Source organism: Desulfogranum aggregans (genome assembly GCF_055398265.1).
In genome coordinates, this window is sequence record NZ_AP042447.1 from 4,164,910 (window position 1) to 4,395,595 (window position 230,686).

Here is a 230,686-nt window from a genome sequence, read left to right on the forward strand (position 1 = left end):
CAGGGCACAGAGAAAATTTTTCCATTTGATCTCATCCCCAGGATTATCTCTGACAGGGATTGGCAACAAATCGAGGCCGGCCTCAAGCAACGTATTTTTGCGCTCAACGAGTTTTTACAAGACATCTATACCGATAAAAAAATCATTAAGGACAAGGTCGTACCCAAAGAGTTGATCCTTAGCAGCAAGACCTACAGAAAAGAGTGCGAGGGATTTACTCCCCCGAAAAAAATCTGGTGTCATGTAACAGGCACCGACCTGATCCGAGGCGCTGATGGCTGTTTTTACGTACTTGAGGATAACCTCAGGTGTCCGTCCGGAGTTTCCTACGTGCTGGAAAATAGACAGGTCCTTAAGCGGACCTTTCCCTATGTGTTTGAGAAAACCAGGGTACGGCCTGTAGACGAATATCCGGGGAAGCTATTGGAGATGCTGGAATATCTTGCACCGGCAGGAATAGAGTCTCCAACCATAGGTGTGTTGACCCCCGGTATTTACAACAGCGCCTATTTTGAGCACTCCTTTTTATCACAGCAGATGGGGGTTGAACTGGTTGAAGGGCGGGATTTGAAAGTTGCTGATGGCTATGTTCATATGCTTACTACCAAGGGGCTGCAGCGGGTCGATGTTCTCTACCGAAGAATTGATGACGATTTTATTGACCCGGCAGTCTTTCGTCCTGACTCTCTTTTAGGGGTCAAGGGGCTGATGGAAGTGTACACCGCCGGGAGGATAGCGATGGCAAATGCTCCTGGCACCGGCATAGCTGATGACAAGGTTGTTTATGCCTATGTTCCCAAGATAATTAAATATTACACTGGAGAAGATCCTGTACTGCCTAATGTCCCTACCTATGTCTGCGAAGAAAAAAAAGAAAGAGACTATGTGTTGTCGCATCTTGACGAGCTTGTGGTAAAAGCGGCCAATGAATCCGGCGGCTACGGGATGCTGGTTGGCCCTCACTCCTCGAAAAATGAACAGAAAGCCTTTGCGGAAAAAATTATCCAACAGCCCCGCAATTATATAGCCCAGCCGACAATCTCGCTGTCCCGCGTACCGACAATCGTAGATGATCATCTGGAAGGACGACATGTGGACCTGAGGCCGTATGTGGTGTTCGGAGAGGAAATTTATGTGCAACCCGGCGGGCTGACGCGGGTGGCATTGAAAAAAGGATCGCTTGTTGTCAATTCCTCCCAAGGGGGTGGCAGTAAGGATACCTGGGTACTGCAGCCAAGTAAGCAAGAGGAGGAGTGAAATGCTTAGCCGTGTGGCCAATTCAATTTACTGGATGTGCCGATATATAGAGCGGGCGGAGAATGTTGCCCGATTTATAGACGTTAACCTCAACCTCCTGCTTGATATGCCCCACTCTGAACAAGAACAGTGGGCACCCTTGATAATGACAACCGGTGATCACGAGTTGTATGAGAAAAGAGAGCAGACCTACGGCCAGGAGGAGGTCATATGGTTTCTCACCTTTGACAGGGAATATCCAAATTCGATTTTGAGCTGTGTGGCCGCTGCCAGGGAGAATGCCCGTTCCATCAGAGAAATCATTTCCTCGGAAATGTGGGAACATCTGAATAACTTTTACCTTGAGTTGATCAAGGAGGAGTCAATTAAAATGGCTCTTCAGGATCCAAACCGCTTTTACAATATCATCAAAATGCGCAGTCATCTTTTTACCGGGCTCCTAGATTGTACCATGAGTCATGGCGAGGCATGGAATTTTGCACGGATCGGCATGATGATCGAACGTGCTGATAAAACTTCACGTATTCTTGATGTAAAATATTTCATGCTGCTTCCGGAACCGAGTATGGTGAATGCGCCGATTGATAATATCCAATGGATATCTGTTTTACGATCAACGAGCGCATTTGAAATGTTCAGGAAGGAGATGCACCATATAAGTCCTCGGAATGTAAGTAATTTCTTGGTGTTCGATAAGTTTTTCCCCCGTTCGATCCATCATTGCCTAGCAAAAGCACAGATCTGTTTGCATCGAATTAGCGGGTCGCCCCATGGATCGGCAACAAACCAGGCGGAAAAGAAGCTGGGCCGCCTCATGGCTGATCTGGAATATACGGATATTGATGAGGCTATTGATTCCGGGTTGCACGAATTTTTGGATAATCTGCAGGTTCAGTTAAATCAACTAGGCGGAATCATAGGAGAAATATTCTTCAATGTACCGGTTCGAAAAACCTTTGCATCAAACCAGCAGTAGTACTTTCTCTGCCCGGGAAAAAGGCAATCGGTACGCTCTTTTTCCTCTTCCTGCTGCAAAGGCTTGAGCTGCCGGATTCATGCCACGCACTCAAGGTGTTATCGTTCGGCGTCAAGGGCCGCATTTATCAAGGAGTTATCCATGGGCATCCACATAGCTTTACATCACAAAACCTCTTACCTTTACGACCGCCCGATTCATTTGGGGCCCCAGATTGTTCGTTTGCGCCCGGCTCCGCACTGCAGGACGCCGGTGCTCAGCTATTCGATGCAGGTGATTCCCGCAGATCATTTTATCAACTGGCAGCAAGATCCTTTCAGCAATTATCTGGGCCGGTTGGTCTTTCCTGAGCAGACAACGGAATTTCAGGTGGTGGTCGACCTTGTTGCAGACATGATCGTCATCAATCCCTTTGACTATTTTTTGGAGCCGGATGCTGAGGAGTTTCCGTTTTCGTATGAGGACAATTTGCGGGCAGAGTTGCGCCCGTATCTTACTCAGCGGAGTTTGGGAGAGCGTTTTCAGGAATACATTGCCGCGATAGATACAGCCCCCAGGCGCACCATTGATTTTCTGGTCGATATAAACCGGAAGCTGAGTCGGGATATCAGCTATCTTATCAGGCTGGAACCAAACGTACAGACATGTGATCAAACCCTGACCAAAATGAGCGGTTCATGCAGGGATTCAGCCTGGTTGCTCGTTAATATTCTTCGTTACTTTGGACTTGCAGCACGATTTGTTTCCGGCTATCTGGTGCAGCTGAAGCAGGACGTGAAGTCATTGGACGGCCCTTCCGGTGCAGAGGAGGATTTTACCGACCTGCATGCCTGGACGGAGGTCTATATTCCAGGAGCAGGGTGGATCGGTATGGATCCGACGTCGGGGCTTTTTGCAGGAGAAGGGCATATACCGCTGGCCTGTTCTCCTGAACCGCAAAGCGCTGCACCGATAACGGGTGCGCTGGACCCCTGCGAGGTGGAGTTCAGTCATCACATGTCTGTGACTCGGATATTTGAAGCGCCTCGTTCTACCAAGCCGTACCCGGAAAACGTTTGGCAAGAGATTGTGCTGTTGGGCGACAGGGTGGACAGGGAGCTCGGTGATCATGATGTCCGTCTGAGCATGGGAGGAGAGCCTACCTTTGTCTCCATCGATGACATGGAAGGAGCGCAATGGAATACTGAGGCTCTTGGAGAGGAAAAGCTGCGGCTTTCGGAGAACCTCATAAAAAAACTCCACAAGGAGTGGGCGCCGGGCGGGTTCCTGCATTATGGCCAGGGAAAATGGTATCCTGGTGAATCGCTGCCGCGGTGGGCTTTTGGTTGTTACTGGCGAAAAGACGGGAAAGCTGTATGGAAAAATCATGAGTTTTTGGCAGATGTTTCCAGGGATTATGGCTTTGGCATAAAAGAGGCGGAGAGGTTTATCAGAAAACTCTCCGCTCTGCTTGGGGTTGATGAAAAGTATATCAGGGAGAGCTACGAGGATATAACGCATTATCTGCTCAAGGAACAGGCTCTGCCTGTGAACGTCACCCCGGACGACCCGAAAATTGATGATCCGGAAGAACGAAGGAGACTGGTGCAGGCCTTTCAACGAGGGCTTGGCACGGTTGTCGGGTATGTTCTACCGCTCGAGTACGGCTCCTGGAGGAGCGGACCGTGGACATTCAGGAGCAAACACATGTATCTGCTGCCGGGGGATTCCCCGGCTGGGTTACGCCTGCCGTTGGATTCCCTGCCATGGGTTGCTCCTGGGGACATTCCCGAACAGTACACCATGGACCCCATGGCAGAGCGCGGTCCTCTACCAGACCTGTTGGATCAGCAGCGCTTAGCAGGCGAGCCCCCCGGGCCGGAACCTGGAAGAGGTATTCTCCCCCAGCCAGGTCCCAGCAAGGAACCTGAACCTGTGCCCGGTGAATCGGCCGCCTGGCTGGTTCGCACAGCACTCTGTGTGCAACCGCGCGAGGGCAGGCTGTACGTGTTTATGCCGCCGATTACTATCCTTGAAGGGTACCTGGAACTGGTTCAATGTGTCGAAAAAGCGGCTCATGCTACAGGGTATCCCGTGGTGCTGGAAGGCTATACTCCGCCCTCTGACTACCGGTTGGAAAGTCTTAAGGTTACGCCTGATCCCGGAGTTATTGAAGTGAATATCCAGCCCATGCACAGCTGGCGGGAGATGGTGGATTGCACGACCAGGCTCTATGAACTGGCACGTGAGACACGACTGGGTACGGAAAAGTTTATGGTGGATGGGCGTCATACCGGAACCGGCGGTGGTAATCACATCGTTATCGGCGGGGCAACGCCTGCTGACAGCCCTTTTCTTCGTCGTCCCGACCTGCTGCGCAGTTTTATTACTTTCTGGAATAACCACCCATCACTTTCCTACCTGTTCTCCGGACTTTTTATCGGGCCGACCAGTCAGCAGCCCCGTATTGACGAGGCGAGGCATGACAGCCTTTATGAATTGGAAATAGCCTTTGCCGAGCAGGATCGGCAGACGTCAGGCGATCAGCCCTGTTCACCCTGGCTTGTGGATCGGCTATACCGAAACCTGTTGGTTGACGTGTCGGGCAATACCCATCGAGCGGAGTTCTGTATTGATAAACTCTATTCCCCGGACAGCGCCAGCGGAAGGCTCGGTCTCCTCGAGTTTAGGGCCTTTGAAATGCCGCCCCATGCCCGGATGAGCCTTGCCCAGCAGCTGCTGCTTCGGGTGTTTGTCAGTTGGTTTTGGCAACAACCCTACCGGCAGAAACTGGTCCGCTGGGGAACCCGTCTGCACGATCGTTTCATGCTCCCCCAGTTTGTACGGGATGATTTTGCCGATGTGCTGCATATCCTCAGTGAAGCCGGATATCCGGTGACCATGGATTTTTTTCACCCGCATTTTGAGTTTCGCTTCCCGATTTATGGCAAGGTAAACTATATGGGCATTGAGCTGGAATTGCGCCAGGCCCTGGAGCCGTGGCATGTTCTTGGTGAGGAAGCCGGCGGCGGCGGGACCGCACGTTATGTCGACTCCTCGGTGGAGAGAGTGCAGGTGAAGGTTTCGGGTATGACAGACGATCGGTATCTGGTACTGTGCAATGGCCGCAAGGTACCGCTCAAGCCCACCCTGGAAAGTGGAGTTTTTGCCGGTGGTGTGCGGTATCGAGCCTGGCAACCGCCATCCTGCCTGCACCCGACCATCGGGGTACACGCCCCCCTTGTAATAGACCTCTATGATACATGGTCACAGCGGGCGGTGGGTGGGTGTACTTATCATGTCGGCCACCCCGGCGGACGCAGTTATGATATCTTTCCTGTCAATGCATACGAGGCGGAAGGACGCAGAAACTCGCGTTTTATTCCACATGGGCATACTCCGGGTGAACAGTTTTTGACTCCGCCCGCAGAGGTGAATCATCTGTATCCGTATACACTTGATTTGCGAAGGGGAACAGTGTAAGTACCACCTCGTGGATTCAATGACGTCTCCCCAGTCGCCTGAGCGTATTCAATCATCTTTATGAGCAATATAAGATCCAGTGGTGCCAGCGCTGCCAGCGCTTCACCTGCCTTCTTTGATGCACTGCCCTGGCCGGATAATTCCTATTGTGAGGGGTATACGGATCCAGCCAGGCCAAGGCCGCATTGGCAATCTCTTCTCTCTTCCCTTGGCAAGAAGACATTTGACGAACTGGCCGCCGACAATGACCGTGCCAGGCGAATGCGGCATGAGGATGGCGCTACGATCAATCCCTTCGATGACCTGACCGAGCAGACCACATCCTGGGCCTTGGATATGGTTCCTCTCCTCCTTTCGGACAGGGAGTGGAGGAATATTGAGGCTGGGGTGAAACAGAGGGCGCACCTGCTGGAGCAAATCCTGGAAGACACCTATGGGGCTCAGGATTTGCTGAAGAACAAAAACGTGCCTGCCGAGCTTGTTTTCGCCAATCCGAATTTTCTCCACCAGTGTCATCGGGTTCAGCCTTCAGGGGATCGTTTTCTCACCTTTTATGCAGTGGATATCTACCGGGCGCCAGACGGTTCCTTTCGGGTGCTCCGTGATCATGGTGCAAAACCGGCAGGTCTGGGCTTTGCGTTGGAGAACAGGATTGTCATTTCACGCCTATTTTCCACGTTGTACCACCGCTCCAGTATACGGCGTCTGGCGCCATTTTTTCAATCGTTCCATCAGGCGCTGACCCAGCGCTTATCTCTTCGAAAGGATAATCCAGGTATTGTGCTGCTCTCGCCCGGTCCCAATAGCCATCTCTATTTTGAGCATGCAATGCTTTCACGCTATCTTGGTTATCCACTGGTGGAGGGGCAGGATCTTACCGTTCGAAACGGAAGCATTTTTCTGAAGAAGTTAACAGGGCTGGAACCTGTTGAAGCGATTTTTCGGCATATTGATGATCTGGACAGCGACCCCTTTGCTCTGAGACGCCAGACGGCCTCCGGGGTTGCCGGGCTGGTACAGGCCTGCCGAGAGCAAAATATTGACGTTGTTAATCCCGTTGGCAGCGGATTTATAGACACGCCGTTGCTAAAGTGCTTTTTACCCGAACTGTGCCAAAGCATGCTGGGTGAAGGGTTGCTGTTGGACAATCATCCGACGTGGTGGTGCGGGAGCGAGGAGGGCACGGCAAATCTGGATAGTCTACTTGCTCCTTCGGCGGTTATGTCGGCCATGCAGTATGATCAATGGTTTGATGTGCAGGCAGACGTGCTTGCAAAAGTGCGCGAAGCACCGTCTGATTATGTGGTGTCAGCTCCTGTGCTGCCTTCGTCCGCTCCGAGTTGGGGAGATGATGGCGCTTATGGCACCTACTGCATAATGCGGATTTTCGCGTGCGCGACTGAAAATGGTTTTTCTGTGCTGCCCGGCGGATTGGCTGTCACATCAACAGCGGTGCCTTCATTACTCTCAGGGTCTCCCGAGTCTCAGCACAGCAAGGATATCTGGGTTATCTCAGAAGAACCGGTGGAGCCATTTTCGATGATGGCCGGTTTGCGAGTCATCCCAAAATTTAAACGGTTCAGTGACTTGCCCAACCGGGTTGCCGACAATTTGCTCTGGCTGGGGAGGTATCTGGAGCGTGCTGAAGGCTTGATTCGGCTGTTGCGCGCTGTTTTCGGCTGTCTTTCCGGAGAGGATAGGCCGGAAGAAGTGCCTGCGTTGAAATTGCTGTTGACCATTCTCCACGAAAAACAGATTATACCTTCTCCGCCGGAAAAGGAGCAGCGCCCACTCTCCGAGGCTGCGTTGACGATGCACCTCAAGGAGGCGTTATACACCAAGAATCGCCCTGGAAGCATTGTCTCCATACTGCGGAATGTTCGCCAGACTGCGCATAATGTCCGTGACCGATTGTCTATCGACTCAACCAGAGTAATCAACAAACTGGAGGATTTCCGGGAAGCTGCCGGCAACGACCCCATAGACATTCTCGATCAGACATTACTTACCCTGAGTGCTTTTAGTGGCCTGGCGATGGAGAGCATGACGCGAGGGCTGGGGTGGCGCTTTATGGATATGGGACGCAGGGTTGAGCGGGCACTGAACCTCGCCTCGCTCATTCGCTTCTCTCTTGGGCAACTATGTAATGATTCGCATAGTACCCTGCAGGCCCTCTTGCGAATCTCCGAGAGTGTGATGACTTACCGAGGCCGATATCGCTCCACTTTTCAGGTGGCGCCTGTTTTGGACCTGCTCCTGGCCGATGAGGGGAATCCCCAGTCGTTGGCATTCCAGTTTGCCGAGCTTGCAGATCATGTCCAATATTTACCCCGGGAAGATGAAAGAACATTTGCAAGCAGGGAAGAACAAATCGTGTTGGAGCTGCTCACTTCCACTCGACTGCTTGATTTATCGGATATACATTGCGGGAATAATGGAACCGGATTTGATGCCCTCTCTGCATTTCTTGCAAAGGCTGAAGAACAGCTGAAAGATTTTTCACAGCAGTTGAGTGCTCATTACCTGACACGTATTCCGGCAACACCTCACTATGCGATGATTTCGAGTAAGCATTCTCCATGATCTATCGGGTGGCACATACAACAGGCTATAAATATTCTGCTCCTGCCTCGCTTTCGCAGAATGAACTGTTTCTCTTTCCACGAAACACCAAAAGTCAGGAAGTGAGGGAGAGTCAACTGGTGATTGATCCTCCTCCACAATATCTGCATGAGCGAATAGATTATTTCGGCAATAAGGCACATGTGTTCATGGTACAGCATCCTCATCAGGAGCTGACTGTTTCTGTAACCAGTCTGGTCAACACCTCCAGACCTGTGATGCCGGAACCCGCCTCTACTCCGTCTTGGGAAGAGACTGCCTCTATACTTGTTGAACATCAGCAGTTTGATGAACTTGATGCCCGGCAGTATGTATTTTCCAGCCCCCTCATCCCTTGTACAGCAGAGTCCTGCCAATACGGCAAGGTTTCTTTCCCGCCGGGAGCACCCATACTTGCCGGAGCCATGGACCTCGTCAAAAGGATATTTCGTGATTTCAGCTACGATAAATCAGCCAGCAAGGTTGATACGCCATTGACTGAGGCGCTGGCCAATAGGCGCGGCGTATGCCAGGATTTTGCTCATGTAGCGATCAGTTGCCTGCGAGCACATGGGCTGGCTGCACGGTATGTCAGCGGATACCTTGAGACCCTGCCACCGCCGGGAAAACCCAAGCTGGTAGGGGCAGATGCCTCGCATGCGTGGATTTCGGTATTCGTCCCGACCTTCGGGTGGGTGGATCTGGATCCCACCAATGACTCAGCAGCCAATGAACGATACATCACTGTCGCCTGGGGCAGGGATTACGGGGATGTTGCGCCCGTCAAAGGAGTTGTTCTCGGTGGAGGGCGCCATCAATTGTCGGTCATGGTCGATGTGACGGCATTGAACGATACATGAACAACGGCTGTCTCGCTGCCTCTCATCGACCTGCAGATAGTTGTTTTTTACTCATCCTGTCGCACTCTCCATAAGTATATCAGGGGGTGATGGAACCGCTGATCAACAACAAATTATGGTTTTGCATCGCTCTATGATTCGACCCCATTTTACCGGGTCCCAATTGAAGGAAAGGTGTTGTCGCCCTTTCCCCGGCTATACCGGGCAGATCAAGCAAAGGTGGATCTGTCCGGAAGACGTTTTTACCTCCATTCTCCGTATTCTCCGCTGTACAGCACCAGTACCTTCCTCAGTTCATTGTCAGGCACTTCACTTGAGCGCAAGAGTATCTTTTTCCTGTGACGGCGGTCGACTGTATGGTTGAGTGGTTACGTAAACAGCTTGTCGACTCCCTGGAACATTTTCTATCTGCCTGAAAAGGAGGGGGCACGGAAATGAAGGGCGAGGTAATCGATCGTGGACGCAATTGCGTAGGGTGCTTCGTACCTCACCTCTTCATCAGGTCATATGGGCATCATTTTCCCTGAAAACGGGCAGCACGTTTTTCGAGAAAAGCGGTCATGCCTTCCTGCTGATCAGCGGTGGAAAAGCAGAGGGCGAACAGGTCGGCTTCAAAATGACAGGCACGCTCAAGGTCCATTTCCAGGCCGTTGTTGAGCGCCTCTTTGCAGAACTCCATGGCCACCTGGCCCTTGGCAGTAATCTTGGCAGCGATTTCGCAGCAGGCGCTGAGGAGATCGGCTGACGGGACCACGCGGTTAATGAGTCCGATGCGGTGGGCCTCGTCTGCCTCGAGCATATCCCCGGTGAAAAGGAGCTCTGCTGCACGACCTTTGCCAATGAGACGCGCCAACCGTTGGGTGCCGCCGAAACCGGGCATAATGCCGAGGTTGATCTCCGGCTGACCGAACCTGGCGTTTTCGCTGGCCAGGCGAAAATCGCACGCCATGGCCAGCTCGCACCCGCCACCAAGGGCAAACCCGTTGATGGCACCGATGACCGGCTTGGGCATGGTCTCAACCAGTTGCAATACCTCCTGTCCCTGGAGAGCAAAAGCCCGGGCCTCTCTAGGAGACAGTCTCTGCATAAAGGCGATGTCGGCACCAGCGACAAAGGCGCGTTCTCCGGCACCGGTGAGAATCACCACCTGAACCTCACTCATGGTCGCCAGGTTCCGCAGGCACGAGTGCAGTTCAGTTAAGGTTGCAGCATTCAGCGCATTGAGCGCCGAAGGCCGGTTTATGGTCAGGGTGGCGATAGTCTCTTTGACGTCAAGCAGCAGATTTTCGTAGCTCAAGGTTCCTCCTGTGGGGATATCGCTTGCAGTATCTACCTGCTGCGGAGGACGGCGCAGACCATGCATGGTATCACGAGTTCTCATCTTTCCAGGCAGCCGCAGCGCAGGGTTCCTGCCTTCACCCACGCTGCGATATCGTGTCCACGGTCTCGCGAGAGTTTTCAATCTGTCTGTCTCTTCGCATCAGGCAATTCCTGAAGGATTGGTAATGCAATCTGCAGAAAGTGTCCACAGAAACTCCGCCACCTCAATGCTGTTACCCCGAGACATCCACGATTGCTTCCTCACTCCACCGTGTATTCTGTGCAGAAAGAGTTAAAGAACAGCTGATTGACGCATATGCAGGATAAGGTCGAGCATCCTGTTGGAGTAGCCCCACTCATTATCATACCAGCTCATGACCTTCACCGTGTTGCCAATCACCTTGGTGGATTGGCCGTCGACGATGGAAGAACGGCTGTCGCCCTGGAAATCGATGGAAACCAGAGGAAGGTCGGTAAAACCGAGATAGCGATTCTGAGCTGCACGCAGCGAGTTATTCACCTCTTCGACCGTGGTTTCCTTTTCCACTTCCATCACCGCATCCACCAGGGAAACAGTCGGGGTCGGTACTCGAACTGCCAGGCCGTCAAATTTGCCTTTCAACTCGGGGATGACCAGAGACACGGCAGCGGCAGCACCGGTTTTGGTCGGGATCATGGATAGCGCGGCCGCTCTTGCCCGTCGCAGGTCGGCGTGGGGGAAATCGAGCAGTCGCTGGTCGCCGGTATAGGCATGGATCGTGGTCATCAGGCCGCGGACAATACCGAAGTTATCCATTATCACTTTGGCAAACGGTGCCAGACAGTTGGTTGTGCATGAGGCATTGGACACGATATGATGTTTCTGCGGCTCGTACTCCTCTTCGTTCACTCCCATGACAATGGTTTTCACATTGCCTTTTGCCGGAGCAGAGATGATCACCTTTTCCGCTCCGCCGTCGATATGGGAAACGGTTGTAGCATCATCACGAAAAAGACCGGTGCATTCGGCAACATATTCGACACCCATATCTCCCCACGGAATATCGGCAGGTTTCCTGTGGCTGCAGACGGTTATTTTTCTGCCATCAACCAGTATGCCGCCATCGCATACCTCCACATCTGCCTCCATCCGGCCCATAACCGAGTCGTATTTGAGGAGATGGGCCAGGGTTGCGGTATCTGTCAGGTCGTTGATCGCCACGATTTCAATTTCTGCAAACTCCGGGTCAGTGGCAGCGGCCCGGAAAATATTCCTTCCGATACGTCCAAATCCGTTAATTCCGATACGTACAGTCATTTTGCTGTCTCCTGTGGTGTCTTGGTCTCTTCTCCGAGGCATTCTGCTCAGGCTTGTCCTGCACTGCCAAGTACGTTGGTGTTTTTTTCGCGTATGAGCTCGATCAGTTCGTCCCTGGCTGGACCGAGGTATTTTCTCGGATCAAACTCTGCAGGGTTTTCGGAAAAAATGCGGCGGACCACCGCGGTCATGGCCAGGCGGCCGTCACTGTCAATGTTGATTTTGCAGACCGCTGACCTGGCGGCACGACGCAGCTGTTCCACCGGAATGCCCACCGCACTTTCAAGGGTACCGCCATAGGTATTGATCATTTCAACATGCTTGGGCGTCACAGAAGATGCGCCATGGAGGACGATGGGAAAACCGGGGAGTCGTTTTTCGATGGCTTCCAGAATATCAAAACGTAATGGGGGCGGCTGCTCCCCTGGCTCCAACTTGAATTTATGCGCACCGTGGGAGGTGCCAATGGAGATGGCCAAGCTGTCGACGCCGGTTCTGCCGACGAATTCCTCCACCTCCTCGGGCCTGGTATAATGAGAGACCTCTGCAGAAACCTCATCTTCAACCCCGGCCAGGACGCCGAGTTCTCCTTCCACGGTTATATTTTTTGTATGCGCGTACTTCACTACCTCTGCTGTAAGCCTGATATTTTCTTCAAAGGAGTGGTGTGAGCCGTCAATCATGACCGAGGAAAACCCACTGTCTATGCACTCCTTGGCAAGTTCAAACGTGTCACCGTGATCCAGGTGCAGGGCGATGGGGATGTTGCTGCCCATTGCCCTTGCCATGGCCACCGCGCCTTCCACCATATGCGGAAGAAACACAGGGTCGGCATATTTTCTGGCACTGCCCGACACCTGGAGAATAACCGGCGAGCCTGACTGAACGCAACCGGCGATAATGGCTTGCAGCTGTTCCATGTTATTGAAATTATAGGCAGGGATGGCGTATTTGCCTTCCATTGCCTTGTGAAACATCTCTCTGGTGTTTACTAATCCGATCTTTTCGTAAGGAGCAGAATCAACCATTGTAAGCCTCCGTAAATTATGCGTAGCCCGAATTGCTCATGAGCAGTCCGGGGAGATGGGTAAACTGACCGTTCAGACTTCCTGTATCTGTACCTTAGCCAGTAATTGGTTCACCTGTTCCAGTGAGCCGACCGATGTACCTTTTTGACTGGCGGTTGCAGCACCGCAGGCGATGCCTTTGCAGAGGGCGTCCTGCAAGCTGTCTCCACGGCTGAGTCCCCAGATAATTCCGGCAACCATCGAGTCACCTGCTCCGACAGGGTTGGCCGCCACGATCTGCGGACTTGCAGCCAGCCACGCTTTCCCCTTATCTACGAGGACGGCACCCTCTTTTCCGAGGGAGATAATCACACTGGTCGGTCCCATGCCTGCTATTGCCTTTCCGGCAGCGGCAACCTCTTGCATGGTGCCGACGGGCAAGCCTGTCAACTCGTGTGCCTCTTCGTCGTTCGGCTTGACCAGTAATGGGCTTGCCGCACAATTATGACGCAAAGCCTCTCCGCTAGTGTCCAGGAAAACCTTAGCCCCGGCCGACTGAATAATGTTAATCAGCTCAGCATAGTAGTCAGGTGCTACCCCTGGAGGCAGGCTGCCGGCAAGCACCCACCAGTCTCCGGCCTCAACCCGGTTATGTATCATTTTCGTCAGATGCGCAAGATCATCCTCGGTTATGGTCGGCCCCGGTTCATTAACCTTCACATATTGACCGTTTTCTGCGCTGACGATGGAGACGTTGGTGCGGGTTTCTCCCTTAACCCAAACAAACTCGGTCTCGATACCCAGGGAATGGAGCTTTGTCTCCAGCATTTCTCCACTCTTTCCAGCGGCGAAACCGAGAGCCACGCTGGGAGTGGAAAGTGAGGTGAGCATACGGGCAACATTAAACCCTTTACCACCGCAGTCTACCTGCCAATTAGTGGCTCGAAGGACGGTGTTGAAGGCAATGGCATCAACGGTCATTTCCCGATCAACGGCTGGATTGAGTGTTACGGTAAATATCATTATTCACTCCTTCCAGTATTTTTCAAACAGCGTTTCTTCCGCTTCCGTTGTCCACATATTTCCCGGCTCAAGCTTTGCAGCAACCTCGGGTAGGATATCACCAAGTTCATCGAGGCCGATGAGCGGTAAATCCTCAATCTGCGGGAAAATTATAATTTTACCGGCATATTTGCCTTGGATAACCGCCTGGATTCCTTCCTTTGCCGCCCTCATCCCGCCGATGGCGCCGACGCTTCGGCCGGGGGACAGGGAGCCTTTGGAGGCCTGGCTGAGCACCTGTCGCTGGTCTTCGAGCGTGAGGCCGGAGGTGCCGGTGTATTGGGCATTGGAGAGATAGACATTACTCAGGTTCATGGGAGCCATGGTACCATTGGGGACACCTGCAAAGAAAACCAGCATGCCGTTTTCATTCATCAGGGTATCTCCTTCGGCCATAATAGCGGCAATGGGTACGCTTACCACCACGTCATCCGCTCCTTTTCCACCAGTTGTCTCCAGCACAAAATCACGGAGTGATTGTTGGCTGGTCTGGGGGTTAAAGGTCAGCAGGTTTCTTCCGTTTTTTTTCGCCAATGGAGCAAAACGATTGCTGATCGCATCGAGGCGCTGGTCGCTCACTTCCGTGGCAATGACTGTTGTCGGCCCATCAGGGAGCTCCAGCGCTCGCTGGACGTGCATCTGCCCCATGGGTCCGCCGGCGCCGATAAAGACCGTTGTACCCTGGGATTTCAGTTCGCACCGATTGCGCTGCTCCCCGTAGGAGGCAGCAATATCCGGTCCCTGGTTGCCGAGAAAGGCGATGTAGTCGTAATGGAGACGCCCCACATCCGTATCGACCAGTCCGTCCAGCTGGGTTTTGCCAACCATGTTCATGGTTCCCCGACGGGCTATGTACCCGGCCACCTTGCCGACAAGCTCCGAAGAGCGGGGATCGAGGAGGACGATATCATCAAATCCGTTTCCACCGGTGAACTCCTTGGCCAGGTCATGGTACTGTTCGGCAGTGATACCGTTGCGCACCGTTACCTGGGCAGATGCCTTTTCCGCAAGCTGGGCTATATTGTCTGGGACATCGGAGAGAACAATGACAGCCGGTGCGTCGAGGCCCGAGGAAAAAGTATATACCGCGTCATCACCCGGCTTGCCGATTATCCACATTACCCCGCCTTCTTTGGGCTCAAGACGTCTGCGTTGGGTATACGAGGCCAGAACACAGCCCCAGGGCTCAAGAAGCGATGCTTCAGCATACCCCATGGATTCGTCGACCGGCAGTAAACACTCACCCTCATCGGTCTCCAGCATTTCCGGGCCGATCAGGTGATACTGGATAAGCCCACCAGGAATGGTGTAGCCATACGCGGTACTCTTGCCGTCCTGATAGATATCCGGCTGTACTGCCAGGCGCTGTCCAGGATAATACCTGTCCTTGAGTTCTTCGCCCACTTCCACTACCGTTAGCGATGCTTCATGACCGAGCCTTGTCGGTTCTTTAGCTAGATCACGGTTGTACAGTTTGGGGTGGCTTCCCCCCATGTTAATCAGTTTCACATCGGAAAAGCAGAGCCCAACCGAGTCAACACGGACCAGCATCTGGTGTGGTCCCGGTTGTGGAATGGGCAATGACTCGGGACTGCCGTTTCTTCCTATCTGATCCTCTCCAGCCCCGTACATATTCCATGCCAGTCCTGTTTCAGGCACGGTGGCGTCTGGGGAGTGATATTTTTTATATTGTGATGTCATTATGCTCTCCTTGGGCGTTGAAATAAATATACTACAATAAGTCGTCGTTCACTTTGTACAGCTCCATAATTGCTTCTGAGCTGTCCAACTGTAGCGCTTTGTTCGCTTTTTCCTGCAGCTTGCCATAGTTCACTGCGCGGATTATGTTTTTAACGGCTGCTACATTAGTTGGGCTTACTGACAGCTCGCTTACGCCCAGCCCAACCAGTAATGTGGCGAGGTTAGGGGTCGCGGCGGCGTTGCCGCACACGCCAACCCACTTGCCGTGCGCCTGTGCGGCTTTTACTGTCATCTCGATCATTTTCAGCAGGGCAGGATGATAACTGTCGGCTTCACAGCAAAGTTCGGGATGCATGCGATCTATAGCCAGCGTATACTGGGTCAAGTCGTTTGAACCGATGGAAAAGAAATCCACTTCTTTGGCTAAATCCCCGGCAATCATCACAGCGGATGGCACCTCAATCATGATGCCCAGCGGCAGCCGGGGGGCGTTGAGCTCTGAGCGGACGCTCTCGGCAATATCCCGCGCTTTGTTCCATTCCGACATCCTGCCTATCATGGGAAACATGATGTGCAGCCCAGTTGCTCCCGAGGTTTCCTGCTGCCAGAGCGCTGTCTGATAAATGGCTGTAAGCTGACGCCTGAACATGTTTTCATGTTTGAACGAGAGACGGATACCTCGCATACCCAGAAATGGGTTGTCTTCATGGGGGACATGCAGCCAGGACACCGGCTTGTCTCCGCCAATATCCGCCGTCCTTACGATCAGCTGACGACTGCCAAGTTCCTTGATGATAGCTTGTAAACTGTTACACTGCTCTTGGATGGTCGGTTCAGCAGTAGAGGATTCAAAAAGAAACTCTGTTCGTAATAATCCCACCCCCTCGCCGCCATTTTCCAGAACCAGCCTGGCGTCTTCGGGTTTGGCTAAATTGCACACAACGGTGATTTGCTGACCATCCTGCGTTTCAGCGGCCATATGTTTTTGTGAATCCTCTGCCTTGCGGATCTGTTTCCACTGGTCAATCCACTCTCGTCCGTTTTTTTGGGTTGCTTCATCCGGGGCGACGTAAACGGACGATGCCTGGGGGTCGACAATAACCATTTCTCCGTCTTCTATGGCGGTAAGACTTCCCTCACCCAGGCCGACTACCGCGGGAATCCCCAAGGCCCTGGCAAGGATGGCCATGTGACTGTTAGGGCCGCCAAGTTCAGTGCAGATGCCGCGTACCTTCATGCCATGCAGTCCGGCTGTCTGGGAGGGCGTTAGATCTTTGGCCATGAGAACAAAATCGGTTTCAGGGTAATCAACGGCAGATGCAGCGGGTACCATAAGCGCCACTACCCGATCTCGCACATCGATCAGGTCGGCAATCCTTGCCCTCAACCGCTCGTTGTCAACCTTTTTCAAGGACTCGACCTGCTTTTCAATGGCTTGATGAAAAGCCCAGGCAGCAGTCTTACCATTGACAATCAGCTTTTCGCTGTCGGTCAGGACCAGTTCATCCTGCAGCAATTGCTTTTGCGCATGCAGGATAGCAGCTTCATTTGGTGCTGTATCCTGCAGGTTGGCCTGGAGTTCGTCCAGTTGGTGAGCGGCCTCGGTCAGGGCGGAGCTGAAAAGGCTAGCCTCCTCTTTGGGATGTTGAGCGTTCTCCTCGTAATGGATTTTTCCTGCCTGCAGTCGAAATGCAGGCGCCATGGTAATGCCAGGTGATGCCGCAGCACCGTTAATAATCAGGCGGCACTGCACATCGGGCAGAGAGGATAAAACGGTCAATGGATGGTAGGATGCGCTCGCCTCTTCCTCATCATTATCCAACCCCTGATTTATCATGGCAGCCAGAACTTGAACCGCCTGTTCCGCATCATCCCCTTCAGCTGAAATTTTTAGGGTATCGCCATGGTTTGCACCCATGGCCAGGAGGGATGCCATGGATTTCGCGGAAGCTGTCTTCTTATCGTTGCGAACGCGGATATTCGTTGCTGTAAATGTTGCAGCGCGTTCTGCAATCAGGCTGGCGGGGCGGGCATGCATCCCCTGAACATCAACAACCGTTGCTTCTTCTGCGACAGAATAATCTTCCAGTTGTTCTGATGCCCTATGCTCCGCTGCATTGAGCGCATTCAAGATGTCGGTTTTATCCGTCGTGGATGTCAACTGTTCTGCTAAGGCCTCGTCCATGACAACTTCGGTCAGGCGCTGCAGCAGGCTCAAGTGATCCTTGCCTTTTGCCGCAATGCCGACGATCAGTCGAGCCACATCGCCCTTGTCATTCCAAGTGACACCTTGGGGAACCTGCGCGATAAACACACCGGTCTGTATGACCTGGTCTTTTGCCTCATTTACCCCGTGCGGGATGGCTACTCCGTTTATCAGGTAGGTGCTGACTTTTTCCTCGCGCTCGCGCAGTGCGGGCAAATAATCTCCTTTCACCAGGCCTAATGAGGAGAGGTTCTGGGCTATCAGTTCCAGGACCTCATCTTTGGTTGCCGCATCAATCTGGAGGGCAACCTGCCCGGGGCTGACCGTCAGATTATCTTCTGCGGCGGCTTGGTCCTCTTGCGGTGCAGGGGGCTGAACTGTTTTTTCGATTACCTCGGGTTGTTCGATGCTCTCCGAATTTTTTTGACCACCGAGTAATTTTTTAAAAAATGACATAATGAGCTCCTTTGTAATCGTGTCGATCTTCTAACAGGCCCTGTGCCTTGTGCCTGCAACTTTACTGCCACCGTATCGTTTACTGCGGTCAGTCCCGAAGGAGGCTATACCAGCTTGGCTACCAGGTCATCGTAGAAGTCTGCGTCCATGAAGTTATCGATGCTGAAGTGCTGGGCATTGGGCAGCATAGACCGGGCACGGTCGGTTAGCTCACTCTGGGTAATGACGATGTCCGCATCTTTCAGGTCATTAATAGCGGCGTTGGTCACCTCAATGTCCAGGCCCGCATCCTTGACTTTACCGCGCAATATGGTGGCTCCCATGGCTGAAGATCCCATACCCGCATCGCACGCTACGACGATTGATCGAACACTTCCTGTCGCCACCGGTGCCGTCTCACCTTTTGCTTCGGTCTTGCTTGCGGCAACAGCAGCCTTGGCAGCTTCCAGATCATCACTTTCGGTTGGATGCTTGCGTAAAATGACTGCTCCGATAAGAAAGGAAGTGAGAGCAGACAGAGCGATGGAGCTCAAGGTCAGGAGAATACCCGTTCCTTTGGTGGACATCAGGGTAAGCGCGAAAACAGAACCCGGAGACGGTGGCCCAACCAGGGCATTGCCTGTGACCATGTTGAACCCTACTCCCACCATGCCGCCGGCAATAACAGCAGCGATCAGTCTGGGTCGCATTAAAATGTAAGGGAAATATATTTCATGAATGCCGCCAAAAAAGTGGATGATGGCAGCTCCATAAGAGGACTTTTGGGCCGTACCTTTTCCCATAACCATGTAGGCGAGAAGGATACCCATGCCAGGACCAGGGTTGGTTTCTATCAGATAGTAAATGGAGGACCCGACTTTGGCGGCCTGCTCTGCACCCAGGGGCGTGAATACGCCATGGTTTATGGCATTGTTTAAAAAAAGAATCTTTGCCGGCTCCACAATGATGGACACCAGTGGCAGAAGGTGCATGTTCACAATCCAGCCGACTCCGGATGCCAGTGCACTGGTGAGTGAAGAGACGATCGGGCCAATGATGATGTAGGCAACCAGGGCCACCAGCATGGCGATAATGCCCAGGGAGAAGTTGTTGACCAGCATTTCAAAGCCAGGCTTTATTTTTCCGTGAACTTTCTGGTCAAATTTTGTTATTGCCAATCCTCCCAATGGGCCGACAATCATTGCCCCCATGAACATGGGGATGTCGCTGCCGACAATGACCCCCATTGTCGTCACGGCACCCGCTACGGCTCCCCGGTCGCCGCCTACCATCTTGCCACCGGTATAACCAATTAACAGGGGCAGCAGATAGGTGATCATAGGGCCGACCATGGACGCCAGTTTTTCATTGGGCAGCCAGCCGGTCGGAATAAACAACGCGGTCAGCAACCCCCAGGCGATAAATGCACCGATGTTAGGCATCACCATGCCGCTGAGAAATCTCCCAAAGGACTGGACCCCCACTTTTGCAACATTCGTATTTGACGTATTTGCGGACATCACCTTCCCCCTTGCGTAAAATTTGGCGTGAACCTGCAACCTGCTTCTTCCTGTTGTCAATCGCTCAGCGCTTGCCTCTCCTCTCTCAGGAGCAAGCTCTTAGTGATAAATTTACTGTAAACGTTTACATGAATGAATGTCAAGCTTTTTCATGCAATATTTTTTCTGGGGGGCTGAAAAGGTATATGTGTTCTATTTTTCTGTATTTACATCATTAAATGTATTTCCCTTTTTTGGTTTTTCTGCTTGAAGGGTCTGCAAGGAATGAAGAATTTTGTATCTATTTTTATGGAATTGCACAAGGAGCGGTGTGTTATTTTTGTAACATACACTGTCGCTAGCGCTCATTGACTAGGGTCAAGCCTGTCCGTCGTTTCCTTTTTGCGCTTGTGCGAGGTGATTGCGCATTGTATCAAAACCTGAATTAATTAAATCACAGGAGGAATTAGGTTTGTGGGGATTTTCTGACAACCCTCTTTCAGTGGAGCAAGCGTGGGAGAGGGGTTGGAGGGGAAGTTGGAAAATAAATAGGGCAAGGTGTTTGACGAAATTTTTGAAATCGTTTACATTGAAAAGGGTTCGGTCAATTCAGGTTTTTTTCCAGGAGGAAGGTGTTTCGATGGTGAAAATTAAAGATGTTGCTGATGCCGCCGGGGTATCGACGGCCACAGTTTCACGTGTCCTTGGTAACAAACCCCACGTCAGGGAGGAGGTCAAAAAGCGGGTAATGGCGGTGGTTAAAGAATTGAACTACCAACCAAATCGAGCTGCTCAAAGTCTTCGGGCCAATACCTCGAGGATTATCGCGCTGGTTGTCGCTGACATTGAAAATCCTTTTTTTCAGCGGGTGAGCAGGGCTGTGGAGGATGCTGCCCAGGAAGCGGCATACAACGTGATCCTTTGCAACACCGATGAAGATCCTGTAAAAGAAAAAAGGTGCTTGGATCTTCTTCGAGTTGAAAATGTGGCAGGTATAATCATTTCCCCTACGCTGAAAGGCCTCAAGAACCATAAGGAGACCTACTCGCCTGATATTCCGATAGTTATGATTGACCGTCACGTGCGTAATTTTGATGTGGATAATGTGCTTATCGACAACGTTTCCTCAGCCCACCGCATCACCACGCACCTGATTGAACACGGGTATAAGCGTATTGCAGGGATATTCGGTGCCGGAAGTACGACCGGACGTGAACGATGTGAGGGCTTTATGAAGGCCCTCAGGGATCACAGCATCAAACCGGTCAAAGAGTTGGTAGAGTATGTTCATGCCAAAGAAGAGGAAGGGATTAAGACAGCTATGAAGCTGTTGAGGTTAAAGAAAAGACCGGATGCAATCTTTACGAGCAACAGCCTGCTTGCGTCCGGCATTGTTCAGGCAATCCGCAAGTGCAACCTTTCGATTCCTGGTGATATCGCTTTCGCCAGTTTTGACGATACCAGTTGGGCCAAACTCATCGAACCTCCCCTGACGGTGATAGAGCAGCCAACATACGAAATAGGCCGCACCTCAACGGAACTCCTGATAAAGAGAATTAATGATCCGACCCGGTCCAACAGAGCGGTCACCTTGAAGACAAAGCTTATTATCCGACAATCGTGCGGGTGTACCGGAGAATAAACGGACGTTGACGAGGGAAGTATGCTGATCAGGAAAATGAGGGTTGAAGATTTACCGCAAGCCGCAGAGATTCATAGGGAAGCCTTCGCCCGCCAGTGCCATTCTTATGCGTGGCTTGAATGCACACTCAACGCTTTTCCGCGCATGCTGTGCTGTGTCGCAGTCGAGGCGGAAAGGGTAATTGGGTATATTGTCTGGGCCCAAAAGAGTGGCTTCCGGCCGCAGGCCATAGTAGAGCTGGATCAGATTGCCGTCAGGCAAGCCAGGCAAAAAAAGGGGGTCGGACGAGCGCTGATAGAGTATTCCCTGCCACTTGTCCGCACTCAACTTGCCGCACAGGATGCAACCCTCAAACATGTTATTGTAACCACCCGGGCAGATAACTACGCCCAAAGCCTGTATAGAAAAACACTCGGTGCAGAAGTCGAGACAACCATAACCAACCTGTATTCAGCTGATGAGGTGGTAATGGTGGCGCGAAACCTCCCGCTGTGAATCTTGCTGTCACCGAAAGAGTCGTCGACGAACCAGGGGAGCCTGCAGCGAACCGGGAAAGCAAGAGGGGCAGGTAAGCGGGTGGTGTTTCTCCGTTCCCGCAGGAGCCTTGGCTGCGTGCCACTTCCGGTATGTACGTGACAATCAGGTGACCTCGACCTTCCTTGCGCCGGTTATCTCCTGGAGGAATTGCGGACTGAGGGGGACACCTGTGGCATCTGTACCGGCCGCTGGATACACGACTTCATAGGCATCAAGGGAGGCGTCGAGCATGATGAGCACTTGAGCGTCTTCCAGTCCAAATGGGCACACTCCACCGGGAAGAAATCCGGTCGCTGCCTTTGTTTCCTCTGCACTGGCCATCCGGTGTTTGCTTCCAGTTGCCCGTTTTAGCGCTCCGCTGTTGATTTTTTTATCCCCGGCCGCTACCACTAAACGGTAGGTGTCATCTTTTCCCTTGAACAGGATGGATTTTGCTATTTGACCGACAGGGACCCCAATTCGCCGGGCTGCTGCCTCTGCAGTTGGCGTTGAACCGGGCTCAAATTCAAGGGCGGTTAAATCATGCCTTTTTAGGAATTCTTGGACATTCTGTGGAATATTGCTCATTGTTTTGATTCGGTTACGATGTGGGAGAAAAAGGGGTTTGGTACAGGCAGCACAGCATTACCAGAGTTGAAAAGGGAAGGCAAGTAGAGGCGAAGGGTGGTGGAAACCGTTATTCCTTTAACGAACACGGTAAGATGAAAAAAATCCTTGAGGTGTTTTGGCGATTTTTGCTCCTGGGGTGTATTAGCTTTGGCGGGCCAGCCGCCCATATAGGGTATTTTCAGCGGAGTTTCGTTCAGAAATTACAATGGATTGATGCAGAGGCATATGCCAGATTGATTGCTCTGTGCCAGTTTCTTCCGGGGCCTGCCTCCAGCCAGATTGGTTTTGCCCTTGGATTGCGCAGGGCTGGACTGGGAGGAGCTTTTGCCGCTTTTGCCGGTTTTACCCTGCCGTCATTTTTGCTGCTCTCTTTCCTGGCCATGACTGGCGCTGATCAGCAGGCCAGTCTGGTTTTTTCGGGAGTGACGCACGGTTTGAAGCTGCTGGCAGTGGTGGTGGTAGCAGATGCGACGGTGAACATGTACACACGTTTCTGTCGAGAAAAATCGAGTGCGGCACTGGCTGTTATGACGGGTGGTGTTGTTCTGGTATTTTCCGGTGTTGCGACGCAGATGATCGCCTTAGCCATAGCGGCGCTGGCGGGTTTTTTTCGACCTCGCCCGCGCAACCTGCCTGTGGACGCAGCGGTTGAGGTCAAGTGGTTTCCTCTGGTACTGTTCGTCACGTTGTTTGTCAGTTTGCCTTTCTTTGCATTTTTGTCGCCATCGGTCCGTCTGTTTGCTGATTTTTATCAATCCGGCAGCCTTGTATTCGGCGGAGGTCATGTTGTTCTTCCCCTGCTTAAGCAGATGCTCGGCGAGTCCATATCCACTGATCGATTTCTGCTTGGCTATGCCGCAGCACAGGCTGTCCCGGGGCCGATGTTTTCGCTGGCTGCCTTTCTCGGTGCCGAATTGTCCTCCCCCGGATCTGCATGGCTGGGAGCCGCGCTCGCTACGTGCGGTATTTTCCTTCCAGGATTTCTGCTGGTACTGAGCATGCATGGGGCATGGGAGATATTGGCCGAAAAACCCAGAATTGCGGGGGCGGTATGGGGGATCAATGCCGCAGTTGTTGGGTTATTGATGGCTGCGCTGTATACCCCTGTATTTATCAGCGCGGTCAGGACACCCCTGGAAATGGCCGCTGTTATGGGGGGAGTATTTGCCCTGAGCCGCCTGCAGATACCGATTATTGTCTTGGTGGCAGGATTCGCTGGAGTGGGGGTGTTGTTGCACTAAGCCACCTGTGGCAGTCCAGGCGGTGACGGCTTACTCTTCAAGGTCATTGAATTGACGGCGAAGCTTTTCATTTTTTGTTCGGAATCCTTCCCCATCACCATAGTCAAGAAAATATTTGTACCGACTATGGTACACTTTGGTTCGGCGGGCGTGTTTAATGGGGCACCAGTATTGTTCGGTCCGTGCCGCTATTTCCTGGACATAGGCAACAACCCCGGTGAAGTATCCGCAGTAGCAGCAGTTTAACTTTTCAATGGGGTTGAGGTAACTGAGGTATTGACGGTCGATAATGATGAAATCACTTCGTTTGACCTTGGGAATACCATAGATGGGAAAACATATGGATTGGTAAAGAGTTGTGACCATGTCCATAAACAGAGCAGGAAGCAGGCAAGACCAGATTATCGGGGCGGTGAGGGTATTGAGGATCGGGGCATCGCGGAGGTAGCGACGCACGGTTTTGACGAGCGTTTTGTTTCTTTTTCTTATTGCCCGGGTAAAGAATACCTTTGTATCCCGTATCTCGTAGTAGTACTCCTTTTCTTTTTTTTGCAGCTCAACCAGCAGTTCATCTTCAAGCTGTTTTATCCGGGTCATTAATTCCTGCAGTCGATTAGGCATCGGCTTTCCTCTGTTGATTGGGCTGCGATACATGGGCGGTCAGAAAGCGGTATGATTTGCTTTCACCCGGATTCAGTGAAAGGTCTATTCATCTGTCCTCGCATGGAACTTTGGCCCTCTGTATCACCGCCTGGCTGATCAGGAGTGTGCGCTGCGCTTGCGCATACTTTTCAATGCCTCGATAACCTTGCTCGCCTCCTTTTTGCTGAGTTTCATTACCGATGGCCGTTTAAAGTATTTCATTAAAAAGTTGTTGAAATGGCCCTCATCCCATCCGATTTCCTCTACCAGGTGGTTGATATACGCTTTCTGCCTGAAGGTGAGGCCGTGTTGGTTGAGTCGGTAATAACCGCTGCCGGTAAAGTACCGCATCAGGCGGTAAAATCCCTGCTGGTCGAGCTCTTTTGCCGAGCGAACACCTGTCTCCCGTTCGAGAATATCCCGGTAGTCGTCGTCAGAGAGCCCCAGTTCCTTTTTGACGATGTGGATAACAGCCAGTTTTTTCCTGTCGAGCGTCATTGCCTGATGCCGGTTAAGAGGGCACGGTTATCTGATGGATTCTGCCTGCAACTTTTGTATTTTTCGGCTTTTTTCTCATTTGTCCATCCCTGAAAGAGAGTATAATTATTATACCTATATTGTCATCTGCGTCCGAAAAGATCAGCAACATGCTTGTGTCGTGGAAGACCAGCAGCCGGTTTTTATCAGGAACCGAAGAGAGGTGCGTATGACTGCCGAAGTTGATTGTTCCGTCGCACGAGGTAGCAGTTCCACAATGGTAGTGGTTGCAGGGGCTATTGCAGTAGTTGTGTTGCTGTTTGTTGGCACGATAGTTCCGTGTTGGAGTGAATCAGGTGTCGGGTTCGAGCAGGATCGCCGGGACATGGTGGATCGGCAGATACGCGACCGGGGAATAACAGCGCCGGCAACCCTGGGTGCCATGAATGCTGTGCCTCGCCACCTGTTCGTTCCAGATACGCTTCAGCACCGTGCCTATGCTGATACCCCCCTGCCCATTGGTCACGGTCAAACCATCTCGCAGCCCTACATCGTTGCCTATATGACCGATTTGCTGGCGATTAAGCCGCACCATGCCGTGCTTGAGGTCGGTACCGGCTCCGGATATCAGGCCGCAGTACTGGCGGAATTGACCGACCACGTCTATTCCATGGAAATCATTCCCGAGCTGGCTTCTTCTGCCGGGCGGCGCTTGAAAAATGCCGGCTATGCCAATGTCCGGGTGCGGCAGGGTGACGGGTATCACGGGTGGCCTGAAGCGGCTCCCTTTGATGCCATTATAGTGACCGCAGCTGCGGAATTTATTCCTCCGCCCCTGCTGAGTCAATTACGGGAGGGCGGGCGAATGATCATTCCTGTCGGGTCCCCGTTTTTTGTACAGCACCTCATGTTGGTGGAGAAGAGAAACCATGCCGTAACCACTCGAAGTCTGATGCCGGTCCGCTTTGTCCCTTTCCGGAGAGAACCGTGAAACAGGGCCGGGCTGCAACGGGTATCAGGCTCCACCTGTCGTTGTTGCTGCTTTCTGCAGCGCTGATCGGTTTTCAACTGGAGCAGATGCAGCTATTGGCCATGGCACAATGGCACCATTTTGCCTATCTGGTCATTTCCGTTGCCCTGCTTGGTTTCGGTGCAAGCGGCACCTGTATTGCCCTGTTTCGACCACTCCTGCTGCGCCACCTGGAGTGGTTATTGCCTGTCCTGATGTTTGGCTGCGCTTTGTTGATGGCCATTGCACTCCCGCTTTCCAGCGGTTTAACCCAGGATTTTGATATTTTTCTATTGTTTGTTGAGCCGATGCAGTCGGTTTCCCTGATTCTCGGTCAAGGGGTTTACCTGCTGGTGTTCTTTTTCGGCGCATTCCCTATGGGGCTGGTTTTTATCGCCCACAGTGAGCGAATCAACAGTCTCTACAGTGCGAATCTTATAGGCTCGGGCCTTGGTGGAGCGGGGGCCGTTCTCCTCATGACCCAGGTTTTGCCCCAGTCTCTTCCCGCTATCACTGCGCTGCTGCCATGGGTAGGTGGTTGCCTGGTTATTGCCGCCAACAGGAGGGCGGCGGTGTGGTGCGCCGCTGTGCTCAGTCTCGCAGGGATAGTGGCGCTGATTGTGCGGCCACCGGAGCCGCAACCATCAGCGTATAAGGATATTGAGCGGATGCTGGATATTCCCGGTGCCGCAGTCGTGGCTATCCAACCTGATCCCCAGGGGCTGGTTCAGAAGGTGCGCGCTCCTAGCCTGCGGTATGCACCGGGACTCAGTCTGACCTACGATGAAGAGGTACCGGAAGTAAAAGCCATCGTCCTAACCAATGGTGACTGGTTTGATGCGGTCAGCGATGTTCCTCCCCGATTGCAGCAGGCAACAACCTTTGCTCTACCTTACGCCATTGGGCAACGGAAACGCGTACTCCTGCTGGGCGCCGGAACAGGGGCAGGTATTGCCCAGGCAAGAGCAAACGGAGCAGAGACTATTATTGCCGTGGAGCCCCATAAACATGCTGCCAGAATGGGGTGGGTGGATGCCGGGTGGTACCGTGCCGATACGAAAAGCAGGAAGCAGGTAGGCTATGCCTTTCTTCATCCGCGAACGTGGATTGCCCGCACCCAGGAACAGCATGACTTGATAACCTTGCCCATTGCAGGACGTTTTGGCGGAGGTTCGGGGCTGACAGCCCTGCAGGAACAGTATCTGTACACGGAGGAGGCTATTGCCCTTCTGTGGGAGCATCTTACAGATGACGGCATCCTGCAGATATCAACCTGGCTCGATACTCCTAGCCGCAGTACGCTGCGACTGGCGGCAACGATCCGGGAAGTACTGGAAGGAAAGGGTGTTGATCCTACCATGCACACAGCTGCCATTGGCAACTGGAACCTGGCGACCTTTGTTGTAAAGCGGTCTCCGCTTACCAGCAGGGAAGTGCAGCAGGTTCGCCTCTTTTGTACAGAGCTGCAGTTTGACCCGATGCTGCTGCCCGGCCTGCGAGTTGAAGAACGACAGCGCTACCATGCTGTGGCAGACCCGGATTTTTTCAAGAACCTTGATATGCTTGCATCTCCAGCAGGACGACAGGAGCTGTATGCCGGGTACGCATTTGATATTCGTCCGGTGCGCGATGAACGCCCATTTTTTTCCCAGTTTCTTCGCTGGCAATCTCTCCCTTTGCTGGCCAGCCACTTTGGTGAACGAACCATGCCTTTTCTGGAACTGGGATACCTGGTGGTGGCGGTCAGTTTTTTTCAGGTAGTAGTGGCTGCTGTTGTGCTTATTCTGTTACCGCTGTTGCGATTGGGGCGGCCTGTTCATACTGGTTTGCAGCGGTGGGTTTTTCCTTACTTTGCTGGCCTTGGAATAGGGTTTATGTTTTTTGAGATCGTTTTGATTCATAAGCTGACCTTGTATTTCGGCAATCCACTGTATGCAGCAGCCGTCGGCATCTGTAGCCTCCTTGTTTTTTCCGGGCTTGGCAGTCGTTTTTCTGTACGGCTGGCTGCACATGATCGTATTCGCGGCCTGAGCTGTCTTGGAGCAGGCATTCTGCTGGTATTTTACAGCCAGGCGCTGTCTCCGCTACTCACGTGGGCCATGGTTGGGTCGATGGCGTGGAAAATTTTATTTTTTCTGCTGGTGGTCGCTCCAGCCGGATTTATTATGGGGGTGCCATTTCCCTTGGGGCTTGCGCATCTGGCCGGGCAGAGTAAACGGCAGGCTGCCTGGGCATGGGGGATCAATGGGTGTTCTTCGGTGGTCTCCGCCGGCCTGGCAACCATTATCGTTGTTGAGTTCGGCTTTTCCGTGGTGCTGGTGGTGGCTGGTGGGGCATATATGGTGGCCGCTGTTTCGGCTTTTTCAGGGGAGGCACTCCACCTGCCGGGAGGCACCTCTTGATCCCGTATAGATTCTATTGGCCTCGTGCGGGTTTAAGCCGGAACAGGAAGCACCTGCACACCTATAACATGCAAGTAGCTGCTCTCGGTCAAGATCGATCGGTTGGCTGCGATTGAATAACTTGCTGGTATTATACCCAAAGTATACGGAGTGGAAAAGATGCCGTTTAAAACAGCTAAGCAGTCAGCAAACGAGTTCGATGTCATTGTTATCGGGTCAGGCATGGGTGGGATGACAACGGCCGCTGCGCTCTCCAGGTTGGATCATAAAGTATTGCTTGTTGAGCAAGCTCCGTCGATAGGCGGGCTGACTCATGCTTTCAGTCGCGATGGTTTCACCTGGGATGTCGGCCTCCACTACTGCGGCTCATTTGGCCATGAGCAGTTTGCGGGCAAGATCCTGGCCTGGCTCAGCGGCGGAACAATTGAGTTTCGTTCGGTCGGCACCGTCTACGACACGCTGCACTTCCCGGATGGAATCGAAGTTTCCGTGGGGCGACCGGCCGCAGCCTACAAGATGGAGCTCAAAGAATTGTTTCCTGGCAATGCCGCTGAAATTGAAGCCTACTTCGAGGCCTTGCTGTCGGCGGAGAAAGCCGGTCACAAAGTTGGTGCCGAGCGGGCAATGCCTGAACTGTTTCGTTCTGTGCATCACTTGTGGAATAAAAAGGAAATCCAGCGTTGGTGCAGCCGCACCACCAGCGAGGTTATCTCGGAATATATCAGCGATCCAAAGCTCGCCGCCATTTTGTCTGCACAGTGGGGGACCTATGGTGGTCAACCAAAAGAAGCAAGTTTCGCTATGCACGCCACCATTATGGGCCACTATCTCGAAGGCGCCGCCTATCCGGTGGGCGGTGCCACTGCCATCGCAAGAGGTCTGGTTCCGGTCATCGAAGCGGCTGGCGGCAGCATCCGGGCCGCGACGCCTGTCAGCGAAATATTGCTTGAAGACGGCAAAGCCGTGGGCGTGCGGACCCGTTCCGGCGAAGAAATCAACGCGTCTTCTATCGTCTCGGCGATTGGAGTTGGTGAGACCGTCAAGCACCTCCTGCCTGAGGCATTTCGCGAACAGCAATGGGCTCGCGAGATATCCACTTTCAGGCCGTCGGTCTGCCACTTCCAACTCTTTCTCGGCTTCGAGGGAGACATTGCCCGATATGGAGCAACCCGCTCGAACCACTGGTATTATGAAAGCTGGGACACCAATGATCATCTGTGGACGGCGGCATACGGAAAGCCAATTTCGATGATGTTCATCTCGTTTCCATCGCTCAAGGATTCCGCTCATGATCCGGGGCCGTTGAAAAAGCACACCGGTGAAATACTCATTTTGGCGGATTGGTCGTCGGTGGCAGAATTTGCGGCTGGTGGTGCTGAGGCACGCGCTGATGAGTGGGCGGCACTCAAGCAGAGTATCGAGTCAAAGATGATGGCGTTCTTTAGTAAGAAGTTCCCGGCATTGGCGCCGTTTGTCGTCCATCGAGAACTCGGTACACCGCTCACCACCGTTTCGTTCACCGGCCACGAGAAGGGTGGATTCTATGGCGTTGAAACGACACCGCGTCGCATGTTATCAGGCGCACTCAATGCCCGTACACCAGTTCCCGGGCTCTATTTATCTGGTCAGGACGTCATGAGTCCCGGGATCGCTGGTGCGCTTATGGGTGGCATGTTGTGCGCTGCGGCGATCGATATACGTGCCTTCCAAAAGTTCAGATAATGCATTATGCATTTGATCGTGCTGCTGAAACAGGATGCCTCCGAGATGCGTAGACCCATTAAAGATCTCACAGTAACAGCAGTTTTTCCAACCGATTCGATCGGGTCAATGGTGGTTCGTTTCTGGTGCATGTAGCAAGTATGAACCAGCAAGTAGCACACCCCCTCAGAGGATGAATATACATCCTGCCCCGATAACAGCTAGAAATGCTCCCAACCATGCACCGGGTGCCGGTTTTTCTCCTGTGGAAAGCCACAGGATCGGTAGGATTAAGACCGGTGAGGTAGCAGATAGTGTTGAAACCAGTCCTGCAGATCCATTTGCGAGCGCAAAGAGAAGAAAAGTCATGCCAAGGGCCATTCCTACCAAACCGCTAAGGCCGGTCTGCACAATCAACTTAACTGTCAGCGGCTCTCCTGTTCCGGTACCCTTTCTGTGGTAAACCAATTGAAACAGGGTCAAAGCCAAAGCTGATACTACGACTCGCAGGGCGGAAGCTGATATGGCATCGACGCCCGAAGCCATAATCGGCCTGGCAATGATCACTGCAACAGCCTGACAGAGAGCGGAGAGTATTCCAAATGAAATCCCAGCAGATAGAGTACCCTGCACCTTTTCAAACAAATGTTTTTGCCCAGAACCGGTACCGAAAAATATAGCCAGTACCACTCCTGCCATAATCAACAGGCATCCGCCGATGGTGGTTGGCTCTAACCGTTCATGTAAAAACAAGTACCCGATAATCACCGTAAACGGTGCATTTGCTGTAAATAAAATACCTGTGCGTCTAGGCCCCAGCCTTTTCAAAGTACTGTACAGACATGTATCACCGATCAGCACTCCGATTATTGCTGATAAAATCAGTATCTTGACAGCATGCCAGTCAAGGGTTGTCCACCCGCCGCTAAATAAAGAGGTTGCAACAAGCATCATTGAGACAATAACAAGGCGAACCCGGTTAAACCTGACCGCACCCAGTGTTCTCGCTGGAGTTGTCGAGAGCAACCCGCCAAATGACCAGCATAGAGCTGCAGTCAAAGCAGAGAGTTCAGCCAGATACATTATATCTTCCTGATTTAACCATTAATACGCACTTTTCTGGAATCAAATACCTGCATCATATTTTGAGCAGACCTCGATCAGTAACAAATTTTTTGTACTATCATGTCCAGCCTGTCACACAGTACCAAGTGTTTCATTTTCTATGCAGTGACACAGATACCGAATAACCTCCAGTCAGCCAACATCTTTTTCAACATGCCTCGCTTCCCTCACTCCGAGAACAGCCATTGTTTGCCGTAAAAAGGATCGTCAGTTCGTAGATACCTCTATTCTCTACATGTCAACCTGGTGATCGGGGACACCTTTTGGGGGTGGCAGTATAAATCTCCCCGGGTGGTCATATTGTTTCAAATACTAAGCAACCTGTCATGCCTCTCTGGCAGGTAACCAATGAGATGAGAGTGCTCAGCGATCATGATTGTTTTGTGGATCCGCAACTATTGAAAATCTTCAAGAAGAGAGCTAATTGTAGGCTTGATAGCGGTGATGAAAACACCTGTGGAGTAAAAACCATCAAAATATTTTTCTATTCACGCAAAGTCCCCTTTCTGGTGATGATTATTTGTCATTGAACGTTGCCTTTATTTGATTAACTGCCTAAAAAAACAAAACTTGCATGAATAAAGAACATTTTTTCAAAGATCCAAGAATTCCCTTTTTTGAGGCAAGATATACCAAGAGCAGCCAATCCGTTTTCAAAGCGCATATGCACACGACTTTTAGTATTGGTGCTGTGGATGAGGGGTGTGTTGAGTATCTGGTAGGTGCAGAATGTGCAAGGCTTGAGCCCGGCTCACTAGCAATTATTAATCCTGAAATATTGCACTCCTGCAATGCTGTTTCAGCAGGTGGTCGTAGTTATTTTATGCTCTATCTGGATCTTAACTGGTGTACAGCAGTCCAAAATGGGCTTTGGGGAGTAGAACAATTCCTGCCATCAACTGTAATTAAGATTGATGACCAGAAACTCTATGACGAGTATTGCGAGGGAATGCAGGCAATTATACATCACCAGGTGCATTTGCAGGAAAAAGAACAAATCGCCTATGATCTTGCCTCAATGGTATTTCGGCAATGTTGTCAACCTACAGCTGAGCTGCATAACACGCCGAAAAATATACAACATCTAAAAGAGTTACTTAAAGAGGATCTGGAAAAAGATTTAACCCTCGACTCACTCTCTGACAGGTTAGGGGTAAATCCTTATACTTTAATCAGAAAATTCAAACTGGAAACAGGACTCACTCCCCACGCTTACCGCATGAACCACCGTATCGAGAAGGCAAAATCATATCTGCAAAAAGGAGATGATATTGCGGAAACGGCCGTAAAGTGCGGTTTCTTCGATCAGAGTCACCTGCACAGAAATTTTAAGGCAATGACAACGATCACCCCAAAAGAGTATCAGGTCAATTTCGTACAATAGTTTTGGCGAACATCACATTATCGTCCTCCCCAACGTACAAATCTCTTATGGAGGAAGATATGGAATTTTTGCTCATAATCTCTGCGCATTTTCTTGCACTTTTAAGCCCTGGTCCCGACTTTTTTCTCATTACCCGGGCCGCGCTCAGGCTCCCTATGCGATATTGCCTTGCCATCTGTGCAGGGATTGCCACCGCAAATGGTGTCTATCTCTGTTGTGCTGTATGCGGACTTGAGGTGATTCGGGAGTGGACCATCTTGTTCACTGGTCTCCGAATTTTTGGTGCAGCCTATCTGATTTACATCGGGATACTGTTATTAAAGGCTCCCCGAAAAACCTTACAGAAAACGACTGAGTACCAGGATTCTATCTTGGACACACATTCCAACCTGAGTCAGTTTCTTGTTGGCTTTATGTCAGGAATTCTGAACCCAAAGAATGCCATTTTCTATCTCTCGCTTTTCACCGTTATGGTTTCCAGGGAAACAGCGCTGGCAACAAAAGGGATGTATGCGTTATGGATGACCTCGGTAGTTTTTCTCTGGGATGCGACAGTGGTATATATATTATCCCGTGGACGAATCAAGAGTTCACTTGAAAACGGGGTTTTTTATGTGGAGAAACTTGCGGGAGTTATGTTAACAGCTTTTGGGTTGTCGCTACCATTTACCTGAGAGTTGCCGGTTTGAGTTATCCATGACAGGGTAGATATTTCTATCTGATTGGAAATGGAAAAAAGTAGAGTAACTTCAAAGAAGAGCTGACCCTATCGAAGGTAACGAATCTTACCACATGCCTTAACTTGAGACTTTTCCTGTTTATACGTAACAAAAAATAGAACGATGATGTAGTATGCTATGGTCATCAACGTCCTGTTTTTTCTGCAAAAAGAAAAAGGAGGCGAACATGGCCAACCAAACAAGTATTCTTAATGCTCCATTTATCGTTGATTGGGCTGCTTAGGTGCAGGAAAAACACTGGCCCGTCATTCTTCCCCAACCGATCAACCGCGACCAGGCTCTTTTCTTCCACCACGTTTATTCTTTTCACCAATTGCTGGATCATTTGCTGTCTGGCAGCCTGATGCACGGCGCAGGAGAAAGCGATGATCTCTCACCTATCACCTACAATGTGTCTGGGTAGTATTGTTCAAGCAACTCGTTGACGACTGCCAAGTTTTGGCCGAGCTGCCTTAGCGCAAGGAGGCGTGTTCGGCTGAACTCGGCATCCTTTGGCACGAGGCGCATGATATAAGCGGCGCGACTGCCGTGAAACACGTCCTCTGACTTGTGGAAAAAGGCGTTGCAGAAGAGAAGCGCATCGCCGGCATCGAGCGAAGGCGTGACCTTCGTCCTCTCTAAGTAGTCATACTCATGCTGCGACATTTGAAAGGGCACGTGTTCGGGCACCGACGGGTCGACGATGCGCACCAGGGTGTGTAATTGGCTAGCTTCGCGGATGAGCGACAATCGAACCGCCCCCTCTTCCATGACAATGGACAGCTGCCCAGAGCCGGCTTCCTTGACCGGCATCAGTGGAATCCAAACCGTTAGCATATCTTCGGGGCGCTCCATGAATCCGATGGAGTCGAAGTCGGTGTGAAACGGGAAACCTTGGTCATCGGGTGTCTTCTCCAGATAGAGATCGCCCAGAATACGGTAGTTGGGTAAGAGCTTATTTATGGTGTCGATGAGGTTCAATTCTTTGTCGCGGAAGACCATCGGGCCGTAGATAGCATTTTTGTAAATGTCTGCGTACCACGTCTGCCCATTCGGCATGGCGTCCAGCTTGGTTGCTAATTTCTCCCGTGTCTCTTTGCTGAGCACGTTGCGTAATACCTCACCATGATGCGGAGAGATGTTCTTCAGAAAATCGGGACGGAAATGCATTTGGAATCCTTTCTGTGTTGGTTGGGTATACTAAAGGCTGAACATTAGTTTAACAGATGCAAATCTCTCAGGTTGTTGAAAATCTGAAATCTACCGACCCTATGCTTTGCCAGGTTGTTTTTTTAGCCAGCATCCTTGCTTTTGACGACCACTAGTAATCTGCTGAGAAGCGGAGCAGGTTGACATGCATCCTGTTTATATTTCTATAATCGTTCCTTTTCAGCATTGCTGCCTTTTCTCCTGTGTAATCGCCATGTGTAATGTAACCAACTGTTATCATTATGTGTTAATTGCAACAGGCATGAAGATAATACCGATGCGCACATGAAACGCCAGATCATGGGGCGTGAGGTGGTGGTTGTTACCAATGGCCAGCTTGACTTCGGTACCTGGGAGCAGATCTTTTGCGGCGAGTTTGACGGCCGACGTATAAAAGGGTGTTGAGGAAGATTATAGGTGAGGAGAACAAGAGCCAACTATAGAAAATTCAACACGATTTTTTGGACAGTCATTGAATAAACAACAACTCTAACAACTTGAAGATGATCTCTGGACAGCCGCCGACAACTTGCGAGCTAACTCCTACCTCAAGGCCACCGAATATAGTACGCCGGTGCTGGGGCTCATCTTTCATAATTTTGCCGAGATCAACTATCGTCGCCATGACAAAGCCGTCCACCGTGAGTATGAGGGCCTCAGGTCTGCGCGGCATCATGGCCGGAGTCCAAACGTACGAGCAGCTTTTTTGGAGGTAAAGACGCGGGCTTTTGCAAGCACCCGCTCCATGTATCCGATAAATCCTTCCTGGCAATGCTGGCTGCCAGGCCGGAGTGGCTGGTGTGCAGTTAGTCGTGGGATTGTTCAAAAATGAACCGCATCATACATTCACCTGTTGAGTGAGTTTTTGCAACAGGTGCATGTTGATATTTTCTTGATTGAAAATCAATATGTTGTCCAGCTTTCACTGCATTTTTTACTGATCAATCGTCACGGATTAAGGACGATTAATATCTCTATTGATGATGTGGAAGCTGCATTTTTTGAGTATTTAGGAGCGTTCAGGCTTTTATCTTTTTTAACCGCCGCCACAGGGTCGAGCGGCTGATACCCAAAATTTTAGCTGCCTCGGAGTGTTTGCCTCTGCTGAGAACCAGAGCCCGGCGAATGTCCTCCAGCTCGGCGTTTTGAAGCTGCAAACTGATCTCGCTGTCAAATTGGTCTTCAAGGTGCATCTGCACGATTTTGGTATCTATTGTCTTGCCTCTAAGCGTTGCTAGAATCCTCTCCACCACATTCTGCAGCTCCCTGATGTTGCCCGGCCAGTTGTGTCGGGTCAGTTCTTTGAGAGCGCTAGAAGAAAACTTGAGATTGCGATTCATCTTTGCCGCGTGTTTTTCAAGGAAGAACCGGGCAAAGGCGATAACGTCCTCGTTGCGGTCGCGTAAAGGGTGGAGTCGCAGTTGCAAAACATCGAGGCGGTAGTAGAGGTCGGCCCGGAACTTTTTCTCATTGACGAGTTGTTTCAGCGGCCTGTTGGTTGCGGAAATAATGCGAACATCGATGGGGGTCACCCGGTCGCTGCCAACGCGCATAACCTGTTTTTCCTGGAGCACCCGCAGGAGTTTTCCCTGGGTGACTGACGTCATTTCACCGATTTCATCAAGAAAGAGAGTGCCTCCATGGGCAACCTCAAACAGCCCTGCCTTGCCTTTCTGGCTTGCTCCAGTAAAGGCTCCGCCGACGTAGCCAAACAGTTCGCTCTCCAGTATCTGTTCCGGCAGCGCCGCACAGTTCAGGGCAACAAAAGGTCCCTGGCTTCGATTGCTGCCGTTATGGATGCTCTGGGCAAACACCTCTTTCCCCGTGCCCGTCTCTCCGAGGATGAGTATGGCCGATTCGGTCTGGGCGAAATCTCTCGCAAGCGATGTAGAATTTTTGATTTGTTGGCTGGTGCCGATGATGTCGTCAAAATGCATACTGGCAACATGCCCTGCTGAGAAGAGACGCCTTCTCACCTTGGCTTCCATCTGCTGGAACTTCGTCACATTCTGGAAATTGATGACGACACCCACCACCTCATTATTTACCCGTAAGGGGACCTTGTTGCAGACCACCTGTTCGTTGTTGATGGTAAGCAGCTGGGCGAGGTCTTCTTTTCGTGAGGAGAGTACTTGGTGGAATTCAAAGCCAGGGAGAATTTCGGAGATATTCCGCCCTACAGCTTTTGCAGCGGTTATTTTTGTGATTCGTTCCGCCACGGGGTTGAAGATTGTAATTCGTCCCTTCGCGTCAACGGAGATGATGCCGTCATAGGCGTAGTCGAGGACGACGCGGAAAAGATTGCCTTTGGTCTGCTCTTTTTGCTTGGCAAGCGTAATGTTTTTCGCCTCTTGGGCCGCCTGGCGCATACTCTCCGGGCTGTTTTCAATGACGGCAAAAGGAATCTTGTAGTGGTTGGCGATAGAGCAGATGACGGCGCCGCCGACAATCATGTCGATATCATCCGCTATCGCCTGGAGTACGACAGGTACTATCTCGCTTTCGTTGTTAAGAGGGTAAAAGCGTATGGAGGTGTCCATGACTATACTGAAATAGTCAAGTCCAGCAATCATTGGGGCAAAGGCGATAACCCCGATATTTTTGCCGTACAGGTTGGATCGCTTGATTGTCTGAAAAATATCAAGAACGGTAAACGGAATCTCAACCACCGACCATTCAGGGTTGCTGTTGTTGATGAGCTGTGCGGTACGGCCACGGCTTATAAAGACGTCGAAGCCTTCTTCGGCGAGCTTTGTCGCCTGCTGCACCCCTTCTTCCATCAGGCCGACCTCGATGCGGATATCGTCGTGGCCGTTTAAAAAAGTGAACCTCGTTTGCTCAACGAGGGAGGAATCTGGCAGGATGCAGGCGATCAATGGCATAACTGGCTCCTTTTGAAACGCAAATGAAATAGATTGAAACAATTATGCAACAATTGTGAAAATATAACAAGAGGAAGTTTGTAAGTATTTGTAATAATGTTGGTTTTTTAATGGCACGGATATGGCAATACAGGATATTGTAGCAATCAGCAACAGCTCTACCGCTGGACCAACTTTTATGAGGTTGCATAATGAAGATATTTCAAATCGCGTCCGTCCCCGGTGATGGCATAGGAAAAGAAACAGTTCCCGCAGGTCGTCAAGTTCTGGAAGCTGTGTGTGAGGCCCATGGTGGGCTCCGTTTTGAGTACCTCGATATTGACTGGAGTTGTGAGTACTACCTCAAGCACGGCTCCATGATGCCGGAAAATGGGCTGGAAACCTTACGCCCCTGCGACGCAATATTTCTTGGTGCTGTCGGCTTTCCTGGTGTTCCCGACCATGTCTCGCTCTGGGGCTTGTTGCTGCCGATCAGGCGAACCTTCCAGCAGTATATCAATCTTCGGCCGGTGCAACTGATGCCGGGTATCAGGACGCCTCTGGCCGATAAAAAACCGGAAGACATCGATTTTCTCGTTGTCCGTGAAAATAATGAAGGCGAATACTCCAACATGGGCGGGCGCCTTTACCAGGGAACGGAGCGTGAGGTTGTTGTCCAGAATACGGTCTTTACCCGCCAGGGTGTGGAGCAGGTTATACGCTATGCCTTTGAACTCGCCGTAAAAACGGGGCGGCAGAAGGTGAGTTCGGCAACCAAATCCAACGGAATCAATTACACCATGCCGTTCTGGGACGAGATTTTCGAGGAGGTTGGAAAAAACTATTCAAATATTGAACGAAATCAATTTCATATCGATGCACTCTGTGCACGCTTCGTAACACATCCGCAAGATTTTGATGTGGTGGTCGGCAGTAATCTTTTTGGTGATATTTTAACCGACCTTGGGCCTGCAATTGCGGGAAGCATCGGCATCGCTCCGTCGGCCAACATCAACCCGGCCAAGGAATATCCTTCAATGTTTGAGCCGGTGCACGGCTCCGCCCCGGATATAGCGGGCAAAGGGATTGCAAACCCTATGGGGCAGATCTGGTGTGGGGCCATGATGCTTGAGCACCTGGGTTTTGCAGACGAAGGAGATCTTGTCATGCAGGCCCTCCGCGAGACCCTTGAAGCGGGAATTACCACCGCTGATGTCGGTGGTCGGGCAAATACTCGTGAGGTTACCGAGGCAGTGTGCACAAGAATTCGCATGTTAGCAGGTAATGTGGGCTGATTCTTTTGTCCACTTGCCAGTAAGCGTTTTTTGTTTGTTTGAAACTCTTTAGCCTGGGAAGGCGTTTTTCCTAAAGCTCGGAGTTTCATTGTACCTTGCGGCTGCGGCAATTTGGTCCAGCCTTGCTGGTTCATTACAAATCCAAATGGAAGGAGGAAAGATGAAAGCAACAATGAAATGTTCGGTTTGGGCAATTCTTTGCAGTGTCCTGATGGTACCCGCCATCGCCTTTGCAGAATTCCCGGAAAAGCCAATCACCTACACGATACCTTTTAATCCAGGTGGTGAGTCGGATATAACCGCAAGGCTTCAGGAGCCAGAACTGGAAAAAGACCTTGGTGTGGCAGTAAACGTCACCCACAAGCCGGGTGGTGGCGGTGCGGTGGCCTGGAGTGATTTTCAGCGCACGGCAAAGCCCGATGGTTACAGTATTGTCGGCTGCAATATTCCCCACATCATCGGCCAGCCGCTGATCCGTAAGGATGCCGGGTACGAGACTGATGGCTTCAAGGTTGTCATGTGGTTCCATTTCACTCCCAACGCTCTTGTGGTGAGCAAGGACAGCCCCCTCAAAACCCTTGATGATTTCATCGAGTTTGCCAAGAAGAAGCCTTTTGTCGGCACCGTTGGCGGCAGCGGAACCTACAGCGCAAACCATCTTGAAACCATGCGACTGATGAAGGCCGCAGGCATCGATCTAACCTATGTTCCGTACACCGGTACAGGACCGGTTATTCCGGCTCTCATGGGTGGTCATATTAAGGCTGCGATGACCTACACTCCAGTGAGCGTGAACTACAAGGACAAGTTCAGGACGCTTGCCGTTGCAGCAGAAGAGCGGGTGCCGGCCCTGCCTGACGTTCCCACCTTCAAGGAACTCGGTTATGACATCGTCGGCGGTGCCTTCCGTGGTGTGGCAGCACCTCTTGGAACCCCGCAACCCGTTGTTGACAGGCTTGCAAATGCCTTTACCGAGGCCAACAAGGAGATCAGCAAGAAGCAGGTCGACCTTGGTTTTGTCATGAAGTACTCAACCGGTGACGATGCAGTGAAACTGATCGATTCAATGCGTGCTGCATACGGTGATGTACTGGCAGACATCAAGAAGAAATAACTACAAGTTTTCATCCTGATCGTACCCGGTTCTGCCGTCGGCGGGGTCTTTTTTAACCTCTGAAAGACTACCCCTGCTGTCGGCAGAGCCTAACAGGTTGCTCCATTGAAAGGGAAATATTGTTATGCTTCTTGAGACATTCCTGATGCTGCTTGATCCGGTAATTCTCCTCTCCATTTTCGTCGGGGTTTCTGCCGGCCTTTTTGTGGGGGCGATGCCGGGACTTACGGCGACCATGGCCCTTGCCGTACTCCTGCCGTTTACCTTTACCCTGCCTCCACTGCATGGTCTTGTTGCGCTTGGGGCTGTATACATGGGGGCCATCTACGGTGGATCTTTTGCAGCTATTCTCGTCAATACTCCAGGGACGCCGTCATCGATTGCCACCGCTTTTGAGGGCTACCCGATGTCCAAGCAGGGCAGGGCTCTGGAAGCCTTGAGCATAGCGACCGTGGCTTCTGCCGTCGGCGGGATCGCGGGCAGTCTCTTCCTGCTTTTGCTCTCGCCGCCCCTTGCACAGCTCTCTCTTCGTTTTGGTCCTGCGGAGTATTTCTGGGTCGCCATTCTGGGCCTCACCCTCATCGCAAGTCTCTCTGAAGGCTCCAGTGTCAAGGGTATGCTGGGTGGCGCACTGGGCATGATTATCGGCACTATCGGCGTTGCCCCGATAGGAGGTGAAACCCGTTTCACCTTCGGGATGCCTGTATTGCAGGGTGGGGTGGCCATGATCGTAGCTCTGATCGGCCTTTTTGTCCTTCCCGAGCTTTACAACATGGCCGCCAAAGGTAAAACGGCGCTCACCGCTGTGGAGGTGGATTCGAAAAAACGCAGCTCATTCTGGAGTGTGACCAAGACCGTTTTTTCCATGCCGGGCAATCTCATACGATCCTGCATTATTGGTGAGATTGTAGCCATTATCCCCGGCGCAGGCGGCAATGTCGCTAACCTTGTCGCCTACAACGAGGCGAAAAGAGCCTCCAAACATCCGGAAAAATTCGGGACAGGTCTTCCGGAAGGGCTTGTGGCCACCGAGTCAAGCAACAATGTCACGGTCGCAGGCAGCATGGTGCCCCTGTTGACACTTGGAATTCCAGGCGCACCGCCTGATGCCGTCATCCTCGGTGTCATGATGCTGCACGGCTTGAGACCGGGGATCGAGCTGTTTACCACGAGCGGCCATCTCACCTACGGTTTTATCATCTCCATGGGTCTTGCTGCCATAGCTATGGTCCCGGTAGGGCTTCTTGGCGGTCGGCTGATCTATAAGGTTATTTTCAAAACCCCTGTCTATTTTCTTGTCCCGACCATCGCCATGGCTACCATGCTCGGGACCTATGCGGTGCGTAACAGCCACACGGACGTCATCATCATGCTGGCACTTGGAACCCTCGGGTTTCTTTTCAAGCAGGTCGGCATTGCTCCCGCGCCGATCGTGCTGGGGCTCATCCTGGGGACCATTGCGGAGATGGGATATGTACAGACGATATTAAGTGGCCAGGCATCCGACTATCCTGTGCTGATGCTTTTTGAAAACGGTCTCTCGCACATTCTCATAGGCATGATTCTCTTTTCTGCTTTATGGCCGTATATCAGCAAACTCAAAAGAAAAATGGCCAGCAGAAGGGGAGGTGCGCAGTGAACCGGAAAGTGAATACTGAACTTATCAGTGGCATCATCGGCCTGCTAATAACCACTGTCTTTTTTTTCGGTCTCGAAGACGTCTCCTGGATGAGCATCGTCTTTCCCAAGACGGTGGTCTACATCCTGTTTTTCATCTCGGCTATTCTGATTGTCCTGGGCTTTGTCAAGCCCACAATGCGTCAGGTTTTCAGCGTGGGGTCAAATGTCAGGTGGATCGTCACCGGCATCCTGTTTTTTGGTTGGGTGCTTTGTATGCCTGTACTCGGCTTTTTTGTCAGCACCGTCATCTTCATGACCATTATAGTCGGCTACCTGGCACAAGCGAGAACAACGTTGACGGTGAAAAAATTTATGGTCTGGATCCCCATCGTGATTGCGGAGGTGACGTTTTTTTATCTCATTTTCACCAAGGTGTTGTATGTGCCACTGCCGACGGGGATGTTTTTTTAGTCGGATGATATTTTCCTGCCAATAAATTGGTGTAAATGTGGTGCGCCTCTAAAGTTTCAGAGGGGCGTACCATAAAAACATTGTTGCAGGCTGCTTTGCTGTCATCGTGGCAAAGCCGCAGGGGAGAACTCCCTTCTGCTTCCGGTTGTTCTGGACCTTGTGTGTTTCTTATGAAAATCGTTGACATACGTGAAGTGACAAAACCCATCGCATCGCCGATTCGCAATGCGTACATCGACTTTTCGAAAATGACGCTGAGTCTTGTGGCCGTTGTTACCGATGTAAAACGGGATGGCCGTCCGGTGGTTGGATACGGTTTTAATTCCAATGGCCGCTATGGGCAGGGTGCGCTGATCCGCGAACGCTTTCGTCCAAGACTGCTCGACGCAGCAGCCGACACCCTGCTCGACCCAGATCGGGATAACTTTGACCCGCACCGCATCTGGGACTGCATGATGAAAAACGAAAAACCCGGCGGTCACGGGGAGCGCTCTGTGGCTGTTGGAACCATTGATATGGCCCTATGGGATGCGGTTGCAAAGATAGAAGAAAAGCCACTGTACCAGCTGCTGGCCGAGCGTTATGGGCAAGGCTTGCCGGACCCGAAGGTTTTTGTCTACGCAGCCGGTGGATATTACTACCCGGGCAAGGATAACCGCGGGCTCGTCGATGAGATGCGCAGCTATCTTGATCGCGGCTATACCGTTGTCAAAATGAAAATCGGCGGGGCCTCTTTGTCTAAAGATATCAGGCGTATCGAGGAAGTTCTGAAGATTCTCGCACCGGGCCAGCATCTCGCCGTGGACGCCAACGGACGCTTTGACCTCGATACCGCGATCTGCTATGCAAAAGCTCTCTCGGGCTATGACCTGTTCTGGTATGAGGAGGCGGGTGACCCTCTCGATTATGAACTCCAAGCACAACTTGCAGAGCATTACCAAGGGAGCATGGCCACCGGTGAAAACCTCTTTTCTATGCAGGATGCGCGCAACCTCATAAGGTACGGTGGGATGCGGCCTGACCGTGACTGGCTGCAGTTTGACTGTGCTCTTAGCTACGGGCTTGTCGAATACCTGAGAACGCTGACCATGCTCAAGGAATATGGCTGGTCATGGGAGCGTTGTATTCCCCACGGCGGCCATCAGATGTCTCTGAGTATCGCTGCAGGTCTTGGGCTGGGCGGCAATGAGTCGTACCCCGATCTCTTTCAGCCCTATGGAGGCTTCCCGGACGGGGTGGAAGTTATTGACGGCCATGTCACCCTGCCTGAGCTGCCTGGAATAGGCTTTGAAGGTAAAGCGGATCTCTGCAGGGAGATGAGTATGCTCGCCTGAGGCGGCAGGGAAGGAAGATATTTCTTTTTTAAAGATGAGAAGGAGTGAAGAATGCAACATGATCAAGCGGTAAAAACCATGACGGATATCATGGCGAAATTTACCAATTATATCGGGAAACACCTCCCTGGCGATATCATGGATAAACTGGGTGAGCTGCGCTCCCAGGAAGACAGTATGCTCGCAAAAGTTGTCTATGACTCGATGTTTGAAAATCTCGCAAAAGCTGACGAGCTTGACCGGCCGTGCTGTCAGGATACGGGGGTAATCCAGTACTTTATTAAGGCTGGAGCCAATTTCCCCCTTCTCTCTGACATTCGTCCGATCCTCGACGAGGCTGTGAGAAGGGCGACCAGAGAGGCCCCGTTGAGGCACAATGCGGTGGAGATTTTTGTGGAAAAGAATACCGGCAACAATACTGGGGATCGCATCCCTTGGATCGACTGGGAGATTGTGCCAAACGATTCAGGTATCACCCTGGAAGTGTATATGGCGGGAGGCGGCTGCAGCCTGCCCGGCCAGGGCAAGACCTTGATGCCCGCTGCCGGCTATGAAGGTGTGACTGAATTTGTCTTTGATGTCATGACCTCCTACGGGGTCAACGCCTGTCCTCCGCTGCTTGTGGGGATCGGCATCGGCGGGTCCATTGAGGTTGCGGCCAATCTCTCGAAAAAGGCCATCTTTCGCCCCATCGGTTCACGCAGCAGTGATGAAAAGGGCGCTGAGATGGAGCTGCTCATTGAAAAAGGGCTCAACGAGATCGGAATTGGTCCCCAAGGGCTCTCTGGCAGTAGTTCCGTCATGGGGGTGCATATCGAAAAAGCAGCCCGCCACCCTTCAACCATCAGCGTGGCGGTATCCGTCGGCTGCTGGGCGCATCGCCGTGGGACGATTCACATCAATGAGGACATGAGCTACGAAATTCTTTCCCACAAGGGGGTAACACTGTGAAAAAGACTCTGCAAACACCGATCACAAGTGAAGATGTGGAACAGTTGTCCGTCGGTGACATTGTGTTCCTCGACGGCTATCTCATCACCTGCCGTGACATGGCCCACCGGCGGCTCATCGATATGGGGATGAAGCTTCCCGTAGATCTTGAAGGGCTCGCTATCCTCCACGCAGGGCCGATTGTCGCCGAAGACGGCGACGGTTACAAGATGATCTCCATTGGACCCACAACCTCAATGCGCATGGAGGTGCATGAAAAAGAATTCATCAAAGAGACCGGGGTAAAACTTATTGTCGGCAAAGGCGGGATGGGACCTGAAACGGTGGAGGGCTGTGCTGAACACAAGGCGGTCCATGCTGTTTTCCCGGGCGGCTGCGCTGTCCTTGCTGCAAGCAGGGTGGAGCAGATCGAAAAAGTCGAATGGAAGGACCTCGGCATGCCAGAAGCCCTATGGGTCTGCAGGGTAAAAAACTTCGGGCCCCTTATCATTTCCATTGACACCCACGGCAACAACCTCTTTGATAAAAACAAGGCCGAATTCAACCGTAAAAAAGGGTCTGTTGTTGAAGAAATTTACAAACATATTAAGTTTATCAAGTAGTCATTATGCTTTTTATGCCACTTGCTATGTCTTGAGTTAATTCCGTTTTTCTCTGAAATCATAAGTTTTTCTTATGGGCTTTATCCTGCAGTCGTCTTTGCTCTGTTTGATATGTGCGTTTGCTGCTGCAGTCCATGGCGCAGTGGGAATAGGCTTTCCGATGATCGCCACCCCGCTGCTTGCCCTGGTGACTGATGTTCGTACAGCGATTCTGATTCTGGTACTTCCCACTGTTACCTTGAACCTCATCAACATCGTCCAGGGTGGCGGCTGGGGAAAAAGTATTGCTCAATACTGGCCGCTGGCTATATACGGCGTTCTTGGGTCCTATCTAGGAACGAAGGTGTTGGTTGTGGTTCCGCCGGAAAACTTCCGCCCGCTGCTTGCCGCGGCTATTCTTTTCTATCTCAATGCAGAACGTTTAGGGGTTGGCTTTTCCTGGGTGCGGTCCCATCCTCGTGTCGGGATGGCGGTGTTTGGTATTGGCGCGGGTTTGCTTGGTGGTACCGTGAACGTTATGCTGCCCGCCCTTGTCATTTTTTCCCTAGAGATGAAGATGGAAAAAACCGTGACGATCCAGGTGTTCAATCTTTGTTTTCTCTTTGGCAAACTCACCCAGGGCGGTGTCTTTTTTCAGGCGGGTCTTTTTACCGCACAGGTGTTGAAGTTCTCCCTTCTGTTGGTTGTTTTTTCTGTTGTCATTTCGCTGCTGGCAATGGTCCTTCGACGCAGAATAAACGAGGCACTTTATAAGCGCTGGCTGCGCTACTTGCTTCTTGGTTTATCTGTCATTCTTATTGTTCAATATTTCTTGACCTGATGTTGTATTGCTATACAACTTCTTGATACAGTAATTATACACGCGAAGCTGTATTGAGGGCTGCGACTAGGTAATAAGTCACATGAATGAGCAAAGTTTTTGATTTCAAATTGTCATGAATGTTCAAGCAAATAAGGCCAATATTTATCACCTTATGAGCAACTTTAGCGCTTACACATGCACCATATAAAATATTCCGTAATATTTACATATATAATTGACTAATATTTTCTTTTTTTTATATCTTTTGTAATAAAAGTGGGAATGTAAGGTGCATTTTGCCGTGTAAAGTATAAGCAAAAAAATACTTTTGCTATAATAAAAGAGTGATAATATCTTGACTAGAGGCAATTGGTAAAATCTGTCAATAGGATAGCGATCTGATACCTTACCTTGTTCATGAGCAGCTCAATACAGTCTTGTACGCATAAATATGGTGTGCTAGGCAACCTCAGCCTGTACTAACTTACGCTTTTTGTCATCAGGTAATTTCAGAAACTGATGGTCAGATTTAACATTGCCAAGACGAAGGTGATCGGTCTAGTCACTTGCGCCAACTTTAACTTCCTGTTGCACTTCAGAGGTCAGGAGTTGGAATGGCGACTACTGCTCCGATGGGTCAAATTCGGCGATGGACAGGAAACTTCTTCATGCAGGATTGTTAAGATCACTATGATCTTGCCAGTGATAGGCTGTGGTTTAAGATCAGAAAATAAGACTGTTGTCCTTTTTAATCAGGACCAGCATAACTATATGCTACGTGTTGTAATCTATCACATCCGGTGGTACATACAATCTGAATTAATTCAGAGACTCCGCTTTTTAGATTGATTTACTCTAATTTGCATTGTCCTTTGTCTGATTCACTCAGCGAAACCTCCTTTCACAATATCTTCTAATACGAAAAACCTGGTCGGCGACGATCGACCACGGCTTTAACCTTTCCTTAACTGATTAGGTTTATGAAGCTTTTCTACCATCTTTTCGGGCCCCTTCTGTTTGGTATGATCATCATGATTGGCATGGATGAATACCTAAGTTTTAAAGCCGAGGTCGAACAGTTTGAATCAGACATGGTTACCAACGCTTTACAGACTGGCAACTCCATTTCTGGCATGATTGCACATACGTGGAAAGAGAGCGGCGAGGAAAAGGCCCTTGAACTCATTGAGGACGCAAGTAAATCCGGCACAATGCTAATTCGATGGGTATGGGCTGATACTTTTTCAGGTAACGCAAAGATTGCTACGAGCGATAAAGAACAATTGGAAAAACTTGATTTGAGAACAACAACCACCTTGAAAATTCATGACAAAAACGAAGAAACGCTTCTCTATACCTATATCCCTGTGGAAATAGGTGTGGAGAGAAATGGGGCGTTGGAATTACGTCAGACATTTTCGGCTTTACGGATGTACTCGGAAAGAATGTTGACTCGTGCAATTATCATTACTGCTGCACTTGCATCTTTTTGCGGTGTGATCCTCTATTTTTTCATTCATCGAAAGATTCGTATTCCACTCAACAGGCTCACCAGTCAGGCAGAACTGATTGGAAGGGGGGAACTCAGGGGGAATCATGCAGTGGTTGGCAATGACGAGCTTGCCGATTTAGCGAAAACCATGAATGATATGTGCTCGCGCCTGATCATCGCCAAAGAAAAGATTAAATTCGAATACGATGCCCGCCTGAAAACCATGGACCAACTCCGCCATACGGAACGGCTGTCCACGTTTGGTCTCATCTCTGCCGGTATAGCTCACGAGATAGGGACACCACTCAATGTTGTTGACGGTCGTGCAAAGATGATCATTAGTGAACATTTGACCGCTGAAGAAACGAGAGAGTGCGCTTCCATCATCAAAAGTCAGGCTGAGCGGATGACTCTCATTATTCGGCAATTACTTGATTTTACAAGACGCCCTGAACAACATATCAGCGCAGAAAATATAGTACTGCTGATAAAGCAAATGTTTCAGCTCCTTTATCCGTTGGCAACCAAACAGCATGTTGTTTTTGCTTTGCATCAGGAGGAAGACGCTGAAGTGATACTGTTCATTGACGGTGCTCAAATTCAGCAAGTACTGATTAACCTGCTGATGAACAGCGTTCAGGCGATGCCCAATGGTGGTACCATCTCCGTCAATGTGAAAAATGAAATGCTTACCGAGCCCCGGTTTGAAAATCAAGATCCACAACGTTTCTTGAAAATACGTATTATTGATGAAGGGGAAGGCATCTGTAAAAATGATCTTGAACGTATTTTCACGCCTTTTTTTACAACAAAAACTATTGGTACCGGAACAGGCCTTGGTTTGTCCATAGCTCATGGAATTGTTGAAGAACACGGCGGCTGGATTGATGTGGAAAGTAATGTGCGAAATGGTGCGTGCTTTTCTGTGTACCTCCCTTTGAAAGAGAGCAAAGAATGAGTGGCAATATTCTTGTAATCGAAGATGATCAGGACATGTGCGACCTGTTAAAGGCTGGGCTCAGCCGAAGGGATTTTTCAGTAACCACATATATTTCTGGCAAAGAAGGGCTTGCTGCTGTTGATGTACATGCTACCGATGTGGTCCTTGCTGATATCAATTTGCCGGACATGAACGGGTTGGATATATGTACTTCAATTGTATCAAATGTGCCGGATATACCAGTAATCATAATGACAGCGTTTGGGAGTATGGATACGGCTATAGCAGCAATCAGGGCTGGAGCTTATGATTTTGTCACCAAACCACTGGATCTTGATATCCTTACTATGTCGCTCCAGCGGGCTGTACGGTACAGAACTCTGCAGCAAACAGTAAAAAAATTAAGCAGTGGTACTAAACAACCCGTTCATTTCGATAAGCTTCTTGGGGAAAGCCCGGTAATGGAAGCTCTCTTTACTCAGCTTGGTCGTATTGCTGATTCAGAAGCCTCACTGCTGATAACCGGTGAGAGTGGTTCAGGAAAAGAACTTGTCGCAAGAGCTGTGCACACCCACAGCAGGAGAAAGAATCACCCGCTGATCACCATCAACTGCGCAGCCATGCCCGGTCAACTGCTTGAGAGTGAACTTTTTGGGCATAAAAAAGGTGCGTTTACCGATGCTGGGACTGGTAATAAAGGGTTATTTTTACAGGCTGATGGCGGCAGCTTGTTTCTTGATGAAGTTGGTGAAATTCCTCTTGATTTACAACCCAAGCTGTTAAGGGCTCTGGAGGAGCGCTGCGTAAGACCGATAGGGGGAACAACGGAACGGCCATTTAATGTGCGTATCATTGCAGCCACTAACAGGGATATTGAATCTGCGGTGGAAGATGGCCTTTTTAGAGAAGATTTGTTCTATCGTCTCAATGTAATACAGCTTGGGATGCCACCACTGCGTTCTCGCGGAACAGATATCCTGTTGCTGGCAAAACAATTCGTCGAACATTTTTCTGCCAAACAGAATAAGGCTGTTACTGGTATTGCTGATAATACCGTCGCAAAATTAATGGATTATTCCTGGCCTGGAAATGTTCGCGAGCTCCGAAATGCAATGGAGCATGCGGTCGCCCTGACCTGTTTTGACAAAATTATCCCTGAAGATCTTCCCGAAAAAATACGTCTCTTTAGTAAGGAGTATATCGTGGTAGGAGATCAGGACCCCATGGAGTTGATTTCAATGGAAGAGATGGAGCGTCGCTATATAATGCATGTGCTCAAGACCAGCGGTGGCAACAGGACTATGACAGCACGTATTTTGCAGGTAGATCGGAAGACCCTTTATCGAAAATTACAGCGCTATGAGGAACAGAAAAATCTATAGCTGCTTACCCGCACCAAATCTTTCTTCAAGTATTGTTGCTTTTAAAACCCTTTCGTTATTGCCAACTGATTGGCACGAAGCATGCGCTCACTGCAACTGCAGTAAGCGCCATGCTTTCCCGGAAGAGCTGGACAGAAAGAGCACTTCAAAGTGCATTAGAGCTCTATAGTGATATTGGGATACAGCCCTTTCATAGGGCCAAATTGAAACGGTTGTATGGTATTGAGTGACAAATTCTGATTCCTTTGAGCGTGACCGGTATTGCTTCCTCTGTCAAAAAAGGCACCATTGGCATCGAGAATATGGTCAATTCGGTCTTTGAATCCTTTGACAAACAGATACCCGTTACCTTCAAAATGCAAATTACCTCTACTGAATGCAGTTTTTTGAGCTTTCAAGTCATCAAAGGAAATACTGTGTTCTTGAAGGTCAGCATTATTTCTGATTAGCCCCCAAACAAGATGACCTTTAGCAATATTTAAGGGCTCATCAACATCTATGATTGTATGCGGCATCACGATACAACCTTCCCCAATATTTATCTTTGCTCCTTTTTTCCCCAATAAAAAACTATTGAAACCAACAAATACATCCCGCTCAAGATCCGACTCAATAATTTTTGCACCATGCGCGGTTACGTTGAATCCCTCTAATCTTGAGTGGATAATATAACAATTTTCCTGAGCATTGGAGCCTTTGCCAAGGTACGCATTCTCTAAATAGGCCCTTTGCGAAACGAGCACATTATCAGCAATAGTTGTATTCGGAAGAATAACAGCATATCTATCAAGAGAGGCTGTTTTAGGAACAGATTTGATCGCCTCAATATTAACCGCATCAAAAAGATGCTGAAATGCTGCTTCACGAGCCTCGACAAAGTCTAGTATCATACCGTGTGGACGGTTACCAGAGACAACACCTACATACTTCTCAAGATTATCAGGATTGTGGCGATAATAAAAATTAAAGGCTCCTGGAGCGTGTACCCATATCGTGCCTGGCTCTATTTTCATATGGTTGATTTCACCAGCCTGGATATAGGAATAGGCTCCAATAACACAGTCATGAACCGTAGTTAAGTCAACAGTAGCAAAGGGTCCTAAAAAAGCTCCATCAGTTGGCGCACCATGGATATTGGCATAATCCATAGCAAGAGTGTCTTTAATATAAAATACTTCAGGTGTTTCAGGATCATGGGAAAAATTATGCACCAGGGTTTTGGCTAGAGCAGAATCTTGAATATCGATCAGCTCATCATCATGAAGGTCTATGGTAAATCCATGACATTGACAAGATGTCCCTTTTCTTTTTAGCTCATCTCCCCGAATATCACTTTTGTAGAGCAATGAATTTGCAACTCGACACTTTCCCAGAAAATAGCTCCCAGCCAACCCTGAATTTTTAAACATCAGACTCAATGGATGATCTGTTGTTATCCCGTAAAACGCATAAAACTTATCCATCTGCTCTGGCTGAATAATGCCTTTGGAGTATGGTTGAGTATCAAAATCGAGTTCACGGAGGTTAATATTTACCCGTTGAATAATTCTATTATATAACTTTTGCAGTTCGTTCATATCTGTCCTCTATCTAAGAAATGCACTATACACAGGATGAATATATCAAATAAAACAGCTGCCAATGGCGAAATCCTCTACCTTTTAATCATCCAGAGAATCCACTCTTTTGCGCATTTCATGATAAACAGAGGCAAAAACGTCTCCTGTTTTTAAAATCCCAACAATTTCCTCTCCACGTGTGACCAGAAGGGAGAGATGAGCTCCTGATACCAGTTTATGGATCGCCATATCCAACGAGCTGTCTTCGGAGACAAATTCACCCGGCGTTGGGCGCTGCATGAACTCTTCTACCTTTTTTTGCGCTACTGCCTGGAAAGAGTCCTGGTCCAATATTGGACCTTCCAGTCTGTATTGTTCACGTTTGTCGGCTATATATTGATCGCTGAATTTAAAACGACTCAGACTTTCCACCTCACATCCAAGATCGTACCTGGTTTCAATAGCTTCCAATAGTAGCACCTGGCTAATTTTTCCAATAACAGCATTGTTCTCGTCAAGAACAAGAATTGCTCTGTGCTGATATTTGCTTGCAGAATATGCTTCCTGGGCTTCCTCCAAAGCTATAACAGCATCGGTTAAAGAAGTGCCCACAGTGACGGTGGCATATTCGGAAATGGGTACCATGAGGTCTTTGACATATATCTGCTCCATAACAATTCCTTTTGTTCAAGATTGACGGTGTCGTAAAGCTTCGGCACAGGAGATCGAAATCCTTACGACCTCATCTTTTGGGTTGCAATGCTTTGTGTACAAAATCATCAAGAATTACGATTAGGTTCAAAGTTATGCAAAATGAATACTCATTCACTTCCTTCTAGGAACATGTCAAGCAGAAACTGCATGAAAACGCTGCAAACAGTGATTTTCGTGCATCGCAGCGCAAGTGTTCTTAATAAATAGAAACAGTACCCTGTTTTACTATATCGGTCTTCTGTTGGGGCATTTTGCCTCAGTGGGGAGGAATGTCCTGTCAGGATCTATGCATTGATGATCACCTGTTCAAAAAAAATCCTCATGAAATATACCCCTTCAGCTTTCTTTTTTAGCACTCATGCAACATTCTGATTTAAATAGATTTTTAAAATAAAACCCTGCCAGCAAATAATACTTTTACGTTATCCCGTCACCTGAAAGTTTGTTATAGCCCTTCAACCCTATAGGGGTTCAGTATCCTGCCCTATGCCCTTAGCTGGGGCATACTGCCCCAATTCTTACCAGCTTACGATTTTTTTTCAGTTTTTGCTTAATATTGCCTGGAATATTAAAGAAACTACACTCTAGCCAAGCAATCCGTCTCCTATTAAGAACAGAACTTTGACAGGTTAAGTTAACCACTGCGTTGGTGGTACATATATTGCTAGACCATGATTCCCAGCACATCGCATAATTTTAATCTTCAAATAGGTTACTTGTGAAAATCATCATAGGCATCACCCAAGATACAATTAAAATTAAGGAATTCATCCTTCGCCGGTACGGAAAAACAGGTCCTTTTACTGAAGTCGGTCCTTTTCTTTCAAGAGTCGAGGCACTCAACTGGTTAGCTTATCTGAAAAGTGTAATTGGCAGCTTTGAGGAAATCATTCCAACCCACCAGGAAGCTGAAGAGTCTATCTGGTACGGGTTTACCTTTGAAAAGCAAGAGAAACGTTGATTACTAAAAAAGGGAAAAACTATGACAGTTCTCATTGGAATAACTCAAGAACCTGAAAAAACAGCGCAGTACTTTACCGCAAAATATGAAAAAGCACAGGAAACAATGGCAATAGTAGGCCCTTTCACTTCAGCAGAAGAAGCGTCTGACTGGATAGAGTATATAAAAGCACGTAGTGAAGCCTACGAGCATGTACTAAATTCCAAACCGTTGATGGCCAATAAATACTGGTATGGGTACACGTGTCAATGTGTTGAAGCCAAAGAGATCAGTCTGCACATACGTTTGTAAAATTCACCCTGTTTCATGCCAAAAAACCACCTGTACGATGCAAGTTCAACATATTACTTAACGAGCTAATGCAAATAGAAACGATGGACACCTTTTTACTTTCACTTACTATTTTATTTGCTGGTGGATTTTTTGCCTTACTCACCTGCAGATTATTCAGTCTAATGAAAGCCGGTTACATAGCTATTACTGTTGCTGGCTGCATAATTGGTTTATACGCAATCATCGGCCCTATCCAAGGGAGAGAGGTTGCAACGTTTGTTATCCCATGGCTGCATATATTCACACTTTCTTTTTCCGTTGATCCGCTTTCAGCTTTTTTTCTCATACCCATTTTTACAGTTTGTCCCCTTGCAGTGCTCTATAGTTTCCATTACCTGGACAAGGAAGAGCAAAAGAAGCGTGTTGGGGTTACCTTTTTCTTTTCGACCTTACTCATCACGGGAATGGCTCTTGTTGCCACTGCGGACAACATTATCAGCTTTGCTCTGGTCTGGGAGGTTATGTCCCTCTCTTCATTTCTCCTGGTTATTTATGATCATCACGAAAAGGAAACACGCAAAGCAGGCTACATCTATTTTATTTTCACCCAGGCCGGAGCAATGTTTCTCTTTTCGGCCTTAGCGCTAGCGTACAGCTATACAGGTTCTTACAATTTTGCAGCCTTTGCTGAGATTCCCGTCACCATAAAAACCACAGTATTCTGTCTGGCTATGGTGGGCTTTGGCTCTAAAGCTGGAATGTTCCCTCTCCATACGTGGCTTCCACATGCGCATCCGGCAGCACCCAGTAACATTTCAGCGATTATGTCAGGTGTTATGATCAAGATGGGCATTTACGGCATTCTACGATTCTATGCCATACTCAATGCGACGGAGCTGTTTTTGGGCGAAATGGTCCTCACCTTTGGCATGGTTTCAGGTGTGTTGGGGGTGGTTTACGCTCTTGGTAAGCACGATTTGAAAAAGCTGCTGGCCTATCACAGTGTTGAAAACATCGGTATTATCCTGATCGGTGCTGGTATCGGCATGATCGGTCTGGCTGAAGGAAATAACATAATGGCAAGCTTCGGCTTTGCCGGCAGCCTACTGCATGTACTAAATCACTCCATCTTTAAATCATTACTTTTTTTCGGTGCCGGTGCTGTACTGAAACAAACAGGACTCAGGCATGTTGATCAGCTTGGCGGCGTCATTAAGCGCATGCCAGCAACAGGAGGCACCTTTTTAACCGGATCAATTTCCATTTCCGGTTTGCCTCCGTTCAACGGTTTTATCAGTGAATTTCTGGTATATTTCGGTGCCTTTCATGGGCTGCATCTCAATGGCTCTTCCTTTGTGTTTTCCATGCTCGCCATTCTCTCTCTGGCAATTATCGGGGGACTGGCGGCGGCTTGTTTCACCAAGGTAGTTGGAATCGTCTTTCTTGGTGAGCCACGAACCGCAAAGGCCTCCGATACACAAGAGGTGGATATGAGCATGATATTGCCCATGGTTATTTTGGCTGCTTCCTGCCTGATTATCGGTATTTTCCCAGCACCTTTTGTCCAAATAGCCTTCATGGCCTTGAAAAGCATCAAACCACTCGTTCCTGCCGGTGCGGACCACGTAGCGTTGGTTACCGGTAATCTGGCAATGGGGGCGCGTGCTCTGACCGCAGTTATTCTTGTCTCAATGGTGCTGCGTAAAGTCCTTTATCTCCGTAAGGAGATCAGCCGCAAGCCAACATGGGGATGTGGATTTACCCAGGGAACGACAAGGATACAGTATACAGGGACCTCTTATGCGATGAGTGTGGTCGATTTCTTCAGGCCGTTTGTGCGGGTGAAGACCAGGTATTCTGGAATTAAGAAAATATTTCCGCGAAGGAGCACCTATGATACCAGGGTGGATGATATCTCTGAAATAGCGCTGGTTGATCACCTGGCTGTTCCTTTTCTGTATTATATGAGAAAGCTCCGATGGATTCAGCATGGCTATATTCAACTGTATATTGGCTATATCATAGTGGCCATTGTTGCCCTTTTACTCTTTGTCTGACCATTTGACAGCATAGCTCCCGCCCATATATTCAGAGGTAAAAGATGGAAACATATATCTCTTTTCTACTCGCCATACTTGCTGCACCGCTTTTTCCTGGAATCATACTTAAAGTGAAAGCCTTTTTTGCCGGTAAAAAAGGACCACCGCTCTTGATAAAATACTACACTCTGATCAAACTATTACGAAAAGGTTCGGTTTATAGCACCAGCTCTACATTTGTCTTCAAATTAGGACCGGTAATCTCCTTTGCAACAGCAGTGACAGTTCTGCTGTTTTTCCCATTTTGTGGATATCCGCCTCTGCTCTCATTTCATGGTGATGTAATAATGCTTTTTTACATTATGGGAATAGGGCGTTTTTTTACGGTGATTGCTGCACTTGATACCGCATCGCCCTTTGAGGGGATGGGAGCTGCACGTGAAGTTTTTTTTTCAACCCTGGCTGAACTCACCATCTTCACCGTCCTGATTCTCTTTTACAGAATGAATGGGTCGTTGAGTTTAAGTGCATATTTCACAGGTGAAAATCCAATTACCCTGACAGGACAATCAGGTTCTTTGTTAGTGCTCGTCATAATAGCAATGTTCATGGTCTTGCTTGCTGAAAACTCCCGGGTTCCGGTCGACGACCCTGCAACTCATCTGGAGCTGACCATGATCCATGAGGTGATGATCCTTGATCACAGCGGTCCTGATCTGGCCATCATTGAGCTGGGGGCATTTTATAAGCTTCTTTTTTACTCAGCCTTTATCAGCCAACTCATTTTCCCGTTTGCCACGTTGGATGGTTTGACCGGTGGAGTGATCTTTTTGAGTGTCCTGTCTCTTGTTTACGTATTGGTCGGCATAACTGAATCGGTCATGGCCAGGTTTAGAATGGACCTTGTTCCCAAATTTATTCTTACTTCCTTTGCCTTGGTGTTCTTTGCAGCCATACTTACCATGGGGGTCTTGCAATGATCGATATTACCCAACTCATTCTTGTTGTTACACTCCTGTCCGTATTGCTGTCTCTTGGTTCAAGCAGGTTGATGGTGCTGGTGAGGATCATGGCCTTACAGGGTATTATGGTCTCGCTTACGCCGCTTTTTTTGAAAAGCCATGGATCACTTGATACCGGAGCCATTATTTTTTTCCAAATCATGACGTTTATCAAGGGACTACTTATTCCCGGCCTCTTGTATATGGCCGTTAAGCAGGTCAAGATTAAGCGTGAGATTGAACCATTTATCGGCTATCACGCATCTATCCTCAGCGGTCTGGTTATCATTATACTCTCTGTTTTTATAACCAATGATCTTCGGCTCTCCCTGCCTGCCGGGCACGACATGGTGCTCACAACAGCGATCACCACAATGGCTTCCGGCTTTTTTCTGATGATGGCCAGAAGCAAAGCCATTACCCAGGTGATCGGTTACCTGATGCTGGAAAACGGCATCTATCTTATCGGTACTGCGCTCACTGACCACCGGCATACCATTTATGTAGTTGAGTTTGGTGTGCTGCTTGACCTCCTTGTTGGTGTCATGGTGATGGGCATTATTCTCCATAACATCAACAGCGCTTTCAGTGACATCGACACCACTTTACTTGGACGGTTAAAGGATTGAGATTATGATTGAATTTATTTTTTTACTGCCACTTGGCGCAGGGGGCACCGCCCTGGCCCTACCTGCTAGTATGGGCAGAGTGCTTCTGTGTATTAGTGCCCTCCTTCATTTTCAGCTCACAGTTATGACCTGGATGGGCAAGCTCACTCCTGCGCTGCCAAATTTTTTCAGCGCGTCGCCGGAAGGTTTACTGATATTACTGGTAACCTCATTTATCTTTTTGTGTATTTCGATCTACTCATTTTCTTATACCAAAGAAACTGAGGTGCAAAACAAGCAGGTCTTCTGCTGCTGCATGCTGCTCTTTCTTGGAACCATGTCCATGGTGACCTTATCAGAGCACCCCATAGTTCTCTGGATATCTATCGAAGCGACAACGCTGGTCAGTGCACCCCTGATTTTTACCCACCATTCAAAAGAAGCGCTCGAAGCCACCTGGAAATATATACTCATTTGTTCGGTGGGAATTGCGCTGGCCCTGTTGGGGTGCTTTTTCATAACCCTTGCAATGGACCTAGGTAATATAGTGGTCCCGCTTTCGTTTTCTTCACTCAATACCGTTGCATTTCAATTGGATCCGGTATGGTTGAAAGCTGGTTTTATCTTTGTGGTTATTGGGTTTGGCACCAAGATGGGTCTCGCTCCAATGCACACCTGGCTTCCGGATGCCCATAGCCAGGCTCCAAGCCCGGCTTCCGCATTGCTCTCTGGAGCATTACTCAACTGCGCTTTTCTGGGCATCTATAAGATGCATGTATTGATGAATATCGCTGGTCTAGGGGATTTCTCAGGTAACATACTCATTGGCTTTGGCCTCACATCCATGCTGCTTGGCGGTATTTTTATTATCGGCCAACCAGACTATAAGCGAATGCTTGCCTATTCCAGTATTAAGAACATGGGCGTTATTGCTTTTGGTGTCGGCATCGGTGGCTATGCCATGTATGGAGCCTTTCTCCATCTGATTCATCATTCCTTGTTAAAATCCTCACTTTTTCTCTCAGCTGGAAATATCCTCCTTGCTTTTGGCACGAAACGAGTACAGAGAATAGGAAATGTGGTTCGTCATCTGCCCAAGACATTTGTTTCATTTTTTGCTGGGTTTGTGGGTATTGCGGGTTTGCCTCCGTTTGGGCTTTTTGTCAGTGAAATCATAATTATTATCGGTGCGTTTCAGCTACACAGGTATGTCAGCATCGGCTTATTCCTCTTTGCCCTTTTCCTCGTTTTTGCCGGTACAGGACGTATTTTTATATCCATGTCGTTTAATGAGCACGACAATGACATACGAATAAATGAAGAGCCTTTACGGATTTTTGCACCCTATATCTTATTGCTCGCTTCAGTTACCCTTTGTGTATGGATACCAGATGTTCTTTACAGTGCGATTGCAGGAGCAATTGAAACAGTTGGAGGTGGTATCCATGGATAACTTCCTGAAAATAGAAAATGGCACAGCCGTAGCGCAAGCGGCTATACCGGATGTCTCTTTTGAAATCTTTTTTAAAAGCCTCTCTTTGTTTGTAAAAAACGATGGGTTTATCGTTCAACTGTTTGCCTATGAAGACAACAGTACATACAAACTGCTGGCTGTTGTACGCAACAGCGCTCTGTATGTGATACGCACTCAAATAGGTACCAGTTTTCAGTCGTTGACACGGTCTGTCAGCGAAAAATTTCATATGTTCGAGCGGGAAATTGCGGAACAATTCGGCCTTAAACCGGATGGCCACCCTTGGTTGAAGATGGTCCGTTACCATAAAAACTATAGCGGTGAAAAGGACGTATTCGAAAACGATTACACAAGGGACATACCAGGAAATTACCCATATTTTGCCGTGGATGGTGAATCTATCCACGAAGTTGCGGTTGGACCGGTCCATGCTGGTATCATTGAGCCAGGTCATTTTCGATTTCAGTGCGCAGGAGAAGAAGTTCTCCATCTTGAAATTCAGCTTGGTTATCAGCATCGTGGTATCGAAAAAATGCTGCCAACACTCCCGCACAAACGCTATCCGGCTATCTGTGAATCGATTGCCGGGGATACAACCATCGCGCATACACTTTGCTTTAGTCAGGCTTTTGAAGCTCTTAGTAATCAAATCGTTGACAAGGGCGCGAGTATAGTCCGCTGTATAGCTATGGAGCTTGAGCGAATATGCAATCATATAGGTGATATAGGCGCATTAAGTGGTGACGTGGCCTTCAATCCTCCAGCCGCCTATTTTGGTAGAATCAGGGGAGAATTCCTTAACCTTTTACAGGTATTAAGCGGCAATCGTTTTGGGAAAGGACTTGTGCGCCCGGGGGGAGTGAGTCACATTATGGGGGATGAGCAGCGTCAACTGATACGAGAGAAGCTCGCGGAAGTAACTCCAGAAATCGAACATATATGCGACCTCCTGTTCAACGCCCCTACTGTACTAGCAAGATTTGAGCATACCGGCGCGGTGGAACATGCGATGGCCAAAGACCTTGGCCTGGTCGGTTATGCCGGTAGGGCATGTGGCATAACCTACGATGCCAGGGTCACTTTCCCGACGGAATGTTACGCAGAACTCCCTGCAAACAGCAACGTAGTAACCAATGGTGATGTCCACAGCAGAGCACAGGTGAGGCGGGAAGAAATCGTGCATTCGTTACGCCTCATCAACCTACTCCTTGATAAGGGAGAAACTACTGAAAAAGCGGTGCATATGCAGGACTGCACACTTTGTCCGGATTCCTTTGTAGTGACCGTCAACGAAGGATGGCGAGGTGAGGTATCCCACTGCATTCTCACCGATAACAAAGGAAAGGTGCAGCGCTATAAAATAAAGGACCCATCTTTTCACAATTGGACAGGGTTGGCCATGTCACTTCGAAATCAAGAGATATCAGACTTCCCGCTCTGCAATAAAAGTTACAATCTTTCGTATTGCGGATTTGATTTATAAAATCATCAGCTCAACGCACGCAAAATAGGTTCTCATCATGCTGAAAATAATAAAAAATAAATTGGAACAGGGGAACAAAACCTCAACCTACCCCAAACAGCCAATTTCTCTTTATCATCGCTATAGGGGACTGCCTGTTATTAACCAGGAATGTGGCGATGAGGTGGTAAAACTCTGCGCCTTACTCTGCCCCCAAGAAGCCATTGATGTGGAAGAAAAAACCATCGATTTAGGACGATGCAACTTTTGCGGTCAGTGCGAAACTGTACAAGATGGGGAGTTTGTCCACTTCAGTGAAAATTTCAATATGGGGGCTGCACGCAGAGAGGACCTGATAACAACTGGAGTGCTTCCCCTTTTAGCAGATCATTCAAAGCAACATTTCAAAAAACTCTTTGGTCGATCCCTGCAACTCCGTCAGGTCTCTGCAGGAGGATGTAATTCCTGCGAAGCCGATACCAACGTGCTTAACACTCCATTTTTTGATCTATCACGTTTTGGTATTGATTTTGTTGCATCACCGCGGCACGCGGACGGCATTCATGTTACCGGACCTATTACACGAAATATGAAACAGGCATTATTGGATACCTACGAAGCGGTTCCATCACCTAAAGTTGTTATCGCAAGTGGCTGCTGTTCCATTTCAGGTGGGCCATTTTACGGAAGTGAAGAGATTATTGGAGACCTCAACAGCTTGATCTCTGTAAATCTCTATATCCCAGGTTGTCCGCCTCACCCGTTAACTACCCTGCATGCTTTACTGAAGTATTTCAAACGTGATTACCACTGATTTTCAGCCACATTTATTTTGCGGGTTCGTCACTATATGATAAACCCGCTATGTCATAGTTCTCCAAGAGCAAATTAAGCGGAGGATCGGCATGGCGAAAAATCAAATTCAATTTCAGAAGGGCTTGAGTTTAACCAGTTTTCTTTCCCAGTATAGCGACAAAAAAAATGTTACCAAGCCCTGTTTACATTTCGATGGCCCAATGGGTTTACGTGCCCACGATGGGGCCACCCCGGACATTGCCACATTGCATTACGTAAAGTTCTCCAGTGCAATTATTGCCATGTCCAAACATCTTTGGTTCATCCGGTAAACGCGTACTTTTGAGAAATGAATGGAAAAAGGACATGACTTGAGACAAGTTGCTTGTTGTCTAGGCAAACAACCATGCATTGCTGCAGGATATCAAATGTAAAAGCACAGCGTGACTATTATCAGGCTGTGACAAGGATAATGGAGCAGAGCGGTATTCTCTATTCCTGGAACATGAGGTGTTGAACCGCTACGCCAGGAACCATTTGCTCCGACGAGCGATAGAAGGGCCCATTCTCATAAGCGCTCCCTAACTTCGCTCAGCTCAGAGGTTATGCTTGACTTTGAAGAAAATGATGAGAAAAAATAGCTGCAGGTAACAGCTTAACTTAACAAGAAAAAACAGGTTTTGTTACGTGTACTTCCTGTTGCTCTTCAGTATGAGGGATACGGTGAGCCGATCGCCAGACCCATTGTAGATATTGGCGATGGACAGGAAGCATCTCAAGTGGGAGCATGTTATCAGATTCGTGACCTTCGACTTGCTAATATCAAGTTCATAGGTTACTGAAAGTCATACAAAATACAAGATCGAGTACCATTTTGAGTTGTTTAATGTTCATTATTTAACGTAATTTTTAATAATATTGGTCTTTATTGCGCTTGACGTAATGCTTTGAGGAACTGTTTTGCCAATTCATGATCAGGATCTCTTGCTAAAATTTTTTCAGCGAGCTGCAGTGCTTTTTCATTCATTCTGAAATGTGATTACCACTGATTTTCAGCCACATTTATTTTGGGGGTTCGTCACTATATGATAAACCCGCTATGTCATAATTCTCCAAGAGCAAATTAAGCGGAGGATCGACATGGCGAAAAATCAAATTCAATTTCAGAAGGGCTTGAGTTTACCCAGTTTCCTTTCCCAGTATGGTGACGAAAAAAAATGTTACCAAGCCTTGTTTACATTTCGGTGGCCCAATGGGTTTAGGTGCCCACGATGCGGCCACCCCGGGCATTGCCACATTGCATTGCGTAAAGTTCTCCAGTGCAATTATTGCCATGCCCAAACATCTTTGATTGCCGGGACCATATTTGCGGCAACCAAGTTGCCGCTCACCGTTTGGTTTCTTGCGATATACCTGCTTACCCAGTCAAAGAGTGGCATCTCTTCGTTAAGCCTGGGGCGCACCCTTGGCGTTTCTGCAAACACTGCGTTACGCATGAAGCATAAGCTCCAGCAGGCAATGAAAGAGAGAGACGACACCCAACCATTGAAAGCATTGGTTGTGATAGATGATGCATACTGGGGCGGCAAGAAAAAGGACGGTGTTCGAGGCCGCGGCGCAACGGGAAAAACACCCTTTGTGGCGTCTGTCTCGCTTACCGAGGAGGGGCATCCGGTAAAAATGCGCTTGAGCCGTGTAAGTGGTTTTACACAACAAGAGCTCAAAGCATGGGCAAAGGTGCATTTAGCTCCCAACACGCTGGTGGTATCTGATGGCCTTAACTGCTTCCCTGGAATAAAGAAGGCGGGCTGCAAGCACGAACCAATCATAGCATATACAGACAAAGGATATGATGAGTATGGTGTTTTCAAATGGGTCAATGTCATGATCGGCAATGTTAAAAATGCGCTACATGGTACTTACCACCATGTGAGCTCCCGTCACCTGCCAAGGTATCTTGCTGAGTTCTGCTATCGGTTCAACCGAAGATTTGAGTTGCATACCATGGTCGATAGGTTGGCATTCATGGCAATGCGAACGCCGCCGATGCCACAGCGTCTTCTAAAGTTGGCTGAAGTTCGTTGGTAATCACGTTCTGAAATTAAGATAAAGCTGCACCAGGGTGGAAAAATACTCCTGATTGCCTGGTTCGGCTTCCAATGATTTCAAAAGTGCAGCCTCTCCATCTTCCCAGTGTTTAAGTTTGAGGTACGCCAGCGCCTGATTATACCTGATACGACTGTTTCCCGGCATCCCATCAGCAGCTTTGCCAAGATACAATGCTGCCTTCTGGTACTGCTCCAGTTCCCCTAGAATAAGCCCATAGGAATAGATAACGTGATACAGTTCAGGATGGGCTTCAACGACTTCTAGAAGAAGCTGGGCCGCCTCTGAATTTTCCCCCTTACTGTTGAGATGCATGGCTAGGTTGACCTTTGCCTGGTAAAACTGATCATCAATTTGAATAGACTGCCTGTAATATTCTATGGCACTATCAGTGTTACCTAAAAGGGCTGCCAAATTACCCAGATTATAGCGCTGCGGAGCAAAATCACTGTTATAGATCATGGCCTGCCGATATTCATCCAGGACCTGGGTAAACATGGCTCTATGTTCGGGCCTGATGGATTCAATTGGCACCCTGGCAAGAGCGAGAGCGGCCTCAATCCGTACAGCCTTTACATCATCGTAGAGTTTTGCTTCAAGAAGATTTATTGGTACTTGATCAGGAAGGTTACTAAGGGAACGGATGGCTGAGTACCGAACCAGTGCCTCATTATCCTCCATTGCCTTTAAAAATATATTCCCTGTTGATTCATTTTGATAATTACTCATCAGCGACAGGGCTGTTGCCCGAACAATAGGAGCAAGAAGACCATCTTCTGCGATTCCGACAAGTGATTCATGAGCCTCAGGTTGACGATTCCGAGCGAGAGTAAACACCTCTCCAAAATGTGGTTTTCTCGAAGAACCATACCATTTGGTGTAGTTCTCGTTTGCCCAGTCAAGCCCTTTTTCTTCATGACACCCCACGCTGGAACAGCTATTCGGTACCCCCAGAGCCTCACTGAGATCAGGTCTTGGCACCCTTATACTATGATCCGGACGGTAATCAACCCCCATATAGATCTTACCGGGCATATGGCATTTCACACAAAGGTGTCCATTGCTTGGTTTACCCTCATGTTCACGCTTATGAAAATGATGGGTCGGGGTATCATAGGTTTCTGCGCGATGGCATTGCAGACAGAGGGCGTTATCTTCACCGAGCAGCTGCAAACTGTGCATGTCATGACAGTCACTACAGTTGACATCATGCTGATACATTTTTGATTGGCTAAAGGAACCATACACATAGACTTCCTCAAAGATCTGTCCATCTGCATAATATAACCCTTCATCAAGAAGCGTTGGAACCAGTTTGTCAAGAAGCTGTCCCTTACCATGGTCATTATCAGATAGTTGATATCTCCTGGAATGACAAGGTGCGCATATGGACATTTGCACCCTGTTGCCCACATCACTGGTTTTCACCTCGAGCTTGGCATTGGCTGTATCAGGCCGGGCAATCTCAGGTATATTCGCCCAATCAATATGATTGGAGCCTGGGCCATGACAGGCTTCACAGCCAACATGAATTTCAGCCCAGCGGGTATCATAGGTATTTCTGGCCATGTCATAATTTTTTTCCAGCTTTGTTGAATGGCATTCCGCACACATACTGTTCCAGTTCTGGCCTCCATTTGTCCAGTGAAGCCAGTCATCGGGCCCCTCCACATCATAAGGCGGCATCCTGTACCAATGGTTCTCGCGGGAATTCCAGCCAATATTAAGGCACTGCAGCCTTCCTCCAGGAAAAGGTATGAGATATTGCTGGACAGGATAATATCCAAAGGTATGGGTAATCTGGAAGATCGCTGGTTTGCCATCCGGTCCCTCTGTCTCAACAAAAAAAGCTTCCTGTTCTTTATAAAAACGGGTGGTGAAGCTAGTATACGGGTCGGTAAAGATGGTATTGTTGAAATCACCAAGCACTGAATCTTGCGTTGCCACATCCATGGCCAGGTCATGATGAGAACCCTCCCCTTTCTCATACATACCCTTGTGGCAGGAAGCACATTGTTTACTTCCAACAAAGGATGCTACTGAAGACTCCTTTTTTTTAATGGCATACTCTGGACGCTGAAGATAGATAAAAGGGGAGATAAGGCAAACTAATGCGGCTAGAATCCCGATAACATGCCAACTTGCTGGTGCTGATACCTGTTGCCTATCTTTTTCCATGTCAGGATTGTACTGCTTGCGAGATGTCAAACTTATCACGCTTTTTGGGAGTTGTTGCTTCGACCTTAATCTGACCATTTTCAATTCGCAGGGGGAAATAATCTAAAGGTCGGGTAGCAGGTGCGCTCAACACGAGACCTTTTTGGTCAAAGCTGCTGCCGTGGCAAGGGCAAACAAACAGTTTTTTTTCAACATCCCATGGAACAGAGCATCCAAGATGGGTACAAGTTCTGGAAAGAGCCATAAAACTACCGTCTTCAAGGCAGACAAGGTAAAATTTCCCTCGAGGATAGGCCCTGACATCACCAGGGCTGAACTGGTTGACATTACCCGCTTCAATTAAAGCAGGACCGTCTTTTTCTACAGGGGGCATGTTTTTTCTACCTCTTAACAATGAGCTCGCAATCCAGCCAAGTTCCAGTGCACCAATGGCAATCAGAAACATCCAGATTCTGCTGATCAGCGACCGGCGAGAGGTATTGTCAGGTGCATCTGTTTTATCAGAGTGATAATCTTGGTTAATCATTCATCTGTCCAATTCTCAAAAAGACTGCAAACTCAGATTAGAGGAAAAAATTTATAGCGAAACATTATGTCAGTAAGACCACACTGTTACCAGGTAAGGGCCATACCTGCCCCCCGGAACCAGATTCCGATCACTGTCAGCGTAATAGTTGTTCCCAGGAGTAAAACAACAGCCCCTGATACAGACTCGGAAACCGAACATCGACATGTCAGACGGAGCAAATAAAAATGCAACACAACTATAAAAATAAACAGTAACGTGGGAAGAACGCCGAACAAAAGCCATTTTGCCTGTATACCACCAGTACTGAGGTTCACCATGTTGTCTATCAACACCCAACCAATGGTAAGAACCAAGGCATAAAAAAATGACGCCAGAATAACCAGAAGACCTTTTCGTCCGCCGAACCATATACCAGCTGGCAGAATCGCGTTTTTATAAAATGGTACTATGGCCAGAAAGCCCAGTACCAGCGGCGGGATCACGCAGATGGCAAAAGAGGGATGAAGATGAAGTAACAGTTCCTGCAGTCCCATGAAGTACCATGCTGCCTTGGCCGGATTGGGACTCTGTCCTGGATTTGCCTGTTCAGCGAGTGGTGCGTCTACAAGTGCTGAGAACAGCAGGACCAGTCCCAGGAGCAGACTAGCTGTTGCTGCTTCCCTGGTTATTAAATGCGGTATTACTGCCATCCTGGCAGTCGATACATTGCCGCTTGTTCTCTGGATAAGCCCACCGGATTTTCTTATAAGCCAGAAGTGGTAAACAACCAATAACAGCAAAATCGCAGGCAGTATTCCAACGTGAATGGCATAAAAGATCGACAAGGTACTCTTTCCGACTTCCAAACCTCCTCGTAAAAAGTACATTAAATCATCACCAACCAAAGGTATGTATGAAAGCATGGAGGTGAATATCGTAACTGCCCAGTAAGCAAGTTGGTCCCAAGGCATGAGATATCCGCTGAAATTAGCAAAAAGTAAAAAAAGAAAAATACATAATCCCACCAACCAGTTATAGCGACGAGATCCTGTCAGGGCACCTGTAAAAAAGACCCTCAGTAAATGGAGAAATGAGATAAATATTATAAGATTGCCAGACCAGTAATGGCAATTTCTAATAAAACCAGCTAGGTTACCTCTATGATACATTTGCTGTATCGACAGGTAGGCAGCATCTGTTTGCGGAGAATAACTCAACAACTGTAGAAGTCCGGTTACCAAAAGGACCAGAAGAAGTGTTGCACTCATCCCTCCAAGCCCAAAACTAAGTGTAAAGCGAAGGGTCTCTACAGGCACTGTTCTTGGGTGCAGGTGAAAGATAAAAGCAGAAAACTGCAATTGATTGTTATTTTTCACGTTGTTTTAAGTAGTTGAGCACGATTTAACCACCTGTGAAAATGGTGGGTGCTATATAACGAATAAGGTTAGACCGTGAGAGCGAAGCGAGCCACGGTCTGAACCGTTTGTTGGACAAGCCTGGTAACCTATATAGAAAATATCTTATGGGAGTGGTGGTTGCCAGAGTCGGCAGATAAGGCTTAGGCTGTTTCAGCCTTTGGAATTCTGATCTTTGAAAGAGACATTTTTAACAAAGCGTGATGAAAACACTGTTTTTTGAGCGCAGGAGTACCTTGCCGGCAGTAAGCGGTTTTTTTCAAGGGCAAAAATGTTGGTCCAAGGCTACATAACCATTTCTCCTTTGCAGCTTATACCAAGCACATTGCTTTCCTTGGCGGTGGCTTCGGTAGCATAGTCATGATGATTTGCATGGCTGCTCCGCATTTTCGACACATTATCGTTGGTCGTTTCCTGCTGGTCGGCAGCAATGTAAATCCAGGTACCCGCAGAACCATCTGCAGAAATTGAATGAGTTTTTTGCTGCAGGGGTGGAGAAACCCGTAACACCTTGCCCGTCGGAAGCCTTTTGGCAGTACATGGAGCATGAGCAGGTAAAGGAAATATTCACCGGTGACTGTCTTTATCCGATATTGGCCTGTTTTGGCATGAAGGTATCGGTAGGTGACCTTGGTGTCCGTACACCAAAGAATATCTTGTTCGCGGATTACCCCACGATACAGATATCTGCCAAGATAAACGATGGCCTTGTTGCCATTGCCAACGTTTTTACAGTCAACAACCCAGATCGATGGGCAGTCGGCTGGCACCTGCATTTCTTTACCGGCAATGGCCTGGAGCAATTTTGCTCTGAAGACCTTGGCCAGGGCTTTATGGTTGAAGAGATAGCCCGGTGATTTTACCCGCCAGAGCCCGGTTTTCAGGTTGATGCTCGCGGCCGGGATAACCACATGGATATGGGGGTGGAAGTCAAGACTTCTGGAGTGGGTATGGAGGATGGCAGTGAACCCAGCGGTTCCTCCAAGTTTTTTGTCATTTTTGGCAAAGGTTTTCAGTACATCCTGAACGGCTGCAAACATCAGGGAGAAGATGATCCGCTGGTTCTTCCAGGCCAGTTCCCTGAGTTGACTCGGTAGGGTGAACGTTATCAGGTAGTATGTGCTTGGCAGCAATTTGCCAAGCTGCCTCTCAATCCACTGTTGGCTTTCATGGTTCTGGCAATGAGGGCAGTTTCGGTGCCCGCAAGAATGGGGAATATAGGTCGAGTGTTGACACTGCCGCTCTGAGCATTGTGCCAGCATGTGCGGCCCGTGCTCCTGCCTGCATTGCGCCATTGCCCGTAAGGCTTTAAGGTGCCCAGGTAGCACAACATGTTGATATCGGCTGAGGAAACGGTCTTGGAATTGGCTAATGACAGAGGAGAGCAACATCATTTGACCCTTCCCCATGTAATCTCAAAACTGTCGGCCAGTGCGTTGACGGCTTGACGGGCGTTGTTTTTGGTGTTGCTGGTAAGGTGGGTGTAGCGGGCGGTGGTTAGGATGCTGACGTGGCCAAGGATTTGCTGTAACTCAAGGAGATCAACACCTGCTTCCAGCATATGCGTTGCATAGCTGTGACGTAGTGAGTGGCATGAGATTTTTTTTTATGCCGAGATCTTTGGTAACTGACTTCATGGCAACCTGTATGCCACCTCGGTCCAACGGTTGCTCGGCCAATCGGGCGTTGTTAAGCCCTCTTTTTCGGCTTGGGAAGAGAAAGTGAGGATGTTTGTGAACTGTCCAAAATGCTCTCAGGGTGTGCAGTGTCTTTTCGGGTAGCGGTACCAATCGGTCCTTGTTGCCCTTGGAGTCGCGGATATGAACCCGCATGCGGGATGGGTCGATATCGCCGACAGTGAGCCTGACCCCTTCTCCCAGGCGTAGCCCCAAACTGTAGGCAGTGAAAAAGAAAACCCTGTAGCTCAACCTATTGGTTGCACCAAACAGTCGGTTCAGTTGCTCAATGGTCAGAATGTCGGGTATTCTGGAAGTCTTGGGTGGTTTGATCAAGGGGATATCTTCCCAGGTCTTTTTGAGTACATGGGAATAGAAAAACTTCAGACCATAGAGGTCGAGCTTGACCGTACTCCATGAATGGTGCTCCAATAAATCATGGAAATACTCGAGCAACTGCTCGGATGTGAGGTCGTCGATCCTGCTGTCGAAGTAATTGCCAATACGCCTGAGCGCCCTGGAGTAGGCCTCGATGGTTTTTGGCTGCAGGCCGTTGAGCTTCAACGACTTCTGGTGTTTGTGGTAATAGGCAGCAAATTCGGGACCAGTAGGCATGCCTGTATTCATTGTAACCTCCGCTTTGGGCTGGATAATATGAGTGGCAAATAGTTTGCCGGTACACCTTTGTTTTATCACAGACAGAGCGGAGTGTTACAATGTATCAGAAACAAAAAGGGCATGTAGCTCATTGGTTTTTCTGCCGCGTAGCGGCTTCGTCCATCAATTGTTTTTACATGGAAACCATTAAACGAACTAAAGATTTTTCGCAATGCCTTGTGATATTCTTAAAAAAACTACCGGGTGAATCATATTAATTTACTGATCTGCCCCCAATACCAATTGCAGGTGTTGGGGGCTTTATCATTAAGCCTGGTTTTTGGTTAGCTGATAATTTACCTAACCCCGAAAGGGTTTAGATAAAAAAAAATCAACTTATTACTTCTTTGTAAAACTAAATTTCTGTCCTCCAAGACTAGCCTCATACATTGCGCCCCCTTTAGTAATCTGGAAAGTGGCCATTCCCCTATTGTAACCAGCACTACCAATTTTCGCGTTATTCTTCCCGCCACTGGCTGTTGCTGAGCTTCCACTTGTGTTGGCTGAAGCACCAGCTGCAGCAGTTAGAACCGTTACCTGGGCCTCTGCACCAAATTCAAAATTACCATTGGTAAACTCCTGGAGGGCTCGCTTATCCTGAAAAAAAACAGCTTGGCTAAAGCCCGTCGCACCTAATTGGAACCCTACACTTGCCTGGGTCATTGAAGTATCGCCTATATAATTGCCCTGTTCATAGACGCGACCTTCACCATACGCCCCGCCAACAACAAAACCAGCTTTTCCGATTGTTGGGAAAAGTGCGTATCCGTAGGCAGATGAAAACATATCTCCAAGGCCAGCATCAACAAACATTTTTTTTGTTTCCTGATAGTTATCAGCCCATGCGGTGGAACACGTTAAAAACAAAACTAACATTAAAAGGAAAATACGTTGAACAAAATTCATAGTGCCCCTCTTTTAATAGTATTTATCTGATGTTACAAATTTGATAATAAAAAAATTACTCATATTTTGTGTGATTTTAAAACAGGTAAATAAACTGATTACCATTTATAAAAAATCACTCAAGAAATTGCATATTGAGACCAAAGAATATCTGCCATTCAGGCTGTCCCGGTCCATCGTCAAGCACTGAAAATTGAGGCTCTATGAACCATGTTGTAGACGGTTTTTCCCTTTTTGATGACCTGGCCGATGCCGATACCCAGCGGAACACTGTAGTTATCGTTCTCAATGTTATAGACCCAGATCGGTGCCGCCCGAAGATAGGTGCCGCCGCCAAACTGGTAAAAGGCGAACGGCTGCAGGGCGGCAACGTTGACGTCTTCCCTATCATCTTTTCCTGCGAAGCTCGCCTGCCAGGTGAAGAGATAGCCATATTGGAATTTCGCTGAGGTGGCATTGAAGAGCACATTGGCCACGCCTGCCGACCATTTCTCACTGCCCAATTCTTCTTCGCCAGCAGTCGGCGCAGTTAGTTGCGGACCGATACCAAAGCTTACCGCAGGGTTGCCGGTATCAATGAGATAGGCGGCGAACACGTTAAAATCACCAAGACCGGTTTCCCTGTCATTGTAAGGAGTAACGGGGAAAGTGTTAATGGGCAGAGAAGCCCGTAAAAGCCAATCCGTTTCAGCAATGGAGAACGGCTGGGCGAAACGGAGCCAGAATTGATTGGCAGATTCATCGGACTCAGTCAGTTCGCCAATATAGTAGTTTTGCAGGTTAAATGCTGTCATGTTGGCAAGTGGATTATTTGCCTGAGCTGCTGCATCTGCATGGTCCTCAGCATGCATTTCTCCCGCAGGCAAATGGGTAAAAATCAGTAGGGTAAAGGATAGAATGATAATTATTCTTTTTGTAATAGCCATTGGCTTAGATCCTTTTTCTCTATTCCTTTCAACCCATATACGCCTGAAATTAAATTATTTTACAACGGGATAGATCACCTTCCAGTCCTGCTTCATGTCTACCACCGTCCAGCCGTTCGTATTGGCTGCATCGAGTGCCTTGTCGAGCTGGCCGATATGGGATTTGCGGTCATAGGCCCACTCACGCTTCGCATCGGTATGGTGCACGAGCAGCCCGAACCTGGCGCCGTCGCCCGCTGTCGTCCACTGAATCATCTGCAAATCGCCGTCTGAGTTACCGAAGGCCGCGATGGGCCGTCGGCCGATATGGGAATTGATGCCGACCGGCTTGCCTTCCTTGTCGTCGATGAAATTCATTCTCGCCAACCGCAGGAGCACCGGTTCGCCATCCTGCATCTCGAACTTGGTCTGAATACTGCTGCCCACCACCTGCTCGGGCGGGATGCCATACACTGTCTCTGTCCAGGGCCGCATGAATTCGATGCCGCCGCCGGAGACGATGAATGTCTTGAAACCGTTGGCCCGCAGATAGTCCAACAGTTCGAGCATGGGCTGGTACACCATTTCCGTATAGAGCCGTCCGGTTTTCGGGTGTTTTGCCGTGGCAAGCCACTCCTGCACGATCTGTTCAAATTCGGTCGTGGTCATGCCCGCATGACTGGCCATGACGATCTCCATAATCGCTTTTTCGCCTCCGCCCAGGGCCGCTTTCACATCACCTTTGAGAAGTGAGGCAAATGGCTCCGTATCTTTCCACTCAGGATGTTCAGGGGCGAGTTCCTTGACCCGGTCCAGGGCGAAGAAGAGCTGGAAATACATGGGTTGTTCTGACCAGAGCGTTCCGTCATTATCGAACGTAGCAATACGCTCGGCTGATGGAACGAATTCGGGAGTGCCTGGCGTGGTTACCGTTTCAACAAAGTTCATTATTGCCAGCTTGTTGGGGCCGTCGCCCCAAGAGGGCAGGGGATCGGCTCCCTGGGCCACCGCAAACGTTGCAACCGCCAGCCAGGCAACAACCTGCACCGTGACCAGCGAGACATACTTTCTTGATTTCATATGTAGGTCTCCTTATTCAACAGCCAGAGCCGCCCCAAAGGGCGGTTCTGGCCAACCAGGATGTCAGTTTTTATGGCAATTATCAATTGCCGGTCGGTAGCGGCAGGCTAATACCATCTTGAGCAAGCTGTTTCCTGACCCACTCAAACTTCTGGTAATTGGAGAGAGTGATCGGACCGGTGTACGTCTCACTCTGGAGCTTCCGCGGCGGATAGTTAACGTAGCTTTTTACTTTATTCTTGATGGCCTCATTGATGGTCACCAGCGTCCAGGTCCGTTCCGTATAGTTGTTCATGAAGATATCGTAACGCTCCTGCGGATCTGCCCAGAGATCAAACACCTGGGGCACGGTAGCCGCATATTTGTCAGGCCCTTTCCAGCCGAGATTGCTATCAACAGCGAGCCCGCCGGTGGTCATGCCATTGTCGCCGCGCAGATTGAAAACAGCCTTGTAGTTGCCAACACGGGCGGCCCCCGGACTCAGCTCATTCTCGGTAAAATAGAACCAGGCGTTCCGCTTTGATTTGCCAGTACCGAAAAGGGTTGGTGACATGTCGTAGCTGTCGAAAATGATAGGCTGGCCCTCCCGGTCTTCAGTGGGCAACTCAACTCCGGCAAGCGATGCAAAGGTGGCCATCAGGTCAAGACCGCCGAGAATGTCGTGATTTTTTGTGCCCGGCTTGATCTTGCCCGGCATGACTGCTATGGCGGGCACCCGGTTGCCGCCCTCACGAACGGTCCCCTTCGTACCGCGGAACGGCGTGTAACCGGCATCTGGATACACATCCTGCCAGGCACCGTTATCCGTCGTGTAGAATACGAAGGTGTTTTTATCGAGACCCAACTCTTTCAGCTTGTCCATAATACGGCCGATTCGTGTGTCAAGCTCGACAATCGAGTCGGCATACTTGCTCTTGGACAGGGACTTGTGTTCGTAGTCTGGATGCGGCAGATTCGGTTGGTGTACCTTCATGAAGTTGACGTTGATATAAAACGGCTTGCTTGTATCTTTAGCGGCCTTCTCGAGAAACTCGATGGCGGCCTTCTCCACATAGCCGTCAAAGAAGGGGATGCCGACGACGCCTTTCTCAGGCGTATCCACGTACTGGCCGTTGATTTTGAAATCCTCTGTGGCTTGCTCACCGGCTTTTCCTGAGAGTGATCCCTTGGTCACTTTCTGGAACATCTTGCGCAGCTCCGGATCCATATCAGGAAACCAGGTCGGGTCTGCATAGGTATAGGCATTGAGGTGGTACAAGCCCACATACTTCATCTCGTCGTAGCCCTGAGCATTTGGCAGGGCATAATCGGCCTCACCCAGATGCCATTTGCCGGTGAAGTAGGTCTGATAGTCGGCCTGTTTGAGCACCGATGCCAAGGTCCACTCGGCTTTCGGCAGGCCGCCACCCTGTCCCTGGAAAGCCACGGTCGTCATGCCGCTGCGATTGGGAATCCGGCCGGTCTGCATTGCGGCCCGTCCGGGTGTGCAACTGGGCTGAGCATAGAACGAAAACAGCGTCGTTCCATCAGCCGCCATCTTGTCGATGTTTGGGGTAGGCATACCGCGCCCTTCCCCGCCGCCGTAAGGCCCAAGGTCGCCATAGCCGGTATCATCGGACACGATTAGTAAAATATTCGGTTTGTTGGCTGAGTGAACGACCGTTGCAGCGTAGAGAAAGAAAAACGCTGACAAAACAGCAAAAGTAACTTTTCTATACTTCATGATTTCTCCTTTTGTCGGATGGTTGTTTGGCTTGTTTCTACTCATGCAGGCAAGGATTCAGCTCGGTGATCAGTAAATCGTGTCACAGCCTTGCCGCTACGGGTTTTTCCGGGTCTTGACTGTCGACCTTATAACTCGTGATTTGCGGTTTTTCCTGCATAAGCACTCCAGCGCCTTGCAGCACCAAAAACGTTTCTGATTTCTGATGTGCTTCAACGTCTTGCTTGGTTGCCCAGTGTTCGACTATGAGAAACTCGTTCTCATTCTCGAAAACCTGATAAATTTCGACACTCAGGCAGCCGCTCTTGTTTTGAGTTTCTCTCACCAGCGATTGAATGGTTTGAGAAATCTCTTTTCGTTTGTCAGGCAAAACCTTTATGCGTATTGCAATAATCTCCACGTGTGCCGTCACTCCTTCAGGTGTGTCACGAATCAGTCGATCACAGACATCTCTTGAAATAAAATTCAAACAAGATCCATTCCAGTTTCTTAAGTTTCGAATAAAGTTTAACAATATACTGTAAATACATTACAAATCAATCAACATTAAGTGCGTTTCCGGTACGGTAATTCGAGATAATTTCTATGAAATATCCAGGATCCGTGAAATATCACGGTTTCCCTGGCATCACCTGCCGGGTGGATCGTTTGCAAGAGATGGACCGGGACAGGGACTGTGGTGGGAAGCGTGCGTATCCTAACGCCGATGAACGAACTTGCTGCTTGGATGTACCAGGGAGTGCAGTTGGCGAGGATGATCGAGTTCCAGCTGGATCGAGGTGTTTCAGCGTCCTGCTATGGTTTGCTGATATTGAGTTTGCGAATCCTTGAACGCAAGGTGGACGGATTCATCTGCAGGATGACTGCAGCACCTTTTTCCCCCTCGATGCGCCAGTTGGTGAGCTTTAGCATCCTGACGATATGATCCTTTTCGACTTCAGCCAGGCTTTTTAGGGGTGAACGATTGTCTCTGTCTGCACTGTCCGGGAGCGTGTCCATCAGCTGCAGGATGGTTCCTGAACTGTTGATTACTGCACGCTCGACGACGTTCGAGAGTTCTCGAACATTGCCGGGCCAGGCATAACCCTGGAGCTTACGAAGAACGCGCTTCGGGATCTTTTGAACGGGGCTGTTCAACTTTTTTGCCGTCCGCTGCATGAAAAATTGGGCCAGCATCGGGATGTCATCTATGCGTTGACGCAGGGGCGGTATCGTAATCGGAAATACATTGAGACGGTAGAAGAGATCCTCCCTGAAACGGCCCGCACGTATTTCCTTCTCGAGGTCCCGGTTGGTAGCGGCAATCACGCGGACATCTACTTGAAACGTTTTGGTGCCACCCAGCCTTTCCAGTTCTCTATCCTCAAGCACACGTAGCAGCTTTGCCTGCAGTTCCATGGGCAACTCACCGATCTCATCAAGAAAAATGGAGGAACCGTCAGCGATTTCGAATCGGCCAAGCTTTCGTGCCTCGGCCCCTGTAAAAGCGCCACGTTCGTGCCCGAACAATTCACTCTCGATCAAGTGAGGTGGAAGCGCTGCACAATTAATCTTGATCAGGGTGCGTTTGCTACGAGAGCTGTGGCTGTGGATCGCCCTGGCGATCAATTCCTTTCCGGTGCCGCTTTCTCCCAGAATCAGAACCGTCGTGTCACCCGCAGACACCTGCTCGGTTTTGTAAAGGACGTACTTGAGTGCCGAACTGTTACCGATGATATTTTCAAAATTGTGCTCCAGCTTTATTTCGCTTTGCAGATACCGTGTTTCCTCCTCCAGTTGGTTCTTGAGTTTCTCGATGTCCGCATAAGCAGTTCGTAATTCGATTTCGATCATTTTTCGCTTGGTAATGTCACGGTTGCCGGCCCGTATACCCAACGACGCGCCTGAAGCGTCAATTACCTGCCGGCAATTGTGTTCGATCCAGCGAATCTCTCCGTCCGCTCGCCTGATGCGAAATTGAACCTCCTCCGCCTGTACGGCGAGGTGGGCTTCGCAGGAGTGTTGTTCCCATCCTTCCAGGTCTTCCGGTATAACGATTTCCGTCTCTAATCGAGGATTTTTGATAAATTCATGCGCAGCATATCCACTTATAAGCTCGCAGGATGGCGAGACGTATTCGAGCGAACCGTTCTCACGCTTCCAGTACTCCCAGTCGTTGGTGAAGTCAGCAACTGTCCGATATTTTTCCTTAGCGATCTGCAGCTGTTCTTGGGCCGCTTTGTATTTGGCAACGGCTTCATTCACCCGTTCCTGGAGTTCATTGATTGCTGATACCAGCTGATCCAGTTCATCGTCTCTGGTCAATACAGAGGCTTTGCGTTTTAACAACAAACGATTAGCTTGCTCGCCGGGATGCAGCAGCCTGGTGTATTCACTGATCTGCACAAGGTGGCGGGTAATCATCCAGTATATGATGGTCAGGATGCAAGCCGAGGCCAGAAAAGTTTTCACACCATTGGTGGCCAGGACGACTAAGACCCTGGACAAGAGCCGGCTGTAGATATTGTCAAGACTTGCAGATACGGTGAGTGTTCCGAAATTTCGGTCTGTTACTACATCATCTGAATAGATGAGCGGATACTCATAGCGGATAAGTTTTTTCGCGTTCAGCTGCCCAACCGCAGTCTCTATGATGCGGTCTCCTCGTTGTTCCCTTACCTCCAGGTGGACAATCCCATCGATCTTGAGCGCCCCATCCAGTTGTAATTTCAAACCTTGCTGATCTATTTTGTAGACATTGGCGATTATGGTATTGAGATATCCTCTCTCGATTATTTCAATATTTTCATTTAGTTTCGCAAGATCTCTTCGATACTCGGTATAAAGCTGGACAACAGTGGCCATCAGCGCCAAAATCGTGCTGCACAGCAAGACATAGACCAGCGTACGATAGGTGAGTGGGTTGAGATCAATCCTGGGGACAATGCTCTTTAATCGAGTCATTATAAAATCCTATATCAGTATCGATCTACCATGGATCGTTGACCTCTTCCGCTTTTAGCCTTTTCAAGGTCTCGGCCAGAGGCATTATCAGGTCTTTGTTCCGTTTGTGCATCCACGGATAGAGGGATTTGGTTTCGACAATCCCCACGCACGTTATCTCACTGAAATCGTCGCTTTTCATCACCTCCATGTCCTCTATCAGAGTTGTGACAATAAAAAGATCGATTCTTTTTGCCTTCAGCATTTCAAGGCCCTGTTCAACCTTGTCGAATCTGACGATATGACTGCTCTCTACATAGAGGGGTAGTTTTTGCTCAACCGATTTAATTCCTTTCATCAACCCAACGGTATACGGTGCGTTTCTCAAACTTTCCCAACCGGATACCTTAATGGAATCGTCAACAGCATATGCGCCGTCCTGCATTGTGACGATAGCTTCGGGAACCCTGATTAGGTTTTGATATTGCTCCATTTCTATTTCAATGATTCGTCCGGCTTCACCATCCGCGATACCCAGGTTGGCATCAATCATGGCCCGCTCCCCGGGCTGACTGATCAGCTTGAAACGGTAGCCCATCCGGCCAAACGCTTCTGTATAGACCTCAGACATCTGCGAGAAAAATTGCATGGTAGGCGTGAATATAGTAGTGAATACAATAATCCTATCATTCATTTGGGTCTGCTCACCGGTCAAGTTTTTCTCAGCAAATACTGAGGGAATGAATAGCAGAGACAGGCCAAGGAAAAGCCGTATCGTGATATCGAGCCCTCGACATTTATTTTTGTACATGCTTCTTTTCATAAAATCAGAACAATTAAACCGAGTGAAAGGTAGAGACCACCAATAGTCCGTGGCCGGATTCTAAACCTATTTCCGTAATTATTTTTATATTTTTTTGCAAGTCATAACAGAAAATTACGGAAATATTCGGTCAGGGTACCGTAACATATTTCGAACCGGCCTAAAACCGGAAATTATTATTCGATGAACGATAAAAATGACTAGGAACGAACCTTAAAGTTATCCGCTTTTAGGTCGGCTATTTGGAATAATGAGAAAATGATCTCCATTAAATTGCTAGTGAACTGGAATGAAGTAAATGGAGGTGATTTCATAAATTTTGAGAATTACGAGATTTTAACCAATCCATAGGTTTCCTCTGAATATCTACTTCAGTGGAGTTGAAGCATAGCTGATTTTTTGGATCATAAAACAATTACAGCGACAGAATTTTGCAATTAACATTGCCAGATCAAAGATAACCGATTTAGCATCATGCCCCTACTTGAGGTGCTTCCTGTACACTCACGCCAAGAGATACAGGAAGTATGTTAACTAATGAGAAAAGTGCGGAATAAAAATCTTAGAATTGGCTATGTTAGCGTGCGGCTTACCTATATTAGTTACGTCGTTTGCGGGGTCCGTGTGCAGCCGGTTTTGGATGGTAAATGTTGCCTTATGAATACGCGGAACCACTAAAGATTGGATGTAGACATGACATGATCCTCTTGGATCTAGTTTCTGGTTTGGCAGCCAAACAACCTTCATCATGTCATGTCTATCTTTAACTCCCTGAATCAGTGGCGCGTAGGCGACACTACTCTTTTTGAGCTTGTCACACATTTTTTTTGACTGCAGCTTGCTTATCTGCCACCCGTTCCATTGGCAAATATCCGCTGGAAAAAGATGATCTTTGAAAATCCGACGTAAATTTCATAAAAAGAGCAAACCTCTCCTGTCCGTTGGCCGTTTTGGCTCCTGCAATCAGCTTAGGTGCCTTCAAGTAGCCGGTCATAGAGACTAGAAAACGCCAGATAGGCTGGACAGTAACTGCTGAAGCGTAATCGTAACCTGCGACCACTGCGGATTATGCGGGCTGCCAGGTAGATTAACTCCTGAATAACGGTTTTCAATCGTCTCCGCTTGGCAGGGTGTCGCACCGGTGAATTATCGCCCAATAACCCCAACTGTCCAATAAAGCGGAGGATGTTGTATGCAAAGGCACCCAAGGCCATCACGGCTTTATTGGTGGCAAACTTACCGCTTGGCAACCGCTCAAGGTCCAGATCGGTTTTGAACTCACTATGGAACTGCTCGCTGAGCCCATGATTTTTGTAAAGATTGATAATTTTCGCTGCAGGCTGATCCAGATTGGTCCACCAACCGTCAATGGTTATGTCGGGAGCGAGCAGCATCTGCCCATGTTTATCGATACGCCGTTCCGTTACCCGGACGATCTTGGTAAAAACAAATGTTTCGTCCTCGAATTGCTGACGTTTGCTAACAGTTATCGTTGCAACTTTTTTGCCTGGCCGTGGTTCGACGACCTGACCTTCAGCAAAAGCCTTTCTGCACAGCTCACCGGTGTCTTCGTTTCTGGGATTCCATTTGATAATGTATGAGACGTCTTTGGCCTTACGCAGCAAAACCCGATTTTCAATGGCATCATGGGCCGAATCAAGGCGCACCAGCAATTTTTTGCTGGTCAACTGACGGGCTTTGGCCAGGACCCTTTTCATAAAAGCAGGAAAACCTTCCTGGCTATGCTGACTCCCGGGACGAAGCTCGACCTCAAGGCACCACCCTTCCTGGCCGATGTAAGCGGCAATGGGGGCATAACCGTCACATCCCTTATAGGTGCGGCTGACCTGTTCTTTTTTCGTGCCGGAGTTGTCCTGGGGAAAAACGTCAGCATCAAGAGGAATGTGCCCAGTCTCCACAGGGCTCAGCGGGACCTTGGTATTTTTCAACAGAGTGATGGAGCATTTTTCAGCAATGGCAAGATACGCCTCTGGCTTCAGGTCAAGGCGCTGTCTCAGCCGTTCGGCTGATGGGACATCGGTAATTCCCAATGCATTTTTAAAATATGTATCCTCTCTTACAGGGGTCACTGCTTCATAATCACTCTTGCCCAGACAAAGGAGGCCGAGGTAGCTGCGTAAAAGGTCTGCGTCAGAGATAACATTGGCATGCTCTTTTATCTTACGGCCAACAGTACGCGACATCTCGCTGAACTTGTTGATACACAGGCCAACCAGGGCCAGGCCTGAATGGCTGGTATAAAATTCATCGTTGGATTGCTCAAGAATGAAACGTTTCATTTTTCACCTGTCGAGTGAGTTTTTCGCACAGGTTATTATTGCACTTTTTGTGCTGAAAAAACGATATGTTAATTGAAGAAAAAAGCAGTTTTTTCTGCAATATCGTCACGGATTAAGGTAACTCTTTTAACCGCACCAAGTAGTCGTTTGCCGGATGAACCACCCTTTTTTTTACGCATGCCAACAAAATGGTTTTCGCCCCCTATGTACTATCTTTACATCTTTAACAAAAAAAGATTATCAAAACATTGGGGTGGCAACGCTTACTCTGTTAAATTCCTTTTAGTCGTCGTCAGGCTGAACCGTAAGATCATACGTTACATCGACACTAAAAACCGAAGGGCCGCCATCTCTAGCTACATCTCCTGGGCTTTGCTCAAAGTCGCAGATACCACCCGTAAACCTTATGGTATGCTCGCCTTCTCCTAATGGCGGTAACGCGACATAGTAACCGTCATCGATAGTCTGTAAATCATTAACCTGTTCTAACGGATACTCCGGAGATTGCGTCCGTACTATAGGATAACCCATGATTTGAACAGGTACCCCATCCACAGTAGCGCTGAGCTGGCACGCATAAGTCTCCAAAGCGCCCCCTAGGTTTCCTGGAATCTGATCACTAAAGAAACCGTTCGCATTCTCGCGCTTTTCTGCGACTGTGCAATTACCATCAGCTTCGGGACAACTGGCGTCTGGATTGTAGAAAATAAAGTTCACGAGTGGGAAGAACAGGCGTTTTCCCGCTGGTATACTGGCAAGGCAAGTTCTCTCGACCGGCACACCAGCAAAGGATCCCGCCAGAAACCACACTGCTCCTCTCTGTCCCTCATAGCAGTCGACGTCACCGTCGCCGAATTGAGCAAATTCTGTGTCAAATGCCCACTGCGACCATTTTGCTGCCAACTCTCCGTAGGTATTTCCAGCCACCTTCGCGATATCTGTATCATCGAAAGCATTTGATATCGAGGTTACTAAAAGCACGGAGAGCAGGGCTGCTACGAATAAATATCCCAACCTAATCGCATTGTGATGCTTTGTTCTGAATAACATTTTTTCCCCTCCATTTTTTAACGTTAATCAATGAAAAAAAGATTCAGGCTTGCAATGATTTCCTATGTTTTCATGATATTTCTCCTTTTAAATTGTTAGCCATGACAGTCTATGCCAGGCATTAAGCAGGTGCTGTTCCAGTTATCTTGTAATTACCTACTATTGTGAATTGTTCAGGCAACAGAACTTGTTCAAGCAACGAAAAGAACGTGAGGTTTAACAGACGAGTTGAGAAAGCGAAGAGTTTGGTGCATATGCACCAAACTTGATGGTTCATATCAACCAGGAACCAAAAGAGATTCAGTTTATCTGGTATGCAAGCTGAACTTTCGAGCGACAAGAGAAATCCCTTGCCAATTCTAACAACTCAAAAAAATAGAAAATGAAGATGCTTCCTGTCCCTTTAAGGAAATACGACTGTGTTTGGGCAAATTACTCTTTCATAGGTGCCTGAAAACGTCAGCGGGCGAGCATTTTGGAGGGAGATTTAACCTTATCAGCAATTTCTGCAAAACATCAAACTGCTCCTGGAAAAGCTATCTCCATCCTCATAATCAGCTGTCACAAGGGGCAACTTCCGTTTCTCTACTTTTTTCGGATGATATGGCAGTATTGCCAATTAGAGCGCCTCACCGCTTGTTTCTGTGCTTGAAGGGTGACGGTGAGCATACCAGTGACCCTGGAAATGGAGTCATATTTTGGCTAAGATATTGAATTGAAACCTACCTGCAAGGCCTGGGTCATGGACAGGAAGAAGGTAAATTTTGAGACAAGAGAGGAGGCAAGATGTTTGAGTTGACTATATTAACGTCCATTATCAGTTGTCTGCCGTTAATTTAGAAACCGACTTTATGCTTTGTACGATGTTGAAGTAACATCCATAAAACGCGCATGCTCGCGGGCCAGTTGGGAAATTTATTGGCTTAACATATTGTTATTATATTTTTTTAAAATTTGTCATCGAGGATGCTAACCAATTTGTAATAAATAGGAGTTAATTTACCATGGCCTAATTTTTTATCATCGTGCACCGGTGGGGGCGTAGACCTAAAACAACCTGTTCTGTTTAGCCTCACAAAAGTTGCCAGGATTTCATTATGATTTACAATATTTTTCTCTACAATTTCATTTCTGAATTTGATCCAATAACGGTCAGCATTTCCAAAATCATTTAATTCTTGGTCATGGGGATATTTTTCTTCATATTTTTTTAGGGTTTTTAGAACCACAAATTCTTTTAGTGAAAGCTCTTTAAGAATAGTTAAACACTCTTGATACTCATCAAGATTAGTGAAAATATCTGGCTGAATAGTTGATTTTAACAATTTTGCATAGTTTGTTATCTTTTGGTAGCTTTGAGTTTGTTCTGTGGCCTCAATAACTTGTTTAAAACAAAATAGGAAATCTGCATTACTTAATAAATCTTCTGAAATTAATTCCCATCGATCTAGTTCCTCGGCAATGATCCGCCATTTACTGTTGCGATTCTCCAACCATGTTAACAGAGCTGTTTCTATGCCTATTAAAGGGGCTGCCACTACCGGATTTGCTACTACTAACGCAAACTGGAACAATCCCCGCAAGGTATAGTTATCGTTGTAGCCCTTTAATGATTTATCAAATTTTTCTATTAATTTAACAGTATCCATTTTTTTGTAAGTATGATTTAGCTATAGCTGAACGTTTCAGTCAGTCGACGCTTCCGCGATCGACTAAATTGACTTGCTAGCTGGCTTTATTCTCGATTGCCTTCGTTTAGCAATATGGTAAAGGCCATCTTTGTATGACTTTCCTTGCCAAATAAACGATATACAAGCGGATATGGATAAGACTATAGAAAAAACATAGTACCAGTTTACTGTTGCAGAGCTGTTGAATTCAGGCAAAGAGTACCAAAGGAAAAATGCCCATAAAACGAAGACATAAATGCTAATCAATATGTGATTACCACTGATTTTCAGCCACATTTATTTTGGGGGTTCGTCACTATATGATAAACCCGCTATGTCATAATTCTCCAAGAGCAAATTAAGCGGAGGATCGACATGGCGAAAAATCAAATTCAATTTCAGAAGGGCTTGAGTTTACCCAGTTTCCTTTCCCAGTATGGTGACGAAAAAAAATGTTACCAAGCCTTGTTTACATTTCGGTGGCCCAATGGGTTTTGATGTGGTAGGAATTTAGTGGACACTTCCTTAGGAGTGAAATATCAAATCTTGAGGGAGGGAATCCATGAGTAAACGATCAAGACGTAACTACACAGATGAATTCAAAAATGAAGCGGTGAAACTGGTCACCGAGCAAGGCTACTCTATAGCAGGAGCTGCACGTAATTTAGGTGTGAACGCAAACCTGCTTGGCCGGTGGAAGAGGGAATCGGAGCAGCCGAATGATGATAATCAATCACCAGGTCAGCTGACAGCAATGCAAGCCGAACTCAAACGCCTTCGCAAAGAAAACAAGCAGCTCAAAATGGAGCGTGAAATTTTAAAAAAGGCAGCGGTCTTCTTCGCAAAGGAAAAGGAGTAAGGTATCAGTTTATCGATGCCGAGAAGAAGGCCTACCCAATCTCCAACTTGTGTGATGTAATGGGCGTGAGTCGCAGTGGTTATTACTCTTGGTGTTCAAGGGGTAAATCAAATCGCCAGAGAGAGCGAGAACGACTCATCCCCAAAGTAAAAGTAATTCATGAGCGCGCCAGAGGCTCATATGGGGCAAGGAGGATCTCTGAGGAGCTAACCGCGACAGGTGAATCCTGTGGGCGAACCAAAGCCGCAACCCTTATGCAATTGGCTAATATTTCAGCTAAGCAGAAAAGGAAATTCAAAGCGACAACAGACAGCAAGCATAATCTTCCGGTGGCCCCAAATTTACTCAAACGCAATTTTGCAATTTCTCAGCCAGACAGGGCTTATTGCTCTGATATTACCTATATTTGGACTGCTGAGGGCTGGCTCTACCTTGCTGTTGTAATTGATTTGTATTCCAGAAGAGTTGTTGGGTGGTCTCTCAGCAAAAGAATGAAAAAACAGTTGGTCATCAATGCTTTGCAAATGGCAATTTTCCGCCGCCGCCCCGAGCCAGGACTTATTTTTCACTCAGATCGGGGCAGTCAGTACTGTAGCCATAGTTTTCAAAAACTTCTCACTACAAGCCAGATGAAAAGCAGCATGAGCCGCAAAGGAGATTGCTGGGACAATAGTGTCGCGGAAAGTTTTTTTGGCAGTCTCAAAGCTGAGCGAATTTTTGATTATCCCTACTCGAACAGGGAAGAGGCAAAGAGTGATGTGATTGATTACATTGAGATGTTTTACAACAGCAATAGACTGCATTCTTACCTGGGCTATCTCAGCCCTGCAGAATTCGAAAAACAAATGGAATTTAAAAAAGCCGCCTAAGAAAAGTGTCCATTTTTACTTGACCACGTCATATTTACTTCGCTGACCGGACGTGACCTTTCAAAGTGTATCAATCGCTGCTTACAGTTTGGCCGGTATCATAATCCAAGCGAGCAACAGAAACAAATCGGCGACAGAGCAACCGAAGCGCTTAAGAGAATTGCTGGAGGTAGTAAGCTTAATCAGCTCCGCATGAAGAAATTTGGTATCACGTTCGAGACGTCAGAGTCGTAGCCCATCTAGAGTCAGCGTCGTTTTACGTCCGGTTTAGCCTTTCCCGAGCAATATAAGGTTGTTTAACTTCTTTTTCGGTATAGATGTTTCCTGTCCATTTCGGAAATACCAACTGATGAAGGTGATTTGAACTGGATAATTGTGTCGAAAACGGCAGTAGATAGGCCGTGTGAAGCTTGGTTTAACCTTATCTAAAAATCCTGCAAAATATTAAACTGTTCCTTAATCGTCTATCTTAAAGCTCAGTTTCAGGGTGACAGGACCCGGCTCTTCATCCATTTTCCTTTATGATCGATGATACAACAACTACAGCAACATTTCCTGGTAGGGAGCCTTACAACATTCTTTTGCGCTGGAAGCACAATTGTGAACCCTCCAATGCTTGTGGAAGCAGAGTAATATTTCTGGGAAGAGGTAGAGTTGCAGCCCGACTTTGCAGGATCGGCCCTGGGTAGGAAGTATCTTACTCCCAATGCAACTTCCCCTTTGGAGGATTGGCAAAGCGTATCTCAATATCGACCATCTTGTCAAAGGACGACACAAGACTTATTTTTTTCTTGTAAACCTACCCTCCGATTCGAGTTTTACTCAACCAATTGACCCTCCCTGATGAAAGACACGTTTGGAGGTAGTGCTGGCAATCCCACACTAAACGACAACGTATTCGGTGAAACTGGTTAACGAGTATATTTACGGAATTTTTCTTGCAAATTATTACCAAGAAGTAATAACAGAATTGTAATTCTCAGGTTCCATGATGAAAGTTAATGTTTTCAATAAATAGGAGCTTATCAATAAGTTACCTTGAGGAGCTAGCAATGGAAACCGTTTCGATTCAGACCAACCAGGGGCAAACCAAGAATTTGAACGAAGACACCTTATCCGTGTTTCGTGATAAATTGCGTGGCGAACTACTTACAGAGAAAAGTGTAGACTTTGCCGAAGCGAGAAAAGTGTGGAACGGTGTCATCGATCATCATCCATCTTTGATCGTCAGGTGTTGTGGTGTTGCCGACGTTATGGCAACGGTTAATTTCGTTCGTGAACACGAATTGAAATTCTCTGTTCGCTCCGGTGGACATAATGTTTCCGGAGCTGCAATAGCCGACCGAGGATTGGTTATTGATATTTCACACATGCGTAGCGTGCAGGTTGATCCTCATAAACGCATTGTACGGGTCGAAGGCGGAGCGCGCTTAGGTGACCTGGATCACGAAACGATTCCTTTTGGCCTCGCTGCACCAGTCGGCATAGTCTCAGAAACCGGGGTGGCGGGACTCACTTTACATGGAGGGGCGGGATGGCAAATGCGGAAGCACGGGCTCTCGATCGACAACTTGAATGCTGTAGAACTAATCACTGCCGATGGCAAACTGCTTCGTGCTTCTGAGCAAGATCATCAGGATCTTTTTTGGGCGCTTAAAGGGGGCGGCGGCAATTTCGGCGTTGTGACCAATTTTGAGTTCAAGTTACATCCTGTCGGACCACAAGTTTCAGTGGTCATGCCTATCTACTCAATGGAAAATGCAGACAAAGTCATCAGTGCATGCCGTGACTATATGGCGAATGCACCTGATGAGATCATGGTGATCGGTGTCTATTGGAGTGCTCCTGCCATTCCTGAGATTCCCATCGAGAATCACGGTCAACCGGTGGTAATATTGCTCGGTTGTTTTACCGGACCGATGGAACAGGCCGAAAGAGTGACTGAACCTCTACGCACGATTGTTAAGCCCATTGCCGATTTGAGCGGGAACATGTCTTGGAAAGATGCCCAGCGCATACTCGACGAGGATTACCCCGACGGCAAGCTATATTATTGGAAATCGGCCTATCTCGACCGCCTAGACGACGACGTCATGAACATCCTAAAGCATTATACCCAAAACCGTCCATCGCTGGAATCATCAATCGATGTATGGTTCCTTGGCGGAGCACTAAGCCGAGTTAAGCCTACGGCAACTGCATTTATTAACCGTCAGTACCCGATCATGATCGGTATCGAAGCTAACTGGGAAAATAGTGCCGATTCTGAGGCTAATATCGCTTGGGCGCGCTCGTTGCACCAAGCCTTACTTCCATTTTCTAGCGGTGGCAATTACCTCAATTTTCCTGGGTTCATAGAAGATCGAAAAGCATTGCTGCAAGGTGCCTATGGAGAAAATCTTGAACGATTGAAAAACGTTAAGGCGAAGTATGATCCTTATAACCTCTTTCCCGGGTTACTAAATATCCAGCCGGGTTAAAGTGTCAATGTTTATCAGCTTTTTTTAGTACAACTCTTGACAAGTCCTATATAGTTGAATTAACGTCTCTGTTAGACACCTCATAATAATGATGTAAAAAAACAAACCTACTGAGAAGCAGGGACGGAAAGCCACTGATCTTACCAAGAAAGCCGGGTTGCCATCACAAGATGGCAACCCGGCTTTCTGTATTTATGAGTTCCCAACCTGTCTCATTATCATTTTCCAACGAACACTTCATCGAAGACGAGGCATGCCATATGAATGAATCAATCCTGAAGGCTTTTGGTTGACAATACATTGTTGTGGGCGTCGTACACCTACGACGCAAGGCGATGTTGAAAAAAATCAAAATGTTGGGACAACGGCAGCGATTTGGTGACGCGCTGTCAACCCTAAACTGTGAAACATGTTAAAACAAACATATCGGAGCCTATCAAGATGACCCAAGAAAAGAGCATCAACGGGACAAATGCAGAGCAGTTAGTAAATACGATAGAAAAAATCAAGAAAACCTGAAATTGCTCAGTTCAAGTTTCGTGCATCGGAATAAATATACGAAAGGAGGCCGTCCCATGCAGCTGACAAACCAACATATCAATGAAGCGCAATACGCCAAATGTATTGAAGTTTCCAAGCGAGTCAGGTGGGATATAGATAAAGACGTGCTTCGAGGCAGGTCATTTCACCTGTCAAAAAAATTCCTCCCTGACGGAATTTCACGAATTGAACACCTACAGCACTTGTCGAATGATGACAAACGTCTCGTCAGTCAGGTGCAGGTGCGAACATATGCCAATATGTTCGGACTGGTCGAAAGATTCATCACTGCAAAGATACTCGACTGTACCAGAGATCACTGGTTAGGAAACCAGGTTGCATTGGAGTCACTGGTCCGCTTCTGTGATGAAGAATTAAAACACCAAATGTTTTTCCATTAATGGTATTTACTGATGAATTATTTGGAGCGATTTTTCCATTGCGCTCAAAAAGATATCTACCTCTTTAAGGGAAAGACATAGGGGGGGCCGTAATTTAAGCGTATTCCCATATTTACCGGCCGCACCAATTAGCACATGCTGGGATTTCATGAGATTGATAATGGCGGTAGCTAGTTGCGGATCGGGTAGGTTGGGATCACCGTCTTTACACAGGTCAACCCCAATGAACAAGCCAGCTCCCCTTACCTCGCTAATCACCGGATATTTTTTTTGCAAAGTTTTCAAACCAATAAGGATAGATTGGCCCATTAAGTGGGCATTTTCCATAAGTTTTTCTTCCTCAAGTATATCAAGGACTGCCTGCCCAGCAGCTGCAGCTACAGGGTTACCACCAAAGGTATTGAAATAGCCAACATCTTCGCAAAACTCATGGATGTCATGAGATCGAGCGGCGACACCGGCCATAGGAAATCCGTTCCCCATGGGTTTTCCCATAGTAACGATATCAGGGACGACACTATGGCGTTGAAACCCCCACATGTGTGTTCCGGTCCTGCCGAAACCTGGTTGCACTTCGTCGGCAATGTACAGCCCATTATAGGTCTTAACTACATCGATTGCCGGCTGAAGAAATCCGGGAGGGTCACTGTGAACCCCGTCGCTGGAAAAAATTGAGTCACATATAAAACCGGCAAACCCGTATCCCCTGGATTCCAGCTCTTTTATACTGCTTTCCATGGATTCCGCGAATTGAGACCGCAAATTCTCCGCATACTCCCGTTTGCACGGCGCCTTGATAGCAACAACGTGATCCGGCAAAGGATTTTTCTTGAGTGCAGCAGGAGAGATCTCGGTAACCGCAAAAGTGTTGCCGTGATAAGCGGTTTCCGTGACAATAAAACCTTTCTTCCCCGTCCTTTTACGTGCAATCCGTATGGCCAGGTCATTTGCTTCACTGCCGGTACAACAGAGGAGAATATTGTCCAGCGCATTAGGAAAAGTAGCCTTGAGTGATTCGATGTAATCATCGAGAATTCCGGTGAGATACCTTGTGTGGATATTTAACTGTGCAGCTTGTTCACTGATTGCCTTTACCACTTTCGGATGACAGTGGCCGACCGAAGGGACATTGTTGTAAAAATCCAGATACCATGTATCGTCCTTGGCGATCATCCATGAACCTTTTGCTCCAATCATTTCAATCGGATCCTGATAGAACAGGACTGATGAGGCGCCTAAGTTTTCTAGCCTGCGTGATAAAAGTTTGCTTTTGCTTTCCTTGCATGTCTCGACATCAAACGCATTCATCTCAAGAATCTTTCTAATTTCCGGTTCCATAACGATCTCAATGTGCGGTGTTGTAGGTATCTAGATATTCCTGTGCCAGTCTCACGGTCCCATCGGTATATGCGGTACCAAGTTCTTGGGCGGTTTCGGTTTCCGAATGACTCGAAATCCACGCCGTGAGCAGGATGCGTCGGAGCATGATGAACATAGGTATGGCCGCCTCCTCTTCGTCGGAGAGCCGTGTGACGGTTCGATACCCCTCAACCCAGCTTTTTTGGAGTTCAGGTACCATTGGATTTTCCTCCATGAAGCTGATTGCAGCGGCAAAGTCATACATGAACCAACAGTATCCGCAGTCATCGAAATCGATAACACTGAGCTTCCCATTATCTATCAATAGGTTTGCCAGTCGTAAGTCAGCATGAATTAGGCCGAACCTATGTTTTGCCTTCCCGTAATCATGAAGTTGTTGATTGAGCAGTCCGGACGTTCGTTCCAGCACTTTTTGGCCGTCTTGATCCAGCCCAAGAGCATCTCTCCAATCACCCCAAAGCGGCTGAGAGCCAAGCATGGTATCGAAATCCCAGACTTTGCGTTTGAATCCTATTGGAATTGGCCAACTTTTAGTGTGGTTATGAAGCTTCGCGGTAATTGCACCGAGTGTAAAAAAGTCATCCTTTAGATCGTTTGCCGGTGCGGGCTCGGTCCCGGGCAGAAATTCGAATCCAACAGCAAGACGATCGACATCCATCCCCGGTAAAACAGCTATTTTTCCTCCGGATGCAAGGTCTAGCGGGCTGGCTGTCGACACCACCCCCTGGTTTTTCAGGCTGTTCACCCAGAAGAGCTCCGATTCTATTTCTTGCCGTGTGTGATAATCGGGACGGTGCACCCGGATTATGATTTTTAGATCATTTGGAGAATGTTTGACAACAAAGGTTGCGTTTTCAGAAATGTTCAAGAGGGAAATTTCACTGTCCTCAGGGAGTTGCCACTCGTGGAGGATGCTTTTTATCCCGTGTTGCATGTTTTGGATTGTTCTTTCATCGTAGGTCGCAGTCATGATGCCAGCCCCTCATTAACTTGGATTGATTAATATCGATTGTCCGTAATGTGGCAAAACCAACATTTGAAAGCGATTATAAGAAAAAAATGTGCTAAGAACAACATTTTTTTCTTGATTATCGCGCTGGAATCTGCGACTTTAAAGAAAATGGAAAGCAACAATGCTAACCCGTAGAAACTGGAATTATCAGCCTGAGACTGGAGGAAACCAGATGGCACTCACAAGAAGAGAATTCAACAAAGCACTCGGAGCCTCAGCCTTGATTTTGGCTGTTGGCAACTCATCCAAACTCTTTGCAGCTGGTGAGGATGAACTGAACATATTGTGCTGGGAGGGGTACAACACTGATGACGTTCTGGGACCTTTTCGCAAGGCTTTTCCAGGATCCAAAGTGCGTGCGGAAAGCGGTACGTCCGACCCGGATATGATAAACAAACTTCGCGCCGGCGAGGTTAAGGTATGGGATCTGATTAATGTTAATCAGCCCTGGGCCCGCAATCAGTTGCTTCCTGAAGGGCTAATCAAGCCTCTGACCAAAGAACGGTTCCTTCCTTTTTTTGAAAATATGTCGCCTGAATTTGCCAAGCCCTATCCGCTTGCCTTTTCCGCGCAAGGAGATTTGATAGGCATGCCTCAGAGATATGGGCCTTTTAGCTTTGTGGTAAACACCGACAAGATCAGTAAAGCAACAGCCGAAGATCAGGGCTGGAACCTGTTTCTCGACCCCAAGCTCAAAGGTAAATACGGTATCCTCACTTATGACAATTGGAATATTATCCATATGTGCTTAACCGCGGGCATCAACCCCTTTGAGCAACTTGATGCCGACGGACTAGCCAAGTTCAAGGCGACCGCCAAAACAATTTTCAACGGAGCCAAGATGTTAAGCGACGATCTGGTGGCGATGAACACCGCGCTTATCAACGGTGAAATAGACGCTTACTTCACAGGTGGGACATATACAGCAAGCCCTGCCAGGCTTGACGGTCTGACCAATATTCTTGGGGTTACGCCCAAAACCGGTCCTGTTGGGGGAAAAGGTGGAGTCGCCTGGATTGAACTCACCTCTTTGGTGAACAACCCAAAACCCACCCCGCTTGCTGAAGATTTTCTGGAGTTCGTACAGAAACCTGAAATTGCAAAGGCTGTTGGATTTGCCGAAGGTACGTATAACCCGGTCAGCCAGATGGGTGACAAAAAAGTCTTCGAATTATGGTCTAAAGAGGAACTTGAAGCAATTCAGTGGGACAGCCTCGAAGAGGAAATGTCCAGATCATTGGAATATGATGTAGTGGCATCGTATGACGAGCTGATCAAAATATACTCTGCAGCCAAGCGCTCTTAGCGCACGCACCCCTTCGATAAGCCTTGAGCAAAAGAGCTGGTGAGCTACACAGGAGCTGATTGCGCCTCTCTTTGATTTCCTCTCCAAAGAGAGTGCGCTTCAGAGCCTGTCTCCCAAGAGAGATCGTACGACGAATACATTGACATACAACAAGAACAGCGCTTTGGACACAATGAGAAAATCACCCATTCTGCAGATTGCGGGCCTGAGAAAAGAATATGGAAAATTTGTTGCCTTGAGAGATATCGATCTCAAGGTGAAGGAAGGCGAGTTCCTGACAATAGTTGGACCTTCCGGGAGTGGAAAAACCACCCTTATCAAACTGCTGGTCGGTATGGAAGAGCAAACCGAAGGCTCGATTTGGCTTCGCAATAAACGCCTGGACCTGATCCCAGCTAATAAGCGGCCCACTTGTATGGTTTTTCAGTCCTTAGCGCTATTCCCACACCGAAGTGTCGGGCAGAACGTAGAGTTTCCGATGAAAATAAAAGGAGTGCCTCCAGCGGAACGAAAGGCGAAAGCACTTGAACTGCTCGAGATGTTTCGACTGCCTGAGGATTACTACAATAAGGGAATAGGGCAATGTTCCGGAGGGGAGCGCCAGCGGATAGCTCTTGCCAGAGCTTTAGCTTTTGACCCGGAGATAATTTTCTTTGACGAGCCTCTCTCGGCTTTGGATTACAGGTTGCGGAAAACCCTTGAAAAAGAACTCAAGGCCCTCCATCTCCGGACTGGCAAGACATTCATTTATATCACCCACTCATTGGAAGAGGCAATGGTCATGTCTGACAGGATAGCTATTCTTCGGGCTGGAAAGTTTGAGCAGATAGGGCCTGCTGAAGAGATCTACCATAAACCAAAAAGCAGTTTCGTTGCAGAGTTTATGGGAGATGTCAACATGTTCGATATCAGGCCTAAGGATTCTTCTGGCGCAGAGGATATGGTTGCGAACTTTACCGTTTCAGAATCCGTAGCTGGTGGCCTTGTTCTTTCCAGCGATAAAAGGCATTTGCTCATGGTGCGCCCGGAATCCCTCAGCCTACTCTGTGAGACAGAGACCGCAGATTTTACCGCTACTGGTAAGGTTACCGGACGCTTCCTGCTCGGTTCAAGGATTCAGTATGAAATTGAACTGGCCGGCGGAAAAGAGGTTGTTGTTGAATCTACAAGCCACAACGGAGGCGCGTTAAAGGGGGATCAGGTCAAAGTAGGTTTTGATATGGAGAATTCGCACATCATTGAGGAGGAGTAATGAATAAAAGAGAACAACGTCTCGGCATGCTCACTTCCATGCCGATCATCGCTTTGTTACTTTTAACTTTCGTCGCCCCCTTGTTTGCCGTGGGCGCATTCTCAACCATGCCTGCCAAGGTTTTTACCCTTGCACACACACCTGATTTTTCGTCCTACATCGAATTTTTCAGGGAGGGCTACTGGAAATCTCTGGCCTGGTCGTTGGGAATGGCAGGCATAGCGACGGTTCTGCTGCTCATCATCTGCTGGCCCCTCTCCTATGCCATGATTCGGGTGTTTCGTCGGTTTACACTTGTGATCACCATTGCAGTGGTTATGACCCTGTTTGTTTCCGAAAACATCAGGCTATTCGGGTGGGTCATCACTCTCATGAAGGGGGGGATGCTTGAAGGATACCTGAGGCATTGGACAGGGCACGGATTTGATGGACTATTATACAATGTGCCGGTCATTATCTTCGGGCTTGTCTATATCTATCTTCCCTTTATGCTCTTTCCTCTCGCCCAGGGAATAGCAATGATTCCTGACGACGCGCGCTACGCAGCCGCCGATATGGGTGCAAACCGCTGGCAGATTTTCAAGGAAGTTGAATTGCCTCTGGCTGCTCCGGGCATCGTCGTCGGTTCACTGCTAACTTTCGTCCTCGCCGCAGGAGCAGTTGCAGAATCAAAACTGCTTGGCGGGCAGACGGTAATCGTCATTTCCGATGATGTTGAAAGTGCTTTTACTTACGGCCAGAACTGGCCTTTGGGGTCGGCTCTCGCCATGGTTCTAATCCTTGTTATTTCAGTCTTGATTGTGTTCACACTGAAAAAAATCGACTTGGACAAGGTGATGGGAAAGGGGAAGTGAAATGAACAACAGGCGATTTACAAAATTATTTCTTTATTTCTATGGGATAGGCGTGCTCCTTTTTCTTTACCTGCCGATTGTCGCCGTTGGCTTTGCATCGGTTTCAAAAGCCAGGTACCTCCGTTTCCCAATAAGAAAATACGCCGTTGGCTGGTATGGAAAAGCTGTGCAAAGTGACACCGTAATCGAGCTCTTGTTGACATCACTGTCAATTGCGGGGATCGTCACCGTCGTCTCCTTGGTGATTGGTTTTTTAGGAGCCCTTGCCTTTGCGCGATATCAATGGCGATTCAGGAAGCTATACCAGAAGTTGATATTGCTGCCCATTTTCTTTCCTCAAACCGTACTGGGGCTAGCGCTGCTCATGTGGTTCAATGCTCTTGATATTATCCCCAGCTGGCATACTGCCATTGTCGCTCACCTTGTTTGGATTACGCCTATTGTTACGCTTATTATAGCCATTCGGGCCTATAGTTTTGATCCGTCACTGGAAGATGCCGCACGCGATATGGGATGTACGACTGTCCAGATAATGAAGGAGGTCACCATCCCGATGCTGATGCCGGCTGTAACTTCAGCAGGATTATTTGCATTTTTATTGAGTTGGGGCAATTTCCCTTTGTCGCTATTCACCACCGGAGCAGATTCCACTCTTCCTGAGTGGCTCTATGCCAAAATGGTTTCAGGGTATTCGCCCCTTGTTCCCACACTTGGCATACTCTCTGTTGCAGGCTCAATACTTCTCGTTGTTACCGCCATTATTATTCGAAGCTTTCTTGTGCAGATGAAAAAAATGAGGACGGCCTAGCACACCTAACGCCCTATTTACAAAAAGAACAATAAAGGAGAAACATATATGCTCACTTCAATCAAAGACCGATCAGTCATAGTTACAGGCGGATCAAAGGGAATCGGCAAAGGAATTGCCCAGGTTTTTTCGGAGCAAGGGGCCAAAGTCATGATCGTGGCCAGGGGTGAGGAAGAGGCCGCTCAAGCTGTAGAAGATATCAGGAGTAACGGAGGGACTGCGCAATATGCCCTCTGTGACGTAGCAGACAGCGAACAAGTAAACTCGATGGCAGCAAAAACAGCAGAATTGTTTGGAGGTATCGATATTCTTTGCGCCAATGCAGGTGTGTTCCCCCAAATGAAGATCATCGAGATGACTGGGGACGATTGGGATTTTGTAATGAGTGTGAACCTAAAAAGTTCATTCCTCTGCGTTAAGGCCTGTATTCCATATTTTGAAAAAGCAGATAACGGAAGGGTGATACTGACCTCCTCTATCACCGGACCGATAACCGGATTTCCTGGTTGGTCCCATTATGGTGCCTCCAAAGCCGGTCAACTCGGCTTCCTGAAGACAGCGGCAATGGAACTCTCAAAATACAACACTACGATTAACGCTGTTATGCCAGGTAATATCTACACAGAAGGACTTGAGGATTTAGGTCAAGATTACTTGGATACCATGGCTGCCTCCATTCCCCTCAAGCGATTGGGGCATGTGCGGGATATTGGCAATGCGGCCTTATTTTTCGCGTCAGATGAAGCCGCATATATTACCGGTCAGTCAATTGTTATCGACGGAGGGCAAATTATTCCCGAATCCCTTGAAGCCATAGACGAAATCTAGAAGTTATTCATATGGTGGGAAATATAGAGAACCATTACCCCTATTTTAGAAAGTCGGCTTTATCCTCCGGTAGCAGGTTGGTACAGCATTCGAAAACCGGTCAAGGCAGGCTAGGGGCTAAACGGTCTGGAGTGGAGTTGTAATGCAAAAACATATCATTGATGATAAAGAGCGTCATTTCGGCTGGGATAACTCAATCGAGCCGGCACTCAAGATTGAACCCGGAGAGATTGTTGAATTTCGCACTCTGGACGCTGGCGGAGGCCAGCTTGACCCACATTCTACCGTCGAGGATGTGGCTGGTTTTGATTTCAGCAAGGTCAACCCGGCGTTTGGACCTATCTATATAGACGGTGGAGAGCCTGGAGATGCCCTGGAGGTAACCGTAGTAAATCTCGAAACCGAAGGATGGGGGTGGACGGCTAATATCCCGGGGTTCGGTCTTCTTGCCGACAGGTTTCAGGAACCGGCATTGAATATCTGGAGGTTTGACGCGCGGCATCCCGCTTCATCTGAATTTAGTGCTGGAGGTGTTGTACCGCTACGTCCATTCCCTGGAATTCTTGGGAACGCGCTTCCGGATCCCGGATGTCATAGTGTCGTCAATCCCAGAATGTACGGCGGCAATATGGACACCAGGGATATCACAGAAGGTTCGAAACTGCTGCTCCCGATTGGTGTCCAAGGAGCCCTTTTTTCTTGCGGCGACGGTCATGCCGTCCAGGGAGATGGAGAGGTCTGTGGAACGGCAATTGAGTCTCCAATGAAAATGACCTTACAGTTTAAGCTAATCAAGGATGCCCGTCTCAAATGCCCTCGCTTTTCAACCATCGGTCCTGTTTCCAATCATTTCGACGCAAGGGGATATGAAGTGACCATGGGCATTGGGCCTGATTTGATGGTGTCTGCAAAAAACGCAGTGAGCGATATGGTTGACTTCGTTGCCGATACTTATAAGATGGCCGATGTCGATGCATACATGCTGCTGAGTGTTTGTGCTGATTTGCGGATTAACGAGATAGTGGATGCACCGAACTGGGTGGTTTCCTGTTATTTCCCCAAAGTTATTTTTGAACCTTAAGCTGCACGGTTTATACCTAAAATACAAAAAAGCTCCATGGCCACAAAAAAAGAAAAAAGGCAAAAGGAAATCATTAACCTCTTAAGTCAATTTCCGTCAATCCGGGTCAATGAATTGGCTGAAAGACTCAATGTAACAGCTGAAACGATCAGGCGCGATTTTGATCAAATGCATGACAAGGGGGTTCTGGAAAGGACATATGGTGGGGCTATCCTTCACATGGCCAAGGAGCCCGGGCTAAATGTTCGCCATAACCTTCTCGTTAGCGAGAGAGAGGCTATCGCCAAGCAAGTAGTTAGTGAGGTGAAAGGGGCAAAGCATTTTATGATAGGTTCGGGTGCAACGACCGTGCATATCGCAAGAAGAATGGCGGCCGAACTGACCGATATTACAGCCATTGTGCATTCTTTTGGTGTTGCAACCGAGTTAAGCCATAATCCAACAATTCGAGTGGTGATGGCACCGGGGTTTTATAGCCCAGAAGAGGGTGCAAATCATGGGTCGTATACTCTTGATTTTTTGGAGCAATTCTGGGTTGATTACTCAATATTTGGTGCTAGCGGCTTAACAGCTGAGGGACCCAGCGATGCGCTCATTGATGCAGGGAAAGTCTATGCCAAGATGATTTCCAGAGCCTTCAAGACCATTCTCGCAGCAGACAGTTCAAAATTTAACGTTAAGTTTCCCGCACACTACGCCCGGTGGAAAGAAATCGATTACTTGGTAACGGATAAACCGCTGGAAGAAAAATTTCTTCGGGTTTTTGAACAGCAGAATGTAATCGTACAGACAGTGACGGCCTCGCAATTTTAGAGATTTATTCAACAGGTGGTATTGTATTTTCAAAAATCATATCAATTGTAGAAATCCATATTCTTTTGAAAGGTCGAAAAAAACAACTCTCCACTTTGCCTAGCACCCTATCGCAATATTTTCTGGATTGAAGATACAGGAAGAATCTAAATCTTAAACAGGAGTTTAACATTTAACGACCTTTTTCGAAGAAAATCCATATAATATCAGCATGTTGCATCGCTCTTTCACGTAAGACCCCGCCTTTTTCAAATCTCCCCAATTAAAAAATCATGAAAAAACAGAAAGTTCGCCTTTTTTGTCTTGAATTTGTAAGACCTAATTAGTACAATGCCAACATGGCACATTTACACAAGAAAACGAAAAATGGCAGACCCTATTACTACGTCCGAGAAATGGCAAGGGTCGACGGGAAACCCAAGGTCATCAATCAAGTGTACCTGGGGTCTCCAGAGCGTATACTGGAAATGGCGCAGGGAAAAGCAGGCATTCCGAGCAGGCTCCAGGTCCAAGAGTATGGGGCTCTGTGGCTTGCAAATTTGGTAGAAAAACAGATCGACTTAGCTGGGCTGGTCGATGCAGTCGTTCCCCAGAAGAGAGAAAACGGCAAACCGACCGTTGGCGAATATTTTGTGTATGCAGTCTATAATCGCATGATCGCTGCCTGCTCCAAAAGAGCGCTGCCTGAGTGGTACAGGCAAACTGCTGTTCAGCACATTCGGCCAGTACAGACCGATCAGCTCAACTCGCAGATGTTCTGGCGCAAATGGGAGAAAGTTGAAGAAGGACACCTGCAGGCCATGGCTCAAGAGTTTTTTAACCGCGTCAACCAGCTGGAGCCTCCCGGATCAGACTGCTTTCTTTTCGATACGACCAACTTCTACACTTTTATGGCCAGTGATACGGATTCGGAGTTGGCGCAGCGAGGAAAGAGTAAGGAGGGGCGAAACTGGTTGCGCCAAGTCGGCCTGGCACTCCTCGTCAGCCGCGATAAACGCCTCCCGTTTTTTTACAAAGAGTACGAAGGGAACAGGCATGATTCAAAGGTCTTTCTCCAGATGGTTGATGATGTCTTTGAAGCCATGAAAGAAGGGGCTCAACAACAAGCTGAGTTGACGATTGTTTTTGATAAAGGAATCAATAGCGAAGAAAATATATCTGCCATTGACGCGAGAGAGCATGTTCATTTCATAACGACCTACTCGACGTATTTCAGCAAAGAGCTGATTCACGTACCGTTGAAACAATTTGAACCTGTTGACACACGTAAAAACAAAGAACTGGCAAGAAAAGGACGAAAAGACGACCTGCTGCTGGCATGGCGGACCAAGGGCAGCTATTGGGGACAGGATCGCACAGTGGTCGTCACCTACAATCCACTGACGGCAACAAAACAGCGGTATGGTTTTGAAAAGAAACTGATCCAGCTGCAGGATTTTCTGTTTGCTGTTCAGCGCAAGGTGAACAGTCAGGCGCCGCAATGGCGAAAGGCCTCATGCATACAGAAACGATACACCGATAAATGCCTCGAACTCCACCTGCCACCAGACCTGTACAAGGTGGAAATATCTGATATCAATGGTTGCCTGGAGTTAAATTTCAGGAAGAATCACTACAAAATAAGCCGATATATCGACAAGTTCGGCAAAAATATTCTCATCACGGATCTTGGCGAGTGGCCCACAGAAGAGATTGTTCAAGCCAGCCTTGACCGATGGGCAGTGGAAGATGGTTTTCGCCTGACAAAAGATGAAGAGCAGGTATGCCTGCGACCAATACGCCATTGGACGGACAGCAAAATCAGATGCCACATCTTTACGTGCGTGGTGGCGCTCACATTACTTCGTCTCATTGAATTACAATTACGGAGAGCTGATCTTGATATCACCGCAAAAAAGGCAATGCAGAGCATGCGCAACCTGCACTCGTGCCTTCTGTGGATGCCCAAAAAACGAAAAGCGGTGAGAATGCTGGAGGAGCCGGATGATTTACAGGCGCATATCGCCAAAGCATTTGGATGGCAGATAAAAGATGGGGTCTTACAGGAGCTGTAGCTCTATATACTTGTACTTGTATACTTTTGGATGGTTAAGTGAAGCGGTAGCGGTAAACTCCTGTTAAAATCCTTTCTGTTTCTCAGAGTTACTTTTGAAGATACCCGTAATTCAAAGCAAATTTGCGGCAATAAAAGATGAATTCGCTTGGTGAGCAAATCCATTTAGAGACAACGCTGTGACCGAGCATGTTTATATTCTTTACCGGGAATCTATTAAGATAGCTTAATGAAATATCGGGATAAAACAACAACCATCCAGAGATATATGTCTATTGTTGCTCCAAATCTCTCTTCTCTCCACCTTCCAAAAACAAATCATAAATATGAGGTAAGAACGCATCCTTGAGCATCTCAATGCATTGAAGTTACATATAAATTTGATGCGCCTACTGCGTCCTGCAGAGATACGTTTACCGCTTTGGAGAGATTAGAATTGGCAAGGTCAACCACTTCGGAAAGAGTACGTGGTTCTGAAAATTTTCCCCACATTTTGGCTTTGGATGTGCCGATGTTAGGGCTTTTCGGGTATGAATTCATCTGGACGAACCAGAAAACTCTTTACGAAGCAACTCGTTGTGCTCGCCAATGGTGGGTACTTTTCGCAACTCCTGTATTTTATCTGAACGGAGAGCAGCCGGAGCAACTATTTCGGCTTTGCCTGATGGAGTATCGATCGTCATCCTCCTCGTCTGAGGATGGCTCGATAACCCAGAGATATCATTAAGTCTGCCGTAAGCAATTCCTGCTTGCTGCAGTCGGGAGACTACTTGGAGATGATCCAGCTGGGAAAAGACATTGTTTATCAACTGGTCGACATAATCCCTATTTTCGACGCGCAGTTGGTTAGATTGTACTTTTTTATCCGCCTGCAGGGACGCATCTTCGAGCACATCTTTGCAAAACATCAGCCACTCGCGTTCGTTTTGAACTGCGATCACAATATCCGTCCCATCGCCACACGTGTAAACACCATACGGACAGATTGTGGCATGACTGATGCCTACTCGTTCCTGAATTTTTCCTGTATAATCATAGTGCAGCAAAGGTACGGCCAGCCATTCCGCCATGCTATCAAACAATGACACCTTGATAATGCACCCCTTGTTAGTTGCCTCACGATCAATCAACGCCTCGAGTATCGCGCTGTAGGCCTGCTGCCCGCAGTTTATATCACAGGCTGAAACGCCTACACGTCCAGGAGCCTCTGGAGTTCCGGTGATCGATGCCATGCCGGATTCACATTGCACGAGTAGGTCGTACGCTTTCATATTACGGTAGTCACCACTGTCACCATAGCCAGAAATGTCACAGCAAATCAGCTTTGGGTAGAGCTTGTTGAGTTCATCACTCCCAAATCCGGCACGAGCAGCTGCTCCTGGTGCAAGGTTCTGGATAAAGACGTCTGCTTTGGCAAGGATACGATGCAGCAGCAAGGCATCTTCACTCTCCTTGATGTTCAAAACCAGTGATTCCTTACCCTGATTCAGCCATATAAAATAGGCTGATTCCCCGTGCACAGCATTATCATAGCCGCGGGCAAAATCTCCCTCTGCTCGTTCAATTTTGATCACACGAGCACCTGCTTGGGCGAAGCGATTTGAACAATAAGGGGCTGCTACTGCCTGTTCGATAGAAACAACCAGAATTTCTTTCAGATTTAGCATGAAAATCTACCTTATCTCAGGCTAAAGAGTGCCTGTGTGGGCTAAAATTTCTAATGACCTGAGTGGAGGAACAACAACATTCACGTTTTCTCTTCCCAAGTAATAGATGTCGAGATCAAGGCAAAGATCACAGTATCTGCCTGGCGAAAACGGTTCCAAAAGCACAGGTGAAAAATTAATGTTTTCAATTAAAATTCTGCTGCATGTGCCAAGGTATTCAGAAAGGATTTTTAATGAACTCCGGAGGTAACGGTGAGTTACACGGAAATACCTTTGAGAGGAAATCCTATAAATAAACCGTTTCGAAAGATAAAGGCAAGAGAGCTACTTACTTTCTCAGCGCTGTTATTTTCAGCTTGAACGTACTGTTCAATTTTCATATAGTTAGCAACATCAAAATTTAACCTTATAACGGAGTTATGGAAGATCAAGATTTCGATGCCGTACTGAACTTCTGGGATATTTACGAGGAAAATGAACGCTTGAGCTTGAAAAGTTTGTTTTTCCAGACGATCGATAGGCAATACGCAAACAAAGCTCGATTCTCAGAGTTTATTGCGACCTACCTAGGTAAAGAACCTCCCGAAGGCCCGTTGCCCTAAAGCCCTATCAATCTCTAGTCCGAACTGAGTTAACCATATGGTCAGAGTGGATGCGGTGCACTTGCCAGAGAATTGCTTTGTCATAGTAGCTGAGGTGCCACGATTAGCAGCAATCATGTAACTCCGGCTGTTCAGTTGGGTAATGTATAATACTCAGTTAAAATCCGGAAGCCTGATCGAAGTTCCAGCTATTTTCTTTACTTTTTCAAGGATCCTTTAGGCTTATTTGTCCACTTCTTTGCCTCTCTCTTTTTCTGCCTCCTTTTCTCCCTCTTCCAAAATACGTTCACAGTGATTTTTGTCTGCAATGTTGGATTCGAACATTTTCTTAACGAAAAATGAGAGGCCTCCTGTTGCAACAAAAGCCGAATAACCTGCATATTTTTCCGCAATTTCTGCAGCATCAATACCTATGCTCGGCTCTGCCAGGGTGCCACCAATATGGATCATTTCGGCAAGCCCTAAATGGGTGAGGGAGCTAACTTTTTTCCTTGGTTTGCTGGAAACGCTGATGTCTATCTCCTCGGTCTTCAGATTGATTTCCCCTGCACCAATCCAGGTAACCTCAGATGTTTGTAAGGCAATTTTTCGGTTGAAATCAACCATTCCATCTTCTGCATCGAAACGAACAATGGCGCATTCAAGCAGAGTAGTGTCAGCGGATAATGGATTGATTTGATGTAGGATTCCCCCACCTAAACGAGTCAGAAAAGATTGAGGAATTTCAACACCGGTAAGCGAGGTGATAAAATGCCCATCAAGACTGCCCATCACGTTTGCCATTGATGTACCTTGTCCGGAAAGATCGATATCTATATCCAGGTTACCATTAAGCCCTGGCGGTACGAAATCATCAACGGTAAGTAAGATAGCCATTTTGGCTGTTTCATTTTTTGCATCGACAACAATATTCCCATCTCCATGTCCTCCTGAGTCACTCGTCAGGCTTATTGGCGCAATGGTAAGCAAGCCTTGATCAAGAGTAAGGCCAATATTAGTTTGAATGCTAAAATTTTTGGCAAGAGTAAAGTTGTCAGCTTTCAGTGTGATATCAATATCGAAATCCTGCAGTGGGCCAGTTGCAAGAGGATTGTTTGAGAAGACTTTATTCTCCTCTTTTTTTTCTGTAACTTGATCCGTTTGGTCAGCCTTTTTTGCTGAATTATCTTCAGGGATTTGTTCTGCTTTTTTGTCAATCTCTTCAGTTTCGGCGTCGCTAATTGCAAACCACGGTCTGATATCAACGTCTCTGATGTTAATATCACCGAGAATGGATGCACGGTTGCTTTTGTTCTTACTTGGTGTGGTATAGGTAAGTTCGGCATTAACGGTACCCTCCCCCAACCCAACCAGAAGGTTGGACACCTTGTATTGGCCAGCTTGTCCGACAGCCTTTCCGGTTACCTTCAGTGGCCATTGTTCAGGAAGTTTCTGGCCGAGCAGGGTGTTAAGATCGGACACTGATCCAGCTTCTACTACGAGGTCAGCTTCAAAGTCTTGTGGCAAAGTGATGTTTGCGATGTTTGCATGCACAGTGGTTTTCGTTCCTTCTCCATCGATATTCCCTGTGATGTTCATTGGGCTTTCCAAAAGTGCATCTGAGCTGGCATCGAGTCTAAGTTTCCAGGGACCAGTTGAAGGTAAATCGCTACCCACTATCTCATCTAGCACTGTGAGCGATTGGAGTTCGCTATCAAGGGCGACTTTCAAGCCCGTTAGAGATACCACATCCTCCATAGTTGCTCTAATGGTTGCGACTAGGTCATTGTCTCCAAAGGTTGCTTCAAGCGGATCCACACGTACCCTCTTTTTCTTCGACGTTAAATGGCCCTCAAGTTTTACGTTTCCAAGCTCCGGTAGCTCTGTACCTGCAACCTTTGCCAGCCGTTTTATTGAGTGAGCGTCAGCAATGAGCGAAAGCTTTAGGTTTGTCACGGGTGCAGGTGTCAGTGGGCCAGCAGTTCCACTGATTTTCAATACTACCTCACCTATTTTCCCCTCCAGCTTGATGGGGTTTGTATTGTTTTTATACCATCCAGACAGGCTACCAAGGGTTCCGGCAAGTGTAACAGGGAGAGCATCCTGATACATGGCATTAAGGCTTAATGGTATATTGTCGCCATCAACATACAGCCGCAAATGCTCAACTTCTGCTGTTATGTTGTTTGCAGCTGCACCATCTTTGTAGGAAAAGGCCAGACCCTTGATTTCAAAATTACGGATGTAGGGTTTGATTGGGAGAGAAAAGGACGCTTTTTCATTCTTTATGTCATTTTTGTTTACCACTTCAGGCTGGTCATTGGACGTATTGAACTCCCAATTGGCAAGACCCTGTTGATCTTTCTCAAGCAATACGTTGGGATTATCCAACTCAAGAGTACAATCCAAGATACCTTTAAGGAGAGGCAGGAGGGAGAGTTCGACAAAAACTTTGTCTGCTGAAACCATATCTTCCTGTGCCCCCCATGGGGCATTTGAAAAATGAAGGTCTTCAGCCGACAGACTGATTTTCGTGCCGATATCAAGATGGAATGGACCGTTGATGGCGAAAGTTCTACTAGTTGCAGAGCTTACAGCTTTTGAAATCCATTCTTTGTACTGTTCATCGCTTATAAACTGTAACGCAACAAAACCAAGAATGAGCAGTCCAAGGAGACTAAGGAAGGCGTAGCCGAAAATTTTAAGTAACAGCTTCATGGAATCCTCCTTTAGATCATTTTGCTCTGTGTGGTGTGATTTTCCGGTTCTCGAGATAAGGATAGTGGTAATAAGACTGTTGAGGGAGCACAGATAACTGCTGGAGCGTAGAGATTTTCATGTCATCTGATTGCTCCACCCATCTCAATAAGTCGATTTCTTAAAATCGAGCAGTGGAAGCGACTTTCATTTTCACAATAACAATCTATTGTAAAATTTGTCTAGTCTGGAAAGGGTGCTAGGTGAATTATGGAGGCAGGTTTTCTGAGCTGGTGCTGTTTCCTTTTATCTATCAGTCATGATAGTGCCATTAATTTTGAAGTTCTTTGACGGAATATTGTCTACCTGAAGAGGAGGTGTTGATGCGATGAAAAGCACTGGAAAAGGTAACATCTGATAAGAATTCATCCTCTGCAAATGTAGAGGAGAGTGGTAATGTTTATATTGTGTCCTTTCATGGTCAGGTTAAGGTGGAGCGGGTCTATCTTTCATGCAGGTTCCCTGGTGCGCATGTCGTGCCATCGAGCTGATTTAACCGCTTACTTTGCAGCGAATTTCTCGCTCTCACATTTTTGCTGGATGATTGCATGCCCTGTCACAGGGTATGCCAGTGCTTTTTGTGGAATAAAAACAGCCTTCCTGCTCATGGGCGTTGTTGCAGCTCTAGGTTTTTATTTCCTGGAAATTTATCCTGTGCCTGATGAGATTGTTCTGGAGCATCGTCACGAAGAGATTGAACATATTCACTTTCGCGAACATGACGTATTACATGACCAGACCGAGGTCAGGGAAGGTAAGGGGAGCCAACAGCAGCACATCCACAAACCAATACCCCATAAGCATAGGTTTGTGATTGACCTGCATCATAAGAAATGGCCCTCATGATGAAAATACAAATTCCAATGGGGTAACCCTTATCTGTCAAGGATGTCAGGTGAAATTACCGGGTCTTTGTCATAGTTGCAGAAAGTAAAGAGGGGTTGACTGGCTGAAAACTCATCCATATCAGATAGTTTCTCACATTATTTGATCATGGAAGGTTTCAGTTATGTCCAATCACCCCTCATTACGCTGTTTATACGATTTTCCAGGCTGGGTCATCCAGGAAATGAAAGTGTTGCCAGAAGTGGCCGTTATCAAGCTTCACCGAGATAAACGGCTCACCATTTACTGTCCTCACTGCATACGAAAAGCCGGGTTGAACAGAAAAGTTTCACAAATAGCATATGACCTGCCCATTGGGCCGGTCAATCTCGTCATGGTTCATTATGAGGCTCTACAGGGATATTGCAATCATTGTAAAGCCCACTTTACTCTTCATCCACCTGGTGTTGAGGGTTATGCTCATGCCACCAAACGACTGATGCACTATGTGTGTAAACTCTGCAGGTTTATGCCAGCCAATAAGGTCCCATATTTCCTGCCTATTTCAACTAGCACTGCCAGGAGATGGGACAAAAGGATACTGGCCAAACATTTACCACAACCAGACCTGGATAATCTGCGAGTTCTTTTAATTGATGAAAAATCAATTGGCTCAGGCCACTCATACATGACAGTCGTGATGAATGGCGATACCGGCGAAATCCTGCACCTTGCTGAAGGTAAAAAGAAAAAATCTCTGGAGTCTTTTTTTCAAAAGCTCTCTCCTCGGCAAATCAAGAAGATAAAAGCAGTTGGTATCGACAGGGCCGGGGCCTATAAAGCTGTTGTCGAAGAGTATGCACCTAAAGCACAGATTGTTTATGACAAGTTTCATATCGTTGCCAATCTCAATACCGCTGTTGACGAGGTTCGACGCAATGAATGGCGCAATGCAAACAAGGATGAAAAACGTTTCATAAAAGGGCAGCGTTTTAATTTGCTCCGTAACGCACAGAACCTGAAAGGTAACCAGTGCGACAGGTTGGCAGCATTATTTGAAGCCAATGAATCCTTGTTGCAGGCCTATCTCCTTAAAGATGCGTTCAGTACCTTGTGGACCTATGTTCGCCCCAAATGGGCTTCAAAATTTCTCGACAACTGGATTGAATGGGCCAAGGAAACCGAATTAAAGCCCTTGGTGAAGTTCGCTAAAGGGGTAGATCGAGACAGAAAAGAGATTCTGGCTTGGATTAAACACAGGGTCACTTCTGCAAAACTCGAGGCATTCAATGCTACAATCAGCAGGATCGTAAAACGGGCATGCGGCTACCGTGACCTCGACTACCTTTATTTAAAAATCAGACAGGAAGCTTCACCCCCTGTTCTGCAACTATGACAAAGACCCAAATTACCTGTAATATATGTAAGCAGCCGATACAGAATTTGATTTGAAAAAGGCTCAATGTGGATCTACTAGCTCAATACGGTTATGTGGGATTATTTTTGGCATCCTTTCTTGCTGCTACCATATTGCCTTTAAGCTCAGAAATAGTGCTCACCTTGCTGCTGCTCAATGGTCTAAACCCCTCCCTGTTGGTAATGGTAGCCACTATAGGTAACGTTTTGGGAGCAGTGGTCAATTATGGGCTGGGGTTTTACGGCGGGTTGATATTTAGGGGGAAATTCAGAACAGCTTCAGAACGTGAAGTCAACGCCTCTCTGCTGCGCATGCAAAAGTATGGTGCCGCGTCCCTGCTTTTAGCATGGGCTCCCATAATAGGTGACCCGCTGACCGTTGCCGCCGGGGTGTTGCGAATCAACCTCGTCCTGTTTTTTCTTCTTGTGACGATAGGGAAATGCGGACGCTATGTAGTTCTTTCATACTTAATTCTTGTCAGTAATTCGATGTCGTAGTGTGTAATATTATTCTGTTAAACCTTTCAAAAGGACGCTGTTACTCGAACTCGACATCTCTGCGGTTGAACTACAGGTTGATGACGGGAAGTGTCCCGAAGAAGGGGCAATGAAGAAAAACAGGAACAACATATCCGCAGTTATGCAACCCGAGGTGAGGTTTCAGGTGCAAATCATTTACCCATGACATGGGGAGGGGGCAAGAGCAAGATCACTTAGTATGGCTTGGGACCGGAAAAGTGGTGACACCACATTACTGGGTGTGTGCTTTATTTGCGGCTAAATGCGATTTTCCATAGATGCAACAAGCAATCAACAGGAAAGCCCGTTTGATCAGAACCAGGAAACCTTGCTTGGTTGACGCTGGGGAATGCGATGGTAAGTGAATTTCGGATAACCAAGACCCAGTGCTCCAAAAACAAGGTTGTTTTCAGGCAGGTTCAAGTATTCAGCAATCGGCTCGTACTGAGTTGCTGCCCGCATGAAATAGCCAGCCCAAAAGCTTCCAATCCCATATGATGTTGCTGCCAGTTCAAGCGATGTAATGGCAATGGCACAGTCAACTGAAGGGTTCAATGCATCTTTTGCTGCATAGGCGATAGCAAGCAACGGTGCGCTTCGTAAAATCATGTCCTCACCAGATTCCCAGGCCGTTATCATTTCGGGAAAAACTTCTCCAGCCTTGAGGTATTCGATGGTCATCCTGGCTAGCTCATGAATTTTTTCTTTATCATCTACCAGCAGCCAATGCACAGGCTGCAGGTTTTTTGCTGTTGGCGCCCAGCGCACCATTTCCATAAGGTGCGCTATCTGCTCTCTTGCAACAGGTTTGTTCTTGTAGACGCGTACTGATCTTCGATTTGTAAGTAGGGTCTCCATTTCAGCTACCCCGACGGCGATATGCTTGCTACTGGGGGCACAACTCTCCGGAGTCAAGTTTTCCAGGGTTAACGCGCCAGTGGGGCACACAGCAAGGCAGTGCCCGCATTTCATGCACATGTATTCAGTGTCAGGATTTACTTCCGGGAATTTCTTACTGTTTTCCCTCAAAACGTTAAACGGACACTCAATAATACACAGCCTGTCTTTCTGGCATTTTTCTGTATCGATTTGTATTAAATTCATTCAGTTGCTCCTCTTGTGAATTTTCGCTTCGTGCTTCCCTATGGAAGGATCAGTTAGGCTACTTTTTCTCTCCTCAGGCGGTGCCGCAGCATGAGGCAGGCCGCTTTTCGGGGCCACTCTTTCTTTTTTCGGGTTGACGTGTAGAAAAAATATCGCCCCGCTAAGAGTGAGAAATATTGCTGTCAATAGGAAGGATGCAAAACCTCCTGGGTTGATTATCAGTGAACCGACAAAGGGGCCAGTGAATGTAACGAAATAAACTGTCAACCTCATCAGATTGATGAAAAGTACAACCCAGGGAGAATTGCTATGGCTGGTGTAATGGAGAACAAGGTCGGCGAGCTTTTCCAAGCACACGCTCTCATGGCCCAAAGGCATCCTCAATTTTTTCTTTTACCACATTCCAGTAGGGGTATAATCCAGGGAGCACTCCCGTCCTCTCTTCTATCCGTGAAGGGCCAGATAAGAGCCAGCTCCTATCATAATCCCACCTGATGTGCGGTTGAGGCTTTTTACCGCTTTTGTGGAGGTAAAGAATCGTCTTGCTGAAGAGGCGCATAACGCTACCGTCATAAGCCCTGCCATGAGTCCCACCAGGGTTATTCCTGAGGCCAAAACTATGTCAGAGGATGTCAAGCCATTAAGATCCATTATTGTGGGGAGAAAGGCGATATAAAAGAAGATCACCTTGGGATTGGATGCTGAGATTAAAAATCCCTGCATTACCCCTTTGGACACTGTAAGGGAACCAGGGGTATCGTTTTGATTGAGTGATGTTTCAGGAGAAGCGCTCCACATCTTCCATCCCAGATAGAGCAGGTAGAAGGCGCCGACAATGCGGATAAACATGAATAACCCTGCCCATTGTTCAGCGATGACAGCAAGACCAAAACAGGCAAGAATCAGATAAATGACATCACTAACAGCCATACCAAATGACATGCTGATGCAGGGTTTAGCCCCAGAAGCAAGCGACCGGGCCAGCAGGGCAAAGACGCCTGGTCCCGGGGTAATGGCAAACACAAAAATGATGAAAAAGAAGGATATTGCACTTTCAAGCGACATGGTGAAGCTCCTTTCGATGTAATTGTGGTAAGTTTGTATACAGCTTCCTTTTCCATATATGCAAGGGCTATCTCTTTTTTTCAGCTGAGATTTTTTGCGTGACCTTCCCTCTCAACACGCATGCATCAGCAGGAAGCTCCTTTTCTCCCCAGTTATCAGTGCGACCGAGCGTGAAGGTGTTGTTATATAGCTGTTCGGCAAGTGAAAAGGCCTTTGTATATAGCGACCATCACCTGGTTCAACAATTGATCGAAGAATCACACTCGTTGTGTAAAAGGACATCATGGAAAATGCACCATCGGAAAAAATGACCATCCTCTTTCTCTGTACCGGCAACGCCTGCCGAAGCCAAATGGCTGAAGGATGGGCCAGGCAGTTGAAGAGTGCTGAGGTCGAGGCCTATTCCGCCGGTATCGAAAAGCATGGGCTGAACCCCTCTGCTGTCAGGGTGATGGCCGAGGCCGGGGTGGATATATCTCAGCAGCAATCAAAACTGATTGATGAACTGCCGCGGTCAACCTTTGACTATGTTATTACCTTATGCGGACACGCCCATGAAACCTGCCCCTATTTTCCGGGAAAAAAGATACACCGGGGTTTTGCTGATCCGCCCCACCTCGCGGCAAAAGCAAAGACGGATGAGGAAAGACTTGACGCCTACCGCATGGTCCGAGACCAAATACGGGCCTTTGTCACGACTCTGCCGGGAGTCCTGACGGCAGGAGATGAGACCCCGTAGGTATGTGCCGTTGATCATAAGAAAATATCAGGTAATCATTACCTACGCGTTCAGGCGTAGAGTGGTCTGTTAATGCAACAATATGAATTTCTTCATTTTTTGTCTTAAACAGCTGAAATTTGGTGGTGTATATTGGTATTTTTTAGGGAACAAATTTGCTTGTTGTGAATGATACTGATAAACTTAACGATGATTGGATAGATGGGTCATGAGTTTTTACGTAAATAATAACTGTAACTATTTGTAAATATGAAAAATATGAAGCTAACAACGATGATGTTCATCGTTATTTTATTTATTTCACTCTTTACTGTATCAATTTTGTCAATCACTTCAATACGATCAAGCACCAAAGGGCTCTATACATTAGGTGAAGAAGCCTTGGAGACTGTTCATCAATCTATGATGAATTCGCTTGTGGCCCTTGATGGGCAGATTAAGAAAAAACTTGAGGGCGATCTTCGGTATATCAATTTCGAACTTGCTGCTGGTGATACTGTTTATCTTGATAAGGACAAGACAGTCAGCATTGGTGGAATTGAAATACCAACCATGATGAAGGGGACGGAAAATCTGTATGGTAATACTGACTATGTAGATAAAATAACTCAAGAAACGGGGGCGAAGGCGACAATCTTTCAACTGGTCGGCGATAAACTGCTGCGAATATCCACTTCTGTGATCAAAGAAAATGGCGATAGAGCGGTCGGTACTTCCATAGAAGCCAGCAGCCCGGTCTACAAGTCTATCAAGCGTGGTGAGCTATTTTTTGGAAAAGCCTATGTGGTCAATGATTGGTATTTGACAGCCTATGGCCCTCTTTATGACAATCGAGGAAATCTTATCGGCGCCACCTTTGTAGGCAATTTGATGATTAACAGTGAGGTTCGAGAGCTCATCAGTAGTACGAAAATGGGAGCTGGATATTTTTACATGTACAGCGACAATGGCAAGTTTCTTGTTCATCCAACACTGGATGTGAATACAAGTGTTTATGAGCTGCCTGAAATCGGGCCCCTTTTTAGGCAGCATAAAGGTGGGACTCTCAATTATCTTTATCAGGGGAAAGAAAAAATTGCTTTGGTAGAACCTTTTGATGAGTGGGATGCCTGGATAGGCATTGGTATGGACCGCGAGGAGATCATTGGTGGTCTTGACAAGAAATTGATCACACAAGCGGGGATCGTCAGTGCAATCGTTCTTGGTATAGGACTGGGGTTGAATTTTATACTGGTACGGGTAGTTAACAGCCGGGTGAAATCAATCGCTGACACTGCTGCCAAGGTAGGGGCTGGTGATTATCGAGTGACTTTTGATGTCACATCGAAAGACGCTCTGGGCGATCTTTCACACTCACTGAATGATATGGTTGCCAGTTCAAGTGAAATGCTCAAGGAAATAAACGCCTCGTCCGAGACACTCGCATCGGCTGCAACAGAGTTGGCGGCAATCGCAAACCAGCTGGTCAGCAATGCCGACAATACAACCGAAGTAGCAGATCGTTCTGCGGAGAATGCCAATGAGGTCTCGGCCAACATGGATTCGGTTGCTGCTGCTTCTGAAGAGTCAGCGACCAATTTGAATATGATTGCATCAGCAACCGAAGAAATGGGTACAACCATACGGGAAATTGCTGAAAACAGTGCCAAGGCCAGCACAACGACCACAGAAGCGGTAAAAAATACTCAAAAATCCCAGGAGGCGGTAAAAGGCCTTGGAAAAGCTGCAGATTCAATCGGAAAAATAACCGAAACGATCACAGAAATTTCAGAACAGACCAACCTGCTGGCGCTCAATGCGACCATAGAGGCCGCGCGGGCCGGAGAAGCAGGAAAAGGCTTTGCGGTAGTTGCCAATGAGATTAAGGAGCTGGCAAAACAAACCGCTGAGGCTACCGGTGAAATTCGTCAAGCAATTGAAGGCATCCAGTCGCAAACCAACACGACAATTACTGATATTGGCGGGATTTCAAAAATAGTTAATGAAGTGAATGATATAGTCCAGGGAATTGTCACTGCAGTCGAGGAGCAATCCATAACAACCAACGAGATTGTTGAGAACGTAAGCCAGGCTTCTGCTGGCATCTCGGAGGTGAATGAAAATATTGCCACTAGCAGTCAGAGGACGACTGAGGTCTCAGAAGATGTGCATCAGGTAAAAGAGAGCTCTGTCGAAGTGAAAGAGAGCAGTAAAAATGTGCAGACGGCGGCTGATGACCTCTCCAGGTTGGCGGAGAATTTGTCTGCTTTGGTAACCAAGTTTAAGGTTTAGCGGTAGGAATTGATCAGGCCAATACACTGCACTATGCAGGTCGTGCAGGGGAGCTGAGAAACAGGCGGTCCGCAGGGCTATGAATGTGGATGAACGCGAAGATGTTTCTCCGTTTCATCAGTTAAGCCCAGGTCACTTCCCTGAGTAAGGCAGGAGAAAGCCTTTTGTCTTACTCAGGGTGCTTATATGCCGGTTTTTTAAGTAGTTGAATCGATGCAGACACCCGGGGGGAAAGGTGGCGCCAACAATAAATGACTATCATTAAACCTGCGCTTCATCAAGCACCTCGCGCACGTGAAAGGCCAGGTCTTTCATGGCGACCGGCTTGTTTAGAAAACGTTTAATCCCAAGATGTTTGACATAATCTGTCTGGTCGTCGGCTGCATATCCAGAACAGATGATGATGGGTATATTTTTTCTGTGCGCCAGTAGTTCGCGTGCAACTGACTCGCCGGTCATTTCAGGCATGTTCATGTCGGCTATTACCAGATCAACACTATCTTTTTCCGCAATAAAATAATTAATTGCTTGGCGGCTGCTGTGGAATCCTTTGACCTGATAACCCAGTTTTGACAAGGCTTCAACACCAATATGGATAAGGTCTTCCTCATCATCGATGATAAGAATGTTTTCGTGCCCGCCGGGGAGTGATTGATTCGTGGGTTTATTGGCAGACTCACCGCAATCCACCAGGGGAAGGAGGACGATGAACGACGATCCTTGCCCTTCTGTGCTCTCAACTTCAATTATTCCCTTAGATTCCTTCACTATGCCGTGGACAACAGAAAGGCCCAAACCAGTGCCTTTTTGCTCGTGGTCAACAGTAAAAAACGGGTCAAATATTTTATCCAAATGTTCCGAAGAGATACCTCGTCCGGTATCTTTGACGATCAGCCGCAGGAAGTGGCCTGGAGAGATTTCCGGATGTCCGGCCAGGTCGTCAGGAGCCAGGGTTTTTTCATCGAGTGAAATCTCCAGCACCCCTCCATTCGGCATGGCTTTGCCGCCATTGGCACACAGATTCATCACCAGTTGATGCATCTTGGTCATGTCTCCGCGCACACAGCTATTGGTTGCTATCGATTCATTTATCGTGACTGAGGAGGGGAGAGATGCCTGCAGAAGCTCGACGACTTCATGGACAACCTGCGACAGCTGAATCTGCTCTACCTTTTCCTCGGTTTTGCGGGCAAAAGTGAGAATCTGTTGAACCAGCAGCTTTGCCCGGTTGCCCGCATTAAGGATGTGGCGGAGTTTTGTTGATGTGGCATCATCATTCTTGCTGGTCAAGAGTAAGATCTCGGCATAGCCGATGATGGCTGAAAGGATGTTGTTGAAATCATGGGCAATGCCTCCTGCAAGAGTGCCGATTGCCTCAAGCTTTCTCGACTGTGCAAGCTGCTCTTCCATGAGCTTTCTTTTCGTCAGGTCGCGCATTGCGGCGACCCGTACCTCTTTTTCCTGATAATCCAAGGTCCGGACCCGGACTTCGATGGGAAACACTCTTCCGCTCTTGTTTTTTGCCATTGCCTCATACATTTCAAGGTCTCCAGTGGCAAACTTGCGGCGCACATGCTTTTGGTATTTTTCTGGAAAAAGAAGTGGGACGACCTGAACTCCACGGAGTTCCTCAAGTTTATATTCAAAAAGTGTTTCAAACATCCTATTGGCTTCCAGCAGCACGCCGTTGTCGTGGATGGCCAGAGCTTCCCAGGTTGCATCGGCTAGCTGACGAAACCTGTTTTCGCTCTTTCGCAGGGCGTGTTCAGCACGTTTTCGCCGTGCTATGCTGGCAACAAGCAGGGCAATAACGGCCAGCAGAATCCCGATAAAGGTGGCCACCATCCATATCTGCTGCCGGTAGGTTTGGTAAAAACTGAACGGCCTGTTTATTATCTGCGCGCCTTGCGGCAGATGAGCCTCTTTCAAGCCAAAACGCTCAAGCTGTTCAAAATTAAAAATTGCTTTGTTACTGCCCTCTTTGACAACCGGAAGTTCTTCAATATCAGTGCCCTGAAGGATTTTCTCGGCTAATGCCGCCATGGCTCTGCCCTGATAGTAGCCGCTGATTACCTGGCCTCCCACCAACCCCTCGTCAATGATAAATTCGACCAGAGAGAACACAGGGACCGCGCTTGCCCGGGAAAGTTTGCTGGCGACCTGCTCGTAAGTGTAAAATGCCCCTTCTCTGTCCGAAAAATACGCTCCGAGCAGCACTGCGGTATCAGAAGGGAGAGTGGCAACGTAATCAAGGAGCTCTGGCAGAGAAAGATTTTGGTTGTATTCAATGTTTACACTGCTCTCAAGGCTCTTGAGCTGTTTGCGAATGTCTGATTCCCAGAAACGACCGGTTTTGAGGTAATCATTGATGACATAGACTGTTTTCAGCTTCGGAACGAGTTGCAGTGCCAGGTTGACTGTGGTGTCTGCGGAAAATATTTCTATGGCGCCGGTGATGGAGTCCATGCCGGAAATCTGGGCATCGGCAAAATTATTTACCCCGCAGAAAACAACGGGTACGCCTGGAAACAGCTGCTCTCTATTGCTTCTTAAGAAATCATAGGCGTTGTTATCAGATGCGAGAATAAGATGGATGTCGGTTGCAGCATATTTGACCGACAGATAGTCCTTGAATGCCTCAAAATAGGGAGCAGAGTGGAATTCCTTGGAATCCATATTTTCGATATGGAGTGAATAGGAGTTTTCATCTGGTAACAGCACATCTTCAACGCCCCGGACGATGTCTTGAACCCAAGGCATCCGTTGATGGTAGGAGTTTATTAAGAGAACATGAGGTTTTTTTGCAAGGGGGGATGCAGGGGCCTCCTGCAGTACTCCGAGCAACAACGAGGCACAAAGCAGGAAAATCAGGGGAGGATAGTATTCTTTTCCCACGGTTACACCTTTTTTGGACAAGAGTGTCAAGGTCGCTGATAGACAGACCTGGCGGCAGGAAAGACAACGCATGAGGTCGCCGATAACCGGGGCCAACCTCCTTTTCTCACCAATTGCTTTCCCTCAGCCAACAATAGGTGAAACCCTATCCTTTTTCAGCGGCACTTTCAAGTAAATTTCGGATTTTCAAAGGGTTACTCAGCGCCCTCAGCGGAGGGCACCGTTTTTATATCGTGCTTTTTCTCTGAACTGAAGATACTTTTCTCTCAGCGGGTGAGCGTTGAGGCGGCAATATCAGGCGATATTGAGAAGTGACCGACAGCTATGGCCCAGTCGGCTGTGTAGGGGGCTTTCCAATCATGACTTCCTGGGAGCAATCGACCTAATTGAATTTCCTTGTACCCTGTTGTCAGGTCAACTGCCACCGCAGGCTGTTCTCCTTTCATGTCCGAGAGGTTCATGTGTATCAGGCTGGTTGATTCGCCATAAAAAATATACTGCTTGGAGTTGGGAGCGCTGAGGCAGTAGCCGTTGGTTAATTCATTCGCCGGAGCCATGCCAAGAAGGAGTCTGCCTTTCTGGTGCCAAAAAGAATAATGGGTTCTGAGCTGCTCTGGATCCGGATACGGATGGGGACTATTGGCATAAAAGCCAAAAAAACCACCCATACCCCCTGCCATGGTCTGCCGCCAGAGCATGCGGCGGGTGCCCTTCATATCTAATGCAAACTTTGGCCGTTTATAGCTATGCCGTTCCTCATACAGGTGGGGCTGATCTGGTTCAATTTTCAGGTCCAGCAGAATTTCCCTGTAACTCTTCGGCCCGTGGATGGTTGTGCGGATGGCGTCTCTGCCGAAAGAGCCGTAGGAAACCATGGTGAAAGGAATATCAGCAAGGTGCCACCCCCGGGCGGCAAGCAGATGAGGCCAGCCGAACTGTGCTTGCAGGTAGGTTGCCCATGCTTTTACCTGATCGAGAGTGGTCCATTCCCAAAGATCAAAACCGTAGCCCAGGGTCCAACCGGGAAGTGGGCCAAGACGGGCCGCAATATACCGCTGTATCCTTCGATCAGCAGGACCATTGATTCCACCCACATTGACCGGGGTTGCTTTTCGTTGGTCATCTCCCCAGGCCCAGATATGTACTCGCCCGCCCCTGGCATGAGCGAGCTTGATGCAGGTTTCCAGTAGCCTGAAGGTGTAGATATCCGGATGAGTACTCTCATGTTCGTCGGAACGATATGCCGGAAAGCTGAACCAGCTGTTGGCGACCTCCAGGTGAACAATTTCAAAGCCATTGGTAAACGCATTATCAAGATATGCATTCCACGCCTTTGCAGCAGTGTTCAGGTCCTTGCCGAGCTGGTGAAAGAGCCAGTCCCGTTTACGGCCGAGGTACTGATTCATGAAAACCGTAAAGCTGTACCCTGCTAGCTGAGCGTTGTTTCCTTTCTGGATGGCAAACTGGTTTCCCTGGTGAGTGAGAAATCCTTCCATGCTCGGATTTGGATGTGGTTGGACCGTAACAAACCCGCTATGCCCATCGAGTTCAGGGTCTCTGCTCATGGTCGTGAATCGCCAGCGTCCTTGCTCAACACCGGTAAATCTGAATTTCCAGATATCGTTGCCGTCGTAAAACATGCCAGTGGTGATTTGTCTGTTGCTGCGAAGGCTGATAAAGGTAACGGTTGCCTCCAGGTCAAAAGCATTGCCGGTGTAGGAAGGGTTAACCAGGGACCACTCTGCATACGGTGCATACATGGGTATGGTCTGGTGCCCGAGGTCGGAACCCGAAGCAGAAGAAATGTACCAGCTTGGCAAAAGCAGCAGTACCAGTACAGTGAGTAGAGTGCTGCGACGACGGGTTCGTGGAATCAGTGTGGTTTTGCTCATACCATTGGTCCTTGGTTAAACCTGCAGACAGCTCCTGTGCCTGTGATGAGCATGGTGTTGGTCGCAAGAAAGACAATGGTTAACATGCATGTTTTTATCGGTAGATAATGGTGGTCGAAAAGAACAGGTTGATTTGTCATAAAAAACTGGAGATGTTGGTTGGTGCGTCCCTATCGTAACTAGAGACCAAAAGGGAAAATTTCTTTGCGCATCATCTGCAAGAGCCAGGTATCCTGGCATGGAGTCAAGTAATCAATCCATTACCATCCCTCCCAGGTACCTGTCAAAGGGTACCTCGGTGGGCAAGAGGTGCACGAGCATCATGGGAGCAAGCGTTGAGGTGAAAGCTGAACAAATGAAAGTTCCTTCAATAAAAAAGATGATGGTTGTCCAGTGTTGGGATGATGGAGTCACCACGGACGCCAGGTTGACCGAGCTGCTGCGTCACCTGCGAATCCCGGCCACCTTCAACCTGTGTGCCGGCCTCCATGAGAAGCATCCTCGGTTTGACTGGATGTATGCGGAAACTGAAGTATGGCGTCTGGGATGGGACGAGATGCGAACTGTCTATGCCGGTTTCAGTATCGCTAACCATAGCCTGACCCATCCAAACCTCTGCGATCTGTCCGAAGATGCGGCCCGGCGGGAAATTGGCGACAGCCGGGAACGGTTGCAACAATTTTTTGGACAGGCTGTTACTGGGTTCGCTTATCCGTTCGGTGCATTTAATTCGACAGTTATGGCATTGGTCCGGGAGACGGGTCACCATTACGCCCGCACCACAGGTGAGGCTGGTACCTTGTTTTCTCAGGTCAATCCCATGGCCTTTCACCCCAATTGCCATTTTCTGGCACAAGATTTTTGGTCGCGCTACGAACAGGCCAAAAAAGGAGGGTTGTTCTACTTCTGGGGACACTCCTATGAATTGGTGAGCGAGGCCATGTGGCGGTTGTTTGAGGAGACACTTCAACGTATAGACGACGACCCTCACGCAGTCTGGGGCGAGCTGCCGGCGCTGTTCAACGGATGAGAAAGCTCAGCCCCGGGAACAGCATGACAAAAGTGTATTCCTGTGTTCAGGGATGGGTGGAATTTTGGTGGCCTGCCCTTTGTAGTTTTGAAGGGTGTATTCTTTTGCATGCTTATCAACGAAAGAGTAGTCCGGCATGAATGGGATCTTACCGATGTCCGTCGCCACTCATTAAGTCGTCACGGGTTTGGGTGCATATCTTTCAACCGGTCACCAAGGAACATTCTCGAATTTGAGTAAAGAGAAAAAGCGTGTAGGGGAAAAGCGGCAGGCAGTGTGAGCATTGGCCGGGAAAGGGCGCGCGTTATACCGGCCATTTTTCGAAATCGATTTTCATTAAATCAGGGTGTATAAACTGATACCCCAACAACCGTTTTACTTTGTGATTGCTGATCATTTTATTCACCTCAGAGTCTGATGCGGCAAATTCCGGTAAAGTGCCATTTACCGACTCCACCGCTCGAGTATAAAAGGCTCTTTTGGTGGGATGGGTGTCAGCGCAACAATTGAACACCTCGCCCCAGGCTTGCTGCTCAACTATCTGACTGATAATTCCAATACAGTCATCTCGATGTATCAGGTTAACCGGTGCTTCGGGATTTCGTACAACCCTTCCGGAAGCGAAAAATCGTCCTGGGTGTCGATTGTATCCGATTAATCCGCCAAATCTGACGATCGTGGTTTTAATGCTCTTGCAGCCGGCAAGCAGGCCCTCGATTTCTAGCAGGGGACTGGGGGAATAGTATTGGGTGTCTGCCTCGGTAATCGTCTTTTTTACGTTTTGGTAAACGGATGTAGAACTGACAAACAATACATTTTCAAGTACTGAATCCTCAATTGCTGTAACAAGGTGACGAAACCCGGCAATGTTTTTCGACGGTATGTTGATTATGAGGGTCTTTGCTTGGAGGAAGTCTTGGATGGTATCTGGCAGTGAATCTATATGAATGAGGAAAGGATCGGCGCCCGTAGATGCCACCTCCGGTATACGATTTACTGATGTTGTCGAAGCTTTGACTGTATATCCCGCTTGAATGAAATGCTCTGCTAAAGGTAATCCTAACCAACCACTCCCCATTATGCTGATGATCATCAATATTGCCTCTTGGTCTTATCGAGAAAACAGGCCTGCTCGCACCTAAGGCTCCGGTCAATGGAAAACCTGCAGGTTGTCAGTTTAAGATCGGTTTTTCCCTGTGAGATACATGTGGTAATTTCGACTTAACCTGCCCCCTCTTGTTACGTGGTAGAGGACTGATCACGTCGGAAGATGGCGAAGACTCGAGAGAGATTGATGCCAACAAATCCTGCTAATGCGCAGACAAGGATGCCGCCTCTCTCCCCGCAATTTTTCCAAATATAAGGCATTCTGGCAGCGCACAACTTCCCAAACGGCTTGCACCATGTATGCCCCCGCACACTTCTCCGGCAGCAAACAGTCGGGGGATTGGGTCGCCGTGCAGGTCGAGAGCGCGGGCATGCTCATCAATGGCCAAGCCGCCTGGAGTATGGTGTACCTTGGGCCATAATCTGATGGCATAAAACGGTGGCTCCTTCAAGGGCTGGGTTTCATCGCCCAATGGTTTGCCGAACATATCCACCTGTTTCGTCTGAATCATTTGGTTATATTCCGCAATTGTTTTTTGAAGACTATCAGCAGGGATCGCGTACGTTTCAGCGAGATCGACGAGATTTGTGCACTCCTTTACTTTGCCGCTTTTTAGGCACTGCACCAGGCTCTCGCTGTCTATTTGTGCGCCTATGGCATCGACGATACCGATGCAGGGGTGCCCGGCATTGAGCATAGCGTCAGAGCGCAGCCTTCTGTCTGCCCATTCGTTGAGGATTCGACAACCGCTGGCAGGATCAACGATAATCCCCTGCGGGAACACGCTGTAAGCGGCGAAGCGGGCCCCTTTGCCGTAGCCGACTTCATCAGCACAACCCCAGGGACCGGTCTGGATCCACGACAAATGAACCGGTGCTCCGTTAATTTTCAGGGCTGCCAGGAGTCCTTCTGTTGTTGCTCCGCGATGATTTGTTGAGCCGAGGGATTCGTCCAGGAGGGGGTTCTGGAGACGGCGAAAGTTGATATCACGGCTGAATCCCCCAGTTGCCAGCACTACGCCACGCCTGGCACGGATGTGTTTCTCGATGCCGCTGTCCGGATCAGGGAAAGTATAACCGGAACGAATGCTGACTCCGCTTACCTTTCCACTGCTGTCCGGTATTATTTTTGTCAGTAAACAGCCTAGGCGCAATTCACCATCGAGTTCCTTCAGTTTTTTGACCAAGCCCTTGATAATTTCAGCCCCTGAATGGGTGTGCGTGGTCAGGGTTCGCGGAACACTGTGGCCACCAGAACGATCCAGTCGTTCCTGGTACCTTACACCAAGTTCAGTACGAGTCCACTCAACTATTTCCGCTGCCTGGTAGACGATAATTTTTACCAGCTGCGGATGATTCAGGGATAGCCCGGCCTTAAGCATGTCAGCATAAAGCGCCTCCGGTGAATCGTGAACACCTGCGCGTTGCTGCAGGAAATTGCCCGGTGCAGCCAGACCGCCATCGCTGATTCTGCTGTTGCCACCGCTCACATTCATTTTTTCAAAGACGATGACGGTTGAACCACGCTGACGTGCTTCAATCGCAGCTGTCAGCCCAGCCATACCGCTGCCGATAACAATTACATCAACATCCTCGTCCCATGTAATACAATTCATTGTCCATTTCTCAACAAATAGGTTGTTGACGTATAGCGAAGCAAGGAGATGTCTTCACGTACACTACTGTAGCGGCTATGCAATATGCAAGAACTGAGACCGCTATAGCGGAAGCGATTACCAGGTTGCACAATCTTACCTCCTGCTCTGATTGACTGCTCCATCTGGAAACACCCTTTTCACAAGGTACTCGCATGGACTGTTGCTGAGTCATGGCAGGAGCAAGAGGTGCCATAGAGCGTCATGTGGAGACGGTGTCTGACCAGGTGTCCTCTGCAGCTAGGGCTTGGGTAAAGCATTGCCAAATGCACTCCCGGTCAGGCGCGAAGGGAAAGAATGTTCAACCGGCTGCGGCATGTTGAGAGCAATATTGGTATGATGGAACTGGTAGTTGCGAATTTCCTTCATGGAGGAATGTCGCCGGTGAATCGATTTCAAGAGTGACAAGCAGTATACACTGACTCGTAGGGATGGGGAAAGGAACTGGAGTGCAATGCTAATTTCTGATCATTACGGCAAAGAGAAACAGCGCTTTCTGCAGCACTGTGTGCAATGTGGCCTATGTGCTGAAGTGTGTCCAATTTTGCCCCATACCGGCATGGGCAATTACTCTCCGCAGAGCATTCAAGGTGGGGTTTTTCGTTTCATGGAAGTCGGGGCAGCCAACCTGTACGCGTATACAAAGGCTTTTTCCTGCATGGAATGTTTCAAATGCACGGCAAATATTTGTCCTGAAGACCTCAATCCAATGGTAGTCAACGAGCTGATCAAGGGCGAGTACATCGCCCGTGGGTTGGCGGAAAAAGCACATGAAGACCAGCAAAAGCCGGATAGCGTGCACCGGGTACTCGCCAGCATCCAGGTTTCTGGGGCTGATTACCGCAAAATTACTGTGCCGAGCCCAAAAAAGAGGGCCCGGTACGTTTTTTTCCCTGGCTGCAACGTCTATTTTCAACCGGAAAAAATTCTCAATGCCCTGGATATTTTCGAAGCAATCGGTGATGACTTCGCCTTTCTCCCAGGATTGGATTATTGCTGTGGAGATAGTTGTCTGTTTACGGGCGAGATTGACAAGGGGGAGCGGTTAGCCGCATCACTGGCAACCGCCATTGCTGAATTTCAACCTGAAGCTGTTGTTTTATGGTGTCCAACCTGTCATTGCCGATTTGAAAAGAGCATCGCACCCGCCTTGAATATTCCTTTCCACATTTTTTCTTTTCCGCAATATCTTGCGGCAAACATGAGTAAGCTCTCCCTTTCTGATGCTTCGGCAGGGGGAGTGACCCTTCATGAACCCTGCAAGACTGCCTTCACCAATCTAGACAGCGATGGGCCCCGTGAGGTATTGAGGCAATTGCCAGGGGTAACGCTTACGGAGATGAAGCATCATGGACCGAAAACAAGTTGCTGCGGTAGCGGGGCTGACTGCTGGTTTAAAGAAAGCTCTTCCCGGGTGCGTGATAGTCGATTGAAGGAAGCAGAACAAACCGGTGCGGGGCGACTGGTTACCGTTTGTCATTATTGCGGGCAGACATTCGGAAAAGAAGAAGAGCGGTTTTCTTTCACTGTGACCAATTATGTTCATTTGGTTGCTGAAGCTATGGGTATTCGGCGTGATGATACGTTTAAACGATATGCACTCTGGCGGGATTTGGAACGTATCCTCGACGACGCGAAGGAACATATTCAACAATCGCCTTTTGAAACAGAACACATCATCAAGGTCCTTCGGGCAGTTTTCTTGCGTGAGAGCACTGATTGATCTGTTGATTGATTGTATACTGCCAGGGAAAAGCGCAATCGTTGAATGATATCCAGTTTCAGGTGTTGATACTGTGCGTGCGATGAAAAGCACCGCAGAGAGCATGCATCGTTGAACTTACGGGTGGTGCTTCAAATCATCATCAAGGTCCCTCTTGTATGTTCTGTTGCATATGCTGGATATATTCAGGGCCGATTCCGCAGCATCCGCCAACAATGGAGGCTCCTTTCCTGATCCATGACTTGACCGCATCTGTATATTGAACGGGCGAAATCTCTTGATTAATCGCAGTTGATTGCAGGGCCAGAGTATAATCTTTTCTTATTTCATCATAGCGATTGCCGTAGGCACCATATTGAAACGTGAATTCCTGTCCCAGTTGCTGGTAGATATCCATGCTCGAATCAATATTCTCTATTGTCGAGCAGTTAACCAGTAAGGCCTTTACGCCGTGGTGTAATAATTCTATGGCCACATCTCTTAAGCTTTCGCCGCTTCGAAGATTTCCGGTTTCATTTACAGTAAAGCTGATCCAGAGAGGAATGTCGGTCTTTTTGGCTACTTGAGCAATAATTCGCGCTTCTTTTGCTTGACTCAGGGTCTCGCCCAATAAAATATCTACCTGATGCTTTATTGCCTGGTCGATGAGCATGGCATATTCCTGTTCCAGCTGTTGTTCACCACGTACCAGGTCAGCGCGATATGACTCAGATAAAGGCGGAAATGAGGCGGCAATCCGAACATCGGAATTCGTTTCCTCTCTTGCTTGACGAGCCTGGGTATATGCAATACCAAGCAACCTCAGCTGATCGTCTGCCTTGCCGGCATTGCTGAGGTGATAGTGCGTAATGGCATAGGTATTCGCCGTAATTACCTCTGCTCCGGCTGCAATAAAAGACTTATGCACTGCTTTGACAATATCGGGGTCGGTGTACAGGGCGTTTGCTGACCACAATGGTGGGTCGATGGAGGCGCCTTGTGCTTCCAGTTCACGACCTGTTCCGCCGTCAAGGATAATGACTGTGTTGTCCGCATTCATGGATGTGCACCAGGTGTCGACGTTGCTGGATAATCTAAGCTGGAACACGTTGTTTTTTCTCGACTTTGCTGAACCTTTGACAGCCTTAGAACATGGTCCAACTATGGCAATTTTTTCATTCCCAAAGCGGGGGAGCCGATAAAATCCGCTGTTCTTGACGGCAATAAAAAATCGATTGTTGATCGGCAAGCTCTCTCGCCGAGATTTGGAGAAACAGGGGAGAGGGGGGGCATCCTGTTCATTGCACGAGCAGCCAAAGAGCTAATACTGCTTCTTCCTGCATCCCGACTGTTCAGATCCATGGGTATAGGGGTGATTGATATCCGATAATGGATAAGTGCATCATGCAGGACTTATTTCCTGTCTAGGTTTGCCCAGGATCACGCCTTCCTGAATCCTCCGCTCTTCCCTCTATCGTAGGCGTCAGTCACTGTTTTCCTTCTGTGTGACCATGGAATGCAGGCCATCCTTGCGAAGGGACAATGTCTTCATTGCCTGTTCCCACTCACCCGGCTCGACCCGGTTCTCATCGATTATTTCGAAAAACTCACCCTCGCCCAAAATAAGATCCGGAGTGTGGGGATGATTTTTCCGTAATAGCTTCACCGCCAGGTTAGCCTCCTCCATCCCTGCGGCGGTCAGCCATGTGATGAGGTGACGATCACCGTCCTTGCAGAATTTGTACAGTAAATATCGGTTGTCCATGTTGACCAGTCCTGGCGTTTTTTTTAGACAGCAATGGATATGTTGACCGATCTCTATCTTACCAGCATTAACTCCTGCTGTCAGCATGGCTTTCGCACCAATGATTGTCGATGTGCTCACAGCCACTTCTGCGACCTCACTTTTTTAAGACATTCACCTGCGGGGTATTGCCAGGTTGATTCGCCACACAGGTAAACGAGAGGGTGTATGGAGCGGCTTATTGCTGTTGTGGGGGATCAATACGCATCGTCAGCGGGAGACGGCATGCAAACTCGAAATGTACTACCGGCACCTGGTTTACTTTCAACTGCTATGAAGCCGCCGTGAGTGGCAACTATGCCTTCCACTACGGCAAGACCAAGCCCGGTGCCATCGGTAACGCTGGGCTTAGTTGTGTAATACGGATCAAAGACCTGGTCGAGAACCGTTTGCTGCATGCCAATACCTGTATCCTCAACCTTCAGTTCAACATACTTGCCCGGTTTTTGCTGGCCACTGTCAATGTACTCATTCCCAGGGACTCGAATAGGGTTTGCGCTTATGGTAATGGTCCCTCCCCGTTCTTCCAGGGCGGCGATAGCGTTGTTGAACAAGTTCAGCAAGACTTGAAACATCTGGCCTGGATCAGCCTCGATTGGCGGGCAGTTATCGTCAAGAGCCAGATGTACTTGCACATTATCAGGGACAAGCTGCCGAAGCCGCTCGGAGACCTCCCTTATGAGCTGCTGTGGCAAGACCCTTTCTTTTTGTTGATTGAAGTCTTGGCGGCCGACAGCGAGGATCTGTTGCACAAGGTTGATGGCTCGGTTCAACGAGGCCTGCAGTTGGTAGAGGTGCTCCCTGACATGGCTTTCCGGAGGAAGATCCAACCCTATGAGTTCGGAATACCCCTGTACCGAGTGGAGGATGTTATTGAAGTCGTGCGCAATTCCACCGGAAAGGCGACCGACGGCTTCAAGTTTTCGACTGTGCAGAAGAGCTTCCTCTAACCTCTTCTGTTCGGTTATATCCATGACCGAAACCCGAATATGGTTATTTGCTCCTTTGCCATGGCCTGCAGGGCGATCGCCGACAAGACGTGCGATAAATTGCGTGCCCTTGTCCGGGACAAGGGTGAGATCTATCATTACATTCTTTTTGCCTTTGTTTATTTGTCTGAGAAGCTGATAGAAAACAGGATAATCATCAGGAAGAATAAACTTATTCAGTGCCCGTTTATACAGTTTTTCTTTCCCCTGATTCAACAGGCGGCTAAGGGTCTGGTTAGCCTGTTCAATTATGCCTTCAGCAGATAATACCGCATAGCCCACAGGTGCGGACTCAAACAGGTCGCTGTACTCCTGGCGCGAACGTTCCAGGTCCTCCTGGCTGCGTCGCAGATCCTCATTCTGCAACTCCAGCTCGATCTGGTAAATATGCAATTCTTGTAAAGCTTTGCGCAAATCAGCCGGTTCGAGTTCCAGTATTTGATGGTGATTATCCTGTCGCAGCAGTTGTAATGCCCTTGCCCTCAGGCTGGGTTCACCTGTAAATTTCGGATTACTCATGGAGCGTCCTTCATCGTGTCTGTGCAGCAGAATTGCGGCATGTTCAGTGAGTCATTCTTCGGTAAGGGCAACGCTAAAAAAATCTGGTCGTCGTCAATGTGGTCCGGATCAACTGCTCGAGTGTTCAACAGTAATGGAACCTGGTTTCCCTCCTTGTTTACCCAGCAGACAGGTACAGTCAGGGTTTGATCATCCTTTTTGTTTTTCTGAACATTGTTGAGTATTTTTTCCTGTTCTTGGTCGGATGAAAAAAAATCAGCTATGGAGCGGCCCAGGAGGTTGCGTTGGCTGTAGCCGGTCAATCGTTCGGCATTGGGGTTACACCATTGGATTTTGCCGTTTCGAATGATAAATATTCCCATGGGCGCAGCCAGGGCGATGCCTTTGAGGATGAACTCCGTTCTCTTTTCCTCTGTAATATCGCGGAGCACACCATGCATGCGGACAGGTACTCCCTGTGAATCGGTACGGATGTACCCCAAATGGTGGACCCACGCCTGAAACCTATCAGCTTTGGCCACCCGGTACTGTATGTCAATGGGCTCCTGTTTGTTGCGGGCTTTGTTCAGCGCTTTGCTTAATGCCGCTCGATCATCATGATGGACCATGGTGAGAAAATCTTGAAATGATCCTGAAAAGTCCTGTTCTTTGATATGGAGAATTTTTCGCGCTGCATCGCTGAGATGGAGAGTGTTTGTTGACAGGACCAGGTTCCAGGAGCCCACTCTGCCGTTTTCCTGGATTGATTGAAGATTCTTTTCACTGCGCATTAGCGCTTGTTGGGTTTCCTTGACTGTTGTGATATCCGTAAAGCTGAGCACATACCCAGACGAAATTTTTGGTGAAATAAAATAGGGATGAATGAACATCAGGAACCATTGGCCGTTTTCCAGCTGAACCTCCTGCTGACGGGACTGGTTATCTGCGCGCACTTTCTCCAGCAGCGCCAGAGGGTCGCAGTTAATGATGTGGTGGGAGATATGGTCAAACGGACGGTTGATGTCCGAGTTGATGAGTTTATAAATGTCGGTCACCATGGGAGTGAACTTGCGGACAAGTAAATCCTCGTCGAGAAAGATGGTTGCTATTCTACTGCTCGCCAGCATGTTGTCCACATCACTGTTCAGTTCTGTGAGCTCCATGATTTTGTGTTGGTGTTCAGCGTTGACCGTATACAGTTCTTCGTTTACTGACTGGAGCTCTTCGTTGGTGGATTGGAGCTCTTCATTGCTTGCCAGCAGTTCTTCGTTGGTCGCTTGCAGCTCTTCGTTGCTGGTTTCCAGCTCTTCCACCGTGGCTTGGAGGTTTTCCCGGGTAAATTGCAGCTCTTGTTCCAGGTCACTGATTCGCTGCTGTGCTTCCCGGTCCATATCATAATTTTCCGTAACCTCCTCGGCAGGTTTGCTGCTGTCTTTCTCAACCACCTCCTGTATGAAAACGGCTACAAGCAATTCCTGCCCCTTTTTTTGCGGCAGCGGTTTTAATATAAGGTTATACAACCGTGATCCGTTTTTATGCCTGACACGGATGAAGGAATAGGATATCTCCTTGTTCTTGGTGAAGACTTTGTTGAGGCCTGTGGACAGCGGGATGGAAAAATCTCGATGAACCATTCGGGTAAGGTCGTTTTCCATCTTCCCCTCAGGAACAGTGAGTACCTCAGAAGTGTCGCCAATGGTGAAAAGCACCTCATGGGCTTCGTTGACCACAACAGCGGGAGGAACATATTCCTTGGCCACCAGCTTGATCAGGCGGTCCAAAATCCGTTCCTCCTGGTTGGTTGTGACCTGACGCTCTGAGGAATAGCGGTTCGGGAGGTTGCGGCCCAAGCGATTGCTCCGGGATGCCAGTAATTGTCTGTTTAACTCCAAAGGTTCCTTTTGCCCCAAAGCACGAAAGAGTCTCCAATGATTATGGAGTGGTTCAAAATAGTTGTGCATCTCGCCAATGGTTTCGCTAGAGCCGAGGAAGAGGATACCTCCAGGCCGGAGTGAAAAATTAAATATCTCCAGCACCCGTCGCTGGACGATGGGCTGCAGATAAATGAGAAGGTTGCGGCAGCTGACCAGGTCAACACTCGTAAAGGGTGGATCCTCGGTCAGGTTGTGCTGGGCAAAGATCACCATTTTTCTTATTTTTCCGCTTACCTGGAAGTTTTCACCGCTGTGATTGAGATATTTGGCCTGAAGCCTGGGAGTGAGATCGGCGGCAATGGACTCCGGAAAGGCTCCTGAGCTTGCTTTGGCGAGCGCATCTTTGTCTATATCGGTGGCAAAGATTTTCACCTCCCTGGCAATGCCAACGCGATCCATTACCTCCCTGCAGAGCATCGCTAGCGTATAGGCTTCTTCTCCAGAGGAGCAGCCTGCCACCCAGATGCGTAATTCACGGTTGCTTTCGTGGTGCAGCAGTTCCGGCAGGTATGTTTCCTCAAGTATCTTGAATGCTTCAGGGTCTCGAAAAAAAGAGGTTACACCGATAAGCAGCTCACTGTACAGGGTGGCGAGCTCCATTGGATTTTTGCGTAGAATTTCGACGTACTCATCAAGATCACTGATCTGATTTATCGACATCCGACGCTCCATGCGCCGTACAACCGTGCTTGGCTTGTAGTAGCTGAAATCGACCTTGTTTTTTTCGCGGAGCAGGGAGAAGACAGCGGTGAGCGCATCATCCCCTTCCATCAGGAGCTCTGATTTTTCGGCGAGAGCAGCCTGTGGATGACGAACAAAGCTCAACAACTGTGCCGGCATTTGGTTTGGGGGGAGCACAAAATCAGCCAAGCCAGTGGACACCGCGCTTTTGGGCATGCCATCGAACTTGGCGGTTTTTTCATCCTGCACCATGACCATGCCGCCATTTTCCTTAACCGCTCGTACTCCCCGCATACCATCACTGCCGGTGCCTGAAAGGATAATTGCAACAGCTTTGTCCTGCTGGTCATCTGCCAGAGAGCGAAGAAAAATATCAATGGGTAAGTTTAAGCTCCTGCCTGACCCAGGACTATCGTTGAGCAGCAACTTGCCATGAAAAATGGTCAGTTGTTTTTTCGGCGGGATGAGATAGACACAGTTGGCCTCGACCTTCATGTTGTCTTCAGCACGGTGGACAGCCATGGCGGTTTTTTTACTGAGGAGTTCTACCATCAGGCTTTTGTAGTCGGGAGAGAGGTGCTGTACCACTACAAACGCAAGACCGCTGTCTGCCGGCGTGTGCGTAAAAAAATCCTCAATAGCCTCAAGACCACCCGCTGAGGCGCCAATGCCAACAATGTAAGAGGGGGGATGAGTCGTGATGCTGGTGGTGGGATCTGACATGGTTGACCTCGTATGATTTTATTCTCGCCAGGCGAGAAGCACTGCTGCAGGACAGAAAGGGTAATTTTTTGTTTGTACCCGCGTACAGCATCCGGCTTGCGGACGGTCAGTGTTCGCGGCAAATGAAGCATATACTGAGCCTGGCCTGCCAGTCATTGTTTAAATGGGGGCAGGCCAACGGACTGAAATATTTTCTATCTCCGCAAAGCATTTTATGCCTTCTCCTGATGGGGGAAATGTCCACACGATAATTCGCTCATTCATCGCTGAGTTATCCCTTGTTTTATGAATTATATGATAATGATACGGATCCTGAAACACAATGTATTTCACCTATTTTTTTACCACAACGTAGGATAAAATAAACCGCTGCCGAGGAAACCGGTAAGGCTGTTTCGCCGGTAGGTAGGAGCGTCTGATTGTGCTTGTCGGTCGATGCCGGTAGCGTCACCTTGTTAGCGTAATTGTCTCTCTTTTTCGCAACCTATTTGATTTCATTGATCATAGAGGTGTACCATGGAGTAACTCTCAAGGTGAGGGGATGGCCCTCGACCAAGAAATCAGTACCTCCTCCGTGAATAATTTTATTTGAAAAGACGCGTGCACAAACCATCGTTGATTACAACCATCCGAAGAGCGATCATGCTTACCCTGTTGAGCCTGGCCGTTTTTTTGCTTGTCACGCACTCCCTCAAAAACGTTCATGACAGTAATGTTCGTGCCGCGGAGATGCGGCAGGGGTTCATTCGTCAACAGCGCCAATTAATCAAGGAACAGGTTGATCGGGGAGTAGTTGTCGTTGAAGAGGCTGTTGCCAGCAATTCCATCAGGGCCAAGGCTAATGCCAAGCACAGGGTGCAGGAAGCCGTTATGGTGGCTCACTCTATCTACGATCAGCACAATGGGGACATTCCGAAAGAAGACATCCAAAGCATTATTATCGAGGCCCTGCGGCCGATTCGTTTTGATGAAGGGGTGGGGTACTATTTTATTTTCACCTATGACGGGGTTTCGGTCATGTCAGCCGAAAATCCTGAGATTGAAGGAAAAAACTTGTATGACATGCAGGACGCAAGCGGAAACTATATAGTTCGGGATATCGTTGAGTTTGTCCAGCGCCAAGGTGAGGGGTTTTACAGCTATAACTGGGCCAAACCCAATCAAGCCGGTTTGGTATATAAGAAAACCTCTTTTGTGAAACAGTTCGATCCGTTCAACTGGTTTATCGGCGCGGGTGTATATAAGGATGCCCTCGAAGCATCCCTGCGGAAAATTATTGTCGATTATGTGACAAGGAACAGGTTCGGCCCCAACCGCCAGGGCTATGTCTTCATCAACGAAATACTGAACATTCATGGCGGGAAAGCGTTTGCACGGGTTTACGCCAACCCCAATCGCCCCCATGATACAGGGGTACTGCTTGACGACGATTACCAGGATGCCAAGGGAAAAATGTTTCGCCGGGAGTTTTTGCAGGGGCTCCGTGAACGCGGCGAATGCTATGTTGATTATTGGTATCACAAACTCGGCAACCAGGTAGCCCGGCCAAAAACCAGCTATTTCAAGCTTGCGGCAGATGGTCGGTTCATGGTTGCCGCAGGAGTTTATCTGGATGACATCGAGGATGAAATCGGCAGGATGCAAGCCGCGCTCAGAAAGAATTTGTACAAAAGCCTGCTGGTCATCTCTACGGTATTTGTGCTTGCCATGGCACTGGTTGCCATGTTTTTTCAGCGGTTAAGTAAACGGGTCGAAAATGATTTTCAGCTCTTTTCTGCATTTTTCCGACAGGCCGCCACTTCAACGGAGGTCATTAACCGGGATAAGATTATCTTTCGGGAGCTTGATCTTCTGGCAGGCTCGGCTAACCGTCTGGTTAACGGGAAACAGGAAGCGGAAGAGCAGCTAAGAAGTGAGCACGAACGCCTGTTGGTTACGCTTCACTCCATCGGTGAAGGGGTTATCGCGACAGATACCCAGGGGAAGGTTCTCTTGATGAACCGGGTTGCTGAAGACTTGACAGGATGGACCGGAGGCGAGGCCCTAAAACAGCATATCAGGGAGGTTATGCGGACCTCCAAGCTTGAGCAGCCCAATGGTCAGGTTACCGGCACCTCTGTTCAGGAGTTACGGACGACGCTGATTGGACGTTCAGGCGAGGAGTATCGGGTTGCTGTCAACAGTTCACCGATACGGGGCAGTAGCGGTCAGGTGCTTGGGAGGGTGATTGTTTTCAGGGACGAGACCGAAAAGCTGCGAGTTGAAGCCGAGCTACTCAAAGCCCAGAAATTGGAATCGGTGGGATTCCTGGCCGGGGGCATAGCCCATGATTTTAACAATATTCTGGCCGGAATATTCGGCAATCTTGAGCTGGCAAGCAACGAACTCCGGCAGGAGGATAAAGCTTTTTCCTATATTTCGCTGGCCCATGAGTCGCTCCAGCGTGCCAAAAGTCTCACCACCCAGCTCCTCACCTTTGCAAAGGGCGGTGCCCCTCTTCTAGAAACCGTTGATCTTCGACAGCTGATAAGTGAGGTGGCCACTTTTAATTTAAGCGGCAGTTCGGTCAAGGCTGAATATGCCATTAATGAAAACCTCTGGCCGGCTGTGGCTGACTATGGACAGATTTCACAGGTGCTCTCCAATCTGGTTATCAACGCCGTGCAAGCCATGGAACAGGGCGGGGTGCTTACCATCTGTACGGAAAATATGGATAAATGTTCGTCGCCCCTTGGCTCAGATACCGTACGACTGGAAATTCGTGATGCTGGTATAGGAATGGAGGAGGACGTTGCGGCTCGAATCTTTGATCCGTATTTCAGTACCAAGCAGACCGGAAGCGGGCTCGGGTTGACAATGGTGCATTCGATTGTTGAAAAACATGGGGGCAAAATTGAGGTTGAATCGGTCAAGGGTAGGGGGACCATCTTTTCGGTTTATTTGCCGGCCGATAAGACGGCAATGTTGGCAACCGTTGCCAGGGAAGCAATAACCTCTGCCGCAGCGACAATGCCATCCCTCCATGTTCTGGTGATAGACGACGACAGAGAGGTCCAGTCGGTCCTGGCAAAGATGCTGCAATTATTTGGTCACCAGGTGGATTTGGCCGATGAAGGTGAACGAGGGGTGGCGCAATATGTGCAAGCATCCCACCAAGGGGTCCCGTATGATGTTGTTTTACTGGATCTCACCATTCCAGGCGGTAAGGGCGGCAAGGAAACCGTAGTGGACATTTTGGGCTTTGATGCAGGAGCCAAAGTGGTCGCCATCAGCGGCTATGCAACCGATCCGATCATGGCTGAGTACCGTGATTACGGCTTCAGCGGGCGGATCGCCAAACCTTTTCTTCTAGGGGAGGTTGAAGAGGAAATTCGGAGGGTGTATTTATTGTAGGCGATAGCGGGAGAACGCAAGGTTCAACCATCGAAAACCTGACGCCATGTGTTTTGTCCCTTTTCGGTGAAGCCTGTTGCGGTGTGTTGACAAAGGCGTTTTATGCAAGAGTTTGTTGGTTGCCGGTGCAGGGGATATTGGCTGGCAGAAACGATTGCGGGATGGCTGATCGAATGGCTGAGTGAACATTGACGCTGAACGCGGCCGTATTGATTTCTCGGAGGATATCCTCATTACCATGTACGCTGTGATATGCACTGGCTTATTCTTTTCATTGCCGGCCTGTTTGAGGTCGGATGGGCAATAGGGTTGAAATTTTCAGCAGGCTTTTCCCGCTTTTGGCCTTCTGTGTGGACGGTGTTGTCCATGGGGGCCAGCGTATGGCTACTGGGCCTAGCCTTGAAAGCACTGCCAGTGGGAACGGCCTACAGCGTGTGGGTTGGAGTGGGTGCTGTGGGGACGGTGATTCTCGGGGTGGTGTTGTTCGGTGAGCCGGTGAATGCTCCACGTATCATCAGTATCCTTTTAATCGTGGTGGGCATTGTCGGTTTGAAGATTACTCATGGTTGACGTTAGGTCAAGCTGCGACGCTCCCTGCCGAGATGGGGCGGAGTTATTGGGCTGGAAAAATAGGCTGCGCGGTGCGGCGCATTAGTCATGGTTTTTTGAGAGATCGCTGATGGGTCATCTGCATGTAGTTGGCTAGGCCTGATCTAAGGGCTTCAGCAAAAGCAAAATCCGCTCTCTGTTGCTCCCCGTGTGCATCGTGGTTGAGGATGGATTCCAGACAGTTTTTGGTAGTTGATGGTAGGATCGAGTAATGCTCTTTCCACCAAAGCGCTCCCTGGTAGGAGTTTTTAAAAAAGATACAGGGCAGGTGTGAACCTACCATGCACTGGAGCAGCATCATCAAGCCATGGATGGCATAGGCATGGGAGTTGAGGTACTGTTCGCCCTCTGCTGCGACCTGCAGGTCACCTCTTTCTTTGGCCAGGTAGTAGCAGGTCGGTTTGCCCTGAGAGGTAAACGGCATGAACATCTGGCAGGCCGATGGTTTGTATGCGTGAATGGAGCACCGGTTCTGGATCAGAAACGGGCAGTAGTCGTCCTCCGGGCGAAGGTGATGCGCACGTTCGATGAGTTCGACCATCTCCCGGTTTAGCAGATAGACGGTCAGCGCTTCCACTGCCGTCAGGTCCAGGGTGACCCAGCTCCGGCAGCAGGCGTGACAGCCTTCCGGGCAATGGGCAGGGGGAGGCACCAATTCCGGAACCGGAAATCTTTCCGCTGATATTTCCTGTTTGACCAGGAGGGCTTGCGTGAGCGCAGCTGTAAGGACAGCCTCGGTGGTCGATTGTTGCCGAAGGGGTGAAGAAGTGATGGCGGTGCTCCTGGTTGCGACGAGAAGTCAGGTATTTTCTACGCTTGATATGTACCTCTCTTTTCTTCCCGCAGGTAGCATTAATTCGGTCGGAGTGTGTTTTTCTTCCGCACAAAGGATCGCGGGTCTGGTGTACGGCCCCGTCAATTCATTTGTCGGTGAGTTTTTCCTGCGGCAGATGCCGCAGCAAGGCAGAAGCGTTGGGTAGGGCAAACAACCGGCTCGTTGCATGTTCGGTATCAACATCTTCCGCAATATATTGCGCGCAAAGCAGTTGACTGGATCGAAGGTCTGCAGAGAGCGTGTTCCCCTTGGAGAGGGGAAGGGGGTTGCCTGTGGCATCTGTCCACTGGTTGAACCGGTAGGATCCATAGGCCGGTTGAGCGGTAAAGGTGAGACGATCGTCCCAGGAGCGCTGGTACACCCGCAGAAAGCGGCCTCTTCCATCCTGTCTGCGATTGATGTCCTGGCGGTCGGTCCGGATGTAAGGGGTAAAGGTTGCTTCCCGCAGGAGCGGACCTTTGTCGCTATCCTGCTTGATTACCGTGATCAGCACGTGTTTGTCAATCAGGGCATTGTCGGCTTTAAAGTAGTCGTATATCAGTTCCAGCTTCAGTCGCTCAAGCCGTATGCCGCTGCCCTCGTTGGGATAGCCTGACCGGGTAATCTGCAGGTCTGCCAGCACGGATGGCCGTGAATACATCATCAGGTCGGCGAGTGCATCTCCCTTGAGCAAGGATTTGAGCAACGATGCACTGGCTGCGCTGGGCACGCTGTGGGTTACCACGTCTGATTCCGGCTCGTAGCGAGCCTTCCATGTCAACGGGTTGCGATGGTCGACAAAGGGGTGCTGGAACTGGTACGTGTTGCTGCCTGATCGTATCCGGGAGATGCCGGGATGGGTGAAGGTCAGGTCGAGGTAGGCGTTTCGCGGGTAACTGCTGCCACTTGCCGGCGAGGTAACGATCTGGCCCTTGCGCTGATTGTCCTGCTCCATCTGGATACCGATATTCACCATGCGCAGATTCTCTTCGTTGGGAAGGTATTGCGCCAGGTTGACAGCCACGGGTTTCCCGGCGTTCAGCGTGTCGAGTTCTTCCTGGGAAAGCAGGTAACCGAAGGTGTTGGAATTTTCCTTAGGCTGGTTGTTGTATTCATGGAATATCTCGTTGGCAATATCTGCCAGCCGTTCCTTGTACACTGCAGTATAAATTGACCTGAAGGCATCGCCGTCAAGTTCTTCCCAGGTCTTGACCTTGGCAACCTTTTCCAGGCGTTGTATGAGTTGGTGGAAATCCAGTGGATGAGTGTACGGCTTAAGCATTCTGTACTCATAGGCCTTGGCCATGTAGTAGTGATATTCCAGCAATCGGTCATAGGTCCTGCGTTCCATATCGTCCACGTAGGCAATCGTATGATTGTCCAAGCCTTCCCTGACCTGTTCCATGTCTACGCTCATGGCGTCCATTGCCAGGATGCTGCGGGATATGAAGAGTGAGAGCTCTCCTACATTCTGCATGACTGCAGCCAGTTCTTCCACATACTCGCCTTTGCGACGCACCAGATCTCTGATTTCCTCCACCAGTGCCTGGTATTCGTTTGATTGGCTTTTCAGTTTTTCCAGTTCCGCTTCAATTTCCGTCTGCGGGGCACTGTTCTTCTGGACGAATTGCTGCAGGTCCATCAATCCGGCGGAAAGGGCTGCCGAGGACTGGCGTGCCCGGTCCAGGTACTGCATTTTTTTTCGCATGTCGCCGCTGGGGTCTGCCTGCCGCAGTTTCTGGCTGTCCATCTCCTGCTTCAGATCTTGAGCAGCGTTGTCAAAGCTGGAATTGAGGAAGCTGGAGGTCACGTCGGCTGCACCGATGATGGTGTCCCATGGTTTGTCTGGATCAAAATCACTCAATAGGTTTAGGCCACCACCGATTGCTCCCATGGCAGGTTGGTATACAGGGACCATGGTCAAGATGGTACCGCTGATTTTCAAGCCAAGACGGGCCCCGACAATCCAGGCAGGGGGGCGAACTTCCTCTTCTGCCTTCTGCGCCAGCTCGGTTTCCTTTGCCTTGAGTCGGTACTGGGTTTCCAGGGTGCGACTGTGTAGATTTTCGGCGGTATTCTGCAGCTGGGGAATACGGGCGACCGTGCTGTTAAACTGGTCCACGGCCATGGCGATATCTTTTTCGAGCTGCTTGCGCATTGCCGAAAGGGATTGAAACTGTTTTTCGGCTGCAGCAGCCTTGTTTTTGATGTTGTAGGCCAAATAGAGAATGTCGGCGGCGCTGTCGACCGCATTGTCAAAAATGGTCCGGTTGATTTCAAAACTCAGCAGGGGCGTCCAGCCGGCTGGATGGCCGAAGTAGTCCAGGTTGTTGCCGATCCGATGCAGGAGGGTGTGCATATCGTCGCACAGGTGTTCGATCTCGAGTTGTTTGGCCGAGTCGAGGGCTTGCCACTGGTCGGCAGCGGTATACTCGTCAATGGCCTGGAGGTGATCTCGAAGGGCATCGGCTGCGGCACTAATCCGGCTGGAGAGGTAGTCGTCTTTGATATGGTTAATACGTTTGTGGAGGAGTAACGGAGTAATCCATGCATGGGGATTACCGCTCAGGACAAAGGTGCCCATTGCACCGGATGGGTTGACAGGGTGGGCGATGGGGGCGTTCTTCCCTGCTGTGGTTGTGTGCCGTCCCAGTTCCTTGAAACCAGCGGAAAAGCAGTAGTTTGCTTTATACTTAATAGCTTTGCTCGGGTAACCTGGGGAACCGCCCCGGTAATAGCCGCGCGGTTGAGCTGCTGCAGCTCCCGCCTGTCCGCCGCCCAAGACCGCATGGATCGATATATCGCAGGAAGACACAAGGTTGCCGCCCTTGCCACCTTCTCCCGGTTTGCCCGATGGCGTTGCCGAGGTACCATTGGTCGGCCATCCGTCCGGATTGCCGCGGCTGAAGGCCTTGATAGGAATACCGATTGCACAGGTGCAGTAGGCAACCTCATAGACGATTTGGTATCCCGATGGGGCGGTTTTCTTAAAGTGGATGCCACTGTCCTTCCACTGCATGGTCCTGCCGTAGCTCGGCATGGAGGCACCTTCGGTGCCGTCTTTGCCAACACCTCCAGCCTGGCCTTTACCCCCGGTCAGGTCAAGTAATGCAGCCTGCTGTTGCGCCTCGTCATCCAGTTCGAATCTGGTGATGTTGAGGGTTATGTTGCCGGCGTCAAGGCCGTCTGCACCCGGCTTGCCAAGCTGGGGGACATCCTTTTTTTCCAGGGGTGTTGTTTTTAGTTGGGCTGCCGCACTTTCAAAGCGGAGTTCACGGGCATTGATCGTAATATCCGACTGGGGAAGGTGCAGAGGACTCCGGATGATGACGCTATGGGCAGTCACATGGAGCTCTTCTATGTCGGTGGCACCATGATAGGTGGCATAGAGCCCATACTCGTCATTGTCTTTGTCAAGAACGACAACCTCACCAAGGATGTGGACTTTGCGTAAAGAAAGGGGTGTGTTGAGTGAAGGGCGCTTGTAGTTAAAGACAAAAGCCTTGTCAGCCAGGTAGGTGTGTTCGACCTGCTCCTCGGCATTGATCGGGCGAAGAAAATCCACTGGACCTGGGTGGGTGTGCTCAGTGGCGTCGAACACGATGTGCTCAGGAGGGAGGTGGGGGAGGGGCGTAATGATAAAAGAGTGCGGATTTGCCTGTCCTTGCGGATCTGCCGTAATGGTGACGGAAAAGGGAAATGTGTCCCCCTCTGCTGGGCTGTAGCTGAACCGCCAGCAGTCCTTTTGTCCAGGCTCAGGAGTCAATCCGATTCTTCCCTTGGGCGCAGGGGCAGCGGTATAGGAAAAGGACATTTTCGAGCTGTCGGTGCTGTCGAACAGAAAAGTACACACGTTGCCGTGCCACACACTCAGTGCTGGGATTTCCTCAAGATTGAACAGTCGCTCTCCTTCGCCGGCAAGGGCGGTACGGTCGATGAGAGCTTTTGCTCCGGCAGGCAATTCGCTCGAGGTCGCGAGACGGTGAAGCAGGAAGCGCATTTTCCGTATGGACGAGCCGCCTATATCCTGGTAGGGCCGTTGCTGCATTATTCGTCGTGCTTCCTGGTTCAGGAGCGTGCCACTGTCTGCAGCAAGGGCCTCGGCAAGAGGCGAGGCTGCTGGGACCTGGCTTTCCGCAGGTGGCTGAGGTTCTTGTTTTTCGAGCATATCCAGGATGTTGCACGCTGCCATTGTGTTTGCCGAAGTGGGCTGGTCCTTGTTCATGCTGCTCTCCTTTCACTACTCTTTCGGTTTGTCACGGTGTTGTTCTTGCTTCCAGCTTGTCCCTGCCGCTCAGGCAGGTTGCATGGTCCATCCGTTGCCGTGTTGCGCATCGAGGATAGAGCGTTAAATGCTTTTTGGTCGAACTGTTTCGCTTGCTTCGGCTTCCTGAGGAAGCTTGGCCTTGGCCGGGCTCGACACTATGGTGCAGCTCAGGCTGTTCGGGTAATGGTGACCATCAGGTATCCCTCGTTGTTGCTGTATTTAGAAACCATGTCATTGGCGAAAAGATAGAGATCGGCCTCCCGTGGAGCCGTATAGGGTGCTGGGCTATCGCCAATGAGAAAGAGCTCTTCGTCCTCATCGTCCAGTGCACCCACTAGCGCAAACCAGTCAGCATGTTTCAGTCGCTTGTGGTCTTCGAAAAAATTGACGATTCCCTCCTTGTACCAGGGCAGTTGCTCGGTTTTCCAGCCACCTGGACCACATTCAATGGAGGCATCTTTCCAGGTGTCGTTTTTTTCAACTGTAAAGGTGTAGGTGCAGTTTCTCTGCAGGGTGACGCCGCTCCAGTTGTAGCGCATGCCGGCAAGTACCCTGCATGTGCGTGACTGATTTTTTTCCAGGTACAGGGGGTGGGCGCTGGGGTGTTTTTCGTCATTGGGATGCACCGTTCTTCGAGGATCAATCTGAATATCCTTGTTTTCCGAGATAGGTGCATAAACATCTGTGGTGCTGTAGCGCGGTAGCCTAGCTTTGGTGTCGTTGAAGTGAAGTCCGCAGCTTCTTGCCTGCTCCAGCATCCATTGCAGAGCGATGTTGGAGCGGGCTTCATTGGCGTTGCCCCCGCCGATGTCGCTGTGGACGCCACGGAACCATACTTCCGTGATGTTGGGGTAGGTGTTTTCCGGGTCCAGCCGGGTAACGTTGAATGTCTCGCGCCGTTCGTCCAGGGCCATGGCATGAAAGCAGTGGGTGACACACCGGTGCACTGTGGCGATATTCCATCCCAGGTTGATTTGTTGAAAATCGATAATGGTGTCTATGGCCAGCCCGAAAGAGGCGACTATATCCCATAGGCCAAGAAACCGTACCTGCGCCGGCTCATTGGTTCCGTTGGCCAGGCGTATGCCCTCTGTGCCGATTTTGTTGGCAAAGTGGACAGCCAGAGCCGCACCTCTGCTGAAGCCTATGATATCGATATCATGGTCCCCTTTTGCCCAATTCTCACAGAGTTCTTCATACATTTCGTCGATGCGGGTTCTGCCGCCGATCCCAAACAGCCCACCGAGCAGTTTTCCCAGGGTACCGAATCGGGTGCCCACTCCTTCCAGGTATTCGGTGTTGTTGCCGGTGTAGAGTTCTTTGAAACGGACCACATTGGTGTCTTGGCTGTCTGCAATTTCGTCTTCGTTCCAGGTACCATCAAACGCATACAGAGTCATTATTCGCCTCCTGCTAGCCAGCGCCCTTGGGGCAGTTTATCCGGTTGGAGCGTACCTTTAGCGGCACACCGTCTGCCGATGAAATACTTTCCCGTTGGAGAGTGTCTACTGTATTTGGTAACAGTTGAAAAAATAAGCACTGCATCCGAGGAAGTACATTGGGGTATTTACCCACGGGGTGATGGGTAGATATACCGTCCGGCAAGAAGGGCGAGGGGGCTCGGTTGAAAGAGCAAGTTGTTTATGGTTATCTTGGCTTGCAGGCGTGTGGGGGAAAGGGTGAAGATCTGTCGGCAACTAAGCCGATTCAATGGAAATTATGACTGGAGGCGGTGCACATGGGAAAAAATATCATCCTACTTTCCGACGGTACGGGCAATGGTGCAGCCAAACGGAACAAAACCAATGTCTGGCGACTCTATGATGCGTTGGATCTTCAAGGGCGAAAACAGGTGGCATGCTACGATGATGGAGTCGGTAGTCAGGAGTTCCTGCCATTGAAACTGCTCGGTGGTGTTTTCGGCTGGGGCCTGAAAAGGAATGTGCAGGAATTGTACATGTTTCTTTGCCATAATTATGAGCCTGGTGACAGGATCTATCTGTTCGGCTTCAGTCGAGGGGCGTACACTGTGCGGCTTTTAGCAGGAATGATTGCCTTTTGCGGCGTCTATGCAGACTGCAGCGATGAAGAGCAGCTGAAGCGGGTAACAAAAGAACATTACAATGCCTTTCGTTCGCAGTTTACGGAAGGGATGTTGACCCAGTGGGTTCGAAAATATACAGGTAAGACCGAATCGGCTCCGATGAAATATTACCCAGACATTACCTTTATGGGCGTTTGGGACACAGTTGATGCCTACGGATTGCCATTTGACGGGTTGGCGCGCTTCTGGGACAGGTATATTTACCCGATCTATTTTCCCGATCGCAAGCTCTCATCCAGGGTGAAAAAAGCCTGTCATGCGCTCTCGGTTGATGATGAGCGTAAAACTTTTCATCCCTTGCTCTGGGATGAAAGCGAGGAAACGGATCCTTCCAGGATAGAACAGGTGTGGTTTCCAGGGGTGCATTCCGATGTCGGTGGTGGATACCCCCGCTCCTCCCTCGCTCTGGTAAGTCTTGACTGGATGCTTGCCCGGGTTGCCGCCCAGGCGGAGAAGGAGGATATTCCAGGCCTCTATTTCATTCAACAGTGCCGGGAGGAGATCAGGGCGCATGCCAACTGGCATGGTCCTCAACACGATTCCCGCGCTCTTGCCGGGGTATATTACCGGTACAGTCCCAGGGATATAGAAAGGTTGTGCAGCGATAAAAAGGCAGGTGTGCAGGTGAGATGTCCCCAATTGCACCGCAGCGTACTGGAACGGGTCGCCCGAAACGCTGTTCCTTATGTCCCGCATGGCTTGCCCCAGGAATATGAAGTAGTGGTGACCAATGACGCGAAAGAGCGGCCACCCGACTATGAGGCTCCCCAGGAGCGTGTTCGGCGCAAGGCTGAGACCAGAGCGGTTGCCACCGTGATTCGCTACCGGAAGGTTCTCTATTTCTGCATGCTGGCAACCACCCTGGTCTTTGTCGCCTCACCTGTATACTGCAGGCTGGTTGGTTGCCAGAAGGGGACATCGCCGGACGGAGCGGTCAGTAGCTTATTCGATTGGATTCGACAGGGGGTGCCGAAGATGCTTACCCCATGGATTGATGTGTTGCGCGATCATCCGATGTTTTTTTGGGCACTGGTGGTTCTTTATCTTTGTTTTTTCCTGGTTAAAGGAAAGTTGTGGCAGGCGACTCAACGATTGGCAGCAAGGGCGTGGGCCGAGCTCAAGACCAAAAAATTGGTTGCCGAGGGTGAGGAGGCATAGCAAGGGGAAAGCTTGGCGAGAAAGCTCCGGCCGGGCTGTCGGAGTGGCAGCCCGGACCGGAGCAGGGGGAGGAGGGAGGGTTAGATTGCTTCCGGGCCTCGTTCTCCGGTACGAACCCGAAGGATGTCTTCAACCGGGAGGATGAATATTTTACCGTCGCCGATCTTGCCGGTCAGGGCTGCTTCCCTGATGACGCCAACGGCTTTTTCGGCAAGCTCGTCGTCCAGCACCAGTTCGATCTTGGTTTTCGGGTTGAAATCTACTTTGTATTCTGCACCTCGGTAGACCTCTTTGTGTCCTTTCTGTCTGCCGTAGCCTTTGACCTCGGTGACGGTCATACCGGCGATGCCTATTTCATTGAGCGCTTCTTTTACTTCATCAAGCTTAAAAGGCTTGATGATTGCTTCTATCTTTTTCACAGTGGATCCTCCTTACAAATTATTTGCGTGTAAATTCCGGGTAGGCTTCCAGGCCACATTCAGAGATGTCAACGCCTTCCATTTCCTCTTCCTCGCCGACACGAATGCCCATGGTTACCTTAATGATCAACCACACGATGAAGGAGGTGGCAAAAACCCAGGCAAAGATAACGCCTGCGCCGATAAGCTGAGCGATGAGGCTGCCTTCCGGATTGGTGAAGGCCACTGCGATCAAGCCGAACAGCCCGACAACACCGTGGACGGAGATGGCGCCTACAGGGTCGTCAAGTTTAAGTTTGTCGATGGTGACGATGGAAACTACAACAATCAGGCCACCAATAACGCCGACAATTGTGGATGCAAGCGGGGACGGGGTGAGCGGTTCAGCGGTGATGGCAACCAGGCCGGCAAGGGCACCGTTCAGCGCCATGGTGAGGTCCGCTTTGCCGAACCAGACCTGGGAGAGCAGCAGGGCCGCTACCAGTCCGCCGGCTGCTGCGGCATTGGTGTTGACAAAGACCATGGAAACCGCGTTTGCTTCTTCAATGTTGGATATTTTCAGTTCAGAGCCGCCGTTGAAGCCGAACCAGCCGAGCCAGAGAATAAAGGTACCAAGGGTCGCCAAGGGGAGGTTGCAACCAGGTATAGCGTTGACTTTACCGCCCGCATATTTCCCCTTCCGAGGTCCGAGAAGCAGTACCCCGGCAATGGCTGCAGAGGCACCGGTAAGGTGAACAACACCGGAACCGGCGAAATCAAGGAAGCCAAGGCCGTCAAGAAAACCACCGCCCCATTTCCAGTACCCTTCAACCGGGTAGATAAAGCCGGTCATAACAACGGCAAAGAGCAGGAAGGCCCACAATTTCATCCGTTCGGCCACTGCACCCGAAACGATACTCATGGCCGTGGCAACAAAGACGACCTGGAAAAAGAAGTCACTGAGGTTGGAGTAGTAGGTATCACCGCCTGATTTGAGTACTTCGTCGACCGTGTTGTCAGTCAGGCCGAACAGGCTGAATCCAGGTATAACGCTGCTGATTGCGTCGCCGTACATGATATTATACCCGCAGATCAGGTACATAATGCAGGCGATGGAATAGAGGGCAACGTTTTTGGTGAGAATTTCAACCGTGTTTTTGCCACGAACCAGACCAGCTTCAAGCATGGCAAACCCTGCAGCCATCCACATGACCAGGGCGCCGGAAATGAGAAAATAAAAGGTGTCGATGGAGTAGGCAAGCTGAACAAGGGTTCCGGCAACGCTGTCGGCAGCAGGGGCTTCTTCTGCAAGGGTGGGTATGGCGACTGCCATAATGGCTAGGAAGATGGCTCCTCCTAGGACTTTTTTCCGATGTGTACTGATGTTGGATTTCACTCTGTTTCCTCCTGTTGAATAATTGTACTGCTGATAAACTGTTTCACAACAAACGAACGTATCATTGGTGAGTAAAAAGCAAGAGCAGTGCCAAATCTGACATTTTTAAAAATAAATCGTTAATTCGGTTAGTTATCTATCAAGCGGAAAAAAGAGGTGGTGTTGCCAAGAAGAAACACCACTCAAAATTGTATGAGTTGTAAATAATAATTTACAAAATTGTAGAAAATGCTTGGGCGGGCGGTTACTCTGGATGGGGTCGGTTGCTCGGTTTTTGTGGTGATGGCAGTAGGTTAACTAAAAGGATGAATGCAAGGCGGTCGAGAAGTGGTTTAGTGTGAAAAAAAATGCAATATTGTAAAGTGCAGCATCGATGCAGTTAATTTTCCTCTATATGTTTACGGAAACGTTGCAGCTGGAGGTTTCGGATTTGCGCCAGGTCAAGATGGTAGAAATCCCGCGGGAAAAGGAATTCAGCAACACCGGTGTCGAAGATGCGTTTTACCTCATACTCATCATGCGCGACCTCGCGCTGGTAGATGTAGTTGAGATAGGAATGGTTGGTATGGATTATAAACTCAACCCGCATGCCACCGATACGGGCAAAAAATTTGAGCATGGCTGTTTTGGGCGAGCTGCCGGTGGCAGTGCCGGCATATTCACCGCCGGTGAGCGTGTCTGAAATATCTTCAAGGGTCATGAATGACCCTGCTTTGGCTGCACTGCGGGTAAGGTGGCGGACAAACCGTTTGACATCGTTCACTGAATTCAGTACGGCCATAAGGCCGAGTTCGTCATCCACGGCTGTGGCCGGGTTTTTTTCGTTCTTCCGCAAGAGTTTGATGACTTTTGCTGCTGGAGCCTTTTTGCGAATGGTAACGTAGATGGGAATCTCTCTGCCGCGGTCGTGAAAACGCCTTCGTTTGATCAGGGTCAGTTTGGTGCCTTTGCGGGGAGCAGTTTCTTCGGCCACTGCAGGGGTGATCACCTTTACCTGGGTACACCGAAAATTTTCCGGAGCATGCTCACTGTAGAGGTAGGCAATCTCCAACTCACCGATTTTGAGGTTGGGGCTCCAGACGAACATGTTGAGAAAGTTGATGAACTCTGAGAATTTTTCTGTGATTCGCGTTTCCCGCTCACGTTGATCAATGGACCCGGCCAGCCCCATGAGCGCCAACTTTCGTTTGGCTTCGAATCTGGCCTTGTCGTTGAAACGTTCATCAAAGAGAAAGAGCAGCAGGTTGACCGGGTCACTGGTTGATTCGATCTCGTTGGTGATCTCCAGGTGTGCACTGTAAGGAGCCAGGACTTTTGCCCGCAGTGTGTGGATGACATCATCAGCGGTCCGGGCATATTCGTTGAGATGACGGGTGACGGCATCGGCGCCGTTGTTGATGCCGAACATGTTGGCCAGCAGGTTATGGGCGCGGTCGGCAGCCGCCCTGCGCCTGGTCGGGTTGTGGATAAGGTGCAGCACCTCGTCAAAGGTGCTGATATCCAGCAGGTCAAAAATCTGGTTTCGGACCAGCCGGTATTTGGTTTTCATGAGTTGGTCGTGCTTGAGAGCGGCAGCCCAGGCCTTGGTGGTCCTGGAAAAGGGGTGTGCTGCCAGGGGAGGGGTGGAGGAGATGGAAAAGGGCCCACCTTGGAGCATGGCCGAGAAAACAGAATGGTAATCAAGAATACTCATGCGAGAAAAATCGTGCTGGAGATGCTATGTGAATGGTTTGATTATTATAGTAGGTAACGCGACTGCAGATACGCTAAGGTACCAGAATCAAGGATTACCGTCCAGTATCCTGTGAGGCAACGGGGGAAACGCGGTCTATGGGGCGGTGAACGCGCGTTCAAAAAAGGAACACCCCTGAGCTGTTGAGTTGAGGGAGCGGGAGAAGGGCAGAAGAAACAATGTGGCGAACCCTTTGAACATGGGCGCACTCTATGGTACATGTTGGCCGTTGTTACCCGTGATTGAAGCAGCGACAGTTGAGCGTCTGAGCCTTTCATTTCGCCTGTGCCTTTATTTTCGAGCAAGAGGCAACTGGGTCAGATTTACGAGGCCACCCGTAAGGCCACATCTGTCAAGTTGACAACGTGGTGAGATACTCCTGGAATACCAATGGCGGTGCTGTCGTGTACCTGTATGGTTGCTCTGCGCTTTCTGATACAGGTCGTATGCCAGGCGAATGACGAATTCTGGAAGTGCAACTCTCTGCCGGCGATGGGAAGCGTCGGTATACAGAGTACTTCCCTGTAGATAACCAATGATCGAGGCTGCTATGAAAATTGTTACCAACCCAGATGAACTGCGAGAGATAAGCTATCAATGGCGTTTTTCCGGTGTTTCGACCGGCCTAGTTCCGACCATGGGCTATTTTCATGACGGACATATCAGCCTGATGCGGTATGCCCGGAGCAAGTGTGATAAGCTCATTACAACGCTGTTCGTCAATCCTGCCCAGTTCGGGGAAAATGAGGATCTTGGCACTTATCCTCGTGACCTGGAAAGGGATGCCGTCATCGCTGAGCAAGAGGGGACCGATATTCTTTTTGCCCCGGAAGTGGATGCCATGTATAGCGACGACCATCAGACCTGGGTGGAAGTTCCTGTTATGGCCAAACGGTTATGCGGTATCAGTCGTCCGGTGTTTTTTCGAGGGATATGTACGGTCGTAACCAAGTTATTTATGCTGACCCTTCCTACCTTTGCGGTTTTCGGAGAAAAAGACTGGCAGCAACTGGCAATTATTCGTCGAATGGTAGCGGATCTAAATATCCCCACCACTATTCACGGGTGTCCGATTGTCCGTGAGCCTGATGGGTTGGCGATGAGCAGCCGTAATGTCTACCTCTCGGCAGAAGAGCGGGGCAAGGCGCCAAATGTACAAAAGGGGCTGCAGGTGGCACTGGGAATGGTGCAGGCTGGAGAGACCGATGTTGCGGTTATCAAAAAAGCTGTGCGGGATTTTTGGGCTGACCATGTCGGAGAGGCTGTAGAAGATTATCTGGAAATATTCCACCCGGAAACCTTGGAATATCTGGACCGGATAGAAGACAGAGCACATGTGGCCTGTGCGCTCCAGTATGGCCGCACCCGGCTTATTGATAATATAGCTTTGACCTGAAGCTGTGATGGGGTAGAGGGTGGGGTGTCGTCATTGGTCCACTTTGGGGGCGTTTATTGATGCAGTCCTGGGTGCACGGGGTGAAAGAAGAGGGCGCAGGTTTCCTCACCCCTTGGTCCCAATGTTGGTCTTGCAATAGGTGGGGATGAACTCCTTCTGATACCCGAATGACCAATGCTTGTTTTTCACAACGCGGCGGCCTCGGGTCCTTTTCCCTCCTTCAGGGAGTCTGTAGACTGGCGATGTTTTTCACCGTTTGCAAGCTCCCATTCCGCCAGGTAATTTTGCGGTGGGAAATCGTATAGACCGTGTTTGATCAGCAGGATGAATTTTTTGGTTGCAAACAGGCTGGTGAAATCTCCCTGCGTGATCTCCGCGATCATCTTCTCGTTCAACCGTTCCAGTTCCTTGATGTGGGCAGTGGTAAAAAGTAGTATCTTTCCTGCCGCCAAGACCGCCCGTACTCCCAAATTGAGCGATGAGTCAAGCGACAGGAAAGTCACTGTTGATTGACAACTGTCGGGAAAGGGTTCTTTTACAGGAAGTCGTCAATCGGGGTATGGTCGAGGTCAAATGCTTTGGCCACAGCTTTGTAGGTAATGGCCCCTTGAACGACATTAGCACCTAATTTGATCTCCCGGTTGTCTTGCATCGCTTTTTTCCACCCCTTGTTGGCGATTTGGATGGCGTAGGGGAGGGTAGCATTGGTGAGAGCGCGGGTGGAGGTTCTGGCCACTGCACCTGGCATATTGGCGACGCAATAGTGAATGACGCCTTCGACCACAAAGCATGGATCGTCATGAGTGGTCGGCCTGGAGGTCTCGAAGCAACCGCCCTGATCGATGGCCACATCAACTATGACTGAGCCGTCTTTCATCTCTTTGAGCATATCGCGGGTCAGCAATTTAGGAGCCTTCGCCCCGGCAACCAAAACTGCACCAATAACGACGTCGGCTTCCTTGACCAGTTTTCGCAAGGTCATTTCATCGGACATGACCGGAAAACAGTTGGCTGGCATGATGTCGTCCAGATAGGCGAGCCGCTGAAGATTTTTGTCGAGTATATAGACCTTGGCGCCGAGGCCACAGGCCATTTTTGCAGCATTGACGCCTACAACACCGCCGCCGATGACAACCACGGTGGCCGGCTCGACGCCGGTTACGCCGCCCAGGAGAATGCCGCGTCCACCTTGGGGCATTTCAATGTACTTGGCGGCTTCCTGGGTAGCCATGCGGCCGGCAACTTCACTCATTGGCACCAGTAATGGGAGAGACCCATTGTCTTTTTCAATGGTTTCGTAGGCAATGGCAACGGACTTGCTTTTCATGAGGGCTTTGGTCTGTTGCTCGTCAGCTGCAAGGTGGAGATAGGTGAAGATGATTTGGCCTTCACGGATCATGTCGTACTCAGAGGGCTGGGGTTCCTTGACGTGCATGACCATTTCCGACTTGGCGTAAATATCCGCCGGGGTGTCGATGATGGCGGCACCTGCTTCAATATACTCGGCGTCAGGGTAGCCGGCGCCCGCGCCGGCGTCCTTTTCCACCAGGACCTCGTGTCCGTTACGGATCATGTCAATGACCCCTGCAGGGGTCATGCTGACGCGCTTTTCAGCAACTTTAATTTCTTTTAAGACACCGACAATCATGGTTTGGTCTCCATTTACTTTATAGGGTAAAATGTTTTTTCAACGGCAGTAGCACCTACATCTGCAGTAGTGTTAACTTGTTCCTTGGTAATGATCAAGCTTGGGGCATGCATCATGATGTTGTTTAGGCCGTGGAAACTGGAATTGGTCCGGCCGGCAATGACGAGCTGAGAGGTGACTTTGCTCGTAAGGGTTGCCATTTGCACTTCACCCATAGTCATCCAGGTGCTGTACTATTCCCATATCCCGGATTTCACTCCCTTTGATTTCGTCGCTGCCCATCAGGGTTTGCTGCTGGTTGTGTGGGGTAGTATTTCGCTCCTAACGATAGCAGTAACCACTGAATCTTGCACGCTTTTCCAGCCGTGTGAAATGGTATAGGCGCTTTTGCGGTAGTTCTGGTAAAAACGCTCAGCTGGTTCGGGGGTGATGTCGTAAACGACTTTTTTTTTCAAAGAGGGTAACTCTCTGGCAATTGCACCGATTCGGGATGCTGATCGATGGAAGGAGGGGGGCTGCCCTGAAGAGAGGAGGAGAGCAGGGCAGCCCGTGGAGGAGGAGTGACAACTTCATGTGAAGCGTGGAATTCATCGTTGCCAAGGGGGTAATTGCAACGATGAATTTGCCGATATTCTAGCAGGGAGCATGCCAAAAGAGCAATAAAGGAGGTTTTTCGTTTTTTTCTATGGAGTTATATAAGATCCTCATTGGTGAAGGGCTGGAGATCGCTGGCGGCGGCTTGTGTTTTTTGTTACAAATACGAATCATTGTGTCTGCTTGTATTCAATTTTGTCGAATTGGTCTGTTTGTTGAATATGTGTTTTGTCGATAAGAAGACATGCCCTGCAAGAGACTTGCTTGATTCGGCTGTCTGGGGCGCTATAATGAGCATAGGCTTATGGAACCGAGCCGTTTTTTTTGGTGATCAAATCTTGAGAGAGGTGCAAAGTGGGTGGTTCAATGATTGACGGGTTTACCAACTGGGTAGGGACAGTAGCCGATAAAATTGGCCTGATGCTGGAAAAGACACATCTTCCTGAACAGGTTAGTGAGGTTGATTTTGCCGGCCTGTTCACAAATCCCTGGTTTTTAGTCCCCTTTATCATGGTGGTCGGGTATATGCTGTATAAGCAGTCCTTTCGTGACTTGACCATCATGGGGCTGTTGATGGCTGTCTGGTATGCCTCGGGAACGGAGTATATGCAGACATTGGTTGTTGGCGATGAACTCCAGATGCAAAAAGTATTGCCGGTGCTTTTTGGTGGCGCCGGGGTGCTTGGATTTATCATTTATCTGCTGTTCGGTCGGTCAAACTGACCGGATAGTAAACGAGCAATAGAAGCAGTGCCCATTCTGTGCGAGGATGGACACAGGTAGACGTGATCGATGGCGTATCGAGATGCGATATTTGTCGTAACCGAAGAGTTGTCCTGCCCGATCTATAATGTAGGCGAGGAATTCCAGGTTGAAGGCATGGGATTAACTGTTCCAGAAGCAAAGCCAGCCTGTCTGATGATGGTGCAGGAGCTGATGAAGGCGGTTTCTACTCGGCAGAGCATGGAGCGCTATACCCAGCAGGGAGTGAGAAAATCAAAATTCGAGTGTGGCGGCTGCACCGGTCTTATTCGTTTCGAATTTAAAAAGGAAAAAGGGTTTGCTACCCTGCAGATGAAACTTCTGGCCGCTGCTGAGCAGCGAGAGCGGATGCGGCACGTGGATAAGTTTTTTGACGTCCTGCGCGGACTTGATATTTTTGAACCCCTTGACGAGGATAATTTACGGGACCTGTCGGCTCTGCTTGAATTAAAGGAGTACGGTGCCAATAAAATTCTTCTAAAAAAAGGCGACCCGGGGACAAGTCTCTATATCATCGTGCAGGGCAGGGTTGCCGTTGTTGGTGATGACGGGCAGACGCTGTCTGAGATGGAAGTGGGAGACATCTTTGGTGAAATGAGCCTGCTATCCGGCGAACCGGTCACAACCTCCATTCACTCAAGAGAACGCACCAAAGTTGCGGCTTTGTCGAGCAAGGATTTTAAGCATGTGCTCAACAAGTACCCGGTTCTGCAGGTCTTCTTCTATCGCCTGCTGGTGGAGCGCGCCCAGGCCAATACCTTGCGTTCGGGTACGATTAGTTCCGGTATGACCGGTAAGTTTACCGATATTCATCCGGTGGAACTTTTTCAGTTGATTAACACCAGTACTAAAACCGGAAAAGTGGACCTGGTACTGGAAGACGGCAAGGCGTCGGTACTCTTCAACGAGGGTGAGCTGGTCCAGGCCATGTATAACAACGTCGCCGGGAAAGAAGCGTTTTTTGCCATTCTTGCCAAAAAAGAAGGCACTTTTACCTATACTTCAGGTATTTCCCCAGAGGCAAACACGCTTCCGGTTATTGGAGGGTTTATGGGGCTGGTTATGGAGGGGATGCGTCGGGTGGATGAAAAGGAAGACCAGTAGCACCCTCCCCCGCTCAGCCCCGTTAGCGTTTATACCTTGTGAAAAATGAGGCAGGCGTTGGTTCCGCCAAAGCCATAACTGTTGCTCATCACGGTGGTAAGTTGTGCCTCGCGGTTTGCTGTCAGGATCGGCATATGGGCCGCTTCCGGTTCAATAGTGGTGATGTTGGCGGTTCCACAGAGAAAATGGTGGTTGAGCATTAACAGTGAGTATATTGCCTCGTGAACCCCGGCAGCCCCGAGCGAATGGCCGGATATGGATTTGGTGGAACTGATCAGCGGGCAATCGGCGCCAAAGACCTCGGTAATGGCCTTGAGTTCCACCAGGTCGCCAGCCGGAGTGGAGGTGCCGTGGGCATTGATATAATCGATGGAGGGCTTTTCGTCCCCCAAAGCAAGACGAATACAGCGAACAGCTCCCTCTCCAGACGGTGTAACCATCTCACTGCCGTCCGCAGTGGCTCCGTAACCGATTACCTCGCCGTAGATGGTGGCCCCCCGTTTTTTTGCTCGTTCATACTCTTCAAGCACCACAACTCCAGCACCGTTGGCGACCACAAATCCATCGCGCTCGGTGTCGTAGGGACGTGATGCCTGTTCCGGCATGTGGTTGAATTTGGTTGACAGGGCCCCCATGGCGTCAAACATAGCTGTTTGGGTCCAGTGTTCTTCATCGGAGCCGCCGGCAAACACGATGTCCTGCTTGCCAAGCAGAATCTGTTCCGAGGCTGCTCCGATGCAATGGGAACCCGTTGCGCAGGCCGAGGAGATCGAATAGCAGAGACCAAGAATGCCGAACGCACTGGTGAGGCAGGCGGAAACCGTACTGCTCATGGTTCGTGGAACCATGAACGGGCTGAGGCGCTTGAGCCCTTTTTTGCGCATAATATCCGCTGTTGCCACGACGTTTTCAGCTGAAGTCCCTCCAGAACCGATGATGAGTCCGGTTCTCGGGTGGGAGATTTCGTCCTTGGTCAGACCGGAATCCTCTATGGCCTGCTGCATGGCAATGGCCGCATACGCCGCAGCATTCCCCATGAAACGCAGCTGTTTTTTCTCTATGCAGGCCTTGACATTGATGGCGGTGAATCCTCCTATCTGTGAGCGGAGTCCAAGGTCCTGGTAGGGCTGATGAAAGCGAATGCCAGATTGACATTGCCTGAGTGAATGGAGTGCTTCGTCAGCGCTATCACCTAAGGGAGAAACAATTCCCATTCCTGTTATTACAACTCTTCGCATCGTCTTCCAAATGTGGGGTGACTGTCGTCGGCAAGGTGCCCCCGCACAACCGGGGAGCGGCTTCAGTTGCCTGGGGACAGGTCGTTGCTGATAGTATGTCTGGCGGTGAAATTGGCGGAAAGTATAGCAAAAAAACATTTTTTAGGACAAGGACTTTGTCGAAATAGGTTATTTCGTTTCCCTGTATCGCTCGGTTGACTAGAGTATTCAAGACAGTGGATAAGCGCTTTACGACGAGGCAATAATCAATTATTTCCATTAGAAAGAAGTATTGAAACTTGCAAATGGTGCGCTGAGCATTACTGTTAATGGTGCCTGAGCAGCTGCTGAAATTCTGCTGTGGAATTGGACAGGAGAGGGAAGCATCAGGCGTGAACGCGAAAAGCGCCCTGGCACAGAGGGCATGGCCAATCTTAAGGAGTTGACGATGAAGAAAAAATTGCTGAAGGCACTCAATGACCAGATAAACGCGGAAATGTATTCCTCCTATCTCTACCTTTCTATGGAGTCCTACTTTCAATCCATCAGTCTTGGTGGGTTTGCCACCTGGATGCGCGGGCAGGTACAGGAAGAATTGATGCATGCGATGAAGTTTTATGACTTTGTGGTCGAGCGAGGTGGCAGGGTTACCCTTGAGGCGATTGCCAAGCCGGAGTCGGAATGGAAGTCTCCACTAGATGCTTTTGAAGCCATCCTCAAGCATGAACAGCATGTCACCAGTCTCATCAACGATTTGGTCGATCTCGCCATCAGTGAAAAAGACCATGCGACCAATATTTTTCTTCAGTGGTTTGTGTCCGAGCAGGTTGAAGAGGAGGCAAGCGTAGGGGCTGTAGTTGACAGACTGCGGCTGATCAAGGATAACCCTTCAGGGTTGTTTATGCTGGACAACGAACTGGGAAAAAGGGTGTTTGATCCGGGCAGTGAAGCGTAATCGGCGCTGGGAAAATTAGGCCGGCCGGCACAGCAAGGAGGGGCAGACAGCGGTGACTCCTTTATGAATCAGCAAGCTGGTGGAGTCTGGGTTTTGCCACTTACCTTGCCTGCAGAATGGATGGAAAACGGAAGAGAGAATGAGTAGCAGGGCATTGAAAAAACGAGTGTTGCCATTGCTGGAGCAAGAGGATCTGGTCACGGTCCGCCGGCGTCTTCAGGAGTTTCCGCCCAAAGACGTGGTCAATGTCCTTTTTTCAGCAATCTGCAGAGAGACTCCACACGTTCGATGGGTGGCGATCAGTTGCATGGGGGAGACCGTTGCCCGGTTGGCTGCCGAGGATATTGAGGCGGCGCGCATTGTCATGCGCCGCTTTCTCTGGAGCCTGAACGATGAATCCGGCGGAATCGGCTGGGGAGCACCTGAGGCGCTTGCGGAAAGCATGTATCACCATCCGCAGCTAGCCCGTGAATATTGCCACATGCTTGTCTCCTACATGCAGGAGGACGGTGAGGAGTTGCTGCAGGATGGCAATTTTCTGGAATTGCCTGGGCTGCAAAAAGGACTGCTCTGGGGGATTGATCGCCTGGCAGGTAAATATCCTGATTACCTGATCGATAAGATCAACGCTGCAGACCTTGCTTTTTTTCTGTCGTCGGTTGATCCTGATACCTGCGCCCTGGCCGCAAGAATAGCGGGAAGGTTGAACATGCTCGAGCTCGAGCCTCGTCTGCAGGCGCTCAAAGAGGATGCAAGAGTGTCCTTGCTGTACGAGGATGGGGTGATACATCAGGTGACCGTCAGGCAATGCGTTCGAGATGCCTTGGAGAGGATGCACCAGTATGTCTAATTTACCGTTTACCGCTGTCGCCTGCGTTCAGTTTCCCATTATACCGGGGCACATTGAAACAAATCTGCAGCACATGGTATCGTTGGTTGATGCCCACCGATTCGAGCCTGGGAGCTTGGTGGTTTTGCCGGAAATGTGGGCAACGGGGTTTGACTATTCCCGTATACGCGAGATGGCAGCTGCAACGCCAGAGCTGCTGAAGCGGTTGCAGGAGATTGCCGCGCGAAGCGGGGTGTATTTTGCCGGTTCTCTTCCCGAGGCGCGATCTGACGACCAACATCCTCGAAATACACTTTTTGTTACCGGGGGAGCGGGAGTCGTGGCTCGCTGGCCCAAACAGTTTATGTTTGGTGCCTGGAAGGAAGACAGATTTTTGCAGCCTGGTCGTTCCGAGGCGCCGGTACAGGTGGACGGCGGCAGACTTGGCGGGTTTGTGTGCTATGATCTTCGTTTTCCTGAACTGGCGCGAGAGCAGGCTTTTAACGGTGCCTCACTGTTGGCGGTCTGTGCCCAGTGGCCGAAGGTCCGACTTGACCATTGGCAGGCACTGTTGCGAGCCAGGGCCATTGAGAATCAACTCTATATCGTGGCGGCCAACGGCTGTGGTGTGAGTGGCGAAATCGAGTTGGCCGGACATTCGTTGATTATCGCACCTGACGGTTCAGTCCTCGTGGAGGCAGGTGAAGAGGCGTCAGTCATCTCCTCCTCTCTGGACCCAGGCGATCTGGAGCGTGTGCGCCGTTCTTTTTGTCCGCCGGGGCAACGCCCCTGGCGCGGACGCGATCAGGAAAAAATCTTTTCCCTGGCTGAGTTGCAGGCCAAGCTTGCAGCCCTTCGCGCCCAGGGAAGCAGTATCGCCTTTACCAACGGATGCTTCGATATTCTGCATGCCGGACATGTCAGCTACCTGGAGCGGGCCCGCCAAACCGCTGACTGCCTGGTGGTCGGGCTCAATAGCGATAGTTCCGTGAGTCGGTTGAAAGGGCCGAGTCGGCCGGTCAACCGTGAAGCAGATCGGGCAAGGGTGCTTGCAGGCCTGGGATGCGTTGATTATGTGGTCCTGTTTGCCGAAGATACTCCGCTGCAACTCATTACCGCTCTGCTCCCGGATGTGCTGGTCAAAGGAGCTGACTGGGCAGAGGACGAGATTGTGGGGGGCGCAGAGGTGAAGGCTGCCGGGGGCCGGGTGGAACGGGTGGTCTTTGAGCATGATTGTTCGACCACCAAAGTAATCGATACAATTCGTAACGCATAGTGGTTGGTCTTTCGGCTGGCTACACGGTGTGTGATTTGCTATACTCCCTCCCGCATTTGATATTTCCCGTCTGCCGTGGGATACGTCATTGGAGGAAGCGGGGATGGGTCCCGTGCTGTTTCCCAATGGTGATTCCTGCTGACGGACAAACCTGCTACCCTTGTGGGTAGTGAGCTTCGTGATAGGAGTTCCTGCCGCTGAAAGTAAACTGTATCCTCCGCGCGGCAGGCTGTTCTGTTGATTCTGCGACGAAAAGCTATGAACAAAAAAGCCAAGTTTGGGTGGCTATGGGACGCTTGACGCTGATTACCGGCGGAGCTCGAAGTGGTAAGAGCAGCTTTGCCGAAGAGCAGATAGGACAGGTCTGTTCGACCATTGCCTATATTGCCACTGCCCAGGCCTTTGACCAGGAAATGGAAGATCGGATTGCCAGACACCGGCGGCAGCGTCCCGAGATCTGGCAGACGTTTGAGGAATCTTATCAACCGTCCTCGATTATTACCGAACATGCAGCGGGTTTTGATGGGTTTTTACTGGATTGTCTCACTGTTTTGACCACCAATATCATGCTCCGACATCAGTCCGTTGACTGGGAGCAGCCGAGCCCGGAACAAATGGGACAGGTGGAACATCGGGTCCTGGAGGAGATCGACCAATTGCTTGCCGCCAGCAGGCAGTATTCCGGTCATCTCTTTGCTGTGACCAACGAGGTGGGCCAAGGCGTGGTTCCTGCAAGCCCGCTTGCCCGCTTTTTTCGGGATTGCTGTGGCAGAGTCAATCAGCGGATGGCTGCTGCGGCCGATGAGGTTTTCTGGGTAGTTTCCGGGATTCCCGTTTGCATAAAAGGAAGGGATACCGGTGTCTAGTTTGATTTTGATGGTGCAGTTTATGACCCGCTACCCCATCCCGCTGCAGATTGAATTTACGGTGCAGCGCTTTGTCGAAGGGATGAAGTGGATGCCTGTGGTCGGTCTGCTGGTGGGCGCTCCTGCTGCGGTTCTTCTTGCCCTGACAACCCCGCTGTTGGGGAACGAGGTTTCCACCTTTCTCGCACTGGTGGTATTGATCACGGTGACCGGGGGGTTGCATCTGGACGGCATCGGCGACACGGCAGATGGTTTGTTCAGCTATCGTTCCAAAGACCGGATGCTGGAGATCATGCGGGACTCCACCCTGGGGATGAATGGGGTGGTTGCTATCATCCTCACCATACTGTTTAAACTCATTACCTTGATAAATATCCCAGCCCCCGGTGCAGTTATCGCCTGTATCTGTACACCGATCGTTGCCCGCATGGCGATTCCCTGGCATACGGCGTTTGCCTCCTATGCACGTGGAAATACGGGGATGGGGGAGTTCACCAATGGTGTCGGCCTTTCCCAGGCGCTTGCTGCAACTGCCATTTCCCTGATCCTGACCAGCGGCATACTGATTTTTGCAGCGTTGGAGCCGTTCAGCGCACTGTTTTTTTCCCTGGTGCTTCACTCTGCGGCTGCAGCGTTGGCGGTTGCTTTTGCCCGCTACCTCAAGCGTCGTCTCGGCGGAATTACCGGTGATACAATCGGCGCAACGATCGAACTCTGCGAGATGCTCCTTTTGTTACTTTTTCTCTCGGCATGGAATCTTCTGCTATGAATGTAACCAGACTCTATCTTATACGGCACGGACAAACAGAACAAAATCGCCAAGGGGTGTTAGTGGGCAGTACTGATGCATCCCTCAATGACCATGGAAGGGAACAGGCGTCCTATCTTTCTCAGCGCCTGAACGCGCTTGAAGTGGATACGCTCTTTTCCAGTCCGCTGCAGCGGGCAACCGAAACCGCTTCCCTGGTTTTCGGCGATAACGTCCCCATCATCACCGATTCGAGCATCCAGGAGTATCATTTCGGTGAATGGGAGGGGTTGCATTATTCAGATATAGAGAAACGGTACCCGGATGCCTGGCAGATGTGGTTGACTGATTGGGAAAACACCCGAATTCCAGGCAGTGAAGCCTTTGCTGCCTTCAAACACCGGGTCATCACCTTTGTTGACGAACTTGTGGGTGCCAACAGCGGCAAGCAGTTGGCGGTTGTGTCCCACGGCGGCTGTATCCGCACCCTGCTTGCGCATTATTTCTGTGCGTCGGTATCCAGCGGATACTGGAGGTTCAAGGTGGATAATGCCACCCTGACAGAAATTGAATTTATGGGCGATATGCCCATTCTTGTTCGATTCAACTACAGGTAATGCGGTGAAGCTGCTCCAGCGTACAATCGAACAGATAAGGCCTGCACATTCACAGGTGATGGCAGAGGCTCAACGGGAAATCGATTATTGCCTCAAACCCCCTGGCAGTCTGGGGAAACTGGAAGAATTGGCATGTCAGGTTGCCGGTATAACCGGTAAGGTGGAAAATTCCATACATCAAAAGGCGATTGTGGTCATGATGGCCGATAACGGTGTGTATCGGGAAGGGATTGCCATGTATCCCCAGGACGTGACAAGGATTGGGGCCGATTTTGTCACCTCCGGGCGAATGGGGGTGAATTTTTTGGCCAACCATGCTGGAGCGGATATTATTGCTGTGGATATCGGTATTCAGGTCGATGTGGACCTGCCTCGGGTACTGAACAGAAAAGTCCGCTACGGCACAGCCAGTTTTCTCAGGCAGCCGGCCATGGAGCGTGAAGAGGCTATCAGGGCTGTTGAAATCGGCATTGAGGTCGCCACCGATGCCATAGATGAAGGCTATGACCTGATTGGTACCGGCGAAATTGGTATCGGGAATACGACGGCCTCGAGTGCAGTCCTATATGCTCTTACCGGTGCCAGCATTGATCGGGTTGTCGGGCGGGGAGCCGGTTTGAGTGATGAAGCCTTTGCCAGAAAAAAACAGGTGGTTCTGGATGCGGTGCGGCTTCACCAACCCGACCGCGATGATCCGCTCGACGTGCTGGCCAAGGTCGGAGGGCTGGATATTGCCGGAATGGCCGGCACCTATCTCGCCTGTGCAGCCCGTCGTGTACCGGTGGTTGCCGACGGGTTGATCTCCAATGTTGCGGCACTGACTGCCATCCAGCTCAAGCCCGAGGTAAGGGACTTTATCATTCCATCTCATATGTCCTGTGAACCCGGAGCCCTGTTGCTCAAGGAGATAACCGGGCTTGAGCCCATGCTCAATATGCATATGCGCCTTGGTGAAGGCACCGGATGCGCTTTGGCCTTTCCGATAATAGAGGCGGCCTTGAAGATGACTCGGGAGATGGGAACATTCGCTGCCCTGGGGAAGAGCCGCGAGGAAATAGGAACAGCAGCAATGGCCTATCGCGGTCACCACCCGGGCAAGAAAGGGTGCCTGGAGCCGTGACGCCTTAGAACCTGCGTTGAGCCACTATTTTGTTATACTAGGGAATACCTGGTATGTATTCAGAAATTCAGGCTTACCAACCGCCCTGCGGGGTGCCCAAGAACGGCCACCTGTTTCGTTGTCAACATGTTGATATAACTTTGGAATAATCCATTAGGTTGGCGCCTTGCACCTCCACTTTTTTTGAACACTTACGGATTCTGGGGGTAGGCTCAACCTGTTAAGATATCTCTGGAGGGGAGTGCATGATCGTTCTTTCGATACCCTGTCTGTTTGATAATTTTGCCCATGTGATTGTCTGCGAGGCAACCCGTGTGTGTGCGGTGGTCGACCCGTCCGAATATTATCCGGTATGGCGGGTGGTGAGCGAGCAGCAGCTCGACCTGCAGGCCATTTTCTGTACCCATCATCACCGGGACCACATTGACGGCATTGATCAATTGCGGGAAGATTTCCCTCTGGCAGGGATCTTCGGGCATGCAAGCGATCAGGATCGTATTCCCGGCATGGATCATCCGCTCCACGAAGGCGATCAGGTGCGGGTTGGTGAATTGCTGGGTAAGGTCTTTCACACTCCCGGACACACGCGGGGCAGTTGTCTCTATCATTTCGGCCACGCGTTGTTTACCGGGGACACCCTGTTTAGCGGCGGGTGCGGTCGTTTGTTTGAGGGGACCGCTGAAGAGATGCACCGGTCCTTAAGCAGGATCAAGGAGCTCTTTGCCCCGGAAACCCTTATTTACCCGGGGCATAACTATACCCGTTCAAATCTGGAGTTTGCCCAGACGGTGGAGCCTGGCAACACCACGCTCCGTCAGCGTCTTGCGCAGGTTAAACTCGCTGGTGCAGATGGGGGACAATGGCAGCCGTCGGACCTGGCCGCAGAAAAAGCAACCAACCCTTTTCTCCGCTGTGACCAGCCGGAACTTTGTCAGAGTGTTCTCAGGGGGCATCCAGCCGCAGAAGATACACCGGTGGAGGTCTTTCGGCTTCTGCGCCAGATGAAAGACAACGCCTGATCCAGGAAGGCTGCGGTTCCGGCTGAGCCAGCGGGAACACCACAACAGCCTGTTGGTAAAGCAGGTGCTTGCAGGCTGCTGTGGTTGCAGTGGTGGAGAAGGATTACCCCTGGTTTTCCTTCCAGTCGGGACGGAGGTGGAGTTCTGTCAACTGCTTCCGGTTAACGGGTGCCGGTGCTTCGGTCAGCAGGCAGGTGGCCTTCTGGGTTTTAGGGAAGGCAATAACCTCGCGGATCGAGGATGAGCCACTCAACAGCATGATCAATCGATCGACGCCAAAGGCAATCCCGCCATGGGGTGGGGCCCCGTAGGTGAGCGCCTTGAGGAGAAACCCGAATTTCTCCTGGGCTTCCTCTTCATCTATACCCAGCGCTTTGAATACTTTTTCCTGCACCGCCGGACTGTGGATACGAATGGAGCCGCCACCAATTTCGTTGCCGTTGAGCACCAGGTCATAGGCACGGCTTTTTACCGCCCCAGGATCTGATTCGAGCAGGTCCAGGTCCTCCTCGAAGGGGGCAGTGAATGGATGATGCACGGCTGTATGACGTTTGGTTTCGTCATCGTACTCAAACATGGGGAAATCGGTAATCCAGAGAAAATCGAAGGTGTCTCTGTCAATGATGTCCAGGCGGCGAGCCAGTTCCAGGCGCAGTTCCGCCAATACCTGGTGGACCGTCGCAGGCTTATCCGCGCCGAAAAGGATCAGGTCGCCGGGTTCAGCGTCAAGGGCTGTGCCCATGGCGGCAATCTCCTGATCATTGAAGAACTTGGTGATGGGCGACTGCCATTCGTTTTCCTTTATTTTGATCCATGCCATGCCTCTGGCCCCGAAGCGTCCGGCATACTCGGTGAGGTCATCCAGATCCTTGCGGGAAAATCCAGCGCAACCCTTTGCATTGATGGCCTTGACCGCTCCCCCCTGCTCGATGACCGCATTAAAGACCTTGAACCCGCATCCGGCCAAGGTCTGGGTGAGGTCGACCAGTTCAAAGCCAAACCGGGTGTCGGGTCTGTCGGTACCGAATCGATTTATTGCCTCATCATAGGTCATGCGTTTGATCGGCAGGGGCAGATCATGGTTGACGGTGGCCTTGAAAAGCGCCGATATCATGCCCTCCACAATGGCAATGATCTCCTCCTCGTCCACAAAACTGAGCTCCATATCGATCTGGGTAAACTCAGGCTGACGGTCTGCGCGCAGGTCTTCGTCACGAAAACATTTTACAATCTGGTAGTAACGATCCATACCCGACATCATCAGGATCTGCTTAAACAGCTGGGGTGATTGCGGCAGCGCAAAAAACTTGCCTGCATTTACCCTGCTTGGCACCAGGTAATCCCTTGCACCTTCTGGAGTTGATCGGGTGAGCATCGGTGTTTCAATTTCCAGAAAGTTCTCCGCATTGAGAAAAGAGCGCACCGTCTGCAGTGCCTGATGCCGGAGGATGAGATTTTTTGCCACTTCCGGCCGGCGCAGGTCTAGGTAGCGGTACTGGAGACGGAGGTTATCGGATATTTCCGTTTCCTCATCAAGTGGAAAGGGCGGGGTCTCACTGGTATTGAGAATACGTAATTCGTCTACCAGTACCTCGATGGCCCCGGTTTTCAGCTTGGGGTTTTCCATGTCGCTTGGCCGCTTTTCGACCCGACCTCTGACGGCTAGCACCCATTCGCTGCGCAGTCGGTGTGCTTTTGCATGAACGTCGGGGTTGATTTCCGGGTTAAATACGACCTGGGTTATGCCCCAGCGGTCCCGAAGATCGATAAAAATAACTCCGCCATGATCGCGACGGCGAAGCACCCACCCCATTAGTGTTACTTCCTGGTCCAGGTTTTCCTGACCAAGTTCGTTGCAGTTATGTGTTCGCCGTAGCGATCCCATAGATTCCATATTCATCTCCAAAGATTGACCGCAGGAGAATATGCTGCGGCTCGTTGTGTAGCTGGACCGTCTGTTGCCACGGGGACAGTCGTGCCGAAGTAGAGGGGCGGTTAAGCACCTATCATATCGAGGAGTCGTTTACTCTGTTCAACAAACGATCCGGCCAGCGAAAAAGGCCGTTGTTGCTGTGACGACATATCCCGTAGGACAGCTTCTTGTTTTTCCAGTTCATTGTCGCCGACTATCAGCACATACCGTGCGTTTACCCGGTTTGCCTGCTTCATCTGCGCCTTGAGGCTTCGCCCGCTGTAATCCATGGCCGCCCGTGCGCCGTCGAGCCGTAACTGATGCGTCAGCAGGCTGCATGGCTGGCCGGCACCTTCTCCGAGCGCTGCAAGAAAAATGTCGATATGCTGTGCAAGATGTTTGTGTGAATTGTTCTGTTCCATCAGCAGGGCAATCCGCTCAAGGCCCATCGCAAAACCGATGCCAGGCAGGGCGGGGCCGCCAAGCTGTTCTATCAGGCCGTCGTATCTGCCGCCTGCACCAACGGCCGCCTGCGCTCCCAGGTCGCCGGTAAGGAATTCAAAGGTTGTCTGGGTGTAGTAATCCAAACCTCGAACCATGAACCGGTTCAGGGTATAGGGAATGTCAAGTGCTGCAAGTGATTGCTGCACATGCTGAAAATGGTCGCTGCATTCCTCGCAGAGATCATCGAGCAGGGAAGGGGCATCTTTGACCAACGCTCTGCAGGCTTCTTTTTTGCAATCAAGCACTCTGAGGGGATTGGTCGTCGTTCTCCTGCGGCAGTCCTGGCACAGACCCTGCTGGTTCGCTTCAAGGTAAGCCACTAGCTTTGCTCGAAAGGGAGGGCGGCAGGCCTGGCAGCCAAGAGAGTTGATTTCCAGGCTCGTATGCAGTCCAAGTTCGCTGAGCAGCAGGTGGCCCATGGCAATGAGCTCGGCATCGATCTGTGGTTCCTTGGCCCCGATAATTTCTGCATCAAGCTGATGAAACTGGCGTTGCCGTCCTTTCTGCGGACGCTCATGGCGAAACATCGGACCAATGGTATAGAGTCGCTGCACCGGCTGTTGTACATGCATGCCGTGTTCGATAAAAGCCCGCATAAGGGAAGCCGTGGCTTCAGGCCGCAGGGTGATTGACTTGTCCGTAAAGGTATACATCTCCTTTTCCACCACATCGGTAGACTCGCCGATGGAGCGAACGAACAGGTCGGTTTTCTCCATGATCGGCACCCGTATCTCCCGTAAACCGAAACGATGAAAAATATCTCTTGCCAGCTGTTCGATGTGTTGCCAGAGAAGTGCATTCTCCGGCAGAATGTCTTTAAATCCGTTGATTGCCTGAATTTTCAAAGGGGTACTCCATTTAAGACGAGAAAAAACAATATCGGGACATGGATAGTTTGTCGTGAAATGTGGAAAAAAACAAAAAATCTAACTGCAAAATGAATGAAAAGTCAAGCTGGTGTGGCACATTTCTGAGAAAAAGACTATAATCATTCTGTGTGATGTATTGTATACGGTCGTTGAAGGAGCGGGTAGAGATTGATCATGCGGCAGGTATGCTTGGTCGATGAGTAGGCAAGGCGATGTACTGGATTCAGCCTTCTCGCTGCTTAATCAACGGCTGTTATTTTTTTTATTCCTCTACTACACGAGAGTTGCATGAAATTACCTGAATTAAAAATAGGCTCGTTTATAGCCAAAATTCCCATCATTCAGGGTGGTATGTCGGTTCGCGTCTCCACTTCCGCTCTGGCCGTGCCGGTTGCTGAGTGCGGCGGGATCGGGACCATAGGCGGGTCGGGAATACCGGTTGACGAATTGCAAGAGGATATTCGTAAGGCCAAGAGCGCCACCAAAGGCATCATTGCCGTGAATATCATGTATGCGATGAAGGACTTTTATGAGCTGGTTATGGGCTCCATCGAGGCCGGGGCAGATATGATTGTTACCGGTGCCGGTTTTTCCCGCGACATCTTTAAAATAGGCAAGAAATACAATGTTCCCATCGTGTCTATCGTTTCCTCACCGAACTTTGCCAAGTTGGCAGAAAAGCTGGGTGCTGCTGCGATCATTGCCGAGGCAAGCGAAGCCGGGGGCCATCTGGGTACGGACAAGAATCTGCGTGATATGTTTCCTGCGATTCGCAAGGTGGTTTCCAAGGTACCGCTTATTGCTGCCGGCGGGATCACCAATGGCCTGGAGATGGCTGAAATGATGGATAAATACGGTGCAGATGGCATACAGATCGCCTCCAGATTTGTGCTGAGTGAAGAGTGTTCTGTTTCCCAGAAGTTCAAGGAGGCGTATCTGCAGGCCCAGAAGGAAGACATCGTTTTGGTGCAGTCGCCGGTTGGAATGCCTGGGCGTGCCGTAAAAACCGGGTTTATCGAAAAGATGGAGCGTGGTGAAGATGTCTCGATGGAGAAATGCCGGTTCCAGTGTCTGAAAAAATGCAGTTACAAGTACTGCATCAATGACAGGCTGGTGGCCGCCAGCGAGGGCGATGTGGAAAACGGTCTCTTTTTCTCCGGCGCTAACACCTACAGAATGAACGAAATATTGCCGGTCCGGGAGATATTTCATCGGTTCGTCCAGGCTGCCGAGTCGGTATACAAGGAAAAGGCCGGCGCATCGGGAGCTGAAGCCGTTTAGCCGGCATGGTGTAGCAGAACTTCGAATTTATGGAAAAGGACGCATCCAACGCAGGGCAGAACCGGGATAATCAGCAGAGGAAACCGCTGATTATCCCGGAGTCCGATCATCCCATTCGTGAATCCCACCTCGACCGGGAAGCCCTTAAGGTCCTCTATCGCCTTCGAGATGCCGGTTTTAAAGGTTATCTTGTTGGCGGGGGCGTTCGGGACCTGTATCTGGGCCAACAGCCAAAAGATTTTGATATATCCACTGACGCCCGGCCCGGGCAGCTGCGAAAGATTTTTCGTAACAGCCGGACCATTGGGCGACGGTTCCGCCTTGTGCAGGTTTTTTTTCGCGGTAATAAGATTATCGAGGTCTCCACCCTCCGTTCGCAAAGCGAATATGACCTGAACGGGCCGGAGCAGGTCCTGCCGCATAATAATACCTTCGGCACCCTGGAAGAGGATGCGTTTCGTCGGGATCTGACCATCAATTCCCTGTTTTATGAAATAGAAACCAACACCATCATCGATTATACAGGAGGGGTCAAAGACCTCAACCAGGGGGTGGTGCGGATGGTCGGTGATCCCAATCGTCGGTTTACCCGTGATCCGGTGCGTATGATGCGTGCTGTGCGCCATGCAGCACGAAAAGGGTTTGCCATTGATCGGGCATGCCGGAAGGCCATTGCAGCGCATGGCGACAAACTCGCCCTCTGCCCACCTTCCAGGTTACGGGATGAGGTCCTCAAAGATCTGCGGTCGGGGACCAGTGAGGCATGGGTGCGCCTGTGCATGGAAAATAATCTATGGCAATACCTTTTTCCGCTCTATACAACATCTTCCCGTGCTACGAGCAAGGATGAGCAGGCCAGGGAAGACCTGTTCCGTCTCCTGCAGGCACTGGATAGGCTGCACGCTGGATCTGAATCGTCAAGGCCGATAAAAGTGCCGGAATACATGCTCGTTGCCGCGGTACTGCTGCCGTGGGCGATCCAGCGTTTCGGGCTGTTACAGGTCCAGGTTCGTGGCAAGGGCTACCACCAGTTGAATCGTGCATTGCGTACCGAACTCGACGCATTGATTGGTGAACGGCTTAACATGAAACGAATGGCAAGAGATGCACTGGCAGTGTTGCTGGTTAATCTGCCGACGCTGCACCAGGCTCATGCTGGTGGGAAGCTTCCCCAGTGGCTAAAGCGCAAAAGTTATTATTATGACTGTTCCCGTTTTTACAGCCTATACAGAGACGCAATGGGTGAAAAGCCATTGAACCCGGAACTCTTCGCTTGTCCTGCGCAGCAAGAAAGGGTGGAGGATAGCGTGCCCGTCAAATCCGGGAGGAAGAATTCATCGGGTCGACGCGGATTAAATCCCGCCTTCAGTAGCAGTAAGAAGGGTGTATTTGGGTTGAAAAACCGAGGGTAAAACGCAACAGGTGGAGAAGAACAACAACACAGCATTGCGCTTTCTGCTTTATAATATTCGGTATGCTGCCGGCCATGGCACCCGTTTCCATCTTCCCTTTCCCTATGCAGGGTACCTCAAGCGTTCTGGCAGTCAACTGGAGAAAATTGTTTCCTTTATCCAGTCCGTTGAACCGGATATACTCGGGCTGGTGGAAGTCGATGGCGGCTCTTTTCGCACAGAGCAGCAGTGCCAGGCTGAAAGGATAGCCGACCGCCTGGGGATGCAGCATGTGATTGAAACCAAATATGCCTTTGGTTCCGTGGCAAAACGGATGCCATTGCTGCGGACGCAGGGCAACGCCATCCTTGCCAATATGGATATTGTCAGCCACCGTTTTCATTATTTTGAAGAGGGGGTCAAACGACTGATTATTCAGGCCTGTATGGAGAAAGTGACAGTATTTCTCGTCCACCTCTCCCTCACTTATCGAAATCGGCAGTATCAGCTGGAGCGATTATACCGTTTGATCAGAGAAGTTGATCGGCCGGTAATACTTGCCGGTGACTTCAATGCGCTGTGGGGCAAGCGGGAGCTTGATCTCTTCCTCGGCGCCACCGGACTCTTAAGCGCAAATCCCGAACGGCTGCCCTCCTTTCCCAGCCGCGCCCCCAAAAGGGAACTGGATTTTATTCTCCACAGTCCCGAGTTGCAGGTGTCCCATTTCCGCATCCCTCAGGTTACCTATTCCGATCACGCCCCACTGGTCTGCGATTTTACTTTATAGACCCATTCAACTCTGCCGATCTATGTACCAGTGTTTTTGGACAGTATGCCCAGTGCCATCACTGTCATGCTGTGTGGTTTGTGTCGTGTTCCGCGAAAAACTTTATTGATGAGAAATCTGGGTTGCTGTACATGACATTACTCCTGGAAGGGCGATAACCGATCCATTGCGACCAGTTTGGGGTCTTCCATGAGCGGTGCTTCGGCGATAGGAAAAATAGTCAGATGTGCAACGGGTGCATATCCCTGCTGTCTCGATATTTTTGGGCCGGAGGCCGCTTTCTCGGAGTTGGTTCCTGGTAATGGCCCAGAAGTCGAAATAGTTTCGACGGTGCTGAAATACATGCATCCACTGCGGAAGCTCCTTGCGGTAGTGTTGAAATTCCGCGCAGCAGGGACCAAGCGATGGACTGATGACGGCTTTGAGCAATTCGGCCCTGGTGGAAAAGTTCTGTGCCATGCAGGCAATGGTTTTTCCAATGATGTCGTTTACGCTGCCTCGCCAACCGCAATGGACAGCAGCGATCACTTCGTGTTCGGGGTCGTGGAGGAGAATCGCCTGGCAGTCTGCCTGCTGAATGAGCAGGCCCGTTGCCGGCAGGTTGGTGATCATGGCATCCACGCCGTGCAGGTTGGGCTGGGAGGCGTGGGATTTGAGGATCGCAATACGATCGGAATGGGTCTGATGTGCGGCATAAAGGTGCTGGAGGTGCAGGCTCTTCTGGACACGCGCACGGTTAGCTGTCACGGCTGCAGTGCTGTCGCCAACACCGTGACTCAGATTGAGGCTCCCATAGGGCGGTTGACTTTCTCCCCCATGGCGAGAGAACATACCATGGGGGACGGGAAGAAGGCTGCTGGTGTGGTAGCAGAGACCGGGGTGGAACCTAATCATCAGGTATTACCATAAAAAAAGGGAAAGCCGTCAGCTGGCCTTCCCTTGATGCTTGGTGGACAACAATGGCAACGATTTAGAAATAAGCCTCAAAGGTGAGGTAGACCTGGTGTGCGCTATCCACGGGGTTGAGGCCAAGGGCCTGCAGAGCCGCCTTGTCATCGTCCAGATCGTAGGGTTTGGCGTTCCAGTCAAATCCACCGGAATAGTTAAAATCATAGTACTGCCAGCCTAGGCGGATAAAGGTCTTGGCGTATTTGGAGATCGCCTCGCCAGTGGGCAGATCATAGATCATGTAGAGTTCATACGCATTACCTCGGGTGGCCAGCTTGGACATATAAAGATCATCATTACCCGGCGTAAAGGCGATCCAGTACTGGGAACCGTAGTTGTACTCTGCGCCGAGTTTCAAACCGAGATTGTCAAAGTCGTAGCGAATGCCCGCATAAACCGAGTATCCATCCTCTGAACTGGTATTAGCTCCTGTCTGGCCCATGGCCATGCCGTAAAAGTCGTTGAACATTCCATTGCCGTTAGGATCGGTATGACTCCAGCCGCCGGCAAGAAAGTAATTCAGATTGCTGATCTTATCCATGTAAATTCCTGTGGTGTGATAGAGTTGGCCAAGGTCTTTCTGTTCGCCAAATCCACCTTGGTCCTGGGGCATGCTTGCACCGAACCGGACAAAATCACTCTGAAAGGCGGGGTAATTGAAGAGGTTGTAGACGCCGAAAAGCTGCAGATTAAGAAACCGGGGGCCCTGCTTGAGCACGTCCCAGCTGAATCCACCGAAGTCGGTGTCATCTAATGGAAACGGATTGGTGTCCTCGTCGAATTGGAGGCCGTTTTCAAAACCGCGGCCATAACAGAAACGGAGGCGACTGCTACCCATGGCTTCCGAATCCCAATCCCAGGCATAACCCAATGCAAGGCCGTCAAACGGGTAGTCGAAATAGGCAGTGGGGGTGGCCATCCTGGTATCAGTGCCAAGGCGCAGTTGTGCAGGGGGGCCATCGGTGGTCGGGCGACGGCCGATGGAAAACCACATGGGCAGGCCGGCGATGTTATTCCAGTTGACGAACGCCCGGTCCACATAAAGGGCACTGTCGTTGGGAGTGCGGGTAACGTTCCCGTCAAAAATAGGATAGCCGTTAGCGAGACCGGTCGGAGTGGACTGCATCCCCCAGGCTTTGTACATTGCCAAGCGGCCCTTGAATTCGAGATTTTCCGTGGCTTTGACCCGCATGTTGAGCCGAAAACGGTTGGTGAGGATGGTGTCGTTTTCCTGGTCACCCATGGACTGGGCGGCAAAGGTCGGTTGGCCGTTGACCATCCCGGTCAAGCCGAGCGGTGTGCCTGCGGCAAAGACGTTGCTGGCATTGTAATAGTCGCCCCGCGCCCGAAAGTCGCCATAAAAGGTAAAACGGGCTGCCAGGTCCCAGGCCTCGGATTTCTCATCCAGCAGATCATCCATGGCATCGACCTTATCGCCGTACTCGGTCATGGATTCATTCTGTTTGGCCAGTTGCGCTTTCAAGGCATCGAGCTGCCGGGCAAGTTCTTCAATTTTACTTTCCAGATCCTGAGGCGTTGTGCCAGCACCTGCCATCGTGGTCGCCGGCAGTGCCAACAGGCCTGCCAGAGCGATCATGGACATTTTTTTCACCATCCTCTCCCCTCCTTTTTTCCTTTTTCGGAAGACGTACAAAAGGTTGTACGTTCAACCAAAAAAATAAATATCATCACATCCAGGATATTTATCTCGCTACGAAAAGAAAGTCAATGAGAGAGAGAAAGAAAGTATAAAAAATTGTACCGAAAGGGAGAGGAATAGGGAAACCATCGGCATGCGATGAGCGCGCCGATGGTTTTTCCTTGGAAGCAGAGGCTAGCTGTACTTAAAGGTCATTTTGTCGTTTCTCCGACCAACCCGTACTTTCCCACCTTTTTTCAGCGCCCCGAAGAGGATTTCGTCGGTCAAAGGATCACCGATTTCCTTCATGATCAGGCGACGCAGAGGGCGGGCTCCATACGCTGGTTGGTAGCCTTCACTGGCTATCCAGCGTCGGGCACTGGGGGTAAGGCTGATGGCGACGTTCTTTTCCGATAACTGGCTTTGCAGTTCCAGCACCATTTTGTCCACAACCTTTTCCACTGTCTTGGTGGAAAGAGCGGAGAAACTGATGATGGCATCGAGCCGGTTACGAAATTCTGGGGAAAAAAGGTTTTTGATCGCTTTTTGCTCTTTGCCTTTGCCGTCGCCGATAAAGCCAATGCTCTGTTCGCTCATTTCCCGCGCTCCGGCATTGGTTGTCATAATAATGATCACATTGCGAAAATCGGCCCGGCGGCCGGCATTATCCGTCAGGGTGGAGTGATCCATGACCTGCAGCAGTACGGAGAAAACATCCGGATGGGCTTTTTCTATTTCGTCCAGGAGCAGAACTGAGTAGGGGTGTTTGCGGATGGAATCGGTCAGCAGACCACCCTGATCGAATCCCACGTACCCGGGAGGGGCACCTATGAGTCGCGCCACAGCGTGCTTTTCCATATATTCGCTCATGTCGAACCGCTCAAAATGGATAGAGAGGGCCTGGGCCAACTGGCGGGCAACTTCTGTTTTACCGACCCCGGTCGGGCCGGCGAACAGGAACGACCCAGTCGGGGAGAGGGGATTGCCCAAGCCGGCTCGGGAGCGCTTGACTGCGGTCACCACGGCTTCCAGTGCCTCATCCTGGCCAAAGATGGCGGACTTGAGTTTGGTTGACAGGTTGCGCAGGTCTTTGGTGTCATCATTCACCTTACTGGAAACCGGTACTCGAGCCATTTTGGAGACAATGCGCTCCACATCGCGTACCCCTACGGTTTTTCCAATTCTTCCCTCCAGGCGAAAGGAGGCGCCGACTTCGTCCATGATGTCAATCGCCTTGTCAGGGAGAAAGCGGTCGTTGATGTATCGATCTGCCAATTCTGCCGTAGAGATAATGGCGTTTTTAGAATAGCGGACATTGTGATGCTTTTCATAGCGGGACTGCAACCCTTTGAGAATATTGCAGGTATCCTCAATAGAGGGTTCTTCAATGTCAATTTTTTGAAATCGGCGTGAAAGGGCCCGGTCCTTTTCAATATGGTTTTTGTATTCTTCATAAGTGGTGGAGCCGATGCAGCGAATGGTACCGGCCTGCAAAGCGGGTTTCAGAAGGTTGGAAGCATCCATGGAACCGCCGCTTGTTGCTCCTGCCCCGATGATGGTATGCATCTCATCGATAAAGAGGATTGCGTTGTCTTTTTCCTCAATCGCTGCAACAACCTCTTTGAGCCGCTTTTCAAAGTCACCGCGGTATTTGGTTCCGGCTACCAGGGTTCCAAGATCAAGCATGTATATTTCTGTGTCCCGCAACAGGTCGGGCACCAGTTTGTCCCTGTCAGGCTGGTCCGCCTGGCGGGCGATGGCGTCCTCGTAGATTCGCAGGGCAAGCCCTTCAGCCATGGCGGTTTTACCAACCCCCGGTTCGCCAACAAGAAGCGGGTTGTTCTTTTTACGGCGACAGAGAACCTGCATCATGCGGTGCAACTCGGTATCCCGGCCGATAAGGGGATCAATGTGCCCCTCGGCAGCGCGTTCACTGTAATTGATGGTGAATTCTTCGAGTGCGCTGGCTGTACTCTTCTGTTGTTTCTTTTTATTCGGCGGGGGAGGCGCCTGCCTGAGCGGTTCACGCTGCATCGTTTCCGGCAGGCCGTGGGAGATATACTCCACTACTTCAAGTCGACCAACGCCTTCTGAACCCAGGAAATAGACGGCATGGGAGTCGGGTTCGGTAAGAATGGATACCAGAACATCCCCGGTATCAACCTGTTTTTTCCCGCAACTCTGCACATGGCTTACTGCTCTTTGCAGCACCCTGTTGAAGGCCACCGTCTGCGCTGGTTCAGCTTCATTGTTTTTCAACAGCGGCATGCCCGTGGTGAAGAAATGCTCTAGCCGCTCCTTGATGTTGTCATTGTTTCCACCGCACTTGTCGATGATGTGCCGTGCCAGGTCATCATGGAGCAGACCATAGAGCATATGCTCTACCGTGACGTATTCGTGCTGCTGGGATTTTGCTTCTTTAATGGCCTTGATTAGTGCCAGTTCCAGTTCTTTGCTCAGCATAGTCTTTATCCTTCTACAGAGGCCGGTTTCAAACTTTTCTCCGGGGTGAAACGATCGGGGACTCTGGGAAAATTAGCAGTCTTTTTCTAGAGAACATTTTAAGGGAAATTGGTGTTTTTTTGCAAGGTGGTGTACCTGTGAAATTTTGGTTTCACCAATTTCTCGGGTGTATATCCCTGCAATACCAACTCCCTGGTGGTGCACATCGAGCATGATTTTTGTGGCCTCAGCAGTATCCTTGTTGAAGATTGTCTCAAGAATCATCACCACAAAATCCATGGTCGTGTAGTCGTCATTGTGAAGGAGCACCTTAAACAGCGGCGGTTCCTTCAACTCGGTTTTATTCTCGGCAAGGATTTCACCGTGAAGATTTGCTTGTTCTTTGGCCATTCCGAACAACTGAAAAATTTTGTAGTTTTCAAAAGCAGGTACCTGCAATACAGGGACCCATGCTGTGAACACTCTCTAACAGGTTAAAATAGCAAGGGTAATTTGAGTGGAGAATGTTTTTCCATTACCCACCGATACTACTAGTATAGTAATGCTCTCGGTTGAATTTTCAAGGCGCAGGTAACGAATGGGGCGGGGTTTAACCGCTTCGTCCCGAGAGCATGGAGAGAAAGAGGTGCTCGAGGACGATCTGGCTGGAGAGTGGAGATCCTTTGAGCCGCAGTTCCGCTTCGAGCAATAAACTGAGCCAATGCTGCAACTGCGGCAGTGAGTGGCTGGCCGCTGTTTTGAACTGCATGAACAAGGCAAAGGGATGCCCGCTCAGTTCTTTCTTCCACCGGCTGTGTTCTTTCAGGCGTGGCAGGCACTGCTGTTGAAACACTGCGGCAGAAAGAGAGGGGCTGTAGTGAAAACGGCGTTGTTCCTGAAGGGCTCGAAAGAGCAAAAGAGAGCGAATGGAGTTTCGGAGCGCTGCGATCAGGGCAAGCGGATGGAAACCATTGGCCTGGAGGCGATCAGCCACCACCAGTACGCGTTGAAGGTTTTTTTCCGAGAGGGCCGAGGTCAGCTCAAAGATTGCTTCCTGCCGGGTTCTGCCGACCACCGCATCCAGGTCCTCTTGGGTAATATCCTGTCGATCACCGCAGTAGAGCATCACTTTGCGCAACTCTGTGACCACTGCCACCGGATGAAACCCCACCCGGTCAATCAGGCGCTCCGCCACCCCGGGAGACAGTGTTTTATTCATCTCGGCCAGGGTCTGTCTGATCAGAGACAGGAGCACGTCCTTCTGGTGTTTCTTGGCTTTGGCAGAAGCGCCGGTTTCCACGCTGAGGTCGATTACCGCATGGTTTTTTTTGAAGTATTGAAAGAGTTTTTTCCGCTTATCCACCTCGTCAGCCAATAAAACCAGGATATTTGTCCCAGGGATGCCCTCCTCAAGGCAATCCATGAGCAATGCAGGGCCATCCGAGGCGTCGGAAAGAGTGGCACTGGCCTTTTCTCCTATGGTTGCAAGCGGTTCGGCTGTCCAGGAAAGATCTTCATCAGGTTTGTTGAAGCCGAAATGATGCTGCCATTGCTTCGGGGTCAGGCCTTGCAGATTGCTTTCCTGGTCTTGAGGCCCTATCCCCCCCGCATTGAGCAACCCGCGCAGGTGGCGGACAACCAGCTCGCTTTTCCCTGCCTGGTGCGCCTGAAGAGCTTTTTTCCAGATGTTGTTGGCAACATTTTTCGAGAGAAACAGACGGGTATCGGTGACCTTGTACACTTGGCGGCCTGGCAGGAGGCTGAAGCTGCGAAGCTTGTACACCAGGGTGGTGATATCTTCCCGGTCGCCGTCAATGGCATGCATTGTTCCCGGTGTGGCGTGCAGCAGGTGTTCTGTCAGCTTTTTCGCCGCATCTCTGCAGAGGTAGCGTTCACCAAAGAGCAAGTAGCATTGGGCCGGGGCGTGGGTCGACTCTTTGAGCAATGCTGGAAAGGATTCACGCGTATGAATGGACATGTCGATTAACTCTCAGTGGGTGATGGCATGTCGTGTGCCATGGTATGCAGTATTTTGTGAAGGATCGCGGTCAGTGAACCTGGCTGGAGATAATCATGTCCGCGACCGGAGCTGAAAAACTTATCCGCGCCGCGACTGACGTCATCCCACGAAGGAGCGCCGGATTGGGCGGCAATGAATTCAAAGAGAAAAATATTGTACGGATCGTTGATTTCCGCCAGGCCAGTGCCAATGGTCGCCAGTACATCCACTGAGCCGTCAAACAGGGCATTGAGCCGACTATAGGCTTTGATTCCGCCACAGGACCCCAGGCTGAGAAAGCGTTGTTTTTGCTCCAGCATGTTAGGAGTGAGCAGGCCCTGGCGGACAAGTTCGCTCATCGGTTCGATGATCTGTTCGTCCCGCCAGTAACTGTGACCGCGTTGGATCAACATTTCGTGGCCGCTGGTGAAGAAGTGGAGCAACTGCTGTTGCTGACTGAGCGGATCGGCATATACGGAGAGCGTGTGGCAGAGAGTGATGCCATTGACCATCTTGGAGAAGGTAACGCGTTCCCTGGTCCGCTGCATACTACTGAAAAGGCGCCCCATATCAGTATGGGGCGGCGAGACTGACGAGGGCTGAAGGGTTGCTTGAAGCCGCTGTTTTACATTTTCAGGGAGAGTGGCAGCCTCCTGCCAAACATAGCCCTGTTGCAGCAGCCGATCGGTAAAAGAGCGAAAAGAACGCTTGCCGTCATCGTCGGGATAAAAAAGAGAAAGGGAAACCAGGCGGTTGTCAGCCTTCCATTCATTGAACGGAGTCTTTAGGTAGTCTGCAAACGATATCCTACCGTAGCGTTCAACGAGCTTCTCGATCTGCTGTCGGTCGAAAGCAGACAACATATCCCCGTGATATCGGAGGGCGTACTGGAGGGTGACCGCAAGTAACCGAGCCATAGGGGGAGAAGCCATATGGGTGGCGGCAACCATTTTTCCTACCAGGTAGTTGCGGGCGGTTGGTTGGAGTACTTTGAGCAGTGGGTGCATGCTGGCGGAGAAAACCAGTAGGGCCGCGGGGTCGCCAAAGGCAGAGTTCGCGACCAGGTCGAGTACCTGCTGCTGTTGCTGTTCATCGCTGGGCAAGAAGGATGCCAGTTTGCCCTTTTGTGCACAGCTGGTGATAAAAGAGGAAACCAGAACGTGAGCCGGATCAGCGGCCTGGAAAAAATAAAGGGTATTCCCCTGGAATTCATCCACTATCCGCTGCTGAAGAACTGGAACGAGAATATCCCTGAAGGAGGAGTCATAGAGTTCTCCACCTTGGGCCAGCAATGCGTAAATATTGGCCGAGGTGAGTGAAGCTGCCACGTGCGACCGAGCTTCGGACGTTGCCTGCCGTAAAACAGTGACAGCAGCAGGTCGGTTGCCGCTGTTCAATGCCTTGGAGAAGGTGGTATTCCAGCGGTATCTGATGACCGGTGCGAGGCGAAAAAACAGTCGTTGGAGTTCTTGCAGTGAAAGCCGATGGAGCGCTGTGTTGGAAAACTCCATTCCGAAGCGATCGGTTACACTGTGCAGGTCGTTGATTTGCCGAATGAGCTTCTCACCTCCGCGGTACATACCGTGCAGCAGTTGATTTTTCTGTTGATCGGTGAAGCGGAAATATTGCTCTTCCTGGAGATCAGCGGGCAGGGCGAAAAAGGCAACAAGCCAGTCCCATGCCTCCCTCCAGTTGAGTTCAGGAGCGGAAAAAAGGAAATGAGCATTCCAGGCATCCTGCTGGCGCAGTCGTGCAATCAGGCTCAGCCCGTCAAAAAGGGTCCTTGATTGCATCTCCGGAATTTTAGCATAGTTGGCCAATGCCATGGCTTGACTGTCCGAAAGGAGTTGCAGCTCGAGTATGGCCGGGGTTATGCGAGCTGCGGTCATTTTTTGCACGGTGATCATGGAACGCAGGGCCAGGTGCATTGGTAGGGACAATCCATTGAGCACAGGTATCAGCTCGGTACTGAACTGGGCGGTGATGTCGGGAAGCTCCAGAAAAGCGAGAAGGGTTTTTTCCGCAGTATGGGAAAGGGTATGAAAAACAGGCACTGCCTCAAATAGCCGTTCAAAATCAACGGGTTCCACCGTGCACCATTGTTCCAGGCAGAGAACCTGACCGTAGGAGAGACGATAGTTCAGCAGAAGTGACCAGACTTGCTGATATTGCGTAAAACTGAGGGCCGGGAGTCGGCAAAAGAGCCGAAAAGCGCGTTCTGCAGGATAGTTGAGTCCTTTGATGATTTCCTTGCCGTAGGCTGCCTCTTCGCTGGTAAGACAGCCGTTTCTCTGGTATAGACTGTACGTCTGGCGCTGGCTGGCGCCATGGAGGTCAAGGTTTTTTCCGTGCACGCCTGTGGAGCATTGACCGAAGAAGAGCGACAGGGCCACGCTACCCGCGGCCAGGTATTTTTTTGTTGAAAGATGGAAATGATGAAGAGACAGCATAGTGGTATCAGAATTTGGGGGTACTCCTTTCCAAAACAACTCTTGCCGGGCCTGGCCATGCTCGTGGCCATGCTCCTCTGGGGCAGTTCCTTTGTGGCAATGAAGTATGCCTTTTTTGATCTTGATCCCCTGCTCGTCGTTTCGGGACGCCTGGTGATCGCTTCACTGTGCTTTCTTCCTTTTATTCGTCACTTTGTCAAGGTCGGGCTGCAGAAAAAACACCTGTTGCCTTTAGGGGCAATGGCGTTGTGCGAACCCTGTTTTTATTTCTTGTTTGAAGCGGCCGCGCTGCAGCACACCTCTGCCTCTCAGGCATCGATGATTGCGACCATGCTCCCCCTGCTGGTAGCTTTGTCTGCCGGTTTTTTGCTGGGAGAGCGTATTTCGCGCAAAACAATGCTCGGGTTTCTGATTGCTGCTGCCGGTGCCACCTGGCTGACTCTTGCCGGCACAAATACGCAGCAGGCCCCCAACCCTGGGTTGGGCAATTTCCTTGAGTTTATGGCCATGGTCTGCGCCACCGGCTACATTGTTCTGCTCAAGTACCTGAGCAGGGATCTATCTTCTTTTTTTCTCACTGCTGTTCAGTGCATCCTAGGCGCTCTTTTTTTTCTGCCGTGCCTCCTGCTTCCCCAGGTATCCATTCCAGACCATTTTCCTGTGACCGGGGTGGCGATTGTTTTCTATTTAGGGGTTTTTGTCAGTGTGGGTGCGTACGGGTTGTACAATTTTGGCATAAGCAGGATTCCAGCCAACCAGGCTTCTGCATACATCAATCTTATTCCGGTGTTTGCGTTACTGCTTGGTTTTTTTGTGCTCGGTGAGCGGCTTTCCACCGTTCAGTTCCTTGCCTGCCTGGTGGTGTTTTTCGGGGTTGTTCTCAGTCAGGATCGTCGGCAGCGAATATCGGAGGCTTGAAGATGAATAGAGGACTGGTTTGGCTGGGGGTGGCATGTATCGTCATAGGCCTTGGTTGGCCATGGATAAAAAGCATCCCGTTCGGTCGTCTTCCCGGCGACATCTCCATAGTTCGTGAGAATTTTCGGTTTCATTTTCCACTTACCACCTGCCTGGTGATCAGTATCCTTATCACCTTGTTGCTGTGGTTGTTCAGGAAGTAGTCAGGGCACTGAGGAGAGGGTGTCGTTGAGCGTGGCTTACGGGAGGACGGGGCCGACATCGGCGGTCGGAGGAATGTGCCCTTTATGCGGTCGACGTCACGGTATCGGTACGGGGAAGGCCTACCAGGCCTGCCTGCGGTTGATGGAACTGCTTTCCACGCTCCAACGCATTGATTACACGGTCCCCGTGAGGCGGAGCGATCCTCGCTGCCAAACCGACTATCTCTTTGGACCTGCACGGGGAAAGATGTTTGGTGCCCTGGTGGGCATCGATCGACGAGGTCGGGAACGCCGCTACTATGCTTTTTCCGGCCAATATAACTCCATGTGGACAGTGGCAGGGTGGGTTGCACCGGTTGTTGAGCCATGGGCCTTTGCAGCGACCGTCGCGGAGGGAGAGCGGCAGGTGAAACAGCTTACCCGGGAAATTAACGAGTTTTCCCATCGAAATGGCGAGCATGTGAGGGTGCTGAAACATAGGAGAAGGCACCTGTCGCAGCAACTGATGCGAGATATTCACCGTTTGTATAGTTTTACCAATTTCCGAGGGGTGAGCGGCGGGCTTTCTGATGTGTATATGGGGAACGGTTCCCCGCCAACCGGTACGGGTGACTGTTGCGCGCCCAAGTTGCTTCATCATGCAGCAATCAATGGAGTTCGTCCGCTTGGGCTTGCCGAGTTTTTCTGGGGCAGGGAAAATGCATCCGGCTCCAGGCAGCATGGAGTGTTTTATCCCCCGTGCGCGACCAAGTGTGAACCCATTCTCGGTTTTTTACTGTGTGGGGCCGGGGAGTAGTATGGCTGAGCAGGTTTTGGATGTTGTTCTCGCCGAGGAAGCTTTTGTTGTGGTGAACAAGCCTGGCGGTATGTTGGCTGTTCCCGGCAGAGGAGTGGACAAGCAGGACTGTGTGGTTTCCAGAGTGCGGCGCATGTGGCCGGAGTGTATTCCGCAACCGGCTGTTCATCGTCTCGATATGGCAACCTCAGGGCTTATGGTGCTGGGGCTGACTCGGGCAGCACATCGTCATCTCTCACAACAATTTGAACGTCGAACAGTTATTAAGCGATACGAGGCGATTATCAACGGTACGGTGGTGGGGAGTGGCGGACAGATTGAATTGGCCTTTCGATTGGATCCAGATAATCGTCCGTATCAGGTGTACGATCCTGTGGGCGGAAAAACCGGTCGAACCCGGTGGCGGGTGATCAAACGGTACCGCGAGACAACCAGGGTGGAGTTTTTTCCGCAAACCGGAAGGACCCACCAGTTGCGGTTGCATGCGAGTCACCAGAAAGGCCTGGGCTTTCCTATTGTCGGCGATGCACTCTACGGCGATGGCGAGGAGGGGGGAAGGATGCTGCTCCATGCCTCAGGGATCCAGTTTGTTCATCCCGTTTCCGGCCATGCACTCTGTTGTATCTCCCCGGTTCCTTTTTAGTGCCAGATGGTGGGGCAAAAAAAAGGGGATGCCCTGAGGCATCCCCTTGTTGTGTACTACTGATACAATTTACAGCAGGTGCTTGATAGCATCCCTTTCACCGACCAGTTCGTCTTCGGTCTGCTTCATGCGCTCACGGCTGAAGTCGCTGACTTCCAGACCTTCTACGATCTTCCATTCACCGTTCTCGGTGGTAATGGGGAAAGAGTAGATGATATCTTCATCGATACCGTAAGGATTGCCTGCGCTGTATACGCCCATGCTGACCCACTTGCCGTTGCTGCCGAGGGCCCAGCTTCGCATATGATCAACTGCAGCAGATGCTGCCGAAGCTGCACTGGATGCACCACGTGCCTTGATGATGGCTGCACCGCGTTGCTGCACAACAGGAATGAAGGTGTCTACGTTCCATGCATCATCAACCATGGATTTGGCAGCTTCACCTTTGACGGTGGCGTAGCTGATATCCGGATACTGGGTGGCGGAGTGGTTACCCCAGACAACCATTTTTTCGATGTCGGTGGTGTGGGCGCCAGTCTTTTCAGCAAGCTGGGACATGGCACGGTTGTGATCCAGGCGCATCATAGCCGTGATGTTGCGCGGGTTGAGATCAGGTGCATTTTTCAGGGTGATCAGGGCATTGGTATTGGCGGGATTACCGACAACCAGTACTTTCACGTCGCGACTGGCGTTGTCGTTGAGTGCTTTACCCTGGGCGGAGAAAATCTGGGCATTGGCTTCCAACAGGTCGGAACGCTCCATTCCAGGTCCACGAGGACGAGCACCTACCAAGATCGCGAAATCAACGTCTTTGAAGGCGACATTTGCATCATCGGTTGCAACGACACCGGCAACAAGTGGAAATGCACAGTCATTAAGCTCCATTACAACGCCGTTAAGTGCATCCATTGCCGGCGGAATTTCCAGAAGCTGGAGGATGACGGGCTGATCAGGACCAAGCATGCTGCCGCTGGCGATGCGGAAGATGATGGAGTAGCTGATTTGTCCTGCTGCGCCGGTAACGGCTACACGAACTGGTGCTTTCATTTTTTTCTCCTTACACTGAGTTTGTCTTAAGACCAGGTAGGCCAATCTGTATTGGGTACTACCGCAACGTAAACACAAAACCTCGGAGTCGAGGAATCATACTCTTTCTGTCAGACAACTGCCTGGTTGATCATAGGGGCTGCAAAAGATTGCACTGTCATGCCATATGGAGCCAGGGCAAGAGGCATGAAATCAGCAGCCGTTTGTCCTATGCTATCCAACCAGCCGTTATTGATACAAATCAATGCTGAAAAAGTCAAGCGCTGTTTGGCTGTGTTCTGTAACAAATTGAAAATAAATGGTTTTTAGTAATTTTGTCTATGAATTGTCATTCAGCGACAGGAGGGCTTACCGGCTCTGTAGCGACCGGGGAGATGAAAAGCGACTGCGCAGCATGGTACGCACCTCAGCAACTGGGGCATGTGGCTGGCGGTCGAGAAACTGGGCAATAGTATGGGCGACGTAGGCGGTTGCGATGGAGGTGCCGGCGTGGAGGGCTGACTGGGACGAATCCTGAAGGGTAAAGGCAGCGAATCCAGGAGCGTGAACCTCCACAAAGGCTCCAAAGTTGGAGGACTCCCACGGTGTACCATCTGGCTGCAGCGCGCCCACTCCTATCACGCTTGCATAGGCAGCGGGATAAATGGGTTCTCCGGTGGGATCGTTTCCAGCAGCAGCAACCAGGATGAGGTCTTGTTGTTCTGCCTGCTGGACGGCTTGTTGGAGAAACGTGCTCTGTGCAGGCGTGCCCCAACTCATGCTCACTACCCGTGCGTGATTGGCTTGTGCGTGATCAAGGGCGCGTAAAACACTGAAGGTTGAGGTAATCCCGTTTCGGTCAAATATACGAATAGCGACCACTGGCGAAGTGGCTCCCTGGCCTGTAATCCCCAGAGGGTCAACCGAACCTGAGGCAATCAACGCCATCTGCGTACCGTGGCCGGAAGTGTCCAGGGCGTGAGCAAACGGGGTTACTGCATCATAGCTGGATGCAACCCATTGGTTGGCGAGCATTTCGGTGGCAATGCCAGAATCAAGGACAGCAACCGCTTGGGCGGTAGGCGAGGTTTCCCTGCCGGTACTGCCTGCAGGGAGTACTGGCTGGCCGACCGTTTCCGGCAGGGTGAGAGCATAGTGTGGTTCCACGAGTTGCACAGAGTCAAGTGCGGACGTAGTTGCAACCAACCTGTCAATGTCGGCATCTGCTGAAAAGCGGACACGATAGGTGGCGGTAGCGGAATAGGCCTCAAGAATCCGTCCGCCGATGTCACGCATCTGGTTGTGAAATCTGGCGGCTGAAGCGGCAGCCTTTTTTTTCACCAGCAGCTCTCCGGCAACCAGCAGTGCCCCGGTTTCAGGGTGCGTAGTGGTCTGGAAGAGCTGTAGGCTTTCCATCGGCTGCATGTTTGTCCGTTTGCCTGGAGCGTACACTTCTACCTGCAACGGATACACTCCTCCTTCACTGTTTTCTTCCCAGATAACGCTATGATTGACCGGCCTGAGAAGGGCCTTCACGGCCTCGGCAAGGGAAACCGATTGCAGGTGGAGTGAAACCGGTGGATTGATCGTGGGGTCGGCGTTAACCACTATCCCCCGCTCAACCAGTTGCCTAAGGATTGACTGTAGCGGAACCTGATCGGCATCGATGGTGATAGAGTCAACGTTGAGCTGCACCGCATTGTGATAAGAGGATGCTGCCTGGGCGGTGAAAGCCAGGGGTAACGTGGAGAGGACGAGAAGGAAAACAGACCGGAGAAATATGGTGCAGATCCTGATGTTCCGGGTCAGGGAACGAGTAGCTTTGGCGATGCAGGGAATGTGCACACTAATGGCTATTGAGGAGAGGTGATTGCAGCGCTGGGGAGAAGTATGGTTGACTGTCACTGGCATATCTGTCTGCTATGATCATCATCAAGGTCTCAAAGGTAAAGCCCCATACCAGGCCCCGGGAAGCGGGGAGGCAAGGGAACAACCTATCGGGACAGCGGGGACTCATGGGGCGCTGGATGATATTTGAGGCGTCAGCCGCATAATCCAGCTGGAGCCACTCATGCGCACTTATTTCTGATGCTTGCAGAGTGATAGCCGGCCTGTGATCCAGCTCAAATAGATAGGTGGTGACCGGAGTAGGGCTTCCCAGGTGGTTGCCGGCCTTTCGCACCGGGTACTTTTTGACGAAGCAACCGCAGTTCAGTCGGATGCCGCATTCCTCTAACGTTTCTCGAAAACATGTTTCCAGCAGTGACTGATCGGTTTGATCGCGTCGGCCGCCTGGGAAAGCATACTGCCCAGACCATGGGTCACTCGGGTTGCTGGAACGTTTGAGAACGAGAACCTCAGGGATCGGGTCAGTGGTTATTATGGTGGCTACAGCTGCTTCTCTCAACGTGGTGCCTCTCAGTATGATGGAGGTGAACCAAAGGATACCTCTACAACATAGTTCACCCTGAAAAAGATATACAATGATACAGAATATGCAAATGGAAAATAGAGGCAATTCATGCATGTTTTTGATTTAACTCTCTGTTTTACTGCATTTGTCGACGTTGGGCGTAAAATGTCGCGTCAGGAGCGAAAAAATGAATTAAGCAGCCGCATATGGCCTGCGCTGTATCTGGCCGTGAGGGTTTGACAATGGAACAGGTGCAAGGCATCTTCGTGATTGAGGATGCTGGAATGTATCAATGCCCTGTTCACCGGTGGGCCTTCGTCCCTCTCTCGCTACTGCCGATCGGCTCTCTGGAGGACGATGCAGCCGAGAGGGGATATAATCAAAGGGGAGTGCGGGCTGTTTCGGGGCTAAAACGGTGAAGCAGCGATATGCTGACAGGCGCTCTCGTTTCGCTGGTGGCAGGCGTTGCAGAGGGGGAAGATTTTTTTCTTTTGTTTCGATGGAATAAAGTACATAATGGGTTGGTGATTCAGATTGAACCCGGTTGCCCTGTTCCGCCTTGTTCTTTTTACTGGCAGGTGCATCTGCGGCGTGCGGGGTGACATACCTGCCAACTGCCAAGCGATCGAAACTGGGACGAATCATTCTCTTCTCTTCCATTACTACAGGATTATATAACGATGAACAGCACAGAGCAATTATCGTCGCTTTCCGGCTATACGCCGTTTGATGGACCTGTTGTCACTATCATTCTGGACGGTGTGGGACTTGGCCCCGAGGATGCCAGTGATGGAGTGCACGTCGCCTATACGCCGGTGCTGGATGCAGCACTGGAAGCGGAAATGTTTATCCGGCTCCGAGCGCATGGAACGGCTGTGGGATTGCCCTCAGACGATGATATGGGCAATTCAGAAGTCGGCCATAATGCCCTGGGAGCAGGACGTGTCTTTTCTCAAGGCGCGAAGCTGGTTAACGAAGCCCTCTCTTCAGGGGCAGCCTTTCGGGGGAAGACCTGGCTGGAGATCGTGAACAAGGTGAGCAGGGGAGGAACACTGCACCTGATCGGCATGGTTTCCGACGGAAACGTGCACAGTCATATTGATCAGTTGTTCGTTTTGCTGAAGCAGGCGGCTGCAGAGGGAATATCCAGGGTGCGAGTGCATGGGCTGTTGGATGGCAGGGATGTTGCCGCCAAGAGTGCATTGGAGTACTTCGGCGCCCTGGAGAAGAAATTGGCAGCGTTGTCAGACGGTGGCAAGCGCGACTATCGCATTGCCTCAGGAGGAGGGCGGATGGTGACCACCATGGACCGGTATAATGCGGACTGGCAAGTGGTCGAAAACGGATGGAAGGCACATGTGCTGGGACAGGGTCGCTTTTTTTCCTCGGCAACCGAGGCGATTACGACCTATTACCAGGAGGACCCGGCGATGACCGACCAGTATATGGCAAGTTTCGTCATTGCTGAAAAGAATATGCCTGTCGGTACCATTGAGGATGGGGATGCCGTAATTTTCTTCAATTTTCGTGGTGACCGCGCCATAGAAATCTCCAGGGCTTTTGAAGAGCAGGAATTCGTCGAGTTCGACCGCCAGCGTCATCCGGAGGTACTGTATGCCGGTATGATGCAATACGACGGGGATTTGGAGATTCCGTCCCGCTACCTGGTGGAGCCACCCTCTATAGACAAGACCCTGTCGACCTATCTCTGCGCTAGCGGCGTCCGGTCCTATGCAATTTCCGAAACCCAGAAGTTCGGACATGTAACCTATTTTTGGAATGGAAACCGTTCCGGCTACGTTGACCCTCAATTGGAGCGCTATGTAGAGGTGGAGTCGGATAAAGTAACGTTTGATCTGCGTCCATGGATGAAGGCAGAGGAGATCACCGTGGCGGTGATCGAGGCGATACGGAGCGGGAAGTATAAGTTCATTCGGCTTAATTATCCTAATGGGGATATGGTTGGCCATACAGGGGTGGAAGCGGCGGTACGTATCGCCGTTGAAACCGTGGACCTTTGCCTGGGGCGAGTGCTGACCGCCATTGAAGCCGCCGGTGGGATAGCGGTGATTACTGCTGATCACGGAAATGCCGACTGCATGTGGACGGAAAAAAACGGGGAGCGGCTGCCAATGGTTGCGCACACCAAGAATCCGGTACCTTTTGTTATTCTGGACTATAGCGATTCGAACCGCTTTGTGTTGTCCGAAGTGGAGCAGCCGGGTCTGGCAAATGTGGCAGCCACGCTCTGTAATTTGCTCGGATATGCCGCACCCAGTGAATACGAGCCTTCTCTGGTGCGATTGGCGGCTGAATGAAGGCATAAGCCAGATAATCACCATCCAAAGAGGCAAGATGTACACGTGACACAGTGGTGCTCTCCTTTGTCGGCTGCAACTGTTAGAACTCTATAGGGTCGGCGGAATCTGACAATCAACGTCCAGGAAGCCTTGGCCGAGAGTATCGATAAATTCAGGGCAATACCCTGCCTGCAGGCTATCGAGGCTCCTTAACGCAACCAGGAAACGGGGGGAGTTGTGAGGAGGCACGCAACAATTGTCTGGGAAAAATACAGCACGTACCCCTGAGGAGCGGTCTGTTTGCCTGATGGCCTCTGGATTGGTGGTGAAGGATTACAGAGAGGAAACAAGCAGGGGGCACGATTCAACGACTTGAAGAGGAGGAGACAAATGGATGTCGGTCAATGGGTACGATTGATTATGTTTGCAGCACTTTTCTTGCTGGGCGTGACTGCTGGGGCTCAAGCGGCCGAGTCAGGAACATTTAGTGGGACCTGGAGTGCGAGCGGCACCAGAGAGTCAATGGATTTTGGCAGTGAAAGGGAGGTGGCGCTGCTGAAGTTTTCGGGACATGTAAACCTGCGCGATGGGGTTGGCTCGCATGTCGACTACTGGGCCCGGTGTATTGGATTGGGCGACACGGGCACAGGCAGTGCTATCCGTTGCATCTGGCGAAGCCTTGAGGGGCAGGAACTGTATGTTGCGCTCAGGGCAGAGCAGATGGCCCAGGGGGCGCAGGTATCCGGAGAAATCGTTGGCGGGAGCGGTGAGCTCACCGGTATTACCGGGACGCTCTCCTTTCAGTGGTCCACCCTGTCGCTACAAAGAAATGGTAATATCCTCGCCGTGGGAGGGTACGCCAAAGAATTGCAAGGAACCTATACCCTTCCCTGAACAACAACCCTGTTTCAATGCATGAACTATATCTCTCACTCCGCTTGAGTGAGTAAGGAGGGCGCAATGTGGGTGATTGAGCTGTTGGTTGTATTGGTCTTTATCTGGCTTGGTGCCAGGATGGGCAGCATCGGCATCGGATTTGCTGGTGGCTTCGGCGTACTGGTACTTGGCTTTGTATTCGGCCTCAAGCCCGGAAGCATCCCGACCGATGTCATTTTGATCATCATGGGGGTGATAGCGGCAATTGCCGCCATGCAGGAGGCTGGCGGGCTTGATTACCTGGTGCATATTGCAGAAAAGGTGCTGAAGAGTAATCCCAAATACATCACCTTCCTCGCGCCGATCGTCACCTATGTGATGACCATGTTCGCCGGTACCGGGCACACAGCCTTTTCCACCCTGCCGGTCATTGCCGAGGTCGCCAAGCGTGAGGGGATTCGCCCGTCCCGTCCACTGGCGATAGCCACCGTTGCTTCCCAGATAGCTATTACCGCCTCTCCCATATCAGCGGCAGTGGTTTTTTTCTCTGCCGAGCTGGAAAAGGTTGGAGTGGATTACGTGCAGTTGTTGTTGATTGCCGTTCCCTCCAGTTTTCTTGCCGTCATGCTCGGTGCGGTGTGCACCAATTTCATGGGCAAGGACCTGCAGGATGATCCGGTCTATCAGGAGCGCCTGGCCAAAGGGCTGATCAAAGAGGCTGCAGTCAAAACAGCTAAACGAGATATCGCCCCGGAGGCCAAACGTGCGGTACTTATCTTTGCCATCGCCATAGCAGCGGTCGTTTTTTACGCCACAGCTATCAGTTCTACCGTCGGCCTGATTAAGGAACCGGTGCTTGGACGGGATCATGCCATCATTACCTTTATGCTGGCCGCTGCCACCCTGATTACCTTGCTCTGCAAGGTGGAAGCAAAGAATATTCTCAATGCCGCTACCTTCAAGTCGGGAATGAGTGCCTGTATCTGTGTCCTTGGGGTTGCCTGGCTAGGAACCACCTTTGTTGCCGCTCACCTGGACGAAATTAATGTTTTTGCCGCCAATATTCTGGAGACACGGCCGTGGCTGTTGGCTGTGGTTCTCTTTTTTGCCGCCATGCTGCTTTACTCCCAGGCGGCCACTACCAGAGCGCTCATGCCTGCAGCTCTCGCTCTGGGCGTCAGTCCGGCTGCGGCTATCGCCTCGTTTGCGGCAGTGAGTGCATTGTTTGTTCTACCTACCTACCCGACTCTGCTGGCCGCAGTGGAGTTTGATGATACCGGTTCGACCAGGATCGGTAAATACGTGTTTGATCACCCATTCCTGATCCCCGGGACCTTGACCATAATTTTCGCTGTGATTTTAGGGTTTGTATTTGGTGGTATTATTCTCTAGTAACAACTGCTGAGTAAAGGTGAATTCATGGAAATAGATAAGAGCATTATCAGGCAGGCCGCAAAGGCTACCGGTATCAGTGAGCAAGATCTCGTTCTGTTTTTTTCTGAAGGGCAGCGGGTTACCTATCAACCCAATGAATGGCTTTTTCAGGAGTCCACCCCCAGAAAGTGGGCGGGGATAATATTGGAAGGGGATATAGAACTGGTTCGGGGGTTGCACGGTTCTTCGCGTCATGTGGCAACCATGATTGCCGGCGCCATGCTCTGCGAAGGAGCTTTTCTCGAGGGGGATTCCCATAGTAACGGAGCCTTTACCCGCAATGGTGCCGAAGTTTGGCAAATCAGCAGGGAAAAAATAGATCAGCTGCGCGAGCAAAAACCGGAAATGTTTTTCCGAATTATCTCCAGGGTTGCTGTGGGGATTAATCGCCGTTTACGGGTGTTGTCAAATCAGTTGTATCACCAGAATCGTGACGTCCAGGTGATGAGTGGTTTCAGGCTGGAGCACGATTCGTTGGGACAGCGGGAAATGTCTGACCATGTATACTATGGCGTTCAGACGCAGCGAGCGATGGAGAACTTTGCCATTTCAGGAGTTTTTGTCAGTAATTTTGAACATCTGGTTGATGGTCTGGCCATGGTCAAGAAAGCGGCAGCTTTGACCAATTATGAGTTGGGGGTCCTTGATCAGCAGAAAATGGAGGCCATCTGTGCGGCCTGTGATGAGCTCTTGGCCGGGAAACTCAGAGAACAGTTCACGGTTGACATGTTTCAGGGGGGAGCCGGCACTTCGACCAATATGAACGCCAATGAGGTGATCGCCAATCGTGGACTGGAAATCATGGGGCATAGCAAAGGAGAATATCAATATCTCCACCCCAATGATCACGTTAACTGTTCCCAATCAACCAATGATGCCTACCCCACGGCGATCAAACTGGCGGTGCTGCTCTCCAACCGAAGCTTGATCAGGGCAATGACTGGTCTTCGGGAGGAGTTGGATAAAAAAGCTGAAGCCTTTGCCCTGGTGCTGAAAATGGGCCGTACGGAAAATCAGGACGCCGTGCCGATGACGCTGGGACAGGAGTTCAGTGCCTACAGCGTGATGATTGATTCGGCAATCCGTGCAATTGAGCGAGCTGCTTACGAGTTCATGGATATCAACATGGGCGCTACCGCTATCGGTACCGGCATCAACAGTCCGCCGGGGTATTCAAATCTGGTTACCCGAAAGCTATCGGAAGTCAGCGGGTTTGAGCTACGAAGAGCAAAAAACCTGGTTGAGGCCACCCAAAATGCCGGCATTTTTGTGGCAATGTCGGCAACACTGAAACGCGCAGCTGTACAAATTTCAAAAATATGCAATGACCTTAGGTGGATGTCTTCTGGTCCCCGTTGTGGCCTCAATGAAATCAATCTGCCGCCCATGCAACCCGGATCATCCATTATGCCGGGAAAAGTCAACCCGGTTATCCCGGAGCTGGTAAATCAGGTCTGCTACCAGGTCATGGGCTATGATATGGTGGTATCCATGGCGGCTGAAGCCTCTGAGCTGGAACTCTGCATGGCAGAACCGATTATTGCCTATGACCTTCTCCACGGGATGATGATTTTGAAAAATGCCTGCGTTACCCTGAGTTCCCGGTGTATTTCCGGTATAGAGGCTAATCAGGAGGTTTGCAGAAAGTATGTGGAGAACAGCATCGGCCTCGTGACGGCGCTGGTGCCGGTTATCGGCTACGAACAGTCGGCTGCCATTGCCAAAGAGGCGTTGAAGACCGGCGGCAGCGTGTATGCGCTAGTGCTGGAAAAAGGCCTGCTGAGCCAGGAAGAGCTTGACGACATGCTACGCCCGGAAAACATGACCGACCCACGCGAAATTCCTCGAAAATAATCCTTCTCCCTCTCTCCCCTTGCCGCCGTCAATGCGGCGAGGGGAGGGAGGTTCGGTAGCCTCCTGCCCCTTTCTGACCGTATCCTCAAGGCCAACGATGAGAAGCCTCGTCTTTTTTTTTCACTATTGGGCCATGGGCGATGTATCCATCGGTCGCCAGCCTGCACTTCCATCATCTTGAGCGGTAAATGCTGAGGACTTCCGATGAATTGATGGGTTGAAACGTTTTTTACCGAGTATGCTCCCTAGTGTCTTCCCGATCTGGATCTTTTCAAGGGACGCAACCTTTTAGCCGGACAACGTGCTCCGTTGCCTTGGCAGTGGTACGATCCGTAATAAATACACCTCCCTTTGTACTTGCATCGCGTCTTCATAAATACCTCGCCTATTCAATGGAGTGAGAGTTAGCCAGCTCTTCTCTGCAGCCGCTGAAAAAAACGTGGGCAGGATGTCAGGCTGGCATAATTTTCATATGCACAGAATGCTGAAAAACAATACCTCTCTCCTAGCGGAAAGTACACGAATAAATACGCAAAAAGCAGGCGGTCAGAGGGGGGGGCCGCAGCAACTGTCAAGGGGAGGTCAGTGTACAGCCACAGGCATCGATAGCGGAGCTATAGGGCATTCCAAGGTTGGGCCAGGGAGATAACACCCGGATGTCGGCGTGCGGCCCTTTTTGGCGTAATGAAGGAAAAAGCATTGAATTAACTGTTGACATGTTTAGTCGTTTGACTTAATTAATCGATTTTTTGGCTTGCGCAGCAGGTCGCGTGTTTTACACCACAGGAGAATCATGACGAAGTCAACCAGAGAACAGCTGTTGCTAGCCGGCGGCGAGCTTTTTGCCAAGCTTGGATTTGACGGGGTGAGCACCAGGGCTATTGCAGAAAAGGCAGGGGTGAACCTGGGCAGTATCCATTACCATTTTGGCAGCAAGGAAAAACTCTATCTGGAGGCGTGCCGGCACGCCATGGCGGAAAAGCGGTGCAACGGCTTTCTTGAGGTCCTGGAGGAAAATCCGTTGCTTGCCGAGCATCCTGCCGGACAGGCGGAGATCATACGAACTGCGGTGTACAGAAACTTTCATGAAATGTTCAAGCCGGAGAAACCCAGATGGGAGCGTCAAATACTAATGCGCGAGATCGTGAACCCCTCCTCAGCCATGCCGGCCCTCGTTGCCCAGCTGTTTATCCCTGACATGGAAAAAACAAGAGAATTTTACCGGAAAATAAAACCAGGGGCCGGCAGCAAAGAAGCCAATGCATGGATGGATATCCTGCATGCACAAATAGTCTATTATGCGGCAACCGAGCAGGTACTTGAATTGGCCCGCGGTGAACGAATCACCGATGCGGCCTTTTACCGCCAGGCGGCAAGAACCGTTTCCAGAGCAATGATTCTGCAGCTTGAGTTGCCCTTGCCTGAGGATTTGAAATAAGGTGATACCAATGAGAAAGGTGATCAGAAAACCACGAAATGTCGCACTGGCAGTGTGTTGTTTAGCTGCCGTTGGAGTCTTTACATGGAAGGATTCGCTCTCAAGTATAAAGGGAACGGCAGAAGAACCCTCTGAAGGGCAACCGGCAATCCAGCGTCCTGTACCAACGGCGACCGTGGAATCTGTCAACGCTGCAGAAAGTTTTACCTTTCCTGCATCTGTCAGGGCGAGGCGTCGGGTTGAACTGGGATTTTCCGTTGCCGGACTGCTGGAGGAACTGCATGCTGTGGAAGGAAAGAGTGTTGCCAAGGGAACGGCACTGGCAAGGCTCGATCCCAGAGATTTCCAACACGCCCTGGATGCTGCCCTTGCAGTCTGTCACGATGCGCGCAGGGCCCATGCACGGGCAGTCGACCTGTACCAGCGGAAAGTCATCTCCAAAGCCAAGTTCGATACGGCCAAAACAGCCTACGACATTGCTGCAGCTGATTTGAAGCAAAAACAAAAAGCACTTGCTGATACCGTAATGCGTGCTCCTTTTGACGGGATTGTGGCCAAACGCTACGTGGAGAACCGAGAGCACGTGAAGGAGCGCTCCCCGATCATCTCCTACGCCGACCTGTCCATGATTGAAGTCGTCACTCGGGTCCCGGAAAGGGTTGTTGCCAGCGGGGGCATCGGACGTTTTGCAGAGGTAGCTGTACAGTTTGATGCTGATCAGGATCGCTGGTTTACTGCTGCCATCAGCGAGTATAGTATCCAGTCCGATCCGGTATCCCAGACCTATGAAGTGGTGACCGCTCTCGAACCGCCGACAGGCATTGAAATACTGCCGGGAATGACGGCTACCGTCAAGTTAGGATCAGCCGGTGCTGATCATCCGGACGCTGGTCAATTTCTTGTTCCTGTAGAGGCGGTTGTCGGAGACAATAGCGGCGGAGCCTATGTCTGGGTCATTCCGCCAGCTGGAGGGAATCCTCGGAAAACACCTGTGTCGGTCGGGCAACTCACCAACCGGGGAATCATCATTGAACAAGGGCTTACCGGTGAGGAGCAGGTCGCCACGGCAGCGGTCCATACCCTGTTGGAAGAGATGCAGGTGCGTCCTGCAGTTGCTGGGAAAGAGGGGCTGGACGGATGAAACTGGTACAGTATGCCCTGCAAAACAGGGCAGTGACTTGCGTGATGATCGTCTTTGTCTTTATTGGTGGATATTTTTCCTACGAACAGTTGGGCAGGTTGGAAGACCCGGATTTCACCATCAAGGAGGCGGTTATTTATACCCTCTATCCTGGCGCAACAGCCCGCGAGGTGGAACTGGAGATTACTGAACCGTTGGAGACCTCCATTCAACAACTGAAACAGCTGGAGGAAGTCCGTTCCATATCCCGGGCTGGGGTGTCGATTATCTATGCGGAAGTACAGGATAGGTTCGACAAGGAAACTTTGCCTCAGGTCTGGGATGAGTTACGCAGAAAGATAGGACAGGCAGCGGTTGATTTGCCTCCAGGCAGTCAACCGCCGTTCATTAATGATGATTTTGGCGACGTTTACGGAGTTTTTTTCGCTATTACCGGTGATGGCTATTCCCAACATGACCTGCAGGAAATTGCTGAAGACCTACGCAGGGAATTGTTGCTGTGCGAGGACGTAGGCCGCATCGATTTCTGGGGCATGCAACAGGAAGTAGTCTACGTTGAAATCGATCGAGTCAAGGCCTCCCGGCTGGGCATACCGTTGTCATCGATCTTTCAAACTATCAGTCAGCAGAATGCGGTGACCGACGCCGGTCAGGTGAGGGTCGGGTCGATGGAGGTCCGTTTTCGGGTCTCCGGCGATTACGGTGATGTTCGGGATATAGGTGAGCAGCTGGTACGTGGTTCTTCAGGGGCGCTGTTGAAAGTAAGTGATGTGGCCACCATTAAAAAAGGATACCTAGACCCGCCCCAGCAGTTGCTGCGCAGGGATGGTGAACCGGCAGTAGGTCTCGGTATCTCGACGGTTTCCGGCGGCAATGTGGTGACCATGGGCGAGGCGGTGAAGGTGAAATTGGCTGAGCTCGAACCTCGTCTGCCGGTGGGGATCACGCTTAACACCATCGCCTACCAGGCAGGTACCGTCAATGAAGCAGTCAACGGCTTTGTCCTCAATCTGTTTGAAGCGGTAGTGATTGTGGTTGTGCTGCTGGTGATTTTCATGGGAGTGCGTGAAGGGATCATCATCGGCAGTGTGTTGCTTTTGACCATTCTCGCCACCTTTATCGGGATGCGGATTTTTGATGTCAACCTGCAGCGAATCTCTCTGGGGGCTCTGATCATTGCCCTCGGCATGCTGGTTGATAATGCGATCGTGGTTGCCGAAGGCATTGTGATCAAGCGTCATCGGGGACTACCTGCGCACCAGGCAGCCGTTGAGACCGTTGCCGAAACCCAGTGGCCGCTTTTGGGAGCCACGTTCATTGCAATCCTGGCCTTTGCTGCTATTTCTGTTTCTCAGGATGTTACTGGAGAATTTCTTGGGAGCCTGTTCCAGGTCATAGGCATGTCGCTTCTCCTGAGTTGGGTGTTTGCCGTGACCGTCGTTCCCTATCTCTGCGTAAGTCTGCTTCCGGAAACAACGGCGGCAGGAAAGGCGGGCCTTCATGGCAACCTCTTTTACCATTTCTACAGAAGGTTTTTGCAGGCCTGCATCCGTTTCCGCTGGCTCACCCTTGCAACTGTCATCGGTATGTTGGCGGTGGCCCTGTATGGATTTGGTTTTGTAGAACAGAATTTTTTCCCTGACTCTCCCAGGCCGCAGTTTATGGTGGATATGACCTTTCCGGAAGGAACCCATATCGAAGAAACCTCCAGACGTCTGGAAAAGCTGGAGGAGCACATTGCGACGCTTGAAGGGGTGACAGACGTTACCACTTTTGTCGGAGGCGGAGCTCTTCGATTTATCCTGACATACTCCCCTGAGATGCCCAACAGCAGTTATGGGCAATTGCTGGTTTCGGTTGCTGATTACCGAAACAACGCTGCACTCATGCCCCTGGTTGCCGACTATATCAACCGCCATTATCCGGATGCGGTGAGCAAGGTGGAGGCCTTTAAGCTTGGCCCGAGCAGCGGTGCCGTCGAGGCGAGGTTCTCCGGACCGGATGTCGACGTCCTCAGGGACCTCGCTGATCAGGCCAAAGTGGAGATGTGGGCCAATGATAATACCCGGACTGTGCAGTCGGACTGGGCAGAAAAGGTAAAGGTCGCCACGGTGAACATGGCAGCTGTTCGTTCACGGGAGATCGGAGTCACCCGTCCGGAAATAGCCACGGCCATTGCCGCAAATTTTTCCGGTAAAGTTGCCGGCTTGTATCGCGAGGGAGAGGATTTGCTCCCTATCGTCCTGCGGCAGCCGGAGGAGCAGCGTTCGGGCATCGACAACCTTGGCCAGGTTATGGTCTGGAGTGAAGCCGCCGGCAAAGGAGTGCCTATCGATCAAGTGGTCAACGAGAGTTCCACCGAATGGGAAGATCCCGTTATTCAGCGAAGAAACCGAACGCGAACGGTAACGGTATCCTGTCAACAACAAACAGGCACCGCCGATTCCCTGTTCAGGCAACTGCGTGGACCTATCGAAGCCATTACACTGCCTCCGGGGTACAGGCTTGAGTGGGGAGGAGAATATGAAAGCTCCGGCGATGCAAATCGAAAGCTCATGGCCAAAGTGCCCCTGGCATTTGCATTGATGTTTTTCATTTCTGTCATGCTGTTCAATACATTGCGTCATCCGGTGATTATTTTTCTGGGCCTGCCACTTGCGTTGATTGGGGTGGTTGCCGGTCTCCTTATCTTTCAACAGCCATTCGGGTTTATGGCCTTGCTCGGTTTTTTAAGCCTTTCCGGGATGTTGATGAAAAATGAAATTGTTCTGCTTGATCAAATCAATCTTGAACTGAACGCCGGGAAACAGCCGTATGAAGCAGTGGTTGATGCGGCAGTCAGCCGCGTTCGTCCGGTGGCGATGGCCGCTTTTACCACCGTGCTGGGTATGATTCCTCTACTGTGGGATGCCTTTTTTTCTGCCATGGCAGTGACTATCATGGGGGGGTTGACTTTTGCCACGGTGTTGACGCTGATAGTGATACCGGTGCTCTATTGCACCCTGTATCAGGTATGGGAACGGCCGAAAGAAGAGATGGCAGACAGTAATGCTGAGCAGTTGTCAGGGGACTACTCCTGGTTGTCGCTGCCCGGTGACGGACAGGCAGGCAACATGGAAAGGAGCGTATAAATGGTATCTGGAGAAAAGCCATATGCAGGGGCCGGCAAACCAGCGCCAATGGTTAACTGCGACAGGTGCCAATGCAGGATTGCCGTGGAGCAGGTGAATATTTTTCCAGGGGTGACCCTTTGTCCACGTTGCGGCTTCTTGCATTCCCTCTGTCTCCTGTTGACGGGAGGTTCGGGGGAGCAGACGCAGCAAAGGGCCTCTGGTTCGTGATTCGATTGGCCTGGATTTTGCTATGGTTTGGGTGTTGGCCAACGCATCAGCCGGCCCAATCTCTACTAAGGGAGGAGAAATGAAAACGAAGCTCATCATACATGCGGCAGTCATTGCTGGATTAATCTGCGGGGTCCTCGCTCAGGGTGCAGTAGCCATTACCGACCCGACAGAACAGTTGCGTCCTTTTGTTGGTCGCATACTCACAATACTCAGTGATCCGGCAACCGCTGACTCCGCATCCACCAGGGTTGATAAGATAATGGATGTCGCTCGCGAGGGGTTTGATTTTGCCGAGATGTCGAAAAGGGTGCTTGGCCGGCATTGGAATGATCTTTCTACAGGGGAAAAGTCGCAGTTTACCGACTTGTTTACCGAGTTGCTCAAGTATGCCTATGTGAGTCAGATGGAGCAGTACAGCAGCCAAAAGGTTGTGTTTGGCAAACAGCGGATCAGAGGGGAGCGCGCCATGGTGGAAACCCTGGTAACGGATGGCGAAAGAAACATTCCTGTATCCTACATTATGCTCTTCCGTGATCAGCGGTGGCTGGTGTATGACGTTGTTGTCGAAGGCGTCAGTCTTATTCGTAACTATCTGGAGCAGTTTCAGGAAATTCTGCGCAAGGATGATTTTCAAGTGTTGACACGGCAGTTGCAGGAAAAGATTGAAGCATTTCGACAGCAACAAACAGGCACTTCTGCTTTCCTTTCTCAGCCTGACTGGGAAAGGAAAGCAGCGCACGATGTCGTGTATTCTCGGGCAACAGAGGCGAGCGGGGTGAACCCGAAGAAGAGGAAATACGTCTGAAAAGGTCAGTGGCTGCCGCCTTTTTTAGCATCCACAAAGTGTGCGGCGGCTAACGCGGCAGTAGCCCCTTCACCAGATGCCACCACGATCTGTTTGGCATACTTTTGTCGGAGATCACCAATAACGAAAATCCCTGGCATGGTGGTTTCTCCCTTGCAGTCGGTCATCACAAACCCGTCCGCATCCATGGGCGTACCGGCAGGGATCAATTGGTTATTCGGTTTGAAGCCGATGAAGATAAATATCCCGTCGGTCGGTAGAATTGATTGTTCCTGGGAAAGGGTGTTTTGCAGTTCGACCCCTGTAACCCCCATCTCATCGGCCTGGATGCTTGTCACTATGGTATTCCAGAGGATCTCCACCTTGGATTCTTTACGGATTCGCTGTTGAAGAATCATGCCTGCCCGTAATTCGTCGCGGCGATGGACCAGGAAAACTTTTTTTGCCAGTTTCGCAAGATAAAGGGCTTCCTCTACCGCCGAGTCACCGCCGCCAACCACTACCACGGTTTTATTGCGAAAGAAAAATCCATCACACACAGCACAGTAGGATACACCTTTACCGTAGTATTCGTCTTCGCCAGGGATGTTGAGTTTTTTCGGACTGCCGCCGACGGCAATAATGACGGTATGCGTAGGATAAACGTCTCCGTTGGCTAGACGAATAACATGGTGTTCGAGACCCGGTTCCACGGCAACCACTTCTTCCTGTATTATGTCCAGGTTGTATGCCTTGGCGTGATTGAGGAAGTTTTCCGCCAATTCCGGTCCGGTTATATTCTCGATACCGGGCCAATTTTCGACCACGTCGGTGGATGCCATCTGGCCTCCCGGAAGCCCTTTTTCGATGAGGACGGTTTTCAGGGCCGCACGTTGGGCATAAATTCCGGCAGTCAGGCCTCCGGGACCTCCGCCCACGATAACCAGGTCGTACATCTCTTTTTGTGTCATTTGTCTATCCGTTTATTGTTGTTGCTCTGGAACGCCAAGGCGTTTGAGTATCAGTGCCATGGGGCAGAATTTGGAAAAGCCGAATTGGAGCAGATTTGCGCCCACAAAAGCGGTGAAGAGAAACCAGTATGGGCTCACCCAAACACCGAGGGCCAGACTGGCAAGAATAAATACACCTGCCATGACATGAATCCAGTCATTAATTACCATGGTATATGCTCCTTTTTGATGAGATTTGCAAAGGTTTATCTCCCGTGAATTATCCCTAAAGATCTGTGAGTTCCCTCAACGTGGTGTTTTGCTCCACCAGACCCTCCTTTGGCGGGGTCAAAGGAGGGGGCAGCGTTGCTGACCTGATTTCATCAAGCTCACCTTCCTGCTCTTTACGAGCCAAGCGGCCCTCGAAATATTCAACCTCCCGAGAGAAAAGGTTCTTTTGCCACCGCATCAACAGCGGAGGCATAAAGAGTAACAGCAGTAAGGTGAGCAGGCAAATACAGCTCGTCGTAATCAGCCCAGTCGCCGGCAAAACCGAGGATGGGAAAAAGAGGCACGCCAAGTTGAAGGCAGCCGCAACTCCCGCCAGCGGTAGAAGTTTTCCCTGAGAAATTTCCGCAAGTCGAGTCATTGCTGAATGGTTGTGCCCGTGCATGCCTGCCATGGCAGCTGAATTCAGGAGAAACGCTGTGATCAGGACAAAACAAAGGGGCAGGGGAACGGTCATGGCAGCACTGATGGTAGCCCCTATTTCTCCACCAACCAGTCGGCCGATGCTGTAGGAGAGGATGAGCGGGAAGCTGCAAAGTCCGAAAAGTACTGCGCCAAAAAAAAATGAGCGGCGTGCAAAGGCGACAAGTAGGCAAGAAGCACCAAGACCGATCGCGGCCCACAGTGGAAGGTGGCGTATTACCTGATCGGTCCACAGGGCGTTATCATGGACAGTGCCTGCCCAATGGTACTGAAGAGGAACAGGTGGGTTCGCATTGTGGAGGAGCGTTTCAATCTGCCGGCAGGTATCCCGCACTACCGTCGGCGAGGGGGAGGACAGGAAAAAGGTAATGGTCGCTTCTGTACCCTCCGGGTTGATAAGCCTGGAGAGAGTGCCGGCAGGCCGCCTTTGGTGAAAAGCAGCCAGCGCCTGCTTGACACCGGCAACCGTGGGCGGGATTGCCTCGTATGCCGGATCGCCCTCAAACAGAATACGGTGCATAAACCGGGTTACATCGGCTATTGACAGAGAGTGAGAAACGCCTTGCAGAAGACTGGACGTTGATTGCAGTTTTTCCACATACCGGAGCATTTCGGGGTGAAAAAATATGCTCTTTTCGTTCTCCAGCCTGGTGAGAATATCCAGGGCCCGAGACCATCTGTCTATTTGGATGTCGTTTTCAGCGGGGATGGCGGAAAGCTGGTTTGTCCAGAGGGTGCGCAGACGCTTGGCAAATGCATTGGTAGCAGGACGATCCTGTCGCGCGGCGATATCAATATCCCCCAGCAGCCTGGGCAGTATTTCCGGGGTTGGTTCAAAGGTGCGTTGCAGCTCGCTTGTCAGCCAATGGCGTGCCGCTGCCAGCTCCTTTGAGTCATCAGCGGCAGTAATGATCAGCTTGAGCCTGCCGGTCCCGGCAAAATGGCGGCTGAATGTCCGGTCATCGCTGGGTATTCTGTGGTCGTTCGTATACCACCCCAGCGGAGTTTCAGTGATACTGGTAGCAAAAACACCGTACCCTGCCAGTGAAAAAAAGAGGACTGCCAGTGGGGCGGAGTATTTCCAAGGAGATGCCGCCATCCGGGAGTGCAGGTGGGAGAGTGCTGCACCTAGAGCGGCGAGGAGCCTGCGCATGGCTTGTGGGTGCAGCTGTTGGCCAGCTCCATCCTCCGTCTTTTGGGCTGCCGTTGTTGAAAGTTGGAGCATGGCAGGCACCGTCAACGCTGTAATGCCAAAGGCAAGCAGTATTGCTCCCACGGAAAAGATTGCCAACAGGCGAAGAGACTGAAGCGGGGCCAATGCAAGGGCGGCTACTGTTGTGCAGGCAGCAAAGGGGAGAAGGCGACTGGTTGCGTCCGCGGAGGTATCGGGCCCTGTCCGTATTTGTTCGACACACGCGGCTCGTTCAAGGGCCGTCGCTGCAACAGCAAAGGCCATGACTCCTCCCAGCAGCGGAGGAAAAAGGCTGAATATTCCTGCTGAAAAGTTAGCCAGCGCCTCAATGGCGGCCACCAGCATAGTCAGGCATAGGCTGGGGAGTAGCACCGTCGCAGCAGAGAGCGGTGTATAGAAGAAAAGGGTGGACACGCTCAGGACAGTGAACGCGGCTGGAAGGAGAATCGGCAGCCAATGCTGCATTTCTCTGAAAAAATACTCCCGGGCCAATGGGAGTCCGGCGAACACCAAACCCGCACTCTGTTGTGCTGACTGCGCTGCAACCGCTTCGAGTTGCTGTTTTACCTGCAGGGAATGCCCCCTTTTTTGCAATGGTAGGGAGTAAGCGAGAGCATTCCCTCTTTCAGCGATGAAAACCTTTTGCAGCAGCGGGTCGTCCTGTGTGAACTCGATGGCGGTGGAAGAAAAAGAACTGTCGTCGCTCTGTAAAGCGAGTAAAAAGGGAAGGTGATTGGTAGTTCCAAGCCGGTCTGGAACGATGATGTCCACGTTTCCGGGAGAAAGGTAATCGGGGGCGAGAAGGGAAGGGGAAGAATTGATTGGTGCTGACAGCCCTTGCAGCGGGGTTTCCAGGGTGTGTAACAGGTCAACCACGGGAGAGGTGAAGATGGTGGGGGTGCCGGTACGAGGGACTATCCCCATCACCAGAAGTTCCTCGGGTGGGTGGAAGTTTCGAGGACTGCCGGGAGCAAAGGATTTCCAGGGTGCACCTGTTGCGATGAGGGTGTTGATCCCCTTTTCCATGGTGATAAAAAAAAGCGCGGTACTCAGGATGGTCAACAGCACCACCGTTCCAACCATGATTCGGGGGTGGCGGCGTGGAAACTGTTGCATAGCCGTGAGTGTCATGTTTTCCTCCCGTCAGCGGGCGGAGTTTGCTGTTCGGCCTGTTTTTCCGATGTACAATAGAGAGTGTCCAAGAGCAAAATGAGCTGGTTGATGCGTTGGTCGTCTATGGAATTGTACTGATAGTTTGCCTCTTTGCGCGCTCGAATTAAACCGTGTTCCCGTAATATAGAGAGGTGCTGGGAAAGGTTGGCGCAGGATGTGTCTGATTGTTCCGCCAGTGTACTTACTGTCTGTTCTCCCTCCCTGAGCGAGCATAGGATGCTGAGTCGAATAGGGTGAGCGATGGCTTTAAGCATTCGTGCAACCTCAGTAATGTGCTTTTTTTTCATGTGCTCGGGTGTGGGATGGAGGGGGGGGTATTTAAGCAAAGTATTAAATACCTCCCCGCTCATTGTCAAGCCGGTACAACGGTATTTTCAGTGCGGTGAACGTACAGGGCATATCGAACCCCTGCCGGTACTGCAAATTTGCTATCAGTGTTAGTGAACAGTGATATAAAGAAAAAGGATCAAGGTGGATTGGTACGTTCTTTGGACCCTTTTATGCGCGGCGAGCTGGTCCGTGCAAGGAGAAAATTTTTCCTTAACAGTATAGAATATAATGAGAAAATTGGTAAGCACTCAAAGTGGTTTGCCGTTGCCCCTGGGGCAGGTGGAGAGGAAAATAAACCACATACCATAGAAGGGTTAGCTGCAGTCATTGGTTAATGGCTTGACAAAGGAATAAGGGGTTATTAATCCTACTAGCATGTTATCATGAAAGGGAGGTCCCTGATAACGTTCTGCTTTTCTCTGATTTTGTTCAACCCTCACCAGTCGTTAATCAGTGTGTAAGTCCAGGGAAGTGCGGGTTCTCCTCATCCGCCATAGCTGTTGAAGGTCCATGCGTAAAATTAGTCCAAGGGGGACATATGAGTGCAAAAGAAATAGAAGATAAAATAACGAGTTTGCTGAGCGAAGGAAAAGTTTTTGAACCGCCTCAGGAAGGTCGCGATGCGGCGTGGATCAAGTCCCTCGATCAGTACAGGGAGCTATACAAGCGTTCCATGATGGACCCGGAGGGTTTTTGGGCTGAACGTGCAGAAGAACTCGTCTCCTGGGATAAAAAATGGGAGAGGGTTTTGGACTACGATCTGACCGTCCCGGAAGTGCAGTGGTTTCAGGGAGGAAAACTCAATGTCTCCTCCAATTGTCTGGATCGGCATTTAACTGATGGACGCCGCAACAAGGCGGCGATTATCTGGCAGGGAGAGCCTGAGGAAGATGTCAAGGTCTATACCTATCAAATGCTGTATACCGAGGTGTGCAGATTTGCCAACGTGCTCAAGAAAAAAGGAGTGAAAAAAGGTGACCGGGTAGCCATCTACATGCCCATGATTCCTGAGTTGGCCATCGCCCTGCTGGCCTGCACCCGCCTTGGTGCAGTGCACTCGGTGGTTTTTGCCGGTTTTTCCGCCATTGCCTTGCAAAGCAGGATCCAGGACTGCGAGGCCAAAGTTTTGTTGACCGCTGACGCAGTGCTGCGTTCAGGAAAGGCTATTCCCCTGAAAGCCAATGCCGACGTGGCGCTGGAAGGGTGTGACAGCGTGGAAAGTTGTATTGTTGTCAATCGCACCGGGTCCGAAATCAACATGCTGGAGGACCGGGACAGCTGGTGGCATGAAGAGGTTGCTGCGCCGGATATTGCAAGCACCTGTGAGCCGGAATCCATGGATGCGGAAGACCTGTTGTTCATCCTTTATACCTCTGGGTCAACGGGAAAACCCAAAGGCGTTGTCCATACCACCGGTGGATACCTGACCTACGCCATGCATACCAGTCAATGGGTCTTTGATCTGAAGGATGATGACGTCTACTGGTGCACTGCCGACATCGGATGGATTACCGGCCACAGCTACATTCTCTATGGTCCGCTTGGCCTGGGCGCAACCACCCTGATGTTTGAAGGGGTGCCCAGTTATCCAGCGCCGGACAGGTTCTGGAAGATTGTGGAAAAATTCAAAGTTAACATATTCTATACTGCACCAACAGCCATTCGAGCTCTTATGCGCGAGGGGGTTGAATACACCCAGCGATATGACCTTTCCAGCCTGCGGATCCTCGGTTCGGTTGGGGAACCGATCAATCCTGAGGCTTGGATGTGGTATCATGTGAATATTGGAAAAGAGAAACTGCCTATCGTCGATACCTGGTGGCAGACGGAAACCGGTGGTATAATGATCTCGCCACTCCCTTATGCCACGCCGTTGAAGCCTGGATCCGCCAGCTATCCGCTGCCTGGTATAGACGCCGCGATATTCAATGAAGAAGGGGAAGAGGCCGGCCCCAATGAAGGGGGACACCTGGTAATACGGAAACCATGGCCGGGAATGCTGCGTGGGGTCTTTGGTGATCCGCAGCGGTACAAGAAAACCTATTTCAGCCGCTATGAGGGAATTTATGATCCAGAAGATGGTGCCCGTTGTGACGAAGATGGGTATTTTTGGATCATGGGCCGGCTGGATGATGTTATCAACGTCAGCGGCCATAGACTTGGAACGGCAGAGATTGAGTCGGCTCTTGTCTCCCATGAAGCAGTTGCCGAAGCAGCGGCGGTCGGCATGCCGCATCCTATCAAGGGCCAGGCTATTTTTGCCTACGTGACCCTGATGTCCTGGGCCGAGGAGAGTGAAGAACTGCTTGCAGAATTGAGAAAACACGTGCGCGCGGAAATCGGTCCAATTGCAACACCGGAATGTATCCAATGGGCGCCTGGTCTGCCGAAAACTCGCTCCGGTAAGATAATGCGCCGCATCCTGCGTAAGATCGCTGCAAATGATTTTAAAGATTTTGGTGACACCTCGACCCTTGCCGATCCTTCGGTTGTGGAGCAACTTGTCGAAGGGAAGAAAAAGTTGGACTAGACTGAAGTTGTTGACCGGCTTATACTCCATGCAGGGATCAGGATCCCCGCATGGAGCGTTTGAATATGCAGGCAGAACCCTTGGGCGTTCTGCCTGTTTTTGTTTGCACAGGATGCATGAGTGTTCACGTTCAGTACCGGTGCGAGCTGCTGCAGTAGACGAAGGAATGATATGAAAAACACCGGACAGCAACCTTCGACCCCCGAAGCGGTTGTAGATTTTCTTGGCAGGATAATGCCGTTTAAAGACCTTGAGCAGCAGGTACTGCGGGATGTTGCCCGGCATGTGCGGGTCGGTTTTTTTCCCAAAGGGACCTGGCTGCTGATTATGGGAGAGTCAGAGGTTCAGTATCTCTACCTCATACAGCAGGGCGGGGTAAAATCGTTTCTCACCGATGAGGAGGGGCAGACCACCCTCAAAGACTATCGTGGGGAGGGAGAGTATATTGGCGCTCTTGGTATCATTCGGGGAACGGTGGCCAATATGAACGTGGAGACCGTGGAAGATACCTTCTGTTTCCTACTTCCGCGAAAGGTTTTTCTTGATCTGATCACCTCGCAGTCGGGATTTGCACAATACTATCTCAAAAGTTTTTCCGAGAAGGTGGTGACCACTGCATACACCGAGCTGCGAAAGCATCGGGTGGCCAGGCGCAGCGACGAAGATCTTTTTCTCTTTAGTAACAAGGTCGTGGATATCATCGGGCGTTCGCTGCGTCGAGTCAATGTGGGCTGTTCCGTACAGCAAGCGGCAACCATCATGATGCAGTATAATGTCGGTTCCTTGCTGGTCTATGAGGGTGATGCTGAGAATATTGTCGGTATTATGACTGACAAAGATTTACGGAATAAGGTGGTGGCTGCGGGAATGGAGGGAGCGGTACCGGTGAGCCGCGTCATGACCGCGCCGGTCATCAGCATACCATCCCAGGCCGTCTGTTTCGATGCGTTGATCATGATGATGTCCCATGGGATTCATCACCTTGCCGTCGAGCAGAATGGGAAATGCCTGGGAGTGATTACCTCTCATGATATCATGCTATTGCAGGGCAATTCTCCGTACATGCTCTTTAAGGAGATTGGGAGCCAGTCCAGCTATCCGGCGCTCTATTCCCTTGCCCAGAAAATTCCGGCTGTTATCCGCAACCTGATTAATGAGGGCGCAAAAGCCGGGAATATTGCCCGAATGATAACCTTGCTCAATGATCGGGTTTTGACTCAGTTGCTCAAGTTGACGGAAGAGGAGCTTGGCCAGCCACCGGTGCCCTATTGTTGGCTGTTGTTGGGAAGTGAGGGGAGACGGGAACAGACGTTTAAGACAGACCAGGACAACGCCCTGCTCTATGCCGACCCCGCTGATGCGGCTACCCAGCAGGCTGCGGCTGCCTATTTTTCCGAACTGGGTAAACGGGTGGTGGATCATTTGGTCAACTGCGGCTATCCTCCCTGCAGGCAGGGTGTCATGGCAAGCGAGCAGCAGTGGTGTCAGCCATTGGTTGTATGGAAAGAACGTTTTATTTCCTGGCTAGATGGGTCCAGCCCGGCGGAACTTCTTCGTGGGGCTAATGTGTTCGATTTTCGACCTGTTCATGGGTATATGCCTTTGGCAGAGGAACTGCGTGAGGTAGTGGCCACCACTGCCAAACGGCAGCGGGGATACCTGCGGCCCCTGATAAATGACTGCCTTGCCCGAAGAGCCCCACTTTCCATTTTCAGAGACGTGATTGTTGCCGAGGATGGTCGTCAGGAGACGCTTTTTGACATCAAACGTCAGGGACTGGATCCCTACATCCGCTTTGCACGCATCCTTGCCCTGTATTACGGTATACGGGAAACAAATACTCTGGCCCGGCTCGTAGTACTGGGAAGAGAGAAATTACTGGAATGGGAGTTGCTCGAAAAGGTGCAGGAAGCCTGCGAGATTCAGATGCAATTGCAGCTCATCCATCAACTGCATCAGGTCGAGGGCGGCATTTTGCCAGATACCATGCTTTCCCCAGGCGAATTATCCGAATTGGAGAAAAAAATGTTGAAGGATGGATTTGAGCTTGTAGCGGCAATGAACGGATTATTGGAGCAGTTGGGAGCAACGGATGGAGGCGCAGAAAAACAGTGAGGCACCAGTGGCTGACATGGTTGAAGAAAACCAACCAGGTGCTCATTGCCAACAGGGAGCAGTGCTGTGATCATTCGGCGCTGCTCCCTTTGGAGGAATACGACTATGTGGTCTGCGATACTGAGCTTACCGGACTCAATAGGCGAAAAGATGAGATCATCTCCATTGGAGCGGTGCGTATCTCCAGTTTGGAGATAGAGCTTGGCAATACCTTTCATGCGTTGGTTCGTCCCTGTCGCCTCTCCCCCAATCAGGCAACTTTTGTACATAGGATTACCCCGGAGCAGTTAAAACAGGCACCGTCCATTGATGAAGTACTGCCGGCATTCATCACTTTTTGTGGCGGTGCAGTGTTGGTGGGGCACTGTATCGGTCTTGATCTGCATTTTCTTAACCTGGCGGCCAGAAAACATTTGGGTGGGGCGATGGCCAATCCCAGTGTAGATACGATGAACATGGCGCGGCTCTACAAGGCGACAGCCGCCAGGCAGGGAAAGCGTTTCGTGGATAGCCCCGGATCCCTGGTGCTTGATGACCTGACGGTGGAATTCAATTTGCCCCGATTCAAGCCACACGACGCCCTGGAAGATGCCCTGCAGACAGCGTACCTCTTTCTCTATCTGGTGAAAAAATTGCAGGGGCTTGAAGTGCGGACCCTGCAGGATGTAGAGCTACTGGGACGAAGGAAGGAGGAGGAAAAGTTGTTCTGACAGTTGGCTGTGGTCTCGACGAAAAGCACCTGCAGAGAGATTGCACCTGGCCCTTGGGTTCGTTTTTTTATTTGCATTGTCCTTGTTGATGTATATGATGACGTTTCTGTGCTTAACGCACTCTATCCGCTATTGCGGGCAACGGCTGCCGCCGGCCGGGTTAAGTATAGGTGAACTACCCATTAACATTAAATATATTGGAAAACATGACTGGTAAAGAAATTAGAAAACGTTTTCTTGAGTATTTTGAACGGCACGGTCATACTCGGGTCAAGTCCTCCTCTCTGGTGCCCCATGATGACCCTACGCTCCTTTTTGTTAATTCCGGGATGGTGCAGTTTAAAAAAGTGTTTATGGGTGAAGAACAGCGGCCGTATGTACGAGCAACCACCGCCCAGGCAAGTGTGCGGGCGGGTGGGAAACACAACGACTTGGAAAATGTCGGCTATACGGCCAGGCATCATACTTTTTTTGAGATGCTGGGGAACTTTTCTTTTGGCGATTACTTCAAGAAGGAAGCAATTGATTTTGCCTGGGAGTTTTTAACTGTTGAATTGGGCCTTGATCCTCAGCAGCTGTGGGTTTCGATCTATGATGATGATGATGAGGCACACGAGTTATGGTCATTAGTGGATGGGCTTCCGCCGGGACGGATTGTCCGGATGGGGGAGGAGGATAATTTCTGGGCTATGGGTGATACTGGTCCCTGCGGGCCTTGTTCGGAAATTCATATCGACCAGGGAGAAGCTGCCGGCTGCGGCCGTGCTGACTGTAAGCTGGGGTGTGACTGCGATCGTTTCCTGGAATTGTGGAACCTGGTGTTCATGCAGTACTACCGTGACGAAAACGGCACCATGACCCCGCTGCCTCGCCCATCAATCGACACCGGTATGGGGCTTGAGCGGGTGGCCGCCGTATTGCAGGGGAAGCACAATAATTTCGACTGCGACCTCTTTACGCCGATTATTGATCACGTAGCCCGTCTGTCCGGAAGAATATACCACGATAACAAGCATGACGATATCTCCATGCGGGTCATCGCCGATCACGCGCGGGCGACCACTTTTCTCGTCGGTGATGGTGTGCTTCCCTCTAATGAAGGGCGAGGATATGTGCTGCGCCGCATCATGCGCAGGGCTATTCGCTATGGACGGGCCCTGGGCTTGGACGCCTTTTTTCCCGGGGTGTGCGCTGTTGTTACCAAGACCATGGCAGATGCGTACCCCCATCTTGATGATACCCGCGAACTACTTGAAAAAGTGGTGACTAACGAAGAGCAGCGGTTTGGTCTGACCCTGGACAAAGGGTTGCAGATGTTGGACGAAGAGATTCAGCGTCTGCAAGCGGAGCAGGTGCAGGATGCCACCATTGACGGTCGATTTATCTTTAAGCTGTATGATACCTATGGATTTCCCGTTGATATTGTGCGCGACGCGGCAATTGAGCGAGGGGTAGCCTTTGATGAGGCCGGGTTCAATGCGGCCATGCAGCAACAGCGTGAGCAGTCGAGAAAATCATGGAAAGGCAGCGATGTGGATCATCTCGACCAGGGGGTGCTTGAACTTGTTAATCAGGCTAAGTCCTCTGAGTTCACCGGGTATTTTACCACCAGCGGCGAATCAGTGGTTGAGGCCATGCTTGATCGGGAAGGAAAACTGGTTACACATGGCGACAAGGGGGAAGAACTCCAGGTGTTCTGCAGTGCAACTCCCTTTTATGCCGAATCCGGTGGTCAGGTGGGAGATCAGGGGGAAATAACCTGGGAAGGGGGGCGCTTTCACGTTACCCAAACCACCGCGCCGGTAGAGGGGATAATTCTTCACAAGGGGACAATCGCTGAAGGGAAGCTTGAGCCAGGGCAACAGGTCCAGCTGCAGGTCTCTGAACGGAGGAGTGAGACGGTTCTCAATCATACGGCAACCCATCTTCTCCATGCAGCGTTGAAACAGGTGCTGGGCGAGCATGTGAAGCAAGCCGGGTCACTGGTGGACAGTAACAGGCTCCGCTTTGATTTCACTCATTTTTCTCCGGTGACCTCCGAGGAGCTGAGCAAGATTGAAAAAATCGTCAACGCCCAGATTCGTCAGAATACCCCGGTTGCCTCGGCTATTCTTGACCGGGAAGAGGCTATTGAGGGTGGGGCGACCGCTCTGTTTGGCGAAAAATATGGTGATGAAGTCCGGGTCGTTTCTATTGGTGGTTTCAGCAAGGAACTCTGTGGCGGGACCCACGCCAGTGCGACCGGAGATATTGGATTATTCAAAGTGATTCATGAAACAGGAATTGCTGCAGGGGTGCGTCGTATTGAAGCGGTAACCGGCAGGCAGGCCATCGAATGGCTTCACCGGTATGAGGAGCAGGCAGCAAAACTCTGTAAAGTGATAGGCAGTCCTTTGGAAGGTGCTGCAGAAAAAGTTGTGAGTTTGCAGAAACGGTTGAAGGCTTCGGAAAAGGAACTGGCCACTCTCACGGCCTCCATGACCCTGTCCAGTCTTGATGATATTTTGGCAGGGGCGATCGAAGTGGAAGGGATTTCGGTGGTGGCAAAAAAGGTGCAGCTGGATTCACCCAAAACCCTGCGTGAAATAGGGGATCGGGTGAGGGATAAACTTAAGAGCGGGATCGCCGTGCTGGGAGGGGAATTTGGTGGGAAAGCAGCCTTGTTGGCCCTTGTTTCCACGGACCTGACCGCCAGGGTTAAAGCTGGAGAGATTGTGAATAAAGTAGCGGCTATCGTCGGTGGCAAGGGTGGCGGCAGACCTGATATGGCCCAGGCCGGAGGCAGCATGCCCGATAAGCTGGATGAGGCCATCGGCAAAGTGCCGGACATAATCAAAGGTTCTCTAGGCAGCTGAGTGTTTGCCGTATTGTAAACCATTGTTCATTATATGGCGAAAAACGCATATGTGGAGCAACCGCATATGCGTTTTTCGTATCCATATTCCCTTTATCTGGCTGCCCGTTTTACCGAGCTGTGCAGCGTAACCATTAATAGTACTTCTACATTATGCAACAGTCTGATTCGCAACGTATAGTGATCACAGGGGTCGGCTTGGCCGCACCTGGAGCCTCGTCATTGGCTGAGTTCAGAGCCAACTTGTTGGCCGGAAAAAGCGGTATATCCACCCTTGATCTTCGGTATATGGGGGTCCATCCGGCTGGTGTCTGTACATTTGAGGAGACACGATACCGTAAAAAAAGAGAGAATAAGCGTGGAAGCCGGGCTGGGTGCATTGCCGTGTACTGTGCCAATGAAGCGTTGCAGGATGCCGGTATCACCTTTGCGGAGTATGACCGGAGAGCAACCGGTGTATATCTTGGCCTCACCGAGCATGGTACCGTAGAGACGGAAAATGAAGTCTACAATATTTCCCAGTATGAGTACAACGTTGATTACTGGACCCATCACCATAATCCGCGGACGGTACTGAATAACCCGGCCGGTGAGATTACAATGAATCTTGGCATTACCGGTCCTCATTATACCATTGGGGCGGCATGCGCAGCCGGCAATGCCGCTCTCATTCAGGGGGCGCAAATGCTCCGTTTGGGAGAAGTTGATTTTGCCCTTTGCGGCGGTATTTCCGAATGTACCGATTCGTTCGGTATCTTTGCCTCTTTCAAATCCCAGGGAGCATTGGCCGAACATGCTGACCCCACCCGCGCCAGTCGCCCTTTTGATATGGATAGAAACGGAATTGTTATCTCCGAAGGGGGGTGCGTGTTCACCTTGGAACGGCTCGATAAGGCACTCGCCAGAGGAGCCTCCATCTATGGAGAACTTGCGGGATATGGGATGAATTCTGACGCCAGGGATTTCGTACTGCCCTATGGTCCCCGTCAGCAAGAGTGTATGGAGATGGCTCTGCAGCGCGCCGGCATGCGGCCAACGGACATCACTATTCTCAACACCCATGCTACCGGTACCCGTCAAGGGGATGTAGAAGAATGTTCGGCCATAAGAAAGGTGTTTGCCGGTAGTGGTTCCACCTATATCAATAACACTAAATCCAGTATTGGGCATGCCATGGGGGCCGCAGGGGTGTTGGAGCTTGCTGGCAATCTGCCTGCGTTTACCGACCACCTCGTCCACCCGACCATCAATGTTGATCAGGTTGATCCAGAGTGTGACTTGCCTGGACTGGTCAGCGGAACGCCGGTGCAACTTGATCGGGTTGATGCCATTTTAAATAATTCTTTCGGCATGCTGGGGATAAATTCGGTGGTGATTGTCAAGAGATTTGTGGCAGGTTGAACCGTTTTATGGTATGTATTTCCGTTTTGTCTCCCTTGTCCCGTTTAGCAGACAGGGGGGAGTAATATGATTATGATTGCATGGGAACCCACTGCTGCTCAAGCGTCCTTAGGAATACCCTGACAGAGCAGAGGTACGGATTCGATTGGCAATTTTCTTTTTCAAGCACCAGGAATGGGTTATGACACGGGACGAGATCAAGGACGTTATCCTTGAAATTATAGAAGATATAGACGAAGAAGCAGAGTTCGACAACCTGGATGCCGACGCACCACTTCGCGATCAGTTGGATCTGGATTCCATGGATTTTTTGGACATCGTCATGGAGCTGAGGAAGCGCTATCAATTGCAGATTCCGGAGGAGGAGTATCCGGAACTGGCCACATTGACAAGTTGTATCAATTATTTGGAGCCGAAACTGAAAGACGCCTGAGCGAAGAGGCGGTAGAGCGTCCCGTGCCCTTGCCCCCTCCTTCTACTTTTTACCACTTTCTATGGCTGAATATCAGCTGGTTATCATTGGCGGAGGACTATCTGGTATAGCTGCAGGCATTCGTGCTGCCCGGTTTGGGATAAAGACGCTTTTGCTTGAGCAGCACACCATACCAGGAGGGCTGAATTCCTATTACTACCGACAGGGAGAAATCCTGGAAACCGGTCTGCACGCAATGACCAATTATGCGGCTCCGGGCGACAAGCGTGCTCCGCTCAACCTTCTTTTTCGCCAACTCAAGCTTCCCCGAAAAGCCTTTGCCACCCATGAGCAGGTGAAGTCGGAGATACGTTTCCCTGGCGTTTCTCTCGCTTTTTCCAACGATCCGCGTCTTTTCATCGAGGAAGTTGCGCGCGTTTTTCCTGAGGCCGTAGATCGATTTATCTCCTTGAGAAAAGCGATCGCTGCCTATGATCCCTTTTGTCCCGCACCATGGAAATCCGCAAGGAGTTTTCTCGCTGGGACTCTTGACCATCCGCAGCTGACGGAAATGCTCCTCCTGCCGTTGATGGTGTATGGAAATGCCGAGGAACACGACATGGAGCTGGGGCAGTTCGTCATCATGTTTCGCTCTATTTTTGAAGAAGGTTTTTTTCGGCCGGAGGGGACCATACGGGAATTTCTGACAATGTTGCTGGAACAGTACCAACGATTCGGCGGACAGATTCGGTATCGTTCCCTGGTAGAGGAAATATGCAGAGAGGGAGAGCGAGTGAGCGGTGTCCGATTGACAAGTGGTGAAACGATCACCGCAGATGCCGTGCTGTCAACCGTTGGGATGTCTGAGACCATTGAGTTGAGCGGATGGGAGCTGCCCAAGCCGGCATACGGAGGACGGATGAGTTTCATGGAGACCGTCTCCTTGGTAGACGGCAATGCCCGAGGACACCTTGATACCACTTCAACGATTATTTTCTACAATCAGCAGGAGCAGTTGCATTATCAACGACCTGCAACCCATGTCGACCTCTCCTGGGGTGTTGTTTGTTTTCCGGAGCATTTTCAGGGGTTGCCCCAGGGCGACCGATTTCAGATTCGCAATACTAACTCGGCCAACTATGCGTTGTGGAAAAATGAAAAGCGCGCAGCATATGCCCAGCTGAAGGCGGAGTGGACCGACGCCGCAATTCAGACCAGCGAAGAAATTATCGGCCCCTACAGGGAGCATATTATTTCCCAGGACAGTTTTACACCGCTTACAGTGGAGCGATTTACACGAAAGGCGGAAGGGGCGATTTATGGAAGCCCCATTAAGGTAAAGGACGGAAGAACACCCTGGCCGAACTTGTTTATTGCCGGAACCGATCAGGGGTACTTGGGCATTGTTGGCGCCATGCTCAGTGGAGTGACTGTGGTGAATAAACACCTTCTCTCCTGAGCACTTTACCGGCTAATGGAAGAATATATATGAAATACGCATCGTTTGCTGCATTGGAAAAATCTTATGATGCCATCGTTGTCGGATCCGGTCTCGGTGGCCTGACCTGTGCAAATCGGCTTGCAAGTGCCGGACACAGGGTATTGCTGCTGGAGCATCACGTTCAGCTTGGCGGTCTGGCCACATGGTTTAAGCGTGGAGGGCATATTTTTGATGTCTCCCTGCATGGGTTTCCTTACGGGATGGTGAAAACCTGTAAAAAGTACTGGGGCCGGACGATCCGGGATTCCATCGTGCAACTGCCGAAAATCGTTTTTGATAATCCCCAGTTTTCCCTCACCACAACCTTCAGTAAGGAAGATTTTATTCGGATTCTCCAAGAGGTTTTTGCCATTGACGAACAGACGGTAAAGGCGTTTTTTTCCACTGTTGAGGGAATGAACTTCTATGATGATCAATCCATGACCACGAGGGAACTGTTTGATCAGTTCTTTCCCGGCCGTTCTGACGTCCATCGTCTCTTGATGGAGCCTATCTCCTACGCAAACGGCTCCACTCTCGATGAACCGGCAATTACCTATGGCATAGTTTTCTCCAACTTCATGAACAGAGGCGTTTATACGTTTGAAGGAGGAACGGATAGGCTGATCGGACTGATGGCGAAAGAGTTGCAGGAGAAGGGCGTAACGCTCTGTACCGGAGCAAAGGTCGAGCGTATTCTGGTAGACAATGGCCGGGCCTGTGGCGTGGTGGTTAATGGGCAGGAAGTCGGTGCGGCGGCAGTGATTTCCAATGCTGGAATTACCAACACCATCGATCATCTGGCAGGACGGGACAATTTTTCACCTGCTTTTCTCGCCCAGTTTGATACCGTTGAGGTGAATAACTCCAGTTGCCAGGTATATTTCGGTATTCGCAAAGGAGAAACGATCGAGGATATCGGCGACCTGCTGTTCACCTCAACCGCTCCCGAATACTCGGCAGAAGAGATGCGCGACATGCAGACACGTAGTCGGACCTTTTCGGTTTACTATCCCAAGACTCGGCCGGATAACCCCGACTATACCATTGTCGCCTCGATGAACGCCAACTATGCTGATTGGGCTGAATTGACTCCTCCTGACTATCAGCTCGAAAAACAGGCCATGATAGAACGTTGTTTCGTTGATCTTGAACGGTACGTGCCGGACATCCGAGGCAAGGTGGATACTGTGGAATCGGCAACTCCGCGAACCTTTCATCGCTACACTCTGCACACCCGAGGGACCTCTTTCGGAACGAAATTTGCTGGACTTGATGTTTCCCGCTCACTCCACAAAGAGATACCAGGCCTTTACCATGTCGGTTCTGTGGGAATCATCATGAGTGGTTGGCTGGGGGCCATCAATTACGGAGTCATTGCTGCCCATGATGTTGACGGGTACCTGCGGGAACGGTCTGCCTAGCCATCTTCCCTTTATACTAATCTCATCATCCCACCACAAAAGGGACGGAAGCAAATATGGGTGAATTTCAAGGAAAAAGAGCTGTAGTCACAGGAGCCACCCGTGGAATCGGCAAGGCCATCACCATGGCCCTGTTGGAGGAAGGCGCCCAGGTGCTGGGGGTATATGGCGGAAACAGTACCGCCGCCAAAACTCTGGAACAGGCATGTGCACACCACGCAGACCGATTGCATCTTCGTCAGCTGGATGTGAGTGATTATACCGCGGTTGAGGCGTTTTTTCTATGGGTGGAAGAGCAGTACGATACAGTGGATATTCTGGTGAACAATGCCGGGATCAGGAGAGATGCAGTCTTGGCCATGATGAGGGAAGAGGACTGGCGACGGGTTATTGATGTCAATCTCACCGGCGGGTATACCATGTCCAAATGTGCTCTCCCCCTTATGCTGAAACAAAAGTACGGCAGGATACTTTTCATTACTTCACCCATGGGGCAGCTGGGTTTTGCCGGGCAGGCCAATTATGCGGCATCCAAAGCTGGCCAGGTCGGCCTGATGAAATCGTTGTCCAGGGAGGTGGGCAAACGAAAAATTACCGTCAACTGTATATCTCCAGGATTTATTGCCACCGATTTTATTGAGGACCTGACGGAAAGCCAGGTCAAAGAGTACAAAAAAATGGTGCCTCAACGCCGTTTTGGTACCCCCCAGGAGGTGGCTGACGCGGCTCTTTTCCTTGCCAGTGATAAGGCAGCCTATATTAACGGTGCTGTACTCGAGGTTACCGGAGGACTGTAATGGTGACTGCAGATGAACAGTATATTCGCTCCCGCATCCCTCATAGACCACCCTTTCTCTGGCTTGACCGGGTGGAGGCCATAACAGAGGAGGGTATTCAAGCCACCAAGCGCATCCCGGAAGATCTTGATATCCTGCAGGGCCATTATCCGGATTATCCGATTATGCCAGGGGTGCTTTTGTGTGAGGCAGTTTTTCAGGCAGGTGCCGTTTATATCAGCGAAATGCAGCACTCTCATCAGACTGCGGGTGATCCACCAGTGGGATCCGAAGGGGTGCCGGTACTGACCCGTATCCTTGGTGCTCGATTTAAGCGGGAGGTTAAGCCCGGAGATAATATAGAAATCCAGGCACGGCTGACGGAAAAGCTTGCCGGTGCGTGGTTTATGAAGGGAAGTGTGAAACTCGGCGGAAAAGTCGCCGTGCAGGTGGAATTTGCTTGTGCATTAAAAGGGGAGTAAGTGGATTTTCTGGGAGTAGACGGTAAAAAAATAGTGGTCTTTGGCTTGGCCAATAAGAAATCCGTTGCCTGCAGTATCGGTCGCGTACTGGTCCAGGCAGGGGCAGAGGTCATCCATGTGGTGAGAAGTGAGCAGCGGGCAGAGACTGCAGCAAAACTTTTTCCCGACAGCCGGGTCTTCCTCTGTGATGTCGCGGAGGAGGAAAATATCATTCAGGTCAAGGAGCAGATCAGGACGGCAATAGCAGGCCCCATAGATGGAATTGTTCATTCCATAGCTTTTGCCAATTATTCGGAAGGACTTAAACCGTTTCATGCAACCTTGAAAAAAGATTTCCTCGAGGCGGTGGATATCAGTTGTTTTTCCTTTATCTCCATTGCCAATCATTTTCAATCGTTGCTTTCCCCAAACGCTTCCCTGGTCACCATTTCCATCTCAAGTACCCGTATGGCAGCGGAAAATTATGGCTACATGGCACCGGTGAAAGCGGCGCTGGAGTCATCGGTGTGCTTTTTGGCCAAAAGTTTTTCCGCCTTTTCCGAGGTACGTTTTAATGCCGTTTGTCCGGGGTTGTTGAAAACGTCGGCCTCAGCAGGAATCCCGGGATACATTGATTCCTACCTTTTTGCTGAGAAGGCAACCCTCAGGAAGAAAGCCCTGCGGACCGAAGAAGCTGCAAATACCGCCGCTTTTTTGCTGTCCCCCCGATCATCCGGGATCAACGGACAGTGTGTGGTGGTGGATGCCGGCATGGGAATGAATTATTTTGACGCAGACATTGTCAGCAAAGCTGTCAGTTAGCCAGCCTGCAGGAAACGCAAAGGAACAGGAGAAAAACTATGCAACCGCAGATGAACCTGGTGCAGCGGTTGGTACATATGCTAAAACATACCTGGGCAGTGTTTACCTCACGGCAAACACCATGGTATGTCAAGGTAATCCTGGCCCTCGGTCTTCTCTATACGGTTTCACCCTACGATTTGATCCCGGAATGGATTCCGGTTGTTGGGGTGTTGGACGATGTCGCTCTTGCAGCCTTCCTGATCACCTGGGCACAAAAATTCCAGGTAACCGAAGAATAACACAGCACCGTTCACTCAAATACTCTTTGATCGACTCAGCATGCTCTTTTCAAATGTTTGTCTGCACGATTTTGGCTATGCGCTTCCACCCAATGTTTTGACCTCTGATGCCATTGAGGAGCGACTTGCCGAAGTCTATGATCGACTCAAATTGCCTCGTGGACGATTGGAGTTGATGAGTGGTATTACTCGCAGGCGCCTCTGGAACGAGGGAACCAAACCCAGTGAAGGGGCGACCCTGGCAGGCAAAGCCGCTTTGGAAAGGGCCGCGATCGACCCGCAGGAGATCGGTTGTCTTATTTTTTCTTCGGTGAGTCGGGACATGATGGAACCGGCAACGGCTGCCTTTGTTCATCATTCGCTCGACTTGTCTCCCGCCTGCCAGGTGTTTGACCTCTCCAATGCCTGCCTTGGTTTTCTCAACGGCATGACCATGCTTGCCAATATGATTGAACTCGGTCAGGTGCGCGCCGGGCTGGTGGTGGCCGGGGAGACGGCTGAGGACCTGGTCGGGTCAACCATCGATCACCTGTTAACAGAAAAGCGCTTGACAAGAAAGAGTGTTAAGCCGCTCTTTGCCTCTCTGACTATCGGCTCCGGCGCTGTAGCTCTGGTGATGGTGGACAAACGATGGGTCGACACCGGTCATTATCTGGCTGGCGGTTACTGTCGGGCCAACACGGCGCATAACCGTCTCTGTCAGGGTGGGCAGAATGCCGAGCAGGGGACCTTGATGGCCACTGATTCCGAAGAATTACTGCGCCAGGGTATTGCCACCGCCGCTGATTGCTGGCAGGGTTTTCAGCAGCAGCTCGGCTGGTCGGCAGGGAGTGTGGATAGATTCTTTTGTCATCAGGTCGGTAAAGCACACGCTCAGGCCCTCTTTCACACGCTTGCTCTGGATCCGGCCAAAAATTTTGAGACGTTACCGATCCTCGGCAATGTAGGGTCAGTATCGGCTCCCTTGACCATGGCCATGGGCATAGAACAGGGAAAACTCCAGTCAGGGGAACAGGCGGCGCTGCTGGGTATTGGCTCGGGCATCAATTCACTGATGCTTGGCATCCGATGGTAGATATGATTGAACAGCACGCAGAATATCCTTTTCAGCCCAAGCGGATCAAGGTTGATGGCGGGGAAATGGCCTATCTTGACGAGGGGCGGGGGCCTGTGGTCGTCTGTGTCCATGGAAATCCCTCCTGGTCATACCTGTATCGCAATCTGATCGTCGATCTTGCTCGCAATTACCGGTGCATCGTTCCTGACCATATCGGTTGCGGGTACTCAGACAAACCGCAGGAGTATGACTATGTACTCTCACAGCACATCGCAAATCTGGAGGCCTTGCTGTCTGCGCTTGAGGTTGAGGAATGTACCCTGGTTGTCCACGATTGGGGGGGGGCCATCGGTATGGGTTGGGCAGGGCGACATCCCGGCCTGGTCAAAGGACTGGTGGTTTTGAATACAGCCGCTTTTCGGTCCCGGCGGATGCCTTTTCGGATTGCCGTATGCCGCTGGCCGTTGATTGGTGATTTTGTGGTGCGGGGACTCAACGGTTTTGCCCGGGCAGCCGTGCATATGGCAGTTTGTCGAAAAATGCACGCAAAGGTTGCCGCAGGTTTTCTCGCACCCTACGATTCCTGGCGCAACAGAGTCGCCTTGCTGCGATTTGTTCAGGATATTCCCCTGCAACCCGGCCATCCATCCTGGAGGACTCTGGTGGAGGTGGAGCGCTCGCTTGAGCTGCTCAAAGAACATCCCATGCTTATCTGCTGGGGGGGGAAGGATTTCTGTTTTACCAAACATTTCTATACCGAGTGGCAAGCACGATTTCCTGACGCCGAGGCCCATTTTTTTGCAGAGGCCGGCCATTATGTTCTGGAGGACGCGCTGCCTTCGATTCTTCCTTTGGTCAGAAGTTTTCTTGACCGGCAATACGCAAACCATGGCTGATTACAACATAGGCAATGTTCTGGACCAGGTTGCCGATAAAATGGAGGGAAAAATCGGTTTGGCCGCCCCTGTTCGGGGCAGGTGGCAGACATGGTCTTTTGTTGAACTGGCCCATATTGCACGAACCTTGAACTGTCAGCTTGATGCGCAGGAGGTAGGCAGAGGCGATCGGGTAATGCTGATGGTTCGCCCATCGGTGGAATTCATCTGCCTAACATTCGCTCTTTTTCAATTGGGAGCGGTGGTGATTTTGATTGATCCAGGAATGGGCTATAGGAACCTGTTGCGTTGTATCGGATCGGTGCGCCCCGACATTTTGGTGGGCATACCCAAAGCCATCATTTTCAGTAAACTTTTCCCCCGCCCTTTTGCTTCATTGCGCAAACGGATATGTGTTGGCACGTTGGTGGGGTGGTCGGGTCCGCAGGTCGATGTGGGCAGTAGCACCAGGGACGGCGTTACCAACTGCCAAGGGAGGCACTTTAGCGCAACAGCTGACGACCTCGCTGCCATAATATTTACCACCGGTTCTACCGGACCACCCAAGGGAGTGCAGTATACCCACGGCATCTTTCATACCCAGTTGCAGTTTATTCGCGATTATTTTGGCATCGCCTCCGGTGACGTGGACCAGCCTGGCTTCCCGTTATTCGGCCTCTTTTCTATTGCCCTGGGGGCTACCGCTGTTATTCCCGACATGGACCCTACAAGACCGGCCAAGGTCGACCCCCAGACCTTTGTTGCTTCATTGATGCGCTACCGAGTGAGTTATTCCTTCGGCTCGCCAGCTATCTGGCGCGTGGTGGGCAGGTATTGCGAACAGCATGGAGTTCAACTTCCGGTAAAGAAAATTCTCATGGCCGGAGCACCCGTACCAGGAGCCCTTATAAAACAATTGCAGCGACTCATGCCTGAGGGCGGTGAAATTTTTATTCCGTATGGGGCCACCGAATCGTTGCCAGTGGCGGCTATTGAAGGGCGTGAGGTGGTTGAAGAAACGTGGGAAAAGACCCGCAAGGGGAAGGGGACGTGTGTAGGCAGGGCGCTGCCGGGTATAGCGATCACCATCATCGCCCCGGTTGATGGCCCTTTGCGCCATTGGAGGGAGGTGGCTGAGCAACCCCCGTTTACGATCGGAGAGATTGCGGTCAAAGGTCCGGTGGTCACCCGAGCCTATGACAACAATACCTTGGAGACTGAGTATTCCAAGATTACCGATGATGATGGGTTCTGGCATCGGATGGGAGATATGGGGTATTTGGACGAGCACGGCAGATTGTGGTTTTGCGGAAGAAAGGCACATCGGGTTTTGAGTGCCCGGGGCATTCTCTACACCATTCCCTGTGAGGCAATCTTCAACGAGCATCCCGAAGTGTACCGCTCAGCGCTAGTGGGAGTGGGTAAGGTCGGCTGCCAGCGACCGGTTGTAATCGTGGAACCGATAGGGAAAGTTACCAATCTACAGCGTTTGCTCCATGACCTGGAAACATTGGCTGCAGCCAATCCATTGACAGCGGAAATCGAGACATTTTTAATCCACACAAAATTTCCGGTGGATATACGACACAACGCGAAAATTTTTCGGGAAAAACTTGCTCTTTGGGCAGAAAGAAAACTCCGGTATCGACACTGTTGATAGAGAAAGGTGACCTGGTCAGGTCATTGCCAGAGAGGTGAGGTAGCGAATGAAGAAAGTCCTGGTGACAGGTGGCGGAGGGTTTATTGGCAAGGCCATAGTCCACGCCCTACTGAAGAAAGGATTTGACGTTGGTGTGGTCGGTCGCAACAGGTATCCGGATCTGGAGGCAATCGGCGTGGAAGGTCATCAGGGAGACATTCGTGACCTTGATTTTCTCCGCCTCGCCTGCAGGGGGAAAGACACGGTTTTCCATGTCGCTGCCAAGGCCGGAATATGGGGGAAGAGGAAAGATTATTTTTCGATTAACGCCCAGGGAACGGAAAACATCGTTGACGCCTGTCGGCATGCCGGAGTGCATGCACTTGTCTATACTTCTACTCCTTCCGTGGTGTTTGACCGGTCCCCCATTGAAGGAGGAAGTGAACAGCTACCCTATGCGTCGCAACCTCTTTGCCATTATGCAGCCAGTAAGATAGTGGCGGAAAAGACAGTGCTCGCCGCAGATGGTCCACGCCTGCGAACCATCGCCATGCGGCCACATCTTGTCTGGGGGCCGGGAGACCGACACCTGATCCCGAGAATCCTGGAGAGGGGGAGGCAGGGATCGCTCGCTATTGTTGGAAATGGCCACAACCAGGTAGATATAAGTTATATTGACAATGTGGTCCATGCGCACCTGCTTGGCGCCGAAAATCTGCATCAATCTGGCAGTGCCGGTGGCGAGGCCTTTTTCATTGGCCAGGAGGTTCCGGTGAACCTGTGGCAATGGATCAATGGTCTCTTCGCCAAAGTAGGAATCGATCCGGTGGATAAAAAAATACCTTTTACGACGGCCTACATGGCAGGATGGTTGCTTGAGGTGGTATATAGGGCTGCCGGCATAACGCGTGAACCGAAAATGACGAGGTTTCTGGCCCACCAGCTAGCCCATTCCCATTGGTTTACCCATGAAAAACTTGCTGCCCTGCTCGGTTACAGCGAACAGGTGAGCACTGCAGAAGGGATGCAGCGTCTGGTAGCGTGGATCGAAGAGGGATGACAATAGATGTACTTGTTTTCAAGATGTTATTACTGACGGGTATCATTAAAAGGGTGTTTCCTGGGAGAAAAGAAGCGTACGCAAGCAGAACTGAAAAAACATATAAATTTAATTTAAAATGAATTGACAGCGGCAGTATTTTTAAGTAGTAATCCTGTCGTACTATGAACCGCCATTCACTTCCGAGTTATGGCTTGTTTTTTTTCTGAGATGAGGAGTAATTGGGATGATTTCGATTGATATTACCATGGTAATACATATCATCAACATGATCGTGTTGATGGTGGTGCTCAATGCAATTCTTTACAAACCGGTGCTTGGCATCCTGGAAAAAAGGAAGCAGAAAGTCGATTCCATGCATGATGAGGTGGCGCAGCTGGAGCAGCGTGCTCGAAATCGTCAGCTTGAATTAGACCGAAAAATGCGTGAGGCCAGCACCAAGGCAAAAAAAGCGCTGGACGAAGCCCGTGCGGGCGCTCAGGCGGCTGGTGCAGAGAAGCTTGCAGCAATTCGTCAGGAGTCAGATGGCGAACGGGATAAGCAAATGAAGGAAATACGTACGCAGGTCGATTCTGCCAGGTCAGACTTGCAAACGCAAATAGAAGGATTTGCAAAAGAAATGGCCGGAAAGATACTTGGGAGGAGTCTGGAAGCATGAAGTTTCGTATTGCAAGAACATTATTACCAATTTCGCTGCTGTTGTTGATCTTTGGCGCAGTGTCAAGCGCTACTGCTGCGTCAGGACATGGCGAGGCGGTAACAGCCACGGTACAGCATGAGGAAACCGTCGACAAGCATGCCGCGCATGCGGAAGAGGTGCACCAGACGGCTGATCAATCACACGCTGCTGGTGCCCATAGTGAGGCTGTCGATGCCCACGCTGCCGGCGGCGAGGGTCACCACGTAAGCAATTCCCTTTCTCCTGAGAAGCTGAAAGATCTTTTTTGGCGCACAGTCAACTTTATTGCACTGGTTATAATTCTCGTCAAGTTTTTGGCCAAGCCCATTGCCAGCGGTCTTTCCGGCCGCCAGAAACAGATTCAGGAAGAACTGCAGGAGCTTGAGGCAAAGCGTGATGAAGCGCAGGCCGAGTACAAAGCTTTTGAAGCCCGTCTGGCCGGAATGGAGCAGGAAATGGATCGGGTAGTGGAAAAGGCTATTTCTCAGGCTGAAAACGAAAAGAAACGAATTCTTATCGAAGCCGAACAGGCTGCAGAGGACATCAAGCGACAGGCAGAAGCATCGATTCAGGGAGAGATGGAAGATGCAAAACGTCTGCTTCGCGAGGAAGTCGCAGAACAGGCAGCTGCAATGGCAGAGGAGTTAATCGTTACCAACCTTACCTCAGCAGATCAGGTGGCGATTACAGAACAGTTCCTTGAAAGAGTAGGTGCGGTACAGTGAGAAATACGATTCTAGCACGCCGTTATGCAAAGGCGCTCTTTTCTTTAGGGAAGGAGCAGGGAAAAACAGAGGAGTATAGTGAACTGCTTGGAGCCATCGCTGCACTGTATGATGAAGAAAGCGGAGGGGTGGGCGAAGCTTTAACCAACCCTCTGTATCCTTTGGAAGCGCGGCAGAAAATGATGGCCAAAATAGCAGAAAAGGCGAAGGCCGATGCCACCATGTCCGGTTTCCTTTCCCTGCTGGTGGAAAAGAAGCGGGCGGATATTTTACCTGATGTGGCCCATGAAATGAAAGTCATGGTAGATCAGGATCAGAACATCAGTCATGGTGCGGTCATTTCTGCTGTGGAACTCGACAGTGAGTTGCAGCAGAAAATACAAGCTACTTTAGAAAAGATAACAGGTAACAAAGTTATACTTCAGACCGAGGTCGACCCGTCTATAATCGGCGGTATCATCGCAAAGGTTGGTGATTTGGTACTGGACGGAAGTATAAAGACACAACTTAATGGATTAAAGGAATCTATCAAGGGGAGAGATTAGTCAAATGCAGATCAAAGCCGAAGAAATCAGCCAGATTATTAAGGATCAAATCGCTGGCTACGAAAGCGATGTCGACTTGAAGGAAACAGGAACTGTCCTCTCCGTAGGTGACGGTATTGCCCGTGTTTACGGTGTTGAGAACTGCCAGGCCATGGAGCTGCTGGAGTTCCCGGGAAATATTTTCGGTCTGGCGCTTAACCTTGAAGAGGACAACGTCGGGTGTGCAATCCTGGGTGATGTCCGTGATATCAAGGAAGGTGACGTCGTCAAGCGTACCGGACGTATCGCCGAGGTACCGGTTGGGCCGGAGATGGAAGGAAGGGTTGTTGACGGTATTGGCCAGCCCATCGACGGCAAAGGGCCGATCGAAGCAAAAAATTTCAGTAAAATGGAAGTGCTGGCCCCTGGCGTTATTGCACGAAAGGGTGTGCATGAGCCCTGCTACACCGGGGCAAAAGCCGTTGACGCCATGACACCGGTTGGAAAGGGACAGCGTGAGTTGGTTATCGGTGACCGTCAGATCGGAAAAACCGCACTCTGTGTTGATGCGATAATCGCCCAGAAAGATACCGACGTCCACTGTATCTATGTTGCTATTGGGCAGAAAAAGTCTACCGTTGCCCTGGTGGTTGAAGCTCTGCGTAAGCATGGTGCCATGGAATACACCACCGTTGTCGCGGCCTGTGCGTCTGACCCTGCGCCTATGCAGTATGTTTCAGCATTTGCCGGTTGTGCTATGGGCGAGTACTTCAGGGACAATGGCCAGCATGCTTTGATCATTTATGATGACCTCTCCAAGCAGGCTGTTTCCTACCGCGAACTTTCTCTGCTCCTCCGTCGTCCTCCAGGACGTGAAGCATTCCCTGGCGACATCTTCTTCAACCACTCCCGCCTGCTTGAGCGTGCAGCGAAAGTGAGCGATGAGCTTGGCGCCGGTTCCCTGACGGCTCTGCCGATTATCGAAACCCAGGCCGGTGACGTTTCCGCGTTTATCCCGACCAACGTTATCTCCATTACCGATGGTCAGGTGTACCTTGAGCCCAGCCTGTTTTTTGCAGGTGTTCGTCCGGCGATTAACGTCGGTCTTTCGGTCTCTCGCGTAGGTGGTGCTGCCCAGGTGAAAGCCATGAAGCAGGTTGCAGGTACGTTGCGTCTTGACCTCGCCCAGTATCGTGAGTTGGCAGCGTTTGCCGGTTTTGGTTCTGATCTCGATGCCGCTACCCAGGCCCAGCTTACTCGTGGTGAGCGATTGGTGGAAATCCTTAAGCAGCCTCAGTACCAGCCATTGCCCATGGAAAAGCAGGTCACGATCATATATGCCGGAACCAAAGGCTACCTTGATACCTTTCCGGTGGATACCCTGGCTGACTACGAGCAGGAGCTGTATGGCTACATTGAAGCAAATGAGCCGTCCATTTTTACTGAGCTCAAGGAAAAGGAAGAAATCACTCCTGAAATCGAGGATAAGATCAAGAAAACACTGACGTCCTTTGGTGAAACCTTCAAGGCAACAAAGGGCCTGAATTAATCATAAGGATGGGATCACATGCCTGGATTAAAGGATGTCAAAGATAAAATAAGCGGTGTCAAAAAGACTGCGCAGATCACCAAGGCCATGAATATGGTGGCTTCTGCAAAGTTACGTGGTGCCCAGGAGAAAATGGAGGCTTTCAGGCCCTATGCCGAAAAGTTCGCAGATACTATGCGTGATCTTTCCGGCAGCATGGAAGACGCCAATCTCCCTTTGATGGAAGTGCGCGAGGTCAAGACGGTGGAGATCGTCGTGGTCACTTCCGACAGGGGACTCTGCGGCAGCTTTAACAGTAATATAATTAAATCCGTGGAAAAACTGGCGGCCCAGTACGAAGCGGAAGGAAAGAATGTAAGCTTTGTTACCGTTGGTAAGAAAGGAACGCAGGCTTTCAAGAAGACCGGTAAAATTCGTAAAACCTATGACGATATCATGGGAACTTTCCAGATTTTTAATGCCCGGGAAATATCTCAAGATATCACAGAGGCATTTCTAGCCGGTGAGAGCGACCAGGTTGACGTTGTTTATGGCAAATTTCATTCAGTTGCCATGCAGCGGCCCGAGCGGGAAGAGCTCCTACCCATCAAACCTGTGGAATCTGAGGGTGAAGAGGTTCAGGAAAGTGCTGCTGCCGGTGGATCATATATCTATGAGCCAGATCCGGCTGAGATAATGGAAGTACTGCTTCCACTCTACCTGAATGTTCAGGTGTATCATGCCATGCTTGAGGTCGGCGCGAGCGAACATGCGGCCAGAATGACCGCCATGGACAATGCGACCAACGCTTGTAAGGACATGATTAAAGAACTTACGCAATTGTATAACAAAGCTCGTCAGGCGGCCGTTACCGGCGAGTTAATGGATATTGTCGGTGGTGCCGAGGCGCTGAAAGGCTAACGCGATGCCGCAGGGTATTTTTAAGATAGAGGAGGCCATGCAAAATGGGTGATTCGAGAGTTGGAAAAATTATTCAGGTCATTGGGCCTGTAGTTGATGTTGAATTTGAACCGGGTGATCTGCCCGATATTATGAATGCTATTTTCATCTCCAACCCGGCAATCAGTGATGAAGCTGATAACTTGGTATGTGAGGTTGCACAGCATCTGGGTGACAATGTGGTTCGAACCGTGGCCATGGATCAGACCGACGGTCTGGTTCGCGGCATGGAAGCTCGGGATACCGGTGCGCCGATCACTATTCCGGTGGGAGAGGCTTCTCTTGGCCGCATCATGAATGTGGTAGGACGCCCTGTTGATGGTATGGGGGATATCTCTTCTGATAAAACCATGCCTATCCATCGCCCTGCCCCTGCGTTCACAGAACAGGATACCGAGGTTAATGTCCTTGAAACAGGAATCAAGGTTATCGACCTTCTGGTTCCCTTCCCTCGTGGCGGTAAAATGGGCCTGTTTGGCGGCGCCGGTTGTGGAAAGACCGTTATCATGATGGAGATGGTCAACAACATCGCTATGCAGCATGGTGGTATTTCAGTTTTCTGCGGCGTTGGCGAACGTACCCGAGAAGGAAATGACCTGTACCACGAAATGAAGGAATCAGGCGTACTGCCTAAAGCAGCCTTGGTGTATGGTCAGATGACCGAGCCTCCTGGAGCACGTTCCCGTGTTGCGCTTACCGGTTTGACCGCTGCAGAGTACTTCCGTGATGAAGAAGGCCAGGACGTTCTCTTTTTCGTCGATAACATCTTCCGCTTCACCCAGGCTGGTTCTGAGGTATCGGCGCTGCTCGGACGTATTCCATCTGCTGTTGGTTACCAGCCTACCCTTGCAACCGACCTTGGTGCATTGCAGGAACGCATTACCTCGACCACCAAAGGATCCATTACTGCGGTACAGTGTGTCTATGTACCTGCTGATGACTTGACTGACCCTGCGCCAGCAACGACCTTTGCTCACCTGGACGGTACCGTTGTTCTTTCCCGTCAGATCGCCGAGCTTGGTATTTACCCAGCAGTTGACCCGCTTGACTCCACTTCTCGTATTCTCGATCCAAACGTTGTTGGTGAAGAGCATTATGCGACTGCACGTGGTGTTCAGGTTGCTCTGCAGAAATACAAGGAATTGCAAGATATCATTGCTATTCTCGGTATGGATGAACTCTCAGAGGAAGATCAGCTTACCGTCGCCCGGGCTCGAAAAGTCCAGCGATTCCTTTCGCAGCCGTTCCATGTTGCAGAGGTTTTCACCGGTTTTCCGGGTAAGTATTGTAAAGTTGAAGACACTGTGCGCGGATTTAAAGAAATCCTGGATGGCAAGCACGATGACCTGCCAGAGACTGCATTCTACATGGTCGGCGGTATTGATGAGGCCGTAGAAAAGGCTGCAGCGCGGAAAGCTGCAGCATAAGAACCGCCCGAGCTGAACAGAGGACACTCTTATGGCACAGATTCATCTTGAAGTAGTGACACCGAGCGGACCTGTTATCAGTGACGATGTGGACATCGTCACTGCTCCAGGTGTAGGCGGTGAGTTTGGCGTCCTGGCCAACCATGCCCCTTTTTTGAGTACCATCAAGACCGGTACCCTTAGTTTTAAAAAGGAGAAGCAGGTACGGTACCTCATGGTCAGTGGCGGCTTTTCAGAGGTCTCCAACAATAAAATAACCTTTTTGGTTGAAAGCGCTGAGTTTGGTAAGGACATTGATGTCGACCGGGCTATGCACGCAAAGGAAAGGGCGGAAAAACGTCTTGCCCAGGCGCAGCAGTCAGCAGAGAAAATCAACCGCGCCCGGGCAGAAGCAGCATTGCAACGGGCAATGGCGAGATTACGTGCAGCAGAACTTGCACGTGGCGCGTAGTATCCTCACCATATATTAAAAAAAAGCTGCCTCGGTTTTTACCGAGGCAGCTTTTTTTTTGTCTCCATCACTCCTCTCCTCATTCCAGGCGAAATAGTCTGTTGAAAGGGTAGCAGTAATTTCCCTCCGCCTTGCCAAGTCATGCTTCCCTGCCTGGAGCGTGATTTTGAACCTCCATAAAGGCAGCTTTCTTTACGGTTGTGTGCTGATCTATGAAACAACAACTGGTTAATTCAGGGGAGGGGCTGAACTGCAAAGCTGGAAAGGGAATGGGCAGTTGGTTTGTTCGTGAGGGTGAAACCCCGCGAGCAATCACAATTCAAGCGCGGCAGTCGTATGATGATCGATATAGGTGACTATTCCTGCGGCGATATGCTGTGCAACTGTGCGTTGATAAACGTGTTCCTTGAGTAAGCGCGCTTCTTCGGGGTTAGAGATAAAAGAGATTTCTGCCAGGATAGCGGGCATTTCTGCACCGATGAGCACATAAAAAGGCGCTTGTTTTACCCCTAAATCGCGAACACGGTAATCGGATTGCAGGCCGGTGATCAACTTAGCGTGCACATGCTGTGCAAGCCGGGAGGATTCGTTGATTTTTGAATTCTGCATAAGTGTGGAGAGAATATCCTGCATTTCTCCGATACTGTGCGTGGATGTTGCATTTTCAAGAGCTGCCACCCGCATTGCTTCTGCGTTGGTTGCCAGGTTGAGGTAATAGGTTTCGATCCCCTTTACAGTGCGGTCCTTATGGGCATTAATATGGACAGAAATGAAGAGATCGGCATTCTGGGTATTGGCTATGGCTGTGCGTTCCTCCAGGGGGATGAATACATCCTCTGTCCTGGTGAGCATGACTTCGTAGCCATACGTATTCTCCAGGGTGTGCGCCAGTTTTTTGGAAATTGATAGCACGATATCCTTTTCCTTTAACCCATTGGCAATAGCACCGGGATCCTTGCCGCCATGCCCTGGATCAATAACGATTTTCCTCACGCCTAGGCCCAGTTGCTGGGCCAGAGAATATTGCTCAGGCGGTACGGTTGGCATTGCATTGACTTTTTTCTTCTTCTCATCCTGGAGCGTGATAAAGGTATGCGCACTCTGGGTTCGTTGTGTTCTTTTTGCCTCCGGTTTTTTGGTTGTTACACGCGGCGGCCGTTTACTTTGTGGGGCGGCTTTTCGCAACTGACGAGCTGAAAGTGAAGGCGACGAGGGTTTGTCGCCATGTACGTCAACTACCACCCGAAACGGATCGTTGAGGCTGAATATTTTATAATCAGAGACCGACTCCATATCCAGGACCACCCGAACCGTAGCGTCACTAAACTGCCCGGACCTGACCCTTTTGAGCAGGCCATCTTCAATAGGTACCGGCGTTCTGTATTGTGGTGGGATGTAGCTTTGACTGAAGTCAATGAATAATCTTCTGGGTTGATCGGCGTTTGGTTCCAGCAATTGGGAGGAGAAGTGAACCGGTGCTGATGCACGAATGACGACGCGGCTATAATCTTCTGATGACCAGTATTTTACCGGAAGAACATGGACAAGATCATCTTTCTTCAAATTTTGGTGCCACGAGCAGATCCGCCACTGGCTTTGCCCTCCAGCCCCAATTGCTGCAGCCTGTTGATCGCTTTCGCATACCGATCGCCATCAGGATAACGGTTAACTATTTTATGGTATCGTTCTGCCGCAAGCGAGGTGTTCTTTTTGTCCTGTAAATAGATCTCCCCTGTGTTGAACAAGGCATCATCGGCAAGGGTATTATCTGGAAAAATAGTAGCAACATCGGTAAAGTACCCAATGGCATCGTCCAGGTCGATTGGATGTTGAAAACGCTGGTACAGTTTGTACTGCATCCTTCCCATCATATAGAGACTTGAGGGGGCGAGCGGACCTTTTACCTGCGAAAGGTAAATTTTTCTGAATTTTCGAACTCCCCGCAACCAGTTTTTGCGTTCCTGACCCAACACTTCATCTCTTTCCAGCCGGTAATAGTAATCCTTTGCCGCCTTGTATTGTTCATCGTTTGCCGTCGAGGAGGGGGAGTCCTTAATGGCAGCGAAATTTTTGGCAAGGAGCAGGCAGGGATTGGTTGCGCTCATGATGAAAAGAAGTAGAGCCTGCACGGAGAGGATGGTAAGGAAATGCCGATGATCTGCGGACAGCCGATGTATCATAATGAAAAAATGTTTCAACGAAAAATATGGCGTGGAGGCGACATATCACTTGTTGATACGTGAGATGTTCAGCCGTCCAGGGAGCTGCAGGCAGCATGCAGGCATTGTTCATCCAGGCGTATGCTCTGCTACAGTTGAAATATACAGCATTCTTTCTGTACAGTAAAAGAATTTGTACTTTTTCTCTCTTGCGGCCCTTTGTTCACCGCATGGCAGTAGACTTTGTCCATACCTTGCTTGGGCAGGGTTATCTGCTGTCGGTTAGTAACCTGCATGCTTCGTAGATGAGTTCAAGCGCCTGTCTTGGGGTCAATTCATCGGGATTAACTGGACGCAGCAGGGCATGGAGGGGGCTTTGTTCCTGGTGAAAAAGCGAAAGTTGGGCTGGACCATGATCGATGGGACGTGGAGGAGATGATGATTCGGGCTGTTGCAGATGATGGTGATTACCCTTTTCGATGGCAGCCAGGATTTCATAGGCCCTTTGTGTCACCTTTTCGGGAACGCCGGCGAGCGAGGCAACCTGGATACCGTAACTCCTGTTGGTCGCGCCCTCTGTGAGTTTATGAAGAAAGATAATGGTATCATTCCACTCTCTGACAGCGATGGAAAAATTTTCTACCCGCTGGTGGTTTTGTGCCATCTCGGTCAATTCGTGATAATGGGTTGCAAAGAGGGTTTTCACGCCCTTATCAGCTTTATTTACCAGCGCTTCCACAACTGCCCAGGCGATGGCAAGACCGTCGTAGGTTGACGTGCCTCTGCCTATTTCATCGAGGATGACCAGGCTTTTTTCAGTTGCATTGTTGAGGATATTAGCGGTTTCATTCATTTCAACCATAAAGGTTGACTGGCCCCGTCGCAGGTCATCCATGGCGCCGACTCGGGTGAAAATGCGATCGACCAGGCAGATGTTGGCTGATGCCGCAGGGACAAAACTGCCAATATGGGTCATGAGGGTTATAAGGGCCGTTTGCCGCAGGACAGTGGATTTTCCCGCCATATTTGGTCCGGTAATAATAATGACCTGGTGGCTGCGCTGATCAAGGCTGATGTCGTTGGGAACGAAACGTCCCGCCTCCAGAGACCTTTCTATGACTGGGTGCCGGCCCTCTCGAATGCGAATTTCTTCATCACTGTTGATGCGCGGTCTGGTGTAACGATACTTTACAGCAGCGGTGGCCAGGCTGAGCAGGAAGTCGATGCGAGCCACATGTTTTGCGGCCGCAAGTATGCGTTTACTGTTGTCGGCAATTCTATGGCGAACCGCTGAAAACAGCGCATACTCCATTTCCAGCCGTTTTTCCTGAGCAGTGGAAATAGAATTTTCCAGTTCTTTGAGTTCAGGAGTTATGAATCGTTCGGCATTAACCAGGGTCTGTTTACGAATGTAATCATCCGGTACCGCCTCTGATTGGGTGCGGGTCACCTCAAAAAAGTAGCCGAACACTTTATTGTAGCCGACTTTCAATTTGGTAATGCCTGTTCGCTCCCTTTCCGTGGCCTCGAGATTAAGGATCAGCTGTTTGTCATTGCGAAGGATACTTAATAACCGGTCAAGCTCTTGATTATATCCATCCTGTATAAGGCGCCCTTCTCGCAGGCCCACGGGGGCATCCTCACGAATAGCGCTGTCGATAAGTTCGTGCAGATCGGATAAATCGTCCAGCTGTGTATGAATCGATCGAAGGAGGGAGCAGGAGCACTGCTCGATGGCCTGGCGAATTGTCGGCAGCTGGGCAAAGGAAATCTTCAGCGCAGTCATATCCCGGGCGTTCCCCTGACCAAGGACAAGTCGGCTGCATAACCGTTCCAGGTCATACACGGCTGAAAGCAGAGCCAAGAGTTCCTTCCGCACGCGCGCAGATTCAGCAAGTTCTTCTACCGCTGCCAAACGTTTTTCTATATGGGATTGGTCCTGTAGCGGATAAAGCAATCGTTTGCGAAGCAATCGGGCTCCCATGGGGGTCGCGGTAAAGTCCAACGTTGCAAGTAACGACCCCTCTCGTCGTCCGCCGACAATGGTCTCTGTTAACTCAAGATTACGGCGGGAAGATTCATCGAGAATGAGAAAACCCGTTTGGTTGAGCAGTTTGAGCTGTTGGATGTGGTCAAGGGCAGTTTTTTGGGTATCCTGAATATATTCCAGCAAAGCCCCGGCAGCCGAAATTCCGCGACTCAGATGGTCACACCCGAATCCCGCGAGATTGGCGGTGTGGAAATGTTCAAGCAGAGTCGTACGGCTGGAGGTGGCGTCAAAATGGAATTCCGGACGTCTGGTGATGCAAAGAGCGGGGAGGACAGTGGTTATGGCATGGACCAGTTCGTCCTGGGCTGTGCTGGCATTTTCACTGATGAGAAGTTCGGCCGGCTCAATTCTGGTCATGGTATCCAGTAACTCTGGCTGTTCGCCATCGGTAAAGGAAATCTCGGTTACAAGAAATTCACCGGTGGATGCATCTAGAAAACTCAGGCCAATCGGTTTGCCGGTTCCGATACGGGACGAAACCGACAGGGCGCAGACATAGCGGTTTGCCTTTTCATCAAGGATTTGTTCATCTGTGGTTACCCCAGGCGACACTACCCGGACCACCTCTCTTTTTACGATGCCTTTGGTCTGTTTCGGGTCCTCTACCTGCTCACAGATAGCAACGCGGTGCCCGGCTGCGATAAGTTTACCCAGGTAGCCGGTCAGAGCATGAAAAGGTATACCGCACATGGGTACTTTATTGGCATCGTCTTTGTGGCTTCTGGAAGTGAGCGTTATGCCCAGGATTTTGGAGGCAGTGACGGCGTCATCAAAAAACATCTCATAAAAATCACCCATTCTGTAAAAGAGAATGGCATCATTATAGGCTTCCTTAATCTCAAGATATTGCCGGAGCATGGGGGTAATTTTTACAGGACTACTCATGATGATTGATACTCAGCCTTTTGGCGGATGAAAATATGGCAGAAGGTTATCAAAGGTGGTTTCTATGTGCTGGGGTATGGTGCGTATCTCGGCACAAACAGTCATGAAATTATGGTCGCCTTCCCAGCGGGGAACAATATGGAAATGCAGATGGTCGGCAATCCCGGCTCCGGCTGCCTCGCCGAGATTTAAACCAACATTCAAACCCTCAGGTTTAAGCACTGAGCGCAGGATAGTGCAGCAACGAGTAAGGATTTGCATTATACCCATCTGTTCCTGAAAGGTGAGGTCTTCTAAGGTAGAAACGTGTCGTCTGGGGGCCGCCAACAGGTGGCCGTTTGCATAGGGAAAACGATTAAGCAGGACAACCGTACTGCTGTCGCGGTACAGCAATAAGTGGCTCTTACTTGATCTACCATTACCTGGAGGCTCAAAGATGCAGCCGTCGGGCTGTCTTGCATTGCCGAGAACATGCTCCATCCGCCAGGGCGTCCACAGGGTTTTCATAATACGGATGGGAGTTCAAAGAGTTGCGCTTCCAGAGTTTTTCCTGCCCGCAGGATGGCGTAGGTGCCGGGGGCTCCATACCGGCCAGTCCCTTTGAAACTCCCCGGGTTAAGAATCAGCGCTTGTCCTATTCGGTGGCAGACAGGCCGGTGTGTATGGCCATAGATCATGCAGTCGGCTTCAGGAAAAAGTTCCCACAGTCGGCTTTCGATATCACCTCGCAGTTGGGCGCCATGGGTGAGACCTATGGTGAAATCACCTAAAGAAAAGGTGGTGGCTTCGGGGAGTTGTCGCCGAAGCTGCGCGGAACACATGTTGCCGTGAACGGCGTAGAGTCGTTTTCCGTCAAAGGCATCAAGGACCCCTTGTTCTGTAATGTCTCCGGCATGGATGATAACCTGACAGTCCTGAAAACACTGCTTCAGTTGTCGCTTAAATCGGCTGTCTGGACGAAATAAATGGGTGTCGGAGAGTATTCCGGCTCGAATGGTCATGGCTGAACGCAACAGATAATCGTTTGTCGAGTTGAGGTAAATGTATTAAAGATAGCCCGTGATACCAGGATAAACGAAAAAAGACAGTGAGATGTGCTGCGCAGGGAGCTTCCACCCTACCCGCATAGCCTGCTTACTCTTTTTTGTGAACCATAAAACATGATGGAAAGGATAACAACAATGTATTCAGC

At 50.1% G+C, this 230,686-nt stretch carries 176 protein-coding genes, 7 pseudogenes and 1 riboswitch (2 of these 184 running past the window's edge); of the genes and pseudogenes, 108 read left to right on the plus strand and 75 right to left on the minus strand.

Features of this window, described 5'->3' with window-relative positions; all coding sequences use genetic code 11:
• The 5 genes from ACZ52Z_RS18335 to ACZ52Z_RS18355 all read left to right on the plus strand — a co-directional run.
• Positions 1–1,257, plus strand: the 3' portion of a protein-coding gene (locus ACZ52Z_RS18335; RefSeq protein ID WP_464268225.1) for a circularly permuted type 2 ATP-grasp protein. Its footprint begins 198 nt before the window's first position; only the last 1,257 of its 1,455 coding nucleotides appear in the window; the start codon falls outside the window, past its left edge; it ends in the stop codon at positions 1,255–1,257.
• A gap of 1 nt (position 1,258) precedes the next feature.
• Positions 1,259–2,233 (plus strand): alpha-E domain-containing protein, encoded by a 975-nt coding sequence (locus tag ACZ52Z_RS18340; RefSeq protein WP_464268226.1) that lies wholly within the window; start codon positions 1,259–1,261, stop codon positions 2,231–2,233.
• A gap of 141 nt (positions 2,234–2,374) precedes the next feature.
• Entirely contained in the window at positions 2,375–5,695 is a 3,321-nt protein-coding gene (locus tag ACZ52Z_RS18345; RefSeq protein ID WP_464268227.1) for a transglutaminase family protein, read from the plus strand.
• A 60-nt stretch (positions 5,696–5,755) separates the two neighbouring features.
• Positions 5,756–8,278: a circularly permuted type 2 ATP-grasp protein gene (locus tag ACZ52Z_RS18350; RefSeq protein WP_464268228.1), complete on the plus strand. Its 2,523-nt coding sequence runs from the start codon at positions 5,756–5,758 to the stop codon at positions 8,276–8,278.
• Positions 8,279–8,286: 8 nt separating this feature from the next.
• Positions 8,287–9,156: a transglutaminase family protein gene (locus tag ACZ52Z_RS18355; RefSeq protein WP_464268229.1), complete on the plus strand. Its 870-nt coding sequence runs from the start codon at positions 8,287–8,289 to the stop codon at positions 9,154–9,156.
• 514 nt (positions 9,157–9,670) lie between these two features.
• Here the strand turns inward: ACZ52Z_RS18355 and ACZ52Z_RS18360 are convergent.
• The 7 genes and pseudogenes from ACZ52Z_RS18360 to ACZ52Z_RS18390 form a co-directional block, all read right to left on the minus strand.
• Complete coding sequence (locus ACZ52Z_RS18360) at positions 9,671–10,453, minus strand: enoyl-CoA hydratase-related protein (RefSeq protein WP_464270819.1); 783 nt, start codon at positions 10,451–10,453, stop codon at positions 9,671–9,673.
• Positions 10,454–10,768: 315 nt separating this feature from the next.
• Positions 10,769–11,773: a type I glyceraldehyde-3-phosphate dehydrogenase gene (gene gap / locus ACZ52Z_RS18365; protein ID WP_464268230.1), complete on the minus strand. Its 1,005-nt coding sequence runs from the start codon at positions 11,771–11,773 to the stop codon at positions 10,769–10,771.
• Between the two features lie 47 nt (positions 11,774–11,820).
• Positions 11,821–12,801 carry a class II fructose-bisphosphate aldolase gene (locus tag ACZ52Z_RS18370; RefSeq protein ID WP_464268231.1) on the minus strand — a complete coding sequence of 327 codons (981 nt, stop codon included), beginning with the start codon at positions 12,799–12,801 and terminating at the stop codon, positions 11,821–11,823.
• Between the two features lie 72 nt (positions 12,802–12,873).
• Positions 12,874–13,803, minus strand: coding sequence for a 1-phosphofructokinase (pfkB, locus tag ACZ52Z_RS18375; protein WP_464268232.1), 930 nt, complete (start codon positions 13,801–13,803; stop codon positions 12,874–12,876).
• A 3-nt stretch (positions 13,804–13,806) separates the two neighbouring features.
• On the minus strand, positions 13,807–15,543 hold the full coding sequence (locus tag ACZ52Z_RS18380) for an alcohol dehydrogenase catalytic domain-containing protein (RefSeq protein WP_464268233.1): 1,737 nt from the start codon (positions 15,541–15,543) through the stop codon (positions 13,807–13,809).
• Positions 15,544–15,574: 31 nt separating this feature from the next.
• Positions 15,575–18,205 (minus strand): phosphoenolpyruvate--protein phosphotransferase, encoded by a 2,631-nt coding sequence (gene ptsP / locus ACZ52Z_RS18385; RefSeq protein WP_464268234.1) that lies wholly within the window; start codon positions 18,203–18,205, stop codon positions 15,575–15,577.
• A gap of 107 nt (positions 18,206–18,312) precedes the next feature.
• Positions 18,313–19,704: pseudogene (locus ACZ52Z_RS18390) on the minus strand (PTS mannitol transporter subunit IICB); the annotation flags it as partial.
• 619 nt (positions 19,705–20,323) lie between these two features.
• Between ACZ52Z_RS18390 and ACZ52Z_RS18395 the strand changes: the two are divergent.
• Both ACZ52Z_RS18395 and ACZ52Z_RS18400 read left to right on the plus strand, forming a co-directional pair.
• Positions 20,324–21,325 carry a LacI family DNA-binding transcriptional regulator gene (locus tag ACZ52Z_RS18395; protein ID WP_464268235.1) on the plus strand — a complete coding sequence of 334 codons (1,002 nt, stop codon included), beginning with the start codon at positions 20,324–20,326 and terminating at the stop codon, positions 21,323–21,325.
• A 36-nt stretch (positions 21,326–21,361) separates the two neighbouring features.
• Positions 21,362–21,820, plus strand: coding sequence for a GNAT family N-acetyltransferase (locus ACZ52Z_RS18400; RefSeq protein ID WP_464270820.1), 459 nt, complete (start codon positions 21,362–21,364; stop codon positions 21,818–21,820).
• Between the two features lie 144 nt (positions 21,821–21,964).
• Here the strand turns inward: ACZ52Z_RS18400 and ACZ52Z_RS18405 are convergent, their stop codons facing one another.
• The gene (locus ACZ52Z_RS18405) at positions 21,965–22,429 is read right to left on the minus strand and encodes a YbaK/EbsC family protein (protein ID WP_464268236.1); all 465 of its coding nucleotides are present in this window, start codon (positions 22,427–22,429) and stop codon (positions 21,965–21,967) included.
• Between the two features lie 134 nt (positions 22,430–22,563).
• On the opposite strand from ACZ52Z_RS18405, the gene chrA reads away from it, so the two are divergent.
• Positions 22,564–23,712, plus strand: coding sequence for a chromate efflux transporter (gene chrA / locus ACZ52Z_RS18410; protein ID WP_464268237.1), 1,149 nt, complete (start codon positions 22,564–22,566; stop codon positions 23,710–23,712).
• Positions 23,713–23,742: 30 nt separating this feature from the next.
• On the opposite strand, the gene ACZ52Z_RS18415 is transcribed toward chrA, so the two are convergent.
• Together ACZ52Z_RS18415 and ACZ52Z_RS18420 are read right to left on the minus strand one after the other, a co-directional pair.
• The gene (locus ACZ52Z_RS18415) at positions 23,743–24,333 is read right to left on the minus strand and encodes a hypothetical protein (protein WP_464268238.1); all 591 of its coding nucleotides are present in this window, start codon (positions 24,331–24,333) and stop codon (positions 23,743–23,745) included.
• A gap of 138 nt (positions 24,334–24,471) precedes the next feature.
• Positions 24,472–24,852, minus strand: a complete 381-nt coding sequence (locus ACZ52Z_RS18420; RefSeq protein WP_464268239.1) for a phage protein GemA/Gp16 family protein — start codon at positions 24,850–24,852, stop codon at positions 24,472–24,474.
• A gap of 256 nt (positions 24,853–25,108) precedes the next feature.
• Between ACZ52Z_RS18420 and ACZ52Z_RS18425 the strand changes: the two genes are divergently transcribed.
• The 3 genes from ACZ52Z_RS18425 to ACZ52Z_RS18435 all read left to right on the plus strand — a co-directional run bounded on the left by ACZ52Z_RS18425 (position 25,109) and on the right by ACZ52Z_RS18435 (position 29,964).
• On the plus strand, positions 25,109–25,822 hold the full coding sequence (locus ACZ52Z_RS18425) for a protein-L-isoaspartate(D-aspartate) O-methyltransferase (protein WP_464270821.1): 714 nt from the start codon (positions 25,109–25,111) through the stop codon (positions 25,820–25,822).
• Complete coding sequence (locus ACZ52Z_RS18430; RefSeq protein ID WP_464268240.1) at positions 25,819–28,242, plus strand: spermidine synthase-like protein; 2,424 nt, start codon at positions 25,819–25,821, stop codon at positions 28,240–28,242. The genes ACZ52Z_RS18425 and ACZ52Z_RS18430 overlap by 4 nt, the downstream gene beginning before the upstream one ends.
• A gap of 159 nt (positions 28,243–28,401) precedes the next feature.
• On the plus strand, positions 28,402–29,964 hold the full coding sequence (locus tag ACZ52Z_RS18435; RefSeq protein ID WP_464270822.1) for a phytoene desaturase family protein: 1,563 nt from the start codon (positions 28,402–28,404) through the stop codon (positions 29,962–29,964).
• Positions 29,965–30,129: 165 nt separating this feature from the next.
• Here the strand turns inward: ACZ52Z_RS18435 and ACZ52Z_RS18440 are convergent, their stop codons facing one another.
• Positions 30,130–31,026 carry a DMT family transporter gene (locus ACZ52Z_RS18440; protein WP_464268241.1) on the minus strand — a complete coding sequence of 299 codons (897 nt, stop codon included), beginning with the start codon at positions 31,024–31,026 and terminating at the stop codon, positions 30,130–30,132.
• A gap of 616 nt (positions 31,027–31,642) precedes the next feature.
• On the opposite strand from ACZ52Z_RS18440, the gene ACZ52Z_RS18445 reads away from it, so the two are divergent.
• Together ACZ52Z_RS18445 and ACZ52Z_RS18450 are read left to right on the plus strand one after the other, a co-directional pair.
• Positions 31,643–32,452 carry an AraC family transcriptional regulator gene (locus ACZ52Z_RS18445; protein WP_464268242.1) on the plus strand — a complete coding sequence of 270 codons (810 nt, stop codon included), beginning with the start codon at positions 31,643–31,645 and terminating at the stop codon, positions 32,450–32,452.
• A 59-nt stretch (positions 32,453–32,511) separates the two neighbouring features.
• Positions 32,512–33,126 (plus strand): LysE family translocator, encoded by a 615-nt coding sequence (locus ACZ52Z_RS18450; RefSeq protein WP_464268243.1) that lies wholly within the window; start codon positions 32,512–32,514, stop codon positions 33,124–33,126.
• A 450-nt stretch (positions 33,127–33,576) separates the two neighbouring features.
• Here ACZ52Z_RS18450 and ACZ52Z_RS18455 read toward each other — a convergent pair whose 3' ends face one another.
• Positions 33,577–34,341, minus strand: a complete 765-nt coding sequence (locus ACZ52Z_RS18455; protein ID WP_464268244.1) for a phytanoyl-CoA dioxygenase family protein — start codon at positions 34,339–34,341, stop codon at positions 33,577–33,579.
• A 294-nt stretch (positions 34,342–34,635) separates the two neighbouring features.
• Between ACZ52Z_RS18455 and ACZ52Z_RS18460 the strand changes: the two are divergent.
• Together ACZ52Z_RS18460 and ACZ52Z_RS18465 are read left to right on the plus strand one after the other, a co-directional pair.
• A pseudogene (locus tag ACZ52Z_RS18460) lies at positions 34,636–34,823 on the plus strand (YjbQ family protein); the annotation flags it as partial.
• Between the two features lie 65 nt (positions 34,824–34,888).
• Positions 34,889–35,212: pseudogene (locus ACZ52Z_RS18465) on the plus strand (type I restriction-modification system subunit M N-terminal domain-containing protein); the annotation flags it as partial.
• Between the two features lie 187 nt (positions 35,213–35,399).
• Here the strand turns inward: ACZ52Z_RS18465 and ACZ52Z_RS18470 are convergent.
• Positions 35,400–37,262 (minus strand): sigma 54-interacting transcriptional regulator, encoded by a 1,863-nt coding sequence (locus ACZ52Z_RS18470; protein ID WP_464268245.1) that lies wholly within the window; start codon positions 37,260–37,262, stop codon positions 35,400–35,402.
• Positions 37,263–37,453: 191 nt separating this feature from the next.
• On the opposite strand from ACZ52Z_RS18470, the gene ACZ52Z_RS18475 reads away from it, so the two are divergent.
• The 10 genes from ACZ52Z_RS18475 to ACZ52Z_RS18520 all read left to right on the plus strand — a co-directional run bounded on the left by ACZ52Z_RS18475 (position 37,454) and on the right by ACZ52Z_RS18520 (position 49,244).
• A complete protein-coding gene (locus ACZ52Z_RS18475; protein WP_464268246.1) occupies positions 37,454–38,536 on the plus strand; it encodes a tartrate dehydrogenase in 1,083 nt (360 codons plus the stop codon).
• Between the two features lie 160 nt (positions 38,537–38,696).
• On the plus strand, positions 38,697–39,650 hold the full coding sequence (locus tag ACZ52Z_RS18480) for a tripartite tricarboxylate transporter substrate binding protein (RefSeq protein WP_464268247.1): 954 nt from the start codon (positions 38,697–38,699) through the stop codon (positions 39,648–39,650).
• A 124-nt stretch (positions 39,651–39,774) separates the two neighbouring features.
• Positions 39,775–41,289: a tripartite tricarboxylate transporter permease gene (locus ACZ52Z_RS18485; RefSeq protein WP_464268248.1), complete on the plus strand. Its 1,515-nt coding sequence runs from the start codon at positions 39,775–39,777 to the stop codon at positions 41,287–41,289.
• Positions 41,286–41,741, plus strand: a complete 456-nt coding sequence (locus ACZ52Z_RS18490; protein WP_464268249.1) for a tripartite tricarboxylate transporter TctB family protein — start codon at positions 41,286–41,288, stop codon at positions 41,739–41,741. Before ACZ52Z_RS18485 ends, ACZ52Z_RS18490 begins: the two co-directional genes overlap by 4 nt.
• 170 nt (positions 41,742–41,911) lie before the next feature.
• Complete coding sequence (locus tag ACZ52Z_RS18495; RefSeq protein ID WP_464268250.1) at positions 41,912–43,075, plus strand: mandelate racemase/muconate lactonizing enzyme family protein; 1,164 nt, start codon at positions 41,912–41,914, stop codon at positions 43,073–43,075.
• A gap of 51 nt (positions 43,076–43,126) precedes the next feature.
• Positions 43,127–44,026, plus strand: a complete 900-nt coding sequence (ttdA, locus tag ACZ52Z_RS18500) for a L(+)-tartrate dehydratase subunit alpha (protein WP_464268251.1) — start codon at positions 43,127–43,129, stop codon at positions 44,024–44,026.
• A complete protein-coding gene (gene ttdB, locus ACZ52Z_RS18505) occupies positions 44,023–44,628 on the plus strand; it encodes a L(+)-tartrate dehydratase subunit beta (RefSeq protein ID WP_464268252.1) in 606 nt (201 codons plus the stop codon). The genes ttdA and ttdB overlap by 4 nt, the downstream gene beginning before the upstream one ends.
• Positions 44,629–44,701: 73 nt before the next feature.
• Complete coding sequence (locus ACZ52Z_RS18510; RefSeq protein ID WP_464268253.1) at positions 44,702–45,448, plus strand: TSUP family transporter; 747 nt, start codon at positions 44,702–44,704, stop codon at positions 45,446–45,448.
• Positions 45,449–46,410: 962 nt separating this feature from the next.
• A complete protein-coding gene (locus tag ACZ52Z_RS18515) occupies positions 46,411–47,880 on the plus strand; it encodes a sensor histidine kinase (RefSeq protein WP_464268254.1) in 1,470 nt (489 codons plus the stop codon).
• Positions 47,877–49,244, plus strand: coding sequence for a sigma-54-dependent transcriptional regulator (locus ACZ52Z_RS18520; RefSeq protein WP_464268255.1), 1,368 nt, complete (start codon positions 47,877–47,879; stop codon positions 49,242–49,244). The genes ACZ52Z_RS18515 and ACZ52Z_RS18520 overlap by 4 nt, the downstream gene beginning before the upstream one ends.
• 155 nt (positions 49,245–49,399) lie before the next feature.
• Here the strand turns inward: ACZ52Z_RS18520 and ACZ52Z_RS18525 are convergent, their stop codons facing one another.
• Both ACZ52Z_RS18525 and ACZ52Z_RS18530 read right to left on the minus strand, forming a co-directional pair.
• Positions 49,400–50,821, minus strand: coding sequence for a transferase (locus ACZ52Z_RS18525; protein ID WP_464268256.1), 1,422 nt, complete (start codon positions 50,819–50,821; stop codon positions 49,400–49,402).
• Between the two features lie 84 nt (positions 50,822–50,905).
• Entirely contained in the window at positions 50,906–51,475 is a 570-nt protein-coding gene (locus tag ACZ52Z_RS18530) for a CBS domain-containing protein (protein WP_464268257.1), read from the minus strand.
• 760 nt (positions 51,476–52,235) lie between these two features.
• On the opposite strand from ACZ52Z_RS18530, the gene ACZ52Z_RS18535 reads away from it, so the two are divergent.
• The 10 genes from ACZ52Z_RS18535 to ACZ52Z_RS18580 all read left to right on the plus strand — a co-directional run bounded on the left by ACZ52Z_RS18535 (position 52,236) and on the right by ACZ52Z_RS18580 (position 62,218).
• The gene (locus ACZ52Z_RS18535) at positions 52,236–52,478 is read left to right on the plus strand and encodes a hypothetical protein (RefSeq protein ID WP_464268258.1); all 243 of its coding nucleotides are present in this window, start codon (positions 52,236–52,238) and stop codon (positions 52,476–52,478) included.
• Between the two features lie 21 nt (positions 52,479–52,499).
• Complete coding sequence (locus ACZ52Z_RS18540; RefSeq protein ID WP_464268259.1) at positions 52,500–52,769, plus strand: hypothetical protein; 270 nt, start codon at positions 52,500–52,502, stop codon at positions 52,767–52,769.
• Positions 52,770–52,933: 164 nt separating this feature from the next.
• Positions 52,934–54,808 carry a proton-conducting transporter transmembrane domain-containing protein gene (locus tag ACZ52Z_RS18545; RefSeq protein WP_464268260.1) on the plus strand — a complete coding sequence of 625 codons (1,875 nt, stop codon included), beginning with the start codon at positions 52,934–52,936 and terminating at the stop codon, positions 54,806–54,808.
• A 44-nt stretch (positions 54,809–54,852) separates the two neighbouring features.
• The gene (locus ACZ52Z_RS18550) at positions 54,853–55,770 is read left to right on the plus strand and encodes a respiratory chain complex I subunit 1 family protein (RefSeq protein WP_464268261.1); all 918 of its coding nucleotides are present in this window, start codon (positions 54,853–54,855) and stop codon (positions 55,768–55,770) included.
• Positions 55,767–56,420 carry a hydrogenase gene (locus tag ACZ52Z_RS18555; protein ID WP_464268262.1) on the plus strand — a complete coding sequence of 218 codons (654 nt, stop codon included), beginning with the start codon at positions 55,767–55,769 and terminating at the stop codon, positions 56,418–56,420. The genes ACZ52Z_RS18550 and ACZ52Z_RS18555 overlap by 4 nt, the downstream gene beginning before the upstream one ends.
• 322 nt (positions 56,421–56,742) lie before the next feature.
• Positions 56,743–57,852 (plus strand): proton-conducting transporter transmembrane domain-containing protein, encoded by a 1,110-nt coding sequence (locus ACZ52Z_RS18560; protein WP_464270823.1) that lies wholly within the window; start codon positions 56,743–56,745, stop codon positions 57,850–57,852.
• Positions 57,845–59,356, plus strand: coding sequence for a hydrogenase large subunit (locus ACZ52Z_RS18565; protein WP_464268263.1), 1,512 nt, complete (start codon positions 57,845–57,847; stop codon positions 59,354–59,356). The genes ACZ52Z_RS18560 and ACZ52Z_RS18565 overlap by 8 nt, the downstream gene beginning before the upstream one ends.
• Before the next feature lie 37 nt (positions 59,357–59,393).
• Positions 59,394–60,149, plus strand: a complete 756-nt coding sequence (locus ACZ52Z_RS18570; protein WP_464268264.1) for an NADH-quinone oxidoreductase subunit B family protein — start codon at positions 59,394–59,396, stop codon at positions 60,147–60,149.
• A 180-nt stretch (positions 60,150–60,329) separates the two neighbouring features.
• Positions 60,330–60,476 carry a transposase gene (locus ACZ52Z_RS18575; protein WP_464270824.1) on the plus strand — a complete coding sequence of 49 codons (147 nt, stop codon included), beginning with the start codon at positions 60,330–60,332 and terminating at the stop codon, positions 60,474–60,476.
• Positions 60,477–61,270: 794 nt separating this feature from the next.
• Positions 61,271–62,218 (plus strand): IS1595 family transposase, encoded by a 948-nt coding sequence (locus tag ACZ52Z_RS18580; RefSeq protein WP_464268265.1) that lies wholly within the window; start codon positions 61,271–61,273, stop codon positions 62,216–62,218.
• On the opposite strand, the gene ACZ52Z_RS18585 is transcribed toward ACZ52Z_RS18580, so the two are convergent.
• From ACZ52Z_RS18585 to ACZ52Z_RS18655, 15 genes and pseudogenes are all read right to left on the minus strand, one after another.
• Positions 62,219–64,228, minus strand: coding sequence for a tetratricopeptide repeat protein (locus ACZ52Z_RS18585; RefSeq protein ID WP_464268266.1), 2,010 nt, complete (start codon positions 64,226–64,228; stop codon positions 62,219–62,221).
• A gap of 187 nt (positions 64,229–64,415) precedes the next feature.
• Positions 64,416–64,940 carry a QcrA and Rieske domain-containing protein gene (locus tag ACZ52Z_RS18590; RefSeq protein ID WP_464268267.1) on the minus strand — a complete coding sequence of 175 codons (525 nt, stop codon included), beginning with the start codon at positions 64,938–64,940 and terminating at the stop codon, positions 64,416–64,418.
• An 86-nt stretch (positions 64,941–65,026) separates the two neighbouring features.
• Positions 65,027–66,298, minus strand: a complete 1,272-nt coding sequence (locus ACZ52Z_RS18595; protein ID WP_464268268.1) for a cytochrome b N-terminal domain-containing protein — start codon at positions 66,296–66,298, stop codon at positions 65,027–65,029.
• A gap of 350 nt (positions 66,299–66,648) precedes the next feature.
• Positions 66,649–67,731 (minus strand): IS91 family transposase, encoded by a 1,083-nt coding sequence (locus tag ACZ52Z_RS18600; protein WP_464268269.1) that lies wholly within the window; start codon positions 67,729–67,731, stop codon positions 66,649–66,651.
• Positions 67,728–68,640: pseudogene (locus tag ACZ52Z_RS18605) on the minus strand (tyrosine-type recombinase/integrase). The gene ACZ52Z_RS18600 and the pseudogene ACZ52Z_RS18605 overlap by 4 nt, the downstream one beginning before the upstream one ends.
• 369 nt (positions 68,641–69,009) lie before the next feature.
• Positions 69,010–69,576 carry a lipid-binding SYLF domain-containing protein gene (locus ACZ52Z_RS18610; RefSeq protein WP_464268270.1) on the minus strand — a complete coding sequence of 189 codons (567 nt, stop codon included), beginning with the start codon at positions 69,574–69,576 and terminating at the stop codon, positions 69,010–69,012.
• Between the two features lie 115 nt (positions 69,577–69,691).
• Positions 69,692–70,427: pseudogene (locus ACZ52Z_RS18615) on the minus strand (hypothetical protein).
• A gap of 129 nt (positions 70,428–70,556) precedes the next feature.
• Complete coding sequence (locus ACZ52Z_RS18620) at positions 70,557–71,561, minus strand: HAD family hydrolase (RefSeq protein ID WP_464268271.1); 1,005 nt, start codon at positions 71,559–71,561, stop codon at positions 70,557–70,559.
• 82 nt (positions 71,562–71,643) lie between these two features.
• Positions 71,644–73,284: an arylsulfatase gene (locus ACZ52Z_RS18625; RefSeq protein ID WP_464268272.1), complete on the minus strand. Its 1,641-nt coding sequence runs from the start codon at positions 73,282–73,284 to the stop codon at positions 71,644–71,646.
• Between the two features lie 82 nt (positions 73,285–73,366).
• Entirely contained in the window at positions 73,367–73,753 is a 387-nt protein-coding gene (locus tag ACZ52Z_RS18630; RefSeq protein WP_464268273.1) for a putative quinol monooxygenase, read from the minus strand.
• Between the two features lie 326 nt (positions 73,754–74,079).
• Positions 74,080–76,227, minus strand: a complete 2,148-nt coding sequence (locus ACZ52Z_RS18635; RefSeq protein WP_464268274.1) for a sigma 54-interacting transcriptional regulator — start codon at positions 76,225–76,227, stop codon at positions 74,080–74,082.
• 25 nt (positions 76,228–76,252) lie between these two features.
• Entirely contained in the window at positions 76,253–76,900 is a 648-nt protein-coding gene (locus ACZ52Z_RS18640; RefSeq protein WP_464268275.1) for a hypothetical protein, read from the minus strand.
• 1,097 nt (positions 76,901–77,997) lie between these two features.
• Positions 77,998–79,329, minus strand: a complete 1,332-nt coding sequence (locus ACZ52Z_RS18645; RefSeq protein ID WP_464267055.1) for an IS1380 family transposase — start codon at positions 79,327–79,329, stop codon at positions 77,998–78,000.
• 282 nt (positions 79,330–79,611) lie between these two features.
• The gene (locus tag ACZ52Z_RS18650; protein WP_464268276.1) at positions 79,612–80,379 is read right to left on the minus strand and encodes a hypothetical protein; all 768 of its coding nucleotides are present in this window, start codon (positions 80,377–80,379) and stop codon (positions 79,612–79,614) included.
• 947 nt (positions 80,380–81,326) lie between these two features.
• Positions 81,327–82,028: a hypothetical protein gene (locus ACZ52Z_RS18655; RefSeq protein WP_464268277.1), complete on the minus strand. Its 702-nt coding sequence runs from the start codon at positions 82,026–82,028 to the stop codon at positions 81,327–81,329.
• A gap of 396 nt (positions 82,029–82,424) precedes the next feature.
• Here ACZ52Z_RS18655 and ACZ52Z_RS18660 point away from each other — a divergent pair.
• From ACZ52Z_RS18660 to ACZ52Z_RS18675, 4 genes and pseudogenes are all read left to right on the plus strand, one after another.
• Positions 82,425–82,544 (plus strand): annotated as a pseudogene (locus tag ACZ52Z_RS18660) (IS1595 family transposase); the annotation flags it as partial.
• A gap of 67 nt (positions 82,545–82,611) precedes the next feature.
• Positions 82,612–83,777 (plus strand): IS3 family transposase gene (locus ACZ52Z_RS18665; protein WP_464268278.1). Its coding sequence is split into 2 segments (ribosomal slippage): positions 82,612–82,867 and positions 82,867–83,777, totalling 1,167 coding nucleotides; the frame shifts between segments, so codons are not numbered across the junction.
• Between the two features lie 1,052 nt (positions 83,778–84,829).
• Positions 84,830–86,257, plus strand: coding sequence for an FAD-binding oxidoreductase (locus ACZ52Z_RS18670; RefSeq protein ID WP_464268279.1), 1,428 nt, complete (start codon positions 84,830–84,832; stop codon positions 86,255–86,257).
• A gap of 90 nt (positions 86,258–86,347) precedes the next feature.
• Positions 86,348–86,422: riboswitch (cyclic di-GMP riboswitch) on the plus strand.
• A 410-nt stretch (positions 86,423–86,832) separates the two neighbouring features.
• Positions 86,833–87,192: pseudogene (locus tag ACZ52Z_RS18675) on the plus strand (hypothetical protein); the annotation flags it as partial.
• Between the two features lie 12 nt (positions 87,193–87,204).
• On the opposite strand, the gene ACZ52Z_RS18680 reads toward ACZ52Z_RS18675, so the two are convergent.
• Both ACZ52Z_RS18680 and ACZ52Z_RS18685 read right to left on the minus strand, forming a co-directional pair.
• A complete protein-coding gene (locus ACZ52Z_RS18680) occupies positions 87,205–88,536 on the minus strand; it encodes an aspartate aminotransferase family protein (RefSeq protein ID WP_464268280.1) in 1,332 nt (443 codons plus the stop codon).
• A 7-nt stretch (positions 88,537–88,543) separates the two neighbouring features.
• Positions 88,544–89,548 carry a phosphotransferase enzyme family protein gene (locus ACZ52Z_RS18685; protein ID WP_464268281.1) on the minus strand — a complete coding sequence of 335 codons (1,005 nt, stop codon included), beginning with the start codon at positions 89,546–89,548 and terminating at the stop codon, positions 88,544–88,546.
• 214 nt (positions 89,549–89,762) lie between these two features.
• On the opposite strand from ACZ52Z_RS18685, the gene ACZ52Z_RS18690 reads away from it, so the two are divergent.
• The 8 genes from ACZ52Z_RS18690 to ACZ52Z_RS18725 all read left to right on the plus strand — a co-directional run bounded on the left by ACZ52Z_RS18690 (position 89,763) and on the right by ACZ52Z_RS18725 (position 98,586).
• A complete protein-coding gene (locus ACZ52Z_RS18690) occupies positions 89,763–90,896 on the plus strand; it encodes an ABC transporter substrate-binding protein (RefSeq protein ID WP_464268282.1) in 1,134 nt (377 codons plus the stop codon).
• A 172-nt stretch (positions 90,897–91,068) separates the two neighbouring features.
• Positions 91,069–92,148 (plus strand): ABC transporter ATP-binding protein, encoded by a 1,080-nt coding sequence (locus ACZ52Z_RS18695; protein WP_464268283.1) that lies wholly within the window; start codon positions 91,069–91,071, stop codon positions 92,146–92,148.
• Positions 92,148–93,002 (plus strand): ABC transporter permease, encoded by an 855-nt coding sequence (locus tag ACZ52Z_RS18700; protein ID WP_464268284.1) that lies wholly within the window; start codon positions 92,148–92,150, stop codon positions 93,000–93,002. The genes ACZ52Z_RS18695 and ACZ52Z_RS18700 overlap by 1 nt, the downstream gene beginning before the upstream one ends.
• A 1-nt stretch (position 93,003) precedes the next feature.
• Positions 93,004–93,810, plus strand: coding sequence for an ABC transporter permease (locus ACZ52Z_RS18705; protein ID WP_464268285.1), 807 nt, complete (start codon positions 93,004–93,006; stop codon positions 93,808–93,810).
• A 48-nt stretch (positions 93,811–93,858) separates the two neighbouring features.
• Positions 93,859–94,638, plus strand: coding sequence for a 3-oxoacyl-ACP reductase FabG (gene fabG, locus ACZ52Z_RS18710; RefSeq protein ID WP_464268286.1), 780 nt, complete (start codon positions 93,859–93,861; stop codon positions 94,636–94,638).
• Positions 94,639–94,780: 142 nt separating this feature from the next.
• Positions 94,781–95,719, plus strand: coding sequence for an acetamidase/formamidase family protein (locus ACZ52Z_RS18715; RefSeq protein WP_464268287.1), 939 nt, complete (start codon positions 94,781–94,783; stop codon positions 95,717–95,719).
• A gap of 36 nt (positions 95,720–95,755) precedes the next feature.
• A complete protein-coding gene (locus ACZ52Z_RS18720; RefSeq protein ID WP_464268288.1) occupies positions 95,756–96,532 on the plus strand; it encodes a DeoR/GlpR family DNA-binding transcription regulator in 777 nt (258 codons plus the stop codon).
• Between the two features lie 338 nt (positions 96,533–96,870).
• Entirely contained in the window at positions 96,871–98,586 is a 1,716-nt protein-coding gene (locus tag ACZ52Z_RS18725) for an IS1634 family transposase (RefSeq protein WP_464268289.1), read from the plus strand.
• A 535-nt stretch (positions 98,587–99,121) separates the two neighbouring features.
• On the opposite strand, the gene ACZ52Z_RS18730 is transcribed toward ACZ52Z_RS18725, so the two are convergent.
• Positions 99,122–100,252 (minus strand): CaiB/BaiF CoA transferase family protein, encoded by a 1,131-nt coding sequence (locus ACZ52Z_RS18730; RefSeq protein WP_464268290.1) that lies wholly within the window; start codon positions 100,250–100,252, stop codon positions 99,122–99,124.
• A gap of 419 nt (positions 100,253–100,671) precedes the next feature.
• Here ACZ52Z_RS18730 and ACZ52Z_RS18735 point away from each other — a divergent pair, with 419 nt between their 5' ends.
• Complete coding sequence (locus ACZ52Z_RS18735) at positions 100,672–100,854, plus strand: hypothetical protein (RefSeq protein WP_464268291.1); 183 nt, start codon at positions 100,672–100,674, stop codon at positions 100,852–100,854.
• Positions 100,855–101,076: 222 nt separating this feature from the next.
• Here the strand turns inward: ACZ52Z_RS18735 and ACZ52Z_RS18740 are convergent, their stop codons facing one another.
• Positions 101,077–103,551 carry an AsmA family protein gene (locus ACZ52Z_RS18740; RefSeq protein ID WP_464268292.1) on the minus strand — a complete coding sequence of 825 codons (2,475 nt, stop codon included), beginning with the start codon at positions 103,549–103,551 and terminating at the stop codon, positions 101,077–101,079.
• Between the two features lie 1,048 nt (positions 103,552–104,599).
• Here ACZ52Z_RS18740 and ACZ52Z_RS18745 point away from each other — a divergent pair.
• A complete protein-coding gene (locus tag ACZ52Z_RS18745; protein WP_464268293.1) occupies positions 104,600–105,811 on the plus strand; it encodes an ISL3 family transposase in 1,212 nt (403 codons plus the stop codon).
• Between the two features lie 68 nt (positions 105,812–105,879).
• Entirely contained in the window at positions 105,880–106,329 is a 450-nt protein-coding gene (locus ACZ52Z_RS18750) for a YqaA family protein (RefSeq protein ID WP_464268294.1), read from the plus strand.
• Between the two features lie 333 nt (positions 106,330–106,662).
• Here the strand turns inward: ACZ52Z_RS18750 and ACZ52Z_RS18755 are convergent, their stop codons facing one another.
• From ACZ52Z_RS18755 to ACZ52Z_RS18765, 3 genes are all read right to left on the minus strand, one after another.
• The gene (locus tag ACZ52Z_RS18755; RefSeq protein ID WP_464268295.1) at positions 106,663–107,454 is read right to left on the minus strand and encodes a nitroreductase family protein; all 792 of its coding nucleotides are present in this window, start codon (positions 107,452–107,454) and stop codon (positions 106,663–106,665) included.
• A complete protein-coding gene (locus ACZ52Z_RS18760; RefSeq protein ID WP_464268296.1) occupies positions 107,455–107,805 on the minus strand; it encodes a hypothetical protein in 351 nt (116 codons plus the stop codon). It lies immediately after the preceding gene.
• 93 nt (positions 107,806–107,898) lie between these two features.
• Positions 107,899–108,519 (minus strand): LysE family translocator, encoded by a 621-nt coding sequence (locus ACZ52Z_RS18765; protein WP_464268297.1) that lies wholly within the window; start codon positions 108,517–108,519, stop codon positions 107,899–107,901.
• A gap of 283 nt (positions 108,520–108,802) precedes the next feature.
• On the opposite strand from ACZ52Z_RS18765, the gene ACZ52Z_RS18770 reads away from it, so the two are divergent.
• Complete coding sequence (locus tag ACZ52Z_RS18770) at positions 108,803–109,258, plus strand: arsenate reductase ArsC (protein ID WP_464268298.1); 456 nt, start codon at positions 108,803–108,805, stop codon at positions 109,256–109,258.
• 258 nt (positions 109,259–109,516) lie between these two features.
• Positions 109,517–111,529, plus strand: coding sequence for a methyl-accepting chemotaxis protein (locus ACZ52Z_RS18775; protein WP_464268299.1), 2,013 nt, complete (start codon positions 109,517–109,519; stop codon positions 111,527–111,529).
• A gap of 261 nt (positions 111,530–111,790) precedes the next feature.
• Here the strand turns inward: ACZ52Z_RS18775 and ACZ52Z_RS18780 are convergent, their stop codons facing one another.
• Together ACZ52Z_RS18780 and ACZ52Z_RS18785 are read right to left on the minus strand one after the other, a co-directional pair.
• Positions 111,791–114,289, minus strand: a complete 2,499-nt coding sequence (locus ACZ52Z_RS18780; protein ID WP_464268300.1) for a hybrid sensor histidine kinase/response regulator — start codon at positions 114,287–114,289, stop codon at positions 111,791–111,793.
• 401 nt (positions 114,290–114,690) lie between these two features.
• The gene (locus ACZ52Z_RS18785) at positions 114,691–116,316 is read right to left on the minus strand and encodes a DUF5060 domain-containing protein (RefSeq protein ID WP_464268301.1); all 1,626 of its coding nucleotides are present in this window, start codon (positions 116,314–116,316) and stop codon (positions 114,691–114,693) included.
• A 355-nt stretch (positions 116,317–116,671) separates the two neighbouring features.
• Between ACZ52Z_RS18785 and ACZ52Z_RS18790 the strand changes: the two genes are divergently transcribed.
• Positions 116,672–117,346, plus strand: coding sequence for a polysaccharide deacetylase family protein (locus tag ACZ52Z_RS18790; protein ID WP_464268302.1), 675 nt, complete (start codon positions 116,672–116,674; stop codon positions 117,344–117,346).
• A gap of 304 nt (positions 117,347–117,650) precedes the next feature.
• Here the strand turns inward: ACZ52Z_RS18790 and ACZ52Z_RS18795 are convergent, their stop codons facing one another.
• Complete coding sequence (locus ACZ52Z_RS18795) at positions 117,651–118,439, minus strand: Rossmann-fold NAD(P)-binding domain-containing protein (RefSeq protein WP_464268303.1); 789 nt, start codon at positions 118,437–118,439, stop codon at positions 117,651–117,653.
• A 217-nt stretch (positions 118,440–118,656) separates the two neighbouring features.
• Positions 118,657–120,069, minus strand: coding sequence for a flavocytochrome c (locus ACZ52Z_RS18800; protein ID WP_464268304.1), 1,413 nt, complete (start codon positions 120,067–120,069; stop codon positions 118,657–118,659).
• A gap of 493 nt (positions 120,070–120,562) precedes the next feature.
• Here ACZ52Z_RS18800 and ACZ52Z_RS18805 point away from each other — a divergent pair, with 493 nt between their 5' ends.
• Positions 120,563–121,831 carry a (Fe-S)-binding protein gene (locus ACZ52Z_RS18805; protein ID WP_464268305.1) on the plus strand — a complete coding sequence of 423 codons (1,269 nt, stop codon included), beginning with the start codon at positions 120,563–120,565 and terminating at the stop codon, positions 121,829–121,831.
• Positions 121,832–121,973: 142 nt separating this feature from the next.
• Here ACZ52Z_RS18805 and ACZ52Z_RS18810 read toward each other — a convergent pair whose 3' ends face one another.
• From ACZ52Z_RS18810 to ACZ52Z_RS18825, 4 genes are all read right to left on the minus strand, one after another.
• Positions 121,974–123,059: a homocysteine S-methyltransferase family protein gene (locus ACZ52Z_RS18810; RefSeq protein WP_464268306.1), complete on the minus strand. Its 1,086-nt coding sequence runs from the start codon at positions 123,057–123,059 to the stop codon at positions 121,974–121,976.
• A gap of 234 nt (positions 123,060–123,293) precedes the next feature.
• Complete coding sequence (locus tag ACZ52Z_RS18815; RefSeq protein ID WP_464268307.1) at positions 123,294–123,695, minus strand: hypothetical protein; 402 nt, start codon at positions 123,693–123,695, stop codon at positions 123,294–123,296.
• 116 nt (positions 123,696–123,811) lie between these two features.
• Complete coding sequence (locus ACZ52Z_RS18820) at positions 123,812–125,122, minus strand: two-component system sensor histidine kinase NtrB (protein ID WP_464268308.1); 1,311 nt, start codon at positions 125,120–125,122, stop codon at positions 123,812–123,814.
• A complete protein-coding gene (locus tag ACZ52Z_RS18825; RefSeq protein WP_464268309.1) occupies positions 125,119–128,439 on the minus strand; it encodes a chemotaxis protein CheB in 3,321 nt (1,106 codons plus the stop codon). Before ACZ52Z_RS18825 ends, ACZ52Z_RS18820 begins: the two co-directional genes overlap by 4 nt.
• A 600-nt stretch (positions 128,440–129,039) precedes the next feature.
• On the opposite strand from ACZ52Z_RS18825, the gene ACZ52Z_RS18830 reads away from it, so the two are divergent.
• Both ACZ52Z_RS18830 and sugE read left to right on the plus strand, forming a co-directional pair.
• The gene (locus ACZ52Z_RS18830) at positions 129,040–131,832 is read left to right on the plus strand and encodes a cache domain-containing protein (protein ID WP_464268310.1); all 2,793 of its coding nucleotides are present in this window, start codon (positions 129,040–129,042) and stop codon (positions 131,830–131,832) included.
• 252 nt (positions 131,833–132,084) lie between these two features.
• Positions 132,085–132,402 carry a quaternary ammonium compound efflux SMR transporter SugE gene (sugE, locus tag ACZ52Z_RS18835; protein WP_464268311.1) on the plus strand — a complete coding sequence of 106 codons (318 nt, stop codon included), beginning with the start codon at positions 132,085–132,087 and terminating at the stop codon, positions 132,400–132,402.
• Between the two features lie 85 nt (positions 132,403–132,487).
• On the opposite strand, the gene ACZ52Z_RS18840 is transcribed toward sugE, so the two are convergent.
• From ACZ52Z_RS18840 to ACZ52Z_RS18850, 3 genes are all read right to left on the minus strand, one after another.
• Positions 132,488–133,093 (minus strand): YkgJ family cysteine cluster protein, encoded by a 606-nt coding sequence (locus tag ACZ52Z_RS18840; protein WP_464270825.1) that lies wholly within the window; start codon positions 133,091–133,093, stop codon positions 132,488–132,490.
• Positions 133,094–133,361: 268 nt separating this feature from the next.
• Positions 133,362–137,480, minus strand: coding sequence for a hypothetical protein (locus tag ACZ52Z_RS18845; RefSeq protein WP_464268312.1), 4,119 nt, complete (start codon positions 137,478–137,480; stop codon positions 133,362–133,364).
• A gap of 209 nt (positions 137,481–137,689) precedes the next feature.
• Positions 137,690–138,922, minus strand: coding sequence for a phospholipase effector Tle1 domain-containing protein (locus tag ACZ52Z_RS18850; RefSeq protein WP_464268313.1), 1,233 nt, complete (start codon positions 138,920–138,922; stop codon positions 137,690–137,692).
• A 338-nt stretch (positions 138,923–139,260) separates the two neighbouring features.
• Here ACZ52Z_RS18850 and ACZ52Z_RS18855 point away from each other — a divergent pair, with 338 nt between their 5' ends.
• On the plus strand, positions 139,261–140,784 hold the full coding sequence (locus tag ACZ52Z_RS18855) for a DUF2235 domain-containing protein (RefSeq protein ID WP_464268314.1): 1,524 nt from the start codon (positions 139,261–139,263) through the stop codon (positions 140,782–140,784).
• Between the two features lie 80 nt (positions 140,785–140,864).
• Here the strand turns inward: ACZ52Z_RS18855 and ACZ52Z_RS18860 are convergent, their stop codons facing one another.
• From ACZ52Z_RS18860 to ACZ52Z_RS18870, 3 genes are all read right to left on the minus strand, one after another.
• Positions 140,865–141,203: a P-II family nitrogen regulator gene (locus ACZ52Z_RS18860; protein ID WP_464268315.1), complete on the minus strand. Its 339-nt coding sequence runs from the start codon at positions 141,201–141,203 to the stop codon at positions 140,865–140,867.
• Between the two features lie 19 nt (positions 141,204–141,222).
• Positions 141,223–142,515, minus strand: coding sequence for an ammonium transporter (locus ACZ52Z_RS18865; RefSeq protein WP_464270826.1), 1,293 nt, complete (start codon positions 142,513–142,515; stop codon positions 141,223–141,225).
• 442 nt (positions 142,516–142,957) lie between these two features.
• Positions 142,958–144,271, minus strand: coding sequence for a hypothetical protein (locus tag ACZ52Z_RS18870; RefSeq protein WP_464268316.1), 1,314 nt, complete (start codon positions 144,269–144,271; stop codon positions 142,958–142,960).
• A 589-nt stretch (positions 144,272–144,860) separates the two neighbouring features.
• Between ACZ52Z_RS18870 and panC the strand changes: the two genes are divergently transcribed.
• Positions 144,861–145,706: a pantoate--beta-alanine ligase gene (gene panC / locus ACZ52Z_RS18875; RefSeq protein WP_464268317.1), complete on the plus strand. Its 846-nt coding sequence runs from the start codon at positions 144,861–144,863 to the stop codon at positions 145,704–145,706.
• Positions 145,707–145,891: 185 nt separating this feature from the next.
• On the opposite strand, the gene ACZ52Z_RS18880 is transcribed toward panC, so the two are convergent.
• Together ACZ52Z_RS18880 and ald are read right to left on the minus strand one after the other, a co-directional pair.
• Positions 145,892–146,209, minus strand: a complete 318-nt coding sequence (locus ACZ52Z_RS18880; RefSeq protein ID WP_464268318.1) for a hypothetical protein — start codon at positions 146,207–146,209, stop codon at positions 145,892–145,894.
• A 32-nt stretch (positions 146,210–146,241) separates the two neighbouring features.
• Positions 146,242–147,354, minus strand: coding sequence for an alanine dehydrogenase (gene ald / locus ACZ52Z_RS18885; RefSeq protein ID WP_464268319.1), 1,113 nt, complete (start codon positions 147,352–147,354; stop codon positions 146,242–146,244).
• 960 nt (positions 147,355–148,314) lie between these two features.
• On the opposite strand from ald, the gene ACZ52Z_RS18890 reads away from it, so the two are divergent.
• A complete protein-coding gene (locus ACZ52Z_RS18890) occupies positions 148,315–148,671 on the plus strand; it encodes a hypothetical protein (RefSeq protein ID WP_464268320.1) in 357 nt (118 codons plus the stop codon).
• A gap of 69 nt (positions 148,672–148,740) precedes the next feature.
• On the plus strand, positions 148,741–149,814 hold the full coding sequence (locus ACZ52Z_RS18895) for a cyclic nucleotide-binding domain-containing protein (RefSeq protein WP_464268321.1): 1,074 nt from the start codon (positions 148,741–148,743) through the stop codon (positions 149,812–149,814).
• Positions 149,815–149,843: 29 nt separating this feature from the next.
• Here the strand turns inward: ACZ52Z_RS18895 and ACZ52Z_RS18900 are convergent, their stop codons facing one another.
• Complete coding sequence (locus ACZ52Z_RS18900) at positions 149,844–151,052, minus strand: beta-ketoacyl-ACP synthase II (RefSeq protein ID WP_464268322.1); 1,209 nt, start codon at positions 151,050–151,052, stop codon at positions 149,844–149,846.
• A 427-nt stretch (positions 151,053–151,479) separates the two neighbouring features.
• On the opposite strand from ACZ52Z_RS18900, the gene ACZ52Z_RS18905 reads away from it, so the two are divergent.
• From ACZ52Z_RS18905 to gloB, 8 genes are all read left to right on the plus strand, one after another.
• Positions 151,480–151,986 (plus strand): ferritin, encoded by a 507-nt coding sequence (locus tag ACZ52Z_RS18905; protein WP_464268323.1) that lies wholly within the window; start codon positions 151,480–151,482, stop codon positions 151,984–151,986.
• 139 nt (positions 151,987–152,125) lie between these two features.
• Positions 152,126–152,836 carry a DVU0298 family protein gene (locus ACZ52Z_RS18910; RefSeq protein WP_464268324.1) on the plus strand — a complete coding sequence of 237 codons (711 nt, stop codon included), beginning with the start codon at positions 152,126–152,128 and terminating at the stop codon, positions 152,834–152,836.
• Positions 152,829–154,091, plus strand: a complete 1,263-nt coding sequence (rfaE2, locus tag ACZ52Z_RS18915) for a D-glycero-beta-D-manno-heptose 1-phosphate adenylyltransferase (protein WP_464268325.1) — start codon at positions 152,829–152,831, stop codon at positions 154,089–154,091. Before ACZ52Z_RS18910 ends, rfaE2 begins: the two co-directional genes overlap by 8 nt.
• 287 nt (positions 154,092–154,378) lie before the next feature.
• Entirely contained in the window at positions 154,379–154,957 is a 579-nt protein-coding gene (cobU, locus tag ACZ52Z_RS18920; RefSeq protein WP_464268326.1) for a bifunctional adenosylcobinamide kinase/adenosylcobinamide-phosphate guanylyltransferase, read from the plus strand.
• Complete coding sequence (gene cobS, locus ACZ52Z_RS18925; RefSeq protein WP_464268327.1) at positions 154,950–155,726, plus strand: adenosylcobinamide-GDP ribazoletransferase; 777 nt, start codon at positions 154,950–154,952, stop codon at positions 155,724–155,726. The genes cobU and cobS overlap by 8 nt, the downstream gene beginning before the upstream one ends.
• The gene (cobC, locus tag ACZ52Z_RS18930) at positions 155,723–156,322 is read left to right on the plus strand and encodes an alpha-ribazole phosphatase (RefSeq protein ID WP_464268328.1); all 600 of its coding nucleotides are present in this window, start codon (positions 155,723–155,725) and stop codon (positions 156,320–156,322) included. The genes cobS and cobC overlap by 4 nt, the downstream gene beginning before the upstream one ends.
• Before the next feature lie 4 nt (positions 156,323–156,326).
• Entirely contained in the window at positions 156,327–157,442 is a 1,116-nt protein-coding gene (gene cobT, locus ACZ52Z_RS18935; RefSeq protein WP_464268329.1) for a nicotinate-nucleotide--dimethylbenzimidazole phosphoribosyltransferase, read from the plus strand.
• Between the two features lie 245 nt (positions 157,443–157,687).
• Positions 157,688–158,461 (plus strand): hydroxyacylglutathione hydrolase, encoded by a 774-nt coding sequence (gloB, locus tag ACZ52Z_RS18940; RefSeq protein WP_464268330.1) that lies wholly within the window; start codon positions 157,688–157,690, stop codon positions 158,459–158,461.
• 103 nt (positions 158,462–158,564) lie between these two features.
• On the opposite strand, the gene aspS is transcribed toward gloB, so the two are convergent.
• Complete coding sequence (gene aspS, locus ACZ52Z_RS18945; RefSeq protein ID WP_464268331.1) at positions 158,565–160,355, minus strand: aspartate--tRNA ligase; 1,791 nt, start codon at positions 160,353–160,355, stop codon at positions 158,565–158,567.
• A gap of 101 nt (positions 160,356–160,456) precedes the next feature.
• On the minus strand, positions 160,457–161,722 hold the full coding sequence (gene hisS / locus ACZ52Z_RS18950) for a histidine--tRNA ligase (RefSeq protein WP_464268332.1): 1,266 nt from the start codon (positions 161,720–161,722) through the stop codon (positions 160,457–160,459).
• A 312-nt stretch (positions 161,723–162,034) separates the two neighbouring features.
• Between hisS and ACZ52Z_RS18955 the strand changes: the two genes are divergently transcribed.
• From ACZ52Z_RS18955 to ACZ52Z_RS18965, 3 genes are read left to right on the plus strand one after another with little or no spacing between them, the layout of a single operon-like run.
• Complete coding sequence (locus tag ACZ52Z_RS18955; RefSeq protein WP_464268333.1) at positions 162,035–163,027, plus strand: NAD(P)H-dependent flavin oxidoreductase; 993 nt, start codon at positions 162,035–162,037, stop codon at positions 163,025–163,027.
• A 29-nt stretch (positions 163,028–163,056) separates the two neighbouring features.
• The gene (gene pcnB, locus ACZ52Z_RS18960) at positions 163,057–164,439 is read left to right on the plus strand and encodes a polynucleotide adenylyltransferase PcnB (protein WP_464268334.1); all 1,383 of its coding nucleotides are present in this window, start codon (positions 163,057–163,059) and stop codon (positions 164,437–164,439) included.
• Between the two features lie 10 nt (positions 164,440–164,449).
• Positions 164,450–165,205 (plus strand): endonuclease/exonuclease/phosphatase family protein, encoded by a 756-nt coding sequence (locus ACZ52Z_RS18965; protein ID WP_464268335.1) that lies wholly within the window; start codon positions 164,450–164,452, stop codon positions 165,203–165,205.
• Between the two features lie 102 nt (positions 165,206–165,307).
• On the opposite strand, the gene pgeF is transcribed toward ACZ52Z_RS18965, so the two are convergent.
• The 6 genes from pgeF to ACZ52Z_RS18995 form a co-directional block, all read right to left on the minus strand.
• The gene (gene pgeF, locus ACZ52Z_RS18970) at positions 165,308–166,099 is read right to left on the minus strand and encodes a peptidoglycan editing factor PgeF (protein ID WP_464268336.1); all 792 of its coding nucleotides are present in this window, start codon (positions 166,097–166,099) and stop codon (positions 165,308–165,310) included.
• Positions 166,100–166,175: 76 nt separating this feature from the next.
• A complete protein-coding gene (locus ACZ52Z_RS18975; protein WP_464268337.1) occupies positions 166,176–167,768 on the minus strand; it encodes a DUF3373 family protein in 1,593 nt (530 codons plus the stop codon).
• 219 nt (positions 167,769–167,987) lie between these two features.
• Positions 167,988–170,255, minus strand: coding sequence for an ATP-dependent Clp protease ATP-binding subunit ClpA (gene clpA / locus ACZ52Z_RS18980; protein ID WP_464268338.1), 2,268 nt, complete (start codon positions 170,253–170,255; stop codon positions 167,988–167,990).
• A gap of 72 nt (positions 170,256–170,327) precedes the next feature.
• A complete protein-coding gene (clpS, locus tag ACZ52Z_RS18985) occupies positions 170,328–170,645 on the minus strand; it encodes an ATP-dependent Clp protease adapter ClpS (protein ID WP_464268339.1) in 318 nt (105 codons plus the stop codon).
• A gap of 199 nt (positions 170,646–170,844) precedes the next feature.
• The gene (gene holA, locus ACZ52Z_RS18990) at positions 170,845–172,212 is read right to left on the minus strand and encodes a DNA polymerase III subunit delta (RefSeq protein ID WP_464268340.1); all 1,368 of its coding nucleotides are present in this window, start codon (positions 172,210–172,212) and stop codon (positions 170,845–170,847) included.
• Positions 172,213–172,217: 5 nt separating this feature from the next.
• Positions 172,218–174,683: a hypothetical protein gene (locus ACZ52Z_RS18995; protein ID WP_464268341.1), complete on the minus strand. Its 2,466-nt coding sequence runs from the start codon at positions 174,681–174,683 to the stop codon at positions 172,218–172,220.
• Between ACZ52Z_RS18995 and ACZ52Z_RS19000 the strand changes: the two genes are divergently transcribed.
• The 4 genes from ACZ52Z_RS19000 to ACZ52Z_RS19015 all read left to right on the plus strand — a co-directional run bounded on the left by ACZ52Z_RS19000 (position 174,666) and on the right by ACZ52Z_RS19015 (position 177,243).
• The gene (locus tag ACZ52Z_RS19000; RefSeq protein WP_464268342.1) at positions 174,666–175,601 is read left to right on the plus strand and encodes a DMT family transporter; all 936 of its coding nucleotides are present in this window, start codon (positions 174,666–174,668) and stop codon (positions 175,599–175,601) included. The two genes, ACZ52Z_RS18995 and ACZ52Z_RS19000, sit on opposite strands and share 18 nt — an antisense overlap.
• A gap of 2 nt (positions 175,602–175,603) precedes the next feature.
• A complete protein-coding gene (locus tag ACZ52Z_RS19005; protein ID WP_464268343.1) occupies positions 175,604–175,804 on the plus strand; it encodes a DUF2905 domain-containing protein in 201 nt (66 codons plus the stop codon).
• 73 nt (positions 175,805–175,877) lie between these two features.
• Positions 175,878–176,600 carry a hypothetical protein gene (locus tag ACZ52Z_RS19010; RefSeq protein WP_464268344.1) on the plus strand — a complete coding sequence of 241 codons (723 nt, stop codon included), beginning with the start codon at positions 175,878–175,880 and terminating at the stop codon, positions 176,598–176,600.
• Position 176,601: 1 nt separating this feature from the next.
• Positions 176,602–177,243, plus strand: coding sequence for an RluA family pseudouridine synthase (locus tag ACZ52Z_RS19015; protein ID WP_464268345.1), 642 nt, complete (start codon positions 176,602–176,604; stop codon positions 177,241–177,243).
• Positions 177,244–177,312: 69 nt separating this feature from the next.
• On the opposite strand, the gene ACZ52Z_RS19020 is transcribed toward ACZ52Z_RS19015, so the two are convergent.
• From ACZ52Z_RS19020 to ACZ52Z_RS19035, 4 genes are all read right to left on the minus strand, one after another.
• Complete coding sequence (locus ACZ52Z_RS19020; RefSeq protein WP_464268346.1) at positions 177,313–178,290, minus strand: malate dehydrogenase; 978 nt, start codon at positions 178,288–178,290, stop codon at positions 177,313–177,315.
• Between the two features lie 348 nt (positions 178,291–178,638).
• Positions 178,639–180,180 carry a S8 family peptidase gene (locus tag ACZ52Z_RS19025; RefSeq protein ID WP_464268347.1) on the minus strand — a complete coding sequence of 514 codons (1,542 nt, stop codon included), beginning with the start codon at positions 180,178–180,180 and terminating at the stop codon, positions 178,639–178,641.
• Positions 180,116–180,676 (minus strand): NUDIX hydrolase, encoded by a 561-nt coding sequence (locus tag ACZ52Z_RS19030; protein WP_464268348.1) that lies wholly within the window; start codon positions 180,674–180,676, stop codon positions 180,116–180,118. Before ACZ52Z_RS19030 ends, ACZ52Z_RS19025 begins: the two co-directional genes overlap by 65 nt.
• A gap of 198 nt (positions 180,677–180,874) precedes the next feature.
• The gene (locus tag ACZ52Z_RS19035; protein WP_464268349.1) at positions 180,875–181,327 is read right to left on the minus strand and encodes a hypothetical protein; all 453 of its coding nucleotides are present in this window, start codon (positions 181,325–181,327) and stop codon (positions 180,875–180,877) included.
• Between the two features lie 35 nt (positions 181,328–181,362).
• Here ACZ52Z_RS19035 and gpmI point away from each other — a divergent pair, with 35 nt between their 5' ends.
• The 8 genes from gpmI to ACZ52Z_RS19075 all read left to right on the plus strand — a co-directional run bounded on the left by gpmI (position 181,363) and on the right by ACZ52Z_RS19075 (position 193,874).
• The gene (gene gpmI / locus ACZ52Z_RS19040) at positions 181,363–183,000 is read left to right on the plus strand and encodes a 2,3-bisphosphoglycerate-independent phosphoglycerate mutase (protein WP_464268350.1); all 1,638 of its coding nucleotides are present in this window, start codon (positions 181,363–181,365) and stop codon (positions 182,998–183,000) included.
• Positions 183,001–183,372: 372 nt separating this feature from the next.
• Entirely contained in the window at positions 183,373–183,876 is a 504-nt protein-coding gene (locus ACZ52Z_RS19045) for a hypothetical protein (RefSeq protein ID WP_464268351.1), read from the plus strand.
• Between the two features lie 66 nt (positions 183,877–183,942).
• Positions 183,943–185,250, plus strand: a complete 1,308-nt coding sequence (locus ACZ52Z_RS19050; RefSeq protein ID WP_464268352.1) for an anaerobic C4-dicarboxylate transporter — start codon at positions 183,943–183,945, stop codon at positions 185,248–185,250.
• Positions 185,251–185,277: 27 nt separating this feature from the next.
• On the plus strand, positions 185,278–187,146 hold the full coding sequence (aspA, locus tag ACZ52Z_RS19055; RefSeq protein ID WP_464268353.1) for an aspartate ammonia-lyase: 1,869 nt from the start codon (positions 185,278–185,280) through the stop codon (positions 187,144–187,146).
• A 793-nt stretch (positions 187,147–187,939) separates the two neighbouring features.
• The gene (locus ACZ52Z_RS19060) at positions 187,940–188,584 is read left to right on the plus strand and encodes a CerR family C-terminal domain-containing protein (RefSeq protein WP_464268354.1); all 645 of its coding nucleotides are present in this window, start codon (positions 187,940–187,942) and stop codon (positions 188,582–188,584) included.
• 10 nt (positions 188,585–188,594) lie between these two features.
• Complete coding sequence (locus tag ACZ52Z_RS19065) at positions 188,595–189,725, plus strand: efflux RND transporter periplasmic adaptor subunit (RefSeq protein ID WP_464268355.1); 1,131 nt, start codon at positions 188,595–188,597, stop codon at positions 189,723–189,725.
• Positions 189,722–192,856 (plus strand): efflux RND transporter permease subunit, encoded by a 3,135-nt coding sequence (locus ACZ52Z_RS19070; protein ID WP_464268356.1) that lies wholly within the window; start codon positions 189,722–189,724, stop codon positions 192,854–192,856. Before ACZ52Z_RS19065 ends, ACZ52Z_RS19070 begins: the two co-directional genes overlap by 4 nt.
• Before the next feature lie 289 nt (positions 192,857–193,145).
• The gene (locus ACZ52Z_RS19075) at positions 193,146–193,874 is read left to right on the plus strand and encodes an MlaC/ttg2D family ABC transporter substrate-binding protein (protein ID WP_464268357.1); all 729 of its coding nucleotides are present in this window, start codon (positions 193,146–193,148) and stop codon (positions 193,872–193,874) included.
• Positions 193,875–193,879: 5 nt separating this feature from the next.
• On the opposite strand, the gene trxB is transcribed toward ACZ52Z_RS19075, so the two are convergent.
• Genes trxB through ACZ52Z_RS19095 form a run of 4 tightly spaced genes read right to left on the minus strand, consistent with a single transcriptional unit; the run spans position 193,880 to position 198,166 of the window.
• Positions 193,880–194,824 (minus strand): thioredoxin-disulfide reductase, encoded by a 945-nt coding sequence (trxB, locus tag ACZ52Z_RS19080; protein ID WP_464268358.1) that lies wholly within the window; start codon positions 194,822–194,824, stop codon positions 193,880–193,882.
• A 12-nt stretch (positions 194,825–194,836) separates the two neighbouring features.
• A complete protein-coding gene (locus ACZ52Z_RS19085) occupies positions 194,837–195,034 on the minus strand; it encodes a YgaP family membrane protein (RefSeq protein ID WP_464268359.1) in 198 nt (65 codons plus the stop codon).
• Positions 195,035–195,089: 55 nt separating this feature from the next.
• Positions 195,090–197,837: an RND transporter family protein gene (locus ACZ52Z_RS19090; protein ID WP_464268360.1), complete on the minus strand. Its 2,748-nt coding sequence runs from the start codon at positions 197,835–197,837 to the stop codon at positions 195,090–195,092.
• The gene (locus ACZ52Z_RS19095; RefSeq protein ID WP_464268361.1) at positions 197,834–198,166 is read right to left on the minus strand and encodes an ArsR/SmtB family transcription factor; all 333 of its coding nucleotides are present in this window, start codon (positions 198,164–198,166) and stop codon (positions 197,834–197,836) included. Before ACZ52Z_RS19095 ends, ACZ52Z_RS19090 begins: the two co-directional genes overlap by 4 nt.
• A gap of 153 nt (positions 198,167–198,319) precedes the next feature.
• Here ACZ52Z_RS19095 and ACZ52Z_RS19100 point away from each other — a divergent pair, with 153 nt between their 5' ends.
• The 24 genes from ACZ52Z_RS19100 (at position 198,320) to ACZ52Z_RS19215 (ending at position 224,400) form a co-directional block, all read left to right on the plus strand.
• The gene (locus ACZ52Z_RS19100; RefSeq protein ID WP_464268362.1) at positions 198,320–198,544 is read left to right on the plus strand and encodes a hypothetical protein; all 225 of its coding nucleotides are present in this window, start codon (positions 198,320–198,322) and stop codon (positions 198,542–198,544) included.
• A gap of 203 nt (positions 198,545–198,747) precedes the next feature.
• Entirely contained in the window at positions 198,748–200,739 is a 1,992-nt protein-coding gene (acs, locus tag ACZ52Z_RS19105; protein WP_464268363.1) for an acetate--CoA ligase, read from the plus strand.
• A 171-nt stretch (positions 200,740–200,910) separates the two neighbouring features.
• Positions 200,911–202,854 (plus strand): DUF294 nucleotidyltransferase-like domain-containing protein, encoded by a 1,944-nt coding sequence (locus ACZ52Z_RS19110; RefSeq protein WP_464268364.1) that lies wholly within the window; start codon positions 200,911–200,913, stop codon positions 202,852–202,854.
• Entirely contained in the window at positions 202,851–203,564 is a 714-nt protein-coding gene (locus ACZ52Z_RS19115; protein ID WP_464268365.1) for a 3'-5' exonuclease, read from the plus strand. The genes ACZ52Z_RS19110 and ACZ52Z_RS19115 overlap by 4 nt, the downstream gene beginning before the upstream one ends.
• A 206-nt stretch (positions 203,565–203,770) precedes the next feature.
• A complete protein-coding gene (gene alaS, locus ACZ52Z_RS19120) occupies positions 203,771–206,419 on the plus strand; it encodes an alanine--tRNA ligase (RefSeq protein ID WP_464268366.1) in 2,649 nt (882 codons plus the stop codon).
• 152 nt (positions 206,420–206,571) lie between these two features.
• The gene (locus ACZ52Z_RS19125) at positions 206,572–207,819 is read left to right on the plus strand and encodes a beta-ketoacyl-[acyl-carrier-protein] synthase family protein (RefSeq protein WP_464268367.1); all 1,248 of its coding nucleotides are present in this window, start codon (positions 206,572–206,574) and stop codon (positions 207,817–207,819) included.
• Between the two features lie 181 nt (positions 207,820–208,000).
• The gene (locus ACZ52Z_RS19130) at positions 208,001–208,252 is read left to right on the plus strand and encodes an acyl carrier protein (RefSeq protein ID WP_464268368.1); all 252 of its coding nucleotides are present in this window, start codon (positions 208,001–208,003) and stop codon (positions 208,250–208,252) included.
• A gap of 61 nt (positions 208,253–208,313) precedes the next feature.
• Positions 208,314–209,690 carry a phytoene desaturase family protein gene (locus ACZ52Z_RS19135; RefSeq protein ID WP_464268369.1) on the plus strand — a complete coding sequence of 459 codons (1,377 nt, stop codon included), beginning with the start codon at positions 208,314–208,316 and terminating at the stop codon, positions 209,688–209,690.
• 29 nt (positions 209,691–209,719) lie between these two features.
• The gene (locus ACZ52Z_RS19140; RefSeq protein ID WP_464268370.1) at positions 209,720–211,135 is read left to right on the plus strand and encodes a phytoene desaturase family protein; all 1,416 of its coding nucleotides are present in this window, start codon (positions 209,720–209,722) and stop codon (positions 211,133–211,135) included.
• Between the two features lie 56 nt (positions 211,136–211,191).
• On the plus strand, positions 211,192–211,932 hold the full coding sequence (gene fabG / locus ACZ52Z_RS19145) for a 3-oxoacyl-ACP reductase FabG (RefSeq protein ID WP_464268371.1): 741 nt from the start codon (positions 211,192–211,194) through the stop codon (positions 211,930–211,932).
• The gene (locus ACZ52Z_RS19150) at positions 211,932–212,393 is read left to right on the plus strand and encodes a 3-hydroxyacyl-ACP dehydratase FabZ family protein (RefSeq protein WP_464268372.1); all 462 of its coding nucleotides are present in this window, start codon (positions 211,932–211,934) and stop codon (positions 212,391–212,393) included. The genes fabG (ACZ52Z_RS19145) and ACZ52Z_RS19150 overlap by 1 nt, the downstream gene beginning before the upstream one ends.
• Positions 212,394–213,194 carry an enoyl-ACP reductase FabI gene (locus ACZ52Z_RS19155; protein WP_464268373.1) on the plus strand — a complete coding sequence of 267 codons (801 nt, stop codon included), beginning with the start codon at positions 212,394–212,396 and terminating at the stop codon, positions 213,192–213,194. It begins immediately after the preceding gene.
• Positions 213,195–213,232: 38 nt separating this feature from the next.
• Positions 213,233–213,475, plus strand: coding sequence for a YkvA family protein (locus ACZ52Z_RS19160; RefSeq protein WP_464268374.1), 243 nt, complete (start codon positions 213,233–213,235; stop codon positions 213,473–213,475).
• A gap of 40 nt (positions 213,476–213,515) precedes the next feature.
• Positions 213,516–214,550: a 3-oxoacyl-ACP synthase III gene (locus ACZ52Z_RS19165; protein WP_464268375.1), complete on the plus strand. Its 1,035-nt coding sequence runs from the start codon at positions 213,516–213,518 to the stop codon at positions 214,548–214,550.
• Positions 214,551–214,552: 2 nt separating this feature from the next.
• Positions 214,553–215,428 (plus strand): alpha/beta fold hydrolase, encoded by an 876-nt coding sequence (locus ACZ52Z_RS19170; protein WP_464268376.1) that lies wholly within the window; start codon positions 214,553–214,555, stop codon positions 215,426–215,428.
• A complete protein-coding gene (locus ACZ52Z_RS19175) occupies positions 215,400–217,064 on the plus strand; it encodes a fatty acid CoA ligase family protein (RefSeq protein ID WP_464268377.1) in 1,665 nt (554 codons plus the stop codon). Before ACZ52Z_RS19170 ends, ACZ52Z_RS19175 begins: the two co-directional genes overlap by 29 nt.
• A gap of 49 nt (positions 217,065–217,113) precedes the next feature.
• Positions 217,114–218,106 (plus strand): NAD-dependent epimerase/dehydratase family protein, encoded by a 993-nt coding sequence (locus tag ACZ52Z_RS19180; RefSeq protein WP_464268378.1) that lies wholly within the window; start codon positions 217,114–217,116, stop codon positions 218,104–218,106.
• Between the two features lie 226 nt (positions 218,107–218,332).
• Positions 218,333–218,764 carry an ATP synthase F0 subunit B gene (locus ACZ52Z_RS19185; RefSeq protein WP_464268379.1) on the plus strand — a complete coding sequence of 144 codons (432 nt, stop codon included), beginning with the start codon at positions 218,333–218,335 and terminating at the stop codon, positions 218,762–218,764.
• The gene (locus ACZ52Z_RS19190) at positions 218,761–219,510 is read left to right on the plus strand and encodes a F0F1 ATP synthase subunit B family protein (RefSeq protein WP_464268380.1); all 750 of its coding nucleotides are present in this window, start codon (positions 218,761–218,763) and stop codon (positions 219,508–219,510) included. Before ACZ52Z_RS19185 ends, ACZ52Z_RS19190 begins: the two co-directional genes overlap by 4 nt.
• Positions 219,507–220,055 carry a F0F1 ATP synthase subunit delta gene (locus ACZ52Z_RS19195; RefSeq protein WP_464268381.1) on the plus strand — a complete coding sequence of 183 codons (549 nt, stop codon included), beginning with the start codon at positions 219,507–219,509 and terminating at the stop codon, positions 220,053–220,055. Before ACZ52Z_RS19190 ends, ACZ52Z_RS19195 begins: the two co-directional genes overlap by 4 nt.
• A gap of 4 nt (positions 220,056–220,059) precedes the next feature.
• Positions 220,060–221,583 carry a F0F1 ATP synthase subunit alpha gene (gene atpA, locus ACZ52Z_RS19200; RefSeq protein WP_464268382.1) on the plus strand — a complete coding sequence of 508 codons (1,524 nt, stop codon included), beginning with the start codon at positions 220,060–220,062 and terminating at the stop codon, positions 221,581–221,583.
• An 18-nt stretch (positions 221,584–221,601) separates the two neighbouring features.
• Positions 221,602–222,483, plus strand: coding sequence for an ATP synthase F1 subunit gamma (gene atpG, locus ACZ52Z_RS19205; RefSeq protein ID WP_464268383.1), 882 nt, complete (start codon positions 221,602–221,604; stop codon positions 222,481–222,483).
• Positions 222,484–222,527: 44 nt separating this feature from the next.
• Positions 222,528–223,949, plus strand: coding sequence for a F0F1 ATP synthase subunit beta (gene atpD / locus ACZ52Z_RS19210; RefSeq protein ID WP_464268384.1), 1,422 nt, complete (start codon positions 222,528–222,530; stop codon positions 223,947–223,949).
• Positions 223,950–223,980: 31 nt separating this feature from the next.
• Positions 223,981–224,400 (plus strand): F0F1 ATP synthase subunit epsilon, encoded by a 420-nt coding sequence (locus ACZ52Z_RS19215; protein WP_464268385.1) that lies wholly within the window; start codon positions 223,981–223,983, stop codon positions 224,398–224,400.
• 312 nt (positions 224,401–224,712) lie between these two features.
• Here the strand turns inward: ACZ52Z_RS19215 and ACZ52Z_RS19220 are convergent, their stop codons facing one another.
• The 5 genes from ACZ52Z_RS19220 to ACZ52Z_RS19240 all read right to left on the minus strand — a co-directional run bounded on the left by ACZ52Z_RS19220 (position 224,713) and on the right by ACZ52Z_RS19240 (position 230,495).
• Positions 224,713–225,963 (minus strand): N-acetylmuramoyl-L-alanine amidase, encoded by a 1,251-nt coding sequence (locus ACZ52Z_RS19220; protein ID WP_464268386.1) that lies wholly within the window; start codon positions 225,961–225,963, stop codon positions 224,713–224,715.
• Complete coding sequence (locus ACZ52Z_RS19225; protein ID WP_464268387.1) at positions 225,960–226,580, minus strand: tetratricopeptide repeat protein; 621 nt, start codon at positions 226,578–226,580, stop codon at positions 225,960–225,962. The genes ACZ52Z_RS19220 and ACZ52Z_RS19225 overlap by 4 nt, the downstream gene beginning before the upstream one ends.
• A 247-nt stretch (positions 226,581–226,827) precedes the next feature.
• Positions 226,828–229,494 carry a DNA mismatch repair protein MutS gene (gene mutS, locus ACZ52Z_RS19230; protein WP_464268388.1) on the minus strand — a complete coding sequence of 889 codons (2,667 nt, stop codon included), beginning with the start codon at positions 229,492–229,494 and terminating at the stop codon, positions 226,828–226,830.
• A gap of 12 nt (positions 229,495–229,506) precedes the next feature.
• A complete protein-coding gene (locus ACZ52Z_RS19235) occupies positions 229,507–230,001 on the minus strand; it encodes an HIT family protein (protein WP_464268389.1) in 495 nt (164 codons plus the stop codon).
• On the minus strand, positions 229,998–230,495 hold the full coding sequence (locus ACZ52Z_RS19240; RefSeq protein WP_464268390.1) for a metallophosphoesterase family protein: 498 nt from the start codon (positions 230,493–230,495) through the stop codon (positions 229,998–230,000). Before ACZ52Z_RS19240 ends, ACZ52Z_RS19235 begins: the two co-directional genes overlap by 4 nt.
• A 180-nt stretch (positions 230,496–230,675) precedes the next feature.
• Here ACZ52Z_RS19240 and efp point away from each other — a divergent pair, with 180 nt between their 5' ends.
• Positions 230,676–230,686, plus strand: partial view of an elongation factor P gene (efp, locus tag ACZ52Z_RS19245; RefSeq protein ID WP_464268391.1) — the beginning only. The gene runs 553 nt beyond the window's last position; only the first 11 of its 564 coding nucleotides appear in the window; the start codon lies at positions 230,676–230,678; the stop codon falls past the right edge of the window.

What these genes read in the sequence shown, in the direction of transcription:
- atpG (WP_464268383.1), top strand. Translation starts at nt 221,602, where the DNA reads ATGCCTGGATTAAAGGATGTCAAAGATAAAATAAGCGGTGTCAAAAAG.
- ACZ52Z_RS18380 (WP_464268233.1), bottom strand. Translation starts at nt 15,543, where the DNA reads ATGACATCACAATATAAAAAATATCACTCCCCAGACGCCACCGTGCCT.
- ACZ52Z_RS18420 (WP_464268239.1), bottom strand. Translation starts at nt 24,852, where the DNA reads ATGACGCTCGACAGGAAAAAACTGGCTGTTATCCACATCGTCAAAAAG.
- chrA (WP_464268237.1), top strand. Translation starts at nt 22,564, where the DNA reads ATGAAAAAAATCCTTGAGGTGTTTTGGCGATTTTTGCTCCTGGGGTGT.
- ACZ52Z_RS19180 (WP_464268378.1), top strand. Translation starts at nt 217,114, where the DNA reads ATGAAGAAAGTCCTGGTGACAGGTGGCGGAGGGTTTATTGGCAAGGCC.
- ACZ52Z_RS18425 (WP_464270821.1), top strand. Translation starts at nt 25,109, where the DNA reads ATGGTAGTGGTTGCAGGGGCTATTGCAGTAGTTGTGTTGCTGTTTGTT.
- ACZ52Z_RS18655 (WP_464268277.1), bottom strand. Translation starts at nt 82,028, where the DNA reads ATGGATACTGTTAAATTAATAGAAAAATTTGATAAATCATTAAAGGGC.
- ttdA (WP_464268251.1), top strand. Translation starts at nt 43,127, where the DNA reads ATGCAACATGATCAAGCGGTAAAAACCATGACGGATATCATGGCGAAA.
- ACZ52Z_RS19170 (WP_464268376.1), top strand. Translation starts at nt 214,553, where the DNA reads ATGATTGAACAGCACGCAGAATATCCTTTTCAGCCCAAGCGGATCAAG.
- ACZ52Z_RS19065 (WP_464268355.1), top strand. Translation starts at nt 188,595, where the DNA reads ATGAGAAAGGTGATCAGAAAACCACGAAATGTCGCACTGGCAGTGTGT.
- ACZ52Z_RS18475 (WP_464268246.1), top strand. Translation starts at nt 37,454, where the DNA reads ATGAAGATATTTCAAATCGCGTCCGTCCCCGGTGATGGCATAGGAAAA.
- ACZ52Z_RS19015 (WP_464268345.1), top strand. Translation starts at nt 176,602, where the DNA reads ATGGCTGAGCAGGTTTTGGATGTTGTTCTCGCCGAGGAAGCTTTTGTT.
- ACZ52Z_RS18855 (WP_464268314.1), top strand. Translation starts at nt 139,261, where the DNA reads ATGGGAAAAAATATCATCCTACTTTCCGACGGTACGGGCAATGGTGCA.
- ACZ52Z_RS19075 (WP_464268357.1), top strand. Translation starts at nt 193,146, where the DNA reads ATGAAAACGAAGCTCATCATACATGCGGCAGTCATTGCTGGATTAATC.
- ACZ52Z_RS18685 (WP_464268281.1), bottom strand. Translation starts at nt 89,548, where the DNA reads ATGACTGCGACCTACGATGAAAGAACAATCCAAAACATGCAACACGGG.
- ACZ52Z_RS18910 (WP_464268324.1), top strand. Translation starts at nt 152,126, where the DNA reads ATGAGTAGCAGGGCATTGAAAAAACGAGTGTTGCCATTGCTGGAGCAA.
- ACZ52Z_RS18565 (WP_464268263.1), top strand. Translation starts at nt 57,845, where the DNA reads ATGGATAACTTCCTGAAAATAGAAAATGGCACAGCCGTAGCGCAAGCG.
- ACZ52Z_RS19020 (WP_464268346.1), bottom strand. Translation starts at nt 178,290, where the DNA reads ATGAAAGCACCAGTTCGTGTAGCCGTTACCGGCGCAGCAGGACAAATC.
- ACZ52Z_RS18400 (WP_464270820.1), top strand. Translation starts at nt 21,362, where the DNA reads ATGAGGGTTGAAGATTTACCGCAAGCCGCAGAGATTCATAGGGAAGCC.
- ACZ52Z_RS18435 (WP_464270822.1), top strand. Translation starts at nt 28,402, where the DNA reads ATGCCGTTTAAAACAGCTAAGCAGTCAGCAAACGAGTTCGATGTCATT.
- ACZ52Z_RS19140 (WP_464268370.1), top strand. Translation starts at nt 209,720, where the DNA reads ATGAAATACGCATCGTTTGCTGCATTGGAAAAATCTTATGATGCCATC.
- ACZ52Z_RS18770 (WP_464268298.1), top strand. Translation starts at nt 108,803, where the DNA reads ATGGAAAATGCACCATCGGAAAAAATGACCATCCTCTTTCTCTGTACC.
- ACZ52Z_RS18995 (WP_464268341.1), bottom strand. Translation starts at nt 174,683, where the DNA reads ATGCTGTCTCTTCATCATTTCCATCTTTCAACAAAAAAATACCTGGCC.
- ACZ52Z_RS19005 (WP_464268343.1), top strand. Translation starts at nt 175,604, where the DNA reads ATGAATAGAGGACTGGTTTGGCTGGGGGTGGCATGTATCGTCATAGGC.
- ACZ52Z_RS18640 (WP_464268275.1), bottom strand. Translation starts at nt 76,900, where the DNA reads ATGAATGATAGGATTATTGTATTCACTACTATATTCACGCCTACCATG.
- ACZ52Z_RS18740 (WP_464268292.1), bottom strand. Translation starts at nt 103,551, where the DNA reads ATGAAGCTGTTACTTAAAATTTTCGGCTACGCCTTCCTTAGTCTCCTT.
- ACZ52Z_RS19225 (WP_464268387.1), bottom strand. Translation starts at nt 226,580, where the DNA reads ATGATACATCGGCTGTCCGCAGATCATCGGCATTTCCTTACCATCCTC.
- gap (WP_464268230.1), bottom strand. Translation starts at nt 11,773, where the DNA reads ATGACTGTACGTATCGGAATTAACGGATTTGGACGTATCGGAAGGAAT.
- ACZ52Z_RS18530 (WP_464268257.1), bottom strand. Translation starts at nt 51,475, where the DNA reads ATGGAGCAGATATATGTCAAAGACCTCATGGTACCCATTTCCGAATAT.
- trxB (WP_464268358.1), bottom strand. Translation starts at nt 194,824, where the DNA reads ATGACACAAAAAGAGATGTACGACCTGGTTATCGTGGGCGGAGGTCCC.
- ACZ52Z_RS18720 (WP_464268288.1), top strand. Translation starts at nt 95,756, where the DNA reads ATGGCCACAAAAAAAGAAAAAAGGCAAAAGGAAATCATTAACCTCTTA.
- ACZ52Z_RS19110 (WP_464268364.1), top strand. Translation starts at nt 200,911, where the DNA reads ATGAAAAACACCGGACAGCAACCTTCGACCCCCGAAGCGGTTGTAGAT.
- ACZ52Z_RS18890 (WP_464268320.1), top strand. Translation starts at nt 148,315, where the DNA reads ATGATTGACGGGTTTACCAACTGGGTAGGGACAGTAGCCGATAAAATT.
- ACZ52Z_RS19050 (WP_464268352.1), top strand. Translation starts at nt 183,943, where the DNA reads ATGTGGGTGATTGAGCTGTTGGTTGTATTGGTCTTTATCTGGCTTGGT.
- ptsP (WP_464268234.1), bottom strand. Translation starts at nt 18,205, where the DNA reads ATGTCATTTTTTAAAAAATTACTCGGTGGTCAAAAAAATTCGGAGAGC.
- ACZ52Z_RS18620 (WP_464268271.1), bottom strand. Translation starts at nt 71,561, where the DNA reads ATGAAATCAAGAAAGTATGTCTCGCTGGTCACGGTGCAGGTTGTTGCC.
- ACZ52Z_RS18405 (WP_464268236.1), bottom strand. Translation starts at nt 22,429, where the DNA reads ATGAGCAATATTCCACAGAATGTCCAAGAATTCCTAAAAAGGCATGAT.
- ACZ52Z_RS19070 (WP_464268356.1), top strand. Translation starts at nt 189,722, where the DNA reads ATGAAACTGGTACAGTATGCCCTGCAAAACAGGGCAGTGACTTGCGTG.
- ACZ52Z_RS18395 (WP_464268235.1), top strand. Translation starts at nt 20,324, where the DNA reads ATGGTGAAAATTAAAGATGTTGCTGATGCCGCCGGGGTATCGACGGCC.
- atpA (WP_464268382.1), top strand. Translation starts at nt 220,060, where the DNA reads ATGCAGATCAAAGCCGAAGAAATCAGCCAGATTATTAAGGATCAAATC.
- gloB (WP_464268330.1), top strand. Translation starts at nt 157,688, where the DNA reads ATGATCGTTCTTTCGATACCCTGTCTGTTTGATAATTTTGCCCATGTG.
- ACZ52Z_RS18650 (WP_464268276.1), bottom strand. Translation starts at nt 80,379, where the DNA reads ATGTTATTCAGAACAAAGCATCACAATGCGATTAGGTTGGGATATTTA.
- ACZ52Z_RS18725 (WP_464268289.1), top strand. Translation starts at nt 96,871, where the DNA reads ATGGCACATTTACACAAGAAAACGAAAAATGGCAGACCCTATTACTAC.
- ACZ52Z_RS18755 (WP_464268295.1), bottom strand. Translation starts at nt 107,454, where the DNA reads ATGAATTTAATACAAATCGATACAGAAAAATGCCAGAAAGACAGGCTG.
- pgeF (WP_464268336.1), bottom strand. Translation starts at nt 166,099, where the DNA reads ATGATTAGGTTCCACCCCGGTCTCTGCTACCACACCAGCAGCCTTCTT.
- ACZ52Z_RS19165 (WP_464268375.1), top strand. Translation starts at nt 213,516, where the DNA reads ATGCTCTTTTCAAATGTTTGTCTGCACGATTTTGGCTATGCGCTTCCA.
- ACZ52Z_RS19150 (WP_464268372.1), top strand. Translation starts at nt 211,932, where the DNA reads ATGGTGACTGCAGATGAACAGTATATTCGCTCCCGCATCCCTCATAGA.
- ald (WP_464268319.1), bottom strand. Translation starts at nt 147,354, where the DNA reads ATGATTGTCGGTGTCTTAAAAGAAATTAAAGTTGCTGAAAAGCGCGTC.
- ACZ52Z_RS18895 (WP_464268321.1), top strand. Translation starts at nt 148,741, where the DNA reads ATGGCGTATCGAGATGCGATATTTGTCGTAACCGAAGAGTTGTCCTGC.
- ACZ52Z_RS18715 (WP_464268287.1), top strand. Translation starts at nt 94,781, where the DNA reads ATGCAAAAACATATCATTGATGATAAAGAGCGTCATTTCGGCTGGGAT.
- ACZ52Z_RS18550 (WP_464268261.1), top strand. Translation starts at nt 54,853, where the DNA reads ATGGAAACATATATCTCTTTTCTACTCGCCATACTTGCTGCACCGCTT.
- ACZ52Z_RS19125 (WP_464268367.1), top strand. Translation starts at nt 206,572, where the DNA reads ATGCAACAGTCTGATTCGCAACGTATAGTGATCACAGGGGTCGGCTTG.
- ACZ52Z_RS18485 (WP_464268248.1), top strand. Translation starts at nt 39,775, where the DNA reads ATGCTTCTTGAGACATTCCTGATGCTGCTTGATCCGGTAATTCTCCTC.
- ACZ52Z_RS18610 (WP_464268270.1), bottom strand. Translation starts at nt 69,576, where the DNA reads ATGAATTTTGTTCAACGTATTTTCCTTTTAATGTTAGTTTTGTTTTTA.
- ACZ52Z_RS18705 (WP_464268285.1), top strand. Translation starts at nt 93,004, where the DNA reads ATGAACAACAGGCGATTTACAAAATTATTTCTTTATTTCTATGGGATA.
- ACZ52Z_RS18555 (WP_464268262.1), top strand. Translation starts at nt 55,767, where the DNA reads ATGATCGATATTACCCAACTCATTCTTGTTGTTACACTCCTGTCCGTA.
- ACZ52Z_RS18545 (WP_464268260.1), top strand. Translation starts at nt 52,934, where the DNA reads ATGAAAGCCGGTTACATAGCTATTACTGTTGCTGGCTGCATAATTGGT.
- ACZ52Z_RS19135 (WP_464268369.1), top strand. Translation starts at nt 208,314, where the DNA reads ATGGCTGAATATCAGCTGGTTATCATTGGCGGAGGACTATCTGGTATA.
- ACZ52Z_RS18645 (WP_464267055.1), bottom strand. Translation starts at nt 79,329, where the DNA reads ATGAAACGTTTCATTCTTGAGCAATCCAACGATGAATTTTATACCAGC.
- ACZ52Z_RS18845 (WP_464268312.1), bottom strand. Translation starts at nt 137,480, where the DNA reads ATGAACAAGGACCAGCCCACTTCGGCAAACACAATGGCAGCGTGCAAC.
- aspS (WP_464268331.1), bottom strand. Translation starts at nt 160,355, where the DNA reads ATGGAATCTATGGGATCGCTACGGCGAACACATAACTGCAACGAACTT.
- ACZ52Z_RS18800 (WP_464268304.1), bottom strand. Translation starts at nt 120,069, where the DNA reads ATGAATTGTATTACATGGGACGAGGATGTTGATGTAATTGTTATCGGC.
- ACZ52Z_RS18955 (WP_464268333.1), top strand. Translation starts at nt 162,035, where the DNA reads ATGAAATTACCTGAATTAAAAATAGGCTCGTTTATAGCCAAAATTCCC.
- sugE (WP_464268311.1), top strand. Translation starts at nt 132,085, where the DNA reads ATGCACTGGCTTATTCTTTTCATTGCCGGCCTGTTTGAGGTCGGATGG.
- ACZ52Z_RS18975 (WP_464268337.1), bottom strand. Translation starts at nt 167,768, where the DNA reads ATGGTGAAAAAAATGTCCATGATCGCTCTGGCAGGCCTGTTGGCACTG.
- ACZ52Z_RS18775 (WP_464268299.1), top strand. Translation starts at nt 109,517, where the DNA reads ATGAAGCTAACAACGATGATGTTCATCGTTATTTTATTTATTTCACTC.
- ACZ52Z_RS18820 (WP_464268308.1), bottom strand. Translation starts at nt 125,122, where the DNA reads ATGAGTAATCCGAAATTTACAGGTGAACCCAGCCTGAGGGCAAGGGCA.
- rfaE2 (WP_464268325.1), top strand. Translation starts at nt 152,829, where the DNA reads ATGTCTAATTTACCGTTTACCGCTGTCGCCTGCGTTCAGTTTCCCATT.
- ACZ52Z_RS19130 (WP_464268368.1), top strand. Translation starts at nt 208,001, where the DNA reads ATGACACGGGACGAGATCAAGGACGTTATCCTTGAAATTATAGAAGAT.
- ACZ52Z_RS18455 (WP_464268244.1), bottom strand. Translation starts at nt 34,341, where the DNA reads ATGCATTTCCGTCCCGATTTTCTGAAGAACATCTCTCCGCATCATGGT.
- ACZ52Z_RS18795 (WP_464268303.1), bottom strand. Translation starts at nt 118,439, where the DNA reads ATGATCATCAGCATAATGGGGAGTGGTTGGTTAGGATTACCTTTAGCA.
- ACZ52Z_RS19085 (WP_464268359.1), bottom strand. Translation starts at nt 195,034, where the DNA reads ATGGTAATTAATGACTGGATTCATGTCATGGCAGGTGTATTTATTCTT.
- ACZ52Z_RS18825 (WP_464268309.1), bottom strand. Translation starts at nt 128,439, where the DNA reads ATGTCAGATCCCACCACCAGCATCACGACTCATCCCCCCTCTTACATT.
- ACZ52Z_RS18515 (WP_464268254.1), top strand. Translation starts at nt 46,411, where the DNA reads ATGAAGCTTTTCTACCATCTTTTCGGGCCCCTTCTGTTTGGTATGATC.
- ACZ52Z_RS19240 (WP_464268390.1), bottom strand. Translation starts at nt 230,495, where the DNA reads ATGACCATTCGAGCCGGAATACTCTCCGACACCCATTTATTTCGTCCA.
- ACZ52Z_RS18695 (WP_464268283.1), top strand. Translation starts at nt 91,069, where the DNA reads ATGAGAAAATCACCCATTCTGCAGATTGCGGGCCTGAGAAAAGAATAT.
- ACZ52Z_RS18780 (WP_464268300.1), bottom strand. Translation starts at nt 114,289, where the DNA reads ATGCCTTGGGTTCAAGACATCGTCCGGGGCGTTGAAGATGTGCTGTTA.
- acs (WP_464268363.1), top strand. Translation starts at nt 198,748, where the DNA reads ATGAGTGCAAAAGAAATAGAAGATAAAATAACGAGTTTGCTGAGCGAA.
- clpS (WP_464268339.1), bottom strand. Translation starts at nt 170,645, where the DNA reads ATGGCCAAAGAACAAGCAAATCTTCACGGTGAAATCCTTGCCGAGAAT.
- aspA (WP_464268353.1), top strand. Translation starts at nt 185,278, where the DNA reads ATGGAAATAGATAAGAGCATTATCAGGCAGGCCGCAAAGGCTACCGGT.
- ACZ52Z_RS18440 (WP_464268241.1), bottom strand. Translation starts at nt 31,026, where the DNA reads ATGTATCTGGCTGAACTCTCTGCTTTGACTGCAGCTCTATGCTGGTCA.
- ACZ52Z_RS18560 (WP_464270823.1), top strand. Translation starts at nt 56,743, where the DNA reads ATGGTGACCTTATCAGAGCACCCCATAGTTCTCTGGATATCTATCGAA.
- gpmI (WP_464268350.1), top strand. Translation starts at nt 181,363, where the DNA reads ATGAACAGCACAGAGCAATTATCGTCGCTTTCCGGCTATACGCCGTTT.
- ACZ52Z_RS18470 (WP_464268245.1), bottom strand. Translation starts at nt 37,262, where the DNA reads ATGCCATTGATCGCCTGCATCCTGCCAGATTCCTCCCTCGTTGAGCAA.
- ACZ52Z_RS19185 (WP_464268379.1), top strand. Translation starts at nt 218,333, where the DNA reads ATGATTTCGATTGATATTACCATGGTAATACATATCATCAACATGATC.
- ACZ52Z_RS18805 (WP_464268305.1), top strand. Translation starts at nt 120,563, where the DNA reads ATGCTAATTTCTGATCATTACGGCAAAGAGAAACAGCGCTTTCTGCAG.
- ACZ52Z_RS19000 (WP_464268342.1), top strand. Translation starts at nt 174,666, where the DNA reads ATGATGAAGAGACAGCATAGTGGTATCAGAATTTGGGGGTACTCCTTT.
- ACZ52Z_RS19045 (WP_464268351.1), top strand. Translation starts at nt 183,373, where the DNA reads ATGGATGTCGGTCAATGGGTACGATTGATTATGTTTGCAGCACTTTTC.
- ACZ52Z_RS18865 (WP_464270826.1), bottom strand. Translation starts at nt 142,515, where the DNA reads ATGGCAGTCGCCATACCCACCCTTGCAGAAGAAGCCCCTGCTGCCGAC.
- ACZ52Z_RS18745 (WP_464268293.1), top strand. Translation starts at nt 104,600, where the DNA reads ATGTCCAATCACCCCTCATTACGCTGTTTATACGATTTTCCAGGCTGG.
- ACZ52Z_RS19060 (WP_464268354.1), top strand. Translation starts at nt 187,940, where the DNA reads ATGACGAAGTCAACCAGAGAACAGCTGTTGCTAGCCGGCGGCGAGCTT.
- ACZ52Z_RS18785 (WP_464268301.1), bottom strand. Translation starts at nt 116,316, where the DNA reads ATGAGCAAAACCACACTGATTCCACGAACCCGTCGTCGCAGCACTCTA.
- ACZ52Z_RS18790 (WP_464268302.1), top strand. Translation starts at nt 116,672, where the DNA reads ATGAAAGTTCCTTCAATAAAAAAGATGATGGTTGTCCAGTGTTGGGAT.
- ACZ52Z_RS19095 (WP_464268361.1), bottom strand. Translation starts at nt 198,166, where the DNA reads ATGAAAAAAAAGCACATTACTGAGGTTGCACGAATGCTTAAAGCCATC.
- ACZ52Z_RS19010 (WP_464268344.1), top strand. Translation starts at nt 175,878, where the DNA reads ATGTGCCCTTTATGCGGTCGACGTCACGGTATCGGTACGGGGAAGGCC.
- ACZ52Z_RS18625 (WP_464268272.1), bottom strand. Translation starts at nt 73,284, where the DNA reads ATGAAGTATAGAAAAGTTACTTTTGCTGTTTTGTCAGCGTTTTTCTTT.
- ACZ52Z_RS18680 (WP_464268280.1), bottom strand. Translation starts at nt 88,536, where the DNA reads ATGGAACCGGAAATTAGAAAGATTCTTGAGATGAATGCGTTTGATGTC.
- ACZ52Z_RS18670 (WP_464268279.1), top strand. Translation starts at nt 84,830, where the DNA reads ATGGAAACCGTTTCGATTCAGACCAACCAGGGGCAAACCAAGAATTTG.
- ACZ52Z_RS19035 (WP_464268349.1), bottom strand. Translation starts at nt 181,327, where the DNA reads ATGATTCGTCCCAGTTTCGATCGCTTGGCAGTTGGCAGGTATGTCACC.
- ACZ52Z_RS18345 (WP_464268227.1), top strand. Translation starts at nt 2,375, where the DNA reads ATGGGCATCCACATAGCTTTACATCACAAAACCTCTTACCTTTACGAC.
- ACZ52Z_RS18765 (WP_464268297.1), bottom strand. Translation starts at nt 108,519, where the DNA reads ATGTCGCTTGAAAGTGCAATATCCTTCTTTTTCATCATTTTTGTGTTT.
- ACZ52Z_RS18635 (WP_464268274.1), bottom strand. Translation starts at nt 76,227, where the DNA reads ATGACTCGATTAAAGAGCATTGTCCCCAGGATTGATCTCAACCCACTC.
- ACZ52Z_RS18415 (WP_464268238.1), bottom strand. Translation starts at nt 24,333, where the DNA reads ATGCCTAATCGACTGCAGGAATTAATGACCCGGATAAAACAGCTTGAA.
- ACZ52Z_RS18450 (WP_464268243.1), top strand. Translation starts at nt 32,512, where the DNA reads ATGGAATTTTTGCTCATAATCTCTGCGCATTTTCTTGCACTTTTAAGC.
- ACZ52Z_RS18735 (WP_464268291.1), top strand. Translation starts at nt 100,672, where the DNA reads ATGGAAGATCAAGATTTCGATGCCGTACTGAACTTCTGGGATATTTAC.
- ACZ52Z_RS18540 (WP_464268259.1), top strand. Translation starts at nt 52,500, where the DNA reads ATGACAGTTCTCATTGGAATAACTCAAGAACCTGAAAAAACAGCGCAG.
- cobC (WP_464268328.1), top strand. Translation starts at nt 155,723, where the DNA reads ATGAATGTAACCAGACTCTATCTTATACGGCACGGACAAACAGAACAA.
- ACZ52Z_RS18905 (WP_464268323.1), top strand. Translation starts at nt 151,480, where the DNA reads ATGAAGAAAAAATTGCTGAAGGCACTCAATGACCAGATAAACGCGGAA.
- ACZ52Z_RS18585 (WP_464268266.1), bottom strand. Translation starts at nt 64,228, where the DNA reads ATGTATGAGAAAGGGGAGGGTTCTCATCATGACCTGGCCATGGATGTG.
- ACZ52Z_RS19025 (WP_464268347.1), bottom strand. Translation starts at nt 180,180, where the DNA reads ATGCCAGTGACAGTCAACCATACTTCTCCCCAGCGCTGCAATCACCTC.
- ACZ52Z_RS18495 (WP_464268250.1), top strand. Translation starts at nt 41,912, where the DNA reads ATGAAAATCGTTGACATACGTGAAGTGACAAAACCCATCGCATCGCCG.
- ACZ52Z_RS18690 (WP_464268282.1), top strand. Translation starts at nt 89,763, where the DNA reads ATGGCACTCACAAGAAGAGAATTCAACAAAGCACTCGGAGCCTCAGCC.
- ACZ52Z_RS19090 (WP_464268360.1), bottom strand. Translation starts at nt 197,837, where the DNA reads ATGACACTCACGGCTATGCAACAGTTTCCACGCCGCCACCCCCGAATC.
- ACZ52Z_RS18445 (WP_464268242.1), top strand. Translation starts at nt 31,643, where the DNA reads ATGAATAAAGAACATTTTTTCAAAGATCCAAGAATTCCCTTTTTTGAG.
- pcnB (WP_464268334.1), top strand. Translation starts at nt 163,057, where the DNA reads ATGGAAAAGGACGCATCCAACGCAGGGCAGAACCGGGATAATCAGCAG.
- ACZ52Z_RS18370 (WP_464268231.1), bottom strand. Translation starts at nt 12,801, where the DNA reads ATGGTTGATTCTGCTCCTTACGAAAAGATCGGATTAGTAAACACCAGA.
- alaS (WP_464268366.1), top strand. Translation starts at nt 203,771, where the DNA reads ATGACTGGTAAAGAAATTAGAAAACGTTTTCTTGAGTATTTTGAACGG.
- ACZ52Z_RS18480 (WP_464268247.1), top strand. Translation starts at nt 38,697, where the DNA reads ATGAAAGCAACAATGAAATGTTCGGTTTGGGCAATTCTTTGCAGTGTC.
- ACZ52Z_RS18900 (WP_464268322.1), bottom strand. Translation starts at nt 151,052, where the DNA reads ATGCGAAGAGTTGTAATAACAGGAATGGGAATTGTTTCTCCCTTAGGT.
- clpA (WP_464268338.1), bottom strand. Translation starts at nt 170,255, where the DNA reads ATGCTGAGCAAAGAACTGGAACTGGCACTAATCAAGGCCATTAAAGAA.
- atpD (WP_464268384.1), top strand. Translation starts at nt 222,528, where the DNA reads ATGGGTGATTCGAGAGTTGGAAAAATTATTCAGGTCATTGGGCCTGTA.
- ACZ52Z_RS19215 (WP_464268385.1), top strand. Translation starts at nt 223,981, where the DNA reads ATGGCACAGATTCATCTTGAAGTAGTGACACCGAGCGGACCTGTTATC.
- pfkB (WP_464268232.1), bottom strand. Translation starts at nt 13,803, where the DNA reads ATGATATTTACCGTAACACTCAATCCAGCCGTTGATCGGGAAATGACC.
- ACZ52Z_RS18525 (WP_464268256.1), bottom strand. Translation starts at nt 50,821, where the DNA reads ATGAACGAACTGCAAAAGTTATATAATAGAATTATTCAACGGGTAAAT.
- ACZ52Z_RS19160 (WP_464268374.1), top strand. Translation starts at nt 213,233, where the DNA reads ATGCAACCGCAGATGAACCTGGTGCAGCGGTTGGTACATATGCTAAAA.
- ACZ52Z_RS18850 (WP_464268313.1), bottom strand. Translation starts at nt 138,922, where the DNA reads ATGACTCTGTATGCGTTTGATGGTACCTGGAACGAAGACGAAATTGCA.
- ACZ52Z_RS19190 (WP_464268380.1), top strand. Translation starts at nt 218,761, where the DNA reads ATGAAGTTTCGTATTGCAAGAACATTATTACCAATTTCGCTGCTGTTG.
- cobU (WP_464268326.1), top strand. Translation starts at nt 154,379, where the DNA reads ATGGGACGCTTGACGCTGATTACCGGCGGAGCTCGAAGTGGTAAGAGC.
- ACZ52Z_RS18600 (WP_464268269.1), bottom strand. Translation starts at nt 67,731, where the DNA reads ATGATGTTGCTCTCCTCTGTCATTAGCCAATTCCAAGACCGTTTCCTC.
- ACZ52Z_RS18570 (WP_464268264.1), top strand. Translation starts at nt 59,394, where the DNA reads ATGCTGAAAATAATAAAAAATAAATTGGAACAGGGGAACAAAACCTCA.
- ACZ52Z_RS19235 (WP_464268389.1), bottom strand. Translation starts at nt 230,001, where the DNA reads ATGAAAACCCTGTGGACGCCCTGGCGGATGGAGCATGTTCTCGGCAAT.
- ACZ52Z_RS18510 (WP_464268253.1), top strand. Translation starts at nt 44,702, where the DNA reads ATGGGCTTTATCCTGCAGTCGTCTTTGCTCTGTTTGATATGTGCGTTT.
- ACZ52Z_RS18870 (WP_464268316.1), bottom strand. Translation starts at nt 144,271, where the DNA reads ATGAGTATTCTTGATTACCATTCTGTTTTCTCGGCCATGCTCCAAGGT.
- ACZ52Z_RS18580 (WP_464268265.1), top strand. Translation starts at nt 61,271, where the DNA reads ATGGCGAAAAATCAAATTCAATTTCAGAAGGGCTTGAGTTTACCCAGT.
- ACZ52Z_RS18340 (WP_464268226.1), top strand. Translation starts at nt 1,259, where the DNA reads ATGCTTAGCCGTGTGGCCAATTCAATTTACTGGATGTGCCGATATATA.
- holA (WP_464268340.1), bottom strand. Translation starts at nt 172,212, where the DNA reads ATGTCCATTCATACGCGTGAATCCTTTCCAGCATTGCTCAAAGAGTCG.
- ACZ52Z_RS18520 (WP_464268255.1), top strand. Translation starts at nt 47,877, where the DNA reads ATGAGTGGCAATATTCTTGTAATCGAAGATGATCAGGACATGTGCGAC.
- ACZ52Z_RS18590 (WP_464268267.1), bottom strand. Translation starts at nt 64,940, where the DNA reads ATGATTAACCAAGATTATCACTCTGATAAAACAGATGCACCTGACAAT.
- fabG (WP_464268286.1), top strand. Translation starts at nt 93,859, where the DNA reads ATGCTCACTTCAATCAAAGACCGATCAGTCATAGTTACAGGCGGATCA.
- ACZ52Z_RS18730 (WP_464268290.1), bottom strand. Translation starts at nt 100,252, where the DNA reads ATGCTAAATCTGAAAGAAATTCTGGTTGTTTCTATCGAACAGGCAGTA.
- ACZ52Z_RS18350 (WP_464268228.1), top strand. Translation starts at nt 5,756, where the DNA reads ATGAGCAATATAAGATCCAGTGGTGCCAGCGCTGCCAGCGCTTCACCT.
- panC (WP_464268317.1), top strand. Translation starts at nt 144,861, where the DNA reads ATGAAAATTGTTACCAACCCAGATGAACTGCGAGAGATAAGCTATCAA.
- fabG (WP_464268371.1), top strand. Translation starts at nt 211,192, where the DNA reads ATGGGTGAATTTCAAGGAAAAAGAGCTGTAGTCACAGGAGCCACCCGT.
- mutS (WP_464268388.1), bottom strand. Translation starts at nt 229,494, where the DNA reads ATGAGTAGTCCTGTAAAAATTACCCCCATGCTCCGGCAATATCTTGAG.
- ACZ52Z_RS18700 (WP_464268284.1), top strand. Translation starts at nt 92,148, where the DNA reads ATGAATAAAAGAGAACAACGTCTCGGCATGCTCACTTCCATGCCGATC.